Origin of the sequence: Pseudomonas sp. QD4 (assembly GCF_049199125.1) — a bacterium.
GTDB lineage: Bacteria > Pseudomonadota > Gammaproteobacteria > Pseudomonadales > Pseudomonadaceae > Aquipseudomonas.
Genome location: NZ_JBLZOM010000005.1, coordinates 56,030 through 286,715 on the forward strand (window position 1 = coordinate 56,030; position 230,686 = coordinate 286,715).

The window sequence follows — 230,686 nt, forward strand, 5'->3', positions numbered from 1 at the left end:
AGGTCAATCTGGATGGTCGCCACCTTGTAGGTGATATTGCGCGTCTCGTTGTACATCGGCCCGCCCCAGTAGCCATTCCAGGGCCCACCCCAACCGCCGCCATAATTGGTGGTGACTTGCTGCTGGCGGTCTTCGACGATCAGGTAGGCCTGCACATTCAGGTCAGGTCGGGTGCCCGCTGCGGCCGGACGCAGGCCACGCTGGTCCAGTTGATCGGCCACCGCCTGGCGGATGCGCTGCTCGGTGAGGTCACTCTTGATTCGCGGGTCATCGGGACGGTACTGCAGGCCGGGCTCTTTCCAGCTCCAGTTGCGGTAGGCGCCAAAGTCGCGACTGGCGTCGAAGTCATGGTTGATCTGGTTGGCGGCGCAAGCACTGAGCAGCACGGCAGCGACCAGTAAAGCGAGACGACGGAACATGATTTTTCTCCGGCTCAAGACAGGAACCTGAACAGTTGCCACTAGCTGGGAGGATACGCCTGCATGGCCTTTTCCACAGCCTTGCGCAACGCATCGGCGCGTTCGCTCAAGCTGCCGCGGCTACTGGTCTCGGCGCTGGCGCTCCACACCGGCTGCCCGCTGCCGCCGTCGAACAGGTTGACCCGCACCACGACCACTTCCACCTCGTAGGTGCGCACCACCGGCACGCTGCCGTACATCCCGTAACCGTTGCCGTACCGGTTATAACCGCCATAGCCGCCGTAACCGTAGTCGTCCCGCTCCTGGCGCAGGCGCTTCTCCAGATGCAGGTCGGCACTCACCCACAGGTCGGCCGGCCGGTTGTCATGCACGGGGCGCAAGCCGCGCTGATCCAGGGCATTGCTGACCGCTTCGGCCACCTGCGCCGAGTCGGCCCAGGCCGAACCGCTGGGCTGGCGCCCGTTGAGCCAGGCCCAATTGCGGTAGCGTCCGTAGTCACGCTGCGGCGCCGGGTAGGCGCTGCGGTCGAAGGTGGTGGCCGCTTGCGGCGGCGCCGGCGGTATCGGCGTGGAGCTGGCGACGTAAGGATTGCTGCCCTGGCAGGCGGCAAGCCCGGTGCACAACAGGATCAGAGCAAGACGGCGGTTCATTTTGCGCTCCGTTAAACCGGACGACACATCCAGTGCAGATAACGCCCAAGCCCGGCAAAGCCTGGGTGACGACGGTGAGCCAGTTCCATTTCCAGTAAATCCACCAGCTCGGCACGGGCCTGGAACTCCACCGGCATGTAATCGTGGAACACCCGGACCCCGCTCTGGGTTTCGACCGTCCACAGGCCCTCAAGTTGCGCCGCCAGTTCGCGCGGATCAAGGGGCCGCTGCGGGGTCAGGCTCTGCTTCTCGCCGGCCATGTCGTTGCTGCGCATCTTGCGGAAGTGGCCCTTGAGCAGGTTGCGGTAAATCAAGGCATCGCGGTTATAGAAGGCCAGCGACAACCAGCCATCGCGGGCCGTCAGCTGATGCAGCACCGGCAGAATCGCGTGAGGCTCGGCCAGCCATTCGAGCACGGCATGGCACAGCACCAGGTCGTAGGGTTCGGTGAGCTGGCCCAGCAGCTCCTGCCACGGCGCCTGGATAAAGGTCGCCACCTGCCCGGCATCGGCGAAACGTTGGCGCGCCCCTTCAAGCATCGGTGCTGCGGGTTCGGCCAGGGTTACCTGGTGCCCACGCTCGGCCAGCCACAGTGACATATGCCCCAGCCCGGCGCCGATATCCAGCACCCGCAATGGGCGATCCGGCAGCACCTCGGCGAGATCCGCCTGCAACACCGCAAGGCGAATCGCGCCCTTGGCACCGCCGTAGATTTTTTCGGCGAAACGGGTCGCCAACTGATCGAAATGACGGTCGCTCATCAGCTGAACCGCCGTTCGCTGTCCGCCAGCTTGCTGCGCACCACCTGTTCCATGTCCAACCCCAGCTCGCTGCACAGCAGCAATAGATACAGCACGATGTCGCCGACTTCCTGGCCGGCATGGGCCAGCTTGTCGGCAGGCAGTTGGCGGGACTGGTCTTCGCTCAGCCATTGGAAGATTTCCACCAGCTCGGCCATCTCCACGCTGGCGGCCATGGCCAGGTTCTTCGGGCTGTGAAATTGCCGCCAGTCATTGCGGTCGCGAATGGCATGCAGGCGTTGGGTCAGTTCGTCTAGGTTCATCGGGGTCTCCTGAAGGCGTATAGCTTCCGGGGGATGGCCATGGGACGCAAGCACCGCGCACTATCGCCGGGCCGGCGCCTGCTACAGAATGCCCGGCAGCTGTCGCGCGCCAGCGGTTCTATGCTTGAAGGGAACTCGGCAGACGATCCAACGGCCCAAGGCACAGACCCGGCAAGTACGCCGCTCACTGATCAGGACACCCCCATGCAGGTAGAAAGCTTTTTCGAATGGCTCGGCCAGGCCCTGGGCTCGGTCATCCGTTTTATCGTCGATGGCCTCAGCGGATTGTTCAACGCCCTGACCCACGCCGGCGGCAACTTCGTCGACGGGCTGTCGCGGACCCTGGGCATGGACACCTCGATCATCAGCATCGCCGCGCTGATCATCGGCCTGATGCTGTTGTACTCGGCCGTGCGGGCCTTTATGCGAGCCTCGATCATCATGGGCATCATCTGGCTGATGCTCGGCCTGTGGCTGTTGAGCTGGGTCGTCCACTGAGCCACGGCCTGAGCCGCGCCTACCGGTAAAATGCCCTCCGGCCGCCGCGACGAGGTGCGCTGCGGCTACAATGCCCGCTCTCGCAAGGAGCCTGCATGCCCCCCCTGATTAACGACTGGCGCCACCGCCCGACCCACCGGCGGGTCTGGGCGCTGGCTGCGCCGATGATTCTCTCGAATATCTCCGTGCCCCTGGTGGCCCTGGTCGACAGCACCGTGATCGGCCACCTGCCCCACGCCCACCAGTTGGGCGCGGTGGCCGTCGGCGCCAGCCTCTATACCTTCCTCGCCTGGGCCATGGGCTTTTTGCGCATGGGGGCCACCGGCTTTGCCGCCCAGGCCGCCGGGCGTGGCGACGGCGCCGCGCTGCGGCAGATTCTGCTGCAAGGCCTGTTGCTGGCCATGGGTCTGGCGCTGCTTTTGGGGATGATCGGTGTTCCCCTGAGCGGCATGGCCCTGCAGCTGATGCAGCCCTCGGCGGAACTCGACCAGATGACCCGCGCCTTTTTCCACACCCGGCTACTCGGGTTGCCAGCGGCCCTGGCCAGCTTCGCCCTGGTGGGCTGGTTCCTCGGGACCCAGAATGCCCGGGCGCCGCTGGCGATTCTGCTGAGCACCAACCTGGTGAACATCGCCCTCAACCTGTGGTTCGTGCTGGGCCTGGATTGGGGGGTGGTCGGCTCGGCGCGGGCTTCGGTGATCGCCGAGTGGACCGGGGCGCTGATCGGCCTGGCCATGACCCGCCCGGCCCTGCGCGCCTACCCGGGGCAGATCGCCTGGCAGGCGCTGCGCCGCTGGCAGAGCTGGCGCCCGCTGCTGGCGGTCAATCGCGATATCTTCATTCGCAGCCTGGCCCTGCAATCGGTGTTTTTCCTGATCACGGTCCAGGGTGCACGCCTTGGGGATGCCACGGTGGCGGCCAATGCCCTGCTGCTAAACGGGCTGCTGCTCACCGCCCATGCCCTGGATGGCCTGGCCCATGCGGTGGAAGCCCTGTGCGGCCACGCCATCGGTGCCCATGATCGACGCGCCCTGCGCCGCTCACTGGTGGTCGCCTGCGGCTGGTCGCTGCTGGCCAGCCTGGGGTTTGCCGCGCTGTTCATGCTGGCCGGCCATCTGTTTGTCGAGATGCAGACCAACATCCCCGAGGTGCGCCAGACCGCCTTTATCTACCTGCCCTACCTCGCTGCCCTGCCGCTGATCGCGGTCTGGAGCTACCTGCTCGACGGCCTGTTCATCGGTGCCACCCGCGCCCGTGAGATGCGCAATGGCATGCTGCTCAGCGTGTTGATGCTGCTGCCCTTCGCCTGGGCCCTGAGCGGTTTCGGCAACCACGGCCTGTGGCTGACCTTTTTGCTGTTCATGGCCCTGCGCAGCCTGACCCTGGCGGCCTTTGCCTGGCACTTGGAGAAAACCGACGGCTGGTTCGCCAAGGCTCACTGAGCGGGCGTGGCGCCGACGAACTCGGTCACTCGGTCGAGCACCGGCGCCAGGCCGCGCAAGGGCCGCGACAGCGCCGCCACCAGGGTGCCGTGATTGGTTCTGGAGAAGTAGAACTCCTGCACCGGCACCCCAGCCCGGCGCAACATATTGGCCAGGCCACCAGTGTTGCGTTGCGGGTTGACCAGGGAGTCCTTGCTGGACGCCATCAACAGCGCCGGCGGCGCCCCACGGCTGACATGGTTGATGGGCTGCGAGTCGGGCGGTGAATCCGGGTAGAAGAACACCGGGCGCACGTCCTGGTTGGCGATCGGCAAAAAGTCATAGGGGCCCGCGAGGCCGATCCAGCCCTTGATCAGCGCCGGGCTCAGGCCCTGCGCCGCCAACAGGCTCGGGTCCAGGGCCAGCATCGCCGCGTTGTAGGCACCGGAGCTGTGGCCCATCAGATACAGGCGCGCCGGGTCGGCGCCGTAGTCGGCAATATGCCGGTAGGTCCAGGCCACCGCTTGCGCCCCGTCCTGCAAAAATGCCGGGTAACGCACTTGCGGGTACAGGCGATAGTCGGCCAGCACCACCACCATGCCGCGTGAGGCCAGGGCCTCGCCGACAAAACCGTAGTCTTCGCGCGAGCCGCTGTTCCAGCTGCCCCCGTAGAAAAACACCACCACCGGGGCATTCGGCACTGCTGATTTGGGCTGATAGATGTCGAGCTTCTGCCGCGGATCGCTGCCATAGGCAATCCCACTGACTTTGCTGAACGAACTGCTGGGGGTCAGGGCATTGAGCACCTTGAGCGGCGAGCACCCACTGAGTATCGCCATCAGCACCCCACTGACCGCCAGCACCCACACCCGCATCCGTTTATTCGACATCGCGCTACCCCAGGTCGGTGGTTCGGGCGCCAGGCCCTATGCAGCAGGCTAGCTGGCGTGCAGGGATGCACAGGCAAAAAAAATCGCGGTCTGCGCCGGCACCTACAAGGTAGGAACCGGCAAAGACCGCGATCGTTCAGCCGTGTAAGGGCTTTATCAGCTCGACAGATACGACGAGCGGGTCAGGCCCAGACGCAGGGCGTCGAGGAACTGGGTGCGCTCCGAGGCGCTGATCTTGGCGCTGGCGCATTTGTCCCGGTAGTGGGTCATCAGCTCTTCGGGCGACAAGTGCACGTAGCGCAGCATGTCTTCGATGGTGTCGTGGGTTTCGATACCCGCGCTGTACACCGAGCCGTCGGCCTTCTGATAGATGTTCACCGAGTCGGTGTCGCCGAACAGGTTGTGCATGTCGCCAAGAATTTCCTGATAGGCGCCCACCAGGAAAATCCCCAGCAGGTAATCCTCGCCTTCTTTCAGGGCGTGCACCGGCAGGCTGGTCTCGATGCTCTGCTCGTCGACGTACTGCTTGATCTTGCCGTCGGAGTCGCAGGTCAGGTCTTGCAGCACCGCACGGCGCAGCGGCTCTTCGTCGAGGCGGTGCAGCGGCAGGATCGGCAGCACCTGGCCGATGGCCCAGGTGTCGGGCAGGCTCTGGAACACCGAGAAGTTGCAGATGTACTTGTCGGCCAGCTTGTCGTTGAGCTCGTCCAGCACCTGACGGTGGGAACGCTGGCGGGCTTTCAGCGAGTTGTGCAGGCGGCGGCACACGGCGAAATAGCACTGCTCGGCCAGGGCTTTTTCCGCCAGGGTCAGCTTGCCGTCGGCGTACTGGGCCGCAACGTCACTCATGTAGTGGGTCGCGCGCCAGTAGGTCTCGGTGACCATCTCGATATCGGTCGGGCCCAGCAGGTCCACCAGCCATTGCACGGTTTCCGGCAGGCTTTCCTTGTTTTCGATCAGCGGTACGTCGTCGTTGTGTTTCTCGACGTCGGTCACCTGCACCACCAGCATGGCGTGGTGCGCGGTCAGCGAGCGGCCGCTTTCGGAGAAGATGTTCGGGTGCGGCAGGTTCTGCGCATCGCAGAATTCCTTGAGCATGCCCACCACCACGCCAGCGTAGTCGTCCATGTCGTAGTTGATCGAGCTGGCGTTGCGCGAGTGAGTGCCGTCGTAGTCCACGCCCAGGCCGCCGCCGACGTCGATGTGATCAACCGGCAGGCCGAGGTTGCGCAACTCGCCGTAGTAGCGGATCGCTTCCTTGAAGCCGTGCTGGTAGTCCGCCAGGTTGGCGATCTGCGAACCCATGTGGAAGTGCAGCAAACGGATGCCCTGGTCCAGGCCGGCCGCGCGGAAGCGCTCGACCACCGACAGCAGCTGCGCCGCCGACAAACCGAACTTGGACTTCTCGCCACCGGTGTCGGCCCATTTGCTCGATGCCAGGGACGACAGGCGCACTCGCAGGCCAACCTGCGGCTTGACCTTGAGGTTGGCGGCTTCTTCGATCACCAGGCCGACTTCGGATTCTTTCTCGATCACGATAAATACGTTGTGGCCCAGCTTCTGGCCCATCAGCGCGAGGCGGATGAACTCACGGTCCTTGTAACCGTTGCAGACGATGGTGCCGCCCTTCGGTGCCAGGGCCAGGACCGCCAGCAGCTCGGGCTTGGAACCGGCTTCCAGGCCGATCGAGACGTCCTGGGTGGCAATGATGTTTTCGATCACCGCTTCCTGCTGGTTGACCTTGATCGGGTACAACGCGGTGTATTTGCTCTGGTATTCCAGGCGCTCGATGTTCGAGTCGAAGGCACCGGTCAGCTGGCGCACGCGGTCCTGCAGGATATCCGGGAAGCGCACCAGCAGCGGCAAGGACAGGCCGCTTTTGCGCAGCTCGTCGACTTGCTCGTAGAGGTCGATGGGCGAGCTGTTCGGACCGTTCGGACGAACTTCGACGCGACCGGCGTCATTGATCGCGAAATACCCGGCCCCCCAATGGCGAATCCCATAAACACTGCGGCTGTCCGCAACTGTCCATTGGCTGCCATCGTCTTTGCGTGTGCGTCGTACGGACATCGAAGTCCCCTATAAAGAAGTCATAGAGCGCCACCCCTATCGAAGGCTGGCGCAGTCTAAAGAATGAAAATGACGATTAGCCTGCAACGAGGGGGTAGACCTCAGTTGCCGTGCCGAGTTTAGAAACCGGTCATGAACAGGCTCTGTGAAAACCATGGAGACGACGCACGAGCCGCTATGAACCGGCTGCATCAAGTCGAGGGGGTGGTTTTCACAGAGGCTGCTAGCCGCCGGACTTCTTCGCTTTGAAACCGTGTTTGATCAGCTCGGCCAAGAGTAGCTCGACATGATCACCCTGGATCTCGATCACGCCGTCTTTCAACGCGCCACCGGTGCCGCAACGCTTCTTCAAGCTCGTTGCCAGATCCTTGAGCGCGTCTTCGGCCAGGGGCACGCCGGTGATGGTGGTCACCGTCTTGCCGCCACGGCCCTTGCTTTCGCGACGCACGCGAGCAATGCCGTCGCCGGCCGGGATAGCGGTTTGTTTGCAGATGCAGGCTGCCACCGGCTGGCTACAGTCCGGGCAATGTCGACCTGCGTCGGTGGAAAATACCAGGCCACCAAGGGCGGCGAAGGATGCGGCTTTTTTGGCCACCGGCAATCCTCTTGGGAGGACAAAGACTGGTCGAAGCACAAGGCCGTGCCATCGACCGCGAAGCCCCACTCAGGCAGGGGCAGCGCTACTGGACCGGGGCGCCGATAAAAGCACCGCCGGTTCAGCTTGAAAAGTCGCGCAGTGTAACGGCAAAAAGCCCCGTTGCTAAGAGCCAATCAGCGTCAATTTATGCAACTTTAACGACGTTGGGCCAGATAGCGTTGCAGGGCCGCCAGAGAGTCCGGGCAATAGGGCTTTTCCTGGATTTCCTGCAGCACCACATCGATCGGCAGAAATCGCGCTTCCAGCACCTCTTCGGGCTGCAGGCGCAGGGGACCGTCCCACACCGCGGAGAACGCCGAGCACCAGAGGCGGTTGCCGGTGTCCTCGAAGTAAAAGTGGTCATGGGCGGTCAGCTCGACGCCACCCACCCCCAGCTCTTCTTCCAGTTCACGGGCCGCCGACTCGGCGTAGGTTTCGGTGGCGAGCACCATGCCCCCTGCCGCCACGTCCCAGTAACCCGGGTAGATGGCCTTGCTCAGGGTACGGCGGTGCACGCACAGCTCACCGGCAGAGTTGAACAGCAGGATATAGGTGCCACGGCCGATCAGCCCGCGCTCGCGCAACTGCGAGCGGACCATGGCCCCGAGCAATTGGTCTTCACCGTCGACCCAGGCGATATGTTCTGCATCCGAGGCCGCACGGTGCGCGGCCTCGTCGTGGGAGGCGGACATGAATCAGCCCTGGTTCAGCAGTTGACGCAGGTCGATGACTGCGGCGTTGGCGCGGGAAATATAGTTGGCCATGACCAGCGAGTGGTTGGCCAATACCCCGAAACCGCTGCCGTTGAGGATCATCGGGCTCCATACGGGCTCCTGCGAAGCCTCCAGTTCACGAATGATCTGACGCACGCTGACGGTGGCGTTCTTCTTCGCCAGCACGTCGGCGAAATCGACTTCAATGGCGCGCAGCAGGTGCGACAGCGCCCAGGCCTGGCCACGGGCTTCGTAGAACACGTTGTCGATCTGCATCCACGGGGTCTCGACCACTTCTTCATCGACCTGCGGCACCTGGCCCACGGCCGGCGCTTCGGTTTTCAGCGACGTATTGAGCTTGACCCGGCCAACGCTGGCCGACAGACGCTGGGACAGCGAACCCAGGCGGGTGCCGACGTCGCCCAGCCAGTTGTTGAGGTTATCGGCGCGGGCATAGAACAGCGCGCCCTTCTGGTTCGGATCGGACAACCGAGCCTGATAGCGGCTCAGGGAATTGATGCCATCCTGATATTCCGATTCGCTGGACGGCAGCACCCAGCTCTTGTTGTCGAAGTTGAAGCGCGGCTCGGCCTTGGCCAGGTCGGCATCTTCAGCGGACTGCGACTGCGAGCGGGCGAAATCCTTGCGCAGGGCGCGGGTCAGGTCGCGGACCTGGACCAGCACGCCGTACTCCCAGCTCGGCATGTTGTCCATCCACAGGCCCGGCGGAAAACGGTCGTTGGAAATATAGCCACCCGGTTTGTCCAGCAGGGTCCCGGCCACGGTCTTCAGGGTTTCCACCGTGGTATAGCCGATGACCATCTGCTTGCCTTCTTTCTCGGCGGCGATCTGGGCATTCTGCTGCACCGGAAACAGTGCCGGCTCCTGGCTCCAATACCAGCCCAGGGCAATGGTCACCAGCAGGTAGAGCCCCACCAGGGTGGCCAGGGCGCGGCTGAACAGCAGGCCACCGAAATAGCTGCGTGTCGCCGACTTGGGTTCGGCAGCACGATCCGGCGCGCTGCCTGCGCGATTCTTCCAGTCCAGCATGGCTATATCCTTTCAATCACTTGAGTTCATCGGTTCGACCACAACCCTACTCCATCGTGCCGGGCACCGAGCGGATTAATCGCCCGTGACCCGGAGCACCGCCGCAGATCGACGCGCCACTATAAATGAAGCACAGCCCACAGCCTATGCGACCAGTCGGTCGCGAAATGAATCAGGTCGCATTGCAGATTATTGACGTACGACACTCATAGGATTGAAAAGAGGTGCTAGCATAGAGCCACCAGTCGACCTCAGCATGCAGCCTAACTAGTAGTCAGGATATGACCGAGCCAGAAGACCCCAGCCGTGAGCGCCTCAAGCACCACTTTGCCCAGCGGGTAATTCATCAGGCACGTCAGATTCTTGAGATATGGCAACGCCTGCAACGCAGCGAATGGTCCACCGCCGACATGTCCGAACTCAGTGAGGCCAACCTGCGCCTGCTGCGTTTCGCCGAACGTTTCGAACAACCCGAACACAGCCAATTGGCCCGCAGCATCAGCGATTCGCTGAGCGCCGTGGATGCCAATCGCGGACGCCTGAGCAGTGGCCTGATCACTGACCTCAACCGCTTGATGCAACGCCTGTCGCGCACCGGCCTGCGCCATGGCGACCAACTGGAACAAACCTTCCTGCCGCCCCTGCGCAAACCGATCTACGTGATGCTGCAAGACCACGATCGCGCCGAACGCCTGGCCAAGCAGTTGGAGTTCTTCGGTCTCAGTGCCCAGTCCCTGGACAGCGTCGATGCGTTTCGTGCCTCCATGGTCGAGCGCCTGCCGGCGGCGATCGTCATCGACGTCGACTTCAGCGGCGCCGGCCAAGGCCTGAAACTGGCGGCCGAAGCCCAGGAAGGCCTGGAACACAAACTGCCGCTGCTGTTTTTCAGCCTCCACGAAACCGACACCCCGACCCGCCTCGCGGCGGTGCGTGCCGGTGGCCAGGAGTTCCTCACCGGAACCCTGGAAGCCTCGAGCCTGCTGGAGAAAATCGAAGTCCTGACCTGCGTCGCCCAGTACGAGCCCTATAAGGTGCTGATCATCGACGACTCGCGGGCCCAGGCCATGCACACCGAGCGCCTGCTCAACAGCGCCGGGATTGTCACCCGCACCCTGATCGAACCGATCCAGGCCATGGCCGAGCTGGCGGATTTCCAGCCGGACCTGATCATCCTCGACATGTACATGCCGGCCTGCACCGGCACCGAGCTGGCCAAGGTGATCCGCCATAACGACCGTTATGTCAGCGTGCCGATCATCTACCTGTCGGCCGAAGACGACCTGGACAAGCAACTCGACGCCATGAGCGAAGGCGGCGACGACTTCCTGACCAAGCCGATCAAGCCGCGCCACCTGATCACTACCGTGCGCAACCGCGCGGCACGGGCACGCAACCTCAAGGCGCGGATGGTCCGCGACAGCCTGACCGGGCTGTACAACCACACCCATATCCTGCAACTGCTCGAAGACTGCAGCTTCCGCGCCCGCCGCGAAAGCAAGCCGCTGAGCTTTGCCATGCTCGATATCGACCACTTCAAGCGGGTCAATGACAGCCACGGCCACCCCATGGGCGACCGGGTGATCAAGAGCCTGGCGCTGTTTCTCAAGCAACGCCTGCGCAAGACCGACTTTATCGGCCGTTACGGCGGTGAAGAATTCGCCATCGTCATGCCCGACACCGACGTCGAATCGGCCTGCAAGGTGCTGGACGAAATCCGCCAGCGCTTCGCCGAAATCCACTACCCCGCGCAGCCCCAGGACCTGTGGTGCACCTTCAGCGCCGGGGTGGTGGAACTGCGCGAAGATTCCGACAGCCTGATGATGGCCAGCCAGGCCGATGAAGCGCTCTACCGCGCCAAGAACAGCGGCCGCAACCGGGTCCAGGCAGCGCGACATCAAAGTGCTATCTTTTCCACCGAATCGGCCGATTCGGTCATAACCCTGTAACACAAACGCAATAAATTCAGGCGCTTACCATTCAAGTCGTTGGTAGAGCCCCGATGCGCCTGAAGCTGCTGACCAATCTCAATACCCTGTTACTCGTTGCCGTGTGCCTGGCCCTGGGCGCGACCCTGTGGTGGTCGCAGCGGGCCCTGGAGCGCCCCTATCTGCTGATGGAGCATTACCTGGGCCTGTCCCAGCAGTTCCAGAGCGACGTGGCGCGCAATATCGAGGACTACCTGGCCAGCGGCGACGCCCTGCGCCTGAGCAGCGCCAGCCAGGCCATCGAAACCCTGCAGAACGAGCTCGGCCAATTGCCCCCGGAACTGGCGCAAAGCCTGCGCCCGAGCCTGGCCAGCCTCGACCAGTTCAGCAAAAGTGATCTGCTGGCCGCCGGCAAGCTGGCCGGCGACCCGCAGGCCCTGTTGCTGCAGGCCGAACGCGAGCTGGGGGCCAACCTTGAACAGCTCAGCCAATACGCCAGCAGCACCGACAGCGCCAACGCCCGTGCCTACCTGCCGCTGCTGCTGAGCGCCGCGCAGCACCTGGGCAAGCTGTCCCTGGCCCGGGACAAACTGGTGAGCAGCGGACGCAGCGAGCTGGCCGCCGATGTCGAGCGCGAGGTGAACAACATCCGCAGCCAGGCCGAGCGCCTGGAGGCCCTGCCGTTGCTGGGCGTGACCAGCAGCAGTGAATCCAACACCGATGACTTCGCCGCCCTGATGGGCCTGGACAACAGCGTGAAAGCCGTCGCCGAAGACACCGGCGTCGGCCTCAAGCGGGAACTCAACAGCCTGCTCACCCGCTACCCGGCCGAGCTGAACCGCACCCGCGAACAGATCCAGAAACGCGCCGACCTCAGCGCCGCCACCCACCTGAAAATCGCCACCGTGCAACAGGCCATCGCCGGGCTGGAGCCGGCGGTGCGCGCCCAGCACGGGCAGATCCAGGGCGAAGTGCGGCTGATGCAAGGCCTGATGATCGGCCTGATCCTATTGATCGCATTGGTGATCGACACCCTGCAACGCAAGCTCGCGCGGGTCCTGACCAACCTGGCCCCGGCGCTGTCGACCTGGGCCGAGGGCGACTTCAGCCAGGGCATCCACCTGGGCAAGACCAACCGCGAGTTGCATGCGATCGAGGAGTCATTGAATCGCCTGCGGGCCTATCTGGTGGACCTGGTGGGCACCATTCGCCAGAACGCCGAGCAGGTCGCCGGCAGCAGCCGAGCCCTGGCCGAGTTGAGCAGCGGCTTGCACAGCGGCGCGCAACGCCAGGCGGGTGATACCGCGCAGATCCGCGATGCCCTGGGCGAACTGGAAGCTACCATTCAGCAGGTAGCCGGCGATGCCAGCCAGGCCGCCGACGCCAGCCGCAGCGCCGGGCTCGCCGTGGAGCACGGGCAGAAAGTGATTGGCCTGAGCCTGACCGGGCTCCACGCACTGGTGGATGAAGTACAAGGCAACGCACAGATGATCGAGCACCTGGCTGAAGAGTCGGCGACCATCGGCGGCGTACTGACGGTGATCCGCTCGATCGCCGACCAGACCAACCTGCTGGCCCTTAACGCGGCCATCGAAGCGGCTCGGGCCGGGGAAATGGGCCGTGGTTTTGCCGTGGTGGCCGAGGAAGTGCGCTCCCTGGCGCAACGTACCGCCGGCGCCACCGCCGAGATCCAGACCCTGATCGCCGCCCTGCAGACCGCCGCCCGGCAATCGGTGGAAGGCATGCGCGCCCAGGTCGAACACGCCGAAGCCACGGCCAATCAGGCCCAGGCCGCCGATGGCGCGCTGGACAAGATCGTCGGCGCGATCCAGACCATCTCCGATACCGCCGTGCGCATCGCCGACGTCACTGCCCAGCAAAGCGGCGCCGTCAGCGAGATCCGCGATCACAGCGAACGCATCCACCAACTGGGCGGCGACAACCTGCTGCGCATCGGCGAAGGCCGCGAACAAGGCGCCACCCTGCTGACCCTGGGCGGTCAGTTGCACACCGCCGTGCAGGCCTTTCGCGTGTGACCCACCCCGTAGCCGCTGCCACCAGGCTGCGGCTACAGGCACGCCACAGCGGCCATGAAGGCCGGCGTCCGTTATCATGCGCACACTTTCGATTCGCGAGATCGCCATGCGCCGCCTGCTCTGCCTGATGCTGCTAATGCTCGCCCTGCCGGCAACCGCCGCCGGGCTTCTGGATTCACGCCCCAGCTCGACCCTGGGCGCGGTCAATAACAGCGCCGACTTCCTGCCGGTGCGCCAAGCCTTCCAATTGAGCCTGGTGCAGAGCACGCCCGAGTCGATCAAGCTGCGCTTCGTCGCCACCGAAGGTTATTACCTCTACCGCCACCGCTTTCAGTTCCGCAGCGAGCCGGCCGATATCGGCCTCGGCGCGGCGCAGTTGCCCGCAGGCGAGCAGAAACACGATGAGTACTTCGGCGATGTCGAGGTCTATCACGGCATTCTCGACGTCGAGCTGCCACGCACGGCCAACGACCCACGGGCCTTTACCCTGGCCGTCACCTACCAGGGCTGCGCCGACAAGGGCCTGTGTTATCCACCGGAAACCGAACGCCTGCAGATCGACCCGACGGGCAGCCCTGCAACACACTGGAGCTGGCGCGAACTGGCGGTGTTCCTGCTCGCCGGCATCGGGCTGACCTTTACCCCCTGTGTCCTGCCGATGCTGCCGATTCTGTCCGGGGTGGTGTTGCGTGGCCAGGTGGGTGGCTGGCGCGGTTTCACCCTCTCGGTGGCCTACGTGCTGCCGATGGCGGCCTGCTTTGCCCTGCTCGGCGCTCTGATGGGGATGTTCGGCGCACAACTGAACCTGCAGGCGCGCCTGCAATCGGCCTGGGTGCTGGGGCCTTTCGCTCTGTTCTTCGCGCTGTTCGCCCTGGCGATGTTCGACGTGTTCGAACTCAAGCTGCCGCGCTTTATCAGCAACCGACTGGAACACATTGCCGGGCGTACCCAAGGCGGGTCGCTGTGGGGCGCAGCGGTTCTGGGAGTGGTTTCCAGCCTGCTGGTATCGCCCTGCGTATCCGCGCCACTGGCCGGCGCCCTGCTGTATATAAGCGCCAGCGGCGATGCCCTGGGCGGGGCCTTGAAACTGTTCGCCCTGGGCCTGGGCATGGGCCTGCCGCTGGTAGTGGTGGCCACGGGTGGCGCGGCCTGGCTGCCGAAAAGCGGCTCATGGCTGATCTACGTGAAAAACGCGATTGGCGTGCTCCTGCTGGGCCTGGCCATCGGCCTGCTGAGCCGGGTATTGCCGGGGCAAATCACCTTGCTGCTGGTGGGCGCGCTGGCGGCGGGCGTCGGGCTGTTTCTCGGCGCGCTGGAGTTTATCTACAAGGCGCCCCGCCAGCGCCTGGCGCAATTGCTGGGTCTGTTCCTGCTGTTTTATGCACTGGCCTGCTGGTATGGCGCGCTCAGCGGTCAAACCGACCCGCTGCGCCCTCTTCCCGGCGGCACGCCTGCGGTGGCCACCCAGGCGTCGAACGGCGCCTGGCAAACCATCGATACGCCGGCCGCGCTGGAGCAGGCACTGGCCGAGGCCAAGGCGGCGCGCCAGCCGCTGCTGCTCGACTGGTACGCCGACTGGTGCATCAGCTGCAAAGTCATCGAGCACCAGGTGCTGAACGACAGCCAGGTGGTCGACCGGCTCAAGGGCTATCGCCTGATCCGCTTCGACATGACCGCCAGCAATGCCGAGCAACGCGCCCTGCTCGATCGCTACCAATTGTTCGGGCCACCGGCCTTGCTGTTTTTTGGCAAAGATGGCGCCGAACGTGCAGAAGTCAGGGTGATTGGTGAAATCAACGCGGCGGACTTCGCCGAACGTGTCGCCAAAGCGAATGACCGGATTTAAACACCCAGTCACATATTTTGCGCAAACATCGGTCATCGTGCTGGCTATTGCAGAGAACTGGACAGTCATAAACGCTTTGCGGCATAGTCGCGCAGTTCTGGGCACTGCTCACTCTAATAACGGCGCGATAACAAGGAACAGCAGATGGCGACCCTACTGGTTCTGCACGGACCCAACCTGAACCTGCTCGGCACCCGTGAACCGGGCGTCTACGGTGCAGTGACCCTGGCCCAGATCAATCAAGACCTGGAACAGCGGGCCCGTGATGCCGGGCACCATTTGCTCTACCTGCAAAGCAACGCCGAGTATGAATTGATCGACCGGATCCATGCTGCCCGTGGCGAAGGCGTGGACTTCATTTTGATCAATCCAGCAGCTTTTACGCATACAAGCGTCGCATTACGTGACGCGCTGCTGGCGGTGAGCATCCCATTCATCGAAGTGCATTTGTCCAACGTGCACAAACGCGATCCATTCCGCCATCACTCCTACTTCTCCGACGTTGCGGTGGGAGTGATCTGCGGCCTTGGCGCCAGCGGTTACCGACTGGCCCTGGAGGCCGCACTAGAGCAGCTTGAACAACAAGCTAAACGCCCCTGACCGACCCTTGGGAGTTGATGATTCATGGATATCCGTAAAGTTAAGAAACTGATCGAACTGCTGGAAGAGTCCGGCATCGACGAGCTGGAGATCAAGGAAGGCGAAGAGTCCGTACGCATCAGCCGCCACAGCAAGACTCCAGCCCAGCAATACTACGCACCGGCTCCAATGGCTGCTCCGGTTGCCGCTCCAGCCGCTGCTCCGGCCGCCGCTGCTGCGCCAGCCGCACCCGCAGCCCCAGCGCTGAACGGCACCGTTGCCCGTTCGCCAATGGTTGGCACTTTCTATCGCAAGTCTTCCCCGTCCTCGCCGTCCTTCGTTGAAGTTGGCCAGAGCGTGAAGAAAGGCGACACCCTGTGCATCGTTGAAGCCATGAAGATGATGAACCACATCGAAGCTGAAACCAGCGGTGTGATCGAGTCCATCCTCGTCGAAGACGGCCAGCCGGTTGAGTACGACCAACCGCTGTTCACCATCGTTTGAGCCGCGGAGTGCCTTTGATGCCGACCCCTGCGAAGTTGGAAAAAGTCCTGATTGCCAACCGCGGTGAAATTGCACTGCGGATCCTGCGCGCTTGCAAGGAAATGGGAATCAAGACCGTCGCCGTTTACTCCAAGGCGGACAAAGAGCTGATGCACCTGGGCCTGGCAGACGAATCCGTCTGCATCGGTCCGGCGCAAGCTGCACAGTCTTACCTGCACATCCCGGCCATCATCGCGGCAGCAGAAGTCACCGGCGCCACGGCGATTCACCCAGGCTACGGTTTCCTCGCGGAAAACGCCGACTTCGCCGAACAGGTGGAAAACTCCGGCTTCGCCTTCATCGGCCCGAAAGCTGAAACCATCCGCCTGATGGGCGACAAGGTTTCGGCCAAGCACGCCATGATCGCTGCCGGCGTACCGACCGTTCCAGGCTCCGACGGCCCACTGCCCGAAGACGAAGAAACCGCGTTGCGCATCGGCCGTGAAGTCGGCTATCCGGTGATCATCAAGGCCGCCGGCGGCGGTGGTGGTCGCGGCATGCGTGTGGTGCACAAAGAAGAAGACCTGATCTCCTCGGCCAAGCTGACCCGCTCCGAAGCGGGCGCAGCGTTCGGCAACCCGATGGTCTATCTGGAAAAATTCCTGACCAACCCACGTCACGTGGAAGTCCAGGTGCTTTCCGATGGCCAGGGCCACGCCATCCACCTGGGCGACCGCGATTGCTCGCTGCAACGTCGTCACCAGAAGGTTCTCGAAGAAGCACCGGCACCGGGCATCGACGAGAAAGCGCGTCAGGAAGTCTTCGCCCGCTGCGTCAAGGCGTGCATCGACATCGGCTACCGTGGCGCCGGCACGTTCGAGTTCCTCTACGAGAACGGCAGCTTCTACTTCATCGAGATGAACACTCGTGTCCAGGTAGAGCACCCGGTATCGGAAATGGTCACCGGCATCGACATCGTCAAGGAGATGCTCAGCATCGCCGCCGGCAACAAGTTGTCGTTCACCCAGGATGACGTGGTCATCCGCGGTCACGCGCTGGAATGCCGGATCAACGCCGAAGACCCGAAAACCTTTATGCCAAGCCCAGGCACGGTCAAGCATTTCCATGCTCCGGGCGGCAATGGCGTACGTGTCGATTCGCACCTGTACAGCGGTTATGCGGTTCCACCGAACTACGATTCGTTGATCGGCAAGCTGATCACTTACGGGGCGACCCGTGACGAAGCCATGGCGCGCATGCGCAATGCGCTGGACGAAATCGTCGTCGACGGGATCAAGACCAACATCCCGCTGCACCGCGACCTGACCCGTGACGAAGGCTTCTGCAAAGGGGGAGTGAACATTCACTACCTGGAGCACAAGCTGGCCGAGCAACACTGATCGGCACACGCCACACCGACAAAGCCGCTTTCGAGCGGCTTTGTTGTTTCTGAAACACAGACATGACCTCCGCCGCCGCGGCGAAGGGCACGCTCCGTCGCCACCGGGATATCCTGTGCAACCCGGTCCTGGCTCGCGTAAACTTGCGCGCTTCTCGCGGCCCGCTAGGCTGCACAACACATATTTTCAAAGGTGCCCGCCATGCCTTGGCTGCAAGTCCGTCTCGCCATCAGCCCAGAACAAGCCGAAACCTATGAAGACGCTTTTCTTGAAGTTGGTGCCGTCTCGGTTACCTTCATGGACGCCGAGGATCAGCCGATCTTCGAACCGGAACTCAACACCACTCCGCTGTGGTCCCACACCCACCTGCTGGCCCTGTTCGAAGACGGCGCCGATCCTGCCAGCGTACTGGCCCACCTCGAGCTGCTGACCGGCAGCCCGCTGCCCGAGCACCACAGCGAAGTGATCGAGGACCAGGATTGGGAGCGCAGCTGGATGGACAATTTCCAGCCCATGCGTTTCGGCCAGCGCCTGTGGATCGTCCCGAGCTGGCACGCCGCGCCGGAGCCGGACGCGGTCAACCTGTTGCTGGACCCGGGCCTGGCATTCGGCACCGGCACCCACCCGACCACCGCACTGTGCCTGGAATGGCTGGATGGCCAGGACCTCAAGGACTGCAACGTGCTCGACTTCGGCTGCGGCTCGGGGATCCTGGCCATCGCCGCCCTGCTGCTGGGCGCCAAGGAAGCCGTCGGCACCGACATCGACGTCCAGGCCCTGGAAGCCTCCCGCGATAACGCCGGGCGCAACAATATCGCCGAAGCGCTGTTCCCGCTGTACTTGCCGCAGGATCTGCCCCAGGTCCAGGCCGATGTACTGGTGGCCAATATCCTCGCCGGCCCCCTGGTCTCCCTGGCCCCGCAGCTGTCGAGCCTGGTCAGGCCCGGCGGTCGCCTGGCACTGTCGGGGATCCTGGCGGAACAGGGCGAAGAAGTCGCCGCGGCCTATGCCCAGGACTTCGACCTGGACCCCATCGCCAATCGCGATGGCTGGGTGCGCATCAGCGGCCGTCGGCGCTAGAATGGCCGCCTGCATAATCCGGATGGCCGCATGACCGACAGTTTTGTCACCCAGTGCCCGCATTGCCAGACCAGCTTCCGCGTCAGCCACGCCCAGTTGAGCGTGGCCCGTGGCGTGGTGCGCTGCGGCTCGTGCCTGCAGGTGTTCAACGCGGCGCGCCAACTGCTGGAACAACGCGCCAACCGGGACGCCGCGGCCACTCCGGCACCGGCGGCGCCCGTCGCCCCTCCCGCGCAGCGCGCCATCAGCCAGAAGCAATGGTCGGCCAGCGAACTCGACCTGGATCACCTGGACCTCGATGAGGAACTGGCCAAACTCGAACAACGGGAAATCCAGCCCGCCAAGGCCTTCGGCCAGGACCGCGGCCACCGCGAAGAGTCGCTGAGCGCCCGCCGCGATCAACCGGACGCCGAAGACGAACACTGGCCCGACAGCCTGTTCAGCGCCACCGCCGGCGAGCGCGACGAGCTCGATACCAGCAGCAAGGCGCAAGAGCCCCCGGCCCCGACCGCCGAGCCGCAGAAGCCCGGACGCACCGAGCCTTCGCTGTCATTCAACCTGGCCGACCTCGAAGACGAACCCAACACACGCCACATCGAGCACGACAACGACCTCGAACCAGCTGCGCATCCAACCGCGCCGATCGCCGCCGAGCGCGACGAGGACGACGTCGAGGTGCCCGTCAACGGCAAGCAAAAGCGCGGCCGCAGCGAACCCGGCGTCCAGGACGACGTGCTGCTGGACCTGGTCGACGACCCGATTCACCTCGACTGGCAAAAGCGTCGCTCGCCCTGGGGCCGGCGCCTGCTGTGGAGCCTGTTGATCCTGCTGGCCGCCGCGGCCCTGGCCGGGCAGTACATTGCCTATCACTTCGACGAACTGGCGCGCCAGGACCAGTACCGCCCCTGGTTCCAGCAACTGTGCCCGGAAATGGGCTGCACCGTGCCGTCCAAGGTCGATATCGCCCGAATCAAGAGCAGCAACCTGGTGGTCCGCAGCCATCCGGATTTCAGCGGCGCGCTGGTGGTGGACGCCATCATCTATAACCGCGCGCCGTTCTCCCAGCCGTTCCCCCTGCTGGAACTGCGCTTCGCCGACCTCAATGGGCAACTGATCGCCAGTCGACGCTTCAAGCCCGGCGAGTACCTCAATGGCGAGCTCGAAGGCCTGTCGGAAATGCCACCGCAGACGCCCATCCACATCGCCCTGGACATTCTTGATCCGGGCCCCAAGGCCGTGAACTACAGTCTGAGCTTCCACTCTCCCGAGTGATCCGGTCACTGGCCGCACAGGCGGCACACTTTTGACGGCAGTTTTCCGATAGCCCCGGCCGACCAAACCGCTGGCGATAAAGGAATAACTGTTCAGATTTTATCCAATTCAGCCTTTAACCAGTCATCGAGAGCGGGTATCATGCCAACCCTTTTTCGAACTCTCATGATCCGGCCCCACAACAGGGAAGTCCTATGTCGGCGGTACGCATCGGCCCATATACATTGCACAACGGCTTGATTCTCGCCCCCATGGCGGGTGTCACCGACCAGCCCTTTCGTCAGCTTTGCAAGCGTTTGGGCGCAGGGCTTGTAGTCTCGGAAATGGTCACCAGCGACATGAGTTTGTGGAACACCCGCAAATCGCGGATGCGCATGATTCACGAAGGTGATCCCGAGCCGCGCTCGGTACAGATCGCCGGCGGTGATGCACAGATGCTGGCGGATGCAGCCCGGGCCAACGTCGAGCTGGGCGCACAGATTATTGATATCAACATGGGCTGTCCGGCCAAGAAGGTCTGCAACAAGGCCGCCGGTTCCGCACTGTTGAAAGATGAAGAGCTGGTGACCGAGATCCTGCAGGCCGTGGTGGCTGCGGTCGATGTGCCGGTCACCCTGAAGATCCGCACCGGCTGGGACCGGGCGAACAAGAACGGCCTGACGGTGGCGAAGATCGCCGAACAGGCAGGCATTACGGCTTTGGCGGTCCATGGGCGGACCCGCGCCGACCTGTACACCGGTGAAGCCGAGTACGACACCATTGCCGCGATCAAGCAGGCGGTGTCGATTCCGGTCTTCGCCAACGGCGATATCGACTCACCCGAAAAGGCCCGGCAGGTGTTGCATGCCACCGGAGCCGACGGGCTGTTGATCGGCCGGGCCGCCCAGGGGCGGCCATGGATTTTTCGTGAAATCGAGCACTTTCTGCGTACCGGCGAAATTCTTCCGGCACCGGAGCTGTTTGAAGTGGAACGTATTCTGCTAGAGCACCTGGCCGCGCTGCATGCCTTCTATGGAGATGTCATGGGCGTACGCATTGCTCGAAAGCATGTCGGCTGGTATCTCGCAACCCTGCCGGGCGCCAGGGAGTTTCGCGCCCACTTCAATCGTTTGGAAGATACGGAAGCACAGTGCGCCAACGTTCGTGAGTTCTTTGCCGAGCGTTACAAGAGCCTGGTGACAGGGGACGGAGAAGGGGTGGCCGCATGACGATGATGACCGAGACTTTAGTGAGTGGAACAACACCCGTGAGCGACAACGTGAATTTGAAACAGCACCTCAATACGCCGAGCGAAGAAGGCCAGACCCTTCGCGGGAGTGTCGAAAAGGCGCTGCACAATTATTTCGCCCACCTTGAGGGCGCTGCCGTCACGGACGTGTACAACCTGGTGCTCTCCGAAGTCGAGGCCCCGTTGCTCGAAAGCGTGATGAACTACGTCAAGGGCAATCAGACCAAGGCCAGCGAGCTGCTGGGCTTGAACCGCGGCACCCTGCGCAAGAAGCTCAAACAATACGATTTGCTGTAAGCATTCAATCAAACCAGAAAGGCGCCCGCGTAAAACCGGTCGCCTTTTTTGCTGACTCCTTTGCTTTTGATGGAAATTGAGATGACCGACCAGACCACCCGCCTGCCGATCCGCCGCGCCTTGATCAGTGTTTCCGACAAGACCGGGATCCTCGAATTCGCCAAGGAGCTGGAAGCCCTGGGCGTCGAGATCCTCTCCACCGGCGGGACCTTCAAGCTGCTGCGCGACAACGGCGTGGCCGCAGTGGAAGTCGCGGATTACACCGGCTTCGCGGAAATGATGGACGGTCGGGTCAAGACCCTGCACCCGAAAATCCACGGCGGCATCCTCGGCCGTCGCGGCATCGACGACGCCATCATGAGCGAACACGGGATCAAGCCGATCGACCTGGTCGCGGTCAACCTCTACCCGTTCGAAGCCACCATCAACAAGCCAGGCTGCGACCTGCCGACGGCCATCGAGAACATCGATATCGGCGGCCCGACCATGGTTCGCTCGGCGGCCAAGAACCACAAAGACGTGGCCATCGTGGTCAACGCCAGCGATTACGCCAGTGTCCTGGAAGGCCTGAAAGCCGGTGGCCTGACCTACGCCCAGCGTTTCGACCTGATGCTCAAGGCCTTCGAACACACCGCCGCCTACGACGGCATGATTGCCAACTACATGGGCACCGTGAACCAGGCGGCTGAAACCCTGTCGACTTCCGGCCGCAGCCAGTTCCCGCGGACCTTCAACAGCCAGTTCATCAAGGCCCAGGAAATGCGCTACGGCGAGAACCCGCACCAGAGCGCGGCGTTCTACGTGGAAGCCAAGCCTGCCGAAGTCGGCATCGCCACCGCGACCCAGCTGCAAGGCAAAGAGCTGTCGTACAACAACGTGGCCGACACCGACGCGGCGCTGGAATGCGTGAAGAGCTTCGTCAAGCCGGCCTGCGTGATCGTCAAGCACGCCAACCCGTGCGGCGTGGCCGTGAGCCCGGACGCCGAAGGCGGCATTCGCCAGGCCTACGAACTGGCCTATGCCACCGATACCGAATCGGCCTTCGGCGGCATCATTGCCTTCAACCGCGAGTTGGACGCCGAGACCGCCAAGGCCATCGTCGAGCGTCAGTTCGTCGAAGTGATCATCGCCCCGAGCGTCAGCGAAGAAGCCCGCGCCATCGTCGCTGCCAAAGCCAACGTGCGCCTGCTGGCCTGCGGCGAATGGTCGGCTGAACGTGCCGCTGCCTGGGACTACAAGCGCGTCAATGGCGGCCTGCTGGTCCAGAGCCGCGACATCGGCATGATCGGCAGCCAGGACCTGAAGGTGGTGACCAAGCGCGCCCCGACCGAACAGGAAATCAACGACCTGATCTTCGCCTGGAAAGTGGCCAAGTACGTTAAATCCAACGCCATCGTCTACGCCAAGAACCGCCAGACCATCGGTGTCGGCGCCGGCCAGATGAGCCGCGTGAACTCGGCGCGCATCGCCGCGATCAAGGCTGAGCACGCCGGTTTGCAGGTCGCGGGTTCGGTGATGGCTTCCGACGCGTTCTTCCCGTTCCGCGACGGCCTGGACAACGCAGCCAAGGTCGGCATCACCGCCGTGATCCAGCCAGGCGGCTCGATGCGCGACAGCGAAGTGATTGCCGCAGCCGACGAAGCCGGCATTGCCATGGTATTCACCGGCATGCGCCACTTCCGTCACTGATACGACAACGGTCGCACTGACACCGGCATCTGCTGCGTTGGAGCCCACCCCGATGATGCTCATTGCCAACAGGCAACTGCGCTCATCGAGGTGGGCTCCGCCTTGCATCTAGCGGTGTCATTGCAGCCTCCTACGGCGTGAAGCGCTTTAGGTTCTAAAACAGAATTAGCGTCATCCGAGGTTTTTGAAATGAATGTACTGATCATCGGTAGCGGCGGTCGTGAACACGCCCTGGCCTGGAAAGTCGCTCAGGACCCACGCGTCCAGAAAGTATTCGTGGCACCGGGCAACGCCGGCACCGCCATTGAAGCCAAGTGCGAGAACGTCGCCATCGACGTGCTGGCCCTGGAGCAGTTGGCCGATTTCGCTGAGAAGAATGTCTCCCTGACCATTGTTGGCCCGGAAGTGCCGCTGGTGGCCGGTGTGGTCGACCTGTTCCGCAGCCGTGGCCTGGATTGCTTCGGCCCGACCGCCGGTGCCGCGCAGCTCGAAGGTTCGAAAGCCTTCACCAAGGACTTCCTGGCCCGCCACAAGATCCCGACTGCCGACTACCAGAACTTCACCGAGATCGAGCCGGCCCTGGCTTATCTGCGTGAAAAAGGCGCACCGATCGTGATCAAGGCCGACGGCCTGGCCGCCGGTAAAGGCGTGATCGTTGCCATGACCCTGGGCGAAGCCGAAGACGCGGTACGCGACATGCTGGCCGGCAATGCCTTCGGCGAAGCCGGTTCGCGGGTGGTGATCGAAGAGTTCCTCGACGGCGAGGAAGCCAGCTTCATCGTCATGGTCGACGGCAAGAACGTGCTACCCATGGCCACCAGCCAGGACCACAAGCGCGTCGGCGACGCCGACACCGGGCCGAACACCGGCGGCATGGGTGCCTACTCCCCGGCGCCAGTGGTCACAGCCCAAGTGCACCAGCGGGTGATGGACCTGGTGATCTGGCCGACCGTGCGCGGCATGGCCGACGAAGGCAACGTCTACACCGGCTTCCTGTACGCCGGTTTGATGATCGACAAGGCCGGCAATCCGAAAGTCATCGAGTTCAACTGCCGCTTCGGCGACCCGGAAACCCAACCGGTGATGCTGCGTCTGCAGTCGAGCCTGGTGTTGCTGGTGGAAGCCGCCCTGGCCCAGGCCCTGGACAAGGTCGAAGCTCAATGGGATCCACGTCCGAGCGTGGGCATCGTGCTCGCGGCCGGTGGCTACCCGGGTGACTACGCCAAAGGCGCAGCCATCACCGGCCTGGACGCCGCCGCCAGCCTGGAAGGCAAAGTGTTCCACGCCGGCACTGCGCTCAAGGACGGCCAGGTGGTGACCGCCGGCGGTCGCGTGCTGTGCGCCACGGCCCTGGGCAACAGTGTCGACGCCGCCCAGCAACAAGCGTACAAACTGGCCGCCAAGATCGACTGGCCAGGCTGCTTCTACCGCAAGGACATCGGCTACCGTGCCATTGCCCGCGAGCGTGGCGAAGAACAGCAATAAGGCGGCCCTATCGCTCGGCAAGGGTCCCTGCCCTTGCCGTAGCGGCATGCCCCCGCGCATAGTTACAACCTGGCATCAACCTACGAAGGGATTTCGCCGTGCGCTGGCTCAGGATTGCCACAGGCTTCATCGCTACACTGCTGACCCTGCTCTGCTTGAACACGGCCCTGGCCGCTCAAGGCAGTGGCTGGGCGGTATTGCTCGATGAACAGGCCAGCTTGCAGCTCAGTGACATCCGCTCCCAACGCTACGCCACGCAATTCAGCCCGATCGAACTCGACAAGCTGACCGCTGCCGAACCCGACGGCGCGCTCTGGGTACGCTTCAAACTGCATCCCGATCAGCACGAACAACTGCTGCGCATCTTCGCTCCCGACCTGTCGCAGCTGAATCTGTATGTGTTCGACGGCGACCGCCTGATCGAGCAAGTGAACACCGGCACCCATCAGCCCCAGACCGAAAAAAACCTGCCCAGCAACGACTTCATGTTGCCGTTGCCGCAGAACGAGAAAACCCTCGACGTCTACCTGCGCCTGGTTTCCGACCATCAATTGCGCCCCTACATCACCCTGCAAACGGCAGTCATGGCCGCGGCCAACCAGAGCCAGACCCTGATCTACGGCGTCCTGTTCGGCTGCATGGCGATGCTGATCCTGCATAACCTCACCCGTTATGCCTACACCCGCTCCCGCAGCAGCCTGTGGCTCGCCGCCTGTGAGGTACTGCTGTCCCTGAGCCTGCTGATGCTGCTGAACCTGGCCGGCCCCTGGCTGCCGAACTGGCAGGCGCTGCAAACCCCGGGGGCTTACCTGGCGCTGCTGCTGACCGCCCCTTGCGGGTTGATGTTCGCCTACCGCTACTTCGCCCCGCTGGGCCCGCACCCGCTGAACAAGCTGCTGCTGGGCGACATCCTGCTGATCATCCTCTGCGGGCTGCTGCTGTTGTTCGTCAACACCCTGCCGCTGAACATCATCACCTACGCCCTGGTGGCGCTGGCCGGCCTGAGCATGCTGCTGGTGGGCGGTTATCACTGGCACAAGGGCTACCGCCCGGCGCGGCTGTTCGTCGCGGCCATGGTGATCTTCAACCTCGGCACCCTGGTGATTCTCCCGGCCCTGCTCGGCCTGACCCTGGTGGCGCCACAGGGTTTGATCATCACCCTGCTCAGTGTGATCTGCATCAGCGGCCTGTTGATGAGCGTCGCCCTCGGCGAGCGCCAGCGCAGCATCACCGAGAACCGCTTCAGCGTCAGCCGCGACCTGGCCGCGAGCAATGCCGAGGTCAACGCCAAGGCCGAGTTCCTGGCCAAGATCAGCCATGAAATCCGCACCCCCATGAACGGTGTGCTGGGCATGACCGAGCTGCTGCTGGGCACGCCGTTGTCGGTCAAGCAGCGCGACTACGTGCAGACCATCCACAGCGCCGGCAACGAGCTGCTGACCCTGATCAACGAGATCCTCGACATCACCAAGCTGGAGTCCGGGCAGATCGAGCTGGACGACGTGCAGTTCGACCTCAATGCGCTGATCGAAGACTGCCTGAGCATCTTCCGCGCCAAGGCCGAACAGCAGAATGTCGAGCTGATCAGTTTTATCCAGCCGCAAGTGCCACGGGTGATCAGCGGTGACCCGACCCGCCTGCGCCAGGCCCTGCTCAGCCTGCTGGAAAACGCCCTGAAGAAAACCGACGAAGGCGAAGTGCTGATCGTGGTCGCCCTCGATGAGCGCAGCAGCAAGCCGCGCCTGCGCATCGCCGTGCAGGACAGCGGCCAGCCGATGGACGCCGAAGAGCGCGACGCCCTGCTGCACTCGGAACTGCACAGCAAGAACTTCCTCGCCGCGACCCGCCTGGGGGGCAATCTGGGGCTGGTGATCGCGCGGCAACTGGTGCTGCTGATGCACGGCGAATTCGGCATCAAGAGCAGCGCCAACCAGGGCAGCACCCTGTGGCTGACCCTGCCCCTGGACCCGGAACGCCTGGAACACCCGACCTCGGACCTCGACGGCCCGCTGCAAGGCGCGCGGGTGCTGGTGGTGGACGACAACGACACCTGCCGCAAAGTCCTGGTGCAGCAATGCAGCGCCTGGGGCCTGAACGTGAGTGCCGTGCCGTCGGGCAAGGAAGCCCTGGCCCTGCTGCGGACCAAGGCCCACCTGCGCGATTACTTCGATGTGGTCCTGCTCGACCAGAACATGCCCGGCATGACCGGCATGCAATTGGCGGCCAAGATCAAGGAAGACCCGAGCCTGAACCACGACATCCTGCTGATCATGCTCACCGGCATCAGCAACGCGCCGAGCAAGGTCATCGCACGCAATGCCGGGATCAAGCGCATCCTCGCCAAACCGGTGGCCGGCTACACCCTCAAGACCACCCTGGCCGACGAGCTGACCCAGCGCAACAAAGGCCTGGTTACCCCGCACTACCTGCCGGGCAACACCACGGCGCCAGCCGCGACGCCCATCACCGTGCCCAGCGATTTCCGCATCCTGGTGGCCGAAGACAACAGCATCTCGACCAAGGTCATCCGCGGCATGCTGGGCAAGCTCAACCTGCAGCCGGACACCGCCAGCAATGGCGAAGAAGCCCTGCAGGCGATGAAAGCCCAGCGCTACGACCTGGTGTTGATGGATTGCGAGATGCCGGTGCTCGACGGTTTCTCTGCCACCCAGCAACTGCGTGCCTGGGAAGTCGGCAACCAACGGGTACGCACCCCGGTGGTGGCCCTCACGGCGCACATCCTTGCCGAACACAAGGAACGCGCGCGCCAGGCCGGCATGGATGGGCACATGGCCAAGCCGGTGGAGCTCTCGCAATTGCGCGAACTGATCGAGCACTGGGTCGCCCAGCGCGACCAGCACAATCGCAGCGCCGAGCCTGCCAGCTGAGCCGACAGACTGCGCGGCGCCTGTTAAACTCGCGCTCGCCCTCCTTCGCTGCGAGCTTCCACCATGCTCCACGTGCTGTTCAGCGTTTACCTGAAGATGCTGGTGCTCTATAGCCCCTTCTTCGTCCTGTCCTGCTTTATCAGCCTGACCCGTGGTTACTCCAGCAAGGAGCGGCGGCGCCTGGCCTGGAAGGTGGCCCTGGCGACCCTGGTCTCCAGCGTGCTGCTGTACCTGTTCGGACGCGTGATCTTCAGTGTGTTCGGGATTACCGTCGACGCCTTTCGCATCGGCGCCGGCAGCGTGCTGTTCATCTCGGCGCTGGGCATGGCCCAGGGCAAGTCCGCGGTGCAGACCGACAACGTGCAACAGGACGTGACCATCGTCCCGCTGACCATCCCCCTCACCGTAGGCCCCGGCACCATCGGTGCGCTGCTGGTGATGGGGGTCAGCCAGCCGCACTGGGACGACAAACTCACCGCCATCCTCAGCATCGCCCTGGCCAGCTTTACCGTCGGCGTGGTGCTCTACCTGTCAAACCGCATCGAACGCATTCTCGGCGAGCAAGGCTTGCAGATCGTCAGCCGGCTGATGGGGCTGTTCGTGTGCGCCCTGGCGGCGCAGATCATCTTCACCGGGGTTCGCGGTTACCTGGTGCCATAGCGCCCTCATGCAATCACAGGCAATGGAATGCACATGTTTCAGAGACCTCGCAGCAAGGACTCCACCTCGACACGCCAGCACTTTGTAGCGCTGCCACGACCGCTGCTGGCGGCCTGCCTGCTGATGCTGATGGCAGCGCCGGGCTTCGCCGCCGACCCGGCACAACCCGCCGCCAAGGCCAAGCTCGACTACCTCAGCGGCTACAGCGAGCAGTTTGGCGACTTCCAGGTGTTTCGCGGCAAGTCGTCCATCAGCACCCTGGAAATCACCTACAAGGGCCGGCCCTATCGGCCGCTGAACGCCTGGCAGATCACCGATGTGCGCCCCACCGGCGCGATCCAGAATGGCCAGCCGGTGCTGCTGGCGACCACCATTGAATGGATGGGCGTCGGCACGGTGGTGATCGCGGTGCAGAACGACACGCCCCTGGCACGCATCCTCAGCCCGGTGAAAAGCCGCGACGAACCCGACTGGGGCCAGGCCCAAGCCGGGCGCAGCGACCTGTTGCTGTTTCCCGAGGGCGCACGGGCCTTTGTGCCCTCGACCGGACAGGTCCTGTGGTTTGACGAGCGTCTGCCGGGCTGGGGTTTTTCCCACTACGGGATGCTGGTCTCGGTGGCGCCGGATAACCGCAGCGCGGCGTTCCTGGCCAAGGAGGGCTTGCTGCTCAGCTCGACGGAGAAAGGCGTCTACGCCCAACTGCCGATCAGCAAGGAGCTGAACCTGAGCCAACTCTGGCCGCTGTACGAAGAAGCCCGCGCCCGCGCCCGCAAAGCCCTGGACGAAGGCCGGCGCATCGACCAGAGGCGCCTGCAACGCGCCCTCGAAGTGGAGTGGGTGGGCCGGCAATTCAGCTGGCAGCAGGTACAAGGGACCTGGCAACTCAAGGGCCTGGGCCTGACCTCCAGCCCTCTCAAGACGGAGCACTGAGTGATGCCGACTTGCCTATTGCAACGCCTGCTGCACCTCACCTGCTGCGTATTGCTGGCCGGCTGCGTCAGCCACAGCAGCGAGCAGCCCAGCGATATTCGCAGCGAAGACGCCAAGGCCGCCGACGCGGTGCTGGAGCTTGAGGTGACCTTTGCCCAGGCGCCGGACTACAAGCCCGAAACCTCGGGGCCTTACGCGCCCAGCCGCTACGTGAAGATCGAGGGTTACCCGAACATCGAAATTCCGTTCTACCAGAAGGGCATCGGCTTCGAGTTGGGTGTGCTCGGCGACCCTCGGGCGCTGCTGGCCTTGCCCTACCCGTCGCCCAAGACCGATTCCTCGACCCGTTCGCTGCGGGTCATGGGCCAGCGCCTGGACAGCACCCGTTATCGCTTTGTGGTGCTGCCACTGTCCGGCTGGAAAAGCCTCAACAGCTTCGAGGTGGCCTTTGCCCACAACGGCCGGCGCGAGGCCATGACCTTCACCTACACCACCAAGGCCGCGTGCGATAACAGCTTTGCGGTGACCACCCCGACCTACGGCTTTGCCATGTCGGTGGCGGCGCGCTTCCCCGGCGGCGCCCAGGGTTGCCTCAAGCCCTGCGATGCACGCCCCGGCTACCCCGGGCACTGCGCCTACTACTCCGGCTTCTTGCTGGTGCCGAGCCTATAGAGCAGCCCATGCCTCTCCTGATGGATCAAGGAACCTCAATGCCTTACAGCGCCGACATGGCTTTTATCCAGGAACAGTGGCGGGATGAAGCCTACCCTCGGGAAAACAGCCTGACCCTGGGCAATGGCTTTTACTGCCTGTTCGACCTGCCTGATCAACACCCGCACCTGACCAACAAGGTGTGGCTGCCGGCCCTGGATTACCGTGCCCAGGAAACCTGCGATTGCCTGGCGACCCTGGGCACCGCAGCCGACGGCCCGCAGCCGTTTCAGGCCAGGGGCGGTGAATGCGCCGCCTATGGTGGCGATGGTTTTGTGGCGTTGCAGGACAAGGAATCGGGTCGACTGATCTGGTTGCTGGTCTTGCGCGACACCAACCCCTTCAGCCGGATTGAAATCCGCGAGGGCTCGGTGCATGCCCACTCCACCTGCGGCGTCATCGCCCGGATCCCTGTCGACCGCCCCGACCAATTGACCCTGGCCTGGCCCAGCGACTGAAAGCGCGGCCGGCTCACGCTCCAGGCAATAAACACACCGTCCCATGGAAGAACCGCGTTTGATCAAGTTTCTGACAAGCACCCTGCTGCTGACCCTCGCCCTGTCCGGGCCGGCCCTGGCCCAACTGACTCCCGCGCAGCAAAACGCCCGCGACAAGGGCATTGCCCTGTACAAGCAAAGTGACTGGTACGACTCGCAGCCGCTGCTCCAAACCGCCGCCGAAGCCGGTGATGCGCAAGCCCAGTACTACCTGGGCGAGGCCCTGCGCCTGAGCAACCGCTACAGCACGCCAGGCGCCCGCAAATGGTATGAAGCGGCGGCGCGCCAAGGCCATCTGTACGCCATGCTGCGCCTGGGCAACGCCGATGACTTTTGCAAATACCTGGGCGACTGCGACGGCGAAAACGACATGCAATGGCGCAAGGTCGCCACCGAGCAGGCCTATGCCCGTGCACAACAGGGCGATACCGAGGCCATGACCGTGCTGTTTATCACGCGCCATGACCTGGGCTGGCTGCAAATGGCCGCCGAGGCCGGGGACAGCCGCGCGCAGGAGTGGCTGGCGGGGATCTACAAGGATGGCGGTGGCTGGTACGTGATTCCCGCCCTGGGCGAAATGGCTGCCCGCAAGTGGTACAAGGCCTCGGCCGAGGGCGGCAACCCCAAGGGCATGTTCCTGTATGCCAGCCTGCTGTACGACAACAACGGCGACACCCGGGAAATCGGCCACTGGCTCGAACAGGCCGCCGAGGGTGGACACATCGACTCGGTGGCCACCTATGCCAGCGAATTGTCCGACCAGCCCAACCGCTTCGGCCATCCCCATGACCTGGTCAAGGCCTACGGCCTGACGTACCTGGTGGCCCACCTGGAAGGCGGCGGCAACTCGCCCCGGGAAGCCAAGCTGACCCTGGATGAAATCGCTGCGAAGATGACCCCGGCGCAAATCGAGCAAGGCCTGACATTTGCCAAGGGCTGGGAAAAAACCCACCCGCCACTGTCCTACTACGACCCGATTTATGGCTACTGAACCCCGGCCCGGAGCACCCGCCGCCATGTCCACCCTGACCCGCCCCGTCGCCATCGACCGTCTGAGCCGGCAGCGCCTGCTGACCCTCGACCCGTGCGCTCGCGCCGAGCTGCTGCTGGACTGGTGGGGCCTGGGTGACGAGCATCCCGAGTTTGCCGGGCTGCCGCCCACACTGCGCCAGCTGATGTTCGACCACCCCGAGCCACCCGCAGATGCGCAGGACCGGTGCTACGACCCATTACTGCTGCTCGCCCTGCGCGCGCAATACCACGGCGTCACCAACGGCTACCTGAGCCGCTGCCTGGCAGAAGCCGGGGGCGCAGAGCATCGGGTCGAGGGGTCCGTCGAGCCGTTGCTGGCCTGCCCCTGCTGCGGTTACCTGACCCTGGGCGCACGGGCCGAGTATGAAATCTGCGACCTGTGCCATTGGGAAGATGACGGCAGCCAGGCACCGGATGTGTACAGCGGCCCGAACCACATGACCCTGGCCCAGGCCCGGGACCACTTCGCCCGCCACCAGGGAGAGCTGACCCTGGACAAATGGCCGCGAGCCCTTGAGGCCCACCCATGATCCCTGCGCAACTGGCTGCCCTGATCGAAGCCCAACCCGACCACCGCCCCCGCACCGATATCGCCAGGGCGACCCAGGCGCTGAACCGACTGGGCATCGCCCTCGACAGCGAATTTGCCCAGATCTACCTGGCCTGCCACCCCGGCGACTTCGAAAGCCGGGCCAGCTACGAAATGATTTCCGACATCGCCGAGCCCACCGAACAAATCCTCATGGGCACCGAGTTCATTCACGAGGTGTGGGAGCTGCCGCAGAACTTCATCGCCTTCACCTCGCTGCAAGGCGAAGGCGGCTACCTGCTGGACAAAGACAGCGGCGGCGTCTGGAACTTCGACCTGGCCCACTGGGAAGACTTCACCGCCGGCCGTATCCCGGCCAGATGGAGCGGTTTCTTTGAATTCATCACCTGGCTGCTGACGGCCGAAGCAGAGGAAGACTAAAACCGCCGCCCTGGGATGAGCGGCCGGTTCTACTCAGGGTCCGTCAGCTTGCGATACGCCACTGCAAATGGGCCACGCTGACGAAGTGAACCAAATCCTGATCGCCCCTACCCCGGCCACTGGGCAATCAAGACGTTGGCCGGGCATCTCTCTGTGGCGAGGGAGCTTGCTCCCGCTAGGCCGGGCTGGCGCTCCAGCGCGAAGCGGCCCCAAAGCAGGCACCGCGTGCTTCAGGCAGAACCGGCCGGCAGGGTTTACGGCTGCTGCGCAGCCGAGCGGGAGCAAGCTCCCTCGCCACGGGGGTCACCTGTAGCCGCTTTTAGCGTGTAGCTTTCAGCTGCTTTTATACCAACGCGGCGTATAGACCCACTCGCCGCCCCCTGCCTTGGGGAAGGTGCAGGTCGTCGACGATCCCACCAACACCATGGTCCGCATATCCACCTGCTCCGGCGTCAATTCGCCCAGGGTGATGACGCGCAGGGTCTGGCCCGGCCGGCCAATATCGCGCCCCAGCACCACCGGCGTTTGCGGGGTCCGGTGCTCGCGCACGATCTCCAGCGCTCGCCCCAATTGCCAGGGTCGCGAACGGGAGATCGGGTTGTAGAAGGCCAATGCCAGATCGGCCTCACACGCCAGGTCCAGGCGTTTCTCGATGATCGCCCACGGCTTGAGGTTGTCCGACAGCGACAGCACGCAGAAGTCATGCCCCAACGGCGCCCCCGCCTGAGCGGCGGTGGCCAGGGAGGCTGAAACCCCCGGCAGCATTTCCAGCTCGACGTTATGCCAGGCCGGGTCCGCAGACTCGTGCAGCGCCTCCAGCACCGCCGCCGCCATGGCAAACACACCTGGGTCGCCGGACGACACCACCACCACTGAGCGGCCCTGGGCTGCCAGTTCGAAAGCGTGGCGGGCGCGCTGCATTTCTTCGCGGTTGTCGGTGCAGTGCATGACCTGATCGGCACGGAACGGCCCGGCCATGCGCACATAGGTTTCGTAGCCGAGAATGTCATTGGCTCGCGCCAGTTCGGCCTTCACCGCCGGCACCATCAACTCGGCCGCACCCGGGCCCAGGCCGATCACCGCCAGCCGCCCGCGAGGACGGCCGATCTGCTCGGGGTCCAGCGGCTGGTTGGCGACGGCGATGGCAATCCCAGCGCCAACGGCCAGCGGCGGCAACAGTTGCGGCACCGCATTTTGTGCCAGCGCACTGACACTCTCTGCCGCCGGGGCAAAACGCAGGGGCACGCCCAGTTCAAGGGCCGCCTCGCGCAAGGACGGGCAGGCCATGTCGCTGTCCGCGGCCAGCAGGCAGGCCACGGACTGCACGGCGATTCGGGCCTGGTGCAGCGCCTGGCGAATCTGCAGCGCCAGGTCTTCATGCCCCTGGCTGCTGCACGCCACCAGCACACAGCGCGGGTAGATCAGCAGTTCATTGGCCGCCGGCTCGCGCTCGGCAGAGCCCACATGAATGCTCAGACGCGCTTGCTGATCTTCGGGCAACCGGGCCTCGGCGAGCCACGGCGCGGCACCTTCGATGCGCACGCTTTCACCGCCCAGCAGGTCGGAAACAAAGCGTTTGCCCAGCTCCAGGTCCCCCAGGGCATAGCCGCTGGGCGGGTTCAGCAGGCAGGTGCCAAAACGCAGTTCGCCGCTGGTAGTGATGGCCGCTGCCACGCCCAGTCCGGCGGCGATTTCCCGCGCCAGCACATTGACCCCGCCCAGGCCACCGAGCAGCGGCACCACGGCGCTGCCGTCTTCGGCGACGGCCAGCACCGGCGGCTCGGCGCCTTTTTCCAGCAGCAGCGGGGCCAGGGTGCGGATTACGATACCGGCCGCACACAGGGCAATGATCGGCGTGTCCTGTTGATACAACTGACGCAGGGTCGCGCCGAAATCCTGGTACGGACGGTCCGCGCCTTCAACCCGTTCGGCCAGGCCGTGGATCAGCGCGTCCGGGTACAGCTGCTGGATTCTGCGGGCGGTCGCGAGGCTGCCCTGGCCGAGGATGACGATGGCCGGTGTTGAACGGGCCATCAACCTTGCCACCTTTCGCCGGGAACGATGATCAGCGAGAAGTACGGCGACGACATCGGCACCACCTCATCCAGGGGCACGATTTTCTGGTTGGCCATGGTCGCGCGCTCGACGTACAGCGCACGCTCCGCCAGACCCAGTTCTTCCAGGACCTGGCGCACCTTGGGGAAGTTGCGTCCCAGTTTCATCACCACCGCCGCATCGGCATCGGCCAGGCGCCGCTTGAGCTCGTCATGGGGCAGCACGCCGGAAAGCACCGACAGGCTCTGGTTGCGGTACACCAGCGGCGCCCCCAGTACCGAGGCCCCACCCAGCATCGAGCACACGCCCGGCACCACTTCGGCCTGGTAGCGCTCGGCCAGACGGTCGTGCAGGTACATGTAGGAGCCGTAAAAGAACGGGTCGCCCTCGCAGATCACCGCCACGTCGCGCCCGGCATCCAGGTGCAGGGCCAGGTCCTGGGCGGCGCTGTCGTAGAAGTCGCTGATCACCTGCTCGTAGGACAGCGGCGCCTCCAGTACTTCGGTGGTCACCGGGTACACCAGGGGCATCAGGGTCTGGGCCGATTGCAGGTGGGCTTCGATGATGCCGAAGGCGTTGCCCTTTTTGCCCTTGGCCACGAAATATGCCACCACCGGTGCTTCACGCAGCAGGCGCAGGGCTTTGACGGTAATCAGTTCCGGGTCACCGGGGCCCACGCCAAGGCCGATCAAACGTCCAGGTTGCTGCATTATTCGACCTCCGTGGCCAGGGCATTGACCGCTGCGGCGGCCATGGCGCTACCGCCCAGGCGGCCCTGCATGATGACAAAGGGCACGCCCCGGCTGTCGGCAGCGAGCATCGCCTTGGACTCGGCAGCGCCGACAAAACCCACCGGGAAGCCGAGGATCAGCGCCGGTTTCGGGGCCCCGGCGTCGAGCATTTCCAACAGGTAGAACAAAGCGGTGGGGGCATTGCCGATCACCACCACACTGCCCTCGAGGTGCGGGCGCCACAGCTCCAGGGCTGCCGCCGAACGGGTGTTGCCCAGCTCGCGCGCCAGCTCCGGCACGCTGTCGTCGCGCAGGGTGCAGATCACCTGGTTGTTGGCCGGCAGCCGAGCGCGGGTCACGCCCTCGGAAACCATCCGCGCATCACACAGAATCGGCGCGCCAGCGGCCAGGGCATCACGCCCGGCCTTGCCGGCGCCCTCGGAAAACTCCAGGCCGTCGATGGCGTCGACCATGCCGCAGGCGTGGATCACCCGCACCGCGAGTTTTTCCAGGTCGGCCGGAATTCGGTCGAGCCGAGCCTCCGCGCGAATAATGGCGAAGGAGTTGCGATAGATCTCCTGACCGTCGCGGATGTAATCAAGCATCAAGGTTGCTCCGTGGGCGGGCGTCGAGCAATGCGCCTGCCGCTTCAATAGAAAGGTTGCGTGCGTGCAGGGCGCCGAAACCCGGCTGCCCTGCATCGCGTAAATAGAGGTCGTAGCGGCCGGGGCCGACGGCCAGCAAAGTGGCCGGCGCAACATGGGCGCAGGCGCAGGAACGAGGGCAGCCGGACAGGTGCACCTCCAGGGTCCGGGCATGGCGTTGCAGCAGTGCGGCCAGTTGCAGGGCGTCGCCCTTGGTATCGGCCAGGCCCTTGCCGCAGCCGCTGGAACCGGTGCAGGCCACCAGGTGTGCCAGGGCTCGGTCCGCCGAACACAGCAGCCCCAGTTGCTCCAGGCGCCGACAGACCTCGGGCCCATCTTCGGCCCGGACATTGGGCAGCAACAGGCTCTGCCAGGGGCTGAAACGCAGATTGCCATCCCCCCATTCACTGGCCAGTCGGGCGGCGCCCCGCAACAGAGTGGGGTCGAGCCGGCCCAGTGGGGTCACCGCGCCGACATACACCCGTCCGCCGCCGACCTGGGGGTGGCTGCCGATGTGCAAACCGGTTGGGGTCGTCGGGCGAGCCCAGGCCTCGATTTCGAGCAGCGGCAGGTCCAGGCGCGCCAGTAACTCGGCCGCCGAATAGTCGGCCAGCAGATGGCGCATGCGCGTCTGCTCCGGACGCGCCAGGTCAAGAAACAGCTCCAGCACCGCCACCAGCAATCGGTGCCCATGCTCCAGGGCCACCGCGCCCAGGGGCGGGTCCACCGGGCAGCCGGCCAGGCCGAACGCCAGGCACGGGCCATCGACCCCGGCGAACGCCGAGAGCCACAGGTCGTGGTGATGGTCGAGCATGGCCAGGGCTTCGCCGCCGTCCAGCTGCACGGCGAACTTGGCCGACAGTTGGTGGAAGCGCGGGTGGTTTTGCAAGGTGGCGAGTATCTGCGCGGCCAGCGGACGGGTGTCGATCAGCATCTGCGGGTCGATACCGGCCGTCGGGCTGAGCATCAGGTTGCGTACATCGTCGCCGGCGGCGGTGCTGGGACCGAGGCCGGCGGCCAGCAGTTCGGCGATCAGCGCCGACTGTTGCTCGCCAATGCCGCGGATTTGCAGGTTGGCGCGGTTGGTGGCCTCGATCACCCCGCCGGCATAGCGCTCGGCCGCCTGGGCCACGGCCACGGCCTGGGCCGCGCTGATGGCGCCGCCGGCCAGCTTGATGCGGCAGATCCCGCCATCCAGCGCCGGGACAATACGCAGCAACCCCGGGCAGGCCGAGGGGCGTAAGGCAGTGGACATCGGGCGTTGATTCAAAGGGGCAACCGGCTGGTGGGAAAGGCGCTTAGCGGGCGAAGGCGCGGTATTATGCCTGCTTTGTCCGAAGGCATGAAAAGCCTGCCCGTCGGATCTTCCAGTTTCAAGCGCTTTGCTTTTGAGGAATATAGATGTCGCCCTGGCTGACGGTAGTGGGAATCGGTGAAGACGGCTTCAAGGGACTGGGCAAAAACGCCCGTCGGGCCCTGATGGGTGCTTCGCGGATTGTGGGCGGCCAGCGGCAACTGGATTTATTGCCGGTGTGCATCCGTGGCGAACGCCAGCTGTGGCCCAGCCCGTTTTCCCTGGAGCCGGTGCTCGGCCGGCGCGGCGACGCAGTGTGCGTGCTGGCCAGCGGCGACCCGATGCTGTTCGGCGTCGGCGCCAGCCTGGCGCGCCAGGTGGCCGAGGGCGAAATGCAGGTGCTGCCCGCGCCCTCTTCCTACTCCCTGGCCGCTGCCCGCTTGGGCTGGCCGTTGCAAGAGCTGGTGACCCTGTCGGTGGTGGCACGCCCGGTGGCCGCCCTCAGTGCCCAGCTGTTCAGCGGCGTGCGCCTGCTGGTGTTGAGCAACGACGGCCAGAGCCCGGCGGCGGTTGCTCGCTTATTGCGCGAACGGGGCTTTGGCCCCAGCCGCGTCAGCGTCTTCGAGCACCTGGGAGGCGAGGCCGAACGGCGGATCGACGGCATCGCCAACCAGTGGAACGATACGCCCCACGCCGACCTCAATCTGCTGGCCATTGAATGCCTCGCCGAACCCGGCACGCCGCGCCTGTCACGCCTGGCCGGGCTGCCCGACGACGCCTTTGCCCATGACGGGCAACTGACCAAACGCGATGTCCGCGCCATCACCCTCGCCCGCCTGGCACCGGTGCCCGGGGAACTGCTGTGGGACGTGGGCGCCGGCAGCGGCTCGATCGGTATCGAGTGGATGCGCGCCCACCCCAGCTGCCGGGCCCTGGCCATCGAGGCCGATGCCGGGCGCCAGCAACTGATCGAACACAACCGTGACGCCCTGGGCGTGCCCGGCCTGCAACTGATTCGCGGCAGCGCGCCCCAGGCCCTGGCCGGGCTGGAGCGCCCGGATGCGATTTTCATCGGCGGCGGCGTTACCCGCGAGGGTGTGCTGCAAACCTGCTGGGAGCAGCTCAAGCCCGGCGGCCGGCTGATCGCCAATGCCGTGACCCTGCAAAGCGAAATGACCCTGATGGCCTGGCGCGAACGCCATGGCGGCGAGTTGACCCGCATCCACATCGCCCAGGCCCAACCCCTGGGCGACTTCGACACCTGGCGCCAGGCACTGCCGATCACCCTGCTCGACCTCGGCAAACCGCTATGAGCCAGCATTCCCCACGCGCAACAGCCCGCGTCCGGCCACAGCCGGGAGCGCTCGATGCGTGACGAAACCGCCGAACAGCCCGCGCCCCTGCGCAGTGGCCTGACCACCGGCAGCTGCGCCACGGCCACCAGCCTCGCGGCTGCGCGCCTGCTGCTCAGTGGCGTGGACGCCGATGCGGTGCAGATCACCCTGCCCAAGGGCAAGCAGGTGCAGATGCGCCTGGAGTTCTGCCGCCTCAATGCCGACGGCGCCGAGGCCGGCACCATCAAGGACGCCGGCGACGACCCCGACGTGACCCACGGTGCCCTGCTCTACTCCCGGGTGCGCCTGGCCCCGGAGCCGGGGATCCGCTTTATCGCCGGCAACGGCGTGGGCACCGTGACTCGCCCGGGGCTGGTGCTAGGGGTCGGCGAACCGGCGATCAACCCGGTGCCGCGCAAGATGATCAGCGATCACCTGAGCCAGTTGGCGCTGGAACAACGCTACGGCGGCGGCTTCGAGGTCACGGTGAATGTCGAGGGCGGCGAGGCCCTGGCCCTGAAGACCATGAACCCACGCCTGGGCATTCTCGGGGGGCTGTCGATCCTCGGCACCAGCGGCATCGTGCGGCCGTTCTCCTGCGCGGCCTATATCGCCTCGATCCACCAGGGCATCGATGTCGCCACCCATAACGGCTACCAGCACATCGCCGCCTGCACCGGCAACGCCAGTGAAGACACTATGCGCCGGGTCTACGACCTGCCGGAAATCGCCCTGATCGAGATGGGCGATTTTGTCGGCGCGGTGCTCAAGCACCTGCGCAAAGTGCCTGTGGATAAACTCAGCCTGTGCGGCGGCTTCGGCAAGATCAGCAAACTGGCCGCCGGGCACATGGACCTGCACAGCCGCCATTCAAGCATCGACCTGCCGCAACTGGCGGCCTGGGCGGCGGCCATTGGCGCCGACGGGGCCTTGCAACAGGCCATCATCGAGGCCAACACCAGCCAGCAGGCCTTGGCCCTGGCCAGCGCCGCCGGTATCGCCCTGGGTGACGCGGTGTGCCAGCACGCCCTGGCGTTTGCCCGCAGCGTGGTGCCGGCCCAGGTGCAGGTCGAGGTGTTTGCCATTGATCGCCAGGGCGGCATTGTCGGCCGGGCCGGAGCCTTCCAATGAAACGTATTTTGCTGTTGGGCGGCGTGACCGAAGCCCTGGCCATCGCCCGCACCCTGGGCCCGGCGCACATCTACAGCCTGGCCGGAGTCGGCCGGGTGCCCACCGACCTCGACTGCCAGGTGCGGGTCGGCGGCTACGGTGGCGCCGAAGGGCTGGCACGGTTTATCCAGGAACAAGGCATCGACCTGCTGCTGGACGCCACTCACCCCTACGCCGCGCAAATCAGCCACAACGCGGTCCAGGCCGCGCGCCACAGCGCCATTCCATGCTGGGCCCTGCGCCGTCCGGCCTGGCAACCGCAGCCTGCAGACGACTGGCGGGAAGTCACTGACTGGGACGAATTGGTCGAGGCCCTGCGCCCGTTCCAGCGCCCGCTGTTCACCCTGGGGCGCGAACCCTTGCAGCATCTGGATGAGATCCCCGAAGGGCAGTTCTGGACCCTGCGCGCCCTCGACGCCTACCCCGGCAACTCGCGCTGCGAGGTCATAGGCGCCCGTGGACCGTTCCACCTGGACGCCGAGCGCGAGCTGTTCGAGCAGCGCCGAATCGATGTGCTGATCAGCAAAAACAGCGGCAGCAGCGCCACCGAGCCCAAGCTGGAAGTGGCCCGCGAACGCCGGATACCGGTGCTGGTGCTCAAGCGCCCGGCGCTGCCCGAGGCCGATCGCTGCTTTACCTCCGTGGCCGAGCTACTGCTGGCGTTGAGCGATCAGCCTCACGCCTGACAAACAATAAAGCTCCGGCCCACAGCCCCTTGGGATTCCCCTGACAGCTTTAAAAAAGCCGACGCTTTAATGTTCCTTGCACAGCCAGATCGATGGCCATGGTCACAGCCCCGAAGGGCCGGTCGTCGCCTCGCGAGCTGGTCACCTGGCAAATGACTTGCCATGTCGTATCCCAAGGAATACAGTCGCCATGCTTATCTTTGAACAGACCCCAGTGTTTGTCCGCTGGCTCCAGGCCTTGAGAGATTCCACTGTCAGGGCTCGGGTACTGGCCAGGGTAAGGGCCGCGCAGCTTGGTTATTTCGGAGCTGCGAAGCCGTCGGTGGGGGCGTCTACGAAATGCGCATCCATCGCGGGCCCGGGTACCGGGTGTACTTCTCCCGGCGCGGCAAGGTGATCTACCTGTTGCTGGCAGGTGGCGACAAAACCACCCAGCCGCGCGATATCCAACGTGCCAGGCAGTTGGCACATGACCTCAAGAGCGAGGACTGAACCATGAACCACCCACTGATCCCTTTCGACGCCGCCGAGCACCTCAAAACACCCGAAGACATGGTGGCCTACCTCGACGCCTGCTTCGAGGAAGACAGCGGCGACGGCGTGCTGATTCGCGCGGCCCTGAACGACATCGCCCGCGCCCGGGGCATGACCCAGATCGCCCGCGACACCGGCCTGGGCCGTGAAAGCCTGTACAAGGCGCTGGGCAGCCAGGGCAATCCCGAGTTCGCGACTATCATCAAGGTGATGAAGGCCCTGGGCCTCAAGCTGCACGCCAGCACTGCCTGAGCCGCGCTGCGACACCACACCGCACACGGCTTTTTTACTTATGCCCGGCGATCAGGCTAAATACCCGCCTGATCGCTCAACCCGACGGATCGTCCATCATGTCCCGACAACGGCTCGCATTTGCCTGGATCGCCTGCTTCGCAGTGCTGTTCAACATGCTTGCCATGCCGCTTTCCGGGGCCATGCCGCGGGATGACCAGGGCGCTACCGAGCAACTGCTGTGGGGCAGCTTCTGTTCTTCGACCGGCACCAAGCTGGTGGCGATCTCCCTGGGCAAGCTCGAGCAAAAAGCCCCGCAGAACGACGATCACTCCAACATGCAGCATTGCTGGTGCTGCTCGGGCTCAGCGCCCCTGATGGCCATGCCCGGGCATGTGCCGCAGCCGTATTTCGCACGCTACGCCACCCACGGCAGCCTGCCGCCCACCCTGATCGACACCCCCACGCCGCGCCAGCAATGGCCGAGCCTGAACCCCGGTGCACCGCCCCTGGCGTGATTCCTTTCGCAAGTGACCTGCGTTTTTGAATCACCCTGGAGAATTGCCATGTTCAAACCATCCCTGGTCAAGCAAGCTCTGCTGCTGGCCGCTGTACTGCTACCTGCCTGTTTCGCCAATGCCCATGAATACAAGGCCGGCGAGATTCAGATTGCCCACCCCTGGTCCCAGGAGCTGCCGCCGAACGCGCCGACCGTTGCGGCGTACTTCGTGCTGCACAACACCGGCAGCACGGCCGACACCCTGCTCAGCGTCGACACACCGATTGCCGGCAAAGCCGAGCTGCATGAACACGTGATGCAGGGCGACCTGATGAAAATGCAGCAAGTGCCGAAGGTGGCCGTTGCCCCGGGTGCCGAGGTCAGCTTCGCGCCCATGGCCTACCACGTGATGCTGCTGGAGCTTAAAGACCGCAGCCTGCTGAGCGACGGCAAGCGCTTCCCGCTGACCCTGCACTTCGAGAAGGCCGGTGACGTAACGGTCGAGGTCGCGGTGCAGAAGCAGGCGCCCGACAACATGGCCGAGCACAAGCACGCCCAATAATCACTGACCCGCGCTGTTCGTGAACGCCCTGCGCCCGCCCGGCGCCAGGCGATCCGTGCCGCCTCGCCACTCGATAAAAGTGCGCCGCGGTAGCTGGATCAGCCTGTTCGCCATGCTGATGATCTTTATCGGTCCGCTGATTTCCCAAGCGATGCCGATGGATCAGGCCATGCCGATGAACATGTCCATGTCGATGGACATGCACAGCGGCGAACCCGGCTGCCACGGCGAAACCCAACCCAGCGCGCAACCAGGCAAGACCCAGAGCGAGCACCATGGGCTCTGGGAAAAATGCGGCTATTGCAGCCTGTTGTTCAACTGCCCGGCGCTGCCCGGCGGTTTGTCGTTCAGCATCGCGGCGACGCCCCCCAACACCCCCTTTGTCAGCCCCTCCCCGCGCCTGGGTCACGCCCGGCAGACCGTGTTCCCCGGCGCCCTGACCCGCGCCCCGCCCGCCATCCGCTAGGCCCCTTGCTTCTCTCCCACGGCCGACTGTCGCCCCCAGTCGCAGGCGCTCGGCCGTGTCGTTTGTGCCTATTGATGGAACATTTATGTTTTCTGCCAACACTCGCCTGGGCGCCGCCCAGGCATGCAACACCTTTGCCCTGAAACCGTCCCGTGTGCGGTTCAACTGCGCCATCAGCGTCATGTGCGGGGCGTTGCTCGCCCCCCTGGTCATGGCCGCCGAGCCTGCCGAGGACCTGCACCAGCACCCGCATCCGCAAGAGCTCACGCCCACGGTGATTACCGCCATTGCCCCCAGCTCGCCGCTGACCGTGGTCACCAACCCCAAGGACCCGCGTCAGCCAGTGCCGGCCAGCGATGGTGGCGACTACCTGAAGACCATTCCCGGCTTTGCCCTGGTGCGCAACGGCGGCACCAATGGCGACCCGGTGCTGCGCGGGATGTTTGGTTCGCGGCTGAACATCCTGACCAATGGCGGCATGATGCTCGGCGCCTGCCCCGGGCGCATGGACGCTCCGACCTCCTACATTTCCCCCGAGACCTACGACAAGCTGACCGTGATCAAAGGCCCGCAAACCGTGCTCTGGGGCCCGGGCGCATCGGCCGGGACCGTGTTGTTCGAGCGTGAGCCCGAGCATTTCGGCGAACTGGGCACCCGGGTCAATGCCAGCCTGCTGGCCGGCTCCAACGGTCGTTTCGACAAGGTGCTGGATGCCGCTGCCGGTGGCCCGCTGGGCTATGTCAGGGTGATCGGCAACACCGCCCACGCCGACGATTACAAAGACGGCAACAACGACACCGTGGCCTCGCGCTACGACAAGTGGAACGGCGATGTGGCCCTGGGCTGGACCCCGGACGCCGACACCCTGCTGGAGCTGACCGCCGGCAAGGGCGACGGCGAGGCTCGCTACGCCGGACGCGGCATGGACGGTTCGCAGTTCAAGCGCGAAAGCCTGGGGCTGCGCTTCGAGAAGTCCAACCTCGGCGAAGTGCTGGACAAGGTCGAGGCCCAGGTCTACTACAACTACGCCGACCACGTGATGGACAACTACAGCCTGCGCACGCCGTCGGGCACCGGGATGATGGCCGGGCCCATGGCGTCCAACGTCGATCGCCGGACCCTCGGTGCGCGGATCAAGGCCACCTGGCGCTGGGCCGATGTGCAGCTGATCAGCGGCCTGGATGCACAGACCAACGAACACCGCCAACGCGCCAGCAGCGGCGTCGACACCTACAAGCAACTGCCCCGCGAGAAGGATGCCGACTTCCACAACTATGGAGTCTTCAGTGAGCTGACCTGGTACGCCGCCGACCATGATCGCCTGATCAGCGGCGCGCGCCTGGACCGCGCCTCGGCCAAGGACTATCGCCAGCGCCTCACCAGCAACATGATGAGCCGCCCCAACCCCACCGCCGACAACACCCGCGCCGACACCCTGCCCAGCGGCTTTGTGCGCTACGAGCATGATCTGGCCGACAGCCCCACCACCCTATACGCCGGCCTTGGCCATACCCAGCGTTTCCCGGATTACTGGGAGCTGTTTTCGCCCAATACCGGCCCTGCCGGTTCGGTCAACGCCTTCGATTCGATCAAGCCGGAAAAAACCACCCAGCTTGATTTCGGCCTGCAATACAAAAGCGAAGACCTGGAGGCCTGGGCCTCGGGCTATGTCGGTCAAATCCGCGACTACATCCTGTTCAACTACCGCCCGGGGATGATGGGCACCACCTCCCAGGCCGAGAACATCGACGCCCGGATCATGGGCGGCGAACTGGGGGCGGCCTACAAGCTGACCTCCAACTGGAAGGCCGACGCCACCCTGGCCTACGCCTGGGGCAAGAACAGCAGCGATGGCAAGGCCCTGCCGCAAATGCCACCGCTCGACGCCCGCATGGGCCTGACCTACAGCCAGGATCAGTGGAGCGCCGGCGCCTTGTGGCGGGTGGTCGCGGCGCAGAACCGCATCGACCAGAACAAGGGCAACGTGGTCGGCAAGGACTTCGACAAGAGCGGCGGCTTCGGCGTGTTCTCGCTCAACGGCGCCTACCGCATCAACAAGAACCTGAAACTCAGCAGCGGCGTCGACAACCTGTTCGGCAAAGCCTACGCCGAGCACTTGAACCTGGCCGGCAATGCCGGGTTCGGCTATCCGGCCAATGACCCGCAAGCCATCAACGAACCGGGACGCACGCTCTGGACCAAGGTCGACCTGAGCTTCTGACCCCATAGCCGCTGCCGCCAGGCTGCGGTGGGGATGAGCGAGTGACTCCGCTCAGACCAGCGCAGCCTCGTGCCTCGGCAGCGGCTACAGAGCATGACTGGCAGCAACAGCTGCCCCTACAACAACAGATCCACTGCCGTGCGGAGCCTTATTCGATGACTCAACCCAAGGTGTCTTTCTACAACCTGGCCTGGCGCTGGCATTTCTACGCCGGGCTGCTGGTCGCGCCCTTTATGGTGATGCTGGCCCTGACCGGCATCATTTATCTGTTCAAGCCCCAGCTCGACCCGCTGATGTACGGCGAGCTGCTCAACGTCCCCGCCGGGCACCACAGCCTCAGCGCCGACGAGCTGCTCAAGCGGGTGCAGGCGGTTTATCCACAGGCCCAGGTCAAACAGTACCTGCCGCCGATCAATGCCGAGCGCAGCGCACAGTTCGTGGTGCAAAATGCCGGCGTCGAGTTGAACGTGTTCGTCGATCCCTACCACGGCGACATCCTCGGCGAGCAGCACGCCAAGCGCACGCTGCAAGCCGTGGCCCGGGCCATTCACGGCGAGCTGATGATCGGCACCCTGGGCGACCGCCTGGTGGAACTGGCCGCTGGCTGGGGCGTGATGCTGGTGGTGTCCGGCCTGTACCTGTGGTGGCCGCGCGGCAAGTCCACGGCCGGGGTCCTGTGGCCACGCCTGAGCAGCCGCGGCCGCCTGTTCTGGCGCGATCTGCACAGCGTGGTGGGCTTTTGGGGCGCCGCATTCCTGCTGGTGATGCTGTTGAGCGGCATGACCTGGACCGGCTTCTGGGGCAAGCAATACGCCGACCTCTGGAACCGCTTCCCGGCGGCCATGTGGAACAACGTGCCGCAGTCCGACCAGCAGGCCGGCGCCCTGAATAACGCCACGCGCCAGACCGTGCCCTGGGCCCTGGAAAACACGCCGATGCCGATGTCCGGCGACCATGCCGAGCACATGGCCCACGGTGGTGCCGACCACGCGCCGGCAGCGCCAGCCATCGGCTTGCAGCAGGTGCAGGACATCGCTCGCCAGCGCCAGGTCGAGCCCGGCTACAGCATCACTCTGCCCACTACCGCCAGCGGCGTGTTCACCGTCGCGGTGTTCGCCGACGACCCGCGCGACGACGCCACCCTGCACATCGACCAGTACACCGGCCAGGTCCTGGCCGATGTGCGCTGGCAGGACTACAGCCCCGTGGCCCGAGCCACCGAGGTCGGGGTCATGCTCCACGAAGGCAAGATGTTCGGGCCGCTGAATCAGTTGGCGGTGCTGTTGATCTGCCTGATGATTCTGCTCAGCGCCGTCAGCGGCCTGGTGATCTGGTGGAAGCGCCGCCCCACTGGCCGACTCGGCGTGCCGCCGCTGCGCCATGACCTGCCGAAGTGGAAAACCGCGATGTGGGTGATGCTGGCCCTGGCGTTGGCGTTTCCCCTGGTGGGCGCGTCGCTGATTGCGGTGTGGCTGCTCGATCGCCTGCTGTTATCACGCTGGAACCGTGCATCTGAGTCCGCCTCATCTTCAACATGAACCCGGCGAGATGCGCAGCGTTTGCGCTTCTGTAGACTGTGCGCGGCCCGGTTCGACCCGAGCCAATGTTACTTTGTAACCTACAAGTGTAAGCTTGCTGCCCGGCGCCCCATCGCGGCGCCAGGCAATCAATACGGATCGCGCATGACCTCGCTGAACCTCACCAACCTGGCCTGGACACCCCTGGGCCAGGGCCATTGTCATCACCAGTTCCAGCTGCGTGAGGCCAGCCTGCATGTGGCACCGGGGGAGTTCGTCGGCCTGATCGGGCCCAATGGCAGCGGCAAGACCAGCCTGCTGCGCTGCGCCTATCGCTTCAGCAAACCGCAGCAGGGCGAAGTGCGCCTGGAGCATTACGACCTGTGGCGGCAATCGCCACGCTGGTGCGCGCAGCGCATTGCCGTGGTGCTGCAGGAGTTCCCCGACGCCTTCGGTCTGACCGTTGAAGAAGTGGTCGCCATGGGCCGGACCCCGCACAAGGGCTTGTTCGATGGCGACACCGCCCATGACCGCGAACTGGCCCGCCAGGCCCTGCAGTCAGTAGGCCTGCTGGGCTTTGAAACGCATGCCTTCGCCACCCTCTCCGGCGGTGAAAAGCAGCGGGTGATTCTGGCCCGCGCCCTGGCCCAGCAGCCGCAATTGCTGATCCTCGACGAGCCGACCAACCACCTCGACCCACGCTACCAATTGCAGTTGCTGCAATGGGTGAAACGCCTGGGGGTAGGTACCCTGGCCAGCATCCACGACTTGAACCTGGCCGCGGCTTTCTGCGACCGGCTGTACGTGCTCGATCACGGGCGCATCGTCGCCAGCGGCACGCCGACCGAGGTCCTGACCGCCGAACTGCTGCGGGAAGTGTTCGGGGTCGAGGCCCTGATCGATCGCCATCCGCTGGCCGACCATCCACGCATTACCTGGATAACCCAACCATGACCCTGCGCGTCCTGCTGTGCCTCGCCCTGTCCCTGGCGGCCGGCCAAGCCCTGGCCGAGGCCACCCACTACCCGCTGACCGTCCACAGTTGCAACCGCGAAGTGACCTTCAACCAGGCCCCCCGGCACGCCCTGAGCCATGACATCAACATGACCCAGATGATGCTCGCCCTCGGCCTCAAGCCGCGCATGGTCGGCTACAGCGGCATCAGCGGCTGGAAGGCCATGACTCCCGAGATGCAGGCCAGCCTCGCCGGGCTGCCGGAACTCGCGGCCAAATACCCATCGGTGGAAACCCTGCTCAACGCCAACGTCGATTTCTTTTTTGCCGGCTGGGACTACGGCATGCGCGTCGGCGGCGACCTCACGCCCCAGACCCTGGCGCCACTGGGCATCAACGTCTATGAGCTGACCGAGTCCTGCGCTTTTGTCATGAAGCGCCCGGCCGCCAGCCTCGACGACACCTACAACGACCTGCGCAACCTGGGGCGCATTTTCGATGTGCAGGACCGCGCCAATCAGTTGATCAGCCAGATGCAGCAGCAGGTGGCCGAGGTCAAACAACAGCTGCCCGCCGACCGGCCACGGGTATTCCTCTACGACAGCGGTGAAGACCGCGCCATGACCTCGGGTCGCCTGGGCATGCCCCAGGCGCTGATCGATGCTGCTGGCGGGCGCAACATTCTTGCTGACCTGGACACCAGCTGGACCCGGGTCAACTGGGAGACCGTGGTCGAGCGCAATCCGCAGGTGATTGTGATCGTCGACTACAGCGAAATCAGCGCCGAGCAGAAGCAGCAGTTCTTGCTGGACAACCCGGCGTTGCAGTCGGTGGACGCCATCAGGAACCGGCGTTTTATCGTGATCCCCTACGTCCAGGCCACCCCGGGCATCGACAACGTGCTGGCGGTGCAGACCCTGGCCAAGGGTTTCCACGGCCCATGATCAACCGTCGTTATGCCGGGCTGCTGATGCTCCTGGGCGCGCTGTTGCTGGTGTCCTGCGTGGTCTCCCTCGGCTTCGGCCCGGCGCCGGTGCCACTGGACGTGGTGTGGCGCATCCTGCTGCACAAGGCCCTGGGTATCGGTGAGGTGAGTTGGAGTGCCGGGCAGGAACATATCGTCTGGCTGATCCGCGTGCCGCGCATGGTGCTCGGGGCGTTGGTGGGCGCCGGGTTGGCGCTGATCGGCGCGGTACTGCAAGCGGTGACGCGCAACCCGCTGGCCGACCCGCACCTGCTGGGGGTGACGTCCGGCGCGACCCTGGGCGCCGTGATCGTGGTGCTGCATGTGGGGCAAGTGATCGGTCTCTTGACCCTGCCCCTGGCGGCCTTTATCGGCGCCTTGCTGAGCATGCTGCTGGTGCTCGGCATCGCCGCGCGCCACGGCCGTCTCGACAGCGATCGCCTGCTGCTGTGTGGGGTCGCGGTGTCCTTTGTGATGATGGCGATCGCCAATCTGCTGTTGTTTCTGGGCGACCACCGCGCCAGCTCGGCAGTGATGTTCTGGATGCTGGGCGGCCTAGGCCTGGCGCGCTGGGAATTGTTGACGATCCCCGCCATCAGCGTGTTGCTCGGCCTGGTGTTGCTGCTGGGCATGGCCCGCCCACTGAACGCGCTGATGGCCGGCGAGCAGACCGCCGTGACCCTGGGCCTGAACGCCCGCAACGTGCGCCTGCGGGTGTTTTTGATCGCCTCCCTGATGACCGGCGTGCTGGTGTCCATCAGCGGCTCCATCGGTTTTGTCGGGCTGATGGTGCCGCACATCGCCCGCCGCCTGGTGGGCGCCGAACACCGGCGTCTGCTGCCGGTGTGCGTGCTGCTGGGCAGCCTGTTCCTGGTCTGGGTCGACGTCGCGGCACGCACCTTGATCGCCCCCGAAGACCTGCCGATCGGCGTGGCCACGGCGGCTATCGGCGGGTTGTTCTTTATCGGGCTGATGCGCCGGCGCTGAAGGCCTTCGGCATACAGATAGGCGGCGATAGGACGATTTCCCACAACGGCTCGGCGCGCCCTAGAATGCGCGCCTCACACTGCTCAGGATGAGTCTCATGTTGAAAAATCTTTGCCTGTCGCTGCTGGTGTTCGGCTCCAGTTGCGCAATGGCCGACACCACGGTCGACGTCTCGAAAATCTACGGCAACATCCAGTTCGTCAACAGCTTCCCGGACTACAAAGTCAAAGTGGTGCACTCCTTTCCCGACCTGAAGGTGAAGCAGGTCAGCGCCTTCCCCGACTCGGCAGGCAAGTGGAAAATCGTCAACAGCTTCCCGGATTACAAGGTCCAGATTGTCGACTCCTTTCCCGATTTCACCATCGAGTATGTGGATTCCTTCCCCGGCGTGAATTGAGGCTCCTTCGCGACCTCGGCTGCCGCCCTGCGGCAGCACCACAATGAAGCACCCCGACGCACCACCCCCTGCCCAATGCCTCGTCTTGGGGCATCGCCTGCCCTGCCTGCGCGCGCAAGGCGACGTTTTCATGCCTTGCAGCGACTCGGCACACCCCTTGCAAAACAGCTTTTCAGTAGCTCGCATCTGCCACCTGAAAAACTCAAATAGTCATGGGGATCGCACAATGAAGCGTCGCAGCTTGATCAAGGCTTTCACACTCACGGCAAGCATTGCCGCGATGGGCTTGACCTGGACCGTCCAGGCCGCCGAGACCATCAAGGTCGGTATCCTGCATTCGCTGTCGGGGACCATGGCGATCTCCGAAACCTCGCTCAAAGACATGGCGCTGATGACCATCGACGAGATCAACGCCAAGGGCGGGGTCAACGGCAAGATGCTGGAGCCGGTGGTGGTCGACCCCGCCTCCAACTGGCCGCTGTTCGCCGAGAAGGGCCGTCAGTTGCTGACCCAGGACAAGGTCGCGGTGGTGTTCGGTTGCTGGACCTCGGTGTCGCGCAAGTCGGTGTTGCCGGTGTTCGAAGAGCTCAATGGCCTGCTGTTCTATCCGGTGCAGTACGAAGGCGAAGAGATGTCGCCCAACGTCTTCTACACCGGTGCCGCGCCCAACCAGCAGGCGATCCCGGCCGTGGAGTACCTGATGAGCGAAGACGGCGGCGGCGCCAAGCGCTTCTTCCTCCTGGGCACCGACTACGTGTACCCGCGCACCACCAATAAAATCCTGCGCTCGTTCCTGCACTCCAAGGGCGTGGCCGACAAGGACATCGAAGAGGTCTATACCCCGTTCGGCCATGCCGACTACCAGACCATCGTGTCCAACATCAAGAAATTCTCCGCCGGGGGCAAGACCGCCGTTATCTCCACCGTCAACGGCGACTCCAATGTGCCGTTCTACAAAGAGCTGGCCAACCAGGGCCTGAAAGCCACCGACGTGCCGGTGGTGGCCTTCTCCGTGGGCGAGGAAGAACTGCGCGGTATCGACACCAAACCCCTGGTGGGCAACCTCGCGGCGTGGAACTACTTCGAGTCGGTGGATAACCCCACCAACAAAAAATTCGTCGCCGACTGGAAGGCCTACGCCAAGGCCAAGAACCTGCCGGGGGCGGACAAGGCCGTGACCAACGACCCGATGGAAGCCACCTATGTCGGCATCCACATGTGGGCCCAGGCGGTGGAGAAAGCCAAATCCACCGACGTCGACAAGGTCCGCGAAGCCCTGGCCGGCCAGACCTTTGCCGCGCCGTCCGGCTACACCCTGACCATGGACAAGACCAACCACCACCTGCACAAGCCAGTGATGATCGGCGAGATCCAGCCCGACGGTCAGTTCAACGTGGTGTGGCAGACCGAAGGCCCGATCCGCGCCCAGCCGTGGAGCCCGTTCATTCCGGGTAACGACAAGAAGCCGGACTACGCGGTCAAGAGCAACTAAGCAAGGGATGGAAGCCGGACGCCGTCTGCGGTCCGGCACAACCTCTGTCGCCGCTGCCGAAAGCTGTGACCAGCCCGGGCCAACCGGGTCAGCGCAGCCTTCGGCAACGGCGACAGGATCACGCACAGGCCCCGGCCTGTCCGCGCAAGGCCAACGATATGCCCACTGCCCTCTACCGTTTTATCCTCGCCTGCCTGCTGCTGTTGCCGCTGGCAGCCAGGGCCGTTGACGCCGAAGACTTCGTCGCGGCCAACCCGTCTCAGCAGGCTCAACTGCTGGAAGCCTGGGCTGCGCAGCCCGACCCGGCGCGCGTCGAACTGATCAACGCCTTGCAGCAAGGCCAGTTGACGGTCGATGGCCAAGCCAAGACCCTGCGCCTGAACAACCGCTTGCGGGGGCTGATCGACACCGCCCTGGCCAGCCACCAATTGCTTGCCGCCGACAGCAAGATCCGCCTCGCGGCAGCCCAGCAATTGCAAAAGAGCGCCAAGCCGGCGCAACTCACATTCCTTGATCGGCAATTGGCCGCGGAACCGGACGCAAGCGTACATGCCGCCCTGAGCCTGGCCCTGGCCAACCTGCAACTGGTGGACAGCGACCCGGCGGTACGCCTGGCCGCCGTGCGCCTGCTCGGCGAAACCGGCGACCCGCTGGCCCGCACCCGCCTCGAAGGCCTGCTCGAACCCGGGGTCGAAGCCGACGCTGCGGTGCGCACCGCCGCCGAAACCAGCCTGGCCCAGGTCAAGCGCAAGCTGCTGGTGGGCGAGGTGCTGGGCCAGGCCTTCAGCGGTATGTCCCTGGGCTCGATCCTGCTGCTGGCGGCCTTGGGGCTGGCGATCACCTTCGGTTTGCTGGGGGTGATCAACATGGCCCACGGCGAGATGCTGATGCTCGGCGCCTACTCGACCTACGTGGTGCAGTTGCTGTTCCAGCGCTTCGCCCCGCAGGCCATCGAGTTCTACCCGTTGATTGCCCTGCCAGTGGCGTTTTTCGTCACCGCGGCGATCGGCATGGCCCTGGAGCGCACGGTGATTCGTCACCTCTACGGCCGCCCGCTGGAAACCCTGCTGGCGACCTGGGGCATCAGCCTGATGCTGATCCAACTGGTGCGCCTGGTGTTCGGCGCGCAGAACGTCGAGGTGGCCAACCCGGCCTGGCTCTCGGGCGGGATCCAGGTGCTGCCCAACCTGGTGCTGCCGTACAACCGCATCGTGATCATCGGCTTCGCGCTGTTTGTCGTGGTGCTCACTTGGCTGCTGCTGAACCGGACACGCCTGGGCCTGAACGTGCGCGCCGTGACCCAGAACCGCAACATGGCTGCCTGCTGCGGCGTGCCCACCGGGCGCGTCGACATGCTTGCCTTCGGCCTCGGTTCGGGGATCGCCGGGCTCGGCGGCGTGGCCCTGAGCCAGATCGGCAACGTCGGTCCGGACCTGGGCCAGAGCTACATCATCGACTCGTTCCTGGTGGTGGTGCTGGGCGGGGTCGGCCAGTTGGCCGGTAGCGTGCTGGCGGCCTTTGGCCTGGGCATCGCGAACAAGATTCTCGAACCGCAGATCGGCGCCGTGCTCGGCAAGATCCTGATCCTCGCGCTGATCATTCTGTTTATCCAGAAACGTCCGCAAGGCCTCTTTGCTCTGAAAGGACGGGTGATCGACTGATGAATCAACCACTGCTCGTTACCGCCAGCCAGAAAGCCGGGCCCAGGGTCACGCTCACCGTCGGTGCGCTGCTGCTCCTGGTGCTGCTGGCCTTGCCGCTGTTGTCGCTGCTGGCAGCGGACAACCCGCTGCACGTCTCGGCCTACACCCTGACCCTGGTGGGCAAGATCCTCTGCTACGCCATCGTCGCCCTGGCCCTGGACCTGGTCTGGGGCTATGCCGGGCTGCTGTCCCTGGGCCACGGGCTGTTCTTTGCCCTGGGCGGCTATGCCATGGGCATGTACCTGATGCGCCAGGCCTCGGGCGATGGCTTGCCGGCGTTCATGACCTTCCTCTCGTGGACCGAGCTGCCGTGGTACTGGGTCGGCACCAGCCATTTTCTCTGGGCTCTGTGCCTGGTGGTGCTGGCCCCGGGATTGCTGGCCCTGGTGTTCGGTTTCTTCGCCTTCCGCTCGCGGATCAAGGGCGTGTATTTCTCGATCATGACCCAGGCCCTGACCTTCGCCGGGATGCTGCTGTTCTTCCGCAACGAAACCGGGTTTGGCGGCAATAACGGCTTCACCAACTTCCGCACCATTCTCGGCTTCGGCATTACCGAACCCGGGACCCGCGCGGTGCTGTTTTTCGCCACCGTGCTGTTGCTGGTGGCCAGCCTGTGGATTGGCTGGCGCCTGGCGCAGAGCAAGTTCGGCCGGGTCCTGACCGCCCTGCGCGACGCCGAGAACCGCCTGATGTTCTGCGGCTACGACCCGCGCGGCTTCAAGCTCTTCGTGTGGGTACTGAGCGCGGTGCTGTGCGGCCTGGCCGGGGCCTTGTATGTGCCCCAGGTGGGCATCATCAACCCCAGCGAAATGTCGCCGACCAACTCCATCGAGGCTGCCGTGTGGGTGGCCCTGGGCGGGCGTGGCACGCTGATCGGGCCGCTGCTGGGGGCCGGCGTGGTCAACGGCATGAAGAGCTGGTTCACCGTGGCCTTCCCTGAGTACTGGCTGTTCTTCCTCGGGGCGCTGTTTATCGTGGTGACCCTGTACCTGCCCAAGGGCGTGATCGGCCTGCTGAAAAAACGAGGTGAGCAATGAGAGTCACGGCGACGGCGGAGTTCATGCTCGAACCTATCCTGGAACCCAACAAGGACCAGGGCAGCAGCCGCGATGCCATCGGCCTCGGCCAGGCCGCTGGCAAGGGCCTGAACACGCGCCACGGGACGATCCTGACCCTGGAAGACATCAGCGTCAGCTTCGATGGCTTCAAGGCCCTCAACGACCTGAACCTGTACATCGGCGTGGGCGAACTGCGCTGCATCATCGGCCCCAACGGCGCGGGCAAGACCACCCTGATGGACGTGATCACCGGCAAGACCCGGCCCAGCCACGGCAAGGCCTGGTTCGGCGAGACCCTGGACCTGGCGGCGATGAGCGAAGTGCAGATCGCCCAGGCCGGGATCGGCCGCAAGTTCCAGAAACCCACGGTGTTCGAAGCCCTGAGTGTGTTCGAGAACCTGGAGCTGGCGCAAAAGACCGACAAATCGGTGTGGGCCAGCCTGCGGGCCCGACTCAGCGGTGAACAGCGCGACCGTATCGACGAGGTACTGCAGACCATTCGCCTGACCGCCTCGGTCCAGCGCCCGGCGGGCCTGCTGTCCCATGGCCAGAAGCAGTTCCTGGAAATCGGCATGCTGCTGGTGCAGGACCCGCAGTTGCTGCTGCTCGATGAACCGGTGGCCGGCATGACCGACGCCGAAACCGAGTTCACCGCCGAACTGTTCAAGAGCCTGGCGGGCAAGCATTCGCTGATGGTGGTGGAGCACGACATGGGCTTCGTCGGCGCCATCGCCGACCACGTCACCGTGCTGCACCAGGGCAGCGTACTGGCCGAGGGCTCCCTGGAGCAGGTGCAGGCCGATGAACGCGTCATCGAGGTTTATTTGGGCCGATGAATCGGCCAGCTGAAAGCTTCAAGCGGCAAGTTGAAAGCAAAACCGTACACCCGCTCTTTCTTGCAGCTTGCAGCTTGAAGCTTGCCGCTCTCCTATCTGAGGTTCTTCCATGCTCCAGATCCAACACCTTCATCAGTACTACGGCGGCAGCCACATCCTGCGTGGCCTGAGCTTTGACGTGACGGTGGGTGAAGTCACCTGCCTGCTCGGGCGCAACGGCGTGGGCAAGACCACCCTGCTCAAGTGCCTGATGGGCCTGCTGCCGACCAAGGAAGGCACGGTCACTTGGGAAGGCCAGGCCATCACCGGCTACAAACCGCACCAGCGGGTGCACGCCGGTATTGCCTATGTGCCCCAGGGCCGGGAGATTTTTCCGCGCCTGACGGTGGAGGAGAACCTGCTGATGGGGCTGTCACGTTTCGGCGCGAAGGAAGCCAAGGAGGTGCCGGCCTTTATCTACGAACTGTTCCCGGTGCTGCTGCAAATGAAGCAGCGTCGTGGCGGCGATCTGTCGGGCGGTCAGCAGCAACAACTGGCCATCGGCCGCGCCCTGGCCAGCCGCCCGCGCTTGCTGATCCTCGACGAGCCCACCGAAGGTATCCAGCCTTCGGTGATCAAGGAGATCGGCGCGGTGATCAAAAAACTCGCGGCACGAGGCGACATGGCGATCCTGCTGGTGGAACAGTTCTACGACTTTGCCGCTGAACTGGCCGACCAGTACCTGGTGATGTCCCGGGGTGAAATCGTCCAGCAAGGGCGGGGCGAAAATATGGAAACCGAAGGTGTACGCGGCCTGGTTACGATCTAACCTGTAGCCTCCTGACGATAAGCGCGAACCATGAATCTTCCTGCCCACACCGCGTTGTTCACCCCTAGCTGGCATGCCGAGCTGGAGCTGGGCTACGCCCGTTTCGGCGACACCACGCGTCCGGTGCAGCGCCGTCACCTGGGCCCGCTGCGGGTGCAGAAGCACCTGTATGCCGAAGGCCCCGAGGTCTGCCAGCACATCATCGTCCACCCCCCTGGCGGGATTGCCGGTGGCGACCGCCTGGACATCCGCGCCAGCGTCGGCACCGATGCCTGGGCGCAACTGACCAGCCCTGGCGCCGCCAAGTGGTACCGCGCCGCTGGGCCGGCGTACCAAAACCTTGAGCTGCACGTCGCCGCCGGTGCCACCCTGGAATGGCTGCCCCAGGAAAGCATCGTGTTCAGCGCCGCCCAGGCGGAACTGGCGACCGTGATCGAGCTTGAGGGCGACGCCCGACTGTTCTACTGGGACATCGTGGCCCTGGGCCGCCCGGCCAGCGGTGAACGCTTTGACCTCGGGCATTTTCAATCGCACCTGGATATCCGCCGTGACGGCCAGTTGCTCTGGCACGAACGCCAGCGCATTGTCGGGGGCGACGGCCTGCTGGACTCGCCCATCGGCCTGGACGGCCAGCCGGTGTTCGCGACCCTGCTGGTCACCGGCGAAATCGACACGCAACTGCTGGAGACCTGCCGCTCCCTGCCCCACGAGGTACGCGGCGACCTGACGCAACTGCCCGGGCTGCTGGTGGCCCGCTGCCTGGCCAGCGAAGCGCTGCTGGCCCGGGCCTGGCTGATCGACCTGTGGCGCCTGCTGCGCCCCGCCCTGCTCGGGCGCGAGGCCGTGCCGCCGAGGATCTGGAATACATGAAGCGCCTGTCACGCGGGACCGCCGCCCTGACGCGCTGAACCTTTTAACTGCCCAAACGGATTGAACACGATGGACCTGACCCCACGCGAAAAAGACAAGATGCTGATCTTCACCGCCGGCCTGGTGGCCGAGCGACGACTGGCCCGTGGCGTGAAACTCAATTACCCGGAGGCCATGGCCTATATTTCCGCGGCGCTGCTCGAAGGCGCCCGTGACGGCCAGACCGTGGCCCAACTGATGCACTACGGCACCACCCTGCTCAGCCGTGAACAAGTGATGGAGGGCATCCCGGAAATGATCCCGGAGATCCAGGTCGAGGCGACCTTTCCCGACGGCACCAAGCTGGTCACCGTCCACCAACCCATCGCCTGAGGCCGCGCCATGACTTACCGCATCCGCGATGCACTGCATGCCGACCTGCCGGCGATCCGTGACATCTACAACGACGCCGTGCGCACTACCACGGCGATCTGGAACGAGCAGCCCGTGGACCTGGGCAACCGCCAGGCCTGGTTCAGCGCCCGGCAGGCCCAGGGCTATCCGATCCTGGTGATCATCAACGCCGACGAGGTGGTGCTCGGCTACGCTTCGTTCGGCGACTGGCGACCGTTCGACGGCTTTCGCCACAGCGTCGAACACTCCGTGTACGTGCGCGACGACCAGCGCGGCAACGGCCTTGGCCCACGCCTGATGGAAACACTGATCGAACGCGCCCGGGGCTGTGACAAGCACGTGATGGTCGCAGCCATCGAAAGCGGCAACGAGGCTTCGATCCGCCTGCACCAGCGTCTGGGTTTCATCACCACCGGACAGATGCCCCAAGTAGGCACCAAGTTCGGACGCTGGCTGGACCTGACCTTCATGCAACTGATCCTCAACCCCGGGGCGCTGCCGCCCGCCATCGACAAGGAGTGATACCCGATGAACGCTGCCCAACTGCGCCGAGTACATGGGGAAAGTTTTGCCCATTACCGCCAGGGACTGAGTGATCTGCTGTTCGACGCGGTGCAGCACGGGGCCTCGATCGGCTTCATGGCCGACCTCGACCAGGCCCAGGCCGATGCCTACTTGCGCAACCTGCAGGCCGGGGTGGAAGACGCCAGCCTGCTGCTGTGGGTAGTGGTGGATAACGAAAAGGTCCTGGCCAGCGTGCAACTGGCGCTGTGCCAGAAACCCAACGGACGCAATCGCGCCGAGGTCCAGAAACTCCAGGTGCGCCACGACGCCCGTCGCCGCGGCCTGGGCCAGCAACTGATGACGGCCCTGGAGCAGGCAGCCCGCCAGAACAAGCGCGGCCTGCTGTACCTGGACACCGAAGCCGGTTCCCCCGCCGAGGACTTCTACCGCTCCCTGGGCTACATCCGGGTCGGTGAACTGCCCAACTACTGCCAGAGCCCGGACGGCACCTACACCCCGACCGCCATTTACTTCAAGACTTTGGGACTGCCCGCATGATTCCAGGCCAATACCAGATCCAGCCCGGCGACATCGAACTCAATGTCGGCCGCCGCACCTTGAGCCTGAAAGTGGCCAACAGCGGCGACCGGCCGATCCAGGTCGGCTCGCACTACCACTTCTTCGAGACCAATGACGCCCTGACCTTCGACCGCGCCGCCAGCCGGGGCATGCGCCTGAACATCCCGGCCGGCACCGCCGCGCGCTTCGAGCCGGGGCAGACCCGGGAAGTGGAACTGGTGGACCTGGCCGGGCATCGCCGGGTATTCGGCTTTGCCGGGCGAGTGATGGGCGCTCTTTGAGCGCAGCTTCAAGCTACAAGCGGCAAGTAACAGCCATTTGCGGCGCTATCGATTGCTTTTGATTTTTCTTGCAGCGGGCAGCTTAAAGCTTGCCGCTTATTTCCGAGGACCGAGGAATGCGCATTTCCCGCGAGGCCTACGCCGACATGTTCGGCCCCACCGTCGGCGACAAGGTGCGGCTGGCCGATACCGAACTGTGGATTGAAGTGGAGAAGGACTTCACCACCTACGGCGAAGAAGTGAAGTTCGGCGGTGGCAAGGTGATCCGTGACGGCATGGGCCAGGGCCAGTTGCTGGCGGCCGAGGTGGTCGACACCCTGATCACCAACGCCCTGATCATCGACCACTGGGGCATCGTCAAGGCCGATGTCGGCCTCAAGGACGGGCGCATCGCCGCCATCGGCAAGGCCGGCAACCCGGACATCCAACCCAACGTGACCATCGCCATCGGCGCCAGCACCGAAGTCATCGCCGGCGAAGGCATGATCCTCACCGCCGGCGGCATCGACACCCATATCCACTTCATCTGCCCGCAGCAGATCGAAGAAGCGCTGATGAGCGGCGTCACCACCATGATCGGCGGCGGCACCGGGCCAGCCACCGGAACCAACGCCACCACCTGCACCTCGGGACCCTGGCACATGGCGCGCATGCTCCAGGCCGCCGACGCCTTCGCGATGAACATCGGCTTTACCGGCAAGGGCAACGCCAGCCTGCCGGAGCCCTTGATCGAGCAGGTCAAGGCCGGGGCCATCGGCCTCAAGCTCCATGAAGACTGGGGCACCACCCCCGCGGCCATCGACAACTGCCTGAGCGTCGCCGACCAGTACGACGTCCAGGTGGCGATCCACACCGACACCCTCAACGAGTCGGGCTTCGTCGAAACCACCCTGGCCGCCTTCAAAGGCCGCACCATTCACACCTACCACACCGAAGGTGCCGGTGGCGGCCATGCGCCGGACATCATCAAGGCCTGCGGTTTTGCCAACGTGTTGCCGAGCTCGACCAACCCGACCCGGCCCTTCACCCGCAACACCATCGACGAGCACCTGGACATGCTGATGGTCTGCCATCACCTGGACCCAAGCATCGCCGAAGACGTGGCCTTTGCCGAAAGCCGCATTCGCCGCGAGACCATCGCCGCCGAAGACATCCTCCACGACCTGGGCGCGTTCTCCATGATCAGCTCCGACAGCCAGGCCATGGGCCGGGTCGGCGAAGTCATCACCCGCACCTGGCAGACCGCCGACAAGATGCACAAGCAGCGCGGTCCGCTGCCGGGCGACGGCGAGGGCAACAGCAACTTCCGGGTCAAGCGCTACATCGCCAAATACACCATCAACCCGGCGATCACCCATGGCATCAGCCACGAAGTGGGCTCGATCGAAGTCGGCAAATGGGCGGACCTGGTGCTGTGGCGCCCGGCGTTTTTCGGGGTCAAGCCGACCCTGATCCTCAAGGGCGGGGCGATTGCCGCCAGCCTGATGGGCGACGCCAACGCTTCGATCCCGACCCCGCAGCCGGTGCATTACCGCCCGATGTTCGCCAGCTTTGGCGGCAGCCGACATGCCACCAGCCTGACCTTTATCAGCCAGGCGGCCCTGGACGCCGGCGTGCCCGAGACCCTGGGCCTGAAAAAACGCATCGCGGTGGTCAAGGGCTGTCGCCAGGTGCAAAAGACCGACCTGATCCACAACGACTACCTGCCACAGATCGATGTCGACCCGCAGACCTATCAGGTCAAGGCCGATGGCGTGCTGCTGTGGTGTGAACCGGCGGAGGTGCTACCCATGGCACAACGTTATTTTCTCTTCTAGAACCCGGCACTGATCAGCCCGGAACCCTGTTTGGCAGCGCGAGTTTTGAAAACCCCGGTTTGGCGCTAAGATGCCACTCGATTTCTCACAATTGCCTGCAGGGTTCCCGGCTATGCGCCTGTCCGATTTCATCGTGCAACACGTTGATCGAATCGTTGATGAATGGGAGCAGTTTGCGAAATCCATCGCCCCTGCCGCCGACTCCATGACCCGCCTGCAATTGCGCGATCACGCAAAATCGATCCTGCTGGCCGCCGCGCGCGACATGCGCACCGCCCAGACCGCCCATGAACAACAGGCCAAGGCCAAGGGCGAAGGGCCGGAAAAAACCCCCAGCCTGGATGAAGCCGCCGCCAGCCATGGCGAACTGCGGCACACCGTGGGCTTTGACCTGGTGCAGATGACCTCCGAATTCCGCCACCTGCGCGCCTGCGTGATCCGCCTGTGGGTGGGCAGCCTGGAATCACCGGACCTGATGTACTTCCAGGACATGATCCGCTTCAACGAAGCCATCGACGAAGCGCTGGCCGAGTCCACCGCGGCCTATGCCGAACAGGTCGATCGTTCGCGGGATATCTTCCTGGCGATTCTCGGCCATGACCTGCGCGCGCCCTTGCAGGCTGTGAGCATGTCCACCGAGATGCTGGCGCGGCGTGTCGCGCTGGACACCGAGGGCCTGGCCTACGTGGCGCGGATCAAGAGCGGCGCGCGACACATGGGGGCGATGGTCAGTGACTTGCTGGAGTTTGTGCGCAGCCGGCTAGGCAGCGGCTTGCCGATCGAGCCGGCACCGATGGACCTGGCCAGCGCCGCCAAAGCGGCCATGGATGAAGCCTGCGCCGGGCAGCCCGATTGCTCCCCCTCGCTGAATTTCCACGGTGATGGCCACGGCATCTGGGATCGCGGGCGCATCGAACAGATGCTACAGAACCTGATCGGCAATGCGTTGCAGCACGGAAACAACAGCCGCACCGTGACCGTGACCATCACCGGCGGCGCCGAACAGGTGTTGCTGACGGTGCACAACTACGGCACGCCCATCCCCAAGGACGCCCTGAGCACTTTGTTCGACCCCCTGGTGCGCAGCGCCAGTGAAGAACTCGGCACTCCCTCCACCAGCCTTGGCCTGGGGTTGTTTATCGTCAAGGAAGTGGTCAGCGCGCACCAGGGCAGCATCGAAGTCAGCTCCAACGAAAGCGACGGCACCACCTTCACCGTCACCCTGCCCCGGGTTTCCCGGGCACAGCCCTGAAAACACAACTGGGCGCCCAAACGCCGACGTTTTCCTGAAACATCCGCGGTGTTTATCAGGGCCAGCGTCCGAACGCGGCCCGAGGCTTCGGCAGCGGCTACAGGTCAGTCGAGGACCAGGCGCCCCAGGCGTTGTTTGAGCATGCGATTTTCCGCGCGCAGTTCGCGCACTTCATCCAGCAGGTCCAGGGCCAGGGCGACGCCTTGCCACTCCAGTTCCAGGTCGCGGTGCAGGATGGCCGCGCGCTTGGCCAGGGCCAGCTGGTAATCGTTGAAACGCCAATCCTTGGGCGCCTGGCCCTGAGGTTCGAGGATCCCGTGTTCGACGATTTCGATCACGTAAGCGGCCGACAGGTCGGTCACCTCACAGAATTCTTCCATGTCCAGCTGAACGATCAGGGTACTCATACTCAGCTACTCCATTCTCGAATCAAAAATGTTCCCGTGGGTCGAACGCCGCCTTTTTCGCCAGCTCCTGCCACAACGCCTTGACGTCATCGTCAGCCTGTTTCGGCATCACCGCCTTGAGCTGGACGAACAGCGAACCACGCTCGCCGGCCTTGTTCAGCAAGCCATGGCCCTTGGCGCGCATGCGCTGGCCGTTCTGGCTGCCGGCCGGCACCTTGAGGTTGATCTTGCCGGTCAGGGTCGGCACCGCGACCTCGGTACCCAGCGCCAGCTCCCACGGAGCCAGGGGCAAGGTGATGATCAGGTTCTCGCCTTCGACGTCGAATTTCGGGTGCGGGGCGAAGCGAATGGTCAGGTACAGGTCGCCATTGGCCCCACCGCCCACGCCCGGCGCGCCCTGGCCCTTGAGGCGGATACGCTCGCCATCGCTGACCCCTGCCGGGATCTTCACGTTCAGGCTCTTGCTGGTGTTGCTCACATGCTGGCCGGCGGCGTTGTACTGCGGCACCTGGAAGCTGATCTTCTTCGACTCTGCAGAGAGGGTTTCTTCAAGAAAGATCGGCAGTTCCATTTCCACATCCTGTCCACGACGTCCGGCGCTGCGCCGCGATTGTTCACCACCACCAAAGCCCGGGCCACGGTTACCGAAGATCGAACTGAAGAAGTCCGAAAAGTCGCCGGTATCCTGGCCACCGCCAAAACCGCCACGGCCCTGCCAGCCCGGCGGCCCCTGGAACGGTTGGCCGTGCTGGCCGTATTTGCGCATTTCGTCGTATTCGGCGCGTTTGTCGGCACTTTTCAGCGCTTCATACGCTTCCGAGGCGTCCTTAAACTTTGCCTCGGCGTCCTTTTCCTTGCTGACGTCAGGGTGGTACTTGCGCGCCAGCTTGCGATAGGCCGCCTTGATCGCCTTGTCGTCCGCCGTCGGTTCCACACCGAGAATCTTGTAATAGTCTTTGAAGTCCATCGAGGGAATCACCATCCGTTATCAATATCGCGCGGCATACAGTGCAGCATGCTCTCATTGGCAGCATAAGGATTGATCAATCTCAACCCGTTGACTGGTGCGGCGCATCAAAAGTTTATCGGCAATCGCCGGCGGTTCTTGCGAGCGCCCGGTGATTGCCCGGCTCATGCCTGCAAGTTTGGGGTGAAGAATAGTCTTTCAAGGCAGGAAAAGGTTTCGATTTAGCGGATAGTCGGCCTTCGAATCTGCCAGCGACTGACATACACTGCGCGGCCGTTTTTTAACCGGAACTTGAAAGACATGAAAAACGCATCTCCGGCCCGTGCCTGCGGTATCGACTTTGGCACGTCCAACTCCACTGTCGGCTGGCTGCGCCCCGGCATGGAAACGCTTATCGCGCTGGAGGATGACAAGATCACCCTGCCCTCGGTGGTGTTCTTCAATATCGAAGAACGTCGCCCGGTGTACGGTCGCCTGGCGTTGCACGAGTACCTGGAAGGCTATGAAGGCCGCCTGATGCGCTCGCTGAAAAGCCTGCTGGGCTCCAAGCTGATCAAGCACGACACCAGCGTGCTGGGCACGGCGATGCCCTTCAAGGACCTGCTGGGCCTGTTTATCGGCCAACTCAAGGCCCGCGCGGAAACCGCCGCCGGTCGGGAATTCGAGGAAGTGGTCCTGGGTCGCCCGGTGTTCTTCGTCGATGACGATGCCGCCGCCGACCAGGAAGCTGAAAACACCCTGGTGGAGGTGGCGCGCAAGCTGGGCTTCAAGGAAGTGTCCTTCCAGTACGAGCCCATCGCCGCAGCCTTCGACTACGAGTCGACCATCGAACGCGAAGAACTGGTGCTGATCGTCGACATCGGCGGTGGTACGTCCGACTTCTCCCTGGTACGCCTGGCCCCCGAGCGCCGCGACCTGGACAACCGCCACGACGACATCCTGGCCACCGGTGGCGTGCACATCGGCGGTACCGATTTCGACAAGCAATTGAGCCTGCAAGGCCTGATGCCGCTGTTCGGCTACGGCAGCCGGATGAAAAGCGGCGCCTACATGCCCACCAGCCACCACATGAACCTGGCGACCTGGCACACCATCAACTCGGTGTACTCGCAAAAATCCCAGCTGGCCCTGGGCAGCATGCGCTACGACATCGAAGACACCGGTGGCATCGACCGCCTGTTCAAGCTGATCGAGCAGCGTGCCGGCCACTGGCTGGCGATGGAAGTCGAGGAAACCAAGATCCAGCTGACCCACACCGACAGCCGCCACGTGCCCCTGGACCGTATCGAGCCGGGGTTGAGCGTGGAGCTGAGCCGGGCGCTGTTCGAGTCGGCCATCGACAACCTGCTGGAGCGCATCCGCAACAGCGTGACCCAGTTGCTGGACGATGCCAGCGTCGATGTGGCCCAGGTCGACACGGTGTTCTTCACCGGCGGTTCCAGCGGCATCCCGGCCCTGCGCCAGAGCATCTCGGCCATGCTGCCCAATGCCCGCCACGTCGAAGGCAACATCTTCGGCAGCATCGGCAGCGGTCTGGCGATTGAAGCCAGGAAGCGCTACGGCTAGAAACCCGCTCGACCGGCGTGCCCCAGGGCTGGGGAAAATTTTCGCAAGGAACCGAAACGATGAACCTGTACAAACTGTTGCCCCTGCTCGCCGCCCTGCTGCTGACCGGCTGCAAGGAAGACTTCATGTCCCTGCACTTCGAGCAGCCGGTTGGGTACCAGGGCCAGCAGGTCAATGGCAGTGTCAGCGCCTTGTTGGTGGAGGCGATTCGCGCCCGCGGCATCGATCCTGAAAAGGTTGAGCTGGCGCTGGATGAGCAAGACAGCCGAGTGGTTCATCTGTCCCTCAAGGACAGCCTGAGCCCCGAGCAGCGCGAGGCATTGCGCGCACTGTTCGATGACATTCTCAAAGCGCGAACGGCCAGCAGCATGGCTATCGACATGACACTCGAACCGCAGCCGGGGGACGCGCCCCCGCAGCCGACCACCCTGACCCTGTCCATCAACTCCGAGGTCAGGCTTTCGGCACGCTACCTGCTGCTCGACCGGGCACTGGGCTATTACAACAAGAGTGGGGTTCCGGTCGAAATCGTCTGCAACATCCAGGGCCAACTGGACGGCGACCTGCCCTTCAACGCGGTGAGCGTGCAACAAGTTCCCGGGCAATCACCGGAGCATGTGCGCATCAACTACCGCAGCCAGGGGTATAGAAAAAAGACCGTGACCGGCCAAATGATCGCCAAGGACGCCCAATTGCGCGAAAGCGTGCGCAAAGGCGAGATTCGCCTGTGGAGCGAAGACATGGTTCAGGACGACCTGCTGCGGACCAAGCTGCAACTGTCGATTGAAGTCGCCAACCTGGGTGAACAGTTGCTAACCGCCGACTTCAGCCCCGATAACCGTAACGACGATTGGAACGCTCAATGCGCCGAGAAGATCCAGCAACTGGGCCGGCCGTTCTCGTTCCATATCGGCTCAGGTCTTGATCGCCTCCAGTCGGTCACCTATGAGGGCGACAAGCGCAATTGAAGCAAGCGGCGGCCTAGACCAGCCCCGCCAGCTTCAACTCGCTTTTCAGGTAGGCGTAGTAAATCGGCCCTGCCACCACCCCCGGCAGGCCGAACGCGGCCTCGAACACCAGCATCGCCAGGAGCAACTCCCAGGACTTGGCACTGATCTGCCCGCCGACGATTCGCGCGTTGAGGAAGTATTCCAGCTTGTGGATAAAGATCAGGTAGCCCAGCGCCGCCACCGCCACCCAGATCGACAGTGACAGCCCGACTATGGTGATCAGGGTGTTGGAGATCAGGTTGCCGATTACCGGCAGCAGGCCCAGGAGGAAGGTCAGCACGATCAGGGTCTTGGTCAGCGGCAGCTTGACCCCGAACATCGGCAGTACCACCGCGAGGAAGATCCCGGTGAAGAAGGTGTTGAGCAGGGAAATCTTGATCTGGGCAAACACGATGTTGCGAAACGCCTGGACCAACAGGTGCAGGCGATCGAACAGGGCAGCGGCCAACGGTTTGCGCTTGGTCAGGTCGGGCACCCGCTGCAAGGCGATGATCGCCCCCAACACCATGCCGATCAGCAAGGTCACGAACATATGGGCCGCGTCCTTGCCCACCAGTTGCAACTCACTCAAATGCTTGCTGGCCCAGGCGCCAATCGCGGCCTGGAATTCTGCGGCACTGGCCGGCAGGTAGGAGTCGAGAAACGGCGGCAGCTGGCCACGCGCCTTGTCGACCACGGCCATGAATTTATCCAGGGAAGCGCCTGGATTTTCCGCCTCGTGCAGCAGAAAACTGATGGCACCGGCAAACAGCAGCGTCAGCAGGCTGACCACCAGGGTGCCGAGCAACGCCACTGCCAGCCAACGCGCGCGTCGTCCTTCGATCAGCCGTTGCAGCTGCGGGGTGAGCATATTGACCAGTTCGAAAACCAGCAGCCCGGCCAGCAGGCTTGGCAATAGTCGCAGCGGCAGAACCAGAAGCAACCCGCCGAAAATGATGACCCAACTGAACAACAACAGATGACGCTGAGAAAACGTTGGCATATAGCCTCAAAACGAACGGCTTGAAAAGATTGGCAGTCTGCCAGCGTTCTCCGGGCACGAATAGGGGCAGGCGCCGTAAGGAAAGCGGCTCAATTATTTACAAGAGTGTCGCGACAGCCGTTGGTTCGAATCAATGGTGCCATCAGAGCGCTGGCGCGGCCGAGTCAGGCAGCGGCACGTCGTAGCCGCAGTAATGCAGAAAGGTCAGGTTCAGGCGCTTGTCGGGGTAGTCATCGCCCCAGGGCAGGTTCTTGTCCAGACGCGACTTGACGTGGCTACAGAAGGCTTGCAGATCCGCCTGCGCCTTGGCCAGCACCGGTGCGGGCAATCGATTGATTTTCAGGCTCTGGAAGAACGGTTCGATAAAGACCTGATCCAGGTCGTAGCCCTTGGTTCCCAAAGGCAGGCGCTGGCCCGCATGCACGTAGAAAGGCTGCTTCAAGCCGCTCTCCTGCTCCCAGCACCAGTACTTGACCTCATCCTCGAAAATGCCAACCGCCTTCCCTTCCCAGCGCTCGTAGGTACGCAGGCATTGAAAACCCTGGCGTGTCACCCAATCGAAACTGCTGGGTTTGACCCCGTGATAGGAAGGCAACGCCTGCCTGGCCACAAGATCGTCCTTAAACGCCTGCTTGGGATAGAGCAGCCCGTCCGACCTGCCACTGAGAAAGCTGTTGACCCGCATATAGAGCCCGGACGCCGTCACCTGGATATCGCCATAGGAAAAGGTTCCGGACGTCCCTACGGAGAGAGCATCAAGTCCCTTCTCATAATAAAACCCGCTGGTGATCGTCCCGCAGGGCGCATGACGAAAAGGCCCCGGCAGGTCGAAGGAATAACGCTGCATCAACGTGACCCGCTTGGCGCCTTCGGTGCAGAGCATGCGGTTATCGAAGCGAGCATTCTCGTAGACCAGGGGCGGGTTGCTGCACCCGCTGCCCAGGATCAGCAACCCGCCTGCCACGACTGCTCTGAGAATCTTCATAGCTTGTTGGTCTTGTTGGCCGGATCGGGCAAGCGCGTGTGGGTGCCGTTGGCATCGATCACCGTCGGCGTGATGTAGCGCGAATTGCCTTTGAACTGCTCTTGCAGGGCGTTGGGTTGATCACCGCACATGGCTTTGGACACGCACAAGTAGTTGGAGTGAGGGCTGGCCGCACCCAGCAACGACGTGCTGGTGGTCAGGGAACCAAAGAAGCGCGCCACCGGGTCGGACGAATGGAGGAAGTTGCCGCCCAACAAGTCAGACACGGTATCGGTGACGGGCAACATGCCGAAGAAGTTTTTCGACCCGGGACGGTTCACCTGGAAGTACGCGCCGTCCTCAATGTTGAACCCGGCCTCCTTGGCCGCCTGGAAGAAACTCGTCGAGCCCACAGGCGCACCGGACAATTGAATGCTGCCCACCTTGCCATTGAGGTTGAAGTCCAGCCCCGAGATCCCGCGGTAGGTCAGGAGACCACCCTGGCTGTGGCCGGCGATGTCCAGTTTGTAATTGTCGTCGATGCCAGCCTGATAGAAGTCATGCAGTTCGCGCGCGTTACCGGAGCGCACTACACCCCCCAGCGCCACATCCCACAATGACTCGACCAGGTCGCCCAATATGCCGTGCTCCGGGTTGTAGGCCTGCATGAAGGTATCCGAGCCCGTCTGCATAGCGCCATTGACCAGGGCCGAGAGCAGCGAGTTCTGAATGCCGTTGGTGAAAATCGCACCATCGCCATCCGGCCGGCTGATCTCAACCAGGCTCTGATCTTTTTTGAGCACCGGTTTGCCACCGTCATCCACTTTGATGGTCTTGCCGTCTGACTCGTATTCGAAGCCGGTTTTGACTCGATAAAAACGCATGTCCCCGGTCAACAGAGTCGGCACCTGGGTAATCAGGCCACCATGACTTTCAACACCCGGCATGACCCCGAGGGTGTAGGTGGACGCCTTGTCCATGACGGTTTCCAGCAGCCCCGGAATCCATGCCAATGGCCACAGCGACGGGTTCTCTTCAAGCGCCGCGCTGGCGGCACCGCTCAAGGCGGCGTACTGGCTAAAAATCCCCGCCGCGTTCTTGCCATAGTCCTTCACACCCTGGCGCCAGTTGTTCACGGTATCCACCGGATGCGACACGCCGTCCAGGGAGGACTGGCTGACATACAGGTCAGTGCGTTTTTCCTTGTCCTTGGTGATCTCGAAGGCCTTGGTCAGATCGCGGTTCAGGCCTGTCGTGGAGTCCACGCCAGTCTTGGCGTCGTTGCGCACGATGATGCTGCCGGCGCCCACGGTGGCGCGAACTTCCTGCTCCTTCTCCTTGCGGTAGTCATAACCGCTGACGCTCCAGCCGGAGGCGCCAGTCTTGCCTTTGCCGGCCAGGCTCTTGTCGGTGGTAAACGCCACTTCCTTGCCAGTCATCTGATCGGCGCCTTCACCACCGCCTCCCCAGCCGAAGGTGCCACCCACGTTGACGTAGTAGCTGTGCTCCTTGTCCTGGCCGGAGATATCGCGGAAGCCCAGGGTGTTGGTGTCCAGCTTCAGCTTGCCGTTGTCGGCGGCGATCACCGCACCGTCGATCTGGGTATGGTTTTCGGTGCGGATATCCACGCCGTTCTTGCCGGTGATACTGGTCTGTTCCTGTACCCAATCGGTCTTGCCGGTGGTCTTGCCCACCCCCAGCGAACCGCTGACACTGCCACCGCCGCCCAGGCCGATGCTCACCGTCACACTGGCATCCAGTTGCTTGCCGCTGACTTTGCCGGTATCGGGCACCGAGGACACGGTCAGGTCACCGCCCACCCGGCCGATGACTTCATCGCCACGCAAGGTCGCACCGGAAATAGTGCTGTCCTTGCCGCTGGTGAAGCGCAACTGGTCACCGGCAACGAGGTTGGCGTTCTGCTGCCGTTCGTTCTCGCGATCAAGCTTGCCCTTGCCCATATCGACACTGGCATACACAGAGATGAAGTCCTTGCCGCCCACTGCCAGGCCGACTTCACCGCCGCCACTGCTGCGATCGGACTCACTGCTGGAGTCATTCTGCGCCGCGCGAATGGTCAGGTCCTTGCCGGCACTGAGGTCGATATCCCGCCCGGCATGGACCTGGGTCCCAATCAGCGTCAGGTTGTCACGGGCTTCAAGGCTGACGTCACGCCCGGCCAGAAACACCGAAGGCGTACTGGTGCCATCGCTGAGCTGCTCGGTAGCCGAGCCGACACTGCCGCCGATCCCGGCCCGGGCACTGCCACCGCCGCTCTGGCCGTTGATGCCACCCTGGCTGCGGGTGGTCTTGCTCTCTTCCGAGACCACACCACGCGCCACATCCACGGTGATGTTGCGCCCGGCCAGGGTGATATCGCGCCCGGCGTCAAACTGGCTGCCACGGACACTGATGTCATTGCCGGCCACGGCACTGATGTCTCGACCCGCGCCCACATTCGACGGACTGTTGCTCCGGACTTCCTGGCGTGAGCTGGTGGCCTGGCTAGCCGAGCCGAAGTGGGTTGCGCTGGTCGGCCCGGAGGTGAACTGGTTGATCGAATCCACGGTGCTCAGCACACTCGAGGCCTTGCTCACGCCGTCGTCACCCTTGCCGGTGCCTGCGAGGGCGTCCTTGGTGTTGCCATAGTTGTGGCTGATATTGACCGTCAGGCCGTTGCGGTCGCGGCTCTTGCTGTTTTCCTGAATCGAGGTTTCCTTGCCGGCATCGACATTGATGTCGCGTCCGGCCTGCAGGTTGACGTCGCGATTGGCGTCGATCCGCGAACCTTCCACAGTCAGGTCGCGACCGGTCTTGATGTTGACGTCCTGCCCGGCCAGCAACTGGCTCTCGGCGACCGTCTGCTGGGCATTGCGCGATTTCTCCTTGAGGGCCTCACGCCCCAGGAAGGCGGTGACGCCGTTCCGGTCGCTTTCCAGGGACAAGCCGGTGTGCTTCTCGCTTTTCCAATTGCTCTGGTCCTGGCTGTTGCTGCCGGCCAGGACATTGACGTCGCGCCCCGCACCGACGTTGAGGTCGCGCACCGCCGCAGCGGTACTGCCGATCATGTTCACATCACGGGCCGCTTGCAGCGTGGTATCACGCCCGGCACTGACCACACTGCCGACGCTCTGGGTCTGCAGGTTTTCCTGCCCCGACTTCTTGGACGAGGCAATCGAGATAAAACTGCCGGAACTGGATAAACCGACCTTGCTCCGGTACTTCTCGCTTTGGCTGGTGGACTCGTTCGCCGCATCGATCAGGTTGATGTCGCCGTTCTTGTCGATCAGCCCTGCTCGCAGCTCCGCATCACGCTTGGCCTCAACGGTGCTGGCCGACAGGTTGACGTTGGTGCCGGCGATGATCACGGCGTCATTGCCGGCGCTCAGCTCGCTGCCCACCTGGGTGGTGGTGCTGGAACTGCGGCTGTTGCCACTTTTATTGAGGCCGAAGCTGCCTTTTTTCTTCTGGCTGTAGGCGCTGTCCTGCTGCTCTTGCGCCGAGACCAGGCTCACATCGCCACCGGCGCCGAGCAACAGGTCATTGCCGGCTTTCAACTGGCTGCCGACCACGGTGACATCGCGCCCGCCATTGAGGCTGATGCGGCCGTCCTTGTCCTGGCTGACATTGACCATCAGGTCATGCCCGGCGCTGATTTCAGAACCGACGTTGGTGGTGGCTGAATCCGCGCTGCGGGTGGTCTTGCTGCTGCCCCAGGAGCCTTTTTTCTTCTGGGAGAAGGTCGACGCCTCTGCGTCCTGGGCCGAAGCGATGACCATATCGCGCTCGGCATTGAGCGTCAGGTCCTTGCCCGCAGCGACCTTGCTCGCCACCACCGCCAAATCACGCCCGGTATTGAGTTCGAGATTGCTCTGGGTGGTCACGCTGGAACCCAGGTTCTGCAGCGTGTCCTTGGTGACCAGGCCACGGCTGATGGCGCTCTGGGTGAAGGTATGGTCCTGCACCGCGAGCAGATCGATATCCCGGCCGGCACTGAGCTTGGCATCGCCGGCGCTGCTGATCTGGCCTGCGTTGGTCAGGTCGCGTCCGGCACTGAGGTCCAGCTGCTGCCGCGCGCTGATCTGGCTGCCCTGATCCAGCACCGTGCGCGAACCCGAGCCATAACCCACTGCAACGGCGGTGCGGTCGTTGATCAGGTCGCCTTTGATCGCGGTGACGCTCACCTGGTTACCGCGGATTTCACCGCCCAAGGCATTACGCACGCTGTCCTGGGCCATCAGGCTGACCCGCTGGTTGGCCTCCACCAGGCCACCCTGATACAGGTTGCCGCCGGCATTGACGCTCAGGTCATTGCTGGCGCGCAGGGTGCCGACGTTGGTCAGGTCATTGCCTGCCAGCACGGTCATATCCCGCCCTTGCACCAGGCTGCCGCCGCGCAGATTGCGCGAGTCGGCCTGGGCCAGGTACAGCACCGGCACCAATACCTGTTCGCCCTGCACCTGGCGGGTTTCCATCCACACGATGTCGTGGGTCAAGGCCGCCACTTGCTGCGCGTTGAGGGAGACCCCGACGCTCAGTTGCAACTGGTCCTTGGACGCAATGGCGTTATCCATCAGGTAGCGATACTGGTCGTAATCGCTGGTCAGGCTGGCCGCCAGGAAGCGTTGCCCGGTTTGCGCCAACACGGCCTCGCGAATCAGCCGAGTCTCATACAGCCCGTCGCCCAGGCGGCGCCAGGTCTGGTCGGTGTTGTAGTTGAGATGGCCGAGCATGTAGTCGGAGCTCATGAAACGCGACAGATCGGTAAAGGCCGGGTTGGTCTCGATCAGGTAACGACCGCTGGGGTTCTGGCTCTTGACGAACATGCCGTACTCGCCCTGGGGCAGGTGGTAGCTCGCAAGCGAAGTCGGATCGACCGCAACGAACGGCGTGCCGCTGAAGTCCACTGGCACGAAACCGACCTGGGTGCTGCCATCGGCGGCTACGCGCTCGACGCGCTGCACATCCTTGGCTTCCTGATTGCTGGCGGCAGAGCTTTGCGCATTGACCGTGATCACCTGGCCACCGGCCTGGGACAAGTTGTTCTGCAACTGCTGGCCCGTCAGTTGGGCGCGGGTCTGCTCGGTCAGGGTGCCGTTTTCAAGATTGCCGCTGACTTGCAGGTTCAGCCGCTGACCGGCTTGCAAGATCGAGGCGTAGCCTGTTTGTGTGCCCGGCAGTACGGTGCTGTGGGAGGACAAGAGCGGGTACAGCAGAATCACCCCCGGCACCGCCTCTTGCTGATCGGGGGCGACATTCGCGTTGCGGGCGTTCCAGGCGAGGGTTTCTTGCTTGGCATAGCGGTACGCGCTTTTGGGAACACCATGCAGCCAGTAGGTCATGCTCTCGAGCCGCTGGTTCAGGGTCGAGCCACGGTTGTAGAAATTATTGGCGGTGACAAAGGCATCGCGGTTGGCAGCGATCAGACTTTGGCTGTTTTCCACGGTGTCGGCATGAAGGGTCAGGTCACGATTGGAGACCAGCCGTGCAGCCGGCGATTGCTCCAGGACCTTGTCCTGGTAGGTGGTGTTGACGATGTAAGTGGCGGTGTGGTGATCGCCCGAGCAGTCGGTGCAATTGATGTCGATACGGCGACTGACGATGCTTTCGCCGATCTTGAATTTGTCCATGGCGTTTTCCAGCAACCCCACGTCGATGTACATGTCGCCTTCGCTTTCGATGGTGCCGGAACGGTTGCTGAGCAACGCCGCTCGCCCGCCATCCAAGGCGGTGAAACTGAGGTTGCCGGCGCTGTAGATATCGCCGTAGCTGTTGGCCAGGCCGTTGCCGCGCAGGATCATGTCGGCGCCGCTGTAGATCAGCGTGTCGGCCGAGGTGGTGATGCCATTGGCCGAGCGCAGTTCCAATTGCCCCAGGGCGCCCAGGGTGCCGCGGTTGTTGATCTGCGCTGCGGACACCGACAGGTTCTGGCTGGCGATCAGGCGCCCCAGGTTGTCCAGGGTGCCGCGCAGGTTCAGTTGGGTATCACCGCCACTGGCGATACGTCCGCCGAGCTGGTTCAAGTCGGTGGCGCCGACCGTGAGTTTTTTCTGCGCCGAGAGCAGGCCGCTGTTGTTCAGGTTGCCACCCAGCTCCAGGGCCAGGTCGCCATCGCTGACCAGCTCGCCCCCGTTGTTCAGGTTCACCGCGCCCAGGCGCAGGCCGCTGGCACTGGCAATGCGGTCGCCGGCATTGAGGCTGAGATCACCCGAGGTGCTCAAGTCCAGTGCGCCATTGAGCTGCAACAGCCCGGCGCCATTGACCGCGCCGATATCCCAATCGCCGTGGCCGAGACCGGTGACACGGCCCTGGCTGCCCGCAAGCCCGGCCAGGTCCAGCTTGAACTGGCCGCCCCCGGCATGCTCGATGCTCCCCAGGGAGTTGCTCAACAGCCCGGCGTTGAGGGCAAATGCAGCCGTACCGATGGCCAGCGATCCGCCCTGGTTATTCAGGTTGCCGGTCAGCGCAACAGTGCCCAACTGCCCCGCCAGCGCCCGCACTCGACCGCCGCTGCTGTTGTCCAGGTTGCCGCCGGTAAGCAGCAGGCCGTCAGCCGATTCGATCAGGCCACCCTGGTTCAACAGGTCGCCACGGGCCGCCAGTTCCAGTTGCCGGGCGCTGACTTCGCCACCCCGATTGTCCAGCAGTTGCCCGGAGGAGCTGAGCAAGCCGTTCGCATACAGCTTGCCTGCCTGGTTGGTCAGGCGGTCGACTGTCAATTTCAGCGCGCCGGATTGGCTGCTGATCAGGCCGGCCTTGCCATCCAGGGCACTGTTATCCACAGAGCCGGCAGTCAGCGCGACGCTGGCGCCTTGCAAGGTCCCACCACGGTTATCCATGGCGCCCTGGGCCAGGGTCACTTCGGCATGGCTGTCCTTGGCCAGGATCATGCCCCCGCGGTTATCCAGGTTGCCCGTGATCAGCTCCAGGCCCGCACCGCCCGCGAGCAATTGGCCCTGACGGTTATCCACAGCCCCGCCCTGGATTTCCAGGCGCTTGCCCTTCAAGGTGCCACCCAGGTTGTCGAGCTGAATGAACTGGCTGACCCGCAGTTTCTGCTCGCCGGCATCGATCAGTCCGGCGTTGTTGTTCAAGGCGCCACTGAGGGTCAGGGCGACATTGCCGGCCTGGGCGACCAGTGCGCCCTGGTTGCTGTTGTCCAGGCTGTCGGCATTGATCACCAGGCTATTGCCGAGCATCACGCCCGCGCTGTTGCTCAACTGGCCACCGTCGATCTGCAAGGCGCCATCGCTCTGGATCCGCCCCTGGCTGTTGCTCACCTGACCCGGTGCGGTGCCGTTGGGGTTGATGGTCAACGTCAAGCCATCGGTTCCGGCCGCGAGCAGCCCCTTGGCCTGGTTGTCCAGGCCGCTGGCGGTGACCGTCAGGCGGTCACCCACCAGGCGCCCGCCACGGTTGTCGAGCATCCCGCTGCTGGTCAGCACCAGTTGGTTACCGACCACGACCCCTTGCTGGTTGCCGACGCTGCCGGCTTCGACCTGCACATTGCCCTGTTTGGCTTGCAGATGGCCCAGGGCGTTATTCAGGTGCTGCTTGACGATCAGCGTCAGCGGACCGTTCTCGGCGCTGAGCACGCCGTTGGCGTTGTCGCTGAGCCCGTCGAGGTGGGCCGTCAGTTCGTTGCCGAGGACACGACCCTGATTGTTCGCCAGGTCACCGGCTTGCAGATTCAGTGTTTGCCGGCCTTGTAGCAGGCCGCCGCTGTTATCCACATCCCCGGCCTTGAGCTTGAGCACATCACCGTTGATGGTGCCGCCCTGGTTGGCCAGGCTGCCGCGACTGTCCAGAGTCAGTTGCGGCGCAATCAAAGTGCCGCCACGGTTGTCCAGGCTCGCCATCTTGAGGTCGAGCGCGGTAGTGGCCTGGATCTGCCCACCGGCATTGATCAGGTCCTGGTCGAGGGTGATTGCGGTCGCCCCGTTCTCTGCGCTGATCATGCCTTTCTGGCTGTTGTCCAGGCGTTGCGCGGTCAGGGTGATCTGGTCGCCCAGCAAGCTGCCGCCACGGTTCAGGGCTTCACCCGCTTGCACTTCAAGCAGGCTCTTGGCCTGGAGGTGGCCGCCGTCGTTATCGAGCTGGCCGCTGATCTTGAAAATCGCACTGCCCTGGCTCGCACCGATCAGGCCTTGCTGGTTGTTGAGGCGATCAACCGTGACCAGTACCTGGTCGGCAATCACCTTGCCTTTCTGGTTGATAAAATCGCTGGTACGCAGGTTCAGACCGGCACCGGCAACCTCGATCCGCCCGCCAGTGTTGTCCAGGCTGGCAAGGTTGAGGTCGACCGCCTGGCCGTCACCAAAGCGGATCAGCCCGCCGAGGTTGACGATGGCCGGGGTGTCGAGGGTGAGGGTGTGCTGCGCAAGCAGCCGCGCCTGCTCGCCCTGGCTGACCAGGCGCGCGGTGCTCACTTGCACCTTGGCGCCCTGTATCACGCCGTTGTTGTTTTCGACGGCCTGCTGCGCCTTCACGTTGAGCGTGCGGCTGGCCAGCACATTGCCCTGGTTACTCAGGGTCTGGCTGACGAGGGTCACATCGCCCGTGGCAGTGCGCGTGTTATCCGGGTTGACCCCCGCCTCGATGATGCCGTTGTTGCGTATCTGGCTGCCGCTGGTGACCTGTACTTTGTCCCGCGCGGCGAGGCTCTTGCTGACGGTCACGGCGCCGCGGCTGTCGATCCGCGCCTCGGTGCCCGCATAGGCCGGGCCCTGAAGCTCGACGCTCTGGGCCTTGATGGCGATGGCCTGGTTGGCGCCCATGCTGGCTACGGTCACCTTGCCGCTGGCATCGATCTGGATGTCGCCGGTGCTGGCGGCCATTTCGCCGGAGATGTTCACCCCCACGCCCTTTTCCGTGCCCACCAGACGGATCGCCCCGGCGTACATACCGCCCAGGGCCGAGCTGTCGATGGCCATTTCCGGCTTGGCACTGCCGTCGTCTGCACGCGCGGTGACGCTCAGGTCATCGGCGCCGACATCGTTGCGGCCGGTGATGACATTGAGCTTCTTCGCGTACAGGTCGGCATTGAGTTTGGTGCTGCGGGTGATGAGGTCGAACTGGTCGATATTGCTGGCGTTGAGCCCCGCGCCCTCAATGGAGATATCCCCGCCATCGACCTGGAAGTGATCAAGTTTCTGGCCATTGATCACCGGTTTGCCGGTGGTCAGGGTGGCGCGCGGCGTATTGATGAAGCCGCAGCCGTTGCAGGTGATGCCATGGGGGTTGGCGACTATCACCCGCGCCGCCTGGCCCGCGACTTCGGTGTAGCCCTTGAGGGTGCTGCGGTTACTGCCGGTGACTTCGTTGAGGATGACTTGCGCGGCCTGGCCCTTGAGGTTCGCGTTGCCCGGGATGTAACCGCCAAGCTGGGTGTTCTGCACCGAATTGACGCTGTTGTTGAGGATCAGGCCGTTACTGCCGACGTTGTATTCGCTGAATTTGTTGTGGGACAGCCCGCTGCCGTTGGTCCCATTGATATTGACCACCGGCACGCCATTGCCTGCCTGGCCGATGGTGGCATTGCCACCCGCCTGGGGATCGAGCGTCAGCCCGGCGGCGACGCTGACAATCGGGTTCAGGAAAATGATGCCCGACAGTGATAGGGCAATGCATTGAGCAAAGGGCTTGCGAACGTCCATGTGGCAATCATCCATTCACTGAAAGTGAGTCAAATCAAAAGAACATGTCGAGGCGGAAATACACCGGATGTTCTCGTTTCTCGATCAGGCCGGGTCGCTCCAGGGATCGAGCAAAACTGACCGAAGCCGCCAGGTACTGGCCGCGGGCGTTGAACTCCAGGGCATTGCCGGTCATGCGCCCCTTGGCATCCGGGTTGTAGCGCCCGCCCTTTATCACGCCAACGTCATAGGCCAGGGCCGCCCCGTACTCATGCACGAAAGGCAGCAGCGGCTGCCAGGTCACGGCGCGCCGCCAGCGCAACTGGTTGCGCCAGTAGCCACCGCTGTCGCCGGACAGGCTCTGGTCTTGAAAGCCCCGTACCGAACTGACCCCGCCCAGGCTGATTCGTTGCGGGCTGAACAACACGTCTTCGCTGCGCTGACCAGTGGCCAGGCTGTCGAAGCTGAAGTTCTCGTCCCACAGGCGAAACGGCTGCAGGTAGCTCAGGGTCAGGGTGTATTTGTTGTAGCGGGCCACGGGCTCGCTGCCGCGCGGGTGGCCGCTGCCCTGGGCATCCAGGGCACCGATGCCCTGTTGCCAGCCGATATCGGCGTTGACAAAGGCGCTGCCGATACGCCGGCCGTGGTTGAAGCCCAACTGGGTTTCGGTGATGCGGTTGCTGGACACATCGATAAAGTTGTCATCGATGTAATTGCGCGTATGCAACTGGCTCAGGCCAAGGCTCATGCCGGTCTTGCTCAGGTTGTCGCGGTGCAGCACACGCTCGGCGCGCAGTTGCTGGCTCTTGCTCACGCCATCGAATTCGAAAGCAAACCCGGCGTCGTCATTGCGGGTCCGGTAGTAGCTCTGGCTGTAGGAATAACTGAGGGTCCACCAGCCCCAGGGCAGGCTGTAGTAAAGGCTCTGGTTGTCGGAGTGGCGCCAGCGATCACTGACCGCATCCTGATTGGCGCGCAAACTCAGCTGGTCGGCCAGCCCCAGCGGGCTGTCCCAATCGAGACCGACGCCCATCTGCTGCTCGCCGGTGGTTTTATCGCCATCGTTGTTACGGGTCGCCGAGACGCGCCAGGGCTTGAGTCGTTCACCCTTGAGCCCGACCCGGCTGCCGCCGACCTCGTCGCCGGGGGCCAGCTCAAGCTCGGCCTGGCGCGAAGGCAGGCGCGTCAACTGATCGACCAGTTGCTCCAGTTCCCGCAGGTTCAACACGTCCCCCACCTGCCCCGGAAAGGTCATCGCCAACTCCCGGGAACTGGCCAGCGCCGAGCTGTCCAGGGACTCGAGGCGGCCTTCGACCACCACGATCTTCAGTTCACCGGTCGACAGGTCCTGGGCCGGCAGATAGGCACGGGTGGTCACATACCCGCGTTCCAGGTAGTGATGGGTAATGGCTTTGAGCAGGGTGTTGATCTGGCCGACCGACAGGCACTGGTTGCGATAGGGCGCCAACAAGCGGTCGCGATCGCCGGAGCTCAGGTGTTCGGCACCGTCCAGCACCACGGTCTTGATGGTGAAGCAGCGCTGTTCATCGGCTTTTTCGGTGGGTGCAGGCGGCAGGGACTTACCCGGCAACTGCTGGAGTTCTTCGAGACGTTTTTGCTGCTCTTGCAGCAACTGCTGCTGGCGATCACGAATCAGGTCGCGATCGCCCGGGGTCTGCACCGGGGCAGCCTGGAGCATGGAAGTGAACAGAGCACAAAACGCTACTACAGGCGTGATGCCAAAACGTGACATTCATTCAATTCCCTTGAATAACCGACGCAGAAAACCGCAGCGCCTATCAGGTGTAATCCAAGCACCTGCTTTTGAAGGGGAAAGATATTAAGGCGTTAAATCCGTTACATGACAGAAAAACGACGAGCGGCTACAAGGCTTATTGCCACTAGTGCGCCGGCAAAAAAAACCGCTGGGAGCACGCCGGACGAGGTGTTTTGTATCTAAACAGACACACCGGATTTTCCCCTCCCCATTGCGCCCTGCCGCTCCCGCTGTTGGGCTTTTCATAGCCGGGCCTATTGAAAAACCTCCTGCTTCGGCGCCCGTTCTAAGGCGAATGAAACGCCTGCATGCTCGAACCGGGCATGTCATCGATCAGCACCACCGGGATGCGTTGATTGGGCTGGGTGATGTCATAGACATGCTGCTGGCAAGCCGTGTCGTTATCGACCCTGGCGAACTCCACCAGGTAGACCTTTTGCTTCTCCGGCACAAAGGTGCTGCCCAACGGCCCGCAATGGCTTGAGGTCGGCACGGTGGGAATGGACACCGGCTTGTCTTCCCACTTGTTCTTCTGCGGGTCGTACACCTTCTGCACCGTGCTCTGATACTCATAACCCGGCGCCGGCTGAGTGCCCGAGGTTTCCCAATAGCCCAGTACCTGCAACTTCTGGCCCGGCTGCGCCGGTATTTCAAGCTGGGGGAAGTTCTTGTGCACGGCGCTCTCGAAGGTGGCGAGCCAGGCCCCCACCTTGCCGCCCAGAGGCTTGGACGCGGTGCCCAGTTTTTCGGAACGCGGGTCCGGATCGTTTTCGCGCCTGACCGAAAACTCCACTGCGCTGACACTCGTCGACTGCATGATCACTTTTGCGTGCTGTTCGTCCACCGCCACCTTTTTCTGCTCCAGCATGATGCCGTCGCTCCAGAGGGTCGGTGCGGAACTGCGGGCGTGAAAATCACATCCCAGCAGCGACAGGGGCACCATCATCCATACGATTTTCTTCACCGCGTATTCCTGGGTAGAGCAATGAGCGAGCAGGATCCGCACGCCTCATCGCAGACAATGACAAAGCGCCACTACGGCGCCGAATCATAACCAAAGGGATAGGTCGGGATGCAGGGATTTGGCGAAGGGACTTGAACCTCGGCCAAGGCCTCCGACTGCGGCAACAGCAGAGGCCTGAACCGGGGGGATTTACTTGTTCTTGAGGCAGGTGCTCATGAAGGTTTTGCGCTCATCACCCTTGAGGGCCTTGGTGGTGGCGTCGGCGTTGCAGGTTTTCATCTTGTCTTGCTGAGTGGGCTTGGCGGCTTTCAGGCAGGTGCTCATGAAGGCCTTGCGCTCATCACCCTTGAGGGCCTTGGTGGTGGCGTCGGCATTGCAGGACTTCATCTTGTCCTGCTGGGCCTGTTGGGCAGCCGTTGCGGCAAACCCCTGGGAACACAGCAACAGGCCCACCATCAACAACGGAATACGCAGCATCTTCATGGAGTTTTCTCCTGGTTACCGCGCCGATCGGCACGGCCTCCAGCGCAGTGTAGACAAACCCGGTTACACCTTCACCTGTTCTGCAAACTGGTCCGCCGGTATTCCTCGGGAGTGCAGCCGGCCTGGCGCTGGAACATCGCGATAAAAGCTGAAGCGCTGCTGTAGCCCATGTCGAATGCCACTTCCTGGACGCTGCGGGCACTGTCCAGGGCCTCGATCGACGCCAAAAAGCGCAGGCGCTGGCGCCACTCGCCAAAACTCATCCCCAGTTCCCGGACAAACTGCCGGGCCAAGGTGCGTTCGCTGACATGGATCTGCCCGGCCCAGTCGGCCAGCGGGCGGTTGTCCCCCGGCGCGGCCTGCAAGGCTTCCAGCACCCCGAGCAAGGCCGGGCTGCTGGCGTAGGGCAGATAGCAGTCATGCACCGGCGCCTGTTGCAGTTGATCCAGCACCACCTCGGCCAGGCGCTGGTCAGCCGCGCCTTCGGGTATCTGCACGTCGCGCACGGCAAAGTCCTTGAGGATGGCCTTGAGAATATCGCTGATGGCCAGGGTACAGCCCTGCTGCGGCAGCGCCTCGCACAACTCGGGCACCAGGCACACGGCACGGTAGGTGATCGGCTGCGGGCTGTAGAAGCTGTGCTCGGTGTGGGGTGGCACCCAGATGGCGAACTGCGGCGGCGACATGAAGCGGCTGCCTGCGATCTCCATGTGCAGCACGCCATGGGCCGAATACTCCAGGCAACCCCAGGGATGCCGATGCTCCAGGGCATGGCTGTGGGCATGAAAGTGCGCATGGCGAAAGTACAGCGGTGCCGGCAGACCGCTGAAAGGCAGCAGCTCGATATGTTTTTTGCTCATGCTGTCCGGATTCAAGGGCGGGTTGTCTGTTTCGAAGTATAAGCATTTATCCAGACAAACGGATAATCCCTCCTCATCAACGTTATGGCTGTTCTCATGCAATACGCTTATCCCTTGCTGGCGATTCTGATCTGGGCCGGCAACACCGTGGTCACCAAACTGGCGGCCGACGCCATCTTCCCGGCGGAGATCGGTTTTTACCGCTGGCTGCTGGCCGGGCTGCTGTTCACCCCGTTCATGCTCAAGCCGGTAAAGCAGCATTGGCCGCTGATCCGCCCGAACCTCGGCCGGATTTTCATCCTTGGCGTGCTGGGCATGGCGGTTTACCAGAGCCTGGCGTACTTCGCCGCGAGCCGCACGTCGGCCACCAATATGGGGATCATCCTGTCGCTGATGCCGCTGATGTCGCTGGCCATGGCCATTATCAGCCTCGGCCAGCGCCTGACCGCCGGCGCGCTGGTCGGCGCCTTGCTGTCATTTGCCGGGGTGCTGGTGGTGGTGTCCGCCGGCAGCCTGGAGACCCTGCTGCAACATGGGGTGAACCTGGGTGACGCGATGATGCTGATTGCCACCCTGGCCTACGCGATCTACAGCACCCTGCTGAAAAAATGGCAGCTGCGCATCCCGCCCCTGGTGCTGCTGTACCTACAGGTGCTGGTGGCGGTGTTGGTGCTGTTGCCGTTGTTTCTGCTGTCCGAGAAAGTCGGCCCGACCCTGCGCAACATTCCCCTGGTGCTCTATGCCTGCCTGCTGGCCTCGATGCTGGCGCCCCTGGCCTGGATGCAGGCCGTGTCGCGCCTGGGGCCGAGCCGCACCACGCAGTTTTTCAACCTGCTGCCGCTGGTCACCGCACTGATCGCGGCCGTGGTGCTGCACGAACAATTGGCCCTGTACCACCTGGTGGGCGGCGTTCTGACCCTGGGCGGGGTGATTGTCTGCGAGCGCTGGACCACCGTCATCGGCCGTTCGCCGCAACCGGCCTGACCCGGCCGCGCCACACTGACAGCCCCTAGACGCCCGCCGCCTTGAGGCGCCGGGCATGCTCGACAAACAGCCGCACCGGCTCGGCGCCCTTGCCCACCAGTCCCAGGGATTGGTTGACGATATCGAAATGGTCCAGCGGGTATTCGTCGCCGATCACCGTGCCCAGGTGCGAGCTGTAGCGCCCGACCATGCCATCGCAGTGCCCGGCTTCCCGCACGAAGGTCCTGGCGAACAGCCGGCAACTGCGGTTGGTGCCGTCCAGCAGGTTGCGCCCACGGTCGGTCTTGCCGGGCTGCAAGGTCCCGGACCAGGAGTAATAGCGCACGCCGTCGACCTCTTCCGCCCCCTGGCCGCCCCAGGTATCAGGCAAGCCCTGGGGGTACTGGCGGTTGAACAGGGCCACGCCCTCGCTGGTCAACGATTGGTGCGCCGCCGGCACATCCACCGGCATCCGCGGCCCGCGATAGCCGGTCTCCAGCAGGCTCATCAGCGCTGCAATCAGGCGCAGGGCAACACTCAGCAGACGCCCTTTGGCGGTGGTCGCCGGGTAGTGTTTCTCCAGGTAGTCGGCCAGTTCCGAACCGTGATTGGGCCCGGCCACCGAAGTCACCGACGCCACCCAGTCCGGTCGCTTGGCCGCGGCATAACGCGCGGTCAGCGAGCCTTGGCTGTGGCCGATCAGGTTGACCCTGGCCGCTCCGGTTTCCTGGCGGATGGCTTCAATCCGCGCCAGCAACTGCTCGCCGCGCACCTCACTGGAGTTGAGCGGCGAAACCTGCACCGCAATCACGGTCGCACCACCCCGGCGCAAGGCTGCGACTATCCCGTACCAATAGGGGTACAGCAGCAGGCGGACAAACCCCAGCATGCCGGGCACCAGGACCAGCGGGTAACGCGTGGCGAGCTCTTGAGACATGCGGCGACATCCTTGTGCGAAGGCAGCGGGGCTGGCTGAAAGCTAAACCATAACCAGGGACATCGTCAGCCCCCATGACGCTTTGGCGACACGCTGATGACAGCCCTGTCGCTCACCCGGCTGCTTAAGCCTGACCACCCCGCCCCCATCAGCCCCACCAACCGCAGCAACGTCCTGGCCAACACTGCCTTCTCAGAAGGTTTGCGCCAGGGCCAGCAAGCGCTGCTGCGCCTCTGCGCAGGAACGCTGAAAACCCTCGCTCTCCGACTCCTCACCCTCCGCGGCAACCACCGTGACGTTTTCGATACCGATAAAACCCAGGGCGGTACGCAACCATCGATCCGCGTGGTTCATCGCTTCATACTCGCCTCCCGGACCAAAGCCGCCCCCGCCACGACTGGTGACGATCAACACTTTCTTGCCCTGAACCAACGGCTGGTACTGAGCCACGCCGTTGTCCTGCAGGGTGTTGAACGTCAGCCCCAGGCGCACGATGTGATCGACCCAGGCCTTGATCCCGCTGGGCACGCTGAAGTTGTGCATCGGCGCCGCGATCACCAGGCGCGAGTGGCCGAGCAGCTCCGCCACCAGCTCATCGCTCAAAGCCAGGTCCGCCTGCATCGACAACGGCCGCGCCTCGGGCTGTGGATAAAACGCCGCGGCGATAAAAGCCTCGCTGACGTGGGGCAAATGCCCGCGTCCGACCTCGCGCCGAGTGAGATGCCCCTGGGGGTTGGCCGTTTGCCAGGCCTGGAGGAAAACCTCGGCCAAGCGCCGGGTATGGGAGCGCTCGCCCCGTGGGCTACCGTGAACCGCAAGAACTGTATTCATCTCATCTGCCTCATGCAGGTTGCTGATTGCGGCCTTGAAACCAGGGCCTGTCCGCGCTAAATCTATTAGCCAAACCCTGCTTCAACAAATGAGCAGAAATCCTTTCAGATGAATTTAAATCAATCATGGAGCCTTGGATGTTTGCTCACCTGCCTCTCACCGCCCTGCGCACTTTCGAGTCCGCCGCGCGCCTGCTGAGTTTCAAGGCCGCCGCCGAAGACCTGTCGGTGACGCCCACCGCGGTGTCACACCAGATCCGTAGCCTGGAACACTGGCTGGGGGTGGCGCTGTTCGAACGGTTGCCGCGCCAGGTGCGCTTGACCGAGCCCGGCCAGCGCTTGTTCCACAGCCTGCATAGCGCCCTGCTGGAGGTGACCCAGAGCGTCGACACCCTGCGCCCAAAACCCAGCAACACCCAACTGACGGTCTCCACCACCGCGGCCTTTGCCGCCTTGTGGCTGGTGCCGCGGCTGGGGCGTTTCTATGCCCGGTATCCCAACATCAGCGTGCGCCTGGATAGCCAATCCGAGGTGGTCGACCTGCAACAGGATGCAAGCATCGATGTGGCGATCCGCTACAGCCAGGAGGGCTACCTGAACCTGCACGGCCTGTGCCTGTTCGACGAGCGTTTCGCGGTCTATGGCGCCCCGCAGCAAGTGGCCCAGGCCCACCAGCAGCAACCGACCCTGATCAGCGTGCACTGGCGCAACTCCCGGCTCTATGCCGACGGCTGGCAGGCCTGGTGCGCCCTGGCCGGGGAAAGCTGGTTCGAGCACCAGCCTATGATCCGCTCCTACGATGAGGAACAGTACGCCCTGCAAGCCGCGATTGCCGGTCAGGGCCTGGTCCTGGCCAGCAACATCCTGGTGTCGCAGAGCGTGGCCGGCGGCCTGCTGCAGCCCTACCGGCCCGAGGTCCAGGTGGACGGTGCCGGCTACAGCGCACTGTGTGTGCCGGGGCGCGAGCGCCATCCGCCGGTGCGCGCCTTTCTCCAATGGCTGCAGCAGGAATCGCTGCTGGCCGGGCATCCACCCCTGGCGCGCAGTTGACCGCCGGACACATCCGATAAAACTTTTTGCAGCTCCCGAGACTCACACCCAAGGTAGCGATCAGGCCGACAGAGCCTGGCGTCAATCGGATTAGCCTCCAGGAGATCGAGATGAGCGACATGCATTTATCTGATGTAAACACCCTTCGCGAACGCGCCCGCCAGCATGTGGAGAACGGCGCCGTGACCGAAGGCTACAGTGCCGACCGGGAAGAGATCCTGCGCCTGCTCAACGAGTCGCTGGCCACTGAATTGGTCTGCGTCCTGCGCTACAAACGGCACTACTTCATGGCCAACGGGATCAAGGCCAGTGTCGCCGCCGACGAATTTCTCGAACACGCGAACCAGGAAGCCGAGCACGCCGACAAGCTGGCCGAACGCATCGTGCAACTGGGTGGCGAACCGGAGTTCAACCCCGACCTGCTGTCCAAGAACTCCCATGCCCAGTACGTGGCCGGCAATACCTTGAAAGAGATGGTCTACGAAGACCTGGTGGCAGAGCGGATCGCCGTCGACAGCTACCGCGAGATCATCCAGTACATCGGCGACAAGGACCCGACCACGCGTCGTATCTTTGAAGACATCCTGGCCCAGGAAGAGGAACACGCCGACGACATGGCGGATATCCTGGCCGACCTGTAAGACCTTGCCTGTAAGCCACTTCTCGTAATACCGCAGCCAGCTCTCCGGAGCTGGCTGTTTTCGTTTGGGCGGGTTACTTGGTCGGCTTGACCGTGACCGGTGCCTTGCCCGAGCGCATCTGGTCCAGCAGCGGCGCGCACTGGTTCGGCTCGCCCCCGCTCGGCGCCACCAGCGCCAACAGACCCGCCGCCGGCCCGGCAATCACCCCCAGGGCGACCATGCCGGCACCGCGCAGCATCAGCGGCACCGCCTTGACCCCGGCGCTCGGCTTGATGAACGGGCCCTGCACATACAGCGGCGAGCGCAGGGAGAACAGACGCAGGCCCTTGGATTCCGGGGTGATGGTCAGGTCGAGCTGCTCGCGGGTCATGTTTGCCGTGCCATCGATGTAAATGATGGCGTTCTCGGTGTCGAAGACGAACAGGCGCGAGGTGGCCAGCCCGCTCTTGATCCCGAAGTCGGCGGCAGCGCAATTGATCTTCACTTCCTTGTCGCCGAACATTTTCCCCACCACATAGTTACCGACGTTGAGCCCGGCGATTTCCATCAGGCTGCGGCTGATGGCGCCATCGTTGATCAGCATCTTCAGGTCACCATTGGCGGTCCCCAGCAACGCGGCCACCGAATTGCCGGTGCCAGAGATATCGGCATCGCCATTGAGTTCGCCGAAACTGGTTTTCATCGGTTCAAAGGTCGGGAACAACTGCTTGAGCTTGAAGTTGCGCGCCGTCAGCTTGGCCTGGCCCTGCAAGGGCGTGGCCTGGCCATTGAGGCGGATCTGCGCATCGAGCTTGCCGCCGGCCACGCCAAAACGCAGCGGCTCCAGGCTCAGGCGCCCGTCATTGAGCACCAGGTGGGTATAGAGGTCGGTGAACGGCAGGTCGGCACTGTGGACGATGCGCTTGCCGGTGAATTCGACATCGGCGTCCATATCGCGCCAGCGTTCGGTGCGGAACTCCTCCACCGGCAGCACTTTGTCCGCCGGCTGTTTGCTTTCGCCGCCCCGGGCCTTCTGCTTGGCATTGGAGTCGGCACCGATCAGCGGCGCGAGGTCGGCAAACAGCAACTGGTTGGACACCAGCGCCCCGGTGAGCTTGGGCCGCGGCTGGCTGGCGACATAGGCCAGGTTGCCATGGATGTCGCTGTCGCCGATCTTGCCGTTGAAGTCCTGGTACTGAAAACTCGCGCCGGCCGGGTCATGCAGCTTGGCAATCAGGTGGCCGTCGGTGGCATAGGGCGGCGAATCCGGCAGCGTGACGCCGGTCAGCGGGTACAGGTTGCCCAGGCTGCTGCCGGCCAGTTTCAGGCGCAGATCAAGCGCCCCCAGGTTCAGCGGATCGGTCAGGGTGCCCTGCAACTCAACGCTGGTGTCGGCGATCTTGACCTTGGCTTGCAACGGGAACGGCTTGGCCGCGTCCTGCAGGGCCAGCAGCCCGCCGATCTTGCCGGTGCCGGTCAGTTTCTGCTGATGGTATTGACCTTTGACCTTCAACGCGAAGGCATAGGCCTGAGGCTCGGCGCCTTTTTCCTGGACCTTTTTCGCGGCCTTGTCGCCGACGATATCGCTGAATGGAATTGGCTGGCCCAAAGGGTCGATCAGCAGGTCGAGCTGGGTTTTCAGGCTCTGGTCGTCGAGGGTCACGTGGCCCTTGTCGAAACCGATGGCGCCGATGTCCACCACCCAATTGGAGGGCTCGGCGTTGGGGTCCTTGGGGTCGAACTTGAAGGTCCAGTTGGCGCGCCCATCGCCCAGCCGTTGCAGCGCGGCATTGGGTTCGGTCAGGTCGATACGCGGGATGTGCACGCGCTGCGCCAACAGTGCCAGGGGCGAAATACGCAACTCGACACGCTTGAGAGTGACCATCTGCGGGGCCTTGGACCAGTCCGGATTGCCCAGGGTCAGGTCTTGCGCCACCACATGCGGCCACGGCACCCAGGCCCGCCAGCCACCTTCGTCGGGCTCGCGCTGCCAGATCACCGCCAGGTCACCATTGATTGCGAATGGCCGATGCAGCTCCTCGGACACCTTGGCGTTGATCTGCGGCTTGATCCGGTTCCAATCGAAGAAGGCAATCAACAGCACCAACACGGCCAATAGCAGCACCAGGATGGCGGTGGTCCAGGCGATAATTTTACGAGTGCGCGTCATTGCACAGGGCTCCTGAATACGACGAGGCGCGCGTAGGACGGCGCCTTGGATGAAATGCCGGACAAAAATGATCGGCCATGAAAACTACGACTGATAAAGCGCTCTCAGGTTTAACCCGAATGCCGATTTAGACGAAATAACCCGGGGTTTTCTGACCAGGCCGCCAGCTTCGCGTTACCGCGCCCGCCCGAATGTGAAGCGCAAGTGAGTCGGAAATACCCACTCCGGTGCAAAACACCTCGCCGCAAAGGCCCGAGATAGAGCCTTTGGGCCGAACAATCAATTCTGTTGATTATTACCATTGTCTTTATGAACTTTTCTATCGATTTAGCGCGCGTAACATTGGCTCCGTACCCACTTTATCGCCCTCCCGAGGAGCACCCCATCATGAAACGCCAATTACTGCTCAGCCTGACCCTCTCGATCCTGGCCGCCAACGCTTATGCCCTGCCAGCCGCCGAACAGGCCACTCCACAAGTCAAAGCCAGCCACACCGTGTTCAGCCAGACCCTCGCTGAAGGTGGTTCGGACCGCCTGATCGAACGCAACAAAGTCGCTGCCGATGGCTCGGACCGTACCCCACAAGGCCAGAGCGTTGCCGAAGGTGGCCGTGATCGCCTGGAACAGAAAGGCCTGGTTGAAGACGGCTACGATCGCACGCCACAAGGTCAGACCGTTGCCGAAGATGGCTACGACCGCACCCCACAAGGCCAGACCGTTGCCGAAGATGGCTTCGATCGCACCCCACAAGGTCAGACTGTTGCCGCAGACGGTGCTGATCGTCTGGAACAACGTCATCAAGCTGTGAGCTGAGCCCATGCTGGCCCAGAAAAAAGCCCGGTCCCTGGATCGGGCTTTGACTTTGTAAAGCCCTCACCTCGTTCCAACACTCCTCCCCGTCAATCCAGCCCGGGTTCGACGCCGACAAAGTTGATTTGCTAGAGTGCCCCGCTCTTCCTGAGTAGAAAGTCAGCCCGCCAATGCTGCCCCGTGCCGAACAGAAGCAACAAACCCGCAATGCCCTGATGGACGCAGCCCGTCACTTGATGGAGTGTGGCCGAGGGTTTGGCAGCCTGAGCCTGCGCGAAGTGGCGAAGACCGCCGGTATCGTCCCCACCGGTTTCTACCGGCACTTTGCCGATATGGACCAACTGGGCCTGGTATTGGTCAGCGAAGTCGGCCAGACCTTCCGCGAAACCATTCGCCTGGTCCGCCATAACGAGTTCGTCATGGGCGGGATCATCGACGCATCGGTTCGGATCTTCCTCGACGTGGTGGCGGCCAATCGTTCGCAGTTCCTGTTTCTCGCGCGTGAGCAGTACGGGGGCTCGCTGCCGGTGCGCCAGGCGATTGCCAACCTGCGGGAAAACATCAGCACCGACCTCGCCACCGACCTGAGCCTGATGCCCAAATTGCAGCACCTGGCGACGGCGGACCTCGGCGTGATCGCCGACCTGATCGTCAAAAGTGTGTTCGCCACCCTGCCGGACATCATCGACCCGCCCGCTGCGGCCCTGCCCGAACACCTGACGCCTCAGGCCAAGATCACCCAGCAACTGCGCTTTATCTTCATTGGCCTCAAGCACTGGCAAGGCCTGGGCAGCACCGAGTAACCCCGTACCTTCCCCACCGAGCACCACCCCCCTCTCGCCCGATCAAGCCGAACGCTTAGCACCCGACGCGGCGCCCCGCCTTGCAGCAAAAAATCCGACGGCGCACCAAGCCGGTGCTATAAATCAGTGCACCTCGCCAACTTGTAACAAAATAAAACACGAGCGTGCCCCATTTTCAGGCGTGCACATAGGGGGTCGCCGGGTTTTTCGAGCGTATCCGGTGATTGGCAAGGCCCTTGCTCTAGCACCTGCATCGCTCTTAGCTGGAAGCCCTCACATGCTGGTGATTCATCGCCGAATCGAACCTCAAGCCCAATGGTCCGCCGAGCTGCACCTGAACTTCGAGGCCCGCAGCAAAAGCCGTCTGCGCTGTTTTAGTGCCGAGGGTGAAGACGTCGGTCTGTTTCTGGAGCGCGGCCAGCCGCCGCTGCACGATGGTGAATGCCTGGCTGCCGAAGACGGACGCGTCGTGCGCGTTCGCGCTCGCCCGGAAGCGCTGCTGCACGTCACCTGCCGCAATGCCTTCGAGTTGACCCGCGCCGCCTATCACCTGGGCAACCGCCATGTCGCGCTGCAAATCGGTGATGGCTGGCTGCGCCTGCTCGATGACTACGTGCTCAAGGCCATGCTCGAACAACTGGGAGCCTCGGCCGAAGCCATTGAAGCGCCATTCCAACCGGAACACGGCGCCTACGGCGGCGGCCACCATCACTCGCGGCACGGTGACGAGGACTTCAACTACCCGCCGCGCCTGCACCAGTTTGGCGTGCGCCCATGAACCCAGCCTGGGCCCTGCTGCGCCTGGCCAGTCCGCAGTTGCCGATTGGCGGCTACAGCTATTCCCAGGGCCTGGAAATGGCCGTGGAGCAGCAGCGCGTGATGGACTCGGCCAGCGCCCGGCGCTGGATCAGCGATCAATTGCTGTTGAACCTGGCGCGGTTCGAAGCGCCGCTGTTGCTCGCCCATTGCCAGGCCGCAGCGGATGAAGACTGGGCGCAGTTGCTGCAACTGTGCGACGAGCATCGCGCCAGCCGGGAAACCCGCGAGCTGTATCAGGAAAGCCGGCAGATGGGCTATTCCCTGCAGCAACTGCTCAACGGCCTGCCTGAGCTGGATCAGGCCGCCCGGGATTTTCTCCAGCAACGCGGCGAGCCGCACCTGGCCCTGGGCTGGGCCCTGGCGGCGCGCGCCTGGCAGATCAGCCCCCAGGACGCCCTGGCCGCCTGGCTCTGGAGCTGGCTGGAAAACCAACTGGCAGTGCTGATGAAAACCCTGCCCCTGGGCCAGCAAGCTGCCCAGCGCCTGACCAGTGAACTGCTGCCGCTGCTGCAACAGGCGCAGCATGACGCCACCCACATCGACCCCATTTATTACGGCAGCGCCGCGTTTGGCCTGTCCCTGGCGTGCATGGCCCATGAGCGCCAGTACAGCCGTCTATTCCGTTCCTAGGGCCCCTCTGACATGGCGCCTTTTATTGTGGAGAAGCACATGAACTCACAACCCCTGCGCGTCGGCATCGGCGGCCCGGTCGGCTCCGGCAAGACCGCCCTGACCCTCGCCCTGTGCCTGGCCCTGCGCGAGCGCTACAACCTGGCGGTGGTCACCAACGATATCTACACCCGCGAAGACGCCGACTTCCTGGTGCGCAACCAGGCCCTGGCGCCGGAGCGGATCATCGGCGTGGAAACCGGCGGCTGTCCGCACACCGCCATTCGCGAAGATGCGTCGATCAACCTCGAAGCGGTGGATCAACTGAACCGGCGTTTTCCCGGGCTGGACCTGATTCTGGTGGAATCCGGCGGCGACAACCTGTCGGCGACCTTCAGCCCGGAGCTGTCGGACCTGACCATCTACGTGATCGACGTTTCCGCGGGCGACAAGCTGCCGCGCAAGGGCGGCCCGGGGATCTGCAAGTCCGATCTGCTGGTGATCAACAAGGTCGACCTCGCGCCACTGGTGGGCGCCTCCCTGGAACTGATGAACAGCGACACCCAGCGCATGCGCGCGGGCAAGCCGTTCGTCTTCAGCAACCAGAAAACCGGCCTCGGCCTGGACCAGATCATCGAATTCATCGAACGCCAGGGCCTGCTTGGCGCCGCCTGATTCCCCTTGATAAACGACTCAACAAGGAAGCCACCCTATGACACTCAAGCGTATTTTCGGGGCCCTGGCCCTGCTGCTGACCCCGGCCCTGGCCTTCGCCCACCCGGGGCATGGCGACAACGGTCTGATGGCCGGCATCAGCCACCCCATCGGCGGCCTCGACCACTTGCTGGCGATGCTGGCGGTCGGTTTATGGGCGGCCCAGCAACAAGGCGCCGCTCGCTGGGCCCTGCCCTGCACCTTCGTCGGCACCATGCTGATCGGCGGCCTGCTGGGTTTTGAAGGCCTGAACCTGCCGGCCCTGGAAAGCGGGATCGCCGCCTCGGTGCTGGCCCTGGGCCTGGCCGTGGCCCTGGCGGTACGCCCACCGCTGAGCCTGGCCCTGGCTGCCACCGCGCTGTTTGCCTTGTTCCACGGTGTAGCCCACGGCCTGGAACTGCCGGACATGTCCAGCCCCTGGGCCTATGCCGCAGGCTTCGTGGCCGCGACCGCCGCCCTGCACGCCGCGGGTTACGCCGTGGTACGGGTCCTGCCCCAGGCTGCGGCGCCGCTGGTACGGGTCGCCGGTGCGGCATCGGCGGCCACCGGCGTGTGGTTGCTGGCCGGCTGAGGCCAATAGCGACGACCGAACAGACGGGCCGGCGCTTTCGCGAGCGCCCGCCCCGCTCGCCCTGCTACCATGTCGCGCACTCAACCCTGCCGTGACGACGCCAGCCAATGCCCGATGTTTCCAGCTCCGCCTCCCAGCCTGAATTGACCGCTCTGTTCGCGGCCGTGCAGCAGCACTTCCAGGGGGTCATCGTGCCTCTGTGGCAAGGCCCTGGCTGGAACCCGGCGCTGGCGCTGCCTTTCGAAGCCCTGGACGCCAGGCATCAGCCATTGCCGGTGCAGCGCTATCGCGCCATGGCCTGCGCCCGGCAGCTGTATCTGTTCTCCAGCCTGATCGGCCAGGTGCCCGCGGCTGAACAACGCGCCGCCGCACTGTTCCGCTCCCTGCAGCAGCACTTTCACGATGCCGAACACGGCGGCTGGTTCTACAGCATCGACGCCCAGGGCGCGCCGCTGGACAAGCGCAAGGACCTCTACACCCACGCGTTCATCATTTTCGCCTGCGCTCATTACTGGGCCAAGGCGCGCGAGCCCCTGGTGGAATCGGTACTCAATGCGGCGCTGAGCGTGGTGGCCGAACGTTTCGCCAGCGGCGACGGCCTGTACCAGGCCAGCCTTGATCAGGACTGGTCGTCCCTGGGCTCCGGGCCGCTGCAGAATCCGCTGATGCACCTGGCCGAAGCCTTCCTGGCAACCCTGGCGGTGCGCGAAGACAGTCGCGTGCAAGGCGCTCTCACCGCGTTATGCGAGGCCATGCAGCGGCGCTTCATCGACCCGCAAACCGGGGTGATGCTGGAGAAGCCGCTGGGGGCTGTGGATAACTGGTTTGAGCCGGGGCATCAGTTCGAGTGGTTTTTCCTCCTGGAATCTTCGCCCCTGCTGCGAGGCACGGCGCTACACGGCTCACTGGATCGGGCTTTTGCCTTCACCGAAGACTGCGGAGTCGACCCGGAGACCGGCGCAGTGGCGGCCATGCTCGACCTGCAAGCCACAGCACAGCCAAGGGATGCCACCCAGCGCATCTGGGCCCAGGCCGAATACCTGCGCGCCCTGACCTTGCGCCCTCACAGCCAGGCATCGCTGCGTCGCCAATTGCTGGCGTTGCAGCAACACTTCCTGCACCCCGCCGGCTGGAACGAATGCCTGGACGCAGCCGGCAAGGTCAGCCGGCAAGACATGCCGTCGACCACGCCTTATCACCTGGCCACCTGCTATCGCGGCCTGACTGAATACTTCACCTGACTGGGCCGCCGGGATCGTACAGACTCCGGCCGGCCCCCAGGTTTCAGGTCAGGCAATCCACTTGCGATCCCCGGTGAAGCTGATGGTCAGCCAACGCGCCGTGTCCGCCTGGCCGAGTTGGCTGGAGATCTCTTCGCGCAACTGATCCAGGGTCGCCACGCTGTGCAGCGGATAGCCGTCCGGCAGCACGATATGGATCTCGATAAAGCGCGCCCGGCCGTGTTTCTGCACGTAAGACACATAGTCGGCGAAACCGTGCTCGGCCTTGGCCGCTTCCATCACGTTACGCACCTTGTCGTCCAACTGATCCGGGGCAATCCCCAGCACGTCCCGCAGCGCCGGCCGCAGGATCTTGAACGCCGCGGGCAGCATGCTCAGCGCCAGCAGGATCAGGATCAGCGGGTCAACGTACATCGCCCAGTCGTGGTAGCCCTGGCTCTTGAGCAGCAAAGCGGCGAGAAAGCTCACCAACAGGCCGACGGACAGCATGGCGTCCACCAGCCAACTGATGTTGTCGAACTGGATCAGGGTGGACTTGAGCGTGCGGTTGCGATGGCGGATGTAGAAGAAATAAGCGAACTCGACCACGGTGAATACCGCGGCGTAGATGATCACCAGCCCCAACTCGATCTCACGCCCGCCATTGATGATGCCGAACACACCGTTGAGAAAGGCGTAGATCGCGATTAACAGCAGGAAGCTGCCTTCGATCAACAGCACCATGGGTTCCAGGTGCCAGAAGCCGAACTGGAAACGCTGGTTGCTTTCCTTGGCGATCAGCTTGGCGGTGATCAGCATCAGGACTTTGATAAAGGTCGCGATCAGGGAAAAAAAGCCATCGAACAGGATGGATTGGGCACCAGAAACAAAACCCGTGACGATACCGGCGATCGCCACGGCGAACATCAGTACGGTCGATTGCTTGAGCAGAACCTGCTCACCTCGGTTACTCACAACGCCTCCTATCGAACCTCAAACCCACCGCCTCGAAGGAGACGGTAGCGAAGTGTCTGGCGGGGATTCTACCTGGGCTGGGCTGACCTCAAGCTGAAACGAATCAGCTTATGTGTTTCCAGGCACAACAACTGTAGCTGGCGAGCGTCTTGGAGGTAGGCCGATAGGTGGGGGTGTTGCCGCTGACCAGTGTCCGAACGCGGACCGAGCCTGCGGCAGCGACTACAGGGAGTTGTGCCGCCAGGCTGCGCGCGCCCCACGTACATGCCTCAGGGCTTGGCGTTGCGCTCAATCGAGAAGCCGGCCCAGGTCTGGCTGACCGGCATCAGCTCCAGGCTGTTGATATTGATGTGGGCCGGGGTGTTGAGCACCCAGAAAATCGTCTCGGCGATGTCCTGCGGCTGGATCGGCTCGGCACCGGCGTAGGTCGCGTCGTAGCGCGCCTGGTCACCGGCAAAGCGCACCAGGGAGAACTCGCTCTCGCACAGGCCCGGCTCGATATTGGTCACCCGTACGCCGGTGCCCTGCAGGTCGCAGCGCAGGTTCAGGGAGAACTGTTTGACGAAGGCCTTGCTCGCGCCATAGACATGGCTGCCCGGATACGGGTAGTTGCCGGCGATGGACCCCAGGTTGATGATCCCGGCGCCGCGACCGTGGGCGATCAGCCGGGGCAGCAACAGGCGGGTGCTGTACATCAGGCCCTTGATGTTGGTGTCGACCATGGTGTCCCAGTCATCCAGGTCGCACTTGGGCGCCGGATCGACGCCCAGGGCCAGGCCGGCGTTGTTGATCAGGCCGCGCAGCGTGCTGAAGGACGGCGGCAGGTTGGCGATCGCCTCCTCCATCGCCTTGCGGTCACGCACATCGAGCACCAGGCCATGCACCTGTGTCTGTTTGGAAAGCTCGGCGCACAACGCGTTCAGGCGCTCTTCACGACGACCGGTGAGCACCAGCGACCAGCCGGCCTCGGCGAAACGCCGGGCACAGGCTTCGCCAAAACCGGAAGTGGCCCCGGTGATAAACAGGGTGGAAGTCATGGTGTTCTCCTTGCTGGGTGGCGCGCAGCCATTGGAATGGAAAATCGCTTCGCAGCATGCCCGGCCTCGCTCCGAGCGGCAACCAGACGTTGCACCCATAGCCGCTGCCGAGCCGCGAGGCGGCGCTGGCCCGGATGGGCGATAGAGGGGTGTCAGGTACTTCACGGCGAAATTGAGGGCCCGCGTCCGAACGCGGCCCGAGCCTTCGGCAGCGGCTACAGGATTTGCGTGATAAATGATGGATCGCTGTACGAAAAACGATCAGCGGGCGCAAGGCGTTGATTTACATGGCCTGCAGCCATCTGCGCGCATCTTATCCACAGGCCGGTCCACAGTCTTTGGGGGCAAGTGCAAAAGTCTGGAAGCCGCTGTCCACAGGGCTTGCAGCCCGGCTTTGCAAGTTTTTTGCTTGACCCGCCCATGGCCATCATGCAGCCCCTAGGGGTTTTACCACTAAACAGCGGTTTAAGGAGATGGCTTGAAGCCAGTAACTACGGCGCTTAGCCGAGTCTTTCCAGAGTTTAGTCACAGACTTATCCACAGGCTGAGGGACACCTTCAAGAGCGTCTGGCTGCGACAATAAAGGGGTTGACAATCGCGCCGCCCGCTTCATCAAAAACCCTTGATCAAAAAACAACCACCCGCCTGCAGGCCACGCCAATCAAGGCCTCCAGCCAGCTACTCCCACGTTACCCACAGCCAGTTCCACAGCAAACGGGGACAAGTCAAAACCGTGACAAAACAACTAATTGCAGCGGCTTTATGCCGCGCTTTGATAGCTTGCGAATAATGTTTTCCACAATTTCCAGTGCCCGCTGTGGACATCCGATAAAACGCCCTCCGTTTCAGCTTTTTCAGGCGCCTGTGGACAAAAAAAGGCCCCGATGGCCAAGGCACATCGGGGCGGGTTTTATCCACAGTGCAGGGCGTCAGTGGCCGCCCAGATACGCGTTGCGCACCTCCTCATTGACCAGCAGTTCCTGCCCGGTGCCGCTCAGCCGGATCTCGCCGTTGACCATCACATAAGCCCGGTCCGACAACTTCAGCGCATGGTTGGCGTTCTGCTCCACCAGGAAGATGGTCATGCCGCTGCCCGCCAGCTCACGCAGGGTGGAGAAGATCTGTTTCACCACAATCGGCGCCAGGCCCAGACTCGGCTCATCCAGCAACAGCAGCTTGGGCCGGCTCATCAGCGCCCGGGCAATGGCCAGCATCTGCTGTTCACCGCCCGACATGGTCATGGCCCGCTGAGTACGCCGCTCCTTGAGCCGGGGGAACAGGTCGAACATGCGCTGCATGTCTTCGGTGGCGTGCTTGTCGCCGATGGGGATGGTGCCCATCAGCAGGTTTTCCTCCACCGTCATATCCGGGAACACCCGTCGCCCTTCCGGCGACTGGGCGATACCGTTGGAGGCGATGTAGTGCGACGACTTGTGGGTGATGTCCACGCCACGGTAGAGGATCTGCCCGGACTCGGCCCGGGGCTGGCCGAAAATCGACATCAGCAACGTCGACTTGCCGGCACCGTTGGAGCCGATCAGGCTCACGGTCTCGCCTTCATTGATGTGCAGCGAGACCTTCTTCAGGGCCTGGATCGGGCCGTAGTAAACGTCCAAGTCCTTGAGTTCGAGGATAGGTTGAGTCATACCAGCTCCTCTTCGTCGGCACCCAGGTAGGCGGCAATCACTTTCGGATCGTTGCGGATCGCCTCCGGCCCGCCTTCGGCGATCACGTTGCCGTGGTCGAGCACCACGATGTGGTCGGAAATACTCATCACCATGCCCATGTCGTGTTCAATCAGCACCACGGTCAGATCGTGCTCGTCACGCAGCAGACGGATCATCGCGCTCAGCGCTTCGGTTTCCTGAGGGTTGAGGCCGGCGGCCGGTTCGTCGAGGCAGATGATCTGCGGACGGGTGCACATGGCCCGGGCAATTTCCAGGCGCCGCTGCTGGCCGTAGGACAATTCACCGGCCAGGCGGTTGGCGCAGTCCACCAGGTCCACCACTTCCAGCCAGTAGAAAGCGTGGTCCAGCGCGTCACTCTCGGCCTTCTGGTAGCCCTTGGTGTTGAGAATGCCGGCCAGCATATTGCGGTTAACCCACATGTGCTGGGCCACCAGCAGGTTCTCCAGCACCGACATTTCCTTGAACAGGCGAATGTTCTGGAAGGTCCGCGCCAGGCCCGCCCGGTTCACCAGGTGGGTGCCGCCGAACATCTTGTAATACAGGCGGCTGGCAAAGCTTTTGGGCGACACAAAGTCAGTGGCGCGAAAAGGCTCGCCGAGCAGTTTGATGACGTTGGTGCTCTGGCCCCGGGTATTGAGTTCGATACGCCCACCGGAGGCCTTGTAGAACCCGGTCAGGCAGTTGAACACCGTGGTCTTGCCTGCACCGTTGGGGCCGATCAGGGCGAAGATCGAGTTGCGGCGCACCTTGAGGCTGACGTCGCTCAGGGCCTTGATCCCGCCGAAGTGCATCATCAGGTTCTCTACCGAGAGAATCACTTCATCACTCATGATGCGCTCCTCTGGGTCAGGACACCTTTACGCGGGGTCACACCGGTACGGCTGATGCGAATCAGGCCACGGGGTCGCCAGATCATCATCAACACCATCAACACCCCGAACAGCAGCACCCGGTACTCGGAGAAGCTGCGCAGCAGTTCCGGGGCCACGGTGAGCACGAACGCGGCAATCACCACGCCCACCGTCGAACCCATGCCACCCAGCACCACGATGGCCAGGATCAGCGCCGACTCGAAAAAGGTGAAGGACGACGGGTTGACGAAGCCCTGGTAGCTGGCGAAGAACACCCCGGCCAGACCCGCGGTCGAGGCGCCGATGGTGAACGCCGAGAGCTTGACCAGCACGTGGTTCAGGCCCATGGCCCGGCAGGCGATTTCGTCTTCGCGCAAGGCTTCCCAGGCCCGGCCGACCGGCATGCGGGTCAGGCGATGCTTGACGTAGAGCACCAGCAGCACCACCAGGAACAGCACGATGTAGATAAACAGGAATTTCAGATTGGGGTTGTAGTCCATGCCGAAAAACTCATGGAACGGCACACCGCCATCCTTGGCCTTGCGGCCGAACTCCAGGCCGAAGAAGGTCGGCGATGGCACCGGCATGCCGTTGGGCCCGCCGGTGAAGGACAGCCAGTTGTTGAGCACCAGGCGGATGATCTCGCCAAAACCCAGGGTCACGATGGCCAGGTAGTCACCGTGCATTCGCAAGACCGGGAAGCCGAGTATGCAGCCGGCCAGCGCCGCCGCAATCGCCGCCAGCGGCAGCACCGACCAGAAACCCAGGCCCAGGTACTGGTAACCCAATGCCAGGCCGTAGGCGCCGATGGCATAAAAGGCCACGTAACCCAGGTCGAGCAGGCCAGCCAGGCCGACCACGATGTTCAGGCCCAGGCCCAGCAACACATAGATCAGGCCGAGGATCACCACGGTCAGCAGGTACTTGTTGGCGAAGATCGGGAACACGATGGCAATCACGATCAGCACCGGAATGATCCAGCGCAGCCGCGACTTGTAGTCCGGCGGGCGCACATGCACGCCGGAGCCGGTGCTCTCGAAGCCCTGGAGAATCTTCAGGCCCTTGGGGGTCTGCAGGAACAGGCTCATGGCCAGGCGGCCGATCATCACGATCGCCACCAGCCAGCCGACGCGCGCCGGCTGCAGGTTGAAGCTGTAGCCATCCAGGACCACGCCGACAATCGGCCCGAACACGATCAACGAGATCAGCCCGGCCAGCACGGCGTCGATAACGCTCTTTTTGATATCAATCGGTTTATTGGCAGCAGACATACTTATACCTTCGCCACGAGTGGGCGACCCAGCAGGCCTTGGGGACGGAAGATCAGAATCAGCACCAGCAGCGAGAAACTGAACACATCTTTGTAGTCGGAGTTGATCAACCCGGAGAACAGCGACTCGGAGATCCCGAGGATGATCCCGCCCAGCATCGCGCCCGGCAGCGAGCCAATGCCGCCGAGAACCGCGGCGGTAAACGCCTTGATCCCGATGACAAAGCCGGCATAGAAGTCGAACGTGCCGTAGTTCATGGTGATCAGCACGCCCGCCAGCGCAGCCATGGCGGCGCCGATGACGAACACATAGGAGATCACGCGGTCGGTGTTGATCCCGAGGATCGAGGCCATCTTGCGGTCTTGCTGGGTAGCACGGCACATGCGGCCAAGCTTGGTGTACTTGATGATGTAGGTCAGCAACGCCATGCCGGCGAATGCCGCAACCAGGATGAAGATCTTGGTGTAGGTGAGCTGGACGAAACCGCTGCCGATATCGACCTTCCAGGCACCGGCCAACAGCGTTGGCACACCCTGTTGCTTGGCGCCCTGGCTGATCTGCGCATAGTTCTGCAGGATCAGCGAGATACCGATGGCGCTGATCAGCGGCGCCAGGCGGGTGGAGTTGCGCAGGGGTTTGTAGGCGACGCGCTCGATGACCCAGCCGTAGACCCCCGTCACGACGACGGTAAAGACCAGGGTGCCGAGAATGAGTAGCGGGAAGGATTCGATGCCAAAGTAGGCCAGCAGAGCCAGACTGATTGCCGCGAGGTAAGCGGAAATCATGTAAACCTCGCCATGGGCGAAGTTGATCATGCCAATGATGCCGTAGACCATTGTGTAGCCTATGGCGATCAGACCATAGACAGACCCGAGGGTCAGTCCATTGATCAGTTGCTGCAGGAAAATACCATCCATAACGCAATCTCACGCATTTGAGAGACTGCACACAGCGGAGACGACGGACTGGTGTTCAGCCACCGGCGCAACACGGCCATTGTGCAGCTCTACGAGAAAAGACAAGTACTGCACGGGCAACCGGCCGACACCGGGGGGCGGTGCCGGACGGCTCAGAACCGGTGTACGGTCAGTTGCACCAGGCTCAGGCGACGTTGAAAGTGCCTGAACCTTGCTCGCCGGACCGTAAACCGGTTCTCAGACGCTCATGTCACTTCTGTTTTTCGAGCTGGTGGTATTTGCCGTCCTTGTCCCACTGGTAGACCACGTAGTCGGAGATCTTCAGGTCGCCTTTGGCGTCCCAGGTCTTCTCGCCCATCACGGTTTTCACCGGATTGGCTTTCAGCCATTTGGCCGCGTCTTCACCCTTGTTCGACTTGGCGCCGCCAAAGCCGGCAGCCAGGGCCTGGACCGACGCGTAGGCGTACAGGGTGTAGCCTTCAGGCTCGGTGCCGGCCTTGCGGAAAGCGTCGACCACGGTCTTGCTGTCTGGCAGCAGGCGCGGGTCGGCACCGAAGGTCATGTACACGCCGTCGACGTATTGCGGGCCGCCAGCAGTGGTGACCAGTTCGTCGGTGACGATGCCGTCATCGGACATGAATTTCACGTCCTTGAGGCCCTGCTCGCGCAGTTGGCGTACCAGTGGACCGGCTTCCGGATGCAGACCACCGAAGTACACGACATCGGCCCCCACGGAGCGGATCTTGGTCACGACGGCGCTGAAGTCTTTCTCGCCACGGGTCAGGCCTTCGTACAGCACCGGGGTCACGCCGCGCTTGGTCAGCTGTGCCTTGGTGGCATCCGCCAGGCCCTGGCCGTAGGTGTCCTTGTCGTGCAGCACCGCGACTTTCTTGCCCTTGAGCACATCGACGATGTAGTCGCCGGCAACGATGCCCTGCTGGTCGTCACGCCCGCACATGCGGAACATGGCGCTCAGGCCGCGCTCGGTAACCTGCGGGTTGGTCGAGCCCGGGGTAATGGCGATCACGCCCGCATCGCTGTACACCTCGGACGCCGGAATGGTCGAGGACGAGCAGAAGTGCCCGACCACGCCTGCGACCTTGTCCTGATCCACCAGGCGGTTGGCCACGGCCACCGCTTGCTTGGGCTCGCAAGCGTCATCGCCCTTGACCAGGACGATCTTTTCGCCGTTGACGCCGCCCTTGGCGTTGATTTCGTCAGCCGCTGCCTGTGCACCCTTCATGTACTGCTCGCCAAATGCCGCGTTGGCGCCAGTCATGGGACCCGCTACGCCGATCTTCAGGTCGGCCTGAGCAAACGCAGAAACACCCAGCGCAGTTGCCACTGCGAGGGCCAGAAAGCCTTTCTTGTAAAACGTCTGGGACATGGGGTGGTGCTCCAAGGTTTTTTTAGTTGGCAATGCGACTTCACTGAATGCTCAGAGCAAGGGCCGTGCCATTGGTTTTTTATTCTGAAAAAAGTCGTTCTGATGTTGTTATTTCGACTGTTTCGAGCCCTTTTTTATTGGGCGTGCAACCGTCTAAACCGCGGAAGGTGAAACCGTAAAAAATGAAAGGCGCAACCCGCACGCGCCATCATTGCAACCACGGCGCAAATCAACGTGCAACCAGCCTGTAACAGCCTGCGTCACCGAAGTGCACACTGCTGGTGCGGCACTGCTACGAGCCGCACCATTACAGGCTAGTCGCTGCGCCGAAAAGCGCCGCCCCAGGGGTTGAATTTCGCCGATCAGATGACGATCCGCAGGCACTGGCCCGCGTGATACAGAGAGAACCCGGCCTCGTACAGGCAACTGCGCAGGCCCACCCCGGCCAGCGGCTGCATGGGCGCGAAGGGAATCGGCAGGGCTTGAGGGTTTCCGTTACACAGGTAATCGGCAAAGGCTTTGCCGACCACGGTCCCGGTGGTGACGCCACGCCCGTTGTAACCGGTGACTGCCACTAAACCGGGCGCAGGTTCGAACAGACGCATCAGGTGATCGGGGGTGAAGGCGATGCAGCCGGTCCAGGTGCACTCCCACTCCACCGGCTTGAGATACGGGAAGTAATGCTGCTGCACCCGATCGGCCCAGGCCTTGAGGAACCAGGCGGGTTTCTGGTTGCCGTTGCCCAGGCTGCCGAGCAGCAGGCGGCCTTCGGCATCGCGGCGGATGCTGCTCAGCACCTGGCGCGTGTCCCAGGAGCCCTGGCCACCCGGCAGGATTTGCTGCGCGGCGTCTTCCGTCAGAGGCCGGGAGGCAACCTGGTAGTAGTAACCGGGGAAGAAATTGCGCCGCAGTTCGGTCCAGTCGCCTTCGGTGTAAGCATTGGAGGCAATCACCACCTGCTCGGCCAGCACCGAGCCCTGAGCCGTTTGCACCGACCAGCGCTGGCCCTGGCGTTCCAGGCGAGTAACCGGCGAGTGGTCGAACAATAGCCCGCCCAGGTCCACCGCTGCCTTGGCAAGGCCCGAGGTATAGGCCATGGGGTTGATGGTGCCGGCGCGTCGATCCAGGAGCGCGGCGGCAATCTTCTGGGTGCCGGTGGCGGCTTCGCATGCGGCACCGGTCAGCAACTCCACCGGCGCGCCACGGCGCTTCCATTGTTGTTCGCGACTGCGCAGGTCGGCCTCGCCCCGGGCGTTATGGGCCATGTGCAAGGTGCCTTCACGGCGCAACTGGCAATCAATGCGGTATTTGTCCACCAGGCTGAACACCAGGGACGGCGCCGCGCCCAGCATGCGGTTGAGCTGGCTGCCGACCTGCTCGCCGAAGCCGGCCTCGATATCGTCGGGCGCGATCCACATCCCGGCGTTGACCAGGCCGACGTTGCGCCCCGAGCCGCCATGCCCCGCGCGGTGAGCCTCCAGCACGCAGACCCGCTTGCCCTGCTCCAGCAAATGCACCGCCGCCGACAAACCGGTAAAGCCTGCGCCAATCACACAGACATCCACCGCGACCTCGCCGTTGAGCGCGGCGTTGTCAGGCCTTTGCGGCGTCAGTTTTTCCCATAGACACTCTTCGCGTAACGCCATTGCCAGACTCCGAAATCAACCACATACAGGTTTGCATTCGCCGCTGTAACCGCTGCCGCAGGCTCGGCCCGCCGTTCGGACGCTGCTTCTCGCAAACAACGCCCTCCCCGGACACCCGCTTCAGTTGTAGCCGCTGCCGAAGACTACGCTGGCCCTGAAAAACAACGCCCCGTTCCCGGATGCACTCCAGCGTCCAACGCAGCCTCACCAAACTCGGCAGCGGCTACAGGTTTGCCGCCCTCATTCAATCGAAGGTAATGCCCTGGGCCAGTGGCAGTTCCAGGGAGTAGTTGACGGTGTTGGTCTGGCGGCGCATGTAACCGCGCCACGCATCGGAGCCGGACTCACGACCGCCACCGGTTTCTTTCTCGCCACCGAAGGCGCCGCCGATTTCCGCGCCGCTCGGGCCGATGTTGACGTTGGCGATGCCGCAGTCGCTGCCCACCGCCGACATGAACTGCTCGGCTTCGCGCACATCGGTGGTGAAGATGCACGACGACAGGCCCTGAGGCACAGCGTTGTTCAGGCGCAGCGCTTCGGCAAACTCGGTGTAGCCGACCACGTAGAGGATCGGGGCAAAGGTTTCATCGCGCACCACGTCGCTCTGCTCAGGCATCTCGACGATGGCCGGCGACACGTAATAGGCATTCGGGAACTGCTCTTCCAACTGCCGCTTGCCGCCAAACACCCGGCCGCCTTCGCTCAAGGCCTGCTCCAGGGCGTCCTGCATATTGTCGAAGCTGTGTTTGTCGATCAGCGGGCCGACCAGGTTGCCTTCCAGCGGATGACCGATCCGCACCTTGGAGTAGGCCGCCTTGAGCCGGGTGACAATTTCTTCCTTGACCGACTCATGGGCAATCAGTCGACGTAGGGACGTGCAACGCTGGCCGGCGGTGCCGACGGCGCTGAACAGAATGGCGCGCACCGCCATGTCCAGGTCGGCGCTTGGGCCGAGGATCATCGCGTTGTTGCCGCCCAGCTCGAGGATGCTGCGGGCAAAGCGCGCGGCGACTTTGGGCGCCACTTCACGGCCCATGCGGGTGCTGCCGGTGGCGCTGATCAGGGCCACACGCGGATCGTCCACCAGCGCGGCGCCGGCTTCACGCCCGCCGATGATCACCTGGCTGAGGTAGGGCGGAGCGTCGCTGAAGTTTTTCAGCACGCGCTCGAACAACGCCTGGCAGGCCAGGGCGGTCAGCGGGGTTTTCTCCGACGGTTTCCAGATCACCGGGTTGCCGCAGACCAGCGCCAGGGTGGTGTTCCAGGCCCAGACCGCCACCGGGAAGTTGAACGCGCTGATCACCCCGACCACGCCCAGTGGGTGCCAGGTTTCACGCATGTGGTGGCCAGGACGCTCGGAGGCGATGGTCAAACCGTAGAGCTGGCGCGACAGGCCGACGGCGAAGTCGCAGATGTCGATCATCTCTTGCACTTCACCCAGGCCTTCCTGGGTGATCTTGCCGGCTTCCCAGGACACCAGCTCGCCAAGGTCGGCCTTGTACTCGCGCAACACTTCGCCGAACTGGCGGACCAGCTCGCCGCGACGGGGCGCCGGCACCTTGCGCCAGAGTTCGAATGCATGCTCTGCGCGACTGACCTGTTGCTCGACTTCGGCTGCACCTTCCCAGTTCACGGCGGCGATGCGGCTGCCGTCGATCGGCGAGTGCACGGGCTGGCTGCCCGACTGATACAGGGCCGGGTTCACACCGAGACGATCAAGCAATGCGGCAACCATGGGTCACTCCTTACAGATGAAAAAACAAAAAGTCGTAGCCGATAAACCAGCTATTGAGGCCTGTAGTTGTAGCTGGCCTGAGACTTGCCAACAAACGACGATTAGGCGAGATATCATTCCGTTTATTCATGCTGCGTCGGCCAAGCAGCGCTGAGACAAGAACCAGGGACCTTGCGCCATGCTGAACAAACGCCACCTGCCCTCGATCACCGCCTTGCAGTGTTTCGAAGCGGTCACCCGCCACCTGAGCTTCACCCGTGCCGCCGAAGAGCTGAACCTGACCCAAAGCGCGGTCAGCAAGCAGGTGGCGCAACTCGAAGAGCTGCTGCAACACCTGTTGTTCCGCCGCGTGCGCCGACGCTTGCAGATGACCCCGGCCGGCGACCTGTACCTGGTGGAAGTGCGCAAGATCCTGACCCAGGTCGAGATGTCGACCCACTACCTGCGTTCCTACGGCGGTGAAACCGAAGTGCTGCGGGTGTCCACGCCCTCGACCTTCGGCGCGCGCTGGCTGGTGCCACGCCTCAAGGGCTGGCGCCTGCGTCATCCGCATATCCATCTGGACCTGTGCAACGAGCAGGAGGCCGATGATTTGCTGCAGGGCCGCAGCGACCTGGCGTTCTACTTCGGCCAGGGTTCGCGCCCCGGTACCGAGTGCCTGAAGCTGTTCAGCGAAGAGCTGGTGGCGGTCTGCGCCCCGGGCAGTCTGCCGGACCAGCCGTTCACCGACCCGACGCAACTGGCCGATCTGGTGCTGCTGCAGAATGCCTCCCGGCCTCAGGCCTGGCACGACTGGTTCGACAGCCAGGGCTACCACACCGAACACAGCTATCACGGCCCACGCTTCGAAACCTTCTACATGTGCATCCGCGCCGCCCAGGTCGGTTGCGGCGTGGCCCTGCTACCGCGCTTTCTGGTGGAGGAAGAGTTGAACGACGGCAAGCTGGTGATCGCCTGGCAGTACGCGATGCCCAGTAACGATGCGTACTTCATCGCCTACCCCGAGCATTCCGCCGAAGTGCCCAAGGTCCGCGACTTTGTGCGCTGGATGCTGGAGCAGGTCGACAGCCCGACCCCCTAGCGGCTCGGCCGCGCCCGCTAAAAAAACGCTGGCAAAACAGACTGCGGATATGCGCCACTACCGCCTTCATTGAAAAAAGCTGCAAAGCCGCGCATTTCTACGCGGCCCGCCTGGAGATTCCCGTTATGAGCGAGAGTGTGTTTGCCGATCGCATCGTGCAGAACCTGCTCGACACCGACTTCTACAAATTGACCATGATGCAGGCGGTGCTGCACAACTACCCCAACGTGGAAGTCGAATGGGAGTTCCGTTGCCGTAACAGCGAGGACCTGCGGCCGTACCTGGCAGAAATCCGCTACCAGTTCGAACGCCTGGCCGAACTCAGCCTGAGCGCCGACCAACTGAGCTCCCTGGAGCGCATCAGCTTCCTCAAGCCCGACTTCCTGCGTTTTCTCGGTCTGTTCCGCTTCAACCTGCGCTATGTCTACACCGGCATCGAGGACGGCGAGCTGTTTATCCGCCTGCGCGGGCCCTGGCTGCACGTGATCCTGTTTGAAGTGCCGATGCTGGCCATCGTCAGCGAAGTGCGTAACCGCTATCGCTACCGCGAAGTGGTGCTGGAGCAGGCGCGCGAGCAGCTGTACCGCAAGTTCGACTGGCTCAGCGCCAACGCCAGCAGCGAAGAGCTTTCGGAGCTGCAGGTCGCCGACTTCGGCACCCGCCGGCGCTTCTCCTACCGCGTGCAGGAGGAAGTGGTGAACGTGCTCAAGCACGACTTCCCCGGGCGCTTCGTCGGCACCAGCAACGTGCACCTGTCGCGGGTGCTGGACATGAAGCCCCTGGGCACCATGGCCCACGAATGGATCATGGCCCACCAGCAGCTCGGCCCACGGCTGATCGACAGCCAGATCGCCGCCCTGGACTGCTGGGTCCGCGAGTACCGCGGCCTGCTGGGTATCGCCCTGACCGACTGCATCACCACCGACGCCTTTCTCGGCGACTTCGACCTGTACTTCGCCAAGCTCTTCGACGGTTTGCGCCACGATTCCGGCGATCCGATCCTGTGGGCCGAAAAAGCCATCGCCCATTACCACAAGCTGGGCATCGAGCCGATGAGCAAGACCCTGGTGTTCTCCGACAGCCTGACACTGCCCCGCTCCCTGGAGATTTTCCGGGCGCTGCGTGGTCGGATCAATGTCAGCTTCGGCATCGGCACCAACCTGACCTGCGATATTCCCGGTGTCGAGCCGATGAGCATCGTGCTTAAAATGGCCGCCTGCAATGGCCAGCCGGTCGCCAAGATCTCCGACGAAGCGGGCAAGACCCATTGCCGGGATCCGAACTTCGTAGGTTACCTGCGCCACGTTTTCCAAGTACCTGCCGCCCTTTCAGGCACATCAAGCAAGGAGTGAATCATGCAAGCCGTACAGCGTGAGATTGCGCAGCAGCTCAAGGTCCAGGCACCGTTCCAGGACCAGGCCGCCCTGGAGGCGGAAGTCGCCCGGCGCGTGACCTTTATCCAGGACTGCCTGCTCAACTCGGGGCTCAAATCCCTGGTGCTGGGCATCAGCGGCGGTGTCGACTCCCTCACCGCAGGCCTCTTGGCACAACGGGCCATGCGCGAACTGCGCGCACGCACGGGTGACGACAAGTACCGTTTCATCGCCGTGCGCCTGCCCTACGAAACCCAGTTCGACGAGCACGATGCCCAGGCCTCGGTGGACTTCATCGCCCCCGATGAGCGGCACACGGTCAATATCGGCCCTGCGGTCAAGGCCCTGGCCAATGAAGTCGCCGCCTTTGAAGGGCAGCACGCGGTGTCGGTGGATTTCGTTCTCGGCAACACCAAGGCGCGGATGCGCATGGTGGCCCAGTACACCATCGCCGGCGCCGCCCATGGCCTGGTGATCGGCACCGACCATGCCGCCGAGGCGGTGATGGGTTTCTTCACCAAGTTCGGTGACGGGGCCTGCGACCTGGCCCCCTTGAGCGGCCTGGTGAAGAACCAGGTACGGGCCATCGCCCGGCATTTCGGCGCGCCGGAGTCCCTGGTGGAAAAAGTCCCCACCGCCGACCTTGAAGACCTGTCGCCGGGCAAACCGGATGAAGCCTCCCACGGCGTCACCTACACCGAGATCGACGCCTTCCTGCACGGCCAGCCGGTGCGCGAAGAAGCGTTCAAGATCATTTGCGACACCTACCGCAAAACCCACCACAAACGCGAAATGCCCTTCGCGCCGTGAGCCCCTGCGGGCCCTGGTCCCGCTAACACCTATGGCCAGGGAGCGGGCTCCCTCAATAAAAAAAGCCGCTTTCCCTTATCAGGAAAGCGGCTTTTTTGTTGCTGCCGGGTCAACCGATCACTTCAGGACCACAGCGCCTTTCATCATCGAGTTGTGGCCTGGGAACGAGCAGAAGAACTGGTAGCTTTCGCCAGCAGTCAGCTTCGACACGTCGAAGGTCACCGAGTCTTTTTCGCCAGCACCGATGATTTTGGTGTGGGCAATAACGCGGGTGTCGCCATCTTTCAGGTAGCTCTTGTCGATGCCGGCGGCCATGCCGTCGGTGGCAATACCGGCCATGTCGGCGGTTTTGCTCAGGACCCAGTTATGGCCCATGACGTTCTTCGGCAAGCTGCCGGAGTGGGTCAGGTTGACGGTGAACGTCTTGCAGCTCTTGTCGATGGTGATCTCCTTCGTGTTGAAGGACATCTGGTCGGTGGAATCAACATCGACCTTGCATTCGGCGGCCATCAATTGGCTGCTAGCCAGTGTCAACAGGGATACCGCAACAAGTTTGGCAAACATGGTGAATCTCCAAGGCAGGGTTTAACAAAATCCATCTGAATCCATGGGGGTGAAGACTGCCTGAAAACTTCGCAAGTTCCTATGATTTGCATCAAGAAATTGTATACAACTTTCGACCTATAGCCCCGATTAAGACAATTGACCGGCCCGGGGCCGACTCGGCCTTTATGATCCGCTCATTCCCCCAGCCGGAGCACCGTCATGCCTCTCAACAGCCTGTTTCGCAGCTTGCTCGCCGCCTATGCCTGTGGGGCCAGCGGCACCCATGAAACCCCGCAACACGAGGTTTAACGTTTGGCGCATCACCCTCAAGCCATTACTCTTGGGCCCTCAATGACCTGGGAGTAAGGCATGCCATTAACGTCTGTCTGTGTGTTCTGCGGTGCCAGCACCGGCACCAACCCCGTTTACCGTGAAGCGGCCGCTGCCCTCGGGCGGGCCCTGGCCGAGCGCAAGCTGACCCTGGTCTACGGCGGCGGCGCCGTCGGGCTGATGGGGATTGTTGCCGATGCGGCCCTGGCGGCCGGCGGCGAAGTGATCGGGATCATCCCGCAAAGCCTGAAGGACTCGGAGATCGGCCACACCGGTCTGACCCGCCTGGAAGTGGTCGATGGCATGCACGCACGCAAGGCGCGCATGGCCCAATTGAGCGACGCCTTTATCGCTCTGCCAGGCGGTCTCGGCACCCTGGAAGAGCTGTTCGAAGTCTGGACCTGGGGTCAGCTGGGCTACCACGGCAAGCCGCTGGGTCTGCTGGAAGTGAACGGTTTTTATGAAAAGCTCAGTGGTTTTCTCGATCATATCGTCGGCGAAGGCTTCGTTCGGGCTCCGCACCGTGCCATGCTGCAAATGAGCGAATCGCCCGCAGAACTGCTGGATGTACTGGACGCCTGGCAACCTTCGGCCCCGGCAAAATGGGCCGAACAAAAACCCAGCTAACCGCCCAGGCCCGATACAAGGCAGAATACGCGCCGCTCAACCTCACCTTCGACCCCAAGAGGATCGCCCATGGCTAAACCTAATTACTCCTTCGCCAAACGTCAGAGAGACCTGGCAAAGGAGCAGAAGAAAGAGGAAAAGTTGCAACGCAAGAAAGCGACCGCTGAAGAAGAAGCCAGCGCACTGAACCCGGAAGCAGAAGGTGAAGTGGCAGCCGATGATAGTGACGCCGTAGACAATCAGGCTCCCCAGGCCTGATACCCGCCGGGCCCGATGTTCCGATCAGGCCCCGGGATCTGTGCCCAGGATCGGCAGCCACGCTGCCGGTCCTCACAGACCCACCCCTTGACCCACGGGTCTCGCCCCCTCAAAAAATCCCGTTCGCCAGCCCCGCCGTTGGTACAACCACGCCTGGGTGAAAGCCCGGCAAACCGCAGTCACTCCAGGGGCATCACCGTGACCTGCACTTCCGGATCGTGGTTGCCGCCGCCCAGAATCACCCCGCGCAGCGGCGAGACATCGGAAAAATCCCGACCCCAGGCCAGGGTGATGTGCTCCAGCGCCGGCTGGACGTTGTTGGTCGGGTCGAAATCCACCCAACCCAGCACCGGACAAAACACCGAAACCCAGGCGTGGGACGCATCGGCGCCAATCAGCCTGGGTTGCCCGGGCGGTGGCTGGGTCAACAGGTAGCCGCTGACATAACGCGCCGCCAGCCCGCGGGAACGCACGCAGGCGAGCATCAAGTGGGCAAAGTCCTGGCACACGCCGCGCCGCCGTTCCAGCACTTCCACCAAGGGCGTAGCGACCTGGGTAGCCTCGGCGTCGAAGGTGAACTCGCTGAAGATCTTCTCCATCAGCGCCTGCACCCCGAGCAACAGCGGGCGCCCGCTCGGGAAACAGCTCGCGGAAAACTCGACGAAGCTTTTCTTCAGGTGCACATAGGGCGATTCAAACCGATAACGGCAGGCGTCCAGCAACGCTGCCGACAAGGGCTGGCCGCTATAGGTCAGCGCGCTGCGGGTTTCATCCCAGTCCGGGGATTGGCTGAAATCCAGCAGCGGCCGGGCCAGCACCTCGACCGTCAGCTGGGCATTGACCAGCAACTCATCATGGGGCCGCTCGAACGCCAGGCGGGTCAGCGGGTTGCCGAACACATCCAGCTCATCGCGGCGCACCGTCGGCTCCGGGCTGATCAGCAACTGCTGTTCGGTGCAACGCTGCCAGGCGCAGGCTCGCGGCCACAAGTGAGCCAGTTGCTGAGCCAGGGACACAGGACTGTCGTAGTGATAATGAGTGTCGTGAAAGATCTGGTACCGGGCGCTCATCAGACAGACACCGTTTGTTGGCTGACATCGTCGACATGGGCGAAATGGCGCAAGGCCAGGCGATCGGACACCTGGCTGCTGGCATCGGCGATCTCCTGCAACAGGTCGGCCAGGCCATCGATGGCGGCGTGCACGCTGGCTTCGCCAAACAGGGAGTTTTCCAGGCAGCCCAGGTCAAAACGCGACAGGCGCTCCACCAATTTGGGCAGGCCGGCTTCGCGGGGGGCACCGAAGTCATCGTTCAAGCGCTTCAGGGTGCGGGTCACCAGTTTCAACTGGAACAGCACGGCGTGCGGGTTCTGCTCATCCAGCAGCAGCAAGTCGAGCACCGGGATCAACTGCGCCACCGCCAGGTAGCGCGAGCGGTAGGTGATGCTGCTGTTGCCCAGCTCCAGCAGCCACTCCAGCCCGGCCTGATCGAACGCGCCAGTGCCACGCAGGAATGCGGCAAGGCTGGCGCTGAGAAACTGCAGGCGCTCGATGCGCCGGCCGATCATCAGGAAGCGCCAGCCCTCGTCGCGGGTCATGTCGTCCAGGGCAAACCCGGACAGCGCCGCCAGGGACATCACCAAGCGGTTGAGGAAGTCCAGCAGCTCGCCAAAGTCTGGCTCCTCGGTGTCCAGCTCCAGGGCTTCGCGCTGCAACTCCACCAGGGCCTGCCAGTTTTCCCGGGACAGCTTGCCGCGCACCTGGGACGCCGCCCACTGCAAACGTTGCAGGTTGGACCGCAGGCTGAATGACCAGTCGTCACCCAGCAGCGCCGCCAGCAAGCGCTCCGGCAGCTCACCTTCATCCGGTAGCAGCATCAGGCTTTCGCCCAGGTCGACGGCGGCCTGCAAGGCCTGTGGGTCATCGCCGTCAACGTAGCGCGCGAGCATGATCCGCAACAGCCGCGCGCTGTCATCGCAACGCTCGCAATAACGGCCAAACCAGAACAGGTTCTCCACCACCCGCGACGGCAGGTACGGATCGCGCCGCACCAGGTCGTACACGCCAATGGTGCGCTGGCCCTTCCACTGCTCGCCGCTGGGCGCCCGTTCGCCAAGCACCCAGGTGTCCTTGCTCGCGCCACCGCGCTGCATCGACACCACTTCGGCATCCGCCTCGGCGGCGACCCGGGTCAAGCCCCCGGGCAACACCCGATAGCCATCGGCACTGGCCACGGCGTAGACCCGCATGCCGATCGCACGGGGCTGCAACTGGCCGTCGTCGGCCTGCCAGATCGGCGCCTGGGACAGCTGCGCCAACTCCTGGGCGACATAGGCATAGGGCCGCGCCCGCATCCGCTCGGCCAACGCCACGCGCTGCTCCGGGGTCAGGTCGCGGCCGAACAGCGGCGCGAAGCTTTGCGAGGGAAACGCCGGCTTGATCAGCAGCTCCGGCATTTTCTCCAGGGCCTGGGCCAGCACCGGCGCCTCGCCGCACCACCAGGTGGCCACCGACGGCAATATCAGCTCTTCGCCGAACAGGTATTGGTTGATCTTCGGCAGGAAGCCGAGCAGCCCCGGAGACTCCAGCACCCCGCTGCCCAGGGCATTGGCCACCAGCACCCGGCCCTGACGCACCACCTCCAGCAGCCCGGGCACGCCGAGCGCCGAGTCGGTGCGCAGCTCCAGCGGGTCGCAGAAGTCATCGTCCAGGCGGCGCATGATGGCGTGCACCCGGCGCAGCCCGCTGAGGGTTTTCAGGTAGACCGTGGCATCGCGCACGGTCAGGTCGCCGCCCTCGACCAGGGGGTAGCCCAGCTGCCGCGCCAGGTACAGGTGTTCGAAATAGCTTTCATTGAAACGCCCCGGCGTCAGCAGCACGATCAGTGGCGCTTCCTCGTCTCGCGGAGCCTGGCGGGCCAGGGTTTCCTGCAAGGTGCGGAAGAACCCGGCCAGGTGCTGCACTTGCAGGTCCCGGTACAGATCGGGAAAGGCCCGGGACACGATCATCCGGTTTTCCAGGGCATAACCGGCGCCGGAGGGCGCCTGGGTGCGGTCGGCGGTGACCCACCAGCGGCCATCGGGGGTGCGCGCCAGGTCCACCGCGTACAGGTGCAGGAAGGCGCCGTCAGGTGGCTGGATACCCTGGCACGGCCACAGGAAATTGTTATGGCCAAACACCAGCTCAGCCGGCAGCAGGCCTTCGCTGATCAGGCGCTGCGGCCCGTAGAGGTCGGCCAGCACGGCGTTGAGCAGGCGCGCGCGCTGGGCGATCCCGGCCGACAAATGCTGCCACTCGTCCGCGGGAATCACATGGGGCAGCAAGTCCAGCTCCCAGGGCCGGTCGGCGCCCTTGGGATCGGCGTAGACGTTATAGGTGACGCCGTTCTCGTGAATTTGCCGGGTCAGCAGCGCCTGGCGCTGGGCCAACTGCGTCGGCGTGCTGCGTTGCAATTGCTCGAGCAGGCGCTGCCAGTGCGGCCGGACCGCACCGCTGTCGTCCAGCAGTTCATGGTAAGTACCCGCCGTCAGCGGGTAGCGGGCAAGCAGGTCGGGCATGGAAAACTCGGCAGACAGCAAGGACCGTCAGATTAACGCAGACACATGACGCCCGGATATTCGAATCCTCCGGACGTCGCGTCTGCTTTAGAAGCGTCGTAAATCGAGCGTCATCGGCAACTCGTCGTTGATGCTCAAGCTCGGCACGGGCAAGGTTCCCGGGGTGTGGCCCAGGCGGAAAAAGCGCGCCATGCGCCGGCTTTCCGCCTCATTGGCGTTGACCGGCAGGCTGTCGTAGTTCCGCCCGCCCGGGTGCGCGACGTGGTACTGGCAACCGCCCAGGGAGCGCTGCATCCAGGTGTCGAGCAGGTCGAACACCAGCGGCGCATGCACCGGGATGGTCGGTTGCAGACAGTTGGCCGGCTGCCAGGCGCGATAGCGCACGCCAGCGACAAACTCACCGACCCGGCCGGTTGGCTGCAACGGCACCGCCACCCCGTTGCAGGTCAGGATGTAGCGTTGCGGTGCCAGCCCACTGAGCTTGACCTGCAGGCGCTCCAGCGAGGAGTCGACGTAACGCACCGTGCCGCCGGCCGTGCCCTCTTCCCCCAGCACATGCCAGGGTTCCAGGGCCTGGCGCAGTTCCAGCTCGATACCGCTGACCGCGTATTCCCCCACCTTCGGGAATCGAAACTCCAGGTGCGCGGCAAACCATTCGGCGCGCAGCCCGTAGCCGGCCGCATTGAGCTCGACAATGACGTCGGCGAAGTCCTGCTCGATAAAGTGCGGCAGCATAAAACGGTCATGCAGCTCGGTGCCCCAGCGCGCCAGCTTGGCCGGCGCATAAGGTTCGCGCCAGAAGCGCGCCACCAGGGCCCGCAACAGCAGTTGCTGGGCCAGGCTCATGCGCGCATGGGGCGGCATCTCGAAGGCCCGCAGCTCCAGCAGCCCCAGGCGTCCGGTGGCACCGTCCGGCGAATACAGTTTGTCGATGCAGAACTCGGCCCGGTGGGTATTGCCGGTGACGTCGATCAGCAGGTTGCGCAGCAGCCGGTCCACCAGCCACGGCGCGCACTCCTGGCCTGGTTCGGGCATTTGCGCGAAGGCGATTTCCAGCTCGTACAAGGCATCGTTGCGCGCCTCGTCGACCCGGGGCGCCTGGGAGGTCGGCCCGATAAACAACCCGGAAAACAGGTAGGACAACGAGGGGTGGTTGTGCCAGTAACTGATGAGGCTGCGCAGCAGGTCCGGGCGCCGCAGGAAGGGCGAGTCCGCTGGGGTCGCGCCGCCGAGGACGAAGTGGTTGCCGCCACCGGTACCGGTGTGGCGCCCGTCGATCATGAATTTCTCGGTGGTCAGGCGGTTCTGCCGCGCCTCTTCATAGAGAAACTCGGTGCGCTCCACCAACTCGTCCCAACTGGCCGAAGGCTGCACGTTGACCTCGATCACACCCGGGTCCGGGGTGACCCTGAAGTTGCTCAGGCGCGGATCGCTGGGCGGCTCGTACCCTTCCAGCAACACCGGGCTGTGCAACTCCTCGGCGGTGGCTTCGATGGCGCTCACCAGCTCCAGGTAATCCTCCACTCGCTCCAGCGGCGGCATAAACAGATAAAGACGCCCCTCACGCGCCTCGGCGCAGAGCGCAGTGCGCGTCAGCCAGTCGGCGGACTCATCGATGGCCGGTACCCGCTCATCCACCGGAGACGGTTCGCCATGGCTGTGCAGTTGCTGGCTGCCGGGCAGCTCGGCGAACTCCTGATTGGGGTCGGTCGGGTGAATGAACGGGTACTCCGCTGCCTTGACCCAGGGTTGGGAACCCAGGGGCAGGCGATAACCCAGGGGCGAATCCCCGGGAATCAGCCGGCAGTGACTGTCGCGCAGGTACCAGCGGCCGCTCTGCCACTGGTCGCCCTTGGCCGTGCGCGCCAGGGGCAAGACCTGGCCGATGACCTTGTCCAGGCCCTGGCTGAACACCTTATGCAGCCGCACGCGTTCCAGGGCATCGTCCAGGCGCGAATCTTCGGCGGTGACGTTGGACGGCAAGGCGCCCTCGCGCCACAGGTAGTAGAAATTGTCTTCGTAAGCCGCAAACACGAAGCGCGCCGGCAGCTTCAGGCGCTCGGCGACACTCGCCAGAAAACGTCCAGCCAGCAGGCCATCGGCGCCGTAGTCCTGATGCTCATCGGCGATCAAGGCGCTGTTGTGCCAGATCGGCACACCGTCCCGCCGCCAGTAGCAGTTCAACGACCAGCGCGGCAGTTGCTCGCCGGGGTACCACTTGCCCTGGCCGAAATGCACCAGGCCCTTGGGCGCGTAGTGATTGCGCATGCGCTGGAACAACTCGGCGGACAACCGGCGCTTGTCGGCACCCAGGGCTGCGGTGTTCCACTCGGCACCGTCCGGGTCGTCGATCGAGACAAAGGTCGGCTCGCCGCCCATGGTCAGGCGCACATCGCCTTGCAGCAGGTCGGCGTCAATCTGCCGCCCCAGGGTCTGGATCGCCAGCCACTGCTCTTCGGTGTAGGGCTTGGTGACCCGAGGGGCTTCCCAGATCCGCTCAACCGACATTTCGTGGGTGAATTCGCACCCGCAAGGCTCCACCAGGCCGCTGATAGGCGCCGCAGAGGACGGATCGGGGCTGCACGCCAACGGAATGTGCCCTTCGCCGGCAAACAGCCCGGAGGTGGCATCCAGGCCGACCCAGCCCGCACCCGGCAAATAGACTTCGCACCAGGCATGCAGGTCGGTGAAGTCGACCTCGGTGCCGGAGGGGCCATCGAGGGCCTTTACATCCGCGGTCAGTTGAATCAGGTAGCCCGAGACGAATCGCGCCGCCAGCCCCAGGTTGCGCAGCAACTGGACCAGCAGCCAGGCCGAGTCGCGGCAGGAGCCCGAGGCGTTGTCCAGGGTCTGCTCCGGGGTCTGGACCCCGGGTTCCATGCGGATCAGGTAGCCGATGTCTTCGCTCAGGCGCTGGTTGAGGGCCACCAGGAAATCCACTGCCGGCAGTGGCGTTCGGTCGATGCCGTCCAGGTAGGCCTGGAATTTCGGGGTCAGCGGCAAGGTTTCCAGATACGGCGCCAGCTCGCGCTGTTCGTCGGCGGCGTAGACAAAGGGGATTTGCTCGGCGTAGGGCTCAAGGAAAAAGTCGAACGGGTTGAACACCGCCATCTCGGCCAGCAGATCGACCTCGATCCGCAGCTCGCTGGTTTTTTCCGGGAACACCAGGCGTGCCAGGTAGTTGCCCTGGGGGTCCTGCTGCCAGTTGATAAAGTGCTGCTCAGGCAAAACCTTCAGCGCATAGGAGAGAATCCGCGTCCGGCTGTGGGCGGCCGGGCGCAGGCGCACGATCTGCGGGCCGAGTTCGACCGCGCGGTCGTAGCGGTAATGCGTGACATGGTGCAATGCGACATGGATCGACACGGCGTGCCTCCTGCGAGCCTGGGCGGTGAAAGAAAGCGCGCAAGACTTATGCCATCCCGCCCCGCCAACGCTTTCCACTGTGACTCAACGCAGTACAGCACCAAAACCGCGCAGTGCCTGCATTGCCGTGCAAGGGTTGCACACAAATGCGGCAGGCACGGTGCGATACCTCACCCGCGCTTGCCCGGCCCCTTGGCCTCACGCTTGATGCGCTGGCGTTCGTGGCGAATCTGCACAAGCTGCTTGCGCATCTCCCGATGGCGTCGGCTGTTGAGTAACAACAGGCCGAGCAATGGCAGCAACAGCGCAAAGCCATACAGGCCCGGGTGCGGCCCATACCGGTACATCGGCACCAGCGCCGCCAGGCACAGCAGGAAATACCCCGCCACCAGCCACGCCGCCCATTCCCGCCCACGCACAATCATCAGGTTGCCGAACACCAGCAGCGTCACCAGCACCAACATGCCGAGCCCGACATTATCGGTACTGCGCGAAGGCTCCAGCATGCGCCAATAGGTGGTGCCGGCCAGAGACAGCAGGATCGAGCCACTGAAGCAGCCGAGCAGGATCGTGAGCATGAAGGTCGGAAAATAACGCGCAAGGAAATCCACCGTCCGGCCACCGCCAATCATTCGTCGAACTCCTCGTAGAGGCCCAGCGCGATGGCTTTTTGCACCACGTATTCTTTCGCCGCTTTGATGTTGCCGGATCTAAGGCTGCCGCCGGTACTCAGCGTGGCGCCGAGGGCATCCTGCATCTGGGTCAGGGTCGCGTGACTGATCTGCGTTGTCGAATAGCGCTTGGGCAAGACACCGGCACGCTGGCGCAGCTTCAACAGTTTGGCGGTCAGGCTCGGGTCCCGCAGGCTCAACAGCTCGTTGGTCAACTTGGCCCGTTCCTGGCGGTTGAGGCCCTTGAGCAACTGCGTCCAGCTTCTGCCGGCGTTGGCCGCTTTGCTGGCCTTGAGCAGCCTGTAGGTGGTCAGCGCTGATCCACCGACCCCCACCAGGGAAATGCCATCGAGAATCGGCGAGACGACGTTGTACCACTCGGCATCGTCCATGCGGTCGTTGGCCGCCGGGTCCTGGATCTCGTTGGCCACCCGCACACCCCCGATCACGCATTGAGCGGTGCCGGCCATCGCTGCCGAAGCCCCCAGCACCACCAGCCAGGCACTGGCGCCGGCGGTGAAAGGCACGGCAATGCTGCCACTGAACACCACCACCCAGCCGATCACCGCGGCCGTGCAGGCCAGGGTGGTGTTGAAGGACTCACTGGCCAGCCGCGACTCCCGCGGGTTGTTCTTCACCTGGTCGACAAACTGCTGGGGCGCGATGTAGCGCTTGGCCTCCCGCAGAATCAGCCGTTTGGGCCGAATGCTGCAGATCGGCCGGAATTCGCGCAGGGTGATCACATTGAAGTCGGCATCGATGTACACCACTCCGGCGCCGGCAATCGAGGGGTCGGTATCGATGGCGGCAAACAGCCGCGGCAGGTTGATCTGGCTTTCGATCCGCTGGCGGGCAAGAACCTGCGTCAGGCGCAGGTCTCCGATCACTTCGTCTAAAGCGCTGGTCACGGGATTCGTCCTTGATCTCATGGGTGAAAAGTCGGCCTGCCATGCGTCAGCTGGCAGCTGCCTCGGGCACGTCGGCGGTGCAGGCTGGCGCCACCTTAACAAAGCCGGCAGGACTTTTAAGACCGGCAGCGCGGCAAAATGTTTCGCCGGAATGCAAAACGCCAGCCCTGAGGCTGGCGTTGCGCTTAACGCGGTACGACCGGTTTACGCGCGGGCTTGGGCCCCTTGCCCTTGGCCGCATCCTTGCGTTCCTTGGCCGCCTGCTGGTTGCGGGCGAAAGCCGCCGCCTTGGCCTGCTCGCGTTTGTCCCACGAGTTGCCGCCATCGCTGGCCCGTGGTGGCAGGCCGGTGTGCTGGGTCAGGATCCTGGTGGTCTTCTCGCCGGCCACTTTGTGGCTGCCAGCCGGCGTCGAGTTCTTGCGACGGGCGCTCTGGTAGCTGTCGGTGGCCGGCTGGTGCAACGGGATCAACTGGTTCTTGCCCGGCCCGATCAGGTCGGCGCGGCCCATGCGGGTCAAGGCTTCACGCAGCATCGGCCAGCCTTTCGGGTCGTGATAACGCAAGAACGCCTTGTGCAGGCGACGCTGCTCCTCGCTCTTGACGATGGTCACCGCGTCGCTCTTGTAGGTCACCTTGCGCAGCGGGTTCTTGCCCGAGTGGTACATGGCGGTGGCAGTGGCCATCGGCGACGGGTAGAACGCCTGCACCTGGTCGGCACGGAAGCCGTTGCCCTTGAGCCACAGGGCCAGGTTCATCATGTCTTCGTCGGTGGTGCCAGGGTGCGCAGCGATGAAGTATGGAATCAGGTACTGCTCTTTCCCGGCTTCCTTGGTGTACTTCTCGAACATGCGCTTGAACTTGTCATAGCTGCCGATGCCCGGCTTCATCATCTGGTTGAGCGGACCTTCCTCGGTGTGTTCCGGGGCGATCTTCAGGTAGCCGCCAACGTGGTGGGTCACCAGCTCTTTGACATATTCCGGCGACTCGACCGCCAGGTCGTAGCGCAGGCCGGAAGCGATCAGGATCTTCTTCACACCCGGCAAGGCACGGGCACTGCGATACAGCTGGATCAGCGACGAGTGGTCGGTATTCAGGTTCGGGCAGATACCCGGGAACACGCAGGACGGCTTGCGGCACGCGGATTCGATTTCCGGGCTCTTGCAGGCAATGCGGTACATGTTCGCGGTCGGGCCGCCGAGGTCGGAGATCACGCCGGTAAAGCCCGGGACCTTGTCGCGAATCTCTTCGATCTCGCGAATGATCGACTCTTCGGAACGGTTCTGGATGATCCGCCCCTCGTGCTCGGTGATCGAGCAGAAGGTACAGCCGCCGAAGCAGCCACGCATGATGTTCACCGAGAAGCGGATCATGTCGTAGGCCGGAATTTTTTCCTTGCCGTACGCCGGGTGCGGGACGCGCGCATAGGGCATGCCGAACACGTAGTCCATTTCTTCGGTGGTCATGGGAATGGGCGGCGGGTTGAACCAGACGTCCACTTCACCATGCTTCTGCACCAGCGCGCGGGCGTTGCCCGGGTTGGTTTCCAGGTGCAGCACGCGGTTGGCGTGGGCATACAGCACCGCGTCGCCACGGACCTTTTCCACCGACGGCAGGCGAATCACTGTCTTGTCCCGGGTCATCCGCGGGCTGGCCAGGATCTGCACCACCTTGGCTTCGTTGGGGTCTTCAACCGGCCCTTTCTCTTGCTCGATGGCGCAAGCCTGGGTGTCCTGCGTATTCACGTAGGGGTTGATGATCTTGTCGACCTTGCCCGGACGGTCGATGCGCGTGGAGTCGACTTCGTACCAGTCTTTCGGTGTATCGCGACGGATGAACGCGGTGCCACGGACATCGGTGATGTCTTCGATCTTGTGACCGTAGGACAGGCGCTGGGCAACTTCGACAATCGCCCGCTCGGCGTTGCCGTACAGCAGGATATCGGCGCAGGCGTCGATCAGGATCGAGTTGCGTACGCGGTCTTGCCAATAGTCGTAGTGAGCGATACGGCGCAGGGACGCTTCGATGCCGCCGAGGACGATCGGCACATTCTTGTAGGCTTCCTTGCAGCGCTGGCTGTAGACCAGGCTGGCGCGATCCGGACGTTTGCCAGCCATGCCACCTGGGGTGTAGGCGTCATCGGAACGGATCTTTTTATCGGCGGTGTAGCGGTTGATCATCGAATCCATGTTGCCGGCCGCGACGCCGAAGAACAGATTCGGCTCGCCGAGCTTCATGAAATCGTCTTTGGACTGCCAGTTCGGCTGGGCAATGATCCCGACGCGAAAACCCTGGGACTCCAGCAGCCGGCCGATGATCGCCATGCCGAACGACGGGTGATCGACATAGGCATCACCGGTCACGATGATGATGTCGCATGAATCCCAGCCGAGCTGATCCATCTCCTCCCTGCTCATCGGCAGGAACGGCGCTGGCCCGAAACATTCGGCCCAGTACTTGGGATAGTCAAAGAGAGGCTTGGCTGCTTGCATCATGTCGATAACCGGTGTTGGCTTTCATTGAATTTCGCGGGCGCGGAATATAGCACAAAAAATGACCAATTCCGACTGCAACGGTCGGAAATATCAGCGCCGGGCTTGGGACCTGCCGCCGGGAGCCTGAAGCTCCGGCGGGCTTACTCGTCGTCGAAGTTGTAGCTGCCTGGGGCCAGGTTTTCGAAGCGGGTGTACTTGCCGATAAACGCCAGTCGCGAGGTACCGATCGGACCGTTCCGCTGCTTGCCGATAATGATCTCGGCGATGCCCTTGTGCTCGGTTTCCGGGTGGTACACCTCGTCCCGGTACACGAACATGATGACGTCGGCATCCTGCTCGATGGCTCCGGATTCCCGCAAGTCGGAGTTGATCGGGCGCTTGTTCGGGCGTTGCTCCAGGGAGCGGTTGAGCTGCGACAGCGCCACCACCGGGCAGTTGAACTCTTTGGCCAGGGCTTTCAGGGAGCGAGAGATTTCCGAAATCTCGTTGGTCCGGTTATCGCCGCCCGAACCCGGGATCTGCATCAACTGCAGGTAGTCGATCATGATCAGCGCGACTTCGCCGTGCTCACGCACCAGGCGTCGGGTCCGCGCACGCATTTCCGAGGGGCTGATACCGGCCGTATCGTCGATGAACAACTTGCGATCGTTGAGCAGGTTGACCGCCGAAGTCAGGCGCGGCCAATCGTCGTCGTCCAGGCGACCGGCCCGGACCTTGGTTTGATCGATCCGCCCCAGGGACGACAACATACGCATGATCAGCGATTCGCCTGGCATCTCCAGGGAGTAGACCAGTACACACTTGTCACTGCGCAGTACGGCGTTTTCCACCAGGTTCATCGCAAAGGTGGTTTTACCCATGGATGGACGGCCGGCGACGATGATCAAGTCGGACGGTTGCAGGCCGCTGGTCTTCTCGTCGAGGTCGGTGTAGCCGGTGGACAGGCCGGTAATCGCGTTGTCGGTGTTGAACAGGGTGTCGATGCGGTCGATGGCCTTGGTCAGCAGGTCATTGACGCTGACCGGGCCGCCGGTTTTCGGCCGGGCCTCGGCGATCTGGAAGATCTGCCGCTCGGCCTCGTCGAGGATCTCGGCGGCGGTGCGCCCTTCGGGGTTGAAGGCGCTGTCGGCGATTTCGGTGCTGATGCCGATCAGTTGGCGCAGGGTCGCACGCTCGCGCACGATCGCCGCATAGGCCTTGATGTTGGCCACCGACGGGGTATTTTTCGCCAGCTCGCCCAGATAGCCGAGGCCACCCACTTGCGAGGTCTGGCCTTCCTTGTCCAATTGCTCGGACAGGGTCACCACGTCGATCGGCATGTTCTGATCGGCCAGCTTGGCGATCGCACGGAAGATCAGGCGGTGGTCATGTCGATAGAAATCGCCATCCGATACTTGATCGAGCACGCGTTCCCAGGCGTTGTTGTCCAGCATCAGACCACCGAGCACGGCCTGCTCGGCCTCGATGGAATGCGGCGGCACCTTCAGGGCAGCGGTTTGCAGATCGTATTGCTCGGGAGCGGAGATATCGTTCATGGCCACTTGGAATCAGGGGAGTAAAAAACACAGGGTGCAGAAAGACAAAGGGCACGACCTGTAAACAGGATCGTGCCCGATGTTACCGACAAGCACCCGGGGGTGCCAGCCGACAAGTGCTGCTTAAGCTGCTACCACGACAACGCGTACGGTGGCTTCAACTTCGGCGTGCAGGTGCACGGCTACGTCGAATTCGCCTACGTTGCGGATGGTGCCGTTCGGCAGACGAACTTCGCTTTTTGCAACTTCAACGCCAGAGGCGGTCAGTGCATCAGCGATGTCGTGAGTACCGATCGAACCGAACAGCTTGCCTTCGTCACCGGCGGTGGCAGTGATAGTCACTTCCAGCTCAGCCAGTTGGGCAGCGCGGCTTTCAGCCGATGCTTTACGGTCTGCAGCCAGTTTTTCCAGCTCAGCACGACGCTCTTCGAACGCAGCCAGGTTGGCAGCGGTCGCAGCGGTAGCTTTGCCGTAAGGCAGCAGGTAGTTACGGCCGTAACCAGCCTTAACGTTCACTTTGTCGCCCAGGTTGCCCAGGTTGGCGACTTTTTCCAGAAGGATCAGTTGCATGTGAAAATCCTCTTAACTTTTAACCTTCACCGTTCGCGTTATCGGCGTCTTTCGGCGCCAAACGACCGCGAAAATCAATCAGGCTGTCGACGATGGCCAAGACCACCAGCAACGGATAGATCAGTTGCATGAACAGCAGCAGCGTTACGTACAACCCCACCAGCCAGAATCTGGCCAGCCGCTTCTCAGCCACCAGCCCATGAATCAGGGCCAGCCCGGCGAACACCAGCGGTACGCTGCACAACGGCGTCAACATCGCCATCTGGGGGCCGAAATTCGGTCCCAGAAGCATGCACGCCAGCAGCAACATCGCCGGCCCCAGCGGGATTCTGATAGCGCGAAACTCGCGACCAAAACCACCAGGGTTGTACAACAACGCCTGCCAGTAGCGCCCAACAATCAGGCTCAGCACACTGACGATCTGCAACAAGGCCGCAATCAGGCCGGTCAGGACCGGTGCTATCAGCGAGGCGAGACGAGCTCGCTCTTCAACCGACAATTGCTGGTAGAGATCACCGAGGGCCAGCGGCAGGATTTTTACCAACTCCTGCGAGAGCATCTCGATCTGGGGGCGGAAAGTCACACCCAGCACTCCAGCAAACACCAGGCCCAGCGCTATGCTGACCAGCAGCACGCGGTTCCAGGACTCGCTTGCGCGCAAAACCAACGCAAGGCCCGAAGACCCCAGCATCACTAAAAGCGCGCGGGGATCAGCGGAATAAAACCACCAGATCAACGCTGGCAGCAGTCCCAGGGCGAGGACACCAACGGCGTCCTTCAATCCGCGCCGCAGGAGCACAAGGCTTCCCGCAGCAGCACCCAACCAATACAACAACGGCAATGCCGCACATCCAGCCACTACCAGAGTGGCCTGCACACGACCGCGCATGATGAACTCAGCTAAGGCGCGCATGCATTCAATCCCTTACTACTTGTCGACTGCCCGGTCTCAGCGGCCGTGGCTGTCGGTGTAGGCCAGCAGGGCCAGGAAGCGGGCGCGCTTGATAGCGGTGGCCAGCTGACGCTGATAACGAGCTTTGGTACCGGTGATGCGGCTTGGAACGATTTTGCCGGTCTCGGATACGTAGGCTTTCAGAGTGTTGAGATCTTTGTAATCGATCTCTTTCACGTCTTCAGCGGTGAAGCGGCAGAATTTACGACGACGGAAGAAACGTGCCATGTAATTGGCTCCTCAAAAGGTCCGTGGATTACTCGTCAGCGTTATCGCTGGCGTCGCTGTTATCGCTGTCATCGCCATCGGCGCTGTCAGAATGCTCAGGACGGTCACGACGCTCACGGCGCTCACTGCGGTTTTCTTCAGCCTTGAGCATCTCGGATTGGCCGGTAACGGCTTCTTCGCGACGGATGACCAGGTTACGGATCACTGCATCGTTGTAGCGGAAGTTGTCTTCCAGCTCGGCCAGGGCCTTGCCAGTGCACTCAACGTTCAGCATCACGTAGTGAGCCTTGTGAACATTGTTGATTGCGTAGGCCAGTTGACGACGGCCCCAATCTTCCAGACGGTGGATTTTGCCGCCGTCTTCTTCGATCAGCTTGGTGTAACGCTCAACCATGCCGCCGACTTGCTCGCTTTGATCCGGGTGGACCAAAAAGATGATTTCGTAATGACGCATGAATGCTCCTTACGGGTTGTAGCCTGCCGCTCAAAAACGGTCAGACAAGGAGTGAATGACACTTATGGATCTTGCCGCAGGGAGGCACATGCGTGCCTGCCAGGAAGGCAAGGGGCGCAATTGTAGAGAAGGGGGAGAAAGGGCGCAAGGTGATTGGTGATTATTTGAACAATCCCCCATACACCACAAAAACAAATGTGGGAGGGGGCGCACTTCCGAAAGCGGTATGCCAGTTAACCAATGCACTGGCTGACACACCGTATCCGGGAGCAAGCCCCCTCCCACACTTTGACCTGCGCCAAACTTGGTTACTTCTTGGCTTTGGCCTTGGCGCCACGCTGGCGCTGGGCTTCGAACAGGCAGACACCCGTTGCGACTGAAACGTTGAGGCTGCTGACGCTACCGGCCATCGGCAGGTGCACCAGGTAGTCGCAATGCTCGCGAGTCAGGCGACGCATGCCCTTGCCTTCAGCCCCCATGATCAGGATGGTTGGGCCGGTCAGGTCCTGGTCATAAATGCTGACCTCGGCCTCCCCCGCCGTGCCCACGATCCACAGGCCACGCTGCTGGAGCTTCTCCAGGGTGCGCGCCAGGTTGGTCACGGCCACCAGCGGAATCACTTCCGCCGCACCGCAGGCGACTTTACGCACCACAGGCGTCAAGGTCGCCGACTTGTCTTTAGGCACGATCACCGCCAGCGCACCGGCAGCATCGGCCGAGCGCAGGCAGGCGCCCAGGTTGTGCGGATCGGTCACGCCGTCGAGCACCAGCAACAGCGGTGCGCCTTCGGTGCGATCGAGCAGCTCATCGAGCATCGCCTCGCCCCAGACCTGGCTCGGGCTTACGTCCGCAACCACGCCCTGGTGAACGCCTTCGACCCAGACGTCCATCTCACGACGCTCGGCTTGGCCGATCGCCACTTTATTTTGGTTGGCCAGCTCGACCAGCGCTTGAACGCGCGGCTCACTGCGGCCTTCTGCCAACCACACCTGCTTGACGCGTTTCGGGTGGTGACGCAGCAATGCCTCTACGGCGTGTACGCCGTAGATTTTTTCCAGACTCATGACTTGGCCTTAGGTTTGCGCGACCCGCCGCTTTTCGCGGGGGCCGAACCCGCTTTCGGCGGGCCTTTACGGTGTTTGCTCGGTTTCTTTTCTGCGCCCTGGGACTTTCCCCCAGACGCCGCTTTACCACCGCTTTTGGCTTCGCTGAGCAACTGCTGCTTCAACTCACGACTCTTGCGTACTTCGGCGTTTTTTGCCGCGGCATCGCTTGGGCGGTAGGCTTCGGGGGCCTTGTCCTTGGCAGACGAACGACGACCCGCCTTGGCTGGCGCAGGCTCGGCGGCCGCTGCTTTCGCAGGAGCACCTTTACCTTTCGCGGCCGGTGCTGCGGTTTCGTTGCCACGTTTTTTACGGCCAGTCGGCTCAACAGGCTTGTCCGGCATGCCGAAGTCTATCTTGCGCTCGTCCAAGTCGACGCGCATGACCTGTACTTCCACGGTATCGCCCAGACGGAAGCTGCGACCGGTGCGCTCGCCCGCCAGGCGGTGATGCACAGGATCGAAGTGGTAGTAGTCACCCGGCAAGGCAGTGACATGCACCAGGCCTTCGACGTAGATGTCAGTCAGCTCGACGAACAGACCAAAGCCGGTCACCGCGGTTATCACGCCCGGGAACGACTCGCCCACGCGGTCTTTCATGAACTCGCACTTGAGCCAGTTCACAACGTCGCGGGTGGCTTCGTCGGCACGCCGCTCGCTCATGGAGCACTGCTCGCCCAGTTGCTCCAGGGCCGCTTCGTCGTACGGATAGATCCGCGCCTTCGGAATGGTCATGGCACCGGCGCGCTTGACGTGCGGGGTGTTCTGCTTGGAATGGATCACGCTGCGGATCGCCCGGTGCGTGAGCAGGTCCGGGTAACGGCGAATCGGCGAGGTGAAGTGGGTGTACGCCTCGTAATTCAGGCCGAAGTGGCCCTGATTATCGGCGCTGTACACCGCCTGACTCAGGGAGCGCAGCATCACGGTCTGGATCACGTGATAATCCGGACGGTCCTTGATGCTGGCCAACAGTGCCTGGTAGTCCTTCGGCGTCGGGCCGTCCTTGCCTTTGTGCAGGGACAGGCCGAGCTCGCCGAGGAACGCGCGCAACTTCTCCAGACGCTCCGGCGGCGGGCCGTCGTGTACTCGGTACAACGCAGGGATCTCATGCTTCTTCAGGAATTCAGCGGTGGCCACGTTGGCCGCCAGCATGCATTCCTCGATCAGCTTGTGAGCGTCGTTGCGCGTGGTCGGGGTGATCGCGGCGATCTTGCGCTCGGAACCGAAGACAATCCGGGTTTCCTGAGTTTCAAAATCGATTGCGCCGCGCACATGACGAGCGCCCAACAGTACCTTGTACAGCGCGTAGAGCTGCTTGAGGTGCGGCACCACATGGCCGTACTCACCCCGCAGGGTTTTGGCTTCGCTGGTTTTCGGCTGCTCCAGGATGGTGCTGACCTTGTTGTAGGTCAGGCGGGCCTGGGAGTGAATCACCGCTTCGTAGAACTGGTAGTCGGTCATTTCGCCAGTTTTCGAGATGGTCATCTCGCACACCATGGCCAAACGGTCGACTTTCGGGTTCAGCGAGCACAAGCCGTTGGACAGCTGCTCAGGCAGCATCGGGATCACGCGCTCGGGGAAGTACACCGAGTTGCCGCGCACCTGGGCTTCGTTGTCCAGGGCCGAACCGATCTTCACGTAGCTGGAAACGTCGGCAATCGCGACGAACAACTTCCAGCCGCCGGAGAACAGGCGCAACTTGCCAGGCTTGGCTTCGCAATACACCGCGTCATCGAAGTCCCGCGCATCTTCGCCGTCAATGGTGACGAACGGCAGATGACGCAGGTCGATGCGCTTCTCTTTGTCTTTTTCTTCGACTTCCGGCTTGAGCTTGGCGGCTTCCTTGAGGACGGCCTCCGGCCAGACGTGAGGGATGTCGTAGGTACGCAGCGCGACATCAATCTCCATGCCCGGCGCCATGTAGTTGCCCACGACTTCGACCACATCGCCCTGCGGCTGGAAGCGCGGCGTCGGCCAGTGAGTGATCTTCACCTCGACGAACTGACCGACCTTGGCGTTGGCGTTGCGACCCGGGGTCACCAGCACTTCTTGCTGGATCTTCGGATTATCGGCCACGACAAAGCCGATGCCGCCCTCTTCGAAGTAACGGCCGACGATGGTCTCGTGGGCACGGGATACCACTTCAACGATCACACCTTCACGGCGACCACGACGGTCCAGGCCGGAAACACGTGCCAAGGCGCGGTCGCCATCGAACACCAGGCGCATTTGCCCTGGGCTCATGAACAGGTCGTCACTGCCGTCGTCCGGCACCAGGAAGCCGAAGCCATCGCGGTGACCGCTGATGCGGCCCAGGATCAGGTCGAGCTTGTCCACCGGGGCATAGGTGCCACGACGGGTGTAAATCAGTTGAGCATCGCGCTCCATGGCGCGCAGGCGGCGGCGCAGGGCTTCGAGCTGGTCTTCTGTGGTCAGACCGAACTCTTCTACCAACTGCTCGCGGCTAGCAGGCGAACCCCGGTCAGCAAGGTGCTGCAGGATCAGTTCGCGGCTAGGAATAGGGTTTTCGTATTTTTCCGCTTCACGAGCGGCCTCGGGATCGAGGGACTGCCAATCGGCCATTAGATAAATTTCACCTTGTCTATATGCGGGTTAGTTTGGCATACGCGTATTGAAACGGGAAATTTCAGGCTCAGACAACGCGCGAAAGATCCGTGAAACGCCTCGGAAACCTCTTAGCAGCATGGCTTGCGCAATTTTTTTGGTATTTTTCAAAACAGGGGTTTACAGCTTAAAAAGTGGTCCGTATAGTGCGCGCCATCAACACGGCGACGTCGTTGATACTGCCCAGATGGTGAAATTGGTAGACACGCCAGCTTCAGGTGCTGGTGACCGCAAGGTCGTGGAAGTTCGAGTCTTCTTCTGGGCACCAATTTCGAGCTTGAGAGTAGATCAATCTCAAGGCTCACACAAAAACCCGCGAAAGCGGGTTTTTGCATTCTAAGTATTTGATTTATTAAAACCAAAACAGGGGTTTACAGATCAAATCACGCTCCGTATAGTGCGCTCCATCGACACGGCAACGATGTCGATACTGCCCAGATGGTGAAATTGGTAGACACGCCAGCTTCAGGTGCTGGTGACCGCAAGGTCGTGGAAGTTCGAGTCTTCTTCTGGGCACCAATTCAGATTAAACCCGCGAAAGCGGGTTTTTTCGTTTCTGGCCTCCTGTTTTTCCCCGGTCACGCGCTACACACCCCTCCCCCATCAAAAACTCTTCTCCAGCTTCAGCGCCACTTCCGTCTGGCGATATTGATAAGCCCAATCGATGGTGCTCGCATTGAGGGTGCGCTTGACGTAAAGGTTGGGCACCACGCCCGCCACTTTAAAGCGCGGCATGGCCAGGTTGGCGATATAGATCTGCTGCCGATCCTCGCGCAGCCCGCCGAGAAAGTGATCCGGCTCGTCATACCGCGTGCGCCGGTAGAGCGCCGTCGCATTGAGGTTCAGCCCCACATCGAACATTCGATACAGCCCAAGGCTCGCCATGTATTCCTTGTTACTGGCCGACTCCTGAGGCTGGGTCCGACGGGTATAGGTCAAGCCGCCGTACACCAGGGTTTGACCGCCCAACAGGTAAGACGCCGAGCCGCCCACCAGGCGCTCGTCGTAGTTCTCGAAGTAGTCCCGCTCCTCACCCTGGAAACGAAAGTGCTTCTGCTGCCCCTGGAGGCTCAGTTGCAGCCGCTCGGTCAGGGTGTGCTTCCACTCCAGGCGCAGGCCGCTGGCTTGATACTTGTTGTGCCGATCGCCGTAGTAGCTTTCGAACAGTGGCGACACCGAGACATCATTCAACGCGCTCAGGTAGTTGTAGCCGGCATAAATCACACTGGTGTTTTCGTCGTAATAGGTCTCGGGCTCGTCTTCCTTGTGCCGATGGTAGTAGTTGCCATAGCTGAGTCCGCGAACCAGCACATGATGATGCCCATCGATCTGAAAGCGCCGCTCGGCCACGGCGTCGTACACCAGGCTGGAGGACTTGATGGGCTCGGGCATCTTGCGACTGAAACGGTAGCAGCCAAAGAAATCACACACGTCCGTATGGGTCGTCATGCCGTTGGCCTGGTTGACGTTGCTGTTGTAGCCGGCACCCAGCGCAACCGACCCATGCCAGCTGCGCCGCTCCTGCAAGGCCCCCTGATAACCCTCAAGCACTGGAATGACCTGCTCAGGAACCGCACTCGCCGCCACTTCATCAAACAGCACCTTGGCTTCACGCGACTGGTTGTCCTCGAACAATGCCCGGGCCAGCTCCAGCTTGGCCCGCACAAAAGCCGGATCCATGGCCACTGCGGCTCGAAGATGGGCGATGGCCCGGCCGTAGCGCTTTTCCTGCCGGGCCAGCATACCTTCGGCCATCAGCACCACTTTCTCTTCATGCCCCGGCAGTTGCCGGTAGCGCTCGACGAACTGGCGCACCTTGGGCCATTGCTGCAAATTCAGCGTGACATAGATGGCAGGCCCCAGATCCTCCAGAGTGTTCTGCACGTTGTACGTGCGCCCCTCGATGGTAATCAGTGACGAGTCATCCGTGGCCGGATCAATATCGATCAAATGCGAGCGCTCACGCTCGTTCACCGTTCGGTCAATCTTGTTCAACAGTCGCCGGGTATCGTCTTCATCGGCCCCTGCGGCACCGGCCAATAGAGTGAATACAAGCATTAAGACAAGCCGCACAGGCAAGCACATCGACATGTGGGTCAGATCCAGCGAATAGACAATGATTAAAAAAGGGAGAGATCGACTCTCCCTTTTCTGATGCCAGGCTCAGTTATTGTTTTTTGCCACCAAAGGCAACGCTGCTGGATGAGATGCCGTTGTTGTAGATACCCGCCAATGCCTCAGCACCTGCACCATAGAACTGGCCCTTGATAAGGCCGCTGGTGTTCTGGAACGAGCCATTGGAGGCAATGTTGGTGCCCGCGAAGTTAACCGTGCCCGCACCACCGGCAATAGAACCGGCCAAGGTGCCGCTGCCACCTCCGTAGTTGGCAGTCAGAGTGCCCGTCGAAACATTCGGCGCCCCCGGATCAAACTTCTTGATCCCGACAACGTCGTACTTGGCATTGACCAGCGTCGGCATGCTGGTCGTTGGGTTTTCGCCAGCGAAGAACACCGTACGGTTGGCGTGAGTCAAATTGAGATCCGTACTGTTATCCGGCTGCACACCGGTTTTACGCGGAGCCCATTCGCCGAAATACACTTCGGCACCGGAGACCTTGGCGATCACTTCACCGCCAAACTGCGGGAAGTTTGGCAATGGGTCGGAGATCTGCCGATAGGAATAGACTTGAGTGCCATAGGCAACCGAAGACTTCCAGGTTTCCGAGATCTTGTTGCCATTCATCACAATATGCGCAGATGCCGTGCCTGGTGTTGCGATCAAGGCATTGGTCTGGGCAATCGGGCCGCTTTTGAAGCTGACAATCTTGCTGGTATCGGCAGTCCCGCCGACGGCAGTCGGCATGGCAATCCCAACTTCCCCAATGCCTTGCAAGTTAGATTGTCCGACCTGTACATAAGCGCTCGAAGAGCCACCCGTGACAGGGGCAGCAAAACTACCCGACGTCACCAATGCCAGCGCGCTAAACACAAACAGTTTTTTCATAACAACCTCCAAGTTAAAATGATAAAAACCACTGTTTTTAACTAAAAACAGCAAAAAATCAGAAACGGGCGGTCAAACCAAGTTTCAGGGTGCGCCCCGGCGCCGGCATCATGACTCGAGCCAAAGGGTCGAGGTAATAACGATTGGTCAGGTTATTAATGCCAAAATCGACATCGACATTTTTATTCACGTGATAACTGGCGTAAGTATCGAAGACCCAGATCGGGTGCCAATTAAGAGGTCGATTGAACCCGTCGACATACATCACGCCATTACGAATCCAGTCTTCTTCATCCTTATTGACTGCACTGCTGTGGTAAATCATGCGCCCGCCCAACTCCAGGCTCTCATTGAACAGGCGCAGGCCGCTGTCCAGGTTCAGCGAATAGTCGGGCTGCAGGCTGCTGCGGGCAAAGGTCGTAGGGAACCCGGCCGTGACGCAGGTAGAGATCGCGTTGTTGTAATAAGGATCCAGGGTGGCGGCATAATCCTTGTCGCAGAGCTTTTGTTGCAGGCGATAACTCGCGGAGAAGTTGGTGAAGTACTTACCCGTATCGAACCGGGTTTGCAGCTCAATACCCGAATACACTTTCTTGTCATATTGAACGATATTGAAGTTGTAATCGCGATCAACATAATCGCGAATGGTGTTGTTGTAGTAGTTGATCTTGAAGTCCGCATGCCGCCACTCTTCAAAATAACTTCTCAAGTCGTGGGCATACCCCACTTCCCAGTTATACGAGTGCTCGGGGCGCATCGCATTGTTTGACACACCGGTGCCGCCAAATCCCGAAGCGGCCTGGGTATCTTCATAAATGGAGGGGAAGCGGACGAACTCGGTGTAGCGCAGGTAGACCCGTGCATGCTCCGTCAGGAAAACGGTCGCCCCCGCCATGGGTGCCCACGCACTGTCCTTGCGTTTTTTCGGCAACGCCCATTTATCGGTGGGTTCGGCACCCGACTTGGCAACACCGGTGTAACTGCGGTTAACAAGGTACCGGGCATAGTCCCCGGAAACGCCCTGGGGGTTGTTGACCGTTTCCTGAAGGTTGATCCCGCCATTGAGAAAAGGGTTCTGCGAGCGATCCAGAGTGAATCCGTTAAAGGGAATATCCACCGACTCGGTCGTATAACGAACGCCGTTGACCTTGTCTTTGTCGAGCACGAACGGAAGGTCTTCCGCGGTTAAATTGCCGTTCACAAACTCTTCATTGACGGCATCCACGAACTGCTGGTTTTCCGCATCGCTCATCACCCTTCGATACTCAAACCCCTTGCGGTCGGTAAGCGCGTTGACCTGCCAGTTGGCGTCCTGGTTTTCGCGGTGACGCTTCAACCCCTCATCAAACGAGTTGTAATCGCTGTAGCGGGCGCCCGCGCTCAAGACCAGCCAGGAGGTGGGCGACCAGTCCCCGGTGAAGGAGAAGTTGTATTGCTGGCGGTTGCCACTGCGCGGCCCCATATGCCGGTTGCCCCAGGTCGCGGTGGTCGCGGCGCGATCTTCCGAGGCGTCTTTTTGCTCGAGTTTTTCATGGCTGAAATCACTGGCCAGGGTTACCGCCAGATCATCGGTCAACTGCAGTTTGTTGCTGACATTCACCCCCCAACGGTCATGCTTCGAGAGTTGCAGGGCCTTGGCGTAGATGGTGTATCGATCGTTGATATTGGGCAGCTTCTCCGGGGCCGTCCCGCAACTGCTGGGGTTGGCGCCTGCCTGGCAGCGCACATAGTTGTCCCAGGCCACATCCTGGCCACGGACATCGGCCGCGGTTATGCCATAGACGTCGTCGCCATTCTGATGCCGCTCGCTGTCACTGCGGGTCATCCACAGACCAGTCTTGAGGTCGATCAGCGGGTTGTCCGGGTTCCAGCTGTAGTTCAGGTTGTAGGTGTCTTGCTTGACCTGGCTGTAGGGGAACTGCAACCCGATATTGTTGCCCCCCGCCTTGTCCAGGCCCACGTAGTAAGAGACCAGGTACGGCGAACTCTCCCCGTACTCCAACTCGTTGTGCATATAGGACAGCTTCAGGCTCTGCTCATCGGGCAGGTACAGGGTGCCCTTGAGCAAGGTGGTGCGCATCTCGCTGGAGGTGTTGGCCACTTCGTGTCCGGGCAGGAACAGGTTAGCCACGTAGGACTGCACGTTCGCGTCGCCGGGGGCGTCCTTGGCTCCCGCGTCGGCCTTGGCATCGGCCAGCCAGTCGCTGGTCTGGTAGCGCTGGCTGCCGCCCTTGCCGCTGAAGTAGTTGCCTTTGTTGCGGTAGCTGTAGGCCGCGAACAGGTCGAAGTTGTCCTGGCGCGTAGCGGTGGCGATGCGAAACGCGTTGTCGTTGAAGTCGAAGTTCCCGGAATGGGAGCCGCCGCGCGGACTGAACTCGGTGCCGCCGCCCTTGCTGAAGGTCAGGTTGCCGTCGTACCCGGCGTAGGCCCCATCGATATCCCGATAGTCGCGGCCGAAAGACTTCATTCCGCTTTCATTGGGCTTGATGGAATTGGTCGCGGTTTCGGTCTTGATCTCCAGGCCAAAGCTTTCGCCAGGCCTGACGATGTCGTCGACGTCCAGGGTCTTGATCTCTACCGAGCCGCCGATGCCGCTCTTGATCCCGGAACTCATCGACGGGCCCTTCTCCACCGCGATGCTGCCGATCATGTTCGGGTCGACATAATTGCGGTTGGCGACGCCCGCCGAGCCCATCCACACCGACGTGGCCTGCTCGGTACCATCCACGGTCACCGGGATCCGCCCTTCACCCTGGATGCCCCGGATATTCGGGTCCAGCGAGCCACTGTTGCGCGCATCGCCGCTGTACACGCCGTTCAGGCCCTTGAACAGATCGGACACGCTCGCGCCCTTATAGCGCTCCAGGTCATCCTTGCCGGCGTAGACGTTGGATACATCCTTGGCGAACACATTGTTCTGGCCGATCTCGTCCTTAGTCTCCCACTCGCCCTTGACCTCAATCGCCTGCAGCACCTCCAGTCCTTTCTGCGAGGTGCCCTGGTGTTTTTCTTCCTCGACCCCGGCGGGCAGTTCGATCTCGGCCGCCCCCATCTTCAGCGGCGCCTGCGGGGCGGGGCTTTCAAGCGCTTCCTGGGCTTGGGTAGATAAAGTGGCAAGCGCCAACAGAATCGAACAGGCCAGGGGCTTCAATCTGTTCAGCGACGGCGGCGGGCTAAGCAAGGACATAGCGAGGACCTGTAGTTTTCATGCACTGCGAAACGATGTTTCCGGGCCCTCTCGGGCGACGCAGTGATACTACTCACCAATGCAAATGAATCTCACTTCGCTTTGTATGCACATCGAAGTAATTCCTATGCGCGATGGTGCCGCGGGAACTTTTCCCGGTTGCATAACGGCTGATTCGCCCTTGAATGGCCGCCCGCGGGAGTAAAAGCTGCGGCCAGAAGGGGATTGCCTAGGGAGGAATGGGCCCGGGCAGGGGCCGTAAAATGCAGGGGCGTAACGCAAAAGGCAGCGGCGAAGACCGATAGCCTGCTTATCAATTTCCCGCAAAAAGGCACTTGAGAAACAATATCGTTTATCATTATTTCAAGATATGTAGCCGCAAGCGAGGAAGTACCCGCATGACGATTCGCAATAACCCGATGCTGCGCGGCCTGGCCGTTTCGATGCTGGGCCTGATTCTGGGGGCATCACAGGCCATGGCCGCCGACCCGGTTTCGCTGACCCTCTACAACGGTCAGCACAAGGAGGTCGGCGACGCCATCGCCAAGGCGTTTGAAGCCAAGACCGGCATCCACGTCAATGTGCGCAAGGGCAGCAGCAATCAACTGGCCAGCCAGGTCGTCGAGGAAGGCGATCGCTCCCCGGCCGACGTGATCTACACCGAAGAGTCGCCACCGCTGAACAAGCTGGGTGAGCAAGGCCTGCTGGCCAAGACCGATGCCGCGACCCTGGAGGTCCTGCCCAAGGACTACGTCGCCACCAATGGCACCTGGATCGGCATCACCGCTCGGGTGCGCGTAGTGGCATTCAACCCGAAACTGATCGACGAAAAAGACCTGCCCAAGTCGGTGCTCGATTTCGCCCAGCCGCAATGGCAAGGCAAAGTCGGGTTCGTGCCCACCAGCGGCGCGTTCCAGGAACAAGCCGTGGCCATCATCAAGCTGCACGGGATGGACGCCGCGGAAGAATGGCTGACCGGCCTGCGCGCTTTCGGCAAGACTTACAGCAACAACATGGTTGCGCTCAAAGCGGTGGAAAACGGCGAAGTCGCCACCGTGCTGGTGAACAACTACTACTGGTTCGCCCTGCAACGCGAGAAAGGCCAACTGGATTCGAAACTGCACTACTTCACCGGCGGCGACGTCGGCGGCCTGATCACGGTCTCCAGCGCGGCGGTGCTCAAGTCGAGCAAACATCCGAAGGAAGCCCAGCAGTTCCTGGCCTACATGGCCAGCGAAGAAGGTCAGCGGGTCATCACCCAGACCACCGCCGAATACCCGCTATGCAAGGGGTTGGAGTCGGATCGCGGGCTCAAGCCATTCAGCGAGCTGCAGGCACCGAAAGTCACCCCGGCCGACCTGGGCAACGCCGAGGAAGCCCTGGAACTGGAACGTGAAGTTGGCCTGAACTGATGAGCCTGTCGCTGCCCGCCGGCACTGCCCGCATCGGTTATGTCCCGCGGCGCAAGCGGCCGTCGATCTGGCTGCTGCTGCCGGTGCTGCTGCTGGTCGGCCTGAGCCTGCTGCCGCTGCTCTATGTCGGGCTCAAGGCCTGGCAGGCCGGCTGGGCTGAAGCCCTGCACCTGCTGTGGCGCCCCTACGTGTTCGGGCTGCTGCGCAACACCCTGCTGCTGATGGTCGGCGTTACGCTGGCCTGTGCGGTCATCGGCTTGTCGCTGGCCTGGCTGCTGGAGCGCAGTGACTTGCCAGGGCGGCGGCTATGGGGCGTGGTGCTGTGCCTGCCCTTTGCGGTGCCGGCCTTTGTCAGCAGCTTTACCTGGGTCTCCCTCAGCGCTCATTTCGAAGGGCTGGGCGGGGCGATCCTGGTGATGACGCTGTCCAAGTACCCGCTGGTGTTCCTGCCGGTGGCGGCGACCCTGCGCAATCTCGACCCTTCCCTGGAAGAGTCCGCGCGCACCCTGGGGCAAAACCGCCTGGGAGTGTTCTTCAGAATCACTTTGCCTCTGCTCTGGCCGTCACTGCTGGCCGGCTCGTTGTTGATCGCCCTGCATATGCTGGTGGAGTTCGGCGCGCTGTCGATCATCGGCCTGCAAACCTTCACCACTGCGATCTATCAACAGTTCGAGCTGGAGTTCAGCAACGCCAACGCAGCCATGCTCTCCGCCGTGCTGCTGGCGATGTGCCTGATGCTGCTGTGGCTGGAGTTGCGGGTTCGCGGCAAGGGCCGCCATGTGCGCACCGGCCAAGGGGCGGCGCGTCACGCCGAACAGGTTCGACTGGGGTACTGGGCCTGGGGCGGGCAAGTCTATTGCCTGTTGCTGGCGGTGATCGGCAGCGGCATCCCCCTGGGCATGCTTGCCTACTGGTTGGCTGTAGGTTCTTCGGCGGCCTTTCCGGTGGCGGCCATCAGCGAGGCCCTGCTCTCGTCCCTGGCCTTGTCCCTGGGCGGCGCTGCACTGTGCCTGCTGCTGGCGGTACCGGTCGGGCTGCTGGTGGTGCGCTACAAGGGCCGCCTGGCGCTATGGGCCGAGCGCCTGCCGTATCTGCTGCATGCCTTGCCGGGCCTGGTAATCGCCCTGACGCTGGTGTTCTTCGCCCTGCACTATGTGCCGGCGCTGTATCAGACCTCGGCGTTGCTGCTGATCGCCTACGCACTGCTGTTTCTGCCGCTGGCCCAGGCCCCCATCCGCACCGCATTGAACAAGGCCGCGCCACAACTCGAAGAAGCCGCGCGCACCCTCGGCGCTTCCTCGTTCAGTGCATTCTGCCGGGTGACGCTGCCGATCATCTTTCCAGCCCTTGGCGCCGCGTTTGCCCTGGTGTTCCTGGATGCGATGAAAGAACTCACCGCCACCCTGCTGCTCAGCCCGACCGGGCTCAACACACTGGCGACTGAAGTCTGGGCACATACGGCGAATGTCGAGTTTGCGGCGGCCGCGCCCTATGCGGCGCTGCTGATTCTGGTCTCGGGCTTGCCGGTCTATCTGCTGACCACGCGGATGTACCTGAGTCGCTGAGCGTGCGCGCAACCGCTCCTGCAGTTATCCACACCCCTGCAGGAGTCGGTTGGCCGGACGGTCAGGCCCGGAATTGCCCCAGGCTGGCCTTGAGCTGCGCGGCCAGACTGTCGAGGACCTTGCCACTGGCCGTGGTCTCCACCACCGCCTGAGCCGCGCGTTCGGCCTGGGCATGAATGGTCTCAACCCGCCCGCGCACCGCCTGCGCACCTTGCGCCTGATGAGCCGCAGCCTTGGTCGCCAGTCCAATGGCGGCGTGCACCTGCTCCACCGAAGACTGCACTGACTGTTGCAGCCGTGCACTGTCGCGCAGCACCAACAACCCCTCGCTGGCCTGGCGTCCGGCTTGGCCGATGGCCGCCACGGCCTCGCGCGCGCCTTGCTGCAGGGCGCCGATATGGGCCTGGATATCGCCGGTGGAACTCTGGGTCTTGCTGGCCAGGGCCCTGACCTCATCGGCCACCACCGCGAAGCCGCGCCCGGTTTCGCCCGCGCGCGCTGCTTCGATGGCCGCGTTCAGCGCCAGCAGGTTGGTCTGCTCGGCGATACCGTGGATCACCGTCAGCACCACCTCGATCTGTTCACTCTGCTGGGCCAGGCGCTCGATGACCTTGGCCCCGGTATCGACCTGCCCCGCCAGCGCCTCGATCAGGCCGCCGACCTGGGCCGAAGTGCGGGTGTTCTCGTCGGTGGCCTGGCGAATCTCCACCACTTGCTGCAACGCTGCCTGCATCGCCTGGCTTTCGGCCTGGGCCTCATCGGCCATTTGCGACAGTGCCCGCAGACTCTCGGCCACTTCATCGCGCTGGGCTTCGGCCGCCGCATCGGCGCCGGCGTTGCGCAGGCTCATGGCACCGATCTCAACCCCGGTGCGCTGCGCCACATCCCCCGCCTCGCGCACGATGGGCTGCAACTTGTCGACAAACCGATTGACCGCCGAGGCCATGTCGCCGATTTCATCATTGCTGTTGAGCTGCACACGTTTGGTCAGATCCCCCTCGCCCGCCGCCAGATCATTCAGCGCGGCGATCAGCAGGTGCAGCTTGTTGACCACACGCCGCCCCAGCACCACCGCCAGCAACAGCAAGACACCGCAGCCCACCAGCGCCAGGCCCAGGCCGATCCGCCAGCGCAGGGTCTGCGCCGCGTCCTGCACGGTGCTAGCAGTGTTGGCCTGCATTTGCGTGGCCGTACCTTGGACCGATTGCAGGCGCGAGCGCATGGCCGCCGAGCTCTCTGCCGAGGCGCCTTTCACGCTGTCGCCCACCAATTGATCGCTGCTGGCAATCAGCGCCGCAAAACGCTTGTCCAGCGCCGCCACATCCGCCTCGACCGAGGCAGTGGACACCCCCATCAACACCTTGCCGATTTCCACGCCATTGGGGTTGATCGACGCTTCGAGGTAGTAGACCGAGGGGTCGTTCTTGGCCGCATCCAGCACCTTGTCCAGGGCTCGGTCGCCCTTGCCCTTCTCCAGCAGTGCCTTGTTGATCGGGTTTTCCCGGTTCAGGTAACGGGTCAAGTGCTCGCCCGCAGCGTCGTCGTAAACCACGAATAACACGTTGGGATTGCGTTGCGCACGCCGGGCAAATTCGGAAAGAGTCGGCACGTCGCTGTCCCACATTGCTCGCGGCGCTACCGACGCCAGCAATTGGGCCATGTCATTGGCTGAATCCTTCAGGTCTTTTTCCAGGGCGGCGCGCAATTGCGCCTGCTCTTCCTGCAGGCGCGAGGACAGGCCCGCGGTCAGGCGCTGACGGGTACTGCTGGAGAGGCTCTCCAGGCTGGATGTGACTTCACGCCCGGCCTGCTCCAGTTCCGCAGACAGCTTCTGGCTATCAACGCCCAGACGGGCGGCAAGATCAGCCTCGAGCGCAGTCACCGTGCTCCGGGTCAGGGCAACCGCCACCAGTACCTGCACCAAAAGGGCGATACCTAGGGTAACGAACACTGGCCGCAGCAAACGGCTTTGTAACAGTGAGAGAACGGCCGACACAGGAAATCCCTCTGCTTTGACGCCATAAAATTGATGGCACTCTAGAATCAGAGTTAACAGCAAGGGTCGTGCCGTTCAAGCACCAGATACGACAAAGGGCCCAATTCAGAGCCCTTTGTGATTTACATCAACGACTTATTACGCGAACGGATGACGCAGAACGATGGTTTCGTTGCGGTCCGGACCTGTCGAAATAATGTCAATCGGCGCACCGATCAGCTCTTCGACGCGTTTGATGTAAGCGCGGGCGTTGGCTGGCAGCTCTTCCAGGGTCTTGGCGCCCACGGTCGATTCAGTCCAGCCCGGCACTTCTTCGTACACAGGCTGCAGGCCTACGTAGCTGTCCGCGTCAGTCGGGGCAACGTCCTTGCCTTGCGCATCCTTGTAGCCGATGCAGATGTTGATGGTTTCCAGGCCGTCGAGTACGTCCAGCTTGGTCAGGCAGATGCCCGAGATGCTGTTCACATCGATAGCGCGACGCAGGATAACTGCATCGAACCAGCCGCAACGACGGGCACGGCCGGTGGTAGCACCGAATTCGTGACCTTGTTTGGCCAGGTGCGCACCGACATCGTCGAACAGCTCAGTCGGGAACGGGCCCGAACCTACACGCGTGGTGTACGCCTTGGTGATGCCGAGGATGTAGTCCAGGAACATCGGGCCAACGCCCGAACCAGTCGCAACGCCGCCAGCGGTGGTGTTGGAGCTGGTCACGTACGGGTAGGTGCCGTGGTCGATGTCCAGCAACGAGCCCTGGGCGCCTTCGAACATGATGTCTTTGCCGGCGCGACGCAGGTCGTGCAGCTCGGCAGTCACGTCCAGCATCAGCGGCTTGAGCAGCTCAGCGTATTCCTTGCACTCGGCCAGGGTCTTTTCAAACTCGATGGCCGGCTCTTTGTAGTAACCCACCAGCATGAAGTTGTGGTAATCCACCAGTTCACGCAGCTTGTCTTCAAAGCGCGGCATGTTGAGCAGGTCGCCCACACGCAGGCCACGACGTGCAACCTTGTCTTCGTAGGCCGGGCCGATGCCGCGACCGGTCGTACCGATCTTCAGCTCGCCACGGGCCTTTTCACGGGCCTGGTCCAGCGCAACGTGGAAGGACAGGATCAGAGGGCAGGAAGGGCTGATACGCAGGCGCTCGCGCACTGGCACGCCTTTCTCTTCCAGCTTGGTGATCTCGCGCAGCAGGGCGTCAGGTGCAACCACCACGCCGTTGCCGATCAGGCACTGCACGCCTTCGCGCAGTACACCCGACGGGATCAGGTGCAAGACGGTTTTTTCGCCATCGATCACCAGGGTGTGACCCGCGTTGTGGCCACCTTGGTAGCGCACTACGGCGGCAGCATGTTCGGTCAGCAGATCAACGATCTTGCCTTTGCCCTCATCACCCCACTGGGTGCCCAGGACTACGACATTCTTACCCATAACACTTGTCCTCATTCGCGCAAACTTGGTGCCGGCAGCCGCCGGCGGGAAAACTCAAGAAGACAGCGGCAGTACCTGCCAAAGCCCATTCTGCTGAATCAATTGTCGGTCGCAATCCGCTTCACGGGCGGCGGCCAAAGGTTGCCCAGGCAACGCCTGGACGACACGCTGACCCTCACCGCGCAACTGACAGACTTGCTGCCAGAGTGCCGCATCAGTGCTGTCAGGCATCCAGATACCGCCAGACGGTAGCTCGACTTCAGCACGCCCCAGGGTCACCAGGGTTTTCAAATCGGTGGAAAAACCGGTCGCCGGCCGCGCACGGCCAAAATCGGCGCCAATATCGTCATAACGCCCGCCCTGTGCGATGGATTGACCCACGCCAGGAACAAACACCGCGAACACCACACCGGTGTGGTAGTGGTAACCACGCAGTTCGCCCAGGTCGAAATACAGCGGCAACTCCGGGAAACGCACCGATAAACGCTCGGCGATCGCCAGCAAATCATCCAGTGCCGCCAGTACCGGCGCCGGCGCGTGGGCCAGGCGGTCACGGGCGGCGGTCAATACCTCACGGCCGCCACACAAGTCGACCAGGGCACGCAGCATGCCCGACAGGTCGGCAGGCAGGCCTTCGGTCAAGGTAATGACCTCGTCGATCGCCTTGCGTTGCAGGGCATCGAACAGCTGTTGCTCGACTTCACCGGACAAGCCGGCAGCACGGGCCAGGCCGCGGTAGATACCGACGTGACCCAGGTCCATGTGGACATCCGGTACATCAGCCAGTTGCAGCATCGCCAACATCAGGCTGATGACTTCGACGTCGCTGCTCGGGCTGGCATCGCCATACAACTCGGCGCCCAACTGGATAGGGCTGCGCGAAGACGACAGGGCTCGCGGCTGGGCATGCAGCACGCTGCCGGCGTAGCACAGGCGGCTCGGACCTTCGCGACGCAAGGTGTGCGCATCGATGCGCGCCACTTGCGGCGTGATGTCGGCCCGAAAGCCCATCTGCCGACCCGATTGCGGGTCGATGACCTTGAAGGTGCGCAGATCCAGATCCTGGCCAGCACCTGTCAGCAGGGATTCCAGGTATTCGATATGCGGGGTCACGACGAACTCGTAACCCCAGCTCTGGAACAGATCCAACACCTGACGACGCGCTACTTCGATGCGCGCCGCTTCCGGCGGCAATACTTCTTCGATGCCATCTGGCAGCAGCCAGCGGTCTACCGTTGCCATTACGCCTTTCCCCTATGATCCGGGCGGCAAGCCTTCGGCCAGCCTTGAGTGAAGCAGAAAGCGATCGCATCCGACGCGAACTCAGCCGGACAGGCAGCCAGGAATCAGCTGTACAGACCACTTTCCTCGAAAAATCTTGTCGAGCTCTTGAACGAATCGACCAATCAAACGTGCAGACGCAAAAAAGCCGGGAATTTCCCGGCTGCCGCATGATACACACGTTTTCCCAAAGGATCACCCCGCCAAGTGCGTTAGCCGCCCGGCGGGGTGATCTGGGTCAGTGTGAGATCAAGGCTTGGCTTTTTCCAGGTAACGGAAGAAGTCACTGCCCGGATCCAGAACCATCACGTCACTTTTGTTCGCGAAGCTTTCACGGTAGGCACGCAGGCTGCGATAGAACGCGTAGAACTCCTGGTCCTGGCCGTAGGCCTTGGCGTAGATCGCCGCTGCCTGGGCATCACCATCACCGCGCGCCTCTTCAGACTCGCGATAGGCTTCTGCCAGCAGCACACGGCGCTGACGATCGGCGTCGGCACGGATGCCTTCGGCCAGCTCGTTACCCTTGGCGCGGTGCTCGCGAGCTTCACGCTCACGCTCGGTGCTCATACGCTCGAACACGCTGCGGTTCACTTCCTTGGGCAGGTCGATGGCCTTGACCCGTACGTCGACAACTTCGATGCCCAGTTCTTTCTCGGCCATCTTGTTCAACGAAGCGGTGATGTCAGCCATCAAGGCGTCGCGCTCACCGGAAACCACTTCATGCAAGGTGCGCTTGCCGAACTGGTCACGCAGGCCCGACTCCAGACGACGAGACAGACGCTCGTCGGCAATCTGCTTGAGACCGGAAGTCGCGGTGTAGAAACGCTCGGCGTCCTTGACCCGCCACTTGGCGAAGGCGTCGACCATGACCGCTTTCTTTTCCAGGGTCAGGAAGCGCTGCGTCGGTGCATCCAGGGTCATCAGGCGCGCATCGAACTTACGCACCTGGTTGACGTAGGGCACTTTCACATGCAGGCCAGGCTGGACATCGGCCTGAACCACGCGACCGAACTGCAGCAACACCGCGCGCTCGGTCTGAGCCACGATGTAGAAGCTGTTCCAGGCAACTACCGCCACGACAACACCCACAATCAGGGCGATCAGCGATTTATTGCTCATCAGCGACTCTCCCTAGAACGCGTCTGCTGTTGCTGCAAGTCAGCCGCCGCACGTGCATTCACTTCATTGCCAGCCGCAGACGCCGCACCCGTTGCCGGAGCGTTGTTGCTACGACCGCTGTCGATCATCTTGTCCAGCGGCAGGTAAAGCAGGTTGTTCTGCCCCCCCTTGCCACCGGTCACCAGCACTTTGCTGGTGTTACTGAAGACTTCCTGCATGGTGTCCAGGTACAGACGCTCACGCGTGACTTCAGGAGCCTTGCGGTATTCGGCGACCAGCTTGGTGAAGCGATCAGCCTCACCCTTGGCGCGGGAAACCACTTCATCGCGGTAACCGTTGGCATCCTCGAGGATACGCTGGGCCTGACCACGGGCTTCCGGCACCACGCCATTGGCGTAGGTTTCAGCCTGGTTGCGCGAACGCTGCTCATCTTCACGAGCACGGATCACGTCATCGAAGGCTTCCTGCACTTCACGCGGTGCTGCCGCGCTCTGTACGTTGACCTGAGTGACAGTGATACCGGTGCGATAGGTATCGAGGAAGCGTTGCAGACGCTCCTTGATCTCGCTGGCCATCAATTCACGACCTTCGGTCAGCACCTGGTCCATCGCGGTGGAACCCACAACGTGGCGCAGGGCACTGTCGGTCGCGTGCTGCAGGCTGATTTCCGGCTGATCGACGTTCAGCACGAAATCCTGCAGGTTGCTGATCTTGTACTGCACGGTCAGCGGCACTTCGACGATGTTTTCGTCTTCAGTCAGCATCTGGCCCTGCTTGGTATAGGCACGCTCGCGCGTGACGTTCTCCATGTACTTGCGATCGATCGGCGGGAAGTAGATGTTCAGGCCCGGGCCTACGGTTTCGTAGTACTTGCCGAAGCGCAGCACCACGGCTTGCTCCTGCTCATCCACCACGTAAACCGCGCTGTACAGCCAAACGGCCGCCAGTACGACAAGGCCGATGCCGAGCAAGCCGAAACCACCGCCTTTACCCGATCTGCCGCCCTCGTCACCACCACGTTTCTTACCACCACCGAACAACCCATTCAGGCTTTCCTGCAGCTTTCGGAAGGCCTCGTCGAGATCCGGTGGCCCCTTGCGGTCGCCGTTATTGCGGCGCTTACCACCCCAAGGATCCTGATTATTCGAGTTGCCACCCGGCTCATTCCAAGCCATAGCGCTCTCCATCTGATAAAGCAAAGACGCACCCACGGCGCGCCGACCAATGCTACAGAATGCCTGTCACAGCGGCACAACCGCTTTCCCAGGCTTTTATTGCAAAGTGTGTTGCTCGATGAACTCCATCGGCACAACGCCTTCACGGCTGACCAGCCGATTCAGCTCCGAGCGTGGCAATCGAACGGCCAGCAAGCTGACACCTTCTTCGTCGTGTTCTTCTTTCTGTACCGCGCCCAATTCGAAGAACTGAGCACGCAACCGAGCAAAACGTTGAGGCAAGCGCAAGGTGCCGACGAACAAATCGCTGCCCAACAACTCGGCAATGGCTTGCTCAAGCAATTCCAGGCCACTGCCATCACGCGCCGATAGCCAGACCCGCTGGGGCTTGCCGTTTTCGTCGCGCTGGATTTGTGGCTCAACGCCTTCAAGCAAATCGAGTTTGTTATAGACCTCGAGGATCGGCAAGTCCTGGGCACCAATCTCGCCCAGCACCACCATGACCTGTTCAATCTGCAACATGCGATCCGGCTCGGCCGCGTCAATCACGTGCAACAGCAGGTCGGAGTTGCTCGACTCTTCGAGCGTAGACCGAAATGCCTCGACCAGCTTATGGGGCAAGTGACGAATGAAACCCACGGTATCGGCCAGGACAATCGGCCCCAGGTCGTCCAGATCCAGACGGCGCAAGGTCGGGTCGAGCGTGGCAAACAGTTGGTCGGCCGCGTACACGTCCGATTTCGTCACGTTGTTGAAGAGTGTTGATTTACCGGCGTTGGTATAGCCCACCAGGGAAACGGTAGGGATATCCGCCCGCATCCGACCACGCCGCGATTGCTCACGCTGGCTGCGCACCTTCTCCAGCCGACCCTTGATCTGTCGCAGGCGGACCCGCAGCAGGCGTCGGTCGGTTTCCAACTGGGTCTCACCCGGGCCACGCATGCCGATACCGCCGCCCTGACGCTCAAGGTGAGTCCAGCCACGAACCAGACGGGTGCTCATGTGGTCAAGCTGGGCCAGTTCAACCTGGAGCTTGCCTTCATGGGTACGGGCGCGTTGGGCGAAAATATCGAGAATCAGACCCGTGCGATCGATCACGCGACACTCGAATACACGTTCGAGGTTACGTTCCTGACTGGGCGTGAGGATGTGATTGAAAATCACCAGATCGGCCTTTTCGGCATGGACCAGGTCGCGTAATTCCTCGACCTTGCCACTGCCAATCAGGAATTTGGCGGTTGGCCGATGACGCGGCACGTTAAAAAACGCGACGGTCTCGGCGCCGGCCGAATTTGCCAACTCCTGAAACTCCTGCGGATCTTCGCGCGCCTCAGGGTCCTGTCCATCCAAGTGAACGAGGATCACTCGCTCACCACCACCGTGGCGCTCAAAGAACAAAGGAGACTCCTATCAGGCGTTACCTGGCTCAGCGTCGCCCTGTTCGGATTCGGATGCGCTAGGCAGGCGAATTGGACGAACTGGCACCACTGTCGAGATAGCGTGTTTGTAAACCATTTGGCTGACGGTGTTTTTCAGCAGGATGACGAACTGGTCGAAGGACTCGATCGTACCTTGCAGCTTGATCCCGTTAACCAGATAGATGGAAACCCCAACTTTCTCTTTACGTAAAGTATTCAAGTAAGGGTCTTGTAGCGAATGCCCTTTTGACATGTGCCGCACTCCTTTAAGGATCAATAATAAAAAATTAGAAAACAGATGGCTTATGCCGCCACACCCCCAAGGATAGACGGCAATTGCAAGGACTCAGCTCAATATGGAGACCGTTCCCAAGTATTTCAAGGCGCGTGGCAGATTGTCGCAATCCAGACTGTCCAGCCAGTGTAAATCAGCCCAACTGCGTAACCAGGTGAACTGGCGCTTCGCCAATTGGCGCGTGGCAATGATGCCCCGCTCCTGCATCTCGGCTGACGTCAGCTTGCCATCCAGATGATCCCAGACTTGGCGATAGCCCACCGCACGTATAGACGGCAACCCGGCATGCAGGTCACTTCTTGAACGCAGAGCTACGACCTCGTCGATGAATCCCTGTTCCAACATTTGTGTGAATCTTTGTGCAATCCGCTGATGCAGTACCTGGCGATTCGCCGGAGCGATGGCCAAGTTCGCGACAGTATAGGGCAATTGTCCCTGTCCCGAAGCGGCTGCTTCAGTACTTTGCGCAGATTGTCGCTGGCGGTGAGCGGTCATGCTCAGGCCACTGACCCGATAGACTTCCAGCGCCCGCGTCAGGCGTTGAGGGTCATTGGGGTGAATTCTTGCCGCCGACTCCGGATCAATTGCCGCCAACTGATCGTGCAGGGCCTGCCAGCCAAGGCGTGCGGCCTCTTCCTCAAGCTCGGCACGGACCTGCGGATCAGCCGCGGGCATATCCGCCAACCCTTCGACCAACGCTTTGTAATAAAGCATGGTGCCGCCCACCAGCAGCGGAATGTTGCCGCGCGCGGTGATCTCGGCCATGGCCGCCAGGGCGTCTTTACGAAAATCGGCAGCGGAATAGCTCTCGGCTGGGTCGAGAATATCGATCAAACGGTGTGGAAACTCGTCCAGCAGCTCCCGGGAAGGCTTTGCCGTACCGATGTCCATGCCACGATAGACCAGCGCCGAATCGACACTGATCAGCTCGCAAGGCAGGACTTTGGTGAGTTCGATGGCCAGGTCGGTCTTGCCAGCAGCAGTCGGGCCCATCAGGAAGATCGCTGGAGGAAGCTGGCTCATCAACGACCGCGCAAGAATAGTTTGTCCAGATCGTCCAGGCCCAATTGGGTCCAGGTCGGTCGGCCATGGTTGCATTGGCCGCTGCGCTCGGTGTTTTCCATGTCGCGCAGCAAACCGTTCATTTCCGGCAGGGCCAGGCGCCGATTGGCGCGGATCGCGCCGTGGCAGGCCATGGTGCCGAGCAATTCGTTGAGGTGGGCCTGGATCCGGTCGCTGGTTCCGTACTCCATCAGGTCAGCAAGTACGTCGTGTACCAGGCGATTGGCTTCAGCCTGCTTCAACAACGCCGGAATCTGCCGGATCGCCAACGACTCGGGCCCCAGGCGCTGCAGCTCGAAGCCCAGGCGCTGGAACCAACTGACGTGCTCTTCGGCGCAGTCGGCTTCGCGCTGGCTGACGGCGATCGACTCCGGCACCAGCAGCGGCTGGCCACTCAAGCCCTCGCTGGCCATGGCCACCTTCAGGCGCTCGTACATGATCCGTTCGTGGGCCGCGTGCATATCCACCAGCACCAGGCCCTGGGCGTTTTCCGCGAGGATGTAGATCCCCTTGAGCTGCGCCAAGGCATAACCCAGGGGCGGAATATCCCCTTGCCCTTCGGGCAGCGAAACGCCGCCGGCGTCGGGCAGGGGCGCGTAAAACTCGCGATAGGCACTCTGCGCCTCTGCCGCCGGCAGGACCGCCTGTGGACGCGGCGTGTACTGATACTGATAACCGGCCCCCGCCCCAGTGCCCGGCGCACTCAAGCCCGGCTGGGTTTGCGGTTGCTCCAGCGCCATATGGGCCGCCAGGCGCATTTCACCCTGGGGGCCGAATTCACCGGCGTCGATGCCTGTTGGCCGGACCATGCCCGCGACTGCGGCCGGCGCAGCCAGGTGGTCTTCGGGGCGCACATCGCCCAGGGCGCGGTGCAGGGTGCCATAGAGAAAGTCGTGAACCATGCGCCCGTCACGGAAGCGCACTTCGTGTTTGGTCGGGTGCACATTGACGTCGACCACCGACGGGTCGACCTCGAAAAACAGCACAAAGGTCGGATGCCGACCATTGAACAGCACGTCGCGGTAAGCCTGGCGCACCGCGTGGGCCACCAGTTTGTCGCGCACCGCGCGGCCATTCACATAGAAGTACTGCAGGTCCGCCTGGCTACGGGAGAAGGTCGGCAAACCGACCCAGCCCCACAGGTGCAGGCCATTGCGCTCGACCTCGATCGGCAATGCCTGCTCGAGGAAGCCCGCGCCGCAGACCGCCGCCACGCGCCGGGCACGGGCCGCGTCATCATTGGCTTCGTGCAGGCTGAGGATGCTTTTGCCGTTGTGTCGCAGGTGGAAGGCCACATCGAAACGGGCCAGCGCCAAGCGCTTGATCACTTCCTGCAGATGATCGAATTCGGTTTTTTCAGCCTTGAGAAACTTGCGCCGCGCCGGGGTATTGAAGAACAGGTCGCGGACTTCAACCGATGTCCCGGCCGGGTGTGCTGCGGGCTGGACCCGAGGCGCCATGTCCCGGCCTTCGGTTTCCACCTGCCAGGCCTGCTCGGCGTCGCGGGTGCGCGAGGTCAGGGTCAGGCGTGCCACGGAGCTGATGGACGCCAGGGCCTCGCCACGAAACCCCAGGCTCATCACCCGCTCTAGGTCTTCGAGATCGCGGATTTTACTGGTGGCGTGTCGCGCCAACGCCAGCGGCAGATCATCAGCGGAAATCCCGCGACCATCGTCACGCACTCGCAGCAGCTTGACGCCGGCCTGTTCCACATCCACGTCGATGCGCTTGGCACCCGAGTCGAGGCTGTTTTCCAGCAGCTCCTTGATCACCGAAGCCGGACGCTCGACCACCTCACCTGCGGCAATCTGGTTCGCCAGGCGCGGGCTGAGCAGCTCGATGCGCGCGTTGTTCAGGACCGTATCACTCATTGCTTGGACGCCAGTTCAGTGCCTGGGATGGTCAGGGTCTGCCCGACCTTGAGTTCATCAGTCTTCAGGTTATTGGCCGTGCGCAGGGTGGCCGCCGACACTTGGTAACGCACCGCGAGCATGGCCAGGGTTTCCCCCGGGCTGACCCGGTGATCACGCGGGCCCTGGGCGATTTTCCCGGAGTCGCGCAACCAGGCAATGTAGGTGCCCGGCGGCGGATTCTGCTGGAAGAATTGGCGAATACCGCTGCTGATGGAACGCGCCAGGGCCTGCTGGTGACTGGCGGCGGCCAGCTTGGAGGCCTCGTTGGCGTTGGAGATAAAGCCGGTTTCCACCAGGATCGACGGAATATCCGGCGACTTCAGCACCATGAACCCGGCCTGTTCCACCCGCTGCTTGTGCAACGGCGTGACCCGGCCGATGTTGCTCAGGACCTTCTGCCCGACATTCAGGCTGGAAGTGAGCGAGGCGGTCATCGACAGGTCGAGCAATACCCCGGCGAGCATGCGGTCCTTGTCGTCCAGGCTGACGTTGCCGGCCCCGCCGATCAAGTCGGAACGGTTTTCACTGTCCGCCAGCCAACGGGCTGTTTCCGAAGTGGCGCCACGGTCCGACAGGGCAAACACCGAGGCCCCGAAGGCGGCGGCCGACGGCGCGGCATCGGCGTGGATCGACACGAACAGATCGGCGCCCTTCTTGCGGGCGATTTCGGTACGGCCACGCAACGGAATGAAGTAATCGCCGGTACGGGTCAGCTCGGCGCGAAAGCCTTTCAGGCCATTGACTTGGCGCTGCAACTCGCGGGCGATGGCCAATACCACGTCTTTTTCATGCTGGCCGCGGGAGCCGGAGGCACCCGGGTCTTCACCGCCATGACCGGCATCGATCACCACAATGATGTCGCGCTTGCCGGCAGGCGCCGGTGGCAGCTTGATCGCCGGCTCGACCGGAGTGACCGGCACCGCCGGGACCGTGGCGACACTGGGCGCAGGGGTGGGCGGCGGAGCAGCGTCAGCTGGGTTGTCAAACAGGTCGACCACCAGGCGGTTACCGTATTGCGCGTTCGGCGCCAGGGTGAAGCTCTTGGGGGTGACGGCTTTTTTCAGATCGATGACCACCCGCAGATCGGTCGGCGTGCGCTGCGCGGAGCGCATGGCCGTGATGGGGGTGTTGGCCGTGGCAATGTTCAGCGGACCGCCGAGGGTCGCGCCATTGATATCGATCACCAGCCGGTCGGGGGCGCTCAGGGTAAACACGCTGTGCTGAACCGGGCCGGACAGATCGAACACCAAACGAGTGTTATCCGGTGCTCGCCACAGGCGCACGCTACGCACCTGTGTCGCGGCTACAGCCTCGACGGCCAATGCCGTAAGCAACAGTCCTACGACAGCAACCAACGCGCGAATGCGCATACCTAACCCCATAATTTATTTGAATTCCAACGCCAAAGCGGCACACCAGGACTCGCCACGCGAGCCTTGCGACAACAAATGCAGAGAACGCCCGTTGTTATGCGGGGTAATGGTAATGGTCAGGTCCGGCTTTGGCAAAAAGCCTGCACCACGTTGGGGCCACTCAAGCAGGCACAAGGCATCGCCGTCGAAGTAATCGCGAATACCGAGAAACTCCAGCTCTTCCGGATCGACCAGGCGATACAGGTCAAAGTGAAACGCTCGAATCTCACCGATCTCATAGGGCTCGACCAGGGTAAAGGTCGGGCTCTTGACCGCCCCCACATGCCCCAAACCACGAATGATCCCCCGTGACAGGGTGGTTTTACCCGCCCCCAGGTCGCCCTCCAGGAAGATCACGCCAACCCCTCGGGTGACCTGAGCGATTCGCGCACCCAATTCGACCATGGCCTGCTCATCGGCCAGATAAAGGGTTAGTTCAGACACGGTGCTTGCTCCTCCAACAACTGACGAATGGCCGGTATCAGATCACTGGCCGCCAGCCCCCGGCCCAACTTGCCTTGCTGCTCACCCGCCGTCGCATGCAACCAGACGGCCAGGCAAGCGCCATCAAATGCGCTCATGCCCTGGGCCAGCAAGGCGCCGATCACGCCCGCCAGCACATCGCCCAACCCGGCGCTGGCCATGGCCGGATGGCCTTGATCACAACGTGCCAATTGGCCATCGGGGCTGGCGATCAGGGTACCCGCCCCCTTGAGGACGGCCACCACTGCATACTTTTTACTCAAGGCCCGCGCCGCCGCCGGACGGTCGGCCTGCACGTCGGCCGTCGACAACCCGAGCAAACGCGCCGCTTCTCCCGGATGCGGGGTAATGACGCTGCCCTCGGGCAAGCTCAGCCCGCCCTTGGACAACAGATTCAGCGCATCGGCATCCCAGACCTGTGGTTGCGAGGCATTTGCCGCCGCCGACAACAGGCTGTGCCCCCATGCCGCCTGGCCCAGGCCGGGGCCGACCACCAGCACCGATGCCTGGGCGAGCAGCCCCATCAGTTGATTGGCCGAATGCACGCCCTGGGTCATCACCTCCGGCAAACGAGCCAGGGCGGCCGGCACGTGCTCGCTGCGCGTCGCCAGGGACACCAGGCCAGCGCCGCTGCGCAGGGCACTTTGCGCGCTCAGCAACACCGCGCCGCCAAAGCCGCGATCGCCGCCAATCAGCAGGACATGGCCAAACTGGCCCTTGTGAGCGTCCGGCGAACGGGCAGCCAGCCTCGGCAAATGGCCGGGCATCAGTAACTGCGCGTCGGGTAAATCGTGTTTTGTCTGCGGCATGCGTCTTCAGGCTCCGATGTCTGGCAGAATTATACGCACCTCAGCCCCGGTTTCTCTCGCCTCATGCCTGCTATTACCACCGATCTGCCCGCTCTGGCCCAATCGATCAAAGACTGGGGCCGAGAGTTGGGCTTTCAACAAGTCGGCATCAGCGGCCTGGACCTGGCCGAGCACGAGCAGCACCTGCAACGCTGGCTCGAGGCTGGCTACCACGGCGAGATGGACTACATGGGCGCCCACGGCAGCAAACGCTCCCACCCCGAGGAGCTGGTGCCCGGCACCTTGCGTGTGGTTTCGCTGCGCATGGACTACCTGCCAGGCGATACGCAAATGGCCCAGCGCCTGGCGCAGCCTGCCAAAGCCTACGTTTCACGCTATGCCCTGGGCCGCGATTACCACAAATTGATTCGTAAACGCGTGCAGCAACTGGCCGAGCGCATCCAGCAAGCCATCGGCCCCTTTGGCTATCGCGCCTTTGTCGACAGCGCCCCAGTGCTGGAAAAAGCCATCGCCGAACAGGCCGGCCTGGGCTGGATCGGCAAGAACACCCTGGTCCTCAACCGCAAGGCCGGCAGCTATTTCTTCCTCAGCGAACTGTTCGTCGACCTGCCGCTGCCCGTGGACCAGCCCCACGCCAGCGAGCACTGCGGACGCTGCACCGCCTGCCTCGATATCTGTCCGACCCAGGCGTTTGTCGGCCCCTACGTGCTGGATGCGCGGCGTTGCATTTCCTACCTGACCATCGAACTCAAAAGCGCCATCCCCGAAGAGTTGCGCGCGCTGATCGGCAATCGGGTGTTCGGCTGCGATGACTGCCAGATCGTCTGCCCCTGGAACCGCTTCGCTCGCCCGTCGGGAGAAAACGACTTCAAGCCGCGGCACAACCTGGATAACGCCGAACTGGCCGAGCTGTTCATGTGGGATGAGGAGCGTTTCCTCAGCAGCACCGAGGGCTCGCCCCTGCGGCGCGCCGGGTATGAGCGCTGGCTGCGCAACCTGGCGGTCGGCCTGGGCAATGCGCCCTCGAGCATTCCGGTGCTGGAAGCGCTCAAGGCGCGCCGGGACTATCCATCAGAACTGGTGCAGGAACACGTGGAGTGGGCGCTGGCGCAACACGCCAAGCGTCACTCGGCGTCGTTGTAGACGAACTTGGGCATTTCCCAGTGAAAGCGGATCGCCAGCAGGCGCAGTAGAAAGCCGCCGAACAGGGTGACCAGGATCGCCTGCTCGCTGGGCAGTTGCAGATAGATGCAGAGCATGTAGCACCAGGCCGCGGCGAACGAGACGCTGGCGTACAGCTCGCGGCGGAAGATCAGCGGAATATCGTTGCAGAAGATATCCCGCAAAATCCCGCCGAACACCCCGGTAATCACCCCGCTGACCGAGGCCACCAACATGCCGTGGCCCATTTCCAGGGCGGTCATGCAGCCGATCAGGGTAAACGCCACCAGGCCCACGGCGTCGAGCACCAGAAACAGCGAACGCAGGTGGCGCATCAGCGGTGCGATAAAGATCGTCACCAGGGCCGCCACCGAGGTCAGCACCAGGTATTCCGGGTGTTTGACCCAGGTCAGCGGGTAGTGGCCGAGCAATACATCACGCACCGAACCGCCACCCAGGGCCGTGACGCAGGCGATCAGCACCACGCCGAACCAGTCCATGCCGCGGCGCCCCGCGGACAGGGCGCCAGTCATGGCTTCAGCGGTAATGGCGATCAGGTAGAGCATCAGCAGCATGATGGCGGTCCTTGCAGGAAGGCGCGCAGTCTACTCAGTTGGCACGGGCACCAAAAGAGGGCGAGGCCGTGAAATAGCCCTGGACGACCAGGCCGGCCTGCCCGACATCAGAACTTGATGAAGTGTTTGCGGTAATGCTGCAGCTCGGCGATGGACTCACGAATGTCGTCCAGGGCCAGGTGGGTGCTGCCTTTCTTGAAGCTGTCGCGCACGTCCGGCGCCCAGCGCGCGGCCAGTTCCTTGAGGGTCGAGACATCGAGGTTGCGGTAGTGGAAGAAGCTTTCCAGGGATTTCATGTGGGTATAAAGGAAGCGGCGATCCTGGCAGATGCTGTTGCCACAGATCGGCGACTTGCCCCGAGGCACCCACTGCTCCAGGAAGGCGATGGTTTCGGCTTCGGCCTCGGCCATGCTGATGCGACTCTCGCGGACCCGTTGCGTCAGGCCCGAGCCACCGTGGGTGCGGGTGTTCCACTCGTCCATGCCGGCCAGGACTTCGTCACTGTGATGGATGGCGATGACCGGACCTTCGGCCAAGGTATTGAGGTTGCTGTCGGTGACGATGGTGGCCATCTCGATGATGACGTCGGTGTCAGGGTTCAGACCGGTCATTTCCAGATCGATCCAAATCAGATTCTGTGGGTTTTGCATGGGTGGGCTCCTCGGCGTAGTTGCGCAGTTTAGCCTAGAGGGCCTCCTCGGCGTGCTAAACTCGCGGCCGTTTTACCTATCCTGCTGCATTATCAACACGGAACACCCATGGCCAAACGCCAGCTCAACCGTCGCCAAAACTGGCGCATCGAAAAAATTCAAGGCGAACGCGCCGCCCGCGCCGCCAAGCGTGAATCATCCGCCGTGGAAGCGCTTGAGGGAGGCGACCTGGGCCCCGAGCAGACCGGCCTGGTGATCGCCCACTTCGGCGTTCAGGTCGAAGTCGAAGCTCGCGAAGGCGAATTGGCCGGCCAGGTATTCCGCTGCCACTTGCGCGCCAACCTGCCAGCATTGGTAACGGGCGACCAGGTGGTGTGGCGCGCCGGCAACCAGGGCATCGGCGTGATCGTCGCCCAATTGCCACGCAACACCGAGCTGTGCCGCCCGGACAGCCGCGGCCAGCTCAAGCCGGTGGCAGCCAACGTCGACATGATCGTGATTGTCTTCGCCCCGCTGCCCGAACCCCATGCCAACCTGATCGACCGCTACCTGGTCGCTGCCGAACACGCCGGCATCCGTCCGTTGCTGCTGCTGAACAAGGCCGACTTGATCGACGAGCAGAATGCTCCGGCACTCAATGCCCTGCTGGCGGTGTATCGCCAGTTGGGTTACCCGCTGCTGGAAGTCTCGGCGCACCACGGCGATGGCATGGAGCAATTGCAGGCCCAACTGGACGGGCGCATCAGCGTGTTCGTCGGCCAGTCCGGTGTCGGCAAATCCTCGCTGGTGAACAGCTTGCTGCCGGAAGTCGAAACCCGCGTCGGCCCGCTGTCCGAGCTGTCCGGCCAGGGCACTCACACCACCACCACCGCGCGACTGTTCCACTTCCCGGGTGGCGGCGAATTGATCGACTCCCCGGGCATTCGCGAATTCGGCCTGGGCCACGTCAGCCGCGCCGATGTCGAAGCCGGATTTATCGAGTTCAACGACCTGCTGGGCACCTGCCGCTTCCGCGATTGCAAGCATGATCGCGAACCCGGTTGCGCCCTGCTCAAGGCCCTTGAAGATGGCCGCGTGCAGCAGCAACGGATGAACAGCTACCGCTCGATCATCGCCAGCCTGCCGGAAACCAGCTACTGAGCTGTCGCAACCCGCACTGACAAAAAGGCCGCGATCATCGCGGCCTTTTTTGTGGGTTACTTCGGCGCTGCGGGCGCAGACGCTGGCGGTGGCGTCGCAGGTGGCGTGGCCGGTGCCGGTGCGGTCGAAGGCTGTCCAGACTTGCCGGGCTCATCCATCTTCAACACCCCATCCTCGAAGATATTCAGGCGCTGCCGCACTTCATGTGCCGGCAGCGGATCGGCGCCTGGCGGCAAGGCATTCGGATCAGCCGCAGCCCCCGGCACTTCGCCCGGCGCACCCTGCCCCTGAGTCGGCACATCGGCCGGCAGTTGCTCACCCTCGATGGCACGCTGTGCCTTCTTGGTCAGGACCACGATATCGATCCGCCGGTTGACCGGGTTGAACGGGTCCTTGCGATCGAACAGCGACGACGAGGCATACCCCACCACCCGTGCCACCTGGGAGTCGGGATAGCTGCCCGCGACCAGGGCGCGGCGTGCGGCGTTGGCACGGTTGGCCGAAAGCTCCCAGTTGCCAAAGTCACCGGCGCCCGAGTACGGCTTGGCATCGGTGTGGCCGCTGATACTGATCTTGTTCGGCACCGCTTTGATGGTGTCGGCCATGGCCAGCAGGATGTCTTCGAAATACGGTTTCAGACGCGCGCTACCCGAGTCGAACATCGGCCGGTTCTCAGCGTCCATGATCTGGATGCGCAAGCCGTCCTGGGTGATTTCGAACAGGATCTGGTCCTTGAATTTCTGCAGCTGCGGGTTCTCTTCAACCTTGTTCTGCAGCTCCTGCAACAACAGCTCGAGACGCTCGCGCTCGACCTGTTCGGCCATGCCCTCGACCTGTTCGGAATCGACTGTCACCTTGTCCGGCTGTGGCTGGGACTTCACCTCGGGGTTGAGGGTGGTGTCCGGCGCCAGCTCAGGCGAACCGCCCAAGTCGATGATGTAGGGTGTGCCGCTTTCGGAGAAGCCGATCGGGTCTTTGAAGTAACCGGCGATGGCGATCTTCTGTTCCGGGGTGGCGGTGGACAACAACCACAGCACCAGGAAGAACGCCATCATCGCCGTGGCGAAGTCGGCGAAGGCGATTTTCCAGGCGCCCCCGTGGTGTCCGCCAGCGAAGCGCTTGACGCGCTTGATGATAATCGGCTGGTTATTTTCCATGACTTAGCGACCGCGAACCGCTTGTTCCAGCTCGGCAAAGCTTGGACGGTGCGCCGGGTACAGCACCTTGCGCCCGAACTCCACAGCCAGCGATGGCGGCATGCCGGATGCGGAAGCGACCAGGGCCGCCTTGATGGCTTCGTAGACGTTCAGTTCTTCCTTGGCATCGTGGGCCAGGGAAGTGGCCAGCGGGCCGAAGAAACCGTACGCCGCGAGAATACCGAAGAAGGTACCCACCAACGCCGCACCTACGTGCAGGCCGATGGACTTCTGGTCGCCCTCACCCAGGGAAGCCATGGTCACCACGATCCCCAATACCGCGGCAACGATACCGAAGCCGGGCATGGCGTCGGCGATGCCGGTCACCGCATGGGAAGGATGCTCGAGGTCTTCCTTCATGCTGAACAGCTCCATGTCGAACAGGCCTTCAAGCTCGTGGGGAGCCATGTTGCCGGAGGACATGATGCGCAGGTAGTCACAGATATAAGCGGTCATGCGGGCGTCTTTGAGCACCGCCGGGTACTTGGCGAAAATCGGGCTGGCGGCGGCGTCCTCGATATCTCCCTCGATCGCCATCATGCCTTCGCGGCGGCTCTTGTTGAGGATCTCGTACACCAGGCCCAGCACTTCCAGATAGAACGTGTGGGTGAAGCGCGAACTGAACATCCCCAGGGATTTCTTGATGACGTGCATCGTCATATAGCCGGGGTTGGCCTGCAGGAATGCGCCAAAGGCCGCGCCGCCGATGATCAGCACTTCGAAGGGCTGGATCAGGGCTGCGATTTTGCCGTGTGAGAGCACGTATCCGCCGAGCACGCTCGCGAATACGACGATGATGCCGATAATTTTAGCCATAGGTAGGAGAGTACTTATTGAGTCGGGTTCAAGGTCATATTCGGAAGTTCTTAAAACTCTTCTTCTACTTATCGGCAAAACTGCGCCAGACTATAGCCAGTTAAGGCGAAAAGCCAGTTTGGCCCGCTCTGGGCGTGTTTACAGCAGACGATGATTGCGCCCAGCCATGTCTAATGAAACGACAGTCCCAACTCCCCGACCGACGACCCTCAGCGGCTGGATAAAGCTCCTGGACGGGGTGCCGTTGCCGGTGCCGCAAGTCAGCCACGACAAAGTCTGTCGAGCCATCGCCGACAGCCGCAGTTCGTTGCGCGATATCGCCGACCTGATGCAGAACAGCCCAGCGCTGGCCTTGAGCATCATCCGCGAGGCCAATCGGCATACCCACGGCAGCATGAGCGAGCCTGCGGAAAACCTTGAGGTCGCCCTCAACCGCCTGGGCCTCAAGCGCACCGAAGAACTGCTCGCTCGCCTGCCAGCGCTGCCGGAAGGGCAGATCCCGCCGGTCCTGCGCCAACTGCAACTGATCAGCCAGCACGCCAGCCAGCAGGCCAATGGTTTTTTCGCCAGCCGCCTGGCCCGCCTCTGGCAGGACATCCACTGGGGCAGTCTGCTGTTTCTATCGCCACTGTGGCCCCTGGCCCTGGCCCAGCCGAAGCTGCTGGAAGAGTGGGAACTGCGAGTTATCCACAAGCATGAATCGGCGCACAAGGTCGAGCTGGAGTTGTTCGGCGTCAGGTTGCTGGAGATATGCCAGGCACTGGTGGAGGTCTGGCACCTGCCGATCTGGGTCCAACAGGGCTATCGCCTGTTGATCAGCGAGCGCCGGCTGCTGGTCAAGGTCCTGCACATTGCCCGCGACAGCGAACATCCACTGCATCAGCAACAACGCCTGGATGCCGACCCCGACCTGCGTCGCTGGCTGAACCAGCCGGCCAACAGCGTGTTGCTGGCCAACGGCCTGGCACTTTCGGCGCAATACGCCTGGGACAGCACCCACTGCCTGCGCTGGCAGCACCTGACCAGCCTTTATCTGCAAATGCCCATGGACAACCTGCAACAGCAGCTGCACCAGCAGGCGGTGATCAGCGCGCGCAACGACGCGGCGCCCGGTCTCTGGCACCCTGCCGAGGCCTTGCTCTGGCCGTGGGATGCACGGCGCCTGCCCAAGGGTTTGCTGCCGGCCCCGGCACCGACTGCCGAAGCGCTGGGACACTGGCGCGAACAATGTGCACAACTGTTGGTCGAACCGAGCGCCTTTCGCAATGCGCTGCACCTCACCAGCGCCGCCTGCGATGCGCTGGTGGCCTGTGGCATGCGCCGGGTGATGCTGCTGATGGTCGATCGCGGCCTGGCCAATCTGCGGGCACAACAAATTGCCGGCCTGCCTGCGGAGTCGGCGAACCTGACCCTGCGCGTCAGCCAGAGCAACGTGCTGCAACGCCTGGTGACCAAATCGGCTCAGGTGCGCCTGAACCCGGACAACAACGCGCAATTCTCGGCCCTGCTGCCGCCGCAGTTGCGCGGCCTGTTCCGTGGCGAGCACCTGCTGCTGCGCTCGCTCTCGAGCAACGGCCGCGTGGTGATGCTGATCGCCGCCGACCAGGACGGCGGGCCGTTCTCGGAAATCAGCGTCCAGGCCTTTGGCAAAACTGCGCAATGTATTGAAAAAGCCCTTCACAGCTTTACCAACCGCAGCCAATGACGCTTGCGCTACAATCCTCCCCTTTGTGCTCTGGAGACCTCACATGTCTGACTTCTCTGGCTTGCCGCTGGTTATCGAGCCGAGCGACTTGCTCGACCGCCTCGAATCCCGCGAACTGATCCTGGTCGACCTGACCAGCGCCGCTCGTTATGCCACCGGCCATATTCCCGGCGCCCACTTTGTCGACCCCAAGCGCACCCAGCTCGGCCAGCCTCCCGCACCGGGCCTGCTGCCGACCCAAGGCGCGCTTGAAGCGCTGTTCGGCGAACTGGGGCACAACCCCAACGCGGTCTATGTGGTCTACGACGATGAAGGCGGCGGCTGGGCCGGGCGTTTCATCTGGCTGCTCGATGTCATCGGCCACACCCGGTATCACTACCTCGATGGCGGCCTGCTGTCCTGGCTGGCGCAAGGCCTGCCGGTGTCCACTTCGGTGCCGGCGGCCGCTGGCGGCCCGGTCGCCCTGACCCTGCACGACGAACCCACCGCCACTCGCGAGTACCTGCAAAGCCGCCTCGGCGCTGCCGACCTGGCGATCTGGGATGCCCGTGGACCGCTGGAGTACTCGGGCGAAAAAGTCCTGGCAGCCAAAGGCGGCCACATCCCCGGCGCTGTGAATTTCGAGTGGACCGCCGGCATGGACCAGACGCGCAACCTGCGCATCCGCTCCGACATGCCGCAGATCCTCGAAAACCTCGGCATCAGCAAAGACAAAGAAATCATCACCCACTGCCAGACCCACCACCGCTCTGGCTTCACCTACCTGGTGGCCAAGGCGCTCGGTTATCCGCGGGTCAAGGGCTATGCCGGTTCCTGGGGCGAATGGGGCAACCACCCCGACACGCCTGTAGAGATTTAAGGTTTTTAAGGACAGTTAATGAAAAAGCGTTTGTTTATCCTCAGCCAGTACCTGCTGCCTCACCACCTGCTGTCGCGCCTGGCCGGCTGCATTGCCGAGTGCCGCGTGCGCTGGTTCAAGAATGCCTTCACTGCCTGGTTCGCCAAGCGTTATCAAGTGGACATGTCCCAGGCCCTGGTGGAAGACCTGAGTGCCTACGAGCACTTCAACGCCTTCTTCACCCGCGCCCTGAAAGACGGCGCCCGCCCGCTGGACCAAACCCCGGGCGCCATCCTCAGCCCGGCCGACGGTGCCGTCAGCCAGCTCGGCCCGATTGAACATGGCCGGGTGTTCCAGGCCAAAGGCCACAGCTACAGCGTGCTCGAACTGCTGGGCGGGGATGCTGCCGTTGCCGCGCCGTTCATGGGCGGCGACTTCGCCACCATCTACCTGTCGCCCAAGGACTACCACCGCGTGCACATGCCGCTGGCCGGCACCCTGCGTGAAATGGTCTACGTGCCGGGCCGGATTTTCTCGGTTAACCAGACCACTGCCGAAAACGTCCCGGAGCTGTTTGCCCGCAACGAACGCGTGGTGTGCCTGTTCGATACCGAACGCGGCCCAATGGCCGTGGTGCTGGTGGGGGCGATGATTGTCGCTTCGATCGAAACCGTCTGGGCCGGCCTGGTAACACCACCCAAGCGCGAGCTGAAAACCGTGCGTTACGACGAAGCCGCGCGTGCGCCGATCCACCTGGAAAAAGGCGCCGAGCTGGGCCGCTTCAAACTGGGATCGACCGCCATCGTGCTGTTCGGCCCGGATCAGGTGCAGTGGGCGCAGGAGTTGGTCGCCGGCTCGCCGGTGCAGATGGGCCAGGGCCTGGGCTTGCCAAAAGCCTGAAGCCATTCCCGGACGCAAAAAAACGCCGCTGATCAGCGGCGTTTTTTATGGGGGGGTTAGCTGAGCAAAACAGCACACCTGGCCCTTAGAGCTGGCCGTCGCGATCACGGAAGCCCAGCAGGTACAGCACACCGTCCAGGCCCAGGGTGGAAATCGCCTGCTTGGCCGATTGCTTGACCAGCGGTTTGGCGCGAAACGCCACGCCCAACCCGGCAATCGCCAGCATCGGCAAATCGTTGGCGCCGTCACCCACGGCAATGGTCTGCTCCAGGCGCAAGCCTTCCTTGTGCGCCAGTTCGCGCAGCAGATCAGCCTTGCGCTGGGCATCGACAATCGGCTCGACCGCCACACCCGTCACCTTGCCATCTACCACTTCCAGCTCGTTGGCAAACACGTAGTCGATACCCAGCTTGGCCTGCAGTTGCTTGGCGAAGTAGGTGAAACCGCCCGAGAGGATCGCGGTTTTGTAGCCCAGGCGCTTGAGCTCGGCAAACAGCGTCTCGGCGCCTTCGGTCAGGCGCAGTGATGCACCTATGGAATCAAGCACGCCGACGTCCAGCCCCTTGAGCAACGCCAGGCGCTCCTTGAAGCTGGCGCGAAAATCCAGCTCGCCGGCCATGGCCCGCTCGGTGATTTCGGCAACACGGTCCCCCACGCCTGCGGCCTTGGCCAATTCGTCGATGACTTCGGCCTCGATCAGCGTCGAGTCCATGTCGAATACCGCCAGGCGGCGATTGCGGCGGAACAGCGAGTCTTCCTGAAAGGCGATATCGACGTTCAATTCCTGGGCGACGCTCAGGAACTCGGCGCGCAATGCCTGGGGATCGGCGGCTTCACCGCGCACCGAGAACTCGATGCAGCCTTTGCCTTGATCGGCCGGGGTGTCGAGGGGCATGCGCCCCGACAGACGGTCGATATGGTCGATATTCAGGCCGTATTTGGCGGTGATCGAACTCACTCGCTGCAACTGCTCGGCCGTCACCTTGCGGGTCAGCAGGGTCACAATATGGCGTTTCTTGCCCTGACCGCCGACCCACTGCTGGTAATCCTCTTCGGAAACCGGGGTGAAACGTACCTGTTGGTCCAGCTTGTAAGCGGTGAACAGAATGTCCTTGAGCACCGAGGACGCTTGTTCGGTGCTCGGGATTTCAACCAGGATGCCGAACGACAAGGTGTCGTGGATCACCGCCTGACCGATGTCGAGAATATTCACACCACCCTGGGCCAGAACGCCGGTAATGGCTGCAGTGAGACCGGGACGATCTTCACCGGTGATGTTTATCAGGACGATTTCGCGCAAGGCGCACCCCCGCAGGTGGAAAAAAACCGCATTCTACCCACATTCAGTGACCATCGGGCACAGCCAGCGCTTTGCCGGCCTAGGGCCTGTCGCTATACTGCGCGTCAACTTCACGGACAAAAGAGCCGAGCTCAGTGAACCGGCCCACGCCTGTTAAAACCGATAATTTCTTTCTGCTGATCTTCCGTGCACTGCGCCACCGCCGTGTACCGATTGCATTGCGCATTGCCAGCCATAACGTGATCCTGGTCGCCCTGGCCCTGGTGATCTACGCCTGCGTGATGGGCCTGCAATTCAAGCAAGCCATGCATGAACAAGCCGATGCCCTGGGCCAGAGCCTGACCACCCAGACCGCCACTTCGGCGACCGAGCTGCTGGTGTCCAACGACATCCTCAGCCTCAATGTGCTGCTCAACAACCTGACCAAAAATCCGCTGGTGGCCCACGCGGCCATCTACAGCGTCGATAACCGGATCCTCGCAGAAGCCGGCCAACGCCCGAAAAGCAGCCTGCTGGGCGAGACCGAAGGCGTCTACCAGACCAAGATCACCTTCCAGGACGTGACCGCCGGCAACCTGCGGATCAGCCTGGACATGGCGCAGTTCCAGCAGCCGATGACCATCAGCCTGCAAAGCATGGGCATCCTCAGCGCGATCCTGCTGGCCCTGGCTCTGGCCCTGAGCCTGCGCCTGGGACGTCACATCTCGACCCCCCTGATGCAATTGCGGGTCTGGCTGCGTGACATGGACGAACACACCCCGGCTACCCAGCGCCAGGATGAAATCGGCGACCTGGCGCGCCAGCTCCATGCCCGCCTGGCACCGGAGAAACCGCAGCCGGCACCCGAACCCGAGGCCGATTACGACGACGAGGATTACGACGAACCTCAGGACCGCGAGCCGGCCTTCGAGATGCGTAACTTGCGCGACCCTAGTTTTGATGAAAGCGCCCCGGTCGCCGGCCTCAAGCCTGCGCCGCGGCGGCTGGTCAGCGCCGAAGAAGACGAACTGGACGAAGAAGACCCGTTCGCCGACCTGCGCGATCACACCACACCCACCGCCCCCAAGCCGCTGGCACGGCCGGTAACGCCCGCGCAACCGCAGCACAGTGCGGTGCTGGCGGTACAACTCGGCGCCCAGGATCAGCTGCGTCGCCTGCCCCGTGCTCGACTGACGGAGCTGTTGGAACGCTATCGCGACTGCCTCGACCAGGCTGCGTCGCTCTACCAGAGCGAGCTGCATACCCTGAACGACGGCAGCACCCTGATGCTGTTCCACAGTGAAGACAGTGGTGACGACTACCTGACCAACGCCATTTGCTGCGGCGAACTGCTGCGCGCCCTGGGCCATGCCTTGCAGATCGAAGTCGCGGACAGCGGCATCACCCTGCAATTGCAACTGGGCCTGACCCTGGGTGACGAGCTGTTTGGCCTGAGCCAGATCGACCTGCTGCTGACCGAAACCGCCCAGGACGCCCTGGCGCTGTCCCAGCACAGTCGCAATCTGCTGCTGGTGGAACGCAAGATCAGTGATGACGCGCTGATCCGTCAACGCGCACGCATTCGCCCAATCGCCAGCCCGGAAGGCGCCTGCTGCGTCGAACGCCTGATGGAGCCCTACCCATCGATGCTGGAGCGCCAGCTGGCACGCATGCACGAGACACGGGCCAAGCTTTAAGCCTGGCCCCGCCCATAAAAAGCCCGCGGTGTAGCGGGCTTTTTTGTGGCTGAACAACGCGCCTGTCGAGTAACTGCGCCTTCCACCGCTATCGCGACAGCAGCCTTCAAGCGCCCGAACCTGCCAGCTCGCAGCCAACGGCTATGGGCAAAGGTTTACCCCAGAAACAACAAAGCCCGCTTCAGAGCGGGCTTTGTCTTGGGGGCCAACAACCTAGAACCTGAACACTTCCATATCCGTACGGATAGGAGTAGCCATCGGGATCTTTGGCTGCTTCTCCTGCTCGACAGGCTTGGCCGCAGGGGCCGGAGCGGCCTTGCGTGGCACCTCAGCCACCACAGGCTGGTTGGCCAGCGGCTTCAGAGCGCCCGACAGTTGCTCGGCCAGACGCTGCAGCAATACGCCCTGGGCCTGGACCTGGGAGGCCGTAGTGCCCGCGTGCTGCTCCTGCAAGTGCACGATGCGGTTATCACGCACCTGGCCACGACGGTCGATCAGGCGCCATTGCGCATCCAGTACCGCCGGCTGCGATTTACCGGAATCCAGGCGGGTGATCGACAGCAGCACCTGCACATCCGGGGTAAACCCGCTGGTCGCCGGCGCCAGTACTACGCGCTGGCTGTCCAGGTGACCTGCCACCTGGCGCAATAGCAGTTGGCCAATATCGGAGGACAGGCTACCCGCCCAACGACCATCGGTCGAAGCTTGCAAACTGCCATCATCCTGGCGTTGCAGCAGGGTTTCACGTTGCAGGTAATCGGCGATCAACACCGGACCCAGCACCACCGACATGCCGGCATTGGCCGGCTGAGCTGGACTTCCGCTGTCCAGCTGATACAGCGACACCGGTTGGTGTACGCTGCAACCCGCCAGGCCAAGAACGCCAGCGAGCAAAAAAACCAAAGGAAGGCGCAGAGCAGTCATCATCCCATCCAGGTGGCGGCCACAAGGCTAGCCACAGTGTAAATACTCAAAAAAACTCTAAATAACGCTCAGCTACGCCGGCGCTTGAAAGCGCATATCATCCGTGAATATGCGTCCTGACTCCAGCGCTGTAGCGTCGATCTACGCGTTAAATCGCAGATCGAGCGCTCTAACCCGCATTAATTGAGATTTTCTACCAGCAACGCATCCACCCGCTGGAATCCACGTGGCAATTTGTTACCACGGCGTCCACGCTCGCCCTTGTAATGCTCCAGGTCATCGGCCTTGAGCGACAAGGTACGTTTACCGGCCTGCAACACCAGGGTTGCGCCATCGGGTAGCACGGCAATATCAGTGACATATTCCTCACGGCTGGCTACGCGCTCGCCGGGAATGCCAATGATCTTATTGCCCTTGCCTTTGCCCAACTGCGGCAGATCGCTGATCTTGAAGATCAACAGGCGACCTTCGGTGGTGACCGAAGCCAGCCAGTTCTGCTCGCGGTCGGCGACCGGGCGTGGTGGCAGCACCTTGGCGTTGTTGGGCAGGCTCAACAGCGCCTTGCCCGCCTTGTTCTTGGCCTGCAGGTCTTCACCCTTGACCACGAAACCGTAACCGGCGTCAGAGGCGATGACATACAAAGCATCGTCTTCAGGGAGCAGTACACATTCAAAGTTCGCCCCGGGTGGCGGTGTCAGACGGCCGGTCAATGGCTCGCCCTGGCCCCGTGCCGACGGCAGGGTGTGCGCAGCCACCGAATAGCTGCGGCCAGTGGAATCGATAAACACCGCATATTGGTTGGAACGCCCCGGCGCCGAGGTCTTGAAGCCGTCACCGGCCTTGTAGGAAAGCCCGGTGGCGTCGATGTCATGGCCCTTGGCCGAGCGCACCCAGCCTTTTTCCGAGAGTACGACCGTCACTTTCTCGTTGGGCAGCAGATCATGCTCGGTCATGGCCTTGGCTTCGGCGCGCTCGACAATCGGCGAGCGGCGATCGTCGCCATAGGTTTCGGCGTCCTTGATCAGTTCGGTACGCACCAGCTTCTTCAGCTTGGCTTCGCTGTTGAGCAAGGCTTGCAGCTTGGCCTGTTCCTTGAGCAGTTCATCCTGCTCGGAACGCAGCTTCATCTCTTCCAGTCGCGCCAATTGACGCAAGCGGGTGTCGAGGATGTAGTCGGCCTGGATTTCACTCAGGGCAAAACGCGCGATCAGGCTGGCCTTGGGGTGCTCCTCGGTGCGGATGATGTGAATCACTTCATCCAGGTTGAGGTAGGCAATCAACAAGCCGTCCAACAGGTGCAGGCGACGCTCGACCTTGTCGAGGCGGAATTGCAGGCGGCGACGCACGGTCTGCACCCGGAATTCCAGCCATTCCACCAGCAGCGCGCGCAGGTTTTTCAGCTGCGGCTTGCCGTCCAGGCCAATGATGTTGATGTTGACCCGGTAGCTCGACTCCAGATCGGTGGTAGCAAACAGGTGCTGCATCAGCGCTTCGTGATCGACCCGGCTATTGACAGGAATAATCACGATACGGCAAGGGTTCTCGTGGTCCGACTCATCGCGCAGGTCCGCAACCTGTGGTGCTTTCGAGGGCTTGGCCTGCATCATGGCTGCGATCTGTTCCAGGACCTTGGCCCCGGAAACCTGGTGCGGCAGTGCGGTGACCACGATATCGCCGTCTTCGACGTGGTACACGGCACGCATGCGCACCGAGCCCTTGCCGGTTTCGTACATTTTCAGCAGATCGGCGCGCGGGGTAATGATCTCCGCTTCGGTCGGGTAGTCCGGACCCTGGATGTGCTCGCACAGCTGTTCGACCGTAGCCTTGGGTTCATCCAGCAGCCTGACGCAGGCAGTGGCGACTTCACGCAGGTTGTGCGGCGGCACGTCGGTGGCCATGCCCACAGCGATACCGGTGGTGCCATTGAGCAGGATATTCGGCAAACGTGCCGGCAACACCAGGGGTTCGTCCAGGGTGCCGTCGAAGTTCGGCCCCCAGTCCGCGGTGCCCTGGCCCAGTTCGCTGAGCAGCACCTCGGAGTAACGCGACAACCGCGCCTCGGTATAACGCATGGCCGCGAAGGACTTGGGATCATCCGGCGCACCCCAGTTGCCCTGCCCGTCCACCAGCGTGTAGCGATAGCTGAAGGGTTGAGCCATCAGCACCATGGCTTCATAGCAGGCCGAGTCGCCGTGGGGGTGGAACTTGCCGAGCACGTCACCGACGGTACGCGCGGACTTCTTGTGCTTGGAATCAGCGTCCAGCCCCAGCTCACTCATGGCGTAGATGATCCGCCGCTGTACGGGCTTCAGGCCGTCGCCGATATGCGGCAGGGCACGGTCCATGATCACGTACATGGAGTAGTTGAGGTAGGCATTTTCGGTGAAGTCAGCCAGTGACCGGCGCTCTACACCGTCCAGGCTGAGATCAAGGGAGTCGCTCATGCGGGCCTCATCAGTTCGTTGTCTGGCGCAGCAGCAAAGTGCCGCCACGCTGGGTAAATTCAAGTTGTTTCAAAGCGCTCATGCCCAGCAGCACTTGTTCACCGTCCAGCCCCGGCGCAACCAGCGCCCGGACATCACGTAAAACGATATCGCCCAACTGCACGCGGTCGAGGCGGGTTCGATAGCCCTCGCTGCGACCATTGGCAGTGCTCAGGGTTACCGGGGAGCCTTTCTCCAGCCCCAGGCGCTCGGCCAGGCGGGTGGGAATCGCCACATCGGTGGCCCCGGTGTCGAGCATGAAATCCACCGGCTGGCCGTTGATCTGGCCGCTGGCGACGAAATGTCCCTGGCCGTTTCCGACCAGTTTCACTTCGATGTAACCCTCGTGTTGTTGCGAAGTGACGACAGCGTTGGGGTTCTCCTGCCGCCGCTCCCACTGCGAAAAAAACTGCGTGGCCAAAAACAGACCGGCGGCCCAAGCCAGGATCAGCATGATCCGCCCTGCACGGCTGCCCGGCTGTCGGCTCATGATTTGTCGCTCCAGCCACCTTGCGGGGCGGCAAAGCGCCAGACGATCGGCCTGCTCTCGCCATCGACCCGGGCACCGTTGTTGTTGTCGAGGCCGATCCAGGCGCCATCGGCATCCACCAGCAATGCTTCGGCCAGGCCGTACGCCTGTGGATACTGGCGACTCTCTACCAGCGCCTCGGCGGCAAACGACCAGCACCGCTCGACCTTGGCCGTTTGCGCATCCCGGCGGCAGATCCGATAGGCGTTGCGCTCCAGGGTGAATAACTTACCCTCGAACAAGGCCAGATCGGCAAAGTCCCGAGACACCGCGCGGGCCTTGGGCATTTGCGCCGGCTGCATTTCCACACCCGCCTCGCTGAGCAATACGCAGGCGCCGTCGCAGTTCCAGACACTTTGTTCGCGCTTGATCAGCAACAACCCACGGCGCTCGCGCTCGGCCGCCAGCCATAAGCGGTTGCCTTCCGGGTTGACCGCCAGCCCTTCGAACAAGGCATTGAAGTGCAGCAACATGCCACTGGCCCGGGCCTCACGCACCAGGATCGGCGAGATTTTCAGCCAGTCCGGCCGCCCCGTTACCGGCACCTGCAGCACCGTGGCCTCGGACTCACTGACGATGTACTTGTTGCCCGCGCCATCGCAGGCGATGCCTTCGAAATCCAGCGCGCCACCGCGCACCAGCGAGGTCGCCCAAGTGCGCGACTTCAGGCCCCAGGGCAAGCCTGCATCCGGCACCGCAGGCACCTCGATGTGCACGGTCTCGGCCTGCCACACCGTGTCCCGGGTATCGAGACGATAGATCTGATCATCATCACGGTCGGAGACCGTCCACAGCTCATTGCCGCACAGCGCCAACCCCGACAGGTTGCCGCCGCGCATGCCTTCGACCGGGTGTTCGGCAAGCAATTTCAGCTCGGGTACAGGCTCTGCCAGCACCGACGTCACCACCAGCGCCAAGGCCAGGGCAAAGCCTCTGCGCATCAGCCCAGAACCTCCGCCAGGTTGCCTTTGGATTCCAACCAGGACTTGCGGTCGCCGGCGCGTTTTTTCGCCAGCAGCATGTCCATCATTTCCGAGGTCGCCTCGAAATCTTCGAGGGTCAACTGCACCAGGCGCCGGGTATTGGGGTCCATGGTGGTTTCGCGCAGTTGCGGCGGGTTCATTTCACCCAGACCCTTGAATCGGGTGACCTGGGGTTTGCCGCGTTTCTTCTCGGCCACCAGGCGATCGAGAATGCCATCGCGTTCGGCCTCGTCCAGGGCGTAGTAGATCTCTTTGCCCAAGTCGATGCGGTACAGCGGCGGCATGGCGACGTAGACGTGGCCGGCATCCACCAGCGGGCGGAAATGCTGGACGAACAACGCACAAAGCAGGGTGGCGATGTGCAAGCCGTCGGAGTCGGCGTCGGCGAGGATGCAGATCTTGCCGTAACGCAGCTGGCTCATGTCCGCTGCGCCCGGATCGACACCGATGGCCACAGCGATGTTGTGCACTTCCTGGCTGGCCAGCACTTCGCTGCCGTCGACTTCCCAGGTGTTGAGGATTTTCCCGCGCAGCGGCAGGATCGCCTGGAATTCCTTGTCACGCGCCTGCTTGGCCGAACCACCCGCGGAATCACCTTCCACCAGGAACAGCTCGGAACGCATCGGGTCCTGCCCGGCGCAATCGGCCAGCTTGCCCGGCAGTGCAGGGCCCTGGGTGATGCGCTTGCGCTCGACCTTTTTACTGGCCTTCAAACGACGGCCGGCGTTGTTGATCGCCAGTTCCGCCAGCTGCAGACCCAGCTCCGGATGCTCGTTGAGCCACAGGCTAAAGGCGTCCTTGACCACACCCGAAACAAAGGCCGCCGCTTCACGGGACGACAGGCGCTCTTTGGTCTGGCCAGAGAATTGCGGCTCCTGCATCTTCATCGACAGCACGAAAGCGATGCGTTCCCAGACGTCCTCCGGAGCCAGCTTTACCCCGCGCGGCAGCAGGCTGCGGAATTCGCAGAACTCGCGCATCGCATCCAGCAGGCCCTGGCGCAGGCCGTTGACGTGGGTCCCGCCCTGCGCCGTAGGGATCAGGTTGACGTAGCTTTCCTGCACACTGTCGCCACCCTCGGGCAGCCACAGCAGGGCCCAGTCCACCGCCTCCTTGTTACCGGCCAGGCTGCCGCAGAAAGGCTCGTTGGGCAGGCGTTCGAATTCGCTGACCGCGTCTTCCAGGTAGGAGCGCAGGCCATCTTCGTAGTGCCACTCGACCTTCTCGCCGGTGGACTTGTCCTCAAAGCTGACCAGCAGCCCCGGGCACAGTACGGCCTTGGCCTTGAGCACGTGCTTGAGGCGGCTGACGGAAAACTTCGGTGAATCGAAATACTTCGGGTCCGGTGCGAAATACACGCTGGTCCCGGTGTTGCGCTTGCCAACGGTACCGATCACTTCCAGGTCGGTGGCTTTATAGCCGTCAGCGAAGGTCATCTGGTATTCGTTGCCGTCGCGCTTGACCTTGACCCGGACCAGGGTCGACAGGGCGTTGACCACCGAGATGCCCACGCCGTGCAAACCACCGGAAAACTGGTAGTTCTTGTTCGAGAACTTGCCGCCGGCGTGCAGCTTGGTGAGGATCAGCTCGACACCGGGAACCCCTTCTTCGGGGTGGATATCCACCGGCATGCCGCGACCATCGTCGGACACTTCAAGGGAGTGATCGGCATGCAGGATGACCTGCACCGACTTCGCATGCCCGGCCAAGGCCTCGTCGACACTGTTGTCGATGACTTCCTGGGCAAGGTGGTTCGGCCGACTGGTGTCGGTGTACATGCCCGGGCGTTTGCGCACCGGGTCGAGGCCCGAGAGGACTTCGATGGCGTCTGCGTTATAAGAGCTAGCGCTGGGAGTGGCCATGGGGTCTCGTCGTTAGTCGTTCAATGAAAATAGAGGCGCGGCTTCACAGTGCAGTGAAATCGATCGCCTGGTACTGATCTGTGCCAATGCCGGCAAAACTCAACAACGCCGGTAATTGTCCGGCAAAACCCTGGAAACCGTGGTCGCCGCCGGCTTGAATGCGCAAGGCACAGGCACGGTAATACAGCTGAGCGCTGCGATAGTCCAGAGTCTCGTCACCCGTCTGCAACCACACCTGATAGCGCTGGGGATCCTGGGGCGCCGGTACTTCCAGTTCGGCCAGGGCCGCTACATGGTCGTGGGTCAGCTCCCAGGTTTCATCGGTGTACAGGTTTTTCTGCGTGCCCAGGTAGCCGTCGAACATCCGATGCGGACTGACAGCGGGGTTGACCAACAGGGCTTTCAGGCCATGGCGCTCGGCAAGGTGAGTGGCATAGTAGCCGCCGAGCGAGCTGCCGACCAGCAATGGCCTTCCGAGCTCGGCAATCGCCTGCTCCAGCTGGACCATCGCCTCGCGCGGGTGATGATGCAGGGCCGGAACCCGCAGTTGATCGGACAGCCCCAGGGTGCTCATCACCGAACTCAACTGACTGGCCTTCTGCGACGCCGGTGCGCTGTTGAAACCGTGGATATACAGGATCGAACCGGACATGCGAGCTCCCTAGGCATCAAGCAAAGGGCGCAGTTTACAGGGAGTCTGGCGGATTGACTTGCCTTCAGGTGTATCGACTTGTCCCGCCGTGGCGACAGGCACCCCGGGCTCAGTAGCCGTCGCTGCCGTAGTCGACCTCGAAATCAAAGCCGGTCACCCGCTCGACGCCGGTTTCCAGGCCGCCATCGGGCAGCAACCGCAGCCAGCGATAACCCGGCGCCCGCTCATCGACCTTGAAATCTTCACTGCCGGGCTCGAACTGAATGCAGGTCGAGGGCGATGCCAGCAGCCGCAGGCTGCCGTGCAAGCGGTCGATCTCCTGGTGCACGTGGCCCCAGAGCACCGCCCGCGCCTGAGGGAAGCGCTCAAGGACGGCGAACAGCGCTTCGCGGTTGCGCAGGCCGATCGGTTCCATCCACGCACAGCCAATGGACACCGGGTGATGGTGCAGGCACACCAGGTGATGGCGATCAGGCGCCTCGCTCAAGGAACGGACCAGCAATTGCAGCTGCTCATCCTGCAGATAACCCGGCACCGAGCCCGGCACTGCCGAGTCGAGCAGGGTGATGCGCCAATTGCCGATGTCCACCACCGGCTCGAGCAGCGGGCTTTGGGTGACGGCCTGGGCCATGACCTGGGGCTCATCGTGATTGCCCGGGATCCAGCGCGCCGGGGCGGCAATGGACGCGCTCATCTGGCGAAAACGCTGGTAGGACTCCAGGCTGCCGTCCTGGGACAGATCACCGGTGGCCAGCAGCAAGTCGATCTTCGGTTGCTGGGCCAGCACCAGTTCGATCACCCGTTGCAGGCTGTCGCAGGTATTCATGCCCAGCAGGGTGCCGTCCGCCTCGGCAAACAGGTGGCTGTCGGAGAGTTGCACCAGCAACACGCTATCGTCGGTGGTCAGAGTGGATACGCTCGGCAAGGCGGTCTCCCAGGGCGTGTCACGGGATATAAAAGGTGGCGCAATTATGCTGGGGGAAATTCAAAAGAGGAAACTGGCGAACCGGACGCAGTTCACAACTACCGCACTGCTTCGAATTCATGGCCGCAGGCCAGGCAATGGCTCAGCCATTCACCGAGGAATACGTTGAGCTGGGCCTTCTCGTCCGGTTGGTGCATGTGTGCATTGGGATAAGGATAAATGCCGCGAAAGCGCCGGGCATGTTCGGCGCTGATCACTTCAGCCATCCGCGCATCGTGGTACACCTGCACTTCCAGCTGCGGCACCGGCAGCCACGGCAGGCTGTGTTCCTGGCGCACCTGCAAGGTGGTGGTATAGGGGCAGGCCTGCAGCACTTCGAGGGCCAGCACGCCCAGCATCTGGTCACCCTGGGTCACCGCAATGCGCCGGGCGACCGGCTGGTTGCGCATGTCGGGCAAGAGGCGCATCAAGCGCGCGTAGTTGGCCTCGCAGGAGGTTTGCAGCCCCACCAGATCGACCCGATAGCGGTCGCGTTGCTTGTTTACGACCATAGCCCCCTCACTTCAGCGCGATTCAGAGCCAGCCATTGCAAGGCAATGATGCTCGCCGCGTTGGAAATCCGCCCATCCCGTACCGCCTGCAGCGCGTCTTCAAAAGCCCAGACCGACACGCGTATGTCTTCACCCTCCTCCACCAGCCCGTGCAGGCCGCCGACGCCACGGCTGTCGCAGCGCCCGAGAAACAGATGAACGAATTCAGTGCTGCCCCCCGGCGATGGAAAATATTTGGTCATCGGCCACAGCGCACTGATGTCCAGCCCAGCTTCCTCCTGCGCCTCGCGGTGAGCAACCTGTTCCGGTTGTTCGTCCTTGTCGATCAGGCCGGCCACCAGTTCGATCAGCCATGGGTTGCCGGTCTTTCCCACGACACCGACGCGAAACTGTTCGATCAGCACCACTTCATCGCGCTGCGGGTCGTAAGGCAGCATGCACACGGCATCATGGCGCACGAATACTTCACGGCTGATCTCGTTGCCCATGCCACCGGCAAACAGCTCATGGCGCAGGTGCAGCCGATCGAGCTGATAGAAGCCCTGGTAGCATTTCTCGCGGCGGACAATATCGACCGCGCTCGGCGTGGCGTTGGCAAAGTCAGTCATAGCAATCCTCGTCTACTGCCTGTTCTTGCGAGGATCCCCCTCGACTTCGCGCCATCCTAACGCGCCCGTGACCCCGGATGCAGCCCCTTTCCTGTCAGCGGGATAGACGGCGAGGGGGCAAACCTAATCTAATTGGCTGTATTGAGCTTAGTGGCGAACTGACTGCCTCGCCGACAGTCGAAGCCGGTAACTTTCGCTCCCCCCTGGTTTATGAAGGACGCCCATGTCGCTTGCCAAAATCGCCTCCGTGGCCTGTATCGCCCTGACCCTGGGCGCCTGCCAAAGCCTGTTCCAGCCCAGCTACAAGACTCCGCTGAGCACCACCAGCGACAAGTCGGAGCAGATCAAGCCCGGGTGCAATGCCCCGGATTGCCCGCTGGTCAATATCGACACCGTGCATTTCCCGGACGAGCCGCAACTGGACGCCGTCATCGAAAAGCGCCTGTTGCAGATGACGCGTACCAGCCCGCAAGACTCGGTTCCGGCCACACTCAGCGCCTATCGGCAGACGTTTTTACGCGACGCCCCCAGCCGCAACAGCATGTACCTGCAAGCCAAGGTACGTGAGCAGCATGACGGCTTGGTGATCATCGAGCTGGCCAGTTATCTGGATACCGGCGCCGCCCATGGCACGCCGGGCCGCGGCTTCATCAACTATTCACGGGCGCAGCACAAGGCGCTGAACCTCGCCGACATGCTGTTGCCGGGGCAGGAAGACAACTTCTGGAAGGCCGCACAAGTGGCACACAACAGCTGGCTGATCAGCACCAAGCTGGATCAGGAGCCGGAGTACATCAAGAGCTGGCCCTTCCAGAAAACCCCGAATGTGGCGCTGACCTCCGGCGGCGTGATCCTCAAGTACAACGTGTCGGTGATCGCGCCTTACGCCCTCGGCCACGTTGAACTGAAGATCCCCTACAACCGCCTGAACGGCATCCTCAAACCCGAGCTGTTTCCCGCCCGTAACTGAAGGCACGGCCCAGCAGCCATTGCAGCAGCCCTGCCAGAATCAGCGACGGCAGGGTTGCGCCGACATCCGGGTAGAAGTTGGCCAACAGGTGATAGGTGCTGACCCCACCCAGCCAGGCCAGCAGCGCCGGCCAGCGCAAGCTCGCAGCCGAAACCTGGGCGCTGCGTTTGCGCAGGATGAAGTGATCCACCAGCACCACGCCGAACAGCGGCGCGAATACCGAGCCGATCAGCAGCAGGAAGTTCTGGTACTGCGCCAACGGTGCCAGGCAGGCGATCACGGTGCAGAGCACGCCGATGGCCAGGGCCAGGTGCTCGACCTTGAGGCGCAACAGAATCCCGCTGGAAACCGCCGCCGAGTGAATGTCGGCGAAGGCGTTTTCCGACTCATCCAGCAGAATCAGCAACAGTGGAATCCCCAGGCCGGCCCCCGCCAACGCCAGCAGCAGCGCATTGACCTCGCCGCTCGGAGCAAAGGCCAGGGTGTAGGCCACGCCCAGGCTCATCAGCCACAAGTTACCGATAAAGAAACCCAGCGCGGTGCCGCCGAACACGCTCCTGGCGCGCTTGCCGAAGCGTGAGTAATCGGCAATCAATGGCAGCCAGGACAGCGGCATGGCGATCGCAATGTCAAAACCCACGGCAAACTGCATCGAACCGTCACCGGCCTGAGCCCACAGGGCCGCCAGATCGACCTTGGCCAGCAGGTTCCAGGTCAGCCACAGGCAGGCCGCCAGCAGCAGCCAGATGCCCCATTTGCGCAGGATCTGGCGGACAAAGGTCAGCGGACCACTGACCGCGAGCAGGGTCGCCAGGGCACCGAAAAACAGGGTCCAGAGCACGGAATTGCTCCACAGGCTGCCTTCGCTGAAGGCGCGGGCGCCGAGCAGGCTGGCCGCATCGCGCATGACGATGATTTCAAACGACCCCCAACCCACCAGTTGCAACAGGTTGAGCAACGCCGGCAGGCTGGCGCCACGGTTGCCGAGGCTGAGCTTGAGCGCCGCCATCGACGACAGGCCGGTGTCACTGCCGATCACACCGACCGCCGCCAGCAGCAACACGCCCACCGCCGTGCCAAAAAAAATCGCCAGCAACGAGCCGGACATGCCCAGGCCAGGCGCCAGCAAGGCACCGGTCTGCAACACCATCAGGCCGATGCCGAGGGAAAACCACAGGGAAAACAGATCGCGGCCGCCAAACACACGCTTGTCGGTGGGCACCGCTATATCCGGGGAATAGGTGCTGGGTTGAATGCTCAAGGGGAGAGACTCAGAGAGGGACAGAGAAACGCAACGGCAAGCTTCAAGCTGCAAGAAAAGGCGCGGCGCCCTCGCTTGCAACGTGCAGCCTGCCGCTTGCGGCTTAAACCTTCTTGTACAGCTGGCTGCCTTCCTGCTTGAAGCGCTCGGCCTGTTCCGCCAGGCCTTGGGCGACGTCCACGTCGATGGCTTCGATCCGCTGGTTGGCCGCGTACTCACGGACTTCCTGGGTGATTTTCATCGAGCAGAACTTCGGCCCGCACATCGAGCAGAAATGCGCGACCTTGGCCGAATCCTTCGGCAGGGTTTCATCGTGATACGAGCGCGCGGTGTCCGGGTCCAGGCCGAGGTTGAACTGGTCTTCCCAGCGGAACTCGAAGCGCGCCTTGGACAGGGCGTTGTCGCGGATCTGCGCGCCGGGATGACCTTTGGCAAGGTCGGCCGCGTGGGCGGCGATCTTGTAGGTGATGATCCCGGTCTTCACGTCATCCTTGTTCGGCAGGCCCAGGTGTTCCTTGGGTGTGACGTAGCAGAGCATGGCGCAACCGAACCAGCCGATCATCGCCGCGCCGATGCCGGAGGTGATGTGGTCGTAGCCCGGAGCGATGTCGGTGGTCAGCGGGCCAAGGGTGTAGAACGGCGCCTCGTCACAGCACTCCAGCTGCTTGTCCATGTTCTCCTTGATCAACTGCATCGGCACGTGGCCCGGGCCTTCGATCATGCACTGCACGTCGTGCTTCCAGGCGATCTTCGTCAGTTCGCCGAGGGTTTCCAGCTCACCGAATTGCGCGGCGTCGTTGGCGTCGGCAATCGAGCCCGGACGCAGGCCATCGCCCAGCGAGAAGCTGACGTCGTAGGCCTTCATGATTTCGCAGATGTCTTCGAAATGGGTGTAGAGGAAGTTCTCTTTGTGGTGCGCCAGGCACCACTTGGCCATGATCGAGCCGCCCCGGGAGACGATGCCGGTCACGCGCTTGGCGGTCAGCGGCACATAGCGCAGCAACACGCCGGCGTGGATGGTGAAGTAGTCCACGCCCTGCTCGGCCTGTTCGATCAGGGTGTCGCGGAACAGCTCCCAGGTCAGGTCTTCGGCGGCGCCGCCGACTTTTTCCAGGGCCTGGTAGATCGGTACGGTGCCGATCGGCACCGGCGAGTTGCGGATGATCCACTCGCGAGTTTCGTGGATGTGCTTGCCGGTAGACAGGTCCATGACCGTGTCCGAACCCCAGCGGATACCCCAGGTCAGCTTCGCCACTTCTTCTTCGATGGACGAACCCAGGGCGCTGTTGCCGATGTTGCCGTTGATCTTCACCAGGAAGTTACGGCCGATGATCATCGGTTCCAGTTCGGTGTGGTTGATGTTGGCTGGAATGATCGCGCGACCGCGGGCGATTTCTTCACGGACAAATTCGGGGGTGATGATTTTCGGCACGCTGGCGCCAAAACTGTGGCCGGCATGTTGCTGATCGAGCAGGCCGGCAGCCCGGGCCACTTCGAGCTTCATGTTTTCGCGGATGGCGACGTATTCCATCTCGGCGGTGATGATGCCCTGGCGCGCGTAGTGCATCTGGCTGACGTTGGCCCCGGCCTTGGCCCGGCGCGGGTTGTTCACATGGGCGAAGCGCAGCTTGGTCAGCTCGGCATCGGCCAGGCGCTCCTGACCGAAGTTGGAGCTCAGGCCGGGCAGGCGCTCGGTGTCGCCACGGGCTTCGATCCACGGCGAACGCACATCGGCCAGGCCTTTGCGCACGTCGATGATGACGTTGGGGTCGGTGTACGGGCCCGAGGTGTCGTAGACCACGACCGGCGCGTTGATCTCGCCGCCAAAGTCGGTCGGGGTCACATCGAGGCTGATTTCGCGCATTGGCACGAGGATGTCCGGGCGCGAGCCCTGGACGTAGATTTTTTGCGAGCGAGTAAAGGGCTGAACCGATTGCTGATCGACCTTGGCCGAGTCACTCAGGTTGGTTGCGCTTTTTAGTTTTGTAGTCATCACGGGCTCTCCAGACAGCATCCAGGCAGTGGATTTTTGTCGGAGCGAACCTGTAACGAATGGACGCACGCGTCACTGAAAAAACCAGTGGGTGCTGTGCTCAGTGCTCGAGGGGTGTTCGATTGTCGAACAACATCCCGGACGAAGCACAAGAGGACTCGCCGGGTGACGAGAAATCTTGTTCCCTACGCAGGCGCTAACCTGATCAGGTTCAACGGGATCCGGATTATCCGATCTCAGCCTCATAGCAAGGCACCCCGACAAGAACTCGCGCAGTCTAGACCAAAGTCCGCGCCCAATGCCAATGCCCGTGCAATCAGCATGATGAATGGCGTAATTGCAGGATTGTTGCGACAGGTCAGCACATCTACACTCGCTGGGCTGTGCAGCGCCTTGACGCTCCACGGGCCGCGCCGTAGCCTTGGCGCTTGAATTATCGCCGTAATATCAACTCTAGGGATCGTCTCATGCTGCGCAAACTCTCACTGGCCCTTGCCGTGTCTTGTGCGTCCAATGGATTGGCCTGGGCAGCAGAAGCGCCCTTAACCACCAAGACCGATCTGGTCAGCGTCTACCAGGAAGCCGTGGACAACAACGCCGACCTGGCCGCCGCCCGCGCCCAATACGGCGCACAGAAAGAAGTCGTGCCTCAGGCACGTGCCGGCCTGCTACCCAATCTTTCGGCCGGCGCCGACATGAACAACACCCGAACCAAGTTCGACGAACCTTCGATGACCGCCACCCGCAGCGGCACCGTGTACCAGGCGACCCTGGCTCAACCGTTGTTCCGCGCCGACCGCTGGTTCCAGTTGCAAGCCGCCAAAGACATCAATGAACAGGCCGCCCTGCAACTGTCGGCCACCGAGCAGAACCTGATCCTGCAGTCCGCCGAAAACTACTTCGCAGTGCTGCGTGCCCAGGACAACCTGGCCTCGACCAAGGCCGAGGAATCGGCCTTCAAGCGCCAGCTGGACCAGTCCAACGAGCGCTTCGATGTCGGCCTCTCGGACAAGACCGACGTCCTGCAATCCCAGGCCAGCTACGACACGGCGCGGGCCAACCGGATCCTCGCCCAGCGCCAGGTGGACGATGCCTTCGAAGCACTGATCACCCTGACCAACCGCGAGTACAACTCGATCCAGGGCATTGTCCACACCTTGCCGGTATTGGCGCCGACGCCGAATGACGCCAAGTCCTGGGTCGACACCGCCGCCCGCCAGAACCTCAACCTGCTGGCCAGCAACTACGCGGTCAGCGCCGCCGAAGAAACCCTCAAGCAGCGCAAGGCCGGCCACGCACCGACCCTGGACGCAGTAGCGCAGTACAAGAAAGGCGATAACGACGCCCTCGGCTTCAGCAACCCCAACCCCCTGGGCCAGCGCTATGGCAGCGACGTCGAGCAGCGCACCGTCGGCCTGCAGCTGAATATCCCGATCTTCAGCGGCGGCCTGACCAGTTCCCAGGTGCGCGAGTCCTATTCGCGCCTGAGCCAGACCGAACAGCAACGCGAAGGCCTGCGCCGGCAGGTGGTGGAAAACACCCGCAACCTGCACCGCGCGGTGAATACCGATGTCGAGCAGGTGCAAGCCCGGCGCCAGTCGATCATCTCCAACCAGAGCGCGGTGGAAGCCACCGAAATCGGCTACCAGGTGGGCACGCGCAATATCGTCGATGTACTCGACGCCCAGCGCCAGCTGTACACCTCGGTGCGCAACTACAACAACAGCCGCTACGACTACATCCTCGACAACCTGCGCCTGAAGCAGGCTGCGGGCACCCTGAGTCCGGGCGACCTGCAGGACCTGTCGCGCTACCTCAAGGCCGATTACAACCCGGACCGCGACTTCCTCCCGCCGGATTTGGCCAAAGCCGCGCAAGAGCAGCTTAAAGCCCGCCCTTGAACCCACCGACAGAAAAAAAGGCCACCCAAGCGGGTGGCCTTTTTTATTGCCGCCTGCGGCTACAGTGGCTCATCTGTGGCCGAGGCACGAGGCTGCGCTGGCCATAGGGAACGCCGGAGGTACCTCAGGAGTATCCCCAGCGTCGATTCGGGCCAGCGCAGCCTGCGGCAGCGGCTCCAGGTCAGCGGGGGTTGAGGAGGCGGTCGAGGCCGTCGAGCAAGCGTTGCAGGGCACCCTGGTTGGCCGCCATGACCTTAAGGCCCGCGTCGGCCATTTTCTGCGCATCCCGTGGCAGCTCGAACAAACGCTGCACCGCCACCGCCAACCCCTCGGCATCGTCGACCTCTTGCAAGGCCCCCGCCTCGCGCAACATTGCGGCGATTTCCAGGAAGTTGAACAGGTGCGGCCCGCTCAGCACCGGCTTGGCCAGCGCCGCCGGCTCCAGCAGGTTATGCCCGCCGTTGCTGACCAGGCTGCCTCCGACAAAGGCGCTGTCGGCCAGGGCGTAGAGAAACAGCAACTCGCCCATGGTGTCGCCCAGCAGCACCGACGTGCTGCGGGTGACCGGCTCACCGGTGGAACGGCGAATGGTCTCGAACCCTTGCTCGCGACACAGTTCGAACACCGAGTTGAAGCGCTCCGGATGACGCGGCACCACAATCAGCAAGGCATCCGGATGGCTCGCCAATAACTGACGATGGGCATTGAGCACCACCTCGTCTTCACCCTCGTGGGTGCTGGCAGCGATCCATACCGGACGCTCCACCGCTCGCCACTGCTGGCGCAGCTCACTGGCCCGCACCAGCAATTGCGGGTCGATCGTCAGGTCGAACTTGATCGAACCCGTGACCTGCACCGCCTCCGGGCGCGCGCCCAGGCTCAGGAAGCGCTCAGCCTCGGCAGCGGTCTGCACCGCCAGCAAGCTCATTTCCTCGAGCATCGGCCGGGTCAATCGGGCAAACCGTGCGTAGCCCCTGGCCGAACGCTCGGACAAGCGCGCATTGGCCAGCGCCACCGGGATGCCGCGCTTGGCGCATTGGTGGATGTGATTGGGCCAGAGCTCGGTCTCCATGATCACCGCCAGCCTCGGCTTTGCCCGGTCGAGAAAGCGCGCGGCGGCACAGGGCAGGTCATAAGGCAGATAGCAGTGCTGGATTCGTGGCTCATTGGCGAACATCGCCTGGATCCGCTCCGAGCCGGTAGGGGTCATGCAGGTCACGGTGATCGGCAGTTGCGGGTAGCGCGCCAGCAATGCGCGGATCATCGGCGCCGCCGCAATGCTTTCGCCCACCGACACCGCGTGCACCCAGATCCCGCCCGGCTGCAACGGCGGCAGACCATAGGAAAAGCGCTCGCCAATGCGTTTGGCGTAGGCCGGCGCCTTGCGCGCACGCAGCCATAGCCGAATCGCCACCAATGGCAGCCCCAGGTAAAACAGCGCGGTATACAGAGTTCTATTCATGGCGGCGGAGTTTATCGGCTTTTGCCGCCGATAGCCTGCAAGTGCACGGCAAAACGTTCCGCTAGCCAACGCGCCGCAGGTCCCAGCGGCTCATCGCGACGCCACACCAGCTCGACCACCAGCGCCGGGGGCGTCCACTCACTACTGAGCTCGACCATCTGGTCCTGATACGCCGGGTACTGCACCACATGCCGTGGCAACCAGGCCCACCCCAGGCCGCGCACCAGCCACTCGGCCATTACATAGAAACTGTCGGCGCGCCAGACCTGGGGGCTGGCAGCCTCGCTGCCGGGGTAGACGCTGGATTGAGTCGACATCAACAGCTGGCGATGCTGCGCCAACTGCTGGCAATCCACCCGCGCCTGCCGGGCCAGTGGGTGCGCCACGCCACACACGGTGACCATTTCCACACTGCCCAATACCCGACGCTCCAGGGCCTCGGGAATCTGCTCGTGATAAAACAGCAACCCGAGATCGGCCCGGCGCTCCACCAATTTGCGCGCCACGTCACCCTGGGCGGCACTGGTCAATTGCACTTCGATACTGGGGAACTGCAAGGCCAGGGCCTCGAAACTGTCGACCACCGCCTGATAGGGCATCGCCTCGTCCTGCGCCACCCGCAGCCGCGGCTCCTGGCCGCGCATCATGGCCAGCGCCCGACCGTTGAGGCGCTCGCACTGGCGCAACACTTCCCGCGCATCTTCGAGCAACGCCTCGCCGGCCTCGGTCAAGCGTGGCTGACGCCCGCTGCTACGCTCGAACAGACTCAATCCCAGGTCCGCCTCAAGCAAAGCAATCGCACTGCTGACCGCCGATTGCGCCTTGCGCTGATCCCGCGCAGCAGCGGAAAAGGAGCGCAGTTCGGCGACGCTGATAAACAGCTGCAGATGTTCCAGATTCCACTGCACACTCATGGCGCAACCTATCTTCAATTCAGATAGGTAATGACTTTACCGCATCTGGGCGCACTCTAAAATGCCGACCTCATCCAGCACGCACCACCACGAGGAAGTCCCCATGAACGCTTACACCTACCTGGCCATCGCCATCTGCGCCGAAGTGATCGCCACCGTTTCGATGAAAGCGGTCAAAGGCTTGAGCACCCCGTTGCCACTGCTGCTGGTCATCGTCGGCTACGGCATTGCGTTCTGGATGCTGACCCTGGTGGTGCGTACCGTCCCCGTGGGCGTGGCCTACGCGGTATGGGCCGGCATGGGCATCGTCATGGTCAGCGTCGCGGCGCTGTTCATTTATGGCCAGAAACTCGACCTGCCGGCCATGCTCGGCATGGGCCTGATCGTCCTTGGGGTGGTGGTGATCCAGCTGTTTTCGAAAACCGCCGGGCACTAGGAAAACAGCGGCAAGCGACAGGCTTTGCGCGGCAAGAAAGGCGACACGCTTGCAGCTTGCGGCTTGAAGCTTGAAACTTGCGCCTCCGTTTTGTTTCCCGAGGTCGCCGCATGCCATCCGTTATTTCCACCGACGTGCTGATTGTCGGCGCTGGCGTCGCCGGCCTCTGGCTCAACGCGCGCCTGCGTCGCCAGGGCTTCTCGACGGTATTGGTGGAAAGCGCCAGCCTCGGCGGCGGGCAGAGCGTGAAGTCCCAGGGCATCATCCACGGCGGCGCCAAGTACGCCCTGCACGGTGCCCTGACCGGCGCCTCCGAAGCCATTGCCGATATGCCACGCCGCTGGCGCGAAGCCCTGGCCGGCACCGGCGAGCTGGACCTGTCGGGGGTACGCCTGCTGTCCGAGGCCCACTACCTGTGGTCCCCCGGCACCCTGGCCGGCAACCTCACCAGCTTCTTCGCCAGCAAGGCGGTGCGCGGCCGGGTCGACCAGGTCAAAGGCGAGCAGTTGCCGCCGGCACTGCAGGACCGGCGGTTCAAGGGCAAGGTCTATCGCCTGGCCGAGCTGGTGGTGGACGTGCCCAGCCTGATCGAACGCCTCGCGGCGCTGGCCGGCGACGGTTTGCTGGCTGGGCAGAAAATCGAGCCCCTGGTGGAACACAACGCCCTGGTCGGCCTGCGGGTCGATGACCGCGAGATTCGCGCGCAACGCATCGTGCTCAGCGCCGGTGCCGGCAACGCCGCGCTGTTGGCCAACCTCGACCTGAGCCAGCCGGCCATGCAGAAACGCCCTCTGCACATGGTGCTGGTCAAGGGCCCGAGCCTGAAGCCGCTGTACGCCCACTGCCTCGGTGGCGGCCCCAAACCGCGAATCACCGTCACTACCCACCCGGCCGCCGATGGGCAATGGGTGTGGTACCTGGGGGGCGATATCGCCGAAGCCGAAGGCGTGGCCCGGGAGCCGGCGGCGCAGATCGCGGCGGCGCAAAAAGAGCTGGGCAACCTGCTGCCCTGGGTCGACCTCAGTCAAGCGCGCTGGGCCACCCTGCGGGTCGATCGAGCCGAGCCGGCGCAATCGGGGCTGACCCGCCCGGACAACGCCTTCCTCGCCGAAGAGGGCCGGTTGCTGGTGGGCTGGCCGACCAAACTGGCCCTGGCCCCGGACTTCGCCGACCGGGTACTGGCTGCCCTGGAGCGCGATGGCATTCGTCCGGGCCCCGCCACCGACCTGCCTGACCTGCCCAAACCGCCCCTGGCCCAACCCGCCTGGGAGCAACTGCTGCCATGAGCCTCGCGACCCTGCACCCGTTCCACCGCCCTCTGGGCGACACCGGCCTGGTGGTCTCGCCCCTGGGCCTGGGCACCGTCAAGCTCGGTCGTGACCAGGGGGTGAAGTACCCCAATGGCTTCCAGATTCCCGATGACGACGAAGCGCGCATGCTGCTGAAAATGAGCCGCGACCTGGGGATCAACCTGATCGATACCGCGCCGGCCTATGGCCGCAGCGAAGAGCGCCTGGGCCCGTTGCTGCGCGGGCAACGCCAGGACTGGGTGATCGTCAGCAAGGTCGGCGAGGAATTCAGCGATGGCCAGTCCCGGCACGACTTCAGCGCCGAGCACACACGTCGCTCGGTGGAGCGCAGCCTGCAACGGCTGGAAACAGACTTCATCGACCTGGTGCTGGTGCACTCCGACGGCAACGACCTGATGATTCTCGAACAGTGCGAGGTCTACCAGACCCTGGCCGAGCTCAAGCGCGAGGGCAAGATCCGCGGTTTCGGCTTCTCCGGAAAAACCGTCGAAGGCGGCCTCAAGGCCCTGGAGCACGGTGACTGCGCAATGGTCACCTACAATCTGAACGAACGCGGCGAGCAGGCGGTCATTGAATATGCCGCTGCCCACGGTAAAGGCATCCTGGTAAAAAAAGCCCTGGCCAGCGGCCATGCGTGCCTGAGCCCGGGGGTCGATCCGGTGCGGGCCAGCTTTGAACTGCTGTTTGACCAGCCCGGTGTTGCCAGTGCTATTGTCGGGACCATCAATCCACTGCATCTGGCGCACAATGTGGCCACTGTGGCGCAGGTCCTGCGCAAAAACTGATGCCGCCCATGCGGCCGACCCCGACGCAAGAAGGAGCCGACATGCCGCGCACGCTCATAAGAAAGAACCCCAGCAACTTCAAGACCCTGCCCCTGTTCGTCGAAGCGACTCCCGAAGGCCTGAGCTACCAGAGCGTCGGGATGCCGCTCAATTTCTCCCAAACCCTGCAACGCCGGCGCCCGGTCACGGTGGAAGACGCCGAGCGCTTTTCCGTGGAGCTGGCCAACCTCGGGGTCTCGGTGCGCCTGACCCTGCACTGGCAAAATCGCGATTACTGGGTGCTGGTCCGGCAACGGCGCCAGGACCGTGGCGACGTGGTGCTCAAACTCATATCCGGCTACGTGCCCGCCCAGGAGCTGAACCTGCCGCTGCACACCGCGATTCAGGAGATCGCCGAGGAGTGCCTGCTGGAAACCCCGGAGGGCTGGCTCAGCGGCCGTTTCAACGACACCTGGCTGCCAGCGCCCTACGCCAACGCACTGCATTATCGCGAAGCCCTGCCCTTTCGCCTGACACCGCTGTCCGGCGCTGCCCGCCCGGTGCGCTGCGCCAACCTGCAATTGATCGAGCGCCCGCGGGCCTATGTGCACTTGCCGACCGCGTCGCTGCAACTGATTTACGACCTGCGCCTGGAGATCCCCAAGGAGGCCAAGTCCCTGAGCCTGTTCCATGTCGATGAACGCCTGGAAGGCGACCAACTGGTCGCACGCCTGGACCGCAAGCGCCCGGACCTGTACCTGATGCCCTTGCAGGACGGCCAGCCCTGCGCCGAGCTCTACACCCTGAAAAAAGACCAACTGCAACCCGCCAGCACCCGCGGTTTATACCTGGCGGAAAGCTTCGCCCAACAGGACGGTTGGCTGGTGCGTGATGAACGGATTCGCTGGAAGGATTGGCTGCGGCAGCAGGGCCTGAGCGCACCGGAAAAGGACTCGAAACTCAAACGCCTGACCGGCAGGGCGCGGCAGATACTGCGCAAGATCGTGCCGGCCAAGGCCAGCCGGCAGCGTTGAAGGCCGCCACGCCGCTCCGGCATCGGAGTCGGCATGGCGCCCAGCGGTCACTCAGGTCTTGCGGATCTTCTCGACGATCGCGGTGGTCGAGCTGTTCTCCACCAGCCCCAGCACCTTCACCGTGCCGCCATAGGCCGCCACGATATCGGCGCCGACCACTTGGTCGATACCGTAGTCTCCGCCCTTGACCAGCACATCCGGCCGCACCTGGCTCAGCAGGTTCTCCGGAGTGCCCTCAGGGAAGCTGATCACCCAGTCCACCGCGCCGAGGCCGGCCAGTACCGCCATGCGTCGGTCAACACTGTTGATCGGCCGTCCAGGCCCTTTCAGGCGGCTGACCGAAGCATCGTCGTTGACCGCGACAATCAAGCGATCACCCTGGGCCCGGGCCTGCTCGAGGTAGGTCACGTGGCCGGCATGCAGGATGTCGAAGCAACCGTTGGTGAAGACGATCTTTTCCTTGTGCGCACGGGCATCGTCGATTGCCAGCAGCAGTTGGTCGAGGCTCAGCACGCCGCGCTCGGAACCTTCCTCGCGCTGGATGGCGCGACGCAGTTCCGGCGCGCTGATGGAGGCGGTACCCAACTTGCCGACCACGATGCTCGCCGCCAGGTTGGCCAGGGCCACTGCATGGGGCAGCTCTTCACCGGCCGCGATCGCCGCCGCCAGGGTCGAGATCACAGTGTCGCCGGCACCGGTGACGTCAAACACCTCACGCGCCCGCGCTGGCAAATGCAGCGCCGCGTGATCGGGACGCAACAGGGTCATGCCGTGTTCGCCGCGCGTGACCAGTAAGGCGCCCAGTTCCAGGTCGTGCATCAACTGCGCGCCCTTGCTGACCAGCTCGTGCTCATCGGCGCAGCCGCCGACGATGGTTTCGAACTCGTTGAGATTCGGTGTGATCAGGCTCGCGCCGCGATAGACCGAGAAGTCCTTGCCTTTGGGGTCCGCCAGCACCGGGATGCCGCGGGCACGGGCGGCCTGGATCAGCGCCTGGTGATTCTTCAGGGCGCCTTTACCGTAGTCGGACAACACCAGGACCTTGATGCCTTCGAGCAGCGCGTCCACTTCCGCGCCCAGGGCCAGGGCGTCGGTGGCGAAGGGTTCTTCAAAGTCGATGCGCAGCAGCTGCTGGTGACGGCTCATGACCCGTAGCTTGACGATGGTCGGCTGATGCGCAATGCGCTGGAACAACGCCCGCACACCCGCCCCGCGCAGGCTATTGGCCAGGCTGTCGGCGGCTTCATCGTCACCGGTCACACCGACCAGGGAAGCCGGCGCGCCCAGGGCGGCGATGTTCAGGGCAACGTTGGCGGCACCGCCCGGGCGGTCCTCGATCTGCTCGACCTTGACCACCGGCACCGGCGCCTCAGGGGAAATCCGTGAGGTACCACCATGCCAGTAACGGTCGAGCATGACATCGCCGACCACCAAGACAGGGGCTTGATCGAATCGCGGCATGGACAACTTCATGGTGCAACCCACATACAAAATGAACAGGGGCGCGATATTAACACAGGGTTGGCGCCGTCAAGTTCTATGGCTTTAGCCTGGGTCTTGAAGTTTTTCAGCGGCTTACTTCTCGAGTAGAAGCTGCAACAGGCGGGCCGTGGCCTGATCGACCCCGACCCGGGCAGTATCAATTTCACAGTCCGCTTGCAGCGGCGCTTCGTAAGGGCTGTCCAAGCCGGTGAAATCCTTGATCTGCCCAGCCAACGCGGCTTTATACAGGCCTTTTGGATCACGCTCTGCACAGGTCGCAAACGCCGTGCTGATGTACACCTCAAGAAACTCGCCAGGCGCGAACAAGGCGCGGGCTGTCTCACGATCAGCGCGAAATGGCGAAATGGCCGAGACGATGACCAACAGGCCGGCATCCACCATCAAGCGCGCCACTTCGGCCATGCGCCGGATATTTTCCTTGCGCGCCTCGGCACTCATCCCCAGATCGCTGCACAAGCCATGGCGCACGTTGTCGCCATCGAGGATAAAGGTGTGCCGCCCCAGTTGGTTGAGGCGCAGTTCCAGCAGATTGGCCAGGGTCGACTTGCCCGCACCGGACAGCCCGGTCAACCAGAGGCAGCATGGCTTCTGCTGCTTCAGGGCCGCTCGGGAAGCGCACGACAATGACAGCGCATAAGGGCGGATCTGCGGTTGCTCCATGGCAGCGAGCATCGGCTTATTCATAACCCAGCATCTCGTAGTCGCGCTCATAGACCCGACGCACCAGGCGCCGGGTACGCACTGAGCACAGGTCCCGCACAGAGCCATTGGCAGGCTGGCAGGAAGCGTTCAGCAGCGGCAGCCGCGAGTGGATGCCCAAGTGTTCGCATACCAGCTCGAAATCACGGGGCAAATGCTCCTGATAGCCGATGAAGTCCAGCGACATGTGCCCCAGGGAATCGGTGAGAAAGTCACTCTGCGGGGCGAAATGGATCTGCTTGCAGATGGTGTCCGGTCGCAGCCAGCGCGCCACGAAGTCGTCGAAATCCCGATACTGGTTGACCAGGACCTGGGCCGGCTGATCCCTGGGGTTGAGCCGATTGCTTCGCAGAAAGGTATAGGCCGAGTAGGCGCGCGCCAGAGGGTCACGGACGAAGGCGAACTTGAAACTGCTGGCAAACGCGCGCGGGAACTGTTGCTCGTACCAGTACAGCGGCAGATGCCCCGGGCTCCAGCCCCCGAACAAAGCGGAGCACACGCTGCTACCGGCACATTTGGGCACATGGATGTACAAGCAGGAGTGTTTGGTGAACGCCTCGGGAAAGCGTACATCGGCAGACATGGATTTATTCACTGCCTGACGATCCACTACCGACAAGCGCCCCAACAGCAAGGTGCGCTGGGATTTGGGCAATAACTTCCACAAATAGCGTTGCAGCATTCCAGCCCCCACGCGGCGGGGATAGCCCCGTCGATCATTCGACTAATAGCGGGAAACCATAACAAGCACGGCGGGAGAAATTATTTAGGCTTGGTCAAGACAGTAAATATCCGGATACAAACCAGGCCCCATTGCCTTGCACAATGTGGGCCTGATTGGCAGTGGCCTGGCCACTGCCTTTTACCGGTCAGGCAATATCGTTATGAACGGGCTCTTCCAGCCCCATGGCGTGCAGTCGGGAGTAATAGCCGTTCTGCTCCAACAACTGCGTATGGGTGCCGCGCTCGACAATCTGCCCCTGATCCATGACCAGGATCAGGTCGGCCTTCTCGATGGTCGACAGGCGGTGTGCAATCACCAAGGTCGTACGGCCTTTCATGACCTTGTCCAGCGCAGCCTGGATATGTCGCTCAGATTCGGTATCCAGCGCAGACGTTGCCTCGTCGAGAATCAACAGCGGGGCATTTTTCAGCAGGGCCCGGGCAATGGCTAACCGCTGACGCTGACCACCAGACAGGAGCACACCGTTCTCTCCGACCTGGGTGTCCAGCCCCTGGGGCATTTGCGCGATAAAGTCCATCGCGTAGGCATCCTTGGCCGCCTTCTCGATATCCTCCCGCGGAGCTCCTGCCAGATCGCCATAGGCGATGTTGTTGGCGATGGTGTCGTTGAACAGGGTCACATGCTGGGTCACTTGGGCCACATGTCGGCGCAGGTTGCGCAGGCGGTAGCTTTCGACCTCGACACCATCCAGCAGAATCTGCCCGATATCGTGGTGATAAAAGCGCGGAATAAGTGCAGCCAATGTGGATTTGCCACTACCGGAGCGCCCAACCAGGGCAATCATCTGTCCTGGATCGGCGCTGAAGCTGATATCACGCAGCACTTCACGCTCGGTGCCCGGGTAGGTAAAGCTCAGGTTACGCACCTCCAGCCGCCCTTCGACACGCTCGAGCTCGACGGTGCCGGTGTCCGACTCAGGCTCGACATCCAGTTGCTCAAAGATGCTTTCCGCGCCAGCCACGCCCTTCTGAATGGTCGAGCTGACTTCCGACAACTGGCGGATGGGCTTGGGCAACAGGCCGGCAGCGGTGATGTAAGCCACCAGGTCACCCGCCGTGGCATCGCCACGCAGGAACAGCACCAGGAACATCAGAACCGCCATGGCCGAATAAATCACCAACTGCAGCATGGGCGTGTACACCGCGCCGGTCTTGGTCATGCGCAGCTGCTTATCGGTGTTGCTCTGGCTGGCCAAGGCGAAACGCTGCTGCTCATAGGCCTCGCCACCAAAGCTGCGAACCACGCGATAGCCCTGGATGGTTTCGGAGGCCACGTGGGTGACATCCCCCATGGCCACCTGGATTTTCTTGCTTTGCTTGCGGAATTTCTTGCTGGTGCTGCTGACCATGACCGCGATCAACGGCAGGATCGCGACCATCACCAGGGTCAACTGCCAGTTCATCCACAACAGGTAGACAAACAGGAACACCACGGTCAGGCCTTCGCGGATCACCACCTTGATGGCATCCGTTGCAGCACCGGTAACCATGGTCACGTTGAAGGTGATGCGGGAAATCAGGTGTCCGGAGTTGTGGGTGTCAAAGTACCGATTGGGCAGGACCAGCAACTTGTTGAACAGCTCGACCCGCAGATCATGCACCAGCCCTAGGGACACCTTGGCCAGGTAGAAGTTACCCAGAAACGAACCCAGCCCCTGCCATGCGGCGATCAGGACGATCAGCATCGGCACGGCCTGCAGCAGTTGCAGATCACGCAGGTAAGGAACGTTTGGAAAGAGTACGGCCTCGGGGTTGCTCAAGCCGTCGACAAAGTACTTGAGGATTCCCGCCAGCATCGGCTGCGTCGATGCGAAAATGACAAAACCCAGGATACTGAGCGCGAACATCCCCGCATAGGGACGGACGTACGACAGCAATCGCAGGTAAATTTTCAGGCTCGACGCCGCAGGCGAATCAGGGGTAGTCATGAGAAGCCGTTGAATGAGAAATGAGCCCGCAACTATAACACAGGCCATTTTAGTCGATGAGCTACGGTACCATGTACCTTGACCCCGCCTGCTGTTGTTGAACTCTGGAGTATTGATGCAAGCGCTTGACCATAATCACTACCTCACTTTGCGCGAAGCAGCTGAAGTCCTCGAAGCCGACGGTTCTGGCGATAAGGTGCTGCGGTTGACGGATGGCTCGATACTCAAACTGTTCCGGCGCAAGCGCCTCCTGACTTCGGCGGCCTGGTATCCCTATGCAAAGCGCTTCGCCGATAACTGCACGCGCTTGAAGCAACGCCAGATACCGTGCCCCAGCATCCGCCAGGTTTACCGGATCTCAAGCATTCAAAGAGATGCCGTGCATTATGATCCACTGCCGGGCCAGACCTTGCGTCAGTTGCTGGATGATGGCCTGCGCGGTGATGCACTGAGGGCGCAACTGGGCACGTTCATCGCGATACTCCACGAGCGCGGCATTTACTTTCGCTCTGCGCACCTGGGCAATATCGTGCTGACACCTGAAGGGCAGTTGGGGCTGATCGACATTGCCGACCTGAAAGTCTTTTCCCGCCCATTGCGCAAGGCCTTGCGCCTGCGCAACTTCAAACACATGTTGCGTTACAAGCAAGATCGGGAGTGGTTGCTGGATAACCACGGCGGGGTGTTTATAGAGCACTACGCCGCGGCGCAAAGCACGTGCTCGATAAACGAATTGAATACCGAACTGCATAAAAACTGAACACCACCCGCCAGCGCCTAAGCGATGGCGGGTTCAAAGCCTTACCCGCGCTGCAACTGCCGCGCTTGCGAGACACGTCCCAGGATCAATGCCGCAGGCATCAGTACCAGCGGCCACAGCTCATCCGGACTGTGGACCAAAATACTGCCATCAAAGTTGAGCATCACCAGCGCACAGGCGAGGAACATGCCCCAGGCATCGCGCAGGCGCCAGGCCGCCAGAAGGCTTGTCAGCATCAACACCACAAACAGCAACAAGGCCGGAGCCCCCGTGTAGACACCCAGGGCCACGAAGATGTTGTGTGGATGCTGGATCGGCATAAACCCGTCCAACAATTGCGCAGTGTGGAATTCGACGCCGCAGCCCAAGGTCCAGCCGCAGTTTCTCCACTCGCCGACCATGACGTTGAAGATCTCGACCCGGTAAGAGTCTCCACGGTTCCACAGCGAGATGTACCAGGCTTCGTTATGCACGCCCCAGACCACCAGGCCCAGGACCAAGGCTCCCACCAGGAGAATGCTACCGACAACCTTCGGCCGCAGATAAAGGCCATACAGCACCCAAAGCCCGAATAGAAATGCAGCCCCCACCAGAGCGGTACGGGTCTGCAGAACAAAGGTCACGGCAATCACCGACAGCAGCACTGCGGCAGCGGCCTCAATCCAACGCTTGGTCTTGACCCAGTATGGCAAGGCCAGGGCCAGGGCACAGAACAACCAGATGCTGGCGTAAATCACGTTTATCAGCCGGGCTGGCAACAGGGCCACTCGACTGCCGAAGGGGAATTGCCCTGTGCTCCAGCTGTATATCGCGCTCAGGTAAATGTAGAGAATCAGAATCCAGAACTGGGCCCGGATAAACTCTTTGCTTCTGAAAAAATCAGGGCTTACCAGGCTGGCGACGATAAAGACAAACGATAAGACGTAGACAATGGGTTTATAGAACTCCATCTCTCCAAATACCGTGGCCGAAACAGCAAACCAGAGCATAAACATCAGCCAAAGCCAGGCCAAAGGCTCTTTGAGTACCTTCAGGCCGTGGCCTTTTAGCAGGAAGAACAACCCTGGCAGGGCAATCAGCCCGTAAAACACGTTATTGGTCGATTTTGACGACCAACCAACGACGAAGCTCAACAGAAACAGACATAACATCGCACTGAAGTAAGTGGTCACTCTGCTTAACTTCACGCCATTAAATTCCATGCAGCAACCATCCTATCGCCATACCTAAAATTAAAGTTGCCATGAGCTTTACGCGGTCTCGACGCTTGCGCCGCAGCTTGTTCGAGCGTTCTTCAGGAACCACCACATGCTCACCAAACCCGGTGTGCAGAACCGCATCATTCTCCAGAATCAACGCATAACGATTTTCCTGGGCGTACAGCCGGGACAAATCCTTCTCCCCGGAAAACGCCGCATACGGAGCATGCAGCAGGTAGTCGGCACGCCGGCGCAACCCTGGGTTGAAGGAGAACCCCTGCCAATCGGCTTTATGCGAGCCCAGCACATAGAACGCAATTCCATGTGCCACCTTGCGCTCATTCAAGAAGACATAGGGGCTGTGCACCGCCAAGTCGTGATGGGCACTGCGCAGCCAGACCTGCAAGGCCTGAGGGTCGTCTTCCAGCAACTGCTGAGACTCTTCGATAAAACCTTCGCGGTAGAAGTCCCAGTCGTCTTCGCAATGGAAAATCCACGGGGTCTCAATCTGCCCATAGGCCAGATCGATCGAGCGCAACTGGCCCAACCGCGGATTGTTGACGAGAAAAACCGTGTGAGGTCTCCAGTGCTCGGGAATGCATTCTTCGACGGCCCGATCACCCGAGTCCTCAGTAATGAACACTTTGCGAATAGGCGCAGTATTGAAGCGATCAAATGTCTCGAGCGTTCGCTTGAGCAAGTCGAAACGCCCGCAACTGGTCACCATCACCGAGATATCGCTACTCTCACTGAACAGCATGTATGTGCACCGCCTTATTAAGGGTGGAGTAGCCGCCGGTTCTTAGAAACCTAACGACAGACGTAGTTTTTCTTTCCAGCTCAATGGTGCGCGCTCACGCAGCGGGGCGCTCATGGCCTCGACTACGGCGTGCCCGAGAGCCCTGAAACTGTAACGTTGTTCGACCAGCGCCTGGCCGGCCTGGGCGATTGCCAGACTCAAGGCGGCAGAGGCGCGCAGCGTTTGCAGCTTGCTCCTGAGCTCTTCCCGAGTGCGGTACAACACGATGTTCTGCATATCGACAAACCCCAGCGCACGGTTTTCTTCTTCGCCCTGGTCATAGGCCAGGAGTACACAACCACAGGCCATCGCCTCGAAGTTCTTGATCATGTACTCGCCCATGTCGACATCGGCACTGACGAAATAGCGGATACGACTCAAGGTCTCGCAGTATTCCTCACCCGACTTGGTCCGGGTGATCAGCAGGTTCTCCACCTCGGCCACCGACTCCAGCATGGCTTTGCGCCCGGCATAGGCCACGCTGTTGAGGCTGCCGACAAACCCGAGTTCGATATCCCGCTCCCGCCCGCGATTCTGCAACAGCGCCTGATCGTAGCCCTTGGGCACGAAGTGCGCGTCGAAGCCCTCCTGGCGCAAGCGTTCGCTGACCATGAACCCGGAACTGATGACCCTGGCCCAAGGCAGCTTGCGGTAATGGGCGCTGAATTTTCCGGTGTACTTGCAGGGGATATAGTTCTGATAGGCGTCATGCTCGAGAATAACCAGGTTGGGCAGGGTCTGTATGAACCTGACCTGTCTGATCTCTTTCTTGAAGCGCAGGAAAAAAACGATGCGGTCGTAACGCGAGACATCCACATGCTCGCGGAAATACTTGCGCAGATTGTCTTGCTCAGCGCTGGTCAGCTCGCGCATATCGCACTCGCAACGCTCAGCGATCCCGTCGTAGAACCGGTCGAGAATGGCACGCTGTTCTTTCTGCACCAGAAACAGGACTTTCAAGGGTTGTCTCTCTTACTGAGGTTCTCGTCGACCCAAAACAATTCGTGCTGCCGAACCGCCTTGCGAAAGAACTCGTTATCACCGAAAGCAGGCCACCGGCGCGCGGCGAGGTAGCGCTGGATAATGCGCCGCAACGTGCGTTTGAAAGGGGGCGCGGGCTGCAAGTCGTGCATCATGCCCAAGGACATAGCCTTGTGCCACTGTTGCTGGTCTGAAACGGGCAGCGCCCAAGGCCGCAACGGCCCCTGGCTGGCGAGTTGTGGCGGCAAGGCGACGCCACTGCCAGCGGCGCCCATGGGCCAGCGGTCGTTATCATGCAGGTGGTTGGCGTAGTGCAACAGTGATTGCGGCTGCCAGGAACTGCGGGTAAGGGCCTGCATCAGCGCCTGTTGGGCACAGATGTGATCGGGATGAGGATCGAAGCGCGGGTGCGGCAAGACGACCACCTGCGGCTCGATGCGCTCGATCAGCTCGACGAGATCAGCCACCAGGTTGTCCCATGACGCAATGCCATCAGCGTCACTGCCCAGGGCCAAGGCATTAAAACGCCGGAAGTACCGGGTATCGCTCAAGTCTGCCTCTCGCGAAGGCACGGCAACGCTCGGCGCTGCCTGCATCTGCGGCAACTGCAGGCAGAAATAGCCCAGTTGCACGCAACGCTCCTGGGGCACGCCCGCCCACAACGGCACGCTGATGCTGTCCCACGCCCGCAATGAGCCTTTCAATCGCGCGGCGGCGACTCGATCCAGGCCCATTGCCTGATAATGCTCAGCCTCAATTTCACCCGCCGTGAGGGTGACCACCCAGCTTTCCTCGGCGCTGCTGTACAGGCCAAAAGCCGCAAGCTCGGCGTCATCGGCATGGGGCGCTATCACCAGTAAGCGCTGCGCTCGGTAATCCGGGTGACGCACAACTGACAGCTCTACTGCCTCGGCGATTTTACAGAAACGCCCCTGGAGCTGGAGCCGACCGCCAAGCAGCGCCTCATGCTGACCTGTCAGATTGAGGTAGCGAATACCGCGGGTGCCACGCTCGAAATCCTGCTGATCGGCCGTTCCGCCCAGAATCTTTACTCCGGGGTCGAGAAACCGCCCGCACCAGGATGCGCGGATGCGCACCTTCAACATCAAGGTATCGCCAGCCCCCAGCGACAAGGTCCCGGGCAGGCTCAAGCGGCCTGCCACCAGCGTCAGCGCCAGTTGCTCATCGGCGGCGAGCTGATAGTCGTAATCATCGCTGGGGGAATAGAACAAGTGATCGGCAAACCACGCCTCATGGGCCACCCAGGCCAGGACAGCCAGCAGCAACGGCAGCCACCAGACCACAAGCACGCCAACAGCCAGCAACACCAACAGGCCGATCATCAGACCGATACGCTTGTTACGCCGATGGCGTTTGAGCAGTTGCTGTTTGCGACTCATGGGTTGGCTCATACCTGGAAGACCGGTACAGGATTGCACCAACGGTCCTTGTATTCACGGTCGGCGCGCCCGAATGAAAAACGCAGCGGCTTGCCGAGCGCACGCGCGTGCTCCCAGGCACTTTGCGTATTGAGAAAACTCAGCACGCTGCCCGGACTGAACTCGCGGGTTTGCGGATCGACGCCACCATTGACGTACTCGACACTGATCCACTCCGGCGCTTCCACCCGATAGACCAGTTGGATGGCAATCGGCGCATCGTTGAGAAAAATCACCGACCCCATCAATAGCTCGCCCAGCAACTCGATGACCTGCGCCATGTGCTCCGCGCCGGTGGCAACAAAGCCCCAGCGCCGCTTGAACAGATCGCAGTAGATGGCGGCCAGTTCGGCACTGGAAAACTCTCCGACCGGGCGCACCACGCCACCCGCCTCTTCCAGCAGCCGCAGCTCACGGCGCTGGTTGTAGCGAAATTTCTTCGACAGTTCTTCCGGCGTGCGCGCCATGGCCAATTGCTCGGCCTGGGGCTTGAGTGCCGTGAATCGGCCTTCGTTGAGTGCCGACAAGTAACGCCCGCGATGACGCAAGACCGCCCCGGCCTCAGGCGCGGCAGGCAGAATCAGTTCGGCATTGCCGAGGTCGAACAAGCCTTTTTTGCCGGCCCGCTTGAGCACATCCTTGGACAGCGCCAAGTCGCGCCCCCAGGTCGGGATAGCGGCTGTCAGCTCGCCGTCCTGCTCCCAGGCCAGGTAGCGCACCGGAATTTTCGCCAGGTCCGCAAGACGCTCAACCACCAGGGGATGGGTCGCGACGCTGCCACCAAAACGCTGCCAGGCCGCAGCATAGGCAGGCGCGTCGATGACTGACCAACCGCGCTCGCGCCAGCCTTGAAATCGGTTAAGCATCAGCCCCTCGCGGTCAGGTCGGTGACGGATGGCAAACGCCAGAATGCATCGCGCACGGCCTGATCCGAAAAACGCTCACGCAAGCGATCAAGCATCAGCTCGGCACATTGCAGGCGCTGCTTGGGCTCCATTGCGGCCAGATGCTTCAGGCCCTGAGCCATGTGCTCGGCATCGCCCAGTGGAAACAGAATACCCACGCCCTCGACTACTTCGCTGGCGCCACCGCAAGCCGTAGCCAACAGCGGCACGCCGGCCGCCATGGCTTCGAGCAGCACCATGCCGAAGGGCTCATGATCGGAACTCAGGGCAAACACATCGAACGCCCGGAAGTAGCGACGGCCTTGCGCCACCTGTCCGAGAAACAGCACCCGCTCGCCAATCCCCAGCTCAAGAGCCAGGGCCTTGAGGTCCGATTCCAGCCGACCGCTGCCCATGATTGCCAGCTGGCTGTTCTCGGGCAGCCCCGGCAAGGCCAGGGCAAAACCACGCAACAACGTCGCCTGGTCTTTATCCGGGTGCAGGCGACCCACGTTGCCGACGATCCAGGCATTGGCGGACAGCCCCAGCTCTTTGCGGGCTTCGACCGCGTCCAACTGAGACGCCTGCAAGGCGTCTATATCAATGCGGTTGTAGAGGGTCTGAATACGTGAGGGCGACCAATTCGGCAAGCAGCGACGAATGTCATCGCGCACGGCATCGGATACACCGAGCAGGCTCAAGCGCTGGCGAAAGATCCGCGCGAACAGCTTGCGGCTGCAGCGCTGATAGTCGCCAAACGCGTGGTGCACGCCAATCACCGGCAAGCGGCTGCCCAGCAGCGCGATGTAGATCGGCTTGAAACGATGGGCGATACAGAAACTGAAATTGCGCGAGGCGACGATTTTGCGCAAATCGGCGATCGCCCCCAGTTTCAGGCCACGGATACTCTTGGAGCTGCGCTCCATGAACAGCACTTCATCGGAAGCACAGCCAGCAGCGACTTCCGCATCCGCGGCACCGGTCAAAAAGACCGTGGTCACCCGATAGCCGCGCCCCACGAACAGACTGGCGTACTGCCGGGCGCAGTCCAGAAAAGGCCCGTCATATCCGTGACAGAACTGCAGCACATGGCGCTCAGCCGAGCGAGTCATAAGCATCCGCGCCGTCTTTGACCACCAAAATATCTTCCATGATCAGGTACTGCAGGTCGGAGCCGAAAAACATGTTCAGCGCGTCGGTCGGCGAGCAGATCATCGGTTCGCCACGACGGTTGAGCGAGGTATTCAGGGAAACGCCGTTGCCGGTCAGGACTTCCAGGGCCTTCATCATGTCGTAGTAGCGCGGGTTGTATTCGCGCTTGAGCACCTGGGCGCGGGAGGTGCCGTCTTCATGGACGACTTCCGGCACGCGGGTTTTCCACTCTTCAGCCACTTCGAAGGTGAAGGTCATGAACGGCGCCGGGTGATCGACCTTGATCATCTGTGGGGCCACGGTGTCGAGCATCGACGGGCAGAAAGGCCTCCAGCGCTCGCGGAACTTGATTTGGTGGTTGATGCGGTCGGCCACGCCGGTGGCGCTTGGGCAACCAATGATCGAGCGACCGCCCAAGGCGCGCGGGCCGAACTCCATGCGGCCCTGGAACCAGGCCACCGGGTTGCCGTCGACCATGATCTTGGCGATTTTTTCCGGCATGTCTTCGAGCTTGCGCCACACCGGCTTGCTCGGATGACGGGCGCAAGCGGCGATCACGTCTTCGTTGCTGTAGGACGGGCCGAGATAGACGTGTTCCATCTTCTCCACCGGTACGCCACGGGCGTGGGAAACGTAGGCCGCCGCGCCAACTGCGGTCCCGGCGTCGCCGGAGGCCGGCTGCACGAACAGTTCCTTGACGTCGTCGCGAGCGATGATTTTCTGGTTCAGCTTGACGTTCAACGCACAGCCGCCAGCGAAGGCCAGCTTGCCGGTTTCCTTGAGCACGTCGCCCAGGTAGTAGTCGATCATCTGCAGCGAGAGTTTCTCGAACAGCGCTTGCATGCTGGCCGCGTAGTGGATGTACGGCTCGTCGGCGATGTCGCCTTCGCGCTTGGGACCCAGCCACTCGATGAGTTTTGGCGAGAAGTAGAAGCCCTTGCCCTTCTCTTTATAGCGACGCAGGCCAATGACGTTGGCGTAGTCGGTGTTGATCACCAACTGGCCGTTTTCAAAGCTGGCCAGACGCGAGAAATCGTACTTGCTGGCATCGCCGTAAGGCGCCATGCCCATGACCTTGAACTCGCCGTCGAGCATCTCGAAACCGAGGAACTCGGTGATCGCGCCGTACAGGCCACCCAGGGAGTCCGGGTCGTAGAATTCCTTGATCTTGTGGATCTTGCCGTTTTCGCCGTAGCCGAAGAAGGTGGTGGCGTACTCACCCTTGCCGTCGATCCCGAGGATCGCGGTTTTCTCCTGGAAGCCCGAGCAGTGGTAGGCGCTGGAGGCATGGGCCAGGTGGTGCTCGACCGGCTCAATCTTGATTTTCTTCGGATCGAAACCCAGTTGCTCGAGGCACCAGACGATCTTGTTGCGATAGCGTTTGTAGCGGCGGTTGCCCATCAGGATCGCGTCGAGGGCGCGGTCCGGGGCGTACCAGTAACGCTTGGCGTAGTGCCAGCGGGCCTCGCCGAACAAGCTGATGGGGGCGAACGGAATCGCCACCACGTCAACGTCGGAAGGCTTGATCCCGGCCTGTTCCAGGCAGAACTTCGCCGATTCGTAGGGCATGCGGTTCTTTGCATGTTTGTCGCGCACGAAGCGCTCTTCTTCAGCGGCCGCAATCAGTTTGCCGTCGATGTACAGGGCTGCTGAAGGATCATGGCTAAGGGCGCCGGACAGGCCAAGAATCGTCAATGCCACAGGGGTCTAGCCTCGTTTAGTCTGCGTGCAGGCGCGATGCGCCTTGAGAAAATGTGTGCTCGCAAAAGGGCGAGAAACAACTAAAGGGCGGGATTATAACGTAAAAGCGGCGGCAAGCCTCTAGCGGCAAACGGCCGGCGATTGAGGCGACTTTTGCCGATATTCAGGCCTTGCGACAGCCTGCGAAGGCCATGACGGCCTTTTTTATGGCGCGAGCCGGACGTCTATCTGAAACAGCGCTACCATCGCCAACCCGGCCCGCCGCTTGCGACTGAATGTCGCAGACGCCTGCCAGGCGCCCCACACTGGGTAAACTCGCGCCCCTTTGCTCGCCCCGACAGGGCGACCCGCTTTCCGGAATTCGACTCACCCCATGAAAAAAGCCGCTCCTGCCCGCCTCGTCCCGCTGTTGCCGGGCCTGCTCCTTGGCCTCAGTGGTGCCAGCCTCGCCGCACCAGCGCCCCTGGAACTCGACCCCAGCGTCGTCACTGGCTCACGCAGCGCCACCCAGAGCTTCGACCTGCCCTACTCGGTGGACAGTGTCAGCCAGCAACAGATCAGTGACGGCCAGCTCGGCATCAACGCCTCCGAAGCCCTGTCACGGGTGCCCGGGCTGGTGGTGCAGAACCGCCAGAACTATGCCCAGGACCTGCAGATTTCCTCCCGCGGCTTCGGTGCGCGCTCGGCCTTCGGCGTGCGCGGCATCAAGCTGCTGGCCGACGGCATTCCGGCCAGCACTCCGGACGGCCAGGGCCAGGCGGCAACCTTCAACCTCGACACCGCCGAGCGCATCGAAGTGCTGCGCGGCCCGGCGGCGACCCTGTATGGCAGCAATGCCGGCGGGGTGATCCAGATGTTCTCCCGTGATGGCGAAGGTCCACCACGGATCGGCGCCGAAACCCTGATCGGCAGCGACGGCCTGAGCAAGAATCACCTGAGCGCCGAAGGTGCGGTCGACGGCGCAGGCTTTGTGCTGGACGCCTCGCGCATGGACACCGATGGTTACCGTGACCACAGCGCCGCGCGGCGCGACCAGACCTTCGCCAAGGTCAACTTCAAGCCCGACGACGACAGCAAGATGGCGCTGATTTTCAGCAGCCTGGAGCAGAATGGCACCCAGGACCCGTTGGGGCAGACCTGGGCGGCCTATAAGGCCGATCCACGTTCGGTGACTGCCAACGCCTTGAGCTACAACACGCGTAAAAGCATCGATCATCAGCAATTGGGGATGAATTACGAGCGCTATTTCGGCGATGCGACCTTGCAGGTCAATGCTTATACGGGACGGCGGAGTGTGATTCAGTACTTGTCGATTCCAGACAAGCTCGGTAATGGAAACCCCAATCCTGCAAACGCTCGCGGCGGCGTAGTTGCCTTTGACCGCAAATTCTACGGCGGCTCGGTTCACTGGTTGCAACCTATCACTAGCGCCCCCGGCGATCTGACTCTGATCACCGGGCTGGATTACGACCGCAGTCAGGATGATCGCCAAGGTTATTCCAATACCCTCAACGGCGAGCACGGAGTGAAAGGTGCTCTGGGTCGCGATGAAATCGACACCGCTACCAGCCTCGATCCGTTTGCCCAAGCCAACTGGCTTATAGGCGACTGGACCCTGCAAGCAGGTCTGCGCCACAGCACCATGAAAATGGAGGTCGACGATCACTTCCTGAGTGACGGAAACGACAGTGGCAGCAAGACCTATCAGAAGAACACACCATCGGCGAGCGTCATGTACGCCTTCACTCCCAACCTGCATGGCTACGTAAGCGCGGGTAAGGGCTTTGAAACACCGACACAGGCAGAGTCTGCCTACTCCAGCACCACAAGCGGCTTCAACTTTGCGCTCAAGCCGTCGATCAGCAAGCAGTATGAAGTCGGCTTGAAGGCGCGGATCGGTCAAGACACCCGTATCAATGCTGCGTTGTTTCAGATCACTACGGACGACGAGTTGGTGGTGCAGCAATCCAGTGGCGGCCGCACGACTTACCAAAACGCCGGCCGCACCCTGCGCCGCGGATTCGAGCTGGGTATCGAGAGCCAGCTCAGCGAACAATGGAGCACCAACCTCGCCTACACCCGCCTGCAAGCCACCTACGACAGCGACTTCACCAGCGGCAGCGGCGCCACGCAAAAACACATCGACAAGGGCAACTACCTGCCCGGCGTACCGCAGACCACGCTGTTCGCCGAGCTGAACTGGAAGCCGCGGGACTGGGTCAGCACCGCCCTTGAAGGCCTGTACCGCAGCAAGGTCTACGTCGAAGACAGCAACCAGGACAAGGCCGCGCCGGGCTACAGCGTGTTCAATTGGCGCACGCGCTTCGAGCAGAAGGTCGAGCACTGGACCTTCCACCAGACCCTGCGCCTGGACAACCTGCTGGATCGGCAGTACGTCGGTTCGGTGATCGTTGGCGACGGCAACGGACGCTATTACGAAGCCGCACCGGGGCGCTCGTGGTATGCCGGCGCAGGCGCCGAGTATCGGTTTTGATCTGATGGGTTCGCAGGCTGGCCGTGATGGGTCAGATACGACGCCGGCGCCCGCGAGGGACAGCGCAGCCTCGTACCTCGGCAGCGGCTACAGGGCGGTTTTGGGTAGGCGTTGATCGATGAGTTGGTACAGGGCGCTGGTTTCCGGCCAGTTGCGCATGAAGCGCGCCCGGTCGCGGGCGTAGGCCGGGGCGAAGCTGCTCAGGCTTGAGTGCTGGCACATGGAATCGAGGTCGATCAGGGCCCAGCGATCCTCCTGCCAGAACAGGTTGTGCCCCTTGAAGTCGCCATGGCTGATGCGCTCCTTGAGCAACTCGGCGAACAACGCCTCCAGCGCCACCAGCTCGGATTCCGGCGCCGCGCCGCTTTCGACGAAAGGCGCAAAACGCTCGATGATGTCCGGCCCCGGCAAATACTCGGTGATCAGGTAGGCGCGGCTGCGCAACCACAGGAAGCGTTTCTCCAACACCGCCAGCGGCTTGGGTGTGGCAATCCCCAGGAACGCCAGGCGATTGCCCTCGCGCCAGGAATGCCAGGCCCGGCTCGGGCGCCAGAAGCGCTTGAACCAGTGGGCCAGCCCTTTGATGTTGTAGCGCTTGACCACCAGGCTGCGGCCCGCAACGTCGACCCGACCGACACTGGCGGCGCCTCCGGTCTTGTACAGGTGCCCCTGGTCGAGCAGTTGATCGGCCTGCTCCAGCACCGGCAGCATCGCGACCTCCTCTTCGCGGCGGATCGCGCGCAAGGCAAAGGGCCCGCGCTGCACGCTGAACAGGCTGCACTCGCGCCCGACCTTGTTCAGGAAGTCCTTCAGGCGCCAGCTGCGCACCTTGCTCACCTGCTTCTGCAACATTTCCAGGGGCAAGGCGTGCTCGGGATTGGCCAGCAAGTAATGCACCAGCAACTCTTCGGTGAAGGGCTCCAGGCTCTTGGGCAACTGGGCGAAGAACACCCCAAGGTTTTCCAGGACCTTTTGCCGAGACAACGGCTGCCCGGCGTGCTCCACGCAGATACCCGCGCCGTCGATCAAATACAGCTTGTCGTCATGGCGCAGCAGGTTGTCCAAGTGCAGGTCTTCCTGCCACAGGCCCTTGGCATGCAGTTCGGCAATCGCAGCCAACGCCTGCCCCAGCACATCCAGCTGCGGATCCGCCAGCACCGGCAACGCCGCGACCTGCTCCCAGGCATCGCCCAGGCTGTGGGCGCCTTCGAGAAACTCGAACAACAACCAGCCGCCCTCGCCCTCTTGCAAGCCATCGGCGAGCAACAGCGGCGTGGTCAGGCCCTGCTCGGCAAGCAGGCGCACCCCTTGCAGCTCGCGCTGAAAGTGCCGGGCCGCCTTATTGCCCACCAGCAGCTTGGCCAGCACCGTGCGCCCGCGCCAGACGCCGGCGCCGACATAACGCTGCCCGGGCAGCACCCGCAGCAGGCTGAGCAATTGCAACTGGGCCGGGCCGGCGGCGTCCGCCAGTTCCAGGCTCAGGGGCAAGCGCGGGGTGCGCCCGGCGTTTTTCAATTCAGACAACCGCATCAGCGCGCCCTCTTGTGACTGCTGCGCGCGGTCAGGCGCTGAACCCAGGTTTGCACCAGCGAACTGTCCACCGGCTGGTCCAGGTACGCTGCGAGCAAGCTACGCACCTCATCCACGCTCCAGACAGAAGCCCGGCGCAACAGGGGTTCAAGGTCCTTGACCCGATCGCGCTGCCCAAACAGCAACGGCCGGGTCTTTTCCAGGTCGATCAATTGCGCCTGGTAACCGTCGCCGGTGGCGTGCAGGAAAATATGCTTGGGGTAGAAACAGCCATGCACCTGGCGCAGGCCGTGCAGTTGCCGCGCCAGCAGGCCGCACGCCCGCAGGATCGCCTGATGCTGCGCGACGCTGAGCTGCTCCCACTGCTGCAACAGCGAGTCTAGGTCATTCCAGCCGTCCAGCGCCCGGGTCAGCAGGATGGCCCGGGTCTCGCCGGCCACCTTGCGCTCACCGAAGAACGTCGCCTGCAGGGCCGGGATACCCAGTTGCCGGTAGCGGCTGATATTGCGGAACTCGCGGGCAAAGCTCGGCTCGCCAAAAGGGCGATGCAGGGTCCGGGTCAGGTAATTGCTCTGGCGCTTGAGGTAAAAACCCCGACCTTCCAGATCCAGCCGATAGACGCTGCTCCAGCCACCTCGATTGGTGTTGGGCTCATCCACCGCCTCCAGCTGCTTGGCCCACAGCGCATCAAAATCGCTCAAGCCGTGGCGCTCCAGCAGGGCACGGTCTTCAGCCGCCAGGAAGTCAGTCATTCGCGTCCCTCGAAGAATCTCACCACGTGGCGAATCCGTTGCTTGTCCGCCTCACTCAGTCGACTGCGTTCGCGGTACTGCAAGTAGAAGCGCAGGCGCTGGGTGGCCGACAGGTGATACTTGGCCACCTTATCCAGACACGCCAGGTCCTTGGTAATTCGATATTTGAGCCAGAAACCGCGCCAGAAGTCGCCGTTCGGGCAGTCGATCAGGTATAGCGTGGCCTGATCATCCACCAGCAGGTTGCGCCACTTCAGGTCGTTATGGGTGAAGCGCTGATCGTGCATGGTCCGGGTGTAGCCCGCCAACTGCCGGCTGATGCCATCGACCCAGGCCCGATCCGCCAGGCGCGGGTCCTTGCGCTCGGCCAGGGCCGACAGGTCTTCGGTTTGCGGCAACTCGCGGGTGATCATCGCCCCGCGGTCGTAGGCCAGGCCACGACGCTCCAGGCCCCAGGCCACGACTTCGGCAGTAGGGATGCCCCACTTGGCGAAGCGCTTGAGGTTCTGCCATTCGGACTTGACCCGTGGCTTGCCCAGGTAGCGCCGCAGGTTCTTGCCGGCGCCGCTGTAGCGTTTGACGTAATAGTTGACGCCCTTGAGCTCGACACGGATGACCTCGGACAGCGGGTCCCGGGTCAGGCGCTCGCCCTGCAGGGCGAACACCGCCTCAAGACTGCCAAAACTCTGCGCCAGATCCTCGTAGCCAGGTTCCAGATTCCAACCCGCCATCAGAGCGCATCTCCGTACCGCTGCTTACGTGCGTAGAGCTTGTTGGCCTTGCCTTCGAGCCAGGCCAGCAGCGCCGCTTCTTCGGCCAGGATCTGGCGCAGCGGCTGCTGGAAATAGCCCTTGAGAAAACGCAGCTTGTCGCGCCGGGTCAGGCCGATGTCCAACGCCGAAAAGTACAGCGCGGCCAGGTCCTTGTCGCGCCAGCGCCGGGTAATGGCGTCGCGGGTCTGGGCCCGGTGCAGGTCGATCACCGAGAGCTTGAAGTCATCGGCGGTCACCGGTTTGTCGGTGTGCAGCAGGAAGTGGCAGATGTAGCAGTCGCGGTGGTTGACCCCGGCGCGGTGCATCATCCCGGTCATGCGCGCCACTTCGGCGATCAGCGCGCGCTTGAGCCGGGGCTCGGGCGGCTGCTTGACCCAGTCGAGGCTGAAGTCTTCGAGGCTGACGGTGGGCGCCAGCTCCTCGGTGACGATGAACGAATGCTGATCCGCCGGGTTGCTGCCGCGCTCGCCATAGGCGACGGCGGTCATGGTCGGCACGCCGGCCTGCTGCAGACGCTGGATGGCCTGCCATTCCTGGCCGGCGCCGAGCACCGGCAGCTTGGCGGTGAGCAGGTTCTTGAAGATCTCGCCCCAACCGATACCGCGATGGATTTTTACAAAGAAACCGTGACCGGCGACTTCCGTGCGCAAGGTGCGCCGGGCTTCCAGTTCACGATAAACCTGGCCGTCCAGACGCTCGACTTCGGCGAACGCATCGCGCCCGGCCCAAAGGCTCTTGAACGGTTCGGCAAGAATCAACTTCATCAGTGTTGCTCCGCCAGAATCACATCCGCAGCGTGCTGCGGCATGCTATAGAGGTCGGCCGTCTCGGCGAACGCCAGGCCGTTACGGCTCCAGGTCGCGCGTGCAGCGTCGTCGGTCAACATGGTGTTCAGGTATTGATTGAGTTGCGCCTGCTCCAGCGGCTCATCCAGCACCAGGCCGCTGTCGGCCTCGGCGATGTAATGGGCATAACCGCAGACGGCGCTGACCAGCACCGGCAGCCCGGCCACCAGGGCCTCGAGCAATACAGTGCCGGTGTTTTCGTTGTACGCCGGGTGGATCAACAGGTCGGCGCCCAACAGGAAGCGCGGAATATCGCTGCGCCCCTTGAGGAACTGCACATGCTCGCCCAAGCCCAATGCAGCACTCTGCAATTGGAATACCTTGGGGTCGTCCTGGCCAATTACAAACAGCCGGGTGCGTTTCTTCAGGGCCGGGGGCAGCGCGGCCAGGGCCTTGAGGCTGCGGTCGACGCCCTTGGTCTTGAACCCGGAGCCGATCTGTACCAGCAGCAAGTCATCGTCGGCCAGGCCGAACTCGCGGCGGAACTCGGCACGGATTTCAGGCGCATTGGGCGGCGCCCGGCGGTCCTGGGCGATGCCCGGCGGAAGCAAGTGGAAACGCGCCAGCGGGGTGTCGTAATGCTTGATGAACAGCGGCTGCTGGACTTCGGAAATCATCAGGATTTCAGTCTTGGCATCCTTGGCGAAGACCGCGCGCTCGTACTCGGCGAAATGCCGGTAGCGGCCCCAGCGACGATAGAACGAGTTGCGCAGGTTCTGCGCCTTGTCTTCAAAACAGCCATCGGCGGCGTAGTACACGTCCAGCCCCGGCATTTTGTTGAAACCGATCAGGCGGTCCACCGGGCGCTGGGCCAGGTCGGCTTCCATCCAGGCGCTGAGCTTCTCGTTGCGCCGATGGTTGAAGAAGGCCTTGACCGGCGCTACCAGCACTTCGAAACCCGGTGGAATATCGCCTTCCCAGATCAGCGTGTAGACGCGGACCTGATGCCCACGGCTCTGGCACTCAAGGGCAATGCGCATGAAGTCGCGTTGCAGACCGCCAAAGGGGAAGTATTTGTAAAGGACAAAAGCCAGTTGCATCAGCGCAGCTCCTCAGCCAGTAACAACCTGCTCAGCCGGCTGGCGACACGCTCAGGATTCAGGCGAGTGAAGCACAGCGGCCACTCGCGTTTCAGGTCAAACCGGCGCTGGTCTTGTGGCGTCGGCTGGTAGGTGCATTTTTTCTGCAGGCAGGGTGCGCAAGGAAAGTCGCTGCCCATGTGGACCTGCACCTTGCCATAGGCCCCGGTCAGGCCAGGATTGGTCGGGCCGAACAGGGAGATGGTCGGCACATCCAGCGCCGCGGCCAGGTGGCCAAGACCGGTATCCACCGCCACGCAGGCCTGGGCCTGGACCAGCACCTTGGCCACTCCGGCCAGGTTCAGCTTCGGCAGCACCGTGACATTTTTCAGGCCGCTGGCAATGCGCTCCGCACGCTCCTTCTCGGCCACATTGCCCCACGGCAGGCGGACCTCGACCCCAAGGTTGCCCATGCGCTCGCACAGCTCGCGCCAGTAGGCTTCGGGCCAGTGCTTGGTGTCCCAGGTGGTGCCGTGCAGAAACAGCACAAACGGATTCTTGCGCGGCAGCTCCACCAGTTTTTCCTGGTTCAGGCCGTAGTCACCCAGGCCCTGGGGCAGGTCGTAGCCCAGGGCCACGGCAAACAGCTGGCGCACCCGCTCCACCGCGTGCTGCCCACGGGCCACCGCCAGGCGCCGCGAATAAAAGCGCGCCGCCAGCGGCTCACGCGCCGACTCTTTATCCAGGCCGGCGACCGGGGCGCGCACGTAACGGGTCAACCAGGCGCTTTTGAGCAGGCCCTGGGCGTCGATCACTAGGTCGTATTTGGTCGAACGCACGCTTTGCTTGAAGCGTTTCCACTCGCCGCTCTTGATGGTTTGCCAGATGTTCTTGCGCCAGCGGCGGATCGCCACCGGAATCACCTTGCCCACCGCCGGGTGCCAGGTGGGAATCTCGGCAAAACCTTCTTCCACCACCCAATCGAACGTGATCCCGGGAATCGCCCGCGCGGCATCGGTCAGCGCCGGCAACGCGTGGATCACATCACCCAGGGAGGAAGTCTTGATCAACAGTACCCGCAACTTACTGGACCTCGACCGCAGTGCCCTGCAAGCGCTGCAAGGCTTCGTTCACCGGCTGCGGCAGGAGCTGGCGCAGGCAGTTGTAATGGCCGAAACGGCACGTGCGGTCAAAGCAGGGGCTGCATTCGAGGCCCAGGCGCACGATTTCGACTTTCTCCGCCAGCGGCGGTGTAAAACCCGGCGACGTGGAACCGTACACCGCCACCAGCGGGCGATTCAGGGCGGCGGCCACGTGCATCAGGCCGGAGTCGTTGGACACCACCGAGTCGGCGCAGGACAGCAGATCGATAGCTTCGGCCAGGGAGGTGCCGCCGCTGAGGTTGTATGACTCTTCACGCAGGCCCGGAATCAGTCGGGCGCGAATCTCTTCACCCACACCATGGTCGTTCTTCGAACCGAACAGCCAGACCTGCCAGCCCTCGCGGATCTTGGTTTCGGCCACTTTGGCGTAATGCTCGGACGGCCAGCGTTTGGATTCACCAAACTCGGCACCCGGGCACAAGGCCAATACCGGGCGATCGAGGCTCAGGCCGAACTTGGCCAGGGCGGCATCGCGGCTTTGCGGTTCGATGCGCAGGCTCGGGCGCGGGTAAGGCGTCGGCAACTCGGCGCCAGGCGCGTAGGCCAGGGCCATAAAGCGCTCGATCATCAGCGGGTAGCGTTCTTTATCCAGCTTGCGCACATCGTTGAGCAGGCCATAGCGGAACTCGCCACGCCAACCGGTGCGCTGGGGGATGCCGGCGAAAAACGGCACCAGGGCCGACTTCAGGGAATTGGGCAGCAGGATCGCCTGGTCGTACTGGCCGGCCAGGGATTTGCCGATGCGCCGACGGGTGGCCAATTCCAGCGCGCCGTGGCCGAGCGGGAAGCTCAAGGCCTGGCGCACTTCGGGCATGCGCTCCAGGATCGGGCGGCTCCACTCGGGGGCCAGCACGTCGATCTCGCATTGCGGATGGCGCTGCTTCAGGCACTGAAACAGCGTCTGTGCCATCACCATGTCACCGACCCAACTGGGCCCAACGATCAGAATATTCATGTGGTTTCCAAAAACGAACCGGGGAGGCTTCCGCCTCCCCGCCTCGAGAATCCAGCACCCGCGGCCTTCACCGCCAGTTGATTTACGACCAGCCGCGAACGGCTCGCCGGGTACGTTTGTAGCAACCTCACGTTGCTGGCCAACCCTGGCTGCGCGGGTATGGGCAAAAAACCTAGCTTAGCCCCAGCTCGCGCCAAATCCGTAAAACCTCGCGCCGTTCGCTGGCGAACTGATCACCGGCAATCACCCCGGCCTCGTTCTGCAAGGCCTGGCGGTGGGCGGCGGAACGGTAGGCCTTATACACCTCGCGCAGCAGGCTGGCATCGGCTGCGGGGAGTAGCCCGACCTCCTCCAACCCTTCCAGAATGCGGATATTGTCGGTGTAGCGCAGCAATGACGGGTGCTCTTGCGACCACGCCAGGGCCGCGTATTGCACCATAAATTCAATATCGACGATACCACCGGCGTCCTGCTTGAGATCGAACGGCGCCGTGGCCTCGAAGGCGTTTGCCGCGGTTCCGGCGGCGGTCAGCTTGCTGCCCAGGTTGTCGCGCATCTTGGCCCGCATCTCGCTGACCTCCTGGCGCAGCTTGGGCAGGTCGCGGGCCTTGCCCAGCACCGCGGCGCGGACTTTCTCAAAGGCCCGGCCCACATCCTGGCTGCCGACCAGCACCCGCGCCCGCACCAGGGCCTGATGCTCCCAGGTCCAGGCTTCGTTTTCCTGATAACGCGCAAAGGCCCCCAGGGAGCTGACCAAGAGCCCCGAAGCGCCGGACGGACGCAGGCGCATATCGACCTCATAGAGCTGCCCGGAGTTGGTCTGGGTGGTCAGCAAATGAATGATCCGCTGGCCCAGCCGGGTGAAGAATTGCGCACCGTCGATCGGCTTGGCGCCATCGGTTTCGGCCTGGGGATCGCCGTCATGGATAAACACCAGGTCCAGGTCGGAGCCGTGCCCCAGCTCGATACCACCGACCTTGCCGTAGCCGACAATGATAAAGCCCGGGTCGCATAGGGTGCCGTCGCTGCGCTGGGGCGAGCCATATTTGGCCACCGTCTGGCGCCAGGCCAGGGCCAGAACCTGTTCGAGAATGGCCTCGGCCAGCCAGGTCAGGTAATCGCTGACCTTCATCAAGGGCAGGCTGCCGGCGATTTCCGAGGCGGCGACCCGCAGCCGGTGGGCCAGCTTGAAGTGGCGCAAGGCTTCCATCTGCTGCTCAAGGTCGTCCTCGGGGATGCGGGTCAGGCGCTCCCGCAGCTCGGCGGCCAGCTCCGGGGCCAAGGGCGGCTTGAACAGCCGGCCCTCGTTAAGCAATTCATCGAGCAACAGCGGAAAACGGGTGATCTGCTCGGCAATCCACGGGCTGGCGGCGCACAGGGTCAGCAAACGGCGCAGGGCCCCGGGGTTTTCGGTGAGCAGTACCAGGTAGGCCGAACGCCGCGCCACCGCCTCCACCAGCGGCAACACCCGCTCCAGCACCAGATCAGGGTTGGCATGTTCCACCGCCTGCGCGAGCAAGCGCGGGATAAAGGCGTCGAGCCGCTCCCGCCCCAGGCGTTGCATGGCCCGCAGTTGCGGGCTGCTGCGCAGGCTGGCGAGGGTTTTCAGGGCTTTGGGCGCATCGTTGAAGCCGCCCTCCTGCAACTGCCGGCAGGCTGCCTCCTCGTCCTGGGCCTCCTCCCACAGCGGCAGCCATTCGCCGCCGACCACCACTTCGCTCTCGGTACCGTCTTCCTCGTCCGGATCGGCAATCACCTGGCGGAAGTGCCACTCCACCCGGCCGCGCCAGTACATCAACTGCTCGTGGAACGCCGCCCAATCGGCAAAGCCCAGCATAAAGGCGATACGCGCCTGGTCCTGCGGGCTGTCAGGCAGCATTTGGGTCTGGCGGTCGGCAATCGCCTGGATTGCATGCTCGGTGTAACGCAGGAACTCATAACCTTCGCGCAACTCACCAATCACTGCCGGCGGCAGGTAACCCTGACCTTCCAGGGTGCTCAGCACCTTTAATAAAGGCCGCTGCTGCAAGCTGAGGTCGCGCCCGCCATGGATCAGTTGAAACGCCTGGGCAATGAACTCGACCTCGCGAATGCCACCAGAACCCAGCTTTATGTTCTCGGCCATGCCCTTGCGCCGCACTTCCTGCTGGATCAACTGCTTCATGGTGCGCAGCGCTTCGATCGCCGAAAAATCCAGGTAGCGCCGGTAGACAAAGGGCCGCAGCAGGTCCAGCAACTGGGCCCCGGCCACTTGATCACCAGCCACCACCCGCGCCTTGATCATGGCGTAGCGCTCCCAGTCCCGGCCCTGGTCCTGGTAGTACTGCTCAAGGGCATTGAAACTCAGGACCAGGGCGCCGGCTGACCCATAAGGGCGCAGGCGCATGTCGACACGGAACACAAAACCGTCGACGGTCATCGGGTCCAGGGCCTTGATCAGGCGCTGACCGAGGCGAATGAAGAATTCCTGGTTATCCAGCGAACGCTTGACCCCCACTGTCTCGCCGCCCTCGGGGTAGGCAAAGATCAGGTCGATGTCCGAAGACAGGTTCAGTTCCACCGCCCCCAGCTTGCCCATGCCGAGGATCACCATCTGTTGCGGCTCGCCGCTGCGGCGACCGGTGGGGGTGCCGAACTGCTGGCAATGGCGCAGGTACAGCCATTGATAGGCCTGGTCGATGCTGGCGTCGGCCATGTCGGACAGGTCGCGACAGGTTTGCACCAGGTCCGCCTGGCGCGTCAGGTCGCGCCAGATGATCCGGACCTGGTGCCGGGTCCGCTGGCGGCGCAGCACCCGACCCAACTCGTCCTCGGTTTCGGCCTGCTGCACCGCGGCTGCAATCTGGGCGCACAGCTCTCCCGGCGCAAAACCGCGATCCAGCTCGCCGGACTGCACCAGTTGCAGCAACATCAAAGGGTCACGCAGACTCTGCTCAATGACAAAATCGCTGGCCGCGCCGACCCGGGCAAAGTCGTCCCAGCGTTGCTCGGTCCAGGCTCCAAGCCCGTGTTCGTCATCCAGGGCTGCCACCGCGTCACGAAACGACTGCTGCGCACGAGTGACTAATGGCAGGAGAATCGCGGGGACTTGGGCAAGCACGGGCAGGCTCATGGGCTATCCTTGATCGGCGTGGAAAGTGAGGGGCTGTGGCAAATACCGCAAACACGCGTCGTGATGGACTGTCGAACAAAGGTTAGAAATAGCTGAAAATTCTGTTTTATTGGCAGTCAGCATCAAATTCCTACCCAAGGATGTTGGCCGTTGACCAACAGTAACGATTTTTCTCACAACGAAGCAGGAGGCCACAAGCCAATCTTCTGTAGTTTTACTACTCGTATATACATTCGAAAGGCTGAAATGGCCGACGATTTGTAGTAAAACTACACGCCGCCGGATCAACCCTCCGGCAATCCAAGAATTTATAATCGTCTGCCCACAAGGCCAGTCGCAAACTCAGGCAACCGATTCTGGAAGCCTTTCCGCCCTGGAGCAAGCCATGCAAGACCTCGATCCCGTCGAAACCCAGGAATGGCTGGACGCCCTGGAATCGGTTCTCGACAAAGAAGGCGAAGACCGTGCTCACTATCTGATGACCCGTATGGGCGAACTCGCGACCCGCAGCGGCTCGCAATTGCCCTACGCCATCACCACGCCCTATCGCAACACGATTCCCGTCACCCACGAAGCACGCATGCCTGGCGACCTGTTCATGGAACGCCGCATTCGCTCGTTGGTACGTTGGAACGCGATGGCGATGGTCATGCGCACCAACCTGAAGGATTCAGACCTGGGCGGTCACATCTCCAGCTTCGCCTCCAGCGCGACGCTGTATGACATTGGTTTCAACTACTTCTTCCAGGCCCCGACCGACGAACACGGCGGCGACCTGATCTACTTCCAGGGCCACACCTCCCCAGGCGTTTACGCCCGTGCGTTCATGGAAGGCCGCATCTCTGAAGAACAAATGAACAACTTCCGCCAGGAAGTCGACGGTCAGGGCCTGTCGTCCTACCCGCACCCTTGGCTGATGCCTGACTTCTGGCAGTTCCCGACCGTATCCATGGGTCTGGGTCCAATCCAGGCGATCTACCAGGCGCGCTTCATGAAGTACCTGGAAGCCCGTGGTTTCATCCCTGAAGGCAAGCAGAAAGTCTGGTGCTTCCTGGGCGACGGCGAGTGCGACGAACCGGAATCCCTGGGCGCCATCTCCCTGGCCGGCCGCGAGAAGCTGGACAACCTGATCTTCGTCATCAACTGCAACCTGCAGCGCCTCGACGGCCCGGTTCGCGGCAACGGCAAGATCATCCAGGAACTCGAAGGCGTATTCCGTGGCGCCCAGTGGAACGTGACCAAAGTCATCTGGGGCCGTTTCTGGGACCCACTGCTGGCCAAGGACGTCGACGGCATCCTGCAACGTCGCATGGACGAAGTCATCGACGGCGAGTACCAGAACTACAAGGCCAAAGACGGCGCCTTCGTTCGCGAGCACTTCTTCAACACGCCTGAACTCAAGGCCATGGTTGCCGACTTGTCCGACGACGAGATCTGGAAACTCAACCGTGGCGGCCACGACCCGTACAAGGTCTATGCGGCCTACCACGAAGCGGTCAACCACAAAGAACAACCTACCGTCATCCTGGCCAAGACCATCAAGGGTTATGGCACCGGTGCCGGCGAAGCGAAAAACACCGCGCACAACACCAAGAAAGTCGATGTCGACAGCCTGAAGTTGTTCCGCGACCGCTTCGACATCCCGGTCAAGGACGAAGAGCTGGAGAACCTGCCGTTCTTCAAGCCCGAGCCAAACAGCGCCGAAGCCCGCTACCTCAGCGAGCGCCGCACTGCCCTGGGTGGTTTCGTGCCACAGCGCCGCGCCGAGAGCTTCGCCGTCCCGACGCCAGACCTCAGCACCCTCAAGGCCATCCTCGACGGCTCGGGCGACCGTGAAATCTCCACCACCATGGCCTTCGTGCGGATCCTCGCGCAGCTGGTCAAGGACAAGGAAATCGGCCCACGCATCGTTCCGATCATCCCGGACGAAGCCCGTACCTTCGGTATGGAAGGCATGTTCCGCCAGTTGGGCATCTACTCGTCCGTCGGCCAGCTCTACGAGCCAGTCGATAAAGACCAGGTGATGTTCTACCGCGAAGACAAGAAGGGCCAGATTCTCGAAGAAGGCATCAACGAAGCGGGCGCCATGAGCTCCTTCATCGCTGCCGGTACTTCGTACTCCAGCCACAACCAGCCGATGCTGCCGTTCTACATCTTCTACTCGATGTTCGGCTTCCAGCGTATCGGCGACCTGGCCTGGGCCGCTGGCGACAGCCGCACCCGTGGCTTCCTGATCGGCGGCACCGCCGGCCGCACCACGCTGAACGGCGAAGGCCTGCAACACGAAGACGGCCACAGCCACATCCTGGCCGGCACCATCCCGAACTGCCGCACCTTTGATCCAACCTACGGCTATGAGCTGGCGGTGATCATCCAGGACGGCATGAAGAAAATGACCGAAGAGCAGCAGGACGTTTTCTACTACATCACCGTGATGAACGAGTCGTACCAGCAGCCAGCCATGCCGGCCGGTGTCGAGGACGGCATCATCAAGGGCATGTACCTGCTCGAAGAAGACACCAAGGAAGCGGCGCACCACGTCCAGCTGATGGGCTCCGGCACCATCCTGCGCGAAGTGCGTGAAGCGGCGAAGATCCTGCGTGAAGAGTTCAACATCGGCGCTGACGTCTGGAGCGTTACCAGCTTCAACGAACTGCGTCGCGATGGCCTGGCCGTCGAGCGCAGCAACCGCCTGCACCCGGGCCAGAAGCCGCAACTGAGCTACGTCGAAGAGTGCCTGAGCGGCCGTAAAGGTCCGGTCATTGCCTCTACCGACTACATGAAGCTGTTCGCTGAACAAATTCGTCAGTGGGTCCCGTCCAAGGAATTCAAAGTCCTGGGCACCGACGGTTTCGGCCGCAGCGACAGCCGCAAGAAACTGCGTCACTTCTTCGAAGTAGACCGTCATTTCGTGGTGTTGGCAGCCCTGGAAGCCTTGGCTGACCGTGGTGATATCGAACCCAAGGTGGTGGCCGAGGCTATCGTCAAGTTCGGGATCAACCCGGAAAAACGCAACCCACTGGACTGCTGAGGAGACACTCTGTGAGCGAACTCATTCGCGTACCTGACATCGGCAGCGGTGAAGGTGAAGTAATCGAACTATTTGTGAAGGTCGGCGACCGTGTCGAAGCCGACCAGAGCATCCTGACGCTTGAGTCGGACAAGGCCAGCATGGAAATTCCTGCGCCCAAGGCCGGCATCGTCAAAGCCCTGAAAGTGAAGCTGGGCGATCGCCTGAAAGAAGGCGACGAACTGCTCGAGCTGGAAGTCGAAGGTGCCGCTGCTGCGGCCCCTGCGGCTGCCCCTGCGCCGGCGGCCAAAGCTGAAGCAGCACCGGCGGCCGCACCTGCCGCCGCCGCTCCAGCCGCCGCGCCGGCTGCTGCCACCACGCAGCAAGTCCACGTGCCGGACATCGGCTCGTCGGGCAAGGCCCAGATCATCGAGATCCAGGTCAAGGTCGGCGACACCGTTGAGGCCGATCAATCCTTGATCACCCTCGAATCCGACAAGGCGAGCATGGAAATTCCATCGCCTGCCGCTGGCGTGGTCGAGAGCATCAGCGTCAAGCTCAACGACGAAGTCGGCACTGGCGACCTGATCCTGGCGTTGAAAGTGGCGGGTGCTGCGGCCCCTGCCGCCGCCGCGCCAGCCCAGGCTGCAGCGCCTGCTCCGGCAGCCGCTGCCGCTCCTGCGGCCGCGCCTGCAGCCCCGGTAGCCGACACCGTCCAGGACATCCATGTCCCGGATATCGGCTCGTCGGGCAAGGCCAAGATCATCGAAGTCCTGGTCAAGGCTGGCGACACCGTCACCGCCGACCAGTCGCTGATCACCCTCGAATCCGACAAGGCGAGCATGGAAATTCCATCGCCTGCCGCCGGCGTCGTGGAAAGCGTTTCGATCAAGCTGGACGACGAAGTCGGCACCGGCGACCTGATCCTCAAGCTCAAGGTCAAGGGCGCAGCTCCCGCAGCCGCTCCTGCTCCAGCCCCTGCTGCGGCTCCCGCGGCCAAGGCTGAAAGCGCACCTGCCGCTGCGGCTCCGGCACCTGCTGCCGCACCCGCGGCGGCCCCGGCCAAGCCAGGCGCCAAGGTTCACGCAGGTCCGGCGGTTCGCCAACTGGCTCGCGAGTTCGGCGTCGATCTGAGCGGCGTCAGCGCCAGCGGCCCACACGGCCGTGTGCTGAAAGAAGACGTGCAGGTCTACGTCAAGGCCATGCTGCAGAAAGCCAAGGAAGCACCGGCAGCTGCCGGCGCAACCGGTGGCGCTGGCATCCCGCCGATCCCGGTCGTGGACTTCAGCCGCTTCGGCGAGATCGAAGAAGTGCCGATGACCCGCCTGATGCAGGCTGGCGCCGCCAACCTGCACCGCAGCTGGCTGAACGTGCCGCACGTGACCCAATTCGACTCGGCTGATATCACCGAGCTGGAAGCGTTCCGCGTGGCCCAGAAAGCCGTCGCCGAGAAGGCTGGCGTCAAGCTGACCGTGCTGCCATTGCTGCTCAAGTCCTGCGCACACCTGCTCAAGGAACTGCCGGACTTCAACAGCTCGCTGGCCCCTAGCGGCAAGGCGATCATCCGCAAGAAGTACGTCAACATCGGCTTCGCGGTCGACACCCCTGATGGCCTGCTGGTACCGGTGATCAAGAACGTCGACCAGAAGAGCCTGTTGCAACTGGCTGCCGAAGCCGCGGCCCTGGCTGAAAAAGCCCGGACCAAGAAGCTTTCGGCCGACGACATGCAGGGCGCCTGCTTCACCATCTCCAGCCTCGGGCACATTGGCGGCACCGGCTTCACGCCGATCGTCAACGCGCCGGAAGTGGCGATCCTCGGTGTTTCCAAGGCCACCATCCAGCCTGTCTGGGACGGTAAAGCCTTCCAGCCGAAGCTGATGCTGCCCCTGTCGCTCTCCTACGATCACCGTGTGATCAACGGCGCCGCTGCGGCACGCTTCACCAAGCGCCTGAGCGACCTGCTGGCCGACATCCGCACCATCCTGCTGTAAGCCAATCGGCTCTCCTGTCATGGGAGAGCCGATACGCACTGTTTTCCGAGCGCCACGCTCGTACCTCAACCCCGCCAATTTGGCGGGGCTTTTTTTGCCTGCACATCGGCGCAGCAGCCAGGCCAGAGCCCGGCGCCAAACGGCACGCGATAAGTGTGCAGAAATCCTGAGCGCTGCCGATAGATTCTTATAGCACTTAGCCTTCATCTCTCTTGTCAGTAAGTGCCGCATGATGCAACCTTGCCGCAGACAACAGTGAAGAGGGCGCGAGCCCAGCGCGATCAGCATTTTCGAAGCGAGTTCCTCAATGAAAAGCCAACCCGATGCCGCCAGCCGTATGGTGGCCGAGGTAGTGACGCAGTTGCCCGTGCCTTCCAGGCTCGGCATGCTGCGTTTCGAACGGCTGAACGAAGCTAGCTGGGCGCTGCTGTTTCTCGACCCCAATTGCGAACGCCAATTCGGCCTGCCGGCGGTCGAACTCTGTGCCCTGGTCGGCGCCCCTTACGCCAGCCTGATGGAGCCTGAAGCGCGCTATCAGTTACATGACGCCATCCAGCAGCAACTGACCCACAGCCCGCACTATCTGGTGCGCTACACCCTGCATACAGCCGAAGGCCCGTTGAGCCTGCTGGAGCTGGGCGAAGCCTACAAACAGCACAATCGCCACCTGTTGCGCGGCTACCTGCTGGTGGTCGACGGCCTGTTCAGCGACGCCCCCACACTGCCCACCCAGGACCTGGAAACCCAGAACAGCCGCCTGCAGATCGCCCTGGAACTCAACCAGCGCGCCCAGCAGGAACAGCTGCAGCACCTGGACCGGGTACGCGCCCAGCAGGACCTGATCCTGCTCCTGACGCGCCAGCGCTACAGCTCCGGCAACTCGCTGAAGGAAGCCGCCGAGCTGATCACCCGCTGCGCCTGCGACATCTACGAGATCGACTGCGCGAGCATCTGGAACCTCGAAGACCAGCTGTTGAAGCCGATCGCCGCGTACACCCGCGCGACTCAGGAATACCGGATCCCCGAGGTCATCGACGCCAGTGGTTTTCCGGATTACCTGGAGGCCCTGCACAGCTGCCGCGCCATCGATGCGCACAACGCCATGCGCGATCCGCGCACCCGAGAGATGGCAGAAAGCCTTAGGCCCCGCGACGTGAATGCGATGCTCGATGCGAGCATCCGCATCGACGGCCAGGTGGTCGGCGTGCTGTGCCTGGAACAGACCGGCGTAACCCGGGCCTGGCAGTCCGACGAGATCGCCTTTGCCGGCGAGCTGGCCGATCAGTTCGCCCAAGTCATCAACAATCACAACCGCCGCACCGCCACCAGCGCCCTACACCTGTTCCAGCGTGCCGTGGAGCAAAGCGCCAACGCGTTTTTGCTGGTCAATTGCGATGGCGTGGTGGAGTACGTCAACCCCAGTTTCACTGCGATCACCCAGTACAGCACCGAGGAAGTCCACGGTCATCGGCTGTCGGAACTGCCGGCCCTGGAAAACCTCAGCGAGCTGCTGTTCGACGCGCCGTCCAGCCTGGCCCAGAGCAACAGCTGGCAAGGCGAGTTCAAGAGCCGCCGCAAGAACCTGGAGCCCTACTGGGGCCAGTTGTCGATCTCCAAGGTCTATGGCGACAACCGCGAGCTGACGCACTACATCGGCATCTACGAAGACATCACCCAGGCCAAGCTGGCCCAGCAGCGCATCGAGCGCCTGGCCTACACCGACAACCTGACCAACCTGGGCAACCGTCCGGCCTTTATCCGCAACCTTGACGAACGTTTCGCCCGCGACAGCAACACCCCCATCAGCCTGCTGCTGGTGGACATCGACAACTTCAAGCGGATCAACGACAGCCTCGGCCACCAGACCGGCGACAAATTGCTGATCAGCCTGGCCCGCCGCCTGCGCAACAGCCTGAGCCCGAGCGGCAGCCTGGCGCGCTTCGCCAGCAACGAGTTCGCGGTGCTGCTGGATGACACCAGCCTGGAGGCCGGCCAACTGATTGCCAGCCAGTTGCTGACGACTCTGGACAAGCCGATGTTCGTCGACAACCAGCTGATCAGCGTCACCGGCTCCGTGGGCCTGGCCTGCGCGCCGCTGCACGGGCGCGACCCGCAAACCCTGATGCGCAACGCCGGCCTGGCCCTGCACAAGGCCAAGGCCAACGGCAAGCACCAGGTGCAGGTATTCACCGAAGCACTGAACGCCGAGGCCAGCTACAAGCTGTTCGTGGAAAACAACCTGCGCCGCGCCCTGACCCAGAACGAACTCGACGTGTTCTACCAACCCAAGCTCTGCCTGCGCAGCGGCCGGTTGCTGGGGATGGAAGCCCTGCTGCGCTGGAACCACCCGGAAAAGGGCATGATCCGCCCGGACCAGTTCATCAGCGTGGCTGAAGAGACCGGCCTGATCATCCCCATCGGCAAGTGGATCGCGCGCCAGGCCTGCCGCATGAGCAAGCAACTGACCGCAGCGGGCCTGGGCAACCTGCAGGTGGCGATCAACCTGTCACCCAAGCAGTTTTCCGACCCGGACCTGGTGGCCTCGATCGCCAGCATCCTCAAGGAGGAGCAGCTACCCTCCTCGCTGCTGGAGCTGGAACTGACGGAAGGCTTGCTGCTGGAAGCAACGGAAGACACCCACCAGCAACTGGATCAGTTGAAAAAGCTCGGCCTGACCCTGGCCATGGACGACTTCGGCACCGGCTATTCGTCCCTGAGCTACCTGAAGAAATTCCCGATCGACATCATCAAGATCGATCGCAGCTTTATCCACGAAATTCCCGACAATCAGGACGATATGGAGATCACTTCAGCGGTGATCGCCATGGCCCACAACCTGAAACTCAAGGTGGTGGCCGAAGGCATCGAGACTGCCGAGCAACTGGCCTTCCTGCGCCGCCACCGTTGCGACGTCGGCCAGGGCTACCTGTTCGACCGCCCGATCCCCGGCTCCGAGCTGATCGACAAGCTCAAACGCTACCCGCGCGGCCCAATCGCCTGACAGCGCTGTAACACTCGGGCAAACTGCGTGTCTATTCTGTAACTGACTCCCCAACCTGACTGAGAGGACTGAATCATGGTTCTGCGCTCGGAAATCCTGGTGAACAAAAACGTGCTACCGACTAAAGAACAAGCTCTACCTGGCCGCGAAACCCCGATGAACCTGCCCGAAACCCATTTCGTCAATGGCAACCCGCTGCTGGGCCCATTCCTCGACGATGTGGGCTTCGCGATCTTTGGCCTGGGTTGTTTCTGGGGCGCGGAACGCCGCTTCTGGCAGCACGACGGCGTGGTCAGCACGGTGGTCGGCTATGCCGGCGGCCTGACGCCCAATCCGACCTATGAAGAAGTCTGCTCGGGCCTGACCGGCCACAGCGAAGTGGTGCTGGTGGTCTACGACCAGGCCAAGACCCGCTACGAAGACCTGCTGAAAATGTTCTGGGAACTGCACAACCCGACCCAGGGCATGCGCCAGGGCAATGACATCGGCAGCCAGTATCGCTCGGTGATCTATGCCACCACGCCAGAGCAGTTGGCGGCGGCAAAAGCCAGTGCACAGGCCTATCAGGAAGAACTGACCAAGGCCGGCCTGGGCACCATCACCACTGAAATCGAAGAAGCCCCGACCGTCTACTTTGCCGAGGCCTACCACCAGCAATACCTGGCGAAAAATCCCGCCGGCTACTGCGGCATCGGTGGCACCGGGGTCACTTGCCCCATTTAGAGCAGCCACAAGCGGCAAGTTAAGAGCAGCGACAAGCGGTTCAGTCCTGGCTTGCCGCTTGCCGCTGTTACTCCTCTATCAGCCAGTCCATCTGCCAGCCGCCCTGGGTCTGGCCGAGCTTTTTCGACAGCCACGGCAGCAGTTCCCGCAGCTCTTCCTCCAGGCCCCACGGCGGGTTGGCGATGGCCAGGCCGGAACCGTTGAGGCTGTTGGGGGTGTCCAGCGGGTGCACCAGCAACTCCACGCGCAACAGTTTGGGGGCTCCGGTGCCGGCCAGGTCCTGGTAGAAGCGGCGCAACATGCGCTGATCCTTGACCGGGTACCAGATGGCCGCCACGGTCTGGCGCATGCGGCCGATGGCTTCCTTGAGCGACGCCGCGCACCGCTGCATTTCGTCCAATTGCTCGAAGGGCGGATCGATCAGCATCAACGCGCGCTTCTCGGCCACCGGCAGCAGCGCCCGCGCCACGTGCCAGCCTTCGCCCAGGTGCACCGCCACCCGGCGATCACCTTTCATGTTGTCCTTGAGCAACTGCCCGTCTTCAGGGTGTTTCTCGTTGAGCAGCACCCGGTCCTGCGGGCGGGTCAGGCGCCGCGCCAGCTCCGGCGAGCCCGGGTAATAGCGCAATTGGCCATCCGGGTTCATCTTGCGCAGCAGGTCCATGTAATCGGCGGTCAGCGGCGGCAGATCCTGCTCGCCCCACAACCGGGCAATGCCCTCCAGGTACTCGCCGGTGCGCGACGCCTGGTCGCCCTGAAGGTCGTACAGACCAATGCCGGCGTGGCTGTCGAGGTAAGCGAATGGCTGCTCCTTGCGCGACATCAGGGCGATGAGGCGGGTCAGGGTCAGGTGTTTGAAGACGTCGGCGTGGTTGCCGGCGTGGAAGGCGTGACGATAGTTCATGGTTGCTCCTGCGCAGGGGGCGAAGTTTACCTTGTACACGCGCCGTCGTCAGGTCACGCCGCGCAGCCCCTGGCTTATGCCGCAAACCGGGGCCGGGGTGAGAAAAAATTCTAATGCCAGTTCGACCTGTGCGCTGCGAAGCGCATTACATTCAGGCCCTACAAAAAAACCAATGCAAGCCAAGGAGGTCGAGCCACTTATGAAAGACGCAACGATTGCGCTGCACCATGGATTCAAATCAGACCCGACGACCAAGGCCGTGGCCGTGCCGATCTACCAGAACGTCGCCTTCGAGTTCGATAACGCGCAGCATGGCGCGGACCTGTTCAACCTCGATGTGCCGGGCAATATCTACACCCGCATCATGAACCCCACCAACGATGTGCTGGAGCAGCGCATGGCAGCCCTGGAAGGCGGGATTGCCGGGTTGGCAGTGGCCGCGGGCAGTGCGGCGATCCACTACGCGATCCAGACCCTGACCCAGGCCGGTGACAATATTGTCTCCACCCCGCAGCTGTACGGCGGCACCTACACCCTGTTCGCCCACCTGCTGCCCAGCTTCGGCGTCGAGGTGCGGTTTGCCCGGGATGATTCGGCCGAGGCGATTGCCGAGCTGATCGACGACAAGACCAAGCTGGTGTACTGCGAAAGCATCGGCAACCCGGCCGGCAACATCGTCGACCTCGAAGGCCTGGCCCAGGCCGCTCACGCCCGTGGCGTGCCGCTGATGGTGGACAACACCGTGGCCACGCCGATCCTGTGCAAGCCGATCCAGTTCGGCGCCGATATCGTGGTGCACTCGGTGACCAAGTACGTGGGCGGCCACGGCAACTCCCTGGGTGGGGTGATTGTCGACAGCGGCACCTTCCCGTGGGCCGACCACCCGCAAAAATTCGCCAGCCTCAACACCCCGGAGCCGGCCTACCACGGTGTGGTCTACACCGAGAAGTTCGGCCCGGCGGCCTTTATCGCCCGCGCCCGTACCGTGCCACTGCGCAACACCGGCGCAGCCCTGGCGCCGATGAACGCGTTCCTGCTGCTGCAAGGCCTGGAGACCCTGGCCCTGCGCATGGAACGCCACACCGAGAACGCGCTCAAGGTCGCGCAGTTCCTGCAGCAGCATGCCCAGGTGGCCTGGGTCAGCTACGCCGGGCTGCCTGACCACCCGCACCACGAGCTGGCGCAGAAATACATGAAGGGCAAACCGTCGGCGATTCTCTCGTTCGGCCTCAAGGGCGGCTATGAAGCCGGCGTGCGTTTCTACGACGCGCTGCAGATCTTCAAGCGCCTGGTGAACATCGGCGACGCCAAGTCCCTGGCCTGTCACCCGGCCTCCACCACCCATCGCCAGATGAATGAGCAGGAGCAAGCCAAAGCCGGGGTCAAACCGGAAATGATCCGCCTCTCGGTGGGCATAGAAGCCATCGAAGACATCCTTGCCGACCTCGACCAGGCCCTGAGCCTGGCCTAAAAAAAACGGCCCGCAACCAGAAGGTGGCGGGCCGTTTCTTATCCGAGGGCAACGAGCCTTGGCTCGTGGCCGTCAGCGATTGAGTTTGAAGTCTTTTTCCGCAGCGTCAAAGCGTTGCAGCATGCCCGCCGTAGGGCGGCCTTTGCTGCTGACCAGGAGGATCGCCAGGCTGGCGAAGATAAAGCCCGGGATGATTTCGTACAGGCCCATGGTGTCGAAGTGTTTCCACAGAATCACAGTGGCCGCACCGACAATGATCCCCGCCAACGCGCCGTCACGGGTCATGCCTTTCCACAGCACCGAGATCAGCACCACAGGACCGAAGGCAGCGCCGAAGCCGGCCCAGGCGTAGCTGACCAGGCCAAGTACGCGGTTTTCCGGGTTGGCGGCCATGAGGATGGCAACCAGGGCCACCAGCAGCACCATGGCCCGACCGACCCACACCAGCTCGACCTGGGAAGCGTTTTTACGCAGGAAAGCCTTGTAGAAGTCTTCGGTCAAGGCACTGGAGCACACCAGCAACTGGCAACTCAGGGTGCTCATGACCGCCGCCAGGATGGCCGACAGCAGGACACCGGCAATCCACGGATTGAACAGCAGCTTGGCCAGCTCGATGAACACACGCTCGTGGTTCTCGGTCACAGGGCCGGCCACTTCCGGATGCGCCGAGAAGTAGGCGATGCCGAAGAAGCCCACCGCCACGGTGCCGCCCAGGCACAGGATCATCCAGGTCATGGAGATGCGACGGGCCTTGGCGATCGATTTCACCGAATCCGCGGCCATGAAGCGCGCCAGGATGTGCGGCTGGCCGAAGTAACCCAGGCCCCAGCCCAGCAGCGAGATCACGCCGACGAAGGTGGTGTTTTTCAGCATGTCGAAGTTGCTTGGGTCCTGGGCCTCGATGGCCAGGAAGGTGGTGTCGACGCCACCGGTGGCCAGCAGCACGATGATCGGCGTCAACAGCAGGGCGAAGATCATCAGCGTGGCTTGTACGGTGTCGGTCCAGCTCACCGCCAGGAAACCGCCGACGAAGGTGTAGGCGATGGTCGCGGCAGCGCCGGCCCACAGCGCGGTCTCGTAGGACATGCCGAAGGTGCTTTCGAACAGACGGGCGCCGGCCACGATGCCCGAAGCGCAGTAGATGGTGAAGAACACCAGGATCACGACCGCGGAAATGATCCGCAGCAGACCGCTTTTATCCTCGAAACGGCTGGAGAAATAATCCGGCAGGGTCAAGGCATCGCCGTTGTGCTCGGTCTGCACCCGCAGGCGACCGGCCACGAACAGCCAGTTCAGGTAGGCGCCGATGATCAGGCCGATGGCGATCCAGCTTTCCGACAGGCCCGACATATAGATGGCACCTGGCAGGCCCATCAACAACCAGCCGCTCATGTCCGAGGCACCGGCGGAAAGCGCAGTTACCACGCTGCCCAGGCTGCGGCCGCCCAGAATGTAGTCGGAAAGGTTATTGGTAGAGCGATAGGCCATGAAGCCGATCAGCACCATTGCTGCGATATAGATCACGAAGGTGATCAAGGTTGGATTGCTTGCACTCATTGAGTTACGCCCTGGCTTTGTTTTTATGGTGCTGCGGTCATTCTTCACCGCCAAACGTGTACGTCTGACAGACGATGGGGTGTTCCGCGCATTTATGACCGATGTTTCCCCAGGAAAGCCATCAGCCGGTGAACCGCCCTCGTGAGACGGTTGCACCTTGGGCGCGAATCCTATTCAACAACCCAAATAGGGTGCAACCAGTTTCTTGAGAATTAGTTGCACCTAGTCGTTTTAATCCGTAATAACCCATTTCTTGCTCCCTTTTGGAGCAAAAAGCCCGATTTTCAGAATGAAAAGCACCAACTGCGATCACACCCAAGCAACTGGAATTTTTTTCCTGATGAGCTGCGTATTTGTCCGACAAAAAAAGGGTTGCACCCGGTTGCACCTCTTTCGGCGCCCGGCTAATCTTGCGCCCAGCTGATGCCACGCAGTCGTGGCAAACATGAGGATAAAAATATGGCTACCACCACCCTTGGGGTCAAACTCGATGACCCGACCCGCGAGCGCCTGAAGGCGGCCGCGACCTCGATTGATCGCACACCGCACTGGCTGATCAAGCAGGCAATTTTCAATTACCTGGAAAAACTCGAGGGTGGTGCAACCCTGACTGAGCTCAGCGGTTCGATCCGCACCGACGGCGACGAAGCCGGCGAGGTGCAACTCGACCACGCGCACCAGTGCTTCCTCGAATTCGCCGAAAGCATCCTCCCGCAGTCGGTGCTGCGTGCATCGATCACCGCCGCCTACCGCCGTCCGGAACCGGAAGTGGTGCCGATGCTGATCGAGCAGGCCCGCCTGCCGGCGGCCATGGCCGAAGCCACCAACAAGCTGGCGTCGTCGATTGCGGAAAAACTGCGCAACCAGAAGAGCGCCGGCGGCCGTGCCGGTATCGTTCAGGGCCTGCTGCAGGAGTTCTCCCTGTCGTCCCAGGAGGGCGTGGCCCTGATGTGCCTGGCCGAAGCGCTGCTGCGCATTCCCGACAAGGGCACCCGTGACGCGCTGATCCGCGACAAGATCAGCACCGGCAACTGGCAGCCGCACCTGGGCAACAGCCCGTCGCTGTTCGTCAACGCGGCCACCTGGGGCCTGCTGCTGACCGGCAAACTGGTGGCCACCCACAACGAAGCCGGCCTGACATCGTCCCTGAGCCGCATCATCGGCAAGAGCGGCGAGCCGATGATCCGCAAGGGCGTCGACATGGCCATGCGCCTGATGGGCGAACAGTTCGTCACCGGCGAAACCATCGCCGAAGCCCTGGCCAACGCCAGCAAGTTCGAAGCCAAGGGCTTCCGCTACTCCTACGACATGCTCGGTGAAGCAGCACTCACCGAACACGATGCACAGAAGTACCTCGCCTCCTACGAGCAGGCCATCCATTCGATCGGCAAGGCTTCCCACGGCCGCGGCATTTATGAAGGCCCGGGCATCTCGATCAAGCTCTCGGCCCTGCACCCGCGTTACAGCCGCGCCCAGTACGAGCGCGTGATGGACGAGCTGTACCCGCGTCTGCTGTCGCTGACCCTCTTGGCCAAGCAATACGACATCGGCCTGAACATCGACGCCGAAGAAGCCGACCGCCTGGAGCTGTCCCTGGACCTGCTGGAGCGCCTGTGCTTCGAGCCGCAGCTGACCGGCTGGAACGGTATCGGCTTTGTGATCCAGGCCTATCAGAAACGCTGCCCGTACGTGATCGACTACGTGATCGACCTCGCGCGCCGCAGCCGCCATCGCCTGATGATCCGCCTGGTAAAAGGCGCGTACTGGGACAGCGAAATCAAGCGCGCCCAGGTCGAAGGCCTGGAGGGCTACCCGGTCTACACCCGCAAGGTCTACACCGACGTTTCCTACATCGCCTGCGCACGCAAGCTGCTGTCGGTGCCGGAAGTCATCTACCCGCAGTTCGCGACCCACAACGCCCACACCCTGTCGGCCATCTACCACATCGCCGGGCAGAACTATTACCCGGGCCAGTACGAGTTCCAGTGCCTGCACGGCATGGGCGAACCCCTGTACGAGCAAGTGGTGGGCAAGGTTGCCGAAGGCAAGTTGAACCGACCGTGCCGCGTGTACGCACCGGTGGGCACCCATGAAACCCTGCTGGCCTACCTGGTCCGTCGCCTGCTGGAAAACGGCGCCAACACCTCGTTCGTCAACCGAATTGCCGACCAGTCGATTTCGATCCAGGAGCTGGTGGCCGATCCAGTGGCCAGCATCGAGCAAATGGCGACGCTGGAAGGCGGCTTCGGCCTGCCGCACCCGCGTATTCCATTGCCGCGTGATCTGTACGGCAGCGAGCGCGCCAACTCGGCGGGCATCGACCTGGCCAACGAACACCGCCTGGCATCGCTGTCCTGCGCCCTGCTGGCCACTGCTCACAACAACTGGAAAGCCGCGCCGATGCTGGGCTGCGCGTCCAGCACCGAAGCGCCTGCCCCCGTGCTCAACCCGTCGGATCTGCGCGACGTGGTCGGTCATGTCCAGGAAGCCACGGTCGAAGACGTCGACAATGCTCTCCAGTGCGCGATCAACGCTGGCCCGATCTGGCAGGCGACCCCGCCCGCCGAACGCGCCGCGATCCTGGAACGCGCCGCCGACCTAATGGAAGGCGAGATCCAGCCGCTGATGGGCCTGCTGGCCCGCGAAGCCGGCAAGACCTTCGCCAACGCCATCGCCGAAGTGCGTGAAGCCGTGGACTTCCTGCGCTACTACGCGGTACAGGCTCGCAACGACTTCACCAACGATGCCCACCGCCCATTGGGCCCGGTGGTCTGCATCAGCCCGTGGAACTTCCCGCTGGCCATCTTCAGTGGCCAGGTCGCCGCAGCGCTGGCTGCCGGTAACCCGGTACTGGCCAAGCCTGCCGAGCAAACCCCGCTGGTGGCGGCACAAGCCGTGCGCATTCTGCTCGAAGCCGGGATTCCCGAAGGCGTGCTGCAACTGCTGCCGGGCCGCGGCGAAACCGTCGGCGCCCGCCTGGTTGGCGACGATCGGGTCAAAGGCGTGATGTTCACTGGCTCCACCGAAGTGGCGCGGCTGCTGCAACGCAACGTCGCCGGGCGCCTGGACAACCAGGGCCGGCCGATTCCGCTGATCGCCGAAACCGGCGGCCAGAACGCGATGATCGTCGACTCCTCGGCGCTGACCGAACAAGTGGTCATCGACGTGGTGTCCTCGGCCTTCGACAGCGCCGGCCAGCGTTGCTCGGCCCTGCGCGTACTGTGCCTGCAGGAAGATTCGGCAGACCGCGTGATCGAAATGCTCAAGGGCGCCATGGCTGAATGCCGTCTGGGCAACCCGGAGCGCCTGTCGGTGGACATCGGCCCGGTGATCGACGCCGAAGCCAAGGCCGGCATCGAGAAACATATCCAGGCCATGCGCGACAAAGGTCGCAACGTGTACCAGGTGGCGATTGCCGACGGCGAAGAAATCAAGCGCGGCACCTTCGTCATGCCGACCCTGATCGAACTGGAAAGCTTCGACGAGCTGCAACGGGAGATCTTCGGTCCGGTGCTGCACGTGGTGCGCTACAAGCGCAAAGAGATCGACCAGTTGATCGCCCAGATCAACGCCTCGGGCTACGGCCTGACCCTGGGCGTGCACACCCGCATCGACGAAACCATCGCCAAGGTGATCGACAACGTCCATGCCGGTAACGTCTACGTCAACCGCAACATCGTTGGCGCCGTGGTCGGTGTTCAACCGTTCGGCGGCGAAGGCCTGTCGGGCACTGGCCCGAAAGCCGGTGGCCCGCTGTACCTGTACCGCCTGCTGTCGACCCGCCCAGTGGACGCCATCGAGCAGTCGTTCGCTCGTGGCGACGCCCTGAATGCACCGGATGTGCGCCTGCGCGACGCCATGAGCAAACCGCTGGGCGCCCTGCAAGCCTGGGCCGAAAGCAATAAGTTGGCGGAACTGGGCGCGCTCTGCGTGCAGCTTGCGGCGCAATCGCAAAGTGGCGTCACCCGGACCCTGGCCGGCCCGACCGGTGAGCGCAACAGCTACGCGATCCTGCCCCGCGAACACGTGCTGTGCCTGGCCCAGGACGAAGGCGACCTGCTGACGCAACTGGCCGCGGTACTGGCCGTAGGCGGCAGCGCGGTATGGCCGGAAGGTGAACCGGGCAAGGCGCTGTATGCGCGCCTGCCGAAGGACGTCCAGGCCCGCATCCAGCGCGTCGCCGATTGGACCAAGGACGAGGTGCTGATCGATGCCGTACTGCATCACGGCGACTCCGACCAGTTGCGCGCAGTGTGCGAGCAAGTGGCCAAGCGTGCCGGTGCCATCGTCGGCGTGCACGGCCTGTCCCAGGGCGAAACCGGGGTGGCCCTGGAACGCCTGGTGATCGAGCGCGCACTGAGCGTCAACACTGCTGCGGCGGGCGGTAACGCCAGCCTCATGACCATCGGGTAAGAGCAGCGGCAAGCTTCTAGCGGCAAGGAAAAGCAGTCCAGTTCGGGCTGCTTTTTTCTTGCCGCTAGAAGCTTGCAACTTGCCGCTGTTACTTGCTGCTTGTGCCGCCCCATCACCCCCATCTATCTTCCTTCCCCCTTTTTATAAGCCTTCCTACACTCGCGGCATACTTTTCTACAGGTAGGCCGCCATGTCCGAGACGCTGCTCAGTTCCCGCAATCTGGCTTTCGAGCTGTATGAAGTCCTCGATGCCGAGGGCCTGACCCAGCGCGAGCGGTTTGCCGAACACAATCGCGAAACGTTCGATGCCGCCATCGGCACCGCCCGCAGCATTGCCGAGAAGTTCTTCGCCCCGCACAACCGCAAGGGTGACGAGAACGAACCGCGCTATGAGAACGGCGCCGCGATTCTGATTCCCGACGTCAAACCCGCCGTCGACGCCTTTCTCGAGGCCGGCTTTCTCAATGCTGCCCGCAGTTTCGAGGCTGGCGGCATGCAGTTGCCAACCTTGCTGTCCCAGGCCTGCTTTGCGCATTTCCAGGCGGCCAACGCGGCCTCGACTTCTTATCCGTTCCTGACCATGGGTGCGGCCAACCTGATCGAGAGCTTCGGCACCGAGGAGCAGAAGCAACGCTTCCTGCAACCGATGATCGACGGTCGTTTCTTCGGCACCATGGCCCTCACCGAACCCCACGCCGGCTCTTCGCTGTCGGATATCCGCACTCGCGCCGAACCGGCGGCCGATGGCAGCTACCGACTCAAGGGCAACAAGATCTTTATCTCCGGCGGCGATCACCCGCTGTCGGAAAACATCGTGCACATGGTCCTGGCCAAGCTGCCGGATGCACCGGCCGGAGTGAAGGGCATTTCGCTGTTTATCGTGCCCAAGTTCCTGGTCAACGATGACGGCAGCCTCGGTCCGCGCAACGACGTGCTGCTGGCCGGGCTGTTTCACAAGATGGGCTGGCGCGGCACCACCTCCACCGCACTGAACTTCGGCGACAACGGCGCCTGCGTCGGCTACCTGGTGGGCAAGCCGCACCAGGGCCTGAGCTATATGTTCCAGATGATGAACGAGGCACGGATCGGCGTCGGCATGGGCGCGGTGATGCTCGGCTATGCCGGTTACCTGTACTCCCTGGAGTACGCCCGCGAACGGCCACAGGGCCGCCTGCCGGACAGCAAGGACCCGAACACCGCACCGGTGTCGATCATCCAGCACGCCGACGTCAAGCGCATGCTGCTGACCCAGAAGGCCTATGTGGAAGGCGCGTTCGACCTTGGCCTGTATGCCGCGCGGCTGTTCGATGACACCACCACCCTGGGCAGCGAGGCCGAGCGCAGGCAGGCCCACGAACTGCTGGACCTGCTGACCCCGATCGTCAAATCCTGGCCTTCGGAGTTTTGCCTCAAGGCCAACGAGCTGGCGATCCAGATCCTCGGCGGCCACGGCTACACCCGCGAATACCCGGTGGAGCAGTACTACCGCGACAACCGCCTGAACCCGATCCACGAAGGCACCCACGGCATCCAGTCCCTCGACCTGCTGGGGCGCAAGCTGGCGCAGAACGGCGGCGCCGGCCTGAAGCAACTGATCCGCCTGATCGCCCAGACCACAGAACGGGCCCAGGCCCATGAATCACTGACGCGCCTGCGCCAGCCCCTGGAGCAACTGGTGGCACGCCTGCAAAGCGTGACCCTGGGCCTGCTCGGCGACCTGGCCCAGGGCCGGGTCAACAGCAGCCTGGCCAACTCGGCGCTGTACCTCAAAGCCTTCGGCCACACGGTGATTGGCTGGCGCTGGCTGGAACAGGCGATCCACGCCGAACAAGGGCTGGCCAGGGGCAACCCGGCGGACAGCGATTTCTACCAGGGCAAATTACAGGCGGCGCGGTACTTCCTGACCTGGGAAGTACCGAGTTGCCATCATGAACTGGCCCTGCTCGAAGCCCGGGACGACACCTGCCTGACCATGCAGGACGCCTGGTTCTGAGGCACGGGCTCTGAGGCGCGGGCTCTGAGAAACTGGGCCTGACGCACTCGATCAACCCAGTTTGAACCCGCCCACCTGCCGCGCCAGGTCATCCGCCAGGCGCTGCAGGGTCTGGCAGTCCTCGCGGCAGGCCTGC

Annotated in this window: 190 protein-coding genes, 2 tRNA genes, 2 pseudogenes and 1 riboswitch (2 of these 195 cut by a window edge); of the genes and pseudogenes, 90 read left to right on the top strand and 104 right to left on the bottom strand. The window is 62.8% G+C overall.

The window, feature by feature from the left end:
* The 4 genes in view from ACOZJV_RS25935 to ACOZJV_RS25950 are tightly spaced (at most 41 nt apart) and all read right to left on the bottom strand, a layout consistent with a single transcriptional unit that may run on beyond the window.
* Positions 1-419, bottom strand: partial view of a DUF4136 domain-containing protein gene (locus tag ACOZJV_RS25935; RefSeq protein ID WP_421548826.1) — the 5' portion only. Its footprint begins 139 nt before the window's first position; only the first 419 of its 558 coding nucleotides appear in the window; the start codon lies at positions 417-419; its stop codon lies off the left edge, out of view.
* A 41-nt stretch (positions 420-460) separates the two neighbouring features.
* On the bottom strand, positions 461-1,069 hold the full coding sequence (locus ACOZJV_RS25940) for a DUF4136 domain-containing protein (RefSeq protein WP_421548827.1): 609 nt from the start codon (positions 1,067-1,069) through the stop codon (positions 461-463).
* A gap of 11 nt (positions 1,070-1,080) precedes the next feature.
* Positions 1,081-1,830, bottom strand: coding sequence for a methyltransferase (locus ACOZJV_RS25945; RefSeq protein WP_078469639.1), 750 nt, complete (start codon positions 1,828-1,830; stop codon positions 1,081-1,083).
* On the bottom strand, positions 1,830-2,132 hold the full coding sequence (locus ACOZJV_RS25950) for a MazG-like family protein (RefSeq protein ID WP_078469638.1): 303 nt from the start codon (positions 2,130-2,132) through the stop codon (positions 1,830-1,832). Before ACOZJV_RS25950 ends, ACOZJV_RS25945 begins: the two co-directional genes overlap by 1 nt.
* A gap of 204 nt (positions 2,133-2,336) precedes the next feature.
* On the opposite strand from ACOZJV_RS25950, the gene ACOZJV_RS25955 reads away from it, so the two are divergent.
* Positions 2,337-2,630, top strand: a complete 294-nt coding sequence (locus ACOZJV_RS25955) for a hypothetical protein (protein ID WP_020299164.1) — start codon at positions 2,337-2,339, stop codon at positions 2,628-2,630.
* Positions 2,631-2,725: 95 nt separating this feature from the next.
* Positions 2,726-4,072: an MATE family efflux transporter gene (locus ACOZJV_RS25960; protein ID WP_421548828.1), complete on the top strand. Its 1,347-nt coding sequence runs from the start codon at positions 2,726-2,728 to the stop codon at positions 4,070-4,072.
* On the opposite strand, the gene ACOZJV_RS25965 is transcribed toward ACOZJV_RS25960, so the two are convergent.
* The 5 genes from ACOZJV_RS25965 to ACOZJV_RS25985 all read right to left on the bottom strand — a co-directional run bounded on the left by ACOZJV_RS25965 (position 4,066) and on the right by ACOZJV_RS25985 (position 9,411).
* A complete protein-coding gene (locus ACOZJV_RS25965; RefSeq protein ID WP_421548829.1) occupies positions 4,066-4,941 on the bottom strand; it encodes an alpha/beta hydrolase in 876 nt (291 codons plus the stop codon). The two genes, ACOZJV_RS25960 and ACOZJV_RS25965, sit on opposite strands and share 7 nt — an antisense overlap.
* Positions 4,942-5,097: 156 nt before the next feature.
* Positions 5,098-7,011, bottom strand: coding sequence for an arginine decarboxylase (speA, locus tag ACOZJV_RS25970; protein WP_020299161.1), 1,914 nt, complete (start codon positions 7,009-7,011; stop codon positions 5,098-5,100).
* A 223-nt stretch (positions 7,012-7,234) separates the two neighbouring features.
* Positions 7,235-7,606, bottom strand: a complete 372-nt coding sequence (locus tag ACOZJV_RS25975) for a translation initiation factor Sui1 (RefSeq protein WP_020299160.1) — start codon at positions 7,604-7,606, stop codon at positions 7,235-7,237.
* A 197-nt stretch (positions 7,607-7,803) separates the two neighbouring features.
* Positions 7,804-8,340 carry an NUDIX hydrolase gene (locus tag ACOZJV_RS25980; RefSeq protein ID WP_421548830.1) on the bottom strand — a complete coding sequence of 179 codons (537 nt, stop codon included), beginning with the start codon at positions 8,338-8,340 and terminating at the stop codon, positions 7,804-7,806.
* Between the two features lie 3 nt (positions 8,341-8,343).
* The gene (locus ACOZJV_RS25985) at positions 8,344-9,411 is read right to left on the bottom strand and encodes a DUF2333 family protein (protein WP_020299158.1); all 1,068 of its coding nucleotides are present in this window, start codon (positions 9,409-9,411) and stop codon (positions 8,344-8,346) included.
* Between the two features lie 281 nt (positions 9,412-9,692).
* On the opposite strand from ACOZJV_RS25985, the gene ACOZJV_RS25990 reads away from it, so the two are divergent.
* The 20 genes from ACOZJV_RS25990 (at position 9,693) to ACOZJV_RS26085 (ending at position 32,419) form a co-directional block, all read left to right on the top strand.
* Entirely contained in the window at positions 9,693-11,357 is a 1,665-nt protein-coding gene (locus ACOZJV_RS25990; RefSeq protein WP_078469635.1) for a response regulator, read from the top strand.
* A gap of 971 nt (positions 11,358-12,328) precedes the next feature.
* Positions 12,329-13,372 (top strand): methyl-accepting chemotaxis protein, encoded by a 1,044-nt coding sequence (locus ACOZJV_RS25995; RefSeq protein ID WP_421548917.1) that lies wholly within the window; start codon positions 12,329-12,331, stop codon positions 13,370-13,372.
* 106 nt (positions 13,373-13,478) lie between these two features.
* Complete coding sequence (locus ACOZJV_RS26000; RefSeq protein ID WP_421548918.1) at positions 13,479-15,218, top strand: protein-disulfide reductase DsbD; 1,740 nt, start codon at positions 13,479-13,481, stop codon at positions 15,216-15,218.
* 144 nt (positions 15,219-15,362) lie between these two features.
* Entirely contained in the window at positions 15,363-15,818 is a 456-nt protein-coding gene (gene aroQ, locus ACOZJV_RS26005) for a type II 3-dehydroquinate dehydratase (RefSeq protein ID WP_421548831.1), read from the top strand.
* 24 nt (positions 15,819-15,842) lie between these two features.
* Entirely contained in the window at positions 15,843-16,301 is a 459-nt protein-coding gene (accB, locus tag ACOZJV_RS26010; protein WP_020299153.1) for an acetyl-CoA carboxylase biotin carboxyl carrier protein, read from the top strand.
* Positions 16,302-16,318: 17 nt separating this feature from the next.
* Entirely contained in the window at positions 16,319-17,680 is a 1,362-nt protein-coding gene (accC, locus tag ACOZJV_RS26015; protein WP_020299152.1) for an acetyl-CoA carboxylase biotin carboxylase subunit, read from the top strand.
* 201 nt (positions 17,681-17,881) lie between these two features.
* Positions 17,882-18,760, top strand: coding sequence for a 50S ribosomal protein L11 methyltransferase (gene prmA, locus ACOZJV_RS26020; protein WP_421548832.1), 879 nt, complete (start codon positions 17,882-17,884; stop codon positions 18,758-18,760).
* 30 nt (positions 18,761-18,790) lie between these two features.
* Positions 18,791-20,032, top strand: a complete 1,242-nt coding sequence (locus ACOZJV_RS26025) for a DUF3426 domain-containing protein (protein ID WP_421548833.1) — start codon at positions 18,791-18,793, stop codon at positions 20,030-20,032.
* 194 nt (positions 20,033-20,226) lie between these two features.
* Entirely contained in the window at positions 20,227-21,240 is a 1,014-nt protein-coding gene (dusB, locus tag ACOZJV_RS26030) for a tRNA dihydrouridine synthase DusB (RefSeq protein ID WP_020299149.1), read from the top strand.
* Positions 21,237-21,557, top strand: a complete 321-nt coding sequence (fis, locus tag ACOZJV_RS26035) for a DNA-binding transcriptional regulator Fis (RefSeq protein ID WP_003186237.1) — start codon at positions 21,237-21,239, stop codon at positions 21,555-21,557. Before dusB ends, fis begins: the two co-directional genes overlap by 4 nt.
* Positions 21,558-21,638: 81 nt before the next feature.
* On the top strand, positions 21,639-23,246 hold the full coding sequence (gene purH, locus ACOZJV_RS26040; protein WP_078469630.1) for a bifunctional phosphoribosylaminoimidazolecarboxamide formyltransferase/IMP cyclohydrolase: 1,608 nt from the start codon (positions 21,639-21,641) through the stop codon (positions 23,244-23,246).
* A gap of 189 nt (positions 23,247-23,435) precedes the next feature.
* Complete coding sequence (gene purD / locus ACOZJV_RS26045) at positions 23,436-24,731, top strand: phosphoribosylamine--glycine ligase (RefSeq protein WP_078469629.1); 1,296 nt, start codon at positions 23,436-23,438, stop codon at positions 24,729-24,731.
* Positions 24,732-24,829: 98 nt separating this feature from the next.
* Entirely contained in the window at positions 24,830-27,619 is a 2,790-nt protein-coding gene (locus tag ACOZJV_RS26050) for a hybrid sensor histidine kinase/response regulator (protein ID WP_078469628.1), read from the top strand.
* Between the two features lie 63 nt (positions 27,620-27,682).
* Positions 27,683-28,279: a MarC family protein gene (locus ACOZJV_RS26055; RefSeq protein WP_020299145.1), complete on the top strand. Its 597-nt coding sequence runs from the start codon at positions 27,683-27,685 to the stop codon at positions 28,277-28,279.
* 33 nt (positions 28,280-28,312) lie between these two features.
* A complete protein-coding gene (locus tag ACOZJV_RS26060) occupies positions 28,313-29,209 on the top strand; it encodes a hypothetical protein (protein WP_421548834.1) in 897 nt (298 codons plus the stop codon).
* Between the two features lie 3 nt (positions 29,210-29,212).
* On the top strand, positions 29,213-29,881 hold the full coding sequence (locus ACOZJV_RS26065) for a hypothetical protein (RefSeq protein ID WP_421548835.1): 669 nt from the start codon (positions 29,213-29,215) through the stop codon (positions 29,879-29,881).
* Positions 29,882-29,919: 38 nt separating this feature from the next.
* Positions 29,920-30,378, top strand: a complete 459-nt coding sequence (locus tag ACOZJV_RS26070; protein WP_078469625.1) for a hypothetical protein — start codon at positions 29,920-29,922, stop codon at positions 30,376-30,378.
* Positions 30,379-30,436: 58 nt separating this feature from the next.
* Positions 30,437-31,408 (top strand): tetratricopeptide repeat protein, encoded by a 972-nt coding sequence (locus ACOZJV_RS26075; protein ID WP_421548836.1) that lies wholly within the window; start codon positions 30,437-30,439, stop codon positions 31,406-31,408.
* 25 nt (positions 31,409-31,433) lie between these two features.
* Positions 31,434-31,979 carry a CPCC family cysteine-rich protein gene (locus ACOZJV_RS26080; protein ID WP_421548837.1) on the top strand — a complete coding sequence of 182 codons (546 nt, stop codon included), beginning with the start codon at positions 31,434-31,436 and terminating at the stop codon, positions 31,977-31,979.
* Positions 31,976-32,419: an SMI1/KNR4 family protein gene (locus tag ACOZJV_RS26085; RefSeq protein WP_421548838.1), complete on the top strand. Its 444-nt coding sequence runs from the start codon at positions 31,976-31,978 to the stop codon at positions 32,417-32,419. The genes ACOZJV_RS26080 and ACOZJV_RS26085 overlap by 4 nt, the downstream gene beginning before the upstream one ends.
* Before the next feature lie 333 nt (positions 32,420-32,752).
* Here the strand turns inward: ACOZJV_RS26085 and cobJ are convergent, their stop codons facing one another.
* The 4 genes from cobJ to cobG are packed head-to-tail and all read right to left on the bottom strand — an operon-like array spanning position 32,753 to position 37,104.
* Complete coding sequence (cobJ, locus tag ACOZJV_RS26090; protein ID WP_201129251.1) at positions 32,753-34,453, bottom strand: precorrin-3B C(17)-methyltransferase; 1,701 nt, start codon at positions 34,451-34,453, stop codon at positions 32,753-32,755.
* Entirely contained in the window at positions 34,453-35,184 is a 732-nt protein-coding gene (locus ACOZJV_RS26095; protein WP_020299137.1) for a precorrin-2 C(20)-methyltransferase, read from the bottom strand. The genes cobJ and ACOZJV_RS26095 overlap by 1 nt, the downstream gene beginning before the upstream one ends.
* Positions 35,184-35,810 carry a precorrin-8X methylmutase gene (locus tag ACOZJV_RS26100; protein ID WP_078469620.1) on the bottom strand — a complete coding sequence of 209 codons (627 nt, stop codon included), beginning with the start codon at positions 35,808-35,810 and terminating at the stop codon, positions 35,184-35,186. Before ACOZJV_RS26100 ends, ACOZJV_RS26095 begins: the two co-directional genes overlap by 1 nt.
* On the bottom strand, positions 35,803-37,104 hold the full coding sequence (cobG, locus tag ACOZJV_RS26105; protein WP_421548839.1) for a precorrin-3B synthase: 1,302 nt from the start codon (positions 37,102-37,104) through the stop codon (positions 35,803-35,805). The genes ACOZJV_RS26100 and cobG overlap by 8 nt, the downstream gene beginning before the upstream one ends.
* 146 nt (positions 37,105-37,250) lie before the next feature.
* Between cobG and cbiE the strand changes: the two genes are divergently transcribed.
* The 26 genes and pseudogenes from cbiE to ACOZJV_RS26235 all read left to right on the top strand — a co-directional run bounded on the left by cbiE (position 37,251) and on the right by ACOZJV_RS26235 (position 61,258).
* The gene (gene cbiE, locus ACOZJV_RS26110) at positions 37,251-38,456 is read left to right on the top strand and encodes a precorrin-6y C5,15-methyltransferase (decarboxylating) subunit CbiE (RefSeq protein ID WP_421548840.1); all 1,206 of its coding nucleotides are present in this window, start codon (positions 37,251-37,253) and stop codon (positions 38,454-38,456) included.
* A gap of 54 nt (positions 38,457-38,510) precedes the next feature.
* Positions 38,511-39,608: a cobalt-precorrin-5B (C(1))-methyltransferase gene (locus ACOZJV_RS26115; RefSeq protein ID WP_421548841.1), complete on the top strand. Its 1,098-nt coding sequence runs from the start codon at positions 38,511-38,513 to the stop codon at positions 39,606-39,608.
* The gene (locus ACOZJV_RS26120; protein ID WP_421548842.1) at positions 39,605-40,333 is read left to right on the top strand and encodes a cobalt-precorrin-6A reductase; all 729 of its coding nucleotides are present in this window, start codon (positions 39,605-39,607) and stop codon (positions 40,331-40,333) included. The genes ACOZJV_RS26115 and ACOZJV_RS26120 overlap by 4 nt, the downstream gene beginning before the upstream one ends.
* Before the next feature lie 190 nt (positions 40,334-40,523).
* Positions 40,524-40,825, top strand: a pseudogene (locus tag ACOZJV_RS26125) (type II toxin-antitoxin system RelE/ParE family toxin).
* 3 nt (positions 40,826-40,828) lie between these two features.
* Positions 40,829-41,119: an addiction module antidote protein gene (locus ACOZJV_RS26130; protein WP_201129242.1), complete on the top strand. Its 291-nt coding sequence runs from the start codon at positions 40,829-40,831 to the stop codon at positions 41,117-41,119.
* 98 nt (positions 41,120-41,217) lie between these two features.
* Positions 41,218-41,616, top strand: coding sequence for a DUF2946 domain-containing protein (locus ACOZJV_RS26135; protein WP_078469613.1), 399 nt, complete (start codon positions 41,218-41,220; stop codon positions 41,614-41,616).
* A gap of 48 nt (positions 41,617-41,664) precedes the next feature.
* Positions 41,665-42,159, top strand: a complete 495-nt coding sequence (locus tag ACOZJV_RS26140) for a copper chaperone PCu(A)C (RefSeq protein WP_078469612.1) — start codon at positions 41,665-41,667, stop codon at positions 42,157-42,159.
* Positions 42,160-42,214: 55 nt separating this feature from the next.
* Positions 42,215-42,625: a DUF2946 family protein gene (locus ACOZJV_RS26145; RefSeq protein WP_201129240.1), complete on the top strand. Its 411-nt coding sequence runs from the start codon at positions 42,215-42,217 to the stop codon at positions 42,623-42,625.
* 85 nt (positions 42,626-42,710) lie between these two features.
* Positions 42,711-44,846 carry a TonB-dependent copper receptor gene (locus ACOZJV_RS26150; RefSeq protein ID WP_421548843.1) on the top strand — a complete coding sequence of 712 codons (2,136 nt, stop codon included), beginning with the start codon at positions 42,711-42,713 and terminating at the stop codon, positions 44,844-44,846.
* Between the two features lie 155 nt (positions 44,847-45,001).
* Complete coding sequence (locus ACOZJV_RS26155) at positions 45,002-46,384, top strand: PepSY-associated TM helix domain-containing protein (RefSeq protein ID WP_421548844.1); 1,383 nt, start codon at positions 45,002-45,004, stop codon at positions 46,382-46,384.
* A gap of 144 nt (positions 46,385-46,528) precedes the next feature.
* Positions 46,529-47,317, top strand: coding sequence for an ABC transporter ATP-binding protein (locus tag ACOZJV_RS26160; protein ID WP_078469608.1), 789 nt, complete (start codon positions 46,529-46,531; stop codon positions 47,315-47,317).
* Positions 47,314-48,261, top strand: coding sequence for an ABC transporter substrate-binding protein (locus ACOZJV_RS26165; RefSeq protein WP_201129234.1), 948 nt, complete (start codon positions 47,314-47,316; stop codon positions 48,259-48,261). The genes ACOZJV_RS26160 and ACOZJV_RS26165 overlap by 4 nt, the downstream gene beginning before the upstream one ends.
* On the top strand, positions 48,258-49,268 hold the full coding sequence (locus ACOZJV_RS26170; RefSeq protein ID WP_078469606.1) for a FecCD family ABC transporter permease: 1,011 nt from the start codon (positions 48,258-48,260) through the stop codon (positions 49,266-49,268). Before ACOZJV_RS26165 ends, ACOZJV_RS26170 begins: the two co-directional genes overlap by 4 nt.
* A 97-nt stretch (positions 49,269-49,365) precedes the next feature.
* The gene (locus tag ACOZJV_RS26175) at positions 49,366-49,665 is read left to right on the top strand and encodes a hypothetical protein (protein ID WP_201129232.1); all 300 of its coding nucleotides are present in this window, start codon (positions 49,366-49,368) and stop codon (positions 49,663-49,665) included.
* Between the two features lie 226 nt (positions 49,666-49,891).
* Positions 49,892-51,157, top strand: coding sequence for an urea ABC transporter substrate-binding protein (gene urtA, locus ACOZJV_RS26180; RefSeq protein ID WP_020298745.1), 1,266 nt, complete (start codon positions 49,892-49,894; stop codon positions 51,155-51,157).
* A 158-nt stretch (positions 51,158-51,315) separates the two neighbouring features.
* Positions 51,316-52,818, top strand: coding sequence for an urea ABC transporter permease subunit UrtB (urtB, locus tag ACOZJV_RS26185; protein WP_421548845.1), 1,503 nt, complete (start codon positions 51,316-51,318; stop codon positions 52,816-52,818).
* The gene (gene urtC / locus ACOZJV_RS26190; protein ID WP_201129230.1) at positions 52,818-53,897 is read left to right on the top strand and encodes an urea ABC transporter permease subunit UrtC; all 1,080 of its coding nucleotides are present in this window, start codon (positions 52,818-52,820) and stop codon (positions 53,895-53,897) included. The genes urtB and urtC overlap by 1 nt, the downstream gene beginning before the upstream one ends.
* Positions 53,894-54,754, top strand: coding sequence for an urea ABC transporter ATP-binding protein UrtD (gene urtD / locus ACOZJV_RS26195; RefSeq protein ID WP_078469602.1), 861 nt, complete (start codon positions 53,894-53,896; stop codon positions 54,752-54,754). Before urtC ends, urtD begins: the two co-directional genes overlap by 4 nt.
* A gap of 109 nt (positions 54,755-54,863) precedes the next feature.
* Entirely contained in the window at positions 54,864-55,562 is a 699-nt protein-coding gene (gene urtE, locus ACOZJV_RS26200; protein WP_201129228.1) for an urea ABC transporter ATP-binding subunit UrtE, read from the top strand.
* A 30-nt stretch (positions 55,563-55,592) separates the two neighbouring features.
* On the top strand, positions 55,593-56,432 hold the full coding sequence (locus ACOZJV_RS26205; protein ID WP_201129226.1) for an urease accessory protein UreD: 840 nt from the start codon (positions 55,593-55,595) through the stop codon (positions 56,430-56,432).
* A gap of 69 nt (positions 56,433-56,501) precedes the next feature.
* Positions 56,502-56,804 carry an urease subunit gamma gene (locus ACOZJV_RS26210; RefSeq protein ID WP_020298739.1) on the top strand — a complete coding sequence of 101 codons (303 nt, stop codon included), beginning with the start codon at positions 56,502-56,504 and terminating at the stop codon, positions 56,802-56,804.
* Between the two features lie 9 nt (positions 56,805-56,813).
* The gene (locus ACOZJV_RS26215) at positions 56,814-57,347 is read left to right on the top strand and encodes a GNAT family N-acetyltransferase (protein ID WP_421548846.1); all 534 of its coding nucleotides are present in this window, start codon (positions 56,814-56,816) and stop codon (positions 57,345-57,347) included.
* 6 nt (positions 57,348-57,353) lie between these two features.
* Positions 57,354-57,887 carry a GNAT family N-acetyltransferase gene (locus tag ACOZJV_RS26220; RefSeq protein WP_078469598.1) on the top strand — a complete coding sequence of 178 codons (534 nt, stop codon included), beginning with the start codon at positions 57,354-57,356 and terminating at the stop codon, positions 57,885-57,887.
* Complete coding sequence (locus ACOZJV_RS26225) at positions 57,884-58,189, top strand: urease subunit beta (RefSeq protein WP_421548847.1); 306 nt, start codon at positions 57,884-57,886, stop codon at positions 58,187-58,189. Before ACOZJV_RS26220 ends, ACOZJV_RS26225 begins: the two co-directional genes overlap by 4 nt.
* Positions 58,190-58,305: 116 nt before the next feature.
* Entirely contained in the window at positions 58,306-60,006 is a 1,701-nt protein-coding gene (ureC, locus tag ACOZJV_RS26230; RefSeq protein ID WP_078469596.1) for an urease subunit alpha, read from the top strand.
* Positions 60,007-60,118: 112 nt separating this feature from the next.
* The gene (locus tag ACOZJV_RS26235) at positions 60,119-61,258 is read left to right on the top strand and encodes a sensor histidine kinase (RefSeq protein ID WP_421548848.1); all 1,140 of its coding nucleotides are present in this window, start codon (positions 60,119-60,121) and stop codon (positions 61,256-61,258) included.
* 104 nt (positions 61,259-61,362) lie between these two features.
* Here the strand turns inward: ACOZJV_RS26235 and ACOZJV_RS26240 are convergent, their stop codons facing one another.
* Entirely contained in the window at positions 61,363-61,665 is a 303-nt protein-coding gene (locus ACOZJV_RS26240; RefSeq protein ID WP_020298733.1) for a chaperone modulator CbpM, read from the bottom strand.
* A gap of 22 nt (positions 61,666-61,687) precedes the next feature.
* Positions 61,688-62,632 (bottom strand): DnaJ C-terminal domain-containing protein, encoded by a 945-nt coding sequence (locus ACOZJV_RS26245; protein WP_078469696.1) that lies wholly within the window; start codon positions 62,630-62,632, stop codon positions 61,688-61,690.
* Positions 62,633-62,932: 300 nt separating this feature from the next.
* Between ACOZJV_RS26245 and ACOZJV_RS26250 the strand changes: the two genes are divergently transcribed.
* Together ACOZJV_RS26250 and ACOZJV_RS26255 are read left to right on the top strand one after the other, a co-directional pair.
* Complete coding sequence (locus ACOZJV_RS26250) at positions 62,933-64,198, top strand: Hsp70 family protein (protein WP_078469594.1); 1,266 nt, start codon at positions 62,933-62,935, stop codon at positions 64,196-64,198.
* A 59-nt stretch (positions 64,199-64,257) separates the two neighbouring features.
* A complete protein-coding gene (locus ACOZJV_RS26255) occupies positions 64,258-65,166 on the top strand; it encodes a hypothetical protein (RefSeq protein WP_421548849.1) in 909 nt (302 codons plus the stop codon).
* 13 nt (positions 65,167-65,179) lie between these two features.
* Here the strand turns inward: ACOZJV_RS26255 and ACOZJV_RS26260 are convergent, their stop codons facing one another.
* The 7 genes from ACOZJV_RS26260 to ACOZJV_RS26290 all read right to left on the bottom strand — a co-directional run bounded on the left by ACOZJV_RS26260 (position 65,180) and on the right by ACOZJV_RS26290 (position 80,873).
* Positions 65,180-66,190, bottom strand: a complete 1,011-nt coding sequence (locus ACOZJV_RS26260; RefSeq protein ID WP_078469592.1) for an AI-2E family transporter — start codon at positions 66,188-66,190, stop codon at positions 65,180-65,182.
* Positions 66,191-66,332: 142 nt separating this feature from the next.
* Complete coding sequence (locus ACOZJV_RS26265; RefSeq protein ID WP_421548850.1) at positions 66,333-67,175, bottom strand: hypothetical protein; 843 nt, start codon at positions 67,173-67,175, stop codon at positions 66,333-66,335.
* Entirely contained in the window at positions 67,172-76,810 is a 9,639-nt protein-coding gene (locus tag ACOZJV_RS26270) for a hemagglutinin repeat-containing protein (RefSeq protein WP_421548851.1), read from the bottom strand. Before ACOZJV_RS26270 ends, ACOZJV_RS26265 begins: the two co-directional genes overlap by 4 nt.
* Before the next feature lie 34 nt (positions 76,811-76,844).
* A complete protein-coding gene (locus tag ACOZJV_RS26275; protein ID WP_421548852.1) occupies positions 76,845-78,542 on the bottom strand; it encodes a ShlB/FhaC/HecB family hemolysin secretion/activation protein in 1,698 nt (565 codons plus the stop codon).
* A 310-nt stretch (positions 78,543-78,852) separates the two neighbouring features.
* Complete coding sequence (locus tag ACOZJV_RS26280) at positions 78,853-79,530, bottom strand: hypothetical protein (protein ID WP_421548853.1); 678 nt, start codon at positions 79,528-79,530, stop codon at positions 78,853-78,855.
* A gap of 189 nt (positions 79,531-79,719) precedes the next feature.
* Positions 79,720-80,013, bottom strand: coding sequence for a PsiF family protein (locus ACOZJV_RS26285; protein ID WP_020298724.1), 294 nt, complete (start codon positions 80,011-80,013; stop codon positions 79,720-79,722).
* A 71-nt stretch (positions 80,014-80,084) separates the two neighbouring features.
* Entirely contained in the window at positions 80,085-80,873 is a 789-nt protein-coding gene (locus tag ACOZJV_RS26290; RefSeq protein ID WP_421548854.1) for an AraC family transcriptional regulator, read from the bottom strand.
* Between the two features lie 96 nt (positions 80,874-80,969).
* On the opposite strand from ACOZJV_RS26290, the gene ACOZJV_RS26295 reads away from it, so the two are divergent.
* Positions 80,970-81,857, top strand: coding sequence for a DMT family transporter (locus tag ACOZJV_RS26295; protein WP_078469587.1), 888 nt, complete (start codon positions 80,970-80,972; stop codon positions 81,855-81,857).
* 25 nt (positions 81,858-81,882) lie between these two features.
* Here the strand turns inward: ACOZJV_RS26295 and ACOZJV_RS26300 are convergent, their stop codons facing one another.
* Complete coding sequence (locus tag ACOZJV_RS26300; protein ID WP_421548855.1) at positions 81,883-82,773, bottom strand: lipase family alpha/beta hydrolase; 891 nt, start codon at positions 82,771-82,773, stop codon at positions 81,883-81,885.
* A 192-nt stretch (positions 82,774-82,965) separates the two neighbouring features.
* The gene (locus ACOZJV_RS26305) at positions 82,966-83,604 is read right to left on the bottom strand and encodes an FMN-dependent NADH-azoreductase (RefSeq protein ID WP_421548856.1); all 639 of its coding nucleotides are present in this window, start codon (positions 83,602-83,604) and stop codon (positions 82,966-82,968) included.
* Positions 83,605-83,741: 137 nt separating this feature from the next.
* Between ACOZJV_RS26305 and ACOZJV_RS26310 the strand changes: the two genes are divergently transcribed.
* Positions 83,742-84,653, top strand: a complete 912-nt coding sequence (locus tag ACOZJV_RS26310) for a LysR substrate-binding domain-containing protein (protein ID WP_421548857.1) — start codon at positions 83,742-83,744, stop codon at positions 84,651-84,653.
* A gap of 110 nt (positions 84,654-84,763) precedes the next feature.
* Complete coding sequence (locus tag ACOZJV_RS26315) at positions 84,764-85,294, top strand: ferritin-like domain-containing protein (RefSeq protein ID WP_020298718.1); 531 nt, start codon at positions 84,764-84,766, stop codon at positions 85,292-85,294.
* A 73-nt stretch (positions 85,295-85,367) separates the two neighbouring features.
* On the opposite strand, the gene ACOZJV_RS26320 is transcribed toward ACOZJV_RS26315, so the two are convergent.
* A complete protein-coding gene (locus tag ACOZJV_RS26320) occupies positions 85,368-87,443 on the bottom strand; it encodes an AsmA family protein (RefSeq protein WP_421548858.1) in 2,076 nt (691 codons plus the stop codon).
* 387 nt (positions 87,444-87,830) lie between these two features.
* Here ACOZJV_RS26320 and ACOZJV_RS26325 point away from each other — a divergent pair, with 387 nt between their 5' ends.
* From ACOZJV_RS26325 to ACOZJV_RS26355, 7 genes are all read left to right on the top strand, one after another.
* Positions 87,831-88,256 (top strand): hypothetical protein, encoded by a 426-nt coding sequence (locus ACOZJV_RS26325; protein WP_421548859.1) that lies wholly within the window; start codon positions 87,831-87,833, stop codon positions 88,254-88,256.
* A gap of 167 nt (positions 88,257-88,423) precedes the next feature.
* Entirely contained in the window at positions 88,424-89,056 is a 633-nt protein-coding gene (locus ACOZJV_RS26330) for a TetR family transcriptional regulator (RefSeq protein ID WP_020298715.1), read from the top strand.
* A gap of 277 nt (positions 89,057-89,333) precedes the next feature.
* On the top strand, positions 89,334-89,834 hold the full coding sequence (ureE, locus tag ACOZJV_RS26335) for an urease accessory protein UreE (RefSeq protein ID WP_421548860.1): 501 nt from the start codon (positions 89,334-89,336) through the stop codon (positions 89,832-89,834).
* Complete coding sequence (locus ACOZJV_RS26340) at positions 89,831-90,505, top strand: urease accessory protein UreF (protein ID WP_421548861.1); 675 nt, start codon at positions 89,831-89,833, stop codon at positions 90,503-90,505. The genes ureE and ACOZJV_RS26340 overlap by 4 nt, the downstream gene beginning before the upstream one ends.
* A gap of 39 nt (positions 90,506-90,544) precedes the next feature.
* Positions 90,545-91,159: an urease accessory protein UreG gene (gene ureG, locus ACOZJV_RS26345; protein ID WP_020298712.1), complete on the top strand. Its 615-nt coding sequence runs from the start codon at positions 90,545-90,547 to the stop codon at positions 91,157-91,159.
* A 37-nt stretch (positions 91,160-91,196) separates the two neighbouring features.
* The gene (locus ACOZJV_RS26350) at positions 91,197-91,769 is read left to right on the top strand and encodes a HupE/UreJ family protein (protein ID WP_201129214.1); all 573 of its coding nucleotides are present in this window, start codon (positions 91,197-91,199) and stop codon (positions 91,767-91,769) included.
* Positions 91,770-91,876: 107 nt separating this feature from the next.
* Positions 91,877-93,010: an AGE family epimerase/isomerase gene (locus tag ACOZJV_RS26355; RefSeq protein WP_421548862.1), complete on the top strand. Its 1,134-nt coding sequence runs from the start codon at positions 91,877-91,879 to the stop codon at positions 93,008-93,010.
* A gap of 48 nt (positions 93,011-93,058) precedes the next feature.
* Here the strand turns inward: ACOZJV_RS26355 and ACOZJV_RS26360 are convergent, their stop codons facing one another.
* The 9 genes from ACOZJV_RS26360 to ACOZJV_RS26400 all read right to left on the bottom strand — a co-directional run bounded on the left by ACOZJV_RS26360 (position 93,059) and on the right by ACOZJV_RS26400 (position 104,496).
* The gene (locus ACOZJV_RS26360; protein WP_078469576.1) at positions 93,059-93,964 is read right to left on the bottom strand and encodes a cation diffusion facilitator family transporter; all 906 of its coding nucleotides are present in this window, start codon (positions 93,962-93,964) and stop codon (positions 93,059-93,061) included.
* A gap of 269 nt (positions 93,965-94,233) precedes the next feature.
* On the bottom strand, positions 94,234-95,001 hold the full coding sequence (locus ACOZJV_RS26365) for an SDR family oxidoreductase (protein WP_078469575.1): 768 nt from the start codon (positions 94,999-95,001) through the stop codon (positions 94,234-94,236).
* A gap of 929 nt (positions 95,002-95,930) precedes the next feature.
* Positions 95,931-96,647, bottom strand: a complete 717-nt coding sequence (locus ACOZJV_RS26370) for an ABC transporter ATP-binding protein (protein ID WP_078469574.1) — start codon at positions 96,645-96,647, stop codon at positions 95,931-95,933.
* Positions 96,644-97,519 carry an ABC transporter ATP-binding protein gene (locus tag ACOZJV_RS26375; protein ID WP_078469573.1) on the bottom strand — a complete coding sequence of 292 codons (876 nt, stop codon included), beginning with the start codon at positions 97,517-97,519 and terminating at the stop codon, positions 96,644-96,646. Before ACOZJV_RS26375 ends, ACOZJV_RS26370 begins: the two co-directional genes overlap by 4 nt.
* Positions 97,516-98,811, bottom strand: a complete 1,296-nt coding sequence (livM, locus tag ACOZJV_RS26380) for a high-affinity branched-chain amino acid ABC transporter permease LivM (RefSeq protein ID WP_078469572.1) — start codon at positions 98,809-98,811, stop codon at positions 97,516-97,518. Before livM ends, ACOZJV_RS26375 begins: the two co-directional genes overlap by 4 nt.
* 2 nt (positions 98,812-98,813) lie before the next feature.
* The gene (locus tag ACOZJV_RS26385) at positions 98,814-99,728 is read right to left on the bottom strand and encodes an ABC transporter permease subunit (RefSeq protein WP_020299405.1); all 915 of its coding nucleotides are present in this window, start codon (positions 99,726-99,728) and stop codon (positions 98,814-98,816) included.
* Positions 99,729-99,978: 250 nt separating this feature from the next.
* Positions 99,979-101,115, bottom strand: coding sequence for a branched-chain amino acid ABC transporter substrate-binding protein (locus ACOZJV_RS26390; protein ID WP_421548863.1), 1,137 nt, complete (start codon positions 101,113-101,115; stop codon positions 99,979-99,981).
* A gap of 362 nt (positions 101,116-101,477) precedes the next feature.
* Positions 101,478-102,761, bottom strand: a complete 1,284-nt coding sequence (locus tag ACOZJV_RS26395; protein WP_201129210.1) for an NAD(P)/FAD-dependent oxidoreductase — start codon at positions 102,759-102,761, stop codon at positions 101,478-101,480.
* Positions 102,762-103,005: 244 nt separating this feature from the next.
* Positions 103,006-104,496, bottom strand: a complete 1,491-nt coding sequence (locus ACOZJV_RS26400; protein WP_078469570.1) for an aldehyde dehydrogenase family protein — start codon at positions 104,494-104,496, stop codon at positions 103,006-103,008.
* A 178-nt stretch (positions 104,497-104,674) separates the two neighbouring features.
* Between ACOZJV_RS26400 and ACOZJV_RS26405 the strand changes: the two genes are divergently transcribed.
* From ACOZJV_RS26405 to nadE, 3 genes are all read left to right on the top strand, one after another.
* Positions 104,675-105,577, top strand: coding sequence for a LysR family transcriptional regulator (locus tag ACOZJV_RS26405; protein WP_078469569.1), 903 nt, complete (start codon positions 104,675-104,677; stop codon positions 105,575-105,577).
* Between the two features lie 125 nt (positions 105,578-105,702).
* Positions 105,703-106,929 carry a nicotinate phosphoribosyltransferase gene (pncB, locus tag ACOZJV_RS26410; RefSeq protein ID WP_020299410.1) on the top strand — a complete coding sequence of 409 codons (1,227 nt, stop codon included), beginning with the start codon at positions 105,703-105,705 and terminating at the stop codon, positions 106,927-106,929.
* Positions 106,930-106,932: 3 nt separating this feature from the next.
* The gene (gene nadE / locus ACOZJV_RS26415) at positions 106,933-107,760 is read left to right on the top strand and encodes an ammonia-dependent NAD(+) synthetase (RefSeq protein ID WP_020299411.1); all 828 of its coding nucleotides are present in this window, start codon (positions 106,933-106,935) and stop codon (positions 107,758-107,760) included.
* Positions 107,761-107,877: 117 nt separating this feature from the next.
* On the opposite strand, the gene azu is transcribed toward nadE, so the two are convergent.
* Positions 107,878-108,324 (bottom strand): azurin, encoded by a 447-nt coding sequence (azu, locus tag ACOZJV_RS26420; protein WP_020299412.1) that lies wholly within the window; start codon positions 108,322-108,324, stop codon positions 107,878-107,880.
* Between the two features lie 351 nt (positions 108,325-108,675).
* Here azu and ACOZJV_RS26425 point away from each other — a divergent pair, with 351 nt between their 5' ends.
* Positions 108,676-109,263, top strand: a complete 588-nt coding sequence (locus tag ACOZJV_RS26425; RefSeq protein ID WP_078469568.1) for a TIGR00730 family Rossman fold protein — start codon at positions 108,676-108,678, stop codon at positions 109,261-109,263.
* Positions 109,264-109,332: 69 nt separating this feature from the next.
* Positions 109,333-109,521 carry a hypothetical protein gene (locus ACOZJV_RS26430; RefSeq protein ID WP_020299414.1) on the top strand — a complete coding sequence of 63 codons (189 nt, stop codon included), beginning with the start codon at positions 109,333-109,335 and terminating at the stop codon, positions 109,519-109,521.
* A gap of 179 nt (positions 109,522-109,700) precedes the next feature.
* Here the strand turns inward: ACOZJV_RS26430 and ACOZJV_RS26435 are convergent, their stop codons facing one another.
* The 13 genes from ACOZJV_RS26435 to rnr form a co-directional block, all read right to left on the bottom strand.
* Positions 109,701-110,591, bottom strand: a complete 891-nt coding sequence (locus ACOZJV_RS26435) for a transglutaminase family protein (protein WP_421548864.1) — start codon at positions 110,589-110,591, stop codon at positions 109,701-109,703.
* The gene (locus ACOZJV_RS26440; protein WP_421548865.1) at positions 110,591-113,077 is read right to left on the bottom strand and encodes a circularly permuted type 2 ATP-grasp protein; all 2,487 of its coding nucleotides are present in this window, start codon (positions 113,075-113,077) and stop codon (positions 110,591-110,593) included. Before ACOZJV_RS26440 ends, ACOZJV_RS26435 begins: the two co-directional genes overlap by 1 nt.
* Positions 113,078-113,164: 87 nt before the next feature.
* Complete coding sequence (locus ACOZJV_RS26445) at positions 113,165-116,440, bottom strand: DUF2126 domain-containing protein (RefSeq protein WP_421548866.1); 3,276 nt, start codon at positions 116,438-116,440, stop codon at positions 113,165-113,167.
* 170 nt (positions 116,441-116,610) lie between these two features.
* The gene (locus ACOZJV_RS26450) at positions 116,611-117,072 is read right to left on the bottom strand and encodes a hypothetical protein (RefSeq protein ID WP_078469564.1); all 462 of its coding nucleotides are present in this window, start codon (positions 117,070-117,072) and stop codon (positions 116,611-116,613) included.
* Entirely contained in the window at positions 117,069-118,019 is a 951-nt protein-coding gene (locus ACOZJV_RS26455; RefSeq protein ID WP_421548867.1) for an NAD synthetase, read from the bottom strand. Before ACOZJV_RS26455 ends, ACOZJV_RS26450 begins: the two co-directional genes overlap by 4 nt.
* Positions 118,020-118,204: 185 nt before the next feature.
* Positions 118,205-120,508, bottom strand: coding sequence for a YgiQ family radical SAM protein (locus tag ACOZJV_RS26460; RefSeq protein ID WP_078469694.1), 2,304 nt, complete (start codon positions 120,506-120,508; stop codon positions 118,205-118,207).
* Positions 120,509-120,651: 143 nt separating this feature from the next.
* On the bottom strand, positions 120,652-122,046 hold the full coding sequence (gene dnaB, locus ACOZJV_RS26465) for a replicative DNA helicase (RefSeq protein WP_078469562.1): 1,395 nt from the start codon (positions 122,044-122,046) through the stop codon (positions 120,652-120,654).
* Positions 122,047-122,169: 123 nt separating this feature from the next.
* Positions 122,170-122,616: a 50S ribosomal protein L9 gene (rplI, locus tag ACOZJV_RS26470; RefSeq protein WP_020299422.1), complete on the bottom strand. Its 447-nt coding sequence runs from the start codon at positions 122,614-122,616 to the stop codon at positions 122,170-122,172.
* Between the two features lie 19 nt (positions 122,617-122,635).
* Positions 122,636-123,529 carry a hypothetical protein gene (locus ACOZJV_RS26475; protein WP_078469561.1) on the bottom strand — a complete coding sequence of 298 codons (894 nt, stop codon included), beginning with the start codon at positions 123,527-123,529 and terminating at the stop codon, positions 122,636-122,638.
* A gap of 36 nt (positions 123,530-123,565) precedes the next feature.
* Positions 123,566-123,796, bottom strand: coding sequence for a 30S ribosomal protein S18 (rpsR, locus tag ACOZJV_RS26480; RefSeq protein WP_002551829.1), 231 nt, complete (start codon positions 123,794-123,796; stop codon positions 123,566-123,568).
* A gap of 28 nt (positions 123,797-123,824) precedes the next feature.
* Positions 123,825-124,250, bottom strand: coding sequence for a 30S ribosomal protein S6 (gene rpsF / locus ACOZJV_RS26485; RefSeq protein ID WP_020299424.1), 426 nt, complete (start codon positions 124,248-124,250; stop codon positions 123,825-123,827).
* A gap of 308 nt (positions 124,251-124,558) precedes the next feature.
* Positions 124,559-125,314, bottom strand: a complete 756-nt coding sequence (gene rlmB / locus ACOZJV_RS26490) for a 23S rRNA (guanosine(2251)-2'-O)-methyltransferase RlmB (protein ID WP_078469560.1) — start codon at positions 125,312-125,314, stop codon at positions 124,559-124,561.
* Complete coding sequence (gene rnr / locus ACOZJV_RS26495; protein WP_078469559.1) at positions 125,311-127,935, bottom strand: ribonuclease R; 2,625 nt, start codon at positions 127,933-127,935, stop codon at positions 125,311-125,313. The genes rlmB and rnr overlap by 4 nt, the downstream gene beginning before the upstream one ends.
* 223 nt (positions 127,936-128,158) lie before the next feature.
* Here rnr and ACOZJV_RS26500 point away from each other — a divergent pair.
* Together ACOZJV_RS26500 and ACOZJV_RS26505 are read left to right on the top strand one after the other, a co-directional pair.
* Positions 128,159-128,245, top strand: a tRNA-Leu gene (locus ACOZJV_RS26500).
* 164 nt (positions 128,246-128,409) lie between these two features.
* Positions 128,410-128,496 (top strand) — tRNA-Leu (locus ACOZJV_RS26505).
* 84 nt (positions 128,497-128,580) lie between these two features.
* Here ACOZJV_RS26505 and ACOZJV_RS26510 read toward each other — a convergent pair.
* The 3 genes from ACOZJV_RS26510 to ACOZJV_RS26520 form a co-directional block, all read right to left on the bottom strand.
* Positions 128,581-130,035 (bottom strand): porin family protein, encoded by a 1,455-nt coding sequence (locus ACOZJV_RS26510; RefSeq protein ID WP_421548868.1) that lies wholly within the window; start codon positions 130,033-130,035, stop codon positions 128,581-128,583.
* Positions 130,036-130,144: 109 nt separating this feature from the next.
* Positions 130,145-130,981: a Slam-dependent surface lipoprotein gene (locus tag ACOZJV_RS26515; protein WP_078469557.1), complete on the bottom strand. Its 837-nt coding sequence runs from the start codon at positions 130,979-130,981 to the stop codon at positions 130,145-130,147.
* 58 nt (positions 130,982-131,039) lie between these two features.
* Positions 131,040-134,168, bottom strand: coding sequence for a TonB-dependent receptor domain-containing protein (locus ACOZJV_RS26520; RefSeq protein WP_421548869.1), 3,129 nt, complete (start codon positions 134,166-134,168; stop codon positions 131,040-131,042).
* A gap of 398 nt (positions 134,169-134,566) precedes the next feature.
* On the opposite strand from ACOZJV_RS26520, the gene ACOZJV_RS26525 reads away from it, so the two are divergent.
* Together ACOZJV_RS26525 and ACOZJV_RS26530 are read left to right on the top strand one after the other, a co-directional pair.
* Positions 134,567-135,580, top strand: a complete 1,014-nt coding sequence (locus tag ACOZJV_RS26525; protein ID WP_421548870.1) for an extracellular solute-binding protein — start codon at positions 134,567-134,569, stop codon at positions 135,578-135,580.
* Positions 135,580-137,145: an ABC transporter permease gene (locus ACOZJV_RS26530; protein ID WP_421548871.1), complete on the top strand. Its 1,566-nt coding sequence runs from the start codon at positions 135,580-135,582 to the stop codon at positions 137,143-137,145. The genes ACOZJV_RS26525 and ACOZJV_RS26530 overlap by 1 nt, the downstream gene beginning before the upstream one ends.
* 61 nt (positions 137,146-137,206) lie before the next feature.
* Here the strand turns inward: ACOZJV_RS26530 and ACOZJV_RS26535 are convergent, their stop codons facing one another.
* The 13 genes and pseudogenes from ACOZJV_RS26535 to ACOZJV_RS26595 form a co-directional block, all read right to left on the bottom strand.
* Positions 137,207-138,091, bottom strand: coding sequence for a methyl-accepting chemotaxis protein (locus ACOZJV_RS26535; protein ID WP_371106546.1), 885 nt, complete (start codon positions 138,089-138,091; stop codon positions 137,207-137,209).
* Between the two features lie 21 nt (positions 138,092-138,112).
* Positions 138,113-138,805 (bottom strand): annotated as a pseudogene (locus tag ACOZJV_RS26540) (methyl-accepting chemotaxis protein); the annotation flags it as partial.
* A gap of 474 nt (positions 138,806-139,279) precedes the next feature.
* A complete protein-coding gene (locus ACOZJV_RS26545; protein WP_078469554.1) occupies positions 139,280-140,569 on the bottom strand; it encodes an adenylosuccinate synthase in 1,290 nt (429 codons plus the stop codon).
* Between the two features lie 54 nt (positions 140,570-140,623).
* A complete protein-coding gene (locus tag ACOZJV_RS26550; protein WP_421548872.1) occupies positions 140,624-141,811 on the bottom strand; it encodes an ATP phosphoribosyltransferase regulatory subunit in 1,188 nt (395 codons plus the stop codon).
* A 288-nt stretch (positions 141,812-142,099) separates the two neighbouring features.
* Positions 142,100-142,969 (bottom strand): protease modulator HflC, encoded by an 870-nt coding sequence (gene hflC, locus ACOZJV_RS26555; RefSeq protein WP_020299435.1) that lies wholly within the window; start codon positions 142,967-142,969, stop codon positions 142,100-142,102.
* Complete coding sequence (hflK, locus tag ACOZJV_RS26560) at positions 142,969-144,144, bottom strand: FtsH protease activity modulator HflK (protein WP_078469552.1); 1,176 nt, start codon at positions 144,142-144,144, stop codon at positions 142,969-142,971. Before hflK ends, hflC begins: the two co-directional genes overlap by 1 nt.
* Positions 144,145-144,240: 96 nt before the next feature.
* Positions 144,241-145,542, bottom strand: a complete 1,302-nt coding sequence (gene hflX / locus ACOZJV_RS26565; RefSeq protein ID WP_020299437.1) for a ribosome rescue GTPase HflX — start codon at positions 145,540-145,542, stop codon at positions 144,241-144,243.
* Between the two features lie 12 nt (positions 145,543-145,554).
* A complete protein-coding gene (gene hfq, locus ACOZJV_RS26570) occupies positions 145,555-145,815 on the bottom strand; it encodes an RNA chaperone Hfq (RefSeq protein WP_007921378.1) in 261 nt (86 codons plus the stop codon).
* Positions 145,816-145,908: 93 nt separating this feature from the next.
* On the bottom strand, positions 145,909-146,880 hold the full coding sequence (gene miaA / locus ACOZJV_RS26575) for a tRNA (adenosine(37)-N6)-dimethylallyltransferase MiaA (RefSeq protein WP_078469551.1): 972 nt from the start codon (positions 146,878-146,880) through the stop codon (positions 145,909-145,911).
* Complete coding sequence (gene mutL, locus ACOZJV_RS26580; RefSeq protein WP_078469550.1) at positions 146,880-148,790, bottom strand: DNA mismatch repair endonuclease MutL; 1,911 nt, start codon at positions 148,788-148,790, stop codon at positions 146,880-146,882. Before mutL ends, miaA begins: the two co-directional genes overlap by 1 nt.
* A complete protein-coding gene (locus tag ACOZJV_RS26585; protein ID WP_201129193.1) occupies positions 148,787-150,214 on the bottom strand; it encodes an N-acetylmuramoyl-L-alanine amidase in 1,428 nt (475 codons plus the stop codon). Before ACOZJV_RS26585 ends, mutL begins: the two co-directional genes overlap by 4 nt.
* A 3-nt stretch (positions 150,215-150,217) precedes the next feature.
* Positions 150,218-150,688, bottom strand: a complete 471-nt coding sequence (gene tsaE / locus ACOZJV_RS26590; RefSeq protein WP_020299441.1) for a tRNA (adenosine(37)-N6)-threonylcarbamoyltransferase complex ATPase subunit type 1 TsaE — start codon at positions 150,686-150,688, stop codon at positions 150,218-150,220.
* On the bottom strand, positions 150,676-151,536 hold the full coding sequence (locus ACOZJV_RS26595; RefSeq protein ID WP_421548873.1) for an NAD(P)H-hydrate dehydratase: 861 nt from the start codon (positions 151,534-151,536) through the stop codon (positions 150,676-150,678). The genes tsaE and ACOZJV_RS26595 overlap by 13 nt, the downstream gene beginning before the upstream one ends.
* A 63-nt stretch (positions 151,537-151,599) precedes the next feature.
* Here ACOZJV_RS26595 and queG point away from each other — a divergent pair, with 63 nt between their 5' ends.
* Positions 151,600-152,679: a tRNA epoxyqueuosine(34) reductase QueG gene (queG, locus tag ACOZJV_RS26600; protein WP_078469547.1), complete on the top strand. Its 1,080-nt coding sequence runs from the start codon at positions 151,600-151,602 to the stop codon at positions 152,677-152,679.
* Here the strand turns inward: queG and ACOZJV_RS26605 are convergent.
* Positions 152,661-153,275, bottom strand: a complete 615-nt coding sequence (locus tag ACOZJV_RS26605; protein WP_178102921.1) for a trimeric intracellular cation channel family protein — start codon at positions 153,273-153,275, stop codon at positions 152,661-152,663. The two genes, queG and ACOZJV_RS26605, sit on opposite strands and share 19 nt — an antisense overlap.
* A 104-nt stretch (positions 153,276-153,379) precedes the next feature.
* Entirely contained in the window at positions 153,380-153,922 is a 543-nt protein-coding gene (gene orn / locus ACOZJV_RS26610; RefSeq protein ID WP_020299445.1) for an oligoribonuclease, read from the bottom strand.
* A gap of 108 nt (positions 153,923-154,030) precedes the next feature.
* Here orn and rsgA point away from each other — a divergent pair, with 108 nt between their 5' ends.
* On the top strand, positions 154,031-155,062 hold the full coding sequence (gene rsgA, locus ACOZJV_RS26615; protein ID WP_020299446.1) for a small ribosomal subunit biogenesis GTPase RsgA: 1,032 nt from the start codon (positions 154,031-154,033) through the stop codon (positions 155,060-155,062).
* 56 nt (positions 155,063-155,118) lie between these two features.
* On the opposite strand, the gene motB is transcribed toward rsgA, so the two are convergent.
* Both motB and motA read right to left on the bottom strand, forming a co-directional pair.
* Complete coding sequence (motB, locus tag ACOZJV_RS26620; RefSeq protein WP_421548874.1) at positions 155,119-156,219, bottom strand: flagellar motor protein MotB; 1,101 nt, start codon at positions 156,217-156,219, stop codon at positions 155,119-155,121.
* Between the two features lie 3 nt (positions 156,220-156,222).
* Positions 156,223-157,074 (bottom strand): flagellar motor stator protein MotA, encoded by an 852-nt coding sequence (gene motA, locus ACOZJV_RS26625; protein WP_020299448.1) that lies wholly within the window; start codon positions 157,072-157,074, stop codon positions 156,223-156,225.
* 166 nt (positions 157,075-157,240) lie between these two features.
* On the opposite strand from motA, the gene ACOZJV_RS26630 reads away from it, so the two are divergent.
* Genes ACOZJV_RS26630 through asd form a run of 3 tightly spaced genes read left to right on the top strand, consistent with a single transcriptional unit; the run spans position 157,241 to position 160,517 of the window.
* On the top strand, positions 157,241-158,779 hold the full coding sequence (locus tag ACOZJV_RS26630; RefSeq protein ID WP_421548875.1) for an HDOD domain-containing protein: 1,539 nt from the start codon (positions 157,241-157,243) through the stop codon (positions 158,777-158,779).
* Between the two features lie 43 nt (positions 158,780-158,822).
* Entirely contained in the window at positions 158,823-159,638 is an 816-nt protein-coding gene (locus ACOZJV_RS26635) for a rhodanese-like domain-containing protein (protein ID WP_421548876.1), read from the top strand.
* Positions 159,639-159,656: 18 nt separating this feature from the next.
* Positions 159,657-160,517 (top strand): archaetidylserine decarboxylase, encoded by an 861-nt coding sequence (gene asd / locus ACOZJV_RS26640; protein ID WP_201129187.1) that lies wholly within the window; start codon positions 159,657-159,659, stop codon positions 160,515-160,517.
* 85 nt (positions 160,518-160,602) lie between these two features.
* Here asd and serB read toward each other — a convergent pair whose 3' ends face one another.
* Positions 160,603-161,817, bottom strand: coding sequence for a phosphoserine phosphatase SerB (gene serB / locus ACOZJV_RS26645; protein WP_020299452.1), 1,215 nt, complete (start codon positions 161,815-161,817; stop codon positions 160,603-160,605).
* 134 nt (positions 161,818-161,951) lie between these two features.
* On the opposite strand from serB, the gene ACOZJV_RS26650 reads away from it, so the two are divergent.
* Complete coding sequence (locus tag ACOZJV_RS26650) at positions 161,952-163,493, top strand: AhpA/YtjB family protein (protein ID WP_020299453.1); 1,542 nt, start codon at positions 161,952-161,954, stop codon at positions 163,491-163,493.
* A gap of 213 nt (positions 163,494-163,706) precedes the next feature.
* Here ACOZJV_RS26650 and ACOZJV_RS26655 read toward each other — a convergent pair whose 3' ends face one another.
* The 9 genes from ACOZJV_RS26655 to ACOZJV_RS26695 form a co-directional block, all read right to left on the bottom strand.
* Complete coding sequence (locus ACOZJV_RS26655) at positions 163,707-164,417, bottom strand: PqiC family protein (protein WP_020299454.1); 711 nt, start codon at positions 164,415-164,417, stop codon at positions 163,707-163,709.
* A gap of 179 nt (positions 164,418-164,596) precedes the next feature.
* Complete coding sequence (gene parC / locus ACOZJV_RS26660; protein WP_078469541.1) at positions 164,597-166,861, bottom strand: DNA topoisomerase IV subunit A; 2,265 nt, start codon at positions 166,859-166,861, stop codon at positions 164,597-164,599.
* A 10-nt stretch (positions 166,862-166,871) separates the two neighbouring features.
* Positions 166,872-167,390: a retropepsin-like aspartic protease family protein gene (locus ACOZJV_RS26665; protein ID WP_020299456.1), complete on the bottom strand. Its 519-nt coding sequence runs from the start codon at positions 167,388-167,390 to the stop codon at positions 166,872-166,874.
* Positions 167,387-168,370: an esterase-like activity of phytase family protein gene (locus ACOZJV_RS26670; protein WP_421548877.1), complete on the bottom strand. Its 984-nt coding sequence runs from the start codon at positions 168,368-168,370 to the stop codon at positions 167,387-167,389. Before ACOZJV_RS26670 ends, ACOZJV_RS26665 begins: the two co-directional genes overlap by 4 nt.
* Complete coding sequence (parE, locus tag ACOZJV_RS26675; protein WP_020299458.1) at positions 168,370-170,274, bottom strand: DNA topoisomerase IV subunit B; 1,905 nt, start codon at positions 170,272-170,274, stop codon at positions 168,370-168,372. The genes ACOZJV_RS26670 and parE overlap by 1 nt, the downstream gene beginning before the upstream one ends.
* A gap of 43 nt (positions 170,275-170,317) precedes the next feature.
* Positions 170,318-170,926, bottom strand: coding sequence for a YqiA/YcfP family alpha/beta fold hydrolase (locus ACOZJV_RS26680; RefSeq protein ID WP_078469538.1), 609 nt, complete (start codon positions 170,924-170,926; stop codon positions 170,318-170,320).
* A 109-nt stretch (positions 170,927-171,035) separates the two neighbouring features.
* Positions 171,036-171,851 (bottom strand): 3',5'-cyclic-AMP phosphodiesterase, encoded by an 816-nt coding sequence (gene cpdA, locus ACOZJV_RS26685; protein WP_421548878.1) that lies wholly within the window; start codon positions 171,849-171,851, stop codon positions 171,036-171,038.
* Between the two features lie 98 nt (positions 171,852-171,949).
* Positions 171,950-172,402, bottom strand: coding sequence for a DUF1249 domain-containing protein (locus ACOZJV_RS26690; RefSeq protein WP_020299461.1), 453 nt, complete (start codon positions 172,400-172,402; stop codon positions 171,950-171,952).
* Positions 172,393-173,010 carry an NUDIX domain-containing protein gene (locus ACOZJV_RS26695; RefSeq protein ID WP_078469535.1) on the bottom strand — a complete coding sequence of 206 codons (618 nt, stop codon included), beginning with the start codon at positions 173,008-173,010 and terminating at the stop codon, positions 172,393-172,395. The genes ACOZJV_RS26690 and ACOZJV_RS26695 overlap by 10 nt, the downstream gene beginning before the upstream one ends.
* 223 nt (positions 173,011-173,233) lie before the next feature.
* On the opposite strand from ACOZJV_RS26695, the gene ACOZJV_RS26700 reads away from it, so the two are divergent.
* Entirely contained in the window at positions 173,234-173,980 is a 747-nt protein-coding gene (locus ACOZJV_RS26700; RefSeq protein WP_421548879.1) for an RsiV family protein, read from the top strand.
* Here ACOZJV_RS26700 and cytX read toward each other — a convergent pair.
* On the bottom strand, positions 173,949-175,241 hold the full coding sequence (cytX, locus tag ACOZJV_RS26705) for a putative hydroxymethylpyrimidine transporter CytX (RefSeq protein ID WP_421548880.1): 1,293 nt from the start codon (positions 175,239-175,241) through the stop codon (positions 173,949-173,951). The two genes, ACOZJV_RS26700 and cytX, sit on opposite strands and share 32 nt — an antisense overlap.
* A 103-nt stretch (positions 175,242-175,344) precedes the next feature.
* Positions 175,345-177,234 (bottom strand): phosphomethylpyrimidine synthase ThiC, encoded by a 1,890-nt coding sequence (gene thiC, locus ACOZJV_RS26710; protein WP_020299465.1) that lies wholly within the window; start codon positions 177,232-177,234, stop codon positions 175,345-175,347.
* 165 nt (positions 177,235-177,399) lie between these two features.
* A riboswitch (TPP riboswitch) is annotated at positions 177,400-177,504 on the bottom strand.
* Positions 177,505-177,701: 197 nt separating this feature from the next.
* Between thiC and ACOZJV_RS26715 the strand changes: the two genes are divergently transcribed.
* Entirely contained in the window at positions 177,702-179,135 is a 1,434-nt protein-coding gene (locus ACOZJV_RS26715; protein ID WP_020299466.1) for a TolC family outer membrane protein, read from the top strand.
* Between the two features lie 181 nt (positions 179,136-179,316).
* Here ACOZJV_RS26715 and waaA read toward each other — a convergent pair whose 3' ends face one another.
* Entirely contained in the window at positions 179,317-180,597 is a 1,281-nt protein-coding gene (gene waaA, locus ACOZJV_RS26720) for a lipid IV(A) 3-deoxy-D-manno-octulosonic acid transferase (RefSeq protein ID WP_421548881.1), read from the bottom strand.
* An 11-nt stretch (positions 180,598-180,608) separates the two neighbouring features.
* On the bottom strand, positions 180,609-181,511 hold the full coding sequence (locus tag ACOZJV_RS26725; protein WP_078469531.1) for a LysR family transcriptional regulator: 903 nt from the start codon (positions 181,509-181,511) through the stop codon (positions 180,609-180,611).
* Positions 181,512-181,614: 103 nt separating this feature from the next.
* On the opposite strand from ACOZJV_RS26725, the gene ACOZJV_RS26730 reads away from it, so the two are divergent.
* From ACOZJV_RS26730 to ACOZJV_RS26745, 4 genes are all read left to right on the top strand, one after another.
* Entirely contained in the window at positions 181,615-181,947 is a 333-nt protein-coding gene (locus tag ACOZJV_RS26730; protein WP_078469530.1) for a DMT family transporter, read from the top strand.
* Positions 181,948-182,057: 110 nt separating this feature from the next.
* Complete coding sequence (locus ACOZJV_RS26735; RefSeq protein WP_078469529.1) at positions 182,058-183,233, top strand: FAD-dependent oxidoreductase; 1,176 nt, start codon at positions 182,058-182,060, stop codon at positions 183,231-183,233.
* Positions 183,230-184,042: an aldo/keto reductase gene (locus ACOZJV_RS26740; RefSeq protein WP_078469528.1), complete on the top strand. Its 813-nt coding sequence runs from the start codon at positions 183,230-183,232 to the stop codon at positions 184,040-184,042. Before ACOZJV_RS26735 ends, ACOZJV_RS26740 begins: the two co-directional genes overlap by 4 nt.
* A 41-nt stretch (positions 184,043-184,083) precedes the next feature.
* Complete coding sequence (locus ACOZJV_RS26745) at positions 184,084-185,055, top strand: hypothetical protein (protein WP_020298916.1); 972 nt, start codon at positions 184,084-184,086, stop codon at positions 185,053-185,055.
* A 51-nt stretch (positions 185,056-185,106) separates the two neighbouring features.
* Here ACOZJV_RS26745 and hldE read toward each other — a convergent pair whose 3' ends face one another.
* From hldE to msbA, 4 genes are all read right to left on the bottom strand, one after another.
* A complete protein-coding gene (gene hldE, locus ACOZJV_RS26750) occupies positions 185,107-186,528 on the bottom strand; it encodes a bifunctional D-glycero-beta-D-manno-heptose-7-phosphate kinase/D-glycero-beta-D-manno-heptose 1-phosphate adenylyltransferase HldE (RefSeq protein ID WP_078469527.1) in 1,422 nt (473 codons plus the stop codon).
* Positions 186,529-186,630: 102 nt separating this feature from the next.
* Positions 186,631-187,242 carry an adenylyl-sulfate kinase gene (gene cysC / locus ACOZJV_RS26755; RefSeq protein ID WP_078469526.1) on the bottom strand — a complete coding sequence of 204 codons (612 nt, stop codon included), beginning with the start codon at positions 187,240-187,242 and terminating at the stop codon, positions 186,631-186,633.
* Positions 187,235-187,939, bottom strand: a complete 705-nt coding sequence (locus ACOZJV_RS26760; protein WP_201129177.1) for a sulfotransferase family 2 domain-containing protein — start codon at positions 187,937-187,939, stop codon at positions 187,235-187,237. Before ACOZJV_RS26760 ends, cysC begins: the two co-directional genes overlap by 8 nt.
* Positions 187,940-188,126: 187 nt before the next feature.
* Positions 188,127-189,929, bottom strand: coding sequence for a lipid A export permease/ATP-binding protein MsbA (msbA, locus tag ACOZJV_RS26765; RefSeq protein ID WP_078469524.1), 1,803 nt, complete (start codon positions 189,927-189,929; stop codon positions 188,127-188,129).
* Positions 189,930-190,044: 115 nt separating this feature from the next.
* Between msbA and ACOZJV_RS26770 the strand changes: the two genes are divergently transcribed.
* Positions 190,045-190,689: a toluene tolerance protein gene (locus tag ACOZJV_RS26770; RefSeq protein ID WP_421548882.1), complete on the top strand. Its 645-nt coding sequence runs from the start codon at positions 190,045-190,047 to the stop codon at positions 190,687-190,689.
* 41 nt (positions 190,690-190,730) lie between these two features.
* On the opposite strand, the gene ACOZJV_RS26775 is transcribed toward ACOZJV_RS26770, so the two are convergent.
* From ACOZJV_RS26775 to ACOZJV_RS26805, 7 genes are read right to left on the bottom strand one after another with little or no spacing between them, the layout of a single operon-like run.
* Positions 190,731-191,891, bottom strand: coding sequence for an O-antigen ligase domain-containing protein (locus ACOZJV_RS26775; RefSeq protein WP_421548883.1), 1,161 nt, complete (start codon positions 191,889-191,891; stop codon positions 190,731-190,733).
* On the bottom strand, positions 191,881-192,648 hold the full coding sequence (locus ACOZJV_RS26780; RefSeq protein ID WP_020298923.1) for a hypothetical protein: 768 nt from the start codon (positions 192,646-192,648) through the stop codon (positions 191,881-191,883). The genes ACOZJV_RS26775 and ACOZJV_RS26780 overlap by 11 nt, the downstream gene beginning before the upstream one ends.
* A gap of 42 nt (positions 192,649-192,690) precedes the next feature.
* Positions 192,691-193,647, bottom strand: coding sequence for a glycosyltransferase family protein (locus ACOZJV_RS26785; protein WP_078469520.1), 957 nt, complete (start codon positions 193,645-193,647; stop codon positions 192,691-192,693).
* Positions 193,644-195,068 carry a PIG-L deacetylase family protein gene (locus tag ACOZJV_RS26790; RefSeq protein WP_421548884.1) on the bottom strand — a complete coding sequence of 475 codons (1,425 nt, stop codon included), beginning with the start codon at positions 195,066-195,068 and terminating at the stop codon, positions 193,644-193,646. The genes ACOZJV_RS26785 and ACOZJV_RS26790 overlap by 4 nt, the downstream gene beginning before the upstream one ends.
* Positions 195,069-195,076: 8 nt before the next feature.
* Positions 195,077-195,973 (bottom strand): antimicrobial resistance protein Mig-14, encoded by an 897-nt coding sequence (locus ACOZJV_RS26795; RefSeq protein WP_201129172.1) that lies wholly within the window; start codon positions 195,971-195,973, stop codon positions 195,077-195,079.
* Positions 195,973-197,103, bottom strand: a complete 1,131-nt coding sequence (locus ACOZJV_RS26800; RefSeq protein WP_421548885.1) for a glycosyltransferase — start codon at positions 197,101-197,103, stop codon at positions 195,973-195,975. Before ACOZJV_RS26800 ends, ACOZJV_RS26795 begins: the two co-directional genes overlap by 1 nt.
* Complete coding sequence (locus ACOZJV_RS26805; protein ID WP_020298928.1) at positions 197,087-198,844, bottom strand: carbamoyltransferase; 1,758 nt, start codon at positions 198,842-198,844, stop codon at positions 197,087-197,089. The genes ACOZJV_RS26800 and ACOZJV_RS26805 overlap by 17 nt, the downstream gene beginning before the upstream one ends.
* A 373-nt stretch (positions 198,845-199,217) precedes the next feature.
* Here ACOZJV_RS26805 and ACOZJV_RS26810 point away from each other — a divergent pair, with 373 nt between their 5' ends.
* Entirely contained in the window at positions 199,218-201,338 is a 2,121-nt protein-coding gene (locus ACOZJV_RS26810) for a TonB-dependent receptor family protein (RefSeq protein WP_078469516.1), read from the top strand.
* An 87-nt stretch (positions 201,339-201,425) separates the two neighbouring features.
* Here the strand turns inward: ACOZJV_RS26810 and ACOZJV_RS26815 are convergent, their stop codons facing one another.
* From ACOZJV_RS26815 to glnE, 8 genes are all read right to left on the bottom strand, one after another.
* On the bottom strand, positions 201,426-202,868 hold the full coding sequence (locus ACOZJV_RS26815; RefSeq protein WP_421548886.1) for a lipopolysaccharide kinase InaA family protein: 1,443 nt from the start codon (positions 202,866-202,868) through the stop codon (positions 201,426-201,428).
* Positions 202,868-203,620 carry a lipopolysaccharide kinase InaA family protein gene (locus ACOZJV_RS26820; protein ID WP_421548887.1) on the bottom strand — a complete coding sequence of 251 codons (753 nt, stop codon included), beginning with the start codon at positions 203,618-203,620 and terminating at the stop codon, positions 202,868-202,870. The genes ACOZJV_RS26815 and ACOZJV_RS26820 overlap by 1 nt, the downstream gene beginning before the upstream one ends.
* Positions 203,617-204,351, bottom strand: a complete 735-nt coding sequence (locus ACOZJV_RS26825; RefSeq protein WP_078469513.1) for a lipopolysaccharide kinase InaA family protein — start codon at positions 204,349-204,351, stop codon at positions 203,617-203,619. The genes ACOZJV_RS26820 and ACOZJV_RS26825 overlap by 4 nt, the downstream gene beginning before the upstream one ends.
* Positions 204,351-205,157, bottom strand: a complete 807-nt coding sequence (gene rfaP / locus ACOZJV_RS26830; RefSeq protein ID WP_078469512.1) for a lipopolysaccharide core heptose(I) kinase RfaP — start codon at positions 205,155-205,157, stop codon at positions 204,351-204,353. The genes ACOZJV_RS26825 and rfaP overlap by 1 nt, the downstream gene beginning before the upstream one ends.
* The gene (locus tag ACOZJV_RS26835; RefSeq protein WP_421548888.1) at positions 205,157-206,278 is read right to left on the bottom strand and encodes a glycosyltransferase family 4 protein; all 1,122 of its coding nucleotides are present in this window, start codon (positions 206,276-206,278) and stop codon (positions 205,157-205,159) included. The genes rfaP and ACOZJV_RS26835 overlap by 1 nt, the downstream gene beginning before the upstream one ends.
* Positions 206,278-207,339 carry a lipopolysaccharide heptosyltransferase I gene (gene waaC, locus ACOZJV_RS26840; protein ID WP_078469510.1) on the bottom strand — a complete coding sequence of 354 codons (1,062 nt, stop codon included), beginning with the start codon at positions 207,337-207,339 and terminating at the stop codon, positions 206,278-206,280. The genes ACOZJV_RS26835 and waaC overlap by 1 nt, the downstream gene beginning before the upstream one ends.
* 1 nt (position 207,340) lies before the next feature.
* Positions 207,341-208,375, bottom strand: a complete 1,035-nt coding sequence (waaF, locus tag ACOZJV_RS26845) for a lipopolysaccharide heptosyltransferase II (RefSeq protein ID WP_020298936.1) — start codon at positions 208,373-208,375, stop codon at positions 207,341-207,343.
* Between the two features lie 172 nt (positions 208,376-208,547).
* Complete coding sequence (glnE, locus tag ACOZJV_RS26850) at positions 208,548-211,487, bottom strand: bifunctional [glutamate--ammonia ligase]-adenylyl-L-tyrosine phosphorylase/[glutamate--ammonia-ligase] adenylyltransferase (RefSeq protein WP_078469509.1); 2,940 nt, start codon at positions 211,485-211,487, stop codon at positions 208,548-208,550.
* Between the two features lie 385 nt (positions 211,488-211,872).
* Between glnE and aceE the strand changes: the two genes are divergently transcribed.
* The 4 genes from aceE to msrA all read left to right on the top strand — a co-directional run bounded on the left by aceE (position 211,873) and on the right by msrA (position 220,212).
* Positions 211,873-214,518, top strand: a complete 2,646-nt coding sequence (gene aceE / locus ACOZJV_RS26855; protein ID WP_078469508.1) for a pyruvate dehydrogenase (acetyl-transferring), homodimeric type — start codon at positions 211,873-211,875, stop codon at positions 214,516-214,518.
* Between the two features lie 11 nt (positions 214,519-214,529).
* Complete coding sequence (gene aceF, locus ACOZJV_RS26860) at positions 214,530-216,488, top strand: dihydrolipoyllysine-residue acetyltransferase (protein WP_421548889.1); 1,959 nt, start codon at positions 214,530-214,532, stop codon at positions 216,486-216,488.
* Positions 216,489-216,795: 307 nt separating this feature from the next.
* A complete protein-coding gene (locus tag ACOZJV_RS26865; RefSeq protein ID WP_078469506.1) occupies positions 216,796-219,489 on the top strand; it encodes a sensor domain-containing phosphodiesterase in 2,694 nt (897 codons plus the stop codon).
* A 75-nt stretch (positions 219,490-219,564) separates the two neighbouring features.
* A complete protein-coding gene (msrA, locus tag ACOZJV_RS26870) occupies positions 219,565-220,212 on the top strand; it encodes a peptide-methionine (S)-S-oxide reductase MsrA (protein WP_020297308.1) in 648 nt (215 codons plus the stop codon).
* Between the two features lie 67 nt (positions 220,213-220,279).
* On the opposite strand, the gene ACOZJV_RS26875 is transcribed toward msrA, so the two are convergent.
* Positions 220,280-221,116, bottom strand: coding sequence for a 23S rRNA (adenine(2030)-N(6))-methyltransferase RlmJ (locus ACOZJV_RS26875; protein WP_078469504.1), 837 nt, complete (start codon positions 221,114-221,116; stop codon positions 220,280-220,282).
* A gap of 199 nt (positions 221,117-221,315) precedes the next feature.
* Between ACOZJV_RS26875 and ACOZJV_RS26880 the strand changes: the two genes are divergently transcribed.
* A complete protein-coding gene (locus ACOZJV_RS26880; RefSeq protein WP_078469503.1) occupies positions 221,316-222,587 on the top strand; it encodes an O-acetylhomoserine aminocarboxypropyltransferase/cysteine synthase family protein in 1,272 nt (423 codons plus the stop codon).
* A gap of 72 nt (positions 222,588-222,659) precedes the next feature.
* Here ACOZJV_RS26880 and putP read toward each other — a convergent pair whose 3' ends face one another.
* Complete coding sequence (gene putP / locus ACOZJV_RS26885) at positions 222,660-224,144, bottom strand: sodium/proline symporter PutP (protein ID WP_078469502.1); 1,485 nt, start codon at positions 224,142-224,144, stop codon at positions 222,660-222,662.
* Between the two features lie 459 nt (positions 224,145-224,603).
* On the opposite strand from putP, the gene putA reads away from it, so the two are divergent.
* Both putA and ACOZJV_RS26895 read left to right on the top strand, forming a co-directional pair.
* Positions 224,604-228,557 carry a trifunctional transcriptional regulator/proline dehydrogenase/L-glutamate gamma-semialdehyde dehydrogenase gene (gene putA / locus ACOZJV_RS26890; protein WP_421548890.1) on the top strand — a complete coding sequence of 1,318 codons (3,954 nt, stop codon included), beginning with the start codon at positions 224,604-224,606 and terminating at the stop codon, positions 228,555-228,557.
* A 190-nt stretch (positions 228,558-228,747) separates the two neighbouring features.
* Positions 228,748-230,550 (top strand): acyl-CoA dehydrogenase, encoded by a 1,803-nt coding sequence (locus ACOZJV_RS26895; RefSeq protein ID WP_421548891.1) that lies wholly within the window; start codon positions 228,748-228,750, stop codon positions 230,548-230,550.
* A gap of 51 nt (positions 230,551-230,601) precedes the next feature.
* Here ACOZJV_RS26895 and ACOZJV_RS26900 read toward each other — a convergent pair whose 3' ends face one another.
* Positions 230,602-230,686: the 3' end of a methyl-accepting chemotaxis protein gene (locus ACOZJV_RS26900; protein WP_421548919.1), read on the bottom strand. 761 nt of this gene lie beyond the right edge of the window; the window shows 85 of its 846 coding nt (coding positions 762-846); its start codon lies beyond the right edge, outside the window; its stop codon occupies positions 230,602-230,604.

Bases quoted from the DNA above. Each gene is read 5' to 3' on its own strand.
- ACOZJV_RS25940 (WP_421548827.1), bottom strand. From the start codon at position 1,069: ATGAACCGCCGTCTTGCTCTGATCCTGTTGTGCACCGGGCTTGCCGCC.
- ACOZJV_RS25945 (WP_078469639.1), bottom strand. From the start codon at position 1,830: ATGAGCGACCGTCATTTCGATCAGTTGGCGACCCGTTTCGCCGAAAAA.
- ACOZJV_RS25950 (WP_078469638.1), bottom strand. From the start codon at position 2,132: ATGAACCTAGACGAACTGACCCAACGCCTGCATGCCATTCGCGACCGC.
- ACOZJV_RS25955 (WP_020299164.1), top strand. From the start codon at position 2,337: ATGCAGGTAGAAAGCTTTTTCGAATGGCTCGGCCAGGCCCTGGGCTCG.
- ACOZJV_RS25960 (WP_421548828.1), top strand. From the start codon at position 2,726: ATGCCCCCCCTGATTAACGACTGGCGCCACCGCCCGACCCACCGGCGG.
- ACOZJV_RS25965 (WP_421548829.1), bottom strand. From the start codon at position 4,941: ATGTCGAATAAACGGATGCGGGTGTGGGTGCTGGCGGTCAGTGGGGTG.
- speA (WP_020299161.1), bottom strand. From the start codon at position 7,011: ATGTCCGTACGACGCACACGCAAAGACGATGGCAGCCAATGGACAGTT.
- ACOZJV_RS25980 (WP_421548830.1), bottom strand. From the start codon at position 8,340: ATGTCCGCCTCCCACGACGAGGCCGCGCACCGTGCGGCCTCGGATGCA.
- ACOZJV_RS25985 (WP_020299158.1), bottom strand. From the start codon at position 9,411: ATGCTGGACTGGAAGAATCGCGCAGGCAGCGCGCCGGATCGTGCTGCC.
- ACOZJV_RS25990 (WP_078469635.1), top strand. From the start codon at position 9,693: ATGACCGAGCCAGAAGACCCCAGCCGTGAGCGCCTCAAGCACCACTTT.
- ACOZJV_RS25995 (WP_421548917.1), top strand. From the start codon at position 12,329: ATGATCGGCCTGATCCTATTGATCGCATTGGTGATCGACACCCTGCAA.
- ACOZJV_RS26000 (WP_421548918.1), top strand. From the start codon at position 13,479: ATGCGCCGCCTGCTCTGCCTGATGCTGCTAATGCTCGCCCTGCCGGCA.
- aroQ (WP_421548831.1), top strand. From the start codon at position 15,363: ATGGCGACCCTACTGGTTCTGCACGGACCCAACCTGAACCTGCTCGGC.
- accB (WP_020299153.1), top strand. From the start codon at position 15,843: ATGGATATCCGTAAAGTTAAGAAACTGATCGAACTGCTGGAAGAGTCC.
- accC (WP_020299152.1), top strand. From the start codon at position 16,319: ATGCCGACCCCTGCGAAGTTGGAAAAAGTCCTGATTGCCAACCGCGGT.
- prmA (WP_421548832.1), top strand. From the start codon at position 17,882: ATGCCTTGGCTGCAAGTCCGTCTCGCCATCAGCCCAGAACAAGCCGAA.
- ACOZJV_RS26025 (WP_421548833.1), top strand. From the start codon at position 18,791: ATGACCGACAGTTTTGTCACCCAGTGCCCGCATTGCCAGACCAGCTTC.
- dusB (WP_020299149.1), top strand. From the start codon at position 20,227: ATGTCGGCGGTACGCATCGGCCCATATACATTGCACAACGGCTTGATT.
- fis (WP_003186237.1), top strand. From the start codon at position 21,237: ATGACGATGATGACCGAGACTTTAGTGAGTGGAACAACACCCGTGAGC.
- purH (WP_078469630.1), top strand. From the start codon at position 21,639: ATGACCGACCAGACCACCCGCCTGCCGATCCGCCGCGCCTTGATCAGT.
- purD (WP_078469629.1), top strand. From the start codon at position 23,436: ATGAATGTACTGATCATCGGTAGCGGCGGTCGTGAACACGCCCTGGCC.
- ACOZJV_RS26055 (WP_020299145.1), top strand. From the start codon at position 27,683: ATGCTCCACGTGCTGTTCAGCGTTTACCTGAAGATGCTGGTGCTCTAT.
- ACOZJV_RS26060 (WP_421548834.1), top strand. From the start codon at position 28,313: ATGTTTCAGAGACCTCGCAGCAAGGACTCCACCTCGACACGCCAGCAC.
- ACOZJV_RS26065 (WP_421548835.1), top strand. From the start codon at position 29,213: ATGCCGACTTGCCTATTGCAACGCCTGCTGCACCTCACCTGCTGCGTA.
- ACOZJV_RS26070 (WP_078469625.1), top strand. From the start codon at position 29,920: ATGCCTTACAGCGCCGACATGGCTTTTATCCAGGAACAGTGGCGGGAT.
- ACOZJV_RS26080 (WP_421548837.1), top strand. From the start codon at position 31,434: ATGTCCACCCTGACCCGCCCCGTCGCCATCGACCGTCTGAGCCGGCAG.
- ACOZJV_RS26085 (WP_421548838.1), top strand. From the start codon at position 31,976: ATGATCCCTGCGCAACTGGCTGCCCTGATCGAAGCCCAACCCGACCAC.
- cobJ (WP_201129251.1), bottom strand. From the start codon at position 34,453: ATGGCCCGTTCAACACCGGCCATCGTCATCCTCGGCCAGGGCAGCCTC.
- ACOZJV_RS26095 (WP_020299137.1), bottom strand. From the start codon at position 35,184: ATGCAGCAACCTGGACGTTTGATCGGCCTTGGCGTGGGCCCCGGTGAC.
- ACOZJV_RS26100 (WP_078469620.1), bottom strand. From the start codon at position 35,810: ATGCTTGATTACATCCGCGACGGTCAGGAGATCTATCGCAACTCCTTC.
- cobG (WP_421548839.1), bottom strand. From the start codon at position 37,104: ATGTCCACTGCCTTACGCCCCTCGGCCTGCCCGGGGTTGCTGCGTATT.
- cbiE (WP_421548840.1), top strand. From the start codon at position 37,251: ATGTCGCCCTGGCTGACGGTAGTGGGAATCGGTGAAGACGGCTTCAAG.
- ACOZJV_RS26115 (WP_421548841.1), top strand. From the start codon at position 38,511: ATGCGTGACGAAACCGCCGAACAGCCCGCGCCCCTGCGCAGTGGCCTG.
- ACOZJV_RS26120 (WP_421548842.1), top strand. From the start codon at position 39,605: ATGAAACGTATTTTGCTGTTGGGCGGCGTGACCGAAGCCCTGGCCATC.
- ACOZJV_RS26130 (WP_201129242.1), top strand. From the start codon at position 40,829: ATGAACCACCCACTGATCCCTTTCGACGCCGCCGAGCACCTCAAAACA.
- ACOZJV_RS26135 (WP_078469613.1), top strand. From the start codon at position 41,218: ATGTCCCGACAACGGCTCGCATTTGCCTGGATCGCCTGCTTCGCAGTG.
- ACOZJV_RS26140 (WP_078469612.1), top strand. From the start codon at position 41,665: ATGTTCAAACCATCCCTGGTCAAGCAAGCTCTGCTGCTGGCCGCTGTA.
- ACOZJV_RS26150 (WP_421548843.1), top strand. From the start codon at position 42,711: ATGTTTTCTGCCAACACTCGCCTGGGCGCCGCCCAGGCATGCAACACC.
- ACOZJV_RS26155 (WP_421548844.1), top strand. From the start codon at position 45,002: ATGACTCAACCCAAGGTGTCTTTCTACAACCTGGCCTGGCGCTGGCAT.
- ACOZJV_RS26160 (WP_078469608.1), top strand. From the start codon at position 46,529: ATGACCTCGCTGAACCTCACCAACCTGGCCTGGACACCCCTGGGCCAG.
- ACOZJV_RS26165 (WP_201129234.1), top strand. From the start codon at position 47,314: ATGACCCTGCGCGTCCTGCTGTGCCTCGCCCTGTCCCTGGCGGCCGGC.
- ACOZJV_RS26170 (WP_078469606.1), top strand. From the start codon at position 48,258: ATGATCAACCGTCGTTATGCCGGGCTGCTGATGCTCCTGGGCGCGCTG.
- ACOZJV_RS26175 (WP_201129232.1), top strand. From the start codon at position 49,366: ATGTTGAAAAATCTTTGCCTGTCGCTGCTGGTGTTCGGCTCCAGTTGC.
- urtA (WP_020298745.1), top strand. From the start codon at position 49,892: ATGAAGCGTCGCAGCTTGATCAAGGCTTTCACACTCACGGCAAGCATT.
- urtB (WP_421548845.1), top strand. From the start codon at position 51,316: ATGCCCACTGCCCTCTACCGTTTTATCCTCGCCTGCCTGCTGCTGTTG.
- urtC (WP_201129230.1), top strand. From the start codon at position 52,818: ATGAATCAACCACTGCTCGTTACCGCCAGCCAGAAAGCCGGGCCCAGG.
- urtD (WP_078469602.1), top strand. From the start codon at position 53,894: ATGAGAGTCACGGCGACGGCGGAGTTCATGCTCGAACCTATCCTGGAA.
- urtE (WP_201129228.1), top strand. From the start codon at position 54,864: ATGCTCCAGATCCAACACCTTCATCAGTACTACGGCGGCAGCCACATC.
- ACOZJV_RS26205 (WP_201129226.1), top strand. From the start codon at position 55,593: ATGAATCTTCCTGCCCACACCGCGTTGTTCACCCCTAGCTGGCATGCC.
- ACOZJV_RS26210 (WP_020298739.1), top strand. From the start codon at position 56,502: ATGGACCTGACCCCACGCGAAAAAGACAAGATGCTGATCTTCACCGCC.
- ACOZJV_RS26215 (WP_421548846.1), top strand. From the start codon at position 56,814: ATGACTTACCGCATCCGCGATGCACTGCATGCCGACCTGCCGGCGATC.
- ACOZJV_RS26220 (WP_078469598.1), top strand. From the start codon at position 57,354: ATGAACGCTGCCCAACTGCGCCGAGTACATGGGGAAAGTTTTGCCCAT.
- ACOZJV_RS26225 (WP_421548847.1), top strand. From the start codon at position 57,884: ATGATTCCAGGCCAATACCAGATCCAGCCCGGCGACATCGAACTCAAT.
- ureC (WP_078469596.1), top strand. From the start codon at position 58,306: ATGCGCATTTCCCGCGAGGCCTACGCCGACATGTTCGGCCCCACCGTC.
- ACOZJV_RS26235 (WP_421548848.1), top strand. From the start codon at position 60,119: ATGCGCCTGTCCGATTTCATCGTGCAACACGTTGATCGAATCGTTGAT.
- ACOZJV_RS26240 (WP_020298733.1), bottom strand. From the start codon at position 61,665: ATGAGTACCCTGATCGTTCAGCTGGACATGGAAGAATTCTGTGAGGTG.
- ACOZJV_RS26245 (WP_078469696.1), bottom strand. From the start codon at position 62,632: ATGGACTTCAAAGACTATTACAAGATTCTCGGTGTGGAACCGACGGCG.
- ACOZJV_RS26250 (WP_078469594.1), top strand. From the start codon at position 62,933: ATGAAAAACGCATCTCCGGCCCGTGCCTGCGGTATCGACTTTGGCACG.
- ACOZJV_RS26255 (WP_421548849.1), top strand. From the start codon at position 64,258: ATGAACCTGTACAAACTGTTGCCCCTGCTCGCCGCCCTGCTGCTGACC.
- ACOZJV_RS26260 (WP_078469592.1), bottom strand. From the start codon at position 66,190: ATGCCAACGTTTTCTCAGCGTCATCTGTTGTTGTTCAGTTGGGTCATC.
- ACOZJV_RS26265 (WP_421548850.1), bottom strand. From the start codon at position 67,175: ATGAAGATTCTCAGAGCAGTCGTGGCAGGCGGGTTGCTGATCCTGGGC.
- ACOZJV_RS26270 (WP_421548851.1), bottom strand. From the start codon at position 76,810: ATGGACGTTCGCAAGCCCTTTGCTCAATGCATTGCCCTATCACTGTCG.
- ACOZJV_RS26275 (WP_421548852.1), bottom strand. From the start codon at position 78,542: ATGTCACGTTTTGGCATCACGCCTGTAGTAGCGTTTTGTGCTCTGTTC.
- ACOZJV_RS26285 (WP_020298724.1), bottom strand. From the start codon at position 80,013: ATGAAGATGCTGCGTATTCCGTTGTTGATGGTGGGCCTGTTGCTGTGT.
- ACOZJV_RS26290 (WP_421548854.1), bottom strand. From the start codon at position 80,873: ATGAGCAAAAAACATATCGAGCTGCTGCCTTTCAGCGGTCTGCCGGCA.
- ACOZJV_RS26295 (WP_078469587.1), top strand. From the start codon at position 80,970: ATGCAATACGCTTATCCCTTGCTGGCGATTCTGATCTGGGCCGGCAAC.
- ACOZJV_RS26300 (WP_421548855.1), bottom strand. From the start codon at position 82,773: ATGTCTCAAGAGCTCGCCACGCGTTACCCGCTGGTCCTGGTGCCCGGC.
- ACOZJV_RS26305 (WP_421548856.1), bottom strand. From the start codon at position 83,604: ATGAATACAGTTCTTGCGGTTCACGGTAGCCCACGGGGCGAGCGCTCC.
- ACOZJV_RS26310 (WP_421548857.1), top strand. From the start codon at position 83,742: ATGTTTGCTCACCTGCCTCTCACCGCCCTGCGCACTTTCGAGTCCGCC.
- ACOZJV_RS26315 (WP_020298718.1), top strand. From the start codon at position 84,764: ATGAGCGACATGCATTTATCTGATGTAAACACCCTTCGCGAACGCGCC.
- ACOZJV_RS26320 (WP_421548858.1), bottom strand. From the start codon at position 87,443: ATGACGCGCACTCGTAAAATTATCGCCTGGACCACCGCCATCCTGGTG.
- ACOZJV_RS26325 (WP_421548859.1), top strand. From the start codon at position 87,831: ATGAAACGCCAATTACTGCTCAGCCTGACCCTCTCGATCCTGGCCGCC.
- ACOZJV_RS26330 (WP_020298715.1), top strand. From the start codon at position 88,424: ATGCTGCCCCGTGCCGAACAGAAGCAACAAACCCGCAATGCCCTGATG.
- ureE (WP_421548860.1), top strand. From the start codon at position 89,334: ATGCTGGTGATTCATCGCCGAATCGAACCTCAAGCCCAATGGTCCGCC.
- ACOZJV_RS26340 (WP_421548861.1), top strand. From the start codon at position 89,831: ATGAACCCAGCCTGGGCCCTGCTGCGCCTGGCCAGTCCGCAGTTGCCG.
- ureG (WP_020298712.1), top strand. From the start codon at position 90,545: ATGAACTCACAACCCCTGCGCGTCGGCATCGGCGGCCCGGTCGGCTCC.
- ACOZJV_RS26350 (WP_201129214.1), top strand. From the start codon at position 91,197: ATGACACTCAAGCGTATTTTCGGGGCCCTGGCCCTGCTGCTGACCCCG.
- ACOZJV_RS26355 (WP_421548862.1), top strand. From the start codon at position 91,877: ATGCCCGATGTTTCCAGCTCCGCCTCCCAGCCTGAATTGACCGCTCTG.
- ACOZJV_RS26365 (WP_078469575.1), bottom strand. From the start codon at position 95,001: ATGACTTCCACCCTGTTTATCACCGGGGCCACTTCCGGTTTTGGCGAA.
- ACOZJV_RS26370 (WP_078469574.1), bottom strand. From the start codon at position 96,647: ATGACTCAACCTATCCTCGAACTCAAGGACTTGGACGTTTACTACGGC.
- ACOZJV_RS26375 (WP_078469573.1), bottom strand. From the start codon at position 97,519: ATGAGTGATGAAGTGATTCTCTCGGTAGAGAACCTGATGATGCACTTC.
- livM (WP_078469572.1), bottom strand. From the start codon at position 98,811: ATGTCTGCTGCCAATAAACCGATTGATATCAAAAAGAGCGTTATCGAC.
- ACOZJV_RS26385 (WP_020299405.1), bottom strand. From the start codon at position 99,728: ATGGATGGTATTTTCCTGCAGCAACTGATCAATGGACTGACCCTCGGG.
- ACOZJV_RS26390 (WP_421548863.1), bottom strand. From the start codon at position 101,115: ATGTCCCAGACGTTTTACAAGAAAGGCTTTCTGGCCCTCGCAGTGGCA.
- ACOZJV_RS26395 (WP_201129210.1), bottom strand. From the start codon at position 102,761: ATGGCGTTACGCGAAGAGTGTCTATGGGAAAAACTGACGCCGCAAAGG.
- ACOZJV_RS26400 (WP_078469570.1), bottom strand. From the start codon at position 104,496: ATGGTTGCCGCATTGCTTGATCGTCTCGGTGTGAACCCGGCCCTGTAT.
- ACOZJV_RS26405 (WP_078469569.1), top strand. From the start codon at position 104,675: ATGCTGAACAAACGCCACCTGCCCTCGATCACCGCCTTGCAGTGTTTC.
- pncB (WP_020299410.1), top strand. From the start codon at position 105,703: ATGAGCGAGAGTGTGTTTGCCGATCGCATCGTGCAGAACCTGCTCGAC.
- nadE (WP_020299411.1), top strand. From the start codon at position 106,933: ATGCAAGCCGTACAGCGTGAGATTGCGCAGCAGCTCAAGGTCCAGGCA.
- azu (WP_020299412.1), bottom strand. From the start codon at position 108,324: ATGTTTGCCAAACTTGTTGCGGTATCCCTGTTGACACTGGCTAGCAGC.
- ACOZJV_RS26425 (WP_078469568.1), top strand. From the start codon at position 108,676: ATGCCATTAACGTCTGTCTGTGTGTTCTGCGGTGCCAGCACCGGCACC.
- ACOZJV_RS26430 (WP_020299414.1), top strand. From the start codon at position 109,333: ATGGCTAAACCTAATTACTCCTTCGCCAAACGTCAGAGAGACCTGGCA.
- ACOZJV_RS26435 (WP_421548864.1), bottom strand. From the start codon at position 110,591: ATGAGCGCCCGGTACCAGATCTTTCACGACACTCATTATCACTACGAC.
- ACOZJV_RS26440 (WP_421548865.1), bottom strand. From the start codon at position 113,077: ATGCCCGACCTGCTTGCCCGCTACCCGCTGACGGCGGGTACTTACCAT.
- ACOZJV_RS26450 (WP_078469564.1), bottom strand. From the start codon at position 117,072: ATGATTGGCGGTGGCCGGACGGTGGATTTCCTTGCGCGTTATTTTCCG.
- ACOZJV_RS26460 (WP_078469694.1), bottom strand. From the start codon at position 120,508: ATGCAAGCAGCCAAGCCTCTCTTTGACTATCCCAAGTACTGGGCCGAA.
- dnaB (WP_078469562.1), bottom strand. From the start codon at position 122,046: ATGAACGATATCTCCGCTCCCGAGCAATACGATCTGCAAACCGCTGCC.
- rplI (WP_020299422.1), bottom strand. From the start codon at position 122,616: ATGCAACTGATCCTTCTGGAAAAAGTCGCCAACCTGGGCAACCTGGGC.
- ACOZJV_RS26475 (WP_078469561.1), bottom strand. From the start codon at position 123,529: ATGCGCGCCTTAGCTGAGTTCATCATGCGCGGTCGTGTGCAGGCCACT.
- rpsR (WP_002551829.1), bottom strand. From the start codon at position 123,796: ATGGCACGTTTCTTCCGTCGTCGTAAATTCTGCCGCTTCACCGCTGAA.
- rpsF (WP_020299424.1), bottom strand. From the start codon at position 124,250: ATGCGTCATTACGAAATCATCTTTTTGGTCCACCCGGATCAAAGCGAG.
- rlmB (WP_078469560.1), bottom strand. From the start codon at position 125,314: ATGAGTCTGGAAAAAATCTACGGCGTACACGCCGTAGAGGCATTGCTG.
- rnr (WP_078469559.1), bottom strand. From the start codon at position 127,935: ATGGCCGATTGGCAGTCCCTCGATCCCGAGGCCGCTCGTGAAGCGGAA.
- ACOZJV_RS26510 (WP_421548868.1), bottom strand. From the start codon at position 130,035: ATGCTTGTATTCACTCTATTGGCCGGTGCCGCAGGGGCCGATGAAGAC.
- ACOZJV_RS26515 (WP_078469557.1), bottom strand. From the start codon at position 130,981: ATGAAAAAACTGTTTGTGTTTAGCGCGCTGGCATTGGTGACGTCGGGT.
- ACOZJV_RS26520 (WP_421548869.1), bottom strand. From the start codon at position 134,168: ATGTCCTTGCTTAGCCCGCCGCCGTCGCTGAACAGATTGAAGCCCCTG.
- ACOZJV_RS26525 (WP_421548870.1), top strand. From the start codon at position 134,567: ATGACGATTCGCAATAACCCGATGCTGCGCGGCCTGGCCGTTTCGATG.
- ACOZJV_RS26530 (WP_421548871.1), top strand. From the start codon at position 135,580: ATGAGCCTGTCGCTGCCCGCCGGCACTGCCCGCATCGGTTATGTCCCG.
- ACOZJV_RS26535 (WP_371106546.1), bottom strand. From the start codon at position 138,091: ATGGCCTCGGCGGTCAATCGGTTTGTCGACAAGTTGCAGCCCATCGTG.
- ACOZJV_RS26545 (WP_078469554.1), bottom strand. From the start codon at position 140,569: ATGGGTAAGAATGTCGTAGTCCTGGGCACCCAGTGGGGTGATGAGGGC.
- ACOZJV_RS26550 (WP_421548872.1), bottom strand. From the start codon at position 141,811: ATGGCAACGGTAGACCGCTGGCTGCTGCCAGATGGCATCGAAGAAGTA.
- hflC (WP_020299435.1), bottom strand. From the start codon at position 142,969: ATGAGCAATAAATCGCTGATCGCCCTGATTGTGGGTGTTGTCGTGGCG.
- hflK (WP_078469552.1), bottom strand. From the start codon at position 144,144: ATGGCTTGGAATGAGCCGGGTGGCAACTCGAATAATCAGGATCCTTGG.
- hfq (WP_007921378.1), bottom strand. From the start codon at position 145,815: ATGTCAAAAGGGCATTCGCTACAAGACCCTTACTTGAATACTTTACGT.
- miaA (WP_078469551.1), bottom strand. From the start codon at position 146,880: ATGAGCCAGCTTCCTCCAGCGATCTTCCTGATGGGCCCGACTGCTGCT.
- mutL (WP_078469550.1), bottom strand. From the start codon at position 148,790: ATGAGTGATACGGTCCTGAACAACGCGCGCATCGAGCTGCTCAGCCCG.
- ACOZJV_RS26585 (WP_201129193.1), bottom strand. From the start codon at position 150,214: ATGGGGTTAGGTATGCGCATTCGCGCGTTGGTTGCTGTCGTAGGACTG.
- ACOZJV_RS26595 (WP_421548873.1), bottom strand. From the start codon at position 151,536: ATGCCGCAGACAAAACACGATTTACCCGACGCGCAGTTACTGATGCCC.
- queG (WP_078469547.1), top strand. From the start codon at position 151,600: ATGCCTGCTATTACCACCGATCTGCCCGCTCTGGCCCAATCGATCAAA.
- orn (WP_020299445.1), bottom strand. From the start codon at position 153,922: ATGCAAAACCCACAGAATCTGATTTGGATCGATCTGGAAATGACCGGT.
- rsgA (WP_020299446.1), top strand. From the start codon at position 154,031: ATGGCCAAACGCCAGCTCAACCGTCGCCAAAACTGGCGCATCGAAAAA.
- motB (WP_421548874.1), bottom strand. From the start codon at position 156,219: ATGGAAAATAACCAGCCGATTATCATCAAGCGCGTCAAGCGCTTCGCT.
- motA (WP_020299448.1), bottom strand. From the start codon at position 157,074: ATGGCTAAAATTATCGGCATCATCGTCGTATTCGCGAGCGTGCTCGGC.
- ACOZJV_RS26630 (WP_421548875.1), top strand. From the start codon at position 157,241: ATGTCTAATGAAACGACAGTCCCAACTCCCCGACCGACGACCCTCAGC.
- ACOZJV_RS26635 (WP_421548876.1), top strand. From the start codon at position 158,823: ATGTCTGACTTCTCTGGCTTGCCGCTGGTTATCGAGCCGAGCGACTTG.
- asd (WP_201129187.1), top strand. From the start codon at position 159,657: ATGAAAAAGCGTTTGTTTATCCTCAGCCAGTACCTGCTGCCTCACCAC.
- ACOZJV_RS26655 (WP_020299454.1), bottom strand. From the start codon at position 164,417: ATGACTGCTCTGCGCCTTCCTTTGGTTTTTTTGCTCGCTGGCGTTCTT.
- parC (WP_078469541.1), bottom strand. From the start codon at position 166,861: ATGAGCGACTCCCTTGATCTCAGCCTGGACGGTGTAGAGCGCCGGTCA.
- ACOZJV_RS26665 (WP_020299456.1), bottom strand. From the start codon at position 167,390: ATGAGCCGACAGCCGGGCAGCCGTGCAGGGCGGATCATGCTGATCCTG.
- ACOZJV_RS26670 (WP_421548877.1), bottom strand. From the start codon at position 168,370: ATGCGCAGAGGCTTTGCCCTGGCCTTGGCGCTGGTGGTGACGTCGGTG.
- parE (WP_020299458.1), bottom strand. From the start codon at position 170,274: ATGGCCACTCCCAGCGCTAGCTCTTATAACGCAGACGCCATCGAAGTC.
- ACOZJV_RS26680 (WP_078469538.1), bottom strand. From the start codon at position 170,926: ATGTCCGGTTCGATCCTGTATATCCACGGTTTCAACAGCGCACCGGCG.
- ACOZJV_RS26690 (WP_020299461.1), bottom strand. From the start codon at position 172,402: ATGGTCGTAAACAAGCAACGCGACCGCTATCGGGTCGATCTGGTGGGG.
- ACOZJV_RS26695 (WP_078469535.1), bottom strand. From the start codon at position 173,010: ATGACTGACTTTGCCAACGCCACGCCGAGCGCGGTCGATATTGTCCGC.
- ACOZJV_RS26700 (WP_421548879.1), top strand. From the start codon at position 173,234: ATGTCGCTTGCCAAAATCGCCTCCGTGGCCTGTATCGCCCTGACCCTG.
- thiC (WP_020299465.1), bottom strand. From the start codon at position 177,234: ATGACTACAAAACTAAAAAGCGCAACCAACCTGAGTGACTCGGCCAAG.
- ACOZJV_RS26715 (WP_020299466.1), top strand. From the start codon at position 177,702: ATGCTGCGCAAACTCTCACTGGCCCTTGCCGTGTCTTGTGCGTCCAAT.
- waaA (WP_421548881.1), bottom strand. From the start codon at position 180,597: ATGAATAGAACTCTGTATACCGCGCTGTTTTACCTGGGGCTGCCATTG.
- ACOZJV_RS26725 (WP_078469531.1), bottom strand. From the start codon at position 181,511: ATGAGTGTGCAGTGGAATCTGGAACATCTGCAGCTGTTTATCAGCGTC.
- ACOZJV_RS26730 (WP_078469530.1), top strand. From the start codon at position 181,615: ATGAACGCTTACACCTACCTGGCCATCGCCATCTGCGCCGAAGTGATC.
- ACOZJV_RS26735 (WP_078469529.1), top strand. From the start codon at position 182,058: ATGCCATCCGTTATTTCCACCGACGTGCTGATTGTCGGCGCTGGCGTC.
- ACOZJV_RS26740 (WP_078469528.1), top strand. From the start codon at position 183,230: ATGAGCCTCGCGACCCTGCACCCGTTCCACCGCCCTCTGGGCGACACC.
- ACOZJV_RS26745 (WP_020298916.1), top strand. From the start codon at position 184,084: ATGCCGCGCACGCTCATAAGAAAGAACCCCAGCAACTTCAAGACCCTG.
- hldE (WP_078469527.1), bottom strand. From the start codon at position 186,528: ATGAAGTTGTCCATGCCGCGATTCGATCAAGCCCCTGTCTTGGTGGTC.
- cysC (WP_078469526.1), bottom strand. From the start codon at position 187,242: ATGAATAAGCCGATGCTCGCTGCCATGGAGCAACCGCAGATCCGCCCT.
- ACOZJV_RS26760 (WP_201129177.1), bottom strand. From the start codon at position 187,939: ATGCTGCAACGCTATTTGTGGAAGTTATTGCCCAAATCCCAGCGCACC.
- msbA (WP_078469524.1), bottom strand. From the start codon at position 189,929: ATGACTACCCCTGATTCGCCTGCGGCGTCGAGCCTGAAAATTTACCTG.
- ACOZJV_RS26770 (WP_421548882.1), top strand. From the start codon at position 190,045: ATGCAAGCGCTTGACCATAATCACTACCTCACTTTGCGCGAAGCAGCT.
- ACOZJV_RS26775 (WP_421548883.1), bottom strand. From the start codon at position 191,891: ATGGAATTTAATGGCGTGAAGTTAAGCAGAGTGACCACTTACTTCAGT.
- ACOZJV_RS26780 (WP_020298923.1), bottom strand. From the start codon at position 192,648: ATGCTGTTCAGTGAGAGTAGCGATATCTCGGTGATGGTGACCAGTTGC.
- ACOZJV_RS26790 (WP_421548884.1), bottom strand. From the start codon at position 195,068: ATGAGTCGCAAACAGCAACTGCTCAAACGCCATCGGCGTAACAAGCGT.
- ACOZJV_RS26795 (WP_201129172.1), bottom strand. From the start codon at position 195,973: ATGCTTAACCGATTTCAAGGCTGGCGCGAGCGCGGTTGGTCAGTCATC.
- ACOZJV_RS26800 (WP_421548885.1), bottom strand. From the start codon at position 197,103: ATGACTCGCTCGGCTGAGCGCCATGTGCTGCAGTTCTGTCACGGATAT.
- ACOZJV_RS26810 (WP_078469516.1), top strand. From the start codon at position 199,218: ATGAAAAAAGCCGCTCCTGCCCGCCTCGTCCCGCTGTTGCCGGGCCTG.
- ACOZJV_RS26815 (WP_421548886.1), bottom strand. From the start codon at position 202,868: ATGCGGTTGTCTGAATTGAAAAACGCCGGGCGCACCCCGCGCTTGCCC.
- ACOZJV_RS26820 (WP_421548887.1), bottom strand. From the start codon at position 203,620: ATGACTGACTTCCTGGCGGCTGAAGACCGTGCCCTGCTGGAGCGCCAC.
- ACOZJV_RS26825 (WP_078469513.1), bottom strand. From the start codon at position 204,351: ATGGCGGGTTGGAATCTGGAACCTGGCTACGAGGATCTGGCGCAGAGT.
- rfaP (WP_078469512.1), bottom strand. From the start codon at position 205,157: ATGAAGTTGATTCTTGCCGAACCGTTCAAGAGCCTTTGGGCCGGGCGC.
- ACOZJV_RS26835 (WP_421548888.1), bottom strand. From the start codon at position 206,278: ATGCAACTGGCTTTTGTCCTTTACAAATACTTCCCCTTTGGCGGTCTG.
- waaF (WP_020298936.1), bottom strand. From the start codon at position 208,375: ATGAATATTCTGATCGTTGGGCCCAGTTGGGTCGGTGACATGGTGATG.
- glnE (WP_078469509.1), bottom strand. From the start codon at position 211,487: ATGAGCCTGCCCGTGCTTGCCCAAGTCCCCGCGATTCTCCTGCCATTA.
- aceE (WP_078469508.1), top strand. From the start codon at position 211,873: ATGCAAGACCTCGATCCCGTCGAAACCCAGGAATGGCTGGACGCCCTG.
- ACOZJV_RS26865 (WP_078469506.1), top strand. From the start codon at position 216,796: ATGAAAAGCCAACCCGATGCCGCCAGCCGTATGGTGGCCGAGGTAGTG.
- msrA (WP_020297308.1), top strand. From the start codon at position 219,565: ATGGTTCTGCGCTCGGAAATCCTGGTGAACAAAAACGTGCTACCGACT.
- ACOZJV_RS26875 (WP_078469504.1), bottom strand. From the start codon at position 221,116: ATGAACTATCGTCACGCCTTCCACGCCGGCAACCACGCCGACGTCTTC.
- ACOZJV_RS26880 (WP_078469503.1), top strand. From the start codon at position 221,316: ATGAAAGACGCAACGATTGCGCTGCACCATGGATTCAAATCAGACCCG.
- putP (WP_078469502.1), bottom strand. From the start codon at position 224,144: ATGAGTGCAAGCAATCCAACCTTGATCACCTTCGTGATCTATATCGCA.
- putA (WP_421548890.1), top strand. From the start codon at position 224,604: ATGGCTACCACCACCCTTGGGGTCAAACTCGATGACCCGACCCGCGAG.
- ACOZJV_RS26895 (WP_421548891.1), top strand. From the start codon at position 228,748: ATGTCCGAGACGCTGCTCAGTTCCCGCAATCTGGCTTTCGAGCTGTAT.